General features: G+C 40.1%; 202 protein-coding genes, 1 tRNA gene and 1 other RNA gene (2 of these 204 only partly in view). 104 read left to right on the forward strand and 100 right to left on the reverse strand.

Annotated elements, in window-relative coordinates; genetic code table 11:
- From ACQY4U_RS10845 to ACQY4U_RS10900, 12 genes are all read right to left on the reverse strand, one after another.
- On the reverse strand, positions 1 to 728 hold the start of the coding sequence (locus tag ACQY4U_RS10845; RefSeq protein WP_428329426.1) for an urea transporter. Its footprint begins 1,438 nt before the window's first position; the window shows 728 of its 2,166 coding nt (coding positions 1-728); the start codon lies at positions 726 to 728; its stop codon lies off the left edge, out of view.
- A complete protein-coding gene (locus ACQY4U_RS10850; protein WP_428329427.1) occupies positions 725 to 2,089 on the reverse strand; it encodes a hypothetical protein in 1,365 nt (454 codons plus the stop codon). The genes ACQY4U_RS10845 and ACQY4U_RS10850 overlap by 4 nt, the downstream gene beginning before the upstream one ends.
- Before the next feature lies 1 nt (position 2,090).
- Entirely contained in the window at positions 2,091 to 3,152 is a 1,062-nt protein-coding gene (locus tag ACQY4U_RS10855) for an ATP-grasp domain-containing protein (RefSeq protein WP_428329428.1), read from the reverse strand.
- Positions 3,153 to 3,177: 25 nt separating this feature from the next.
- The gene (locus ACQY4U_RS10860) at positions 3,178 to 3,420 is read right to left on the reverse strand and encodes a PqqD family peptide modification chaperone (RefSeq protein WP_428329429.1); all 243 of its coding nucleotides are present in this window, start codon (positions 3,418 to 3,420) and stop codon (positions 3,178 to 3,180) included.
- An 86-nt stretch (positions 3,421 to 3,506) separates the two neighbouring features.
- The gene (locus tag ACQY4U_RS10865) at positions 3,507 to 3,884 is read right to left on the reverse strand and encodes a response regulator (protein ID WP_428329430.1); all 378 of its coding nucleotides are present in this window, start codon (positions 3,882 to 3,884) and stop codon (positions 3,507 to 3,509) included.
- A 109-nt stretch (positions 3,885 to 3,993) separates the two neighbouring features.
- Positions 3,994 to 4,695, reverse strand: a complete 702-nt coding sequence (locus tag ACQY4U_RS10870; RefSeq protein WP_428329431.1) for a LytR/AlgR family response regulator transcription factor — start codon at positions 4,693 to 4,695, stop codon at positions 3,994 to 3,996.
- A gap of 2 nt (positions 4,696 to 4,697) precedes the next feature.
- The gene (locus ACQY4U_RS10875; RefSeq protein ID WP_428329432.1) at positions 4,698 to 5,870 is read right to left on the reverse strand and encodes a sensor histidine kinase; all 1,173 of its coding nucleotides are present in this window, start codon (positions 5,868 to 5,870) and stop codon (positions 4,698 to 4,700) included.
- 299 nt (positions 5,871 to 6,169) lie between these two features.
- Positions 6,170 to 7,870, reverse strand: coding sequence for a sodium:solute symporter family transporter (locus ACQY4U_RS10880; RefSeq protein WP_428329433.1), 1,701 nt, complete (start codon positions 7,868 to 7,870; stop codon positions 6,170 to 6,172).
- A gap of 86 nt (positions 7,871 to 7,956) precedes the next feature.
- Complete coding sequence (gene araA / locus ACQY4U_RS10885) at positions 7,957 to 9,453, reverse strand: L-arabinose isomerase (protein WP_428329434.1); 1,497 nt, start codon at positions 9,451 to 9,453, stop codon at positions 7,957 to 7,959.
- Positions 9,454 to 9,571: 118 nt separating this feature from the next.
- Positions 9,572 to 10,273 (reverse strand): L-ribulose-5-phosphate 4-epimerase, encoded by a 702-nt coding sequence (locus ACQY4U_RS10890; RefSeq protein ID WP_428329435.1) that lies wholly within the window; start codon positions 10,271 to 10,273, stop codon positions 9,572 to 9,574.
- The gene (locus ACQY4U_RS10895; protein WP_428329436.1) at positions 10,270 to 11,985 is read right to left on the reverse strand and encodes a ribulokinase; all 1,716 of its coding nucleotides are present in this window, start codon (positions 11,983 to 11,985) and stop codon (positions 10,270 to 10,272) included. Before ACQY4U_RS10895 ends, ACQY4U_RS10890 begins: the two co-directional genes overlap by 4 nt.
- A gap of 106 nt (positions 11,986 to 12,091) precedes the next feature.
- A complete protein-coding gene (locus ACQY4U_RS10900) occupies positions 12,092 to 12,799 on the reverse strand; it encodes an NUDIX hydrolase (RefSeq protein WP_428329437.1) in 708 nt (235 codons plus the stop codon).
- A 540-nt stretch (positions 12,800 to 13,339) separates the two neighbouring features.
- On the opposite strand from ACQY4U_RS10900, the gene ACQY4U_RS10905 reads away from it, so the two are divergent.
- From ACQY4U_RS10905 to ACQY4U_RS10930, 6 genes are all read left to right on the forward strand, one after another.
- Positions 13,340 to 16,381: a SusC/RagA family TonB-linked outer membrane protein gene (locus ACQY4U_RS10905; protein ID WP_428329438.1), complete on the forward strand. Its 3,042-nt coding sequence runs from the start codon at positions 13,340 to 13,342 to the stop codon at positions 16,379 to 16,381.
- 20 nt (positions 16,382 to 16,401) lie between these two features.
- Positions 16,402 to 17,967, forward strand: coding sequence for a RagB/SusD family nutrient uptake outer membrane protein (locus ACQY4U_RS10910; protein WP_428329439.1), 1,566 nt, complete (start codon positions 16,402 to 16,404; stop codon positions 17,965 to 17,967).
- Positions 17,968 to 18,093: 126 nt separating this feature from the next.
- Positions 18,094 to 19,587: a family 43 glycosylhydrolase gene (locus ACQY4U_RS10915; protein WP_428329440.1), complete on the forward strand. Its 1,494-nt coding sequence runs from the start codon at positions 18,094 to 18,096 to the stop codon at positions 19,585 to 19,587.
- A gap of 45 nt (positions 19,588 to 19,632) precedes the next feature.
- Positions 19,633 to 21,597: an alpha-L-arabinofuranosidase C-terminal domain-containing protein gene (locus ACQY4U_RS10920; RefSeq protein ID WP_428329441.1), complete on the forward strand. Its 1,965-nt coding sequence runs from the start codon at positions 19,633 to 19,635 to the stop codon at positions 21,595 to 21,597.
- 9 nt (positions 21,598 to 21,606) lie between these two features.
- Positions 21,607 to 22,629, forward strand: a complete 1,023-nt coding sequence (locus ACQY4U_RS10925; protein WP_428329442.1) for a family 43 glycosylhydrolase — start codon at positions 21,607 to 21,609, stop codon at positions 22,627 to 22,629.
- Positions 22,630 to 22,635: 6 nt separating this feature from the next.
- Entirely contained in the window at positions 22,636 to 23,628 is a 993-nt protein-coding gene (locus tag ACQY4U_RS10930; protein WP_428329443.1) for a glycoside hydrolase family 43 protein, read from the forward strand.
- Between the two features lie 2 nt (positions 23,629 to 23,630).
- Here ACQY4U_RS10930 and ACQY4U_RS10935 read toward each other — a convergent pair whose 3' ends face one another.
- The 3 genes from ACQY4U_RS10935 to ACQY4U_RS10945 all read right to left on the reverse strand — a co-directional run bounded on the left by ACQY4U_RS10935 (position 23,631) and on the right by ACQY4U_RS10945 (position 28,457).
- Positions 23,631 to 25,373, reverse strand: a complete 1,743-nt coding sequence (locus tag ACQY4U_RS10935) for a thiamine pyrophosphate-dependent enzyme (RefSeq protein ID WP_428329444.1) — start codon at positions 25,371 to 25,373, stop codon at positions 23,631 to 23,633.
- Positions 25,374 to 25,581: 208 nt separating this feature from the next.
- Entirely contained in the window at positions 25,582 to 25,959 is a 378-nt protein-coding gene (locus ACQY4U_RS10940; RefSeq protein ID WP_428329445.1) for a response regulator, read from the reverse strand.
- Positions 25,960 to 26,087: 128 nt separating this feature from the next.
- A complete protein-coding gene (locus tag ACQY4U_RS10945; RefSeq protein WP_428329446.1) occupies positions 26,088 to 28,457 on the reverse strand; it encodes a beta-L-arabinofuranosidase domain-containing protein in 2,370 nt (789 codons plus the stop codon).
- Between the two features lie 389 nt (positions 28,458 to 28,846).
- Between ACQY4U_RS10945 and ACQY4U_RS10950 the strand changes: the two genes are divergently transcribed.
- The 4 genes from ACQY4U_RS10950 (at position 28,847) to ACQY4U_RS10965 (ending at position 36,374) form a co-directional block, all read left to right on the forward strand.
- Positions 28,847 to 31,870, forward strand: a complete 3,024-nt coding sequence (locus ACQY4U_RS10950) for a SusC/RagA family TonB-linked outer membrane protein (protein WP_428329447.1) — start codon at positions 28,847 to 28,849, stop codon at positions 31,868 to 31,870.
- 32 nt (positions 31,871 to 31,902) lie between these two features.
- A complete protein-coding gene (locus ACQY4U_RS10955; protein ID WP_428329448.1) occupies positions 31,903 to 33,291 on the forward strand; it encodes a SusD/RagB family nutrient-binding outer membrane lipoprotein in 1,389 nt (462 codons plus the stop codon).
- Between the two features lie 330 nt (positions 33,292 to 33,621).
- Positions 33,622 to 34,512 (forward strand): AraC family transcriptional regulator, encoded by an 891-nt coding sequence (locus ACQY4U_RS10960; protein WP_428329449.1) that lies wholly within the window; start codon positions 33,622 to 33,624, stop codon positions 34,510 to 34,512.
- A gap of 143 nt (positions 34,513 to 34,655) precedes the next feature.
- A complete protein-coding gene (locus ACQY4U_RS10965) occupies positions 34,656 to 36,374 on the forward strand; it encodes an ATP-binding response regulator (RefSeq protein WP_428329450.1) in 1,719 nt (572 codons plus the stop codon).
- Positions 36,375 to 36,407: 33 nt separating this feature from the next.
- Here the strand turns inward: ACQY4U_RS10965 and ACQY4U_RS10970 are convergent, their stop codons facing one another.
- On the reverse strand, positions 36,408 to 37,586 hold the full coding sequence (locus ACQY4U_RS10970) for a metallophosphoesterase (RefSeq protein ID WP_428329451.1): 1,179 nt from the start codon (positions 37,584 to 37,586) through the stop codon (positions 36,408 to 36,410).
- Positions 37,587 to 37,678: 92 nt separating this feature from the next.
- Complete coding sequence (xth, locus tag ACQY4U_RS10975) at positions 37,679 to 38,455, reverse strand: exodeoxyribonuclease III (RefSeq protein ID WP_428329452.1); 777 nt, start codon at positions 38,453 to 38,455, stop codon at positions 37,679 to 37,681.
- Positions 38,456 to 38,684: 229 nt separating this feature from the next.
- Between xth and ACQY4U_RS10980 the strand changes: the two genes are divergently transcribed.
- Both ACQY4U_RS10980 and ACQY4U_RS10985 read left to right on the forward strand, forming a co-directional pair.
- Positions 38,685 to 38,990, forward strand: a complete 306-nt coding sequence (locus ACQY4U_RS10980) for an ArsR/SmtB family transcription factor (protein WP_428329453.1) — start codon at positions 38,685 to 38,687, stop codon at positions 38,988 to 38,990.
- 12 nt (positions 38,991 to 39,002) lie between these two features.
- The gene (locus tag ACQY4U_RS10985; protein ID WP_428329454.1) at positions 39,003 to 39,494 is read left to right on the forward strand and encodes an SRPBCC family protein; all 492 of its coding nucleotides are present in this window, start codon (positions 39,003 to 39,005) and stop codon (positions 39,492 to 39,494) included.
- A 138-nt stretch (positions 39,495 to 39,632) separates the two neighbouring features.
- Here the strand turns inward: ACQY4U_RS10985 and ACQY4U_RS10990 are convergent, their stop codons facing one another.
- The 5 genes from ACQY4U_RS10990 to pyrE all read right to left on the reverse strand — a co-directional run bounded on the left by ACQY4U_RS10990 (position 39,633) and on the right by pyrE (position 44,243).
- The gene (locus tag ACQY4U_RS10990; protein WP_428329455.1) at positions 39,633 to 40,805 is read right to left on the reverse strand and encodes a peroxiredoxin family protein; all 1,173 of its coding nucleotides are present in this window, start codon (positions 40,803 to 40,805) and stop codon (positions 39,633 to 39,635) included.
- Between the two features lie 148 nt (positions 40,806 to 40,953).
- Positions 40,954 to 41,026 (reverse strand) — tRNA-Lys (locus ACQY4U_RS10995).
- A 114-nt stretch (positions 41,027 to 41,140) separates the two neighbouring features.
- Complete coding sequence (locus tag ACQY4U_RS11000; RefSeq protein WP_428329456.1) at positions 41,141 to 42,769, reverse strand: ABC-F family ATP-binding cassette domain-containing protein; 1,629 nt, start codon at positions 42,767 to 42,769, stop codon at positions 41,141 to 41,143.
- A 343-nt stretch (positions 42,770 to 43,112) separates the two neighbouring features.
- Positions 43,113 to 43,586, reverse strand: coding sequence for an SRPBCC family protein (locus tag ACQY4U_RS11005; RefSeq protein ID WP_428329457.1), 474 nt, complete (start codon positions 43,584 to 43,586; stop codon positions 43,113 to 43,115).
- Positions 43,587 to 43,598: 12 nt separating this feature from the next.
- Positions 43,599 to 44,243, reverse strand: a complete 645-nt coding sequence (gene pyrE, locus ACQY4U_RS11010; RefSeq protein ID WP_428329458.1) for an orotate phosphoribosyltransferase — start codon at positions 44,241 to 44,243, stop codon at positions 43,599 to 43,601.
- Here pyrE and ACQY4U_RS11015 point away from each other — a divergent pair.
- A complete protein-coding gene (locus tag ACQY4U_RS11015) occupies positions 44,242 to 44,874 on the forward strand; it encodes an NUDIX hydrolase (RefSeq protein ID WP_428329459.1) in 633 nt (210 codons plus the stop codon). The two genes, pyrE and ACQY4U_RS11015, sit on opposite strands and share 2 nt — an antisense overlap.
- Here ACQY4U_RS11015 and coaD read toward each other — a convergent pair.
- A complete protein-coding gene (gene coaD, locus ACQY4U_RS11020; RefSeq protein ID WP_428329460.1) occupies positions 44,849 to 45,310 on the reverse strand; it encodes a pantetheine-phosphate adenylyltransferase in 462 nt (153 codons plus the stop codon). The genes ACQY4U_RS11015 and coaD overlap by 26 nt on opposite strands.
- 163 nt (positions 45,311 to 45,473) lie before the next feature.
- Between coaD and ACQY4U_RS11025 the strand changes: the two genes are divergently transcribed.
- From ACQY4U_RS11025 to ACQY4U_RS11040, 4 genes are read left to right on the forward strand one after another with little or no spacing between them, the layout of a single operon-like run.
- Positions 45,474 to 46,367 carry a decaprenyl-phosphate phosphoribosyltransferase gene (locus ACQY4U_RS11025; protein ID WP_428329461.1) on the forward strand — a complete coding sequence of 298 codons (894 nt, stop codon included), beginning with the start codon at positions 45,474 to 45,476 and terminating at the stop codon, positions 46,365 to 46,367.
- The gene (locus ACQY4U_RS11030) at positions 46,367 to 47,704 is read left to right on the forward strand and encodes an FAD-binding protein (RefSeq protein WP_428329462.1); all 1,338 of its coding nucleotides are present in this window, start codon (positions 46,367 to 46,369) and stop codon (positions 47,702 to 47,704) included. Before ACQY4U_RS11025 ends, ACQY4U_RS11030 begins: the two co-directional genes overlap by 1 nt.
- Positions 47,704 to 48,435 carry an SDR family oxidoreductase gene (locus tag ACQY4U_RS11035; protein ID WP_428329463.1) on the forward strand — a complete coding sequence of 244 codons (732 nt, stop codon included), beginning with the start codon at positions 47,704 to 47,706 and terminating at the stop codon, positions 48,433 to 48,435. The genes ACQY4U_RS11030 and ACQY4U_RS11035 overlap by 1 nt, the downstream gene beginning before the upstream one ends.
- Complete coding sequence (locus ACQY4U_RS11040) at positions 48,432 to 49,031, forward strand: HAD-IB family hydrolase (protein WP_428329464.1); 600 nt, start codon at positions 48,432 to 48,434, stop codon at positions 49,029 to 49,031. Before ACQY4U_RS11035 ends, ACQY4U_RS11040 begins: the two co-directional genes overlap by 4 nt.
- 11 nt (positions 49,032 to 49,042) lie before the next feature.
- Here the strand turns inward: ACQY4U_RS11040 and ACQY4U_RS11045 are convergent, their stop codons facing one another.
- The 5 genes from ACQY4U_RS11045 to ACQY4U_RS11065 all read right to left on the reverse strand — a co-directional run bounded on the left by ACQY4U_RS11045 (position 49,043) and on the right by ACQY4U_RS11065 (position 53,072).
- Positions 49,043 to 50,677: a hypothetical protein gene (locus ACQY4U_RS11045; protein WP_428329465.1), complete on the reverse strand. Its 1,635-nt coding sequence runs from the start codon at positions 50,675 to 50,677 to the stop codon at positions 49,043 to 49,045.
- A gap of 160 nt (positions 50,678 to 50,837) precedes the next feature.
- Complete coding sequence (nudK, locus tag ACQY4U_RS11050) at positions 50,838 to 51,422, reverse strand: GDP-mannose pyrophosphatase NudK (protein ID WP_428329466.1); 585 nt, start codon at positions 51,420 to 51,422, stop codon at positions 50,838 to 50,840.
- Positions 51,423 to 51,446: 24 nt separating this feature from the next.
- Entirely contained in the window at positions 51,447 to 51,998 is a 552-nt protein-coding gene (rsmD, locus tag ACQY4U_RS11055; RefSeq protein WP_428329467.1) for a 16S rRNA (guanine(966)-N(2))-methyltransferase RsmD, read from the reverse strand.
- Positions 51,986 to 52,780 (reverse strand): DUF3822 family protein, encoded by a 795-nt coding sequence (locus tag ACQY4U_RS11060; protein ID WP_428329468.1) that lies wholly within the window; start codon positions 52,778 to 52,780, stop codon positions 51,986 to 51,988. The genes rsmD and ACQY4U_RS11060 overlap by 13 nt, the downstream gene beginning before the upstream one ends.
- 28 nt (positions 52,781 to 52,808) lie before the next feature.
- On the reverse strand, positions 52,809 to 53,072 hold the full coding sequence (locus tag ACQY4U_RS11065) for a DUF2007-related protein (RefSeq protein WP_428329469.1): 264 nt from the start codon (positions 53,070 to 53,072) through the stop codon (positions 52,809 to 52,811).
- Positions 53,073 to 53,225: 153 nt separating this feature from the next.
- Between ACQY4U_RS11065 and ACQY4U_RS11070 the strand changes: the two genes are divergently transcribed.
- Positions 53,226 to 53,723 carry a GtrA family protein gene (locus ACQY4U_RS11070; RefSeq protein ID WP_428329470.1) on the forward strand — a complete coding sequence of 166 codons (498 nt, stop codon included), beginning with the start codon at positions 53,226 to 53,228 and terminating at the stop codon, positions 53,721 to 53,723.
- A 112-nt stretch (positions 53,724 to 53,835) separates the two neighbouring features.
- Entirely contained in the window at positions 53,836 to 54,501 is a 666-nt protein-coding gene (locus tag ACQY4U_RS11075) for a flavodoxin family protein (protein ID WP_428329471.1), read from the forward strand.
- 66 nt (positions 54,502 to 54,567) lie between these two features.
- Here the strand turns inward: ACQY4U_RS11075 and ACQY4U_RS11080 are convergent, their stop codons facing one another.
- Positions 54,568 to 55,530, reverse strand: coding sequence for a G1 family glutamic endopeptidase (locus ACQY4U_RS11080; protein ID WP_428329472.1), 963 nt, complete (start codon positions 55,528 to 55,530; stop codon positions 54,568 to 54,570).
- 299 nt (positions 55,531 to 55,829) lie between these two features.
- Here ACQY4U_RS11080 and ACQY4U_RS11085 point away from each other — a divergent pair, with 299 nt between their 5' ends.
- The gene (locus tag ACQY4U_RS11085) at positions 55,830 to 56,030 is read left to right on the forward strand and encodes a hypothetical protein (RefSeq protein ID WP_428329473.1); all 201 of its coding nucleotides are present in this window, start codon (positions 55,830 to 55,832) and stop codon (positions 56,028 to 56,030) included.
- Between the two features lie 83 nt (positions 56,031 to 56,113).
- Here the strand turns inward: ACQY4U_RS11085 and ACQY4U_RS11090 are convergent, their stop codons facing one another.
- The 7 genes from ACQY4U_RS11090 to ACQY4U_RS11120 form a co-directional block, all read right to left on the reverse strand.
- Positions 56,114 to 57,010 carry a cation diffusion facilitator family transporter gene (locus tag ACQY4U_RS11090; RefSeq protein WP_428329474.1) on the reverse strand — a complete coding sequence of 299 codons (897 nt, stop codon included), beginning with the start codon at positions 57,008 to 57,010 and terminating at the stop codon, positions 56,114 to 56,116.
- Between the two features lie 90 nt (positions 57,011 to 57,100).
- Positions 57,101 to 58,525 (reverse strand): ATP-dependent DNA helicase, encoded by a 1,425-nt coding sequence (locus ACQY4U_RS11095; protein WP_428329475.1) that lies wholly within the window; start codon positions 58,523 to 58,525, stop codon positions 57,101 to 57,103.
- A 257-nt stretch (positions 58,526 to 58,782) separates the two neighbouring features.
- Positions 58,783 to 61,593 carry a prolyl oligopeptidase family serine peptidase gene (locus ACQY4U_RS11100; protein WP_428329476.1) on the reverse strand — a complete coding sequence of 937 codons (2,811 nt, stop codon included), beginning with the start codon at positions 61,591 to 61,593 and terminating at the stop codon, positions 58,783 to 58,785.
- A 182-nt stretch (positions 61,594 to 61,775) separates the two neighbouring features.
- A complete protein-coding gene (locus ACQY4U_RS11105; RefSeq protein ID WP_428329477.1) occupies positions 61,776 to 62,147 on the reverse strand; it encodes a glyoxalase in 372 nt (123 codons plus the stop codon).
- Between the two features lie 70 nt (positions 62,148 to 62,217).
- The gene (locus ACQY4U_RS11110; protein WP_428329478.1) at positions 62,218 to 62,937 is read right to left on the reverse strand and encodes a DUF4397 domain-containing protein; all 720 of its coding nucleotides are present in this window, start codon (positions 62,935 to 62,937) and stop codon (positions 62,218 to 62,220) included.
- Positions 62,938 to 63,059: 122 nt separating this feature from the next.
- On the reverse strand, positions 63,060 to 64,835 hold the full coding sequence (locus ACQY4U_RS11115; protein ID WP_428329479.1) for an ABC transporter ATP-binding protein: 1,776 nt from the start codon (positions 64,833 to 64,835) through the stop codon (positions 63,060 to 63,062).
- Between the two features lie 286 nt (positions 64,836 to 65,121).
- Positions 65,122 to 66,285, reverse strand: coding sequence for an MFS transporter (locus ACQY4U_RS11120; RefSeq protein WP_428329480.1), 1,164 nt, complete (start codon positions 66,283 to 66,285; stop codon positions 65,122 to 65,124).
- Positions 66,286 to 66,543: 258 nt separating this feature from the next.
- Here ACQY4U_RS11120 and ACQY4U_RS11125 point away from each other — a divergent pair, with 258 nt between their 5' ends.
- Positions 66,544 to 66,951 (forward strand): Dabb family protein, encoded by a 408-nt coding sequence (locus ACQY4U_RS11125; RefSeq protein WP_428329481.1) that lies wholly within the window; start codon positions 66,544 to 66,546, stop codon positions 66,949 to 66,951.
- 83 nt (positions 66,952 to 67,034) lie between these two features.
- On the opposite strand, the gene ACQY4U_RS11130 is transcribed toward ACQY4U_RS11125, so the two are convergent.
- The gene (locus ACQY4U_RS11130) at positions 67,035 to 68,819 is read right to left on the reverse strand and encodes a hypothetical protein (protein WP_428329482.1); all 1,785 of its coding nucleotides are present in this window, start codon (positions 68,817 to 68,819) and stop codon (positions 67,035 to 67,037) included.
- 132 nt (positions 68,820 to 68,951) lie between these two features.
- Between ACQY4U_RS11130 and ACQY4U_RS11135 the strand changes: the two genes are divergently transcribed.
- The 10 genes from ACQY4U_RS11135 to ACQY4U_RS11180 all read left to right on the forward strand — a co-directional run bounded on the left by ACQY4U_RS11135 (position 68,952) and on the right by ACQY4U_RS11180 (position 78,456).
- Positions 68,952 to 71,342: a heavy metal translocating P-type ATPase gene (locus ACQY4U_RS11135; protein WP_428329483.1), complete on the forward strand. Its 2,391-nt coding sequence runs from the start codon at positions 68,952 to 68,954 to the stop codon at positions 71,340 to 71,342.
- On the forward strand, positions 71,339 to 71,503 hold the full coding sequence (ccoS, locus tag ACQY4U_RS11140) for a cbb3-type cytochrome oxidase assembly protein CcoS (RefSeq protein ID WP_428329484.1): 165 nt from the start codon (positions 71,339 to 71,341) through the stop codon (positions 71,501 to 71,503). The genes ACQY4U_RS11135 and ccoS overlap by 4 nt, the downstream gene beginning before the upstream one ends.
- A gap of 83 nt (positions 71,504 to 71,586) precedes the next feature.
- A complete protein-coding gene (gene ccoN / locus ACQY4U_RS11145) occupies positions 71,587 to 73,710 on the forward strand; it encodes a cytochrome-c oxidase, cbb3-type subunit I (protein WP_428329485.1) in 2,124 nt (707 codons plus the stop codon).
- Positions 73,711 to 73,718: 8 nt separating this feature from the next.
- Positions 73,719 to 73,910 carry a hypothetical protein gene (locus ACQY4U_RS11150; RefSeq protein ID WP_428329486.1) on the forward strand — a complete coding sequence of 64 codons (192 nt, stop codon included), beginning with the start codon at positions 73,719 to 73,721 and terminating at the stop codon, positions 73,908 to 73,910.
- Positions 73,907 to 74,803: a cbb3-type cytochrome c oxidase N-terminal domain-containing protein gene (locus ACQY4U_RS11155; RefSeq protein WP_428329487.1), complete on the forward strand. Its 897-nt coding sequence runs from the start codon at positions 73,907 to 73,909 to the stop codon at positions 74,801 to 74,803. The genes ACQY4U_RS11150 and ACQY4U_RS11155 overlap by 4 nt, the downstream gene beginning before the upstream one ends.
- A gap of 5 nt (positions 74,804 to 74,808) precedes the next feature.
- Entirely contained in the window at positions 74,809 to 76,176 is a 1,368-nt protein-coding gene (gene ccoG / locus ACQY4U_RS11160) for a cytochrome c oxidase accessory protein CcoG (protein WP_428329488.1), read from the forward strand.
- 4 nt (positions 76,177 to 76,180) lie between these two features.
- On the forward strand, positions 76,181 to 76,594 hold the full coding sequence (locus ACQY4U_RS11165; RefSeq protein WP_428329489.1) for a FixH family protein: 414 nt from the start codon (positions 76,181 to 76,183) through the stop codon (positions 76,592 to 76,594).
- Positions 76,591 to 77,268: a sulfite exporter TauE/SafE family protein gene (locus ACQY4U_RS11170; protein WP_428329490.1), complete on the forward strand. Its 678-nt coding sequence runs from the start codon at positions 76,591 to 76,593 to the stop codon at positions 77,266 to 77,268. The genes ACQY4U_RS11165 and ACQY4U_RS11170 overlap by 4 nt, the downstream gene beginning before the upstream one ends.
- A 10-nt stretch (positions 77,269 to 77,278) precedes the next feature.
- Entirely contained in the window at positions 77,279 to 78,022 is a 744-nt protein-coding gene (locus ACQY4U_RS11175; protein WP_428329491.1) for a YoaK family protein, read from the forward strand.
- Positions 78,023 to 78,105: 83 nt separating this feature from the next.
- Positions 78,106 to 78,456 (forward strand): hypothetical protein, encoded by a 351-nt coding sequence (locus tag ACQY4U_RS11180; protein WP_428329492.1) that lies wholly within the window; start codon positions 78,106 to 78,108, stop codon positions 78,454 to 78,456.
- 62 nt (positions 78,457 to 78,518) lie between these two features.
- On the opposite strand, the gene hemN is transcribed toward ACQY4U_RS11180, so the two are convergent.
- On the reverse strand, positions 78,519 to 79,877 hold the full coding sequence (hemN, locus tag ACQY4U_RS11185) for an oxygen-independent coproporphyrinogen III oxidase (protein WP_428329493.1): 1,359 nt from the start codon (positions 79,875 to 79,877) through the stop codon (positions 78,519 to 78,521).
- Between the two features lie 200 nt (positions 79,878 to 80,077).
- On the opposite strand from hemN, the gene ACQY4U_RS11190 reads away from it, so the two are divergent.
- From ACQY4U_RS11190 to ACQY4U_RS11225, 8 genes are all read left to right on the forward strand, one after another.
- The gene (locus ACQY4U_RS11190) at positions 80,078 to 81,439 is read left to right on the forward strand and encodes a L,D-transpeptidase family protein (protein WP_428329494.1); all 1,362 of its coding nucleotides are present in this window, start codon (positions 80,078 to 80,080) and stop codon (positions 81,437 to 81,439) included.
- On the forward strand, positions 81,436 to 82,308 hold the full coding sequence (locus ACQY4U_RS11195; protein ID WP_428329495.1) for a universal stress protein: 873 nt from the start codon (positions 81,436 to 81,438) through the stop codon (positions 82,306 to 82,308). The genes ACQY4U_RS11190 and ACQY4U_RS11195 overlap by 4 nt, the downstream gene beginning before the upstream one ends.
- Before the next feature lie 154 nt (positions 82,309 to 82,462).
- A complete protein-coding gene (locus ACQY4U_RS11200) occupies positions 82,463 to 83,071 on the forward strand; it encodes a YceI family protein (protein ID WP_428329496.1) in 609 nt (202 codons plus the stop codon).
- Positions 83,072 to 83,096: 25 nt separating this feature from the next.
- Complete coding sequence (locus ACQY4U_RS11205; protein WP_428329497.1) at positions 83,097 to 84,467, forward strand: hypothetical protein; 1,371 nt, start codon at positions 83,097 to 83,099, stop codon at positions 84,465 to 84,467.
- 3 nt (positions 84,468 to 84,470) lie between these two features.
- On the forward strand, positions 84,471 to 85,055 hold the full coding sequence (locus tag ACQY4U_RS11210; protein ID WP_428329498.1) for a YceI family protein: 585 nt from the start codon (positions 84,471 to 84,473) through the stop codon (positions 85,053 to 85,055).
- Between the two features lie 22 nt (positions 85,056 to 85,077).
- Positions 85,078 to 86,112, forward strand: coding sequence for an alcohol dehydrogenase AdhP (adhP, locus tag ACQY4U_RS11215; RefSeq protein WP_428329499.1), 1,035 nt, complete (start codon positions 85,078 to 85,080; stop codon positions 86,110 to 86,112).
- Positions 86,113 to 86,203: 91 nt separating this feature from the next.
- Entirely contained in the window at positions 86,204 to 87,067 is an 864-nt protein-coding gene (locus ACQY4U_RS11220; protein ID WP_428329500.1) for a universal stress protein, read from the forward strand.
- 94 nt (positions 87,068 to 87,161) lie between these two features.
- The gene (locus ACQY4U_RS11225) at positions 87,162 to 87,464 is read left to right on the forward strand and encodes a BON domain-containing protein (RefSeq protein ID WP_428329501.1); all 303 of its coding nucleotides are present in this window, start codon (positions 87,162 to 87,164) and stop codon (positions 87,462 to 87,464) included.
- 39 nt (positions 87,465 to 87,503) lie between these two features.
- Here ACQY4U_RS11225 and ACQY4U_RS11230 read toward each other — a convergent pair whose 3' ends face one another.
- The 4 genes from ACQY4U_RS11230 to ACQY4U_RS11245 all read right to left on the reverse strand — a co-directional run bounded on the left by ACQY4U_RS11230 (position 87,504) and on the right by ACQY4U_RS11245 (position 92,447).
- A complete protein-coding gene (locus ACQY4U_RS11230; RefSeq protein WP_428329502.1) occupies positions 87,504 to 88,556 on the reverse strand; it encodes a response regulator in 1,053 nt (350 codons plus the stop codon).
- The gene (locus ACQY4U_RS11235; protein WP_428329503.1) at positions 88,553 to 89,740 is read right to left on the reverse strand and encodes a PAS domain-containing sensor histidine kinase; all 1,188 of its coding nucleotides are present in this window, start codon (positions 89,738 to 89,740) and stop codon (positions 88,553 to 88,555) included. The genes ACQY4U_RS11230 and ACQY4U_RS11235 overlap by 4 nt, the downstream gene beginning before the upstream one ends.
- A 117-nt stretch (positions 89,741 to 89,857) precedes the next feature.
- Positions 89,858 to 90,310: a pyridoxamine 5'-phosphate oxidase family protein gene (locus ACQY4U_RS11240; protein ID WP_428329504.1), complete on the reverse strand. Its 453-nt coding sequence runs from the start codon at positions 90,308 to 90,310 to the stop codon at positions 89,858 to 89,860.
- 130 nt (positions 90,311 to 90,440) lie between these two features.
- Positions 90,441 to 92,447 (reverse strand): HRDC domain-containing protein, encoded by a 2,007-nt coding sequence (locus tag ACQY4U_RS11245; protein ID WP_428329505.1) that lies wholly within the window; start codon positions 92,445 to 92,447, stop codon positions 90,441 to 90,443.
- A gap of 191 nt (positions 92,448 to 92,638) precedes the next feature.
- Here ACQY4U_RS11245 and ACQY4U_RS11250 point away from each other — a divergent pair, with 191 nt between their 5' ends.
- From ACQY4U_RS11250 to ACQY4U_RS11275, 6 genes are all read left to right on the forward strand, one after another.
- Positions 92,639 to 93,562 (forward strand): NADP-dependent oxidoreductase, encoded by a 924-nt coding sequence (locus ACQY4U_RS11250; RefSeq protein ID WP_428329506.1) that lies wholly within the window; start codon positions 92,639 to 92,641, stop codon positions 93,560 to 93,562.
- A gap of 82 nt (positions 93,563 to 93,644) precedes the next feature.
- Complete coding sequence (gene mnmH, locus ACQY4U_RS11255) at positions 93,645 to 94,694, forward strand: tRNA 2-selenouridine(34) synthase MnmH (protein WP_428329507.1); 1,050 nt, start codon at positions 93,645 to 93,647, stop codon at positions 94,692 to 94,694.
- The gene (gene selD, locus ACQY4U_RS11260; RefSeq protein ID WP_428329508.1) at positions 94,694 to 95,731 is read left to right on the forward strand and encodes a selenide, water dikinase SelD; all 1,038 of its coding nucleotides are present in this window, start codon (positions 94,694 to 94,696) and stop codon (positions 95,729 to 95,731) included. Before mnmH ends, selD begins: the two co-directional genes overlap by 1 nt.
- A 380-nt stretch (positions 95,732 to 96,111) precedes the next feature.
- Positions 96,112 to 98,682 carry a phosphatidylglycerol lysyltransferase domain-containing protein gene (locus ACQY4U_RS11265; RefSeq protein ID WP_428329509.1) on the forward strand — a complete coding sequence of 857 codons (2,571 nt, stop codon included), beginning with the start codon at positions 96,112 to 96,114 and terminating at the stop codon, positions 98,680 to 98,682.
- A 6-nt stretch (positions 98,683 to 98,688) separates the two neighbouring features.
- A complete protein-coding gene (locus ACQY4U_RS11270; protein WP_428329510.1) occupies positions 98,689 to 99,393 on the forward strand; it encodes an AcvB/VirJ family lysyl-phosphatidylglycerol hydrolase in 705 nt (234 codons plus the stop codon).
- Positions 99,394 to 99,489: 96 nt separating this feature from the next.
- A complete protein-coding gene (locus ACQY4U_RS11275) occupies positions 99,490 to 100,161 on the forward strand; it encodes an AcvB/VirJ family lysyl-phosphatidylglycerol hydrolase (protein ID WP_428329511.1) in 672 nt (223 codons plus the stop codon).
- Between the two features lie 4 nt (positions 100,162 to 100,165).
- On the opposite strand, the gene ACQY4U_RS11280 is transcribed toward ACQY4U_RS11275, so the two are convergent.
- Both ACQY4U_RS11280 and ACQY4U_RS11285 read right to left on the reverse strand, forming a co-directional pair.
- Complete coding sequence (locus ACQY4U_RS11280) at positions 100,166 to 100,795, reverse strand: hypothetical protein (protein ID WP_428329512.1); 630 nt, start codon at positions 100,793 to 100,795, stop codon at positions 100,166 to 100,168.
- Between the two features lie 54 nt (positions 100,796 to 100,849).
- A complete protein-coding gene (locus ACQY4U_RS11285) occupies positions 100,850 to 102,112 on the reverse strand; it encodes a BamA/TamA family outer membrane protein (RefSeq protein ID WP_428329513.1) in 1,263 nt (420 codons plus the stop codon).
- Between the two features lie 448 nt (positions 102,113 to 102,560).
- Here ACQY4U_RS11285 and ACQY4U_RS11290 point away from each other — a divergent pair, with 448 nt between their 5' ends.
- Together ACQY4U_RS11290 and ACQY4U_RS11295 are read left to right on the forward strand one after the other, a co-directional pair.
- Positions 102,561 to 104,051, forward strand: coding sequence for a cryptochrome/photolyase family protein (locus ACQY4U_RS11290; protein WP_428329514.1), 1,491 nt, complete (start codon positions 102,561 to 102,563; stop codon positions 104,049 to 104,051).
- A gap of 1 nt (position 104,052) precedes the next feature.
- Positions 104,053 to 104,190: a DUF2256 domain-containing protein gene (locus ACQY4U_RS11295; RefSeq protein ID WP_428329515.1), complete on the forward strand. Its 138-nt coding sequence runs from the start codon at positions 104,053 to 104,055 to the stop codon at positions 104,188 to 104,190.
- Between the two features lie 145 nt (positions 104,191 to 104,335).
- On the opposite strand, the gene ACQY4U_RS11300 is transcribed toward ACQY4U_RS11295, so the two are convergent.
- Both ACQY4U_RS11300 and ACQY4U_RS11305 read right to left on the reverse strand, forming a co-directional pair.
- On the reverse strand, positions 104,336 to 104,749 hold the full coding sequence (locus ACQY4U_RS11300; protein ID WP_428329516.1) for an SRPBCC family protein: 414 nt from the start codon (positions 104,747 to 104,749) through the stop codon (positions 104,336 to 104,338).
- A gap of 224 nt (positions 104,750 to 104,973) precedes the next feature.
- A complete protein-coding gene (locus ACQY4U_RS11305; protein WP_428329517.1) occupies positions 104,974 to 106,662 on the reverse strand; it encodes an RluA family pseudouridine synthase in 1,689 nt (562 codons plus the stop codon).
- Positions 106,663 to 106,893: 231 nt separating this feature from the next.
- Between ACQY4U_RS11305 and ACQY4U_RS11310 the strand changes: the two genes are divergently transcribed.
- Complete coding sequence (locus ACQY4U_RS11310) at positions 106,894 to 107,121, forward strand: hypothetical protein (protein WP_428329518.1); 228 nt, start codon at positions 106,894 to 106,896, stop codon at positions 107,119 to 107,121.
- A 729-nt stretch (positions 107,122 to 107,850) separates the two neighbouring features.
- Here the strand turns inward: ACQY4U_RS11310 and ACQY4U_RS11315 are convergent.
- From ACQY4U_RS11315 to ACQY4U_RS11400, 18 genes are all read right to left on the reverse strand, one after another.
- Positions 107,851 to 108,354, reverse strand: a complete 504-nt coding sequence (locus ACQY4U_RS11315) for a hypothetical protein (RefSeq protein ID WP_428329519.1) — start codon at positions 108,352 to 108,354, stop codon at positions 107,851 to 107,853.
- Between the two features lie 2 nt (positions 108,355 to 108,356).
- Complete coding sequence (locus ACQY4U_RS11320) at positions 108,357 to 109,250, reverse strand: hypothetical protein (RefSeq protein WP_428329520.1); 894 nt, start codon at positions 109,248 to 109,250, stop codon at positions 108,357 to 108,359.
- Between the two features lie 152 nt (positions 109,251 to 109,402).
- Positions 109,403 to 110,425, reverse strand: coding sequence for a virulence RhuM family protein (locus ACQY4U_RS11325; protein WP_428329521.1), 1,023 nt, complete (start codon positions 110,423 to 110,425; stop codon positions 109,403 to 109,405).
- A gap of 131 nt (positions 110,426 to 110,556) precedes the next feature.
- Entirely contained in the window at positions 110,557 to 113,784 is a 3,228-nt protein-coding gene (locus ACQY4U_RS11330; protein ID WP_428329522.1) for a type I restriction endonuclease subunit R, read from the reverse strand.
- A 1-nt stretch (position 113,785) separates the two neighbouring features.
- Positions 113,786 to 115,066, reverse strand: a complete 1,281-nt coding sequence (locus ACQY4U_RS11335; RefSeq protein ID WP_428329523.1) for an McrC family protein — start codon at positions 115,064 to 115,066, stop codon at positions 113,786 to 113,788.
- Between the two features lies 1 nt (position 115,067).
- Positions 115,068 to 117,785 carry an McrB family protein gene (locus tag ACQY4U_RS11340; protein WP_428329524.1) on the reverse strand — a complete coding sequence of 906 codons (2,718 nt, stop codon included), beginning with the start codon at positions 117,783 to 117,785 and terminating at the stop codon, positions 115,068 to 115,070.
- A gap of 12 nt (positions 117,786 to 117,797) precedes the next feature.
- Positions 117,798 to 119,045, reverse strand: coding sequence for a restriction endonuclease subunit S (locus ACQY4U_RS11345; protein WP_428329525.1), 1,248 nt, complete (start codon positions 119,043 to 119,045; stop codon positions 117,798 to 117,800).
- A complete protein-coding gene (locus ACQY4U_RS11350) occupies positions 119,042 to 119,260 on the reverse strand; it encodes a hypothetical protein (protein WP_428329526.1) in 219 nt (72 codons plus the stop codon). Before ACQY4U_RS11350 ends, ACQY4U_RS11345 begins: the two co-directional genes overlap by 4 nt.
- Positions 119,236 to 121,113 carry a type I restriction-modification system subunit M gene (locus ACQY4U_RS11355; protein WP_428329527.1) on the reverse strand — a complete coding sequence of 626 codons (1,878 nt, stop codon included), beginning with the start codon at positions 121,111 to 121,113 and terminating at the stop codon, positions 119,236 to 119,238. The genes ACQY4U_RS11350 and ACQY4U_RS11355 overlap by 25 nt, the downstream gene beginning before the upstream one ends.
- Before the next feature lie 225 nt (positions 121,114 to 121,338).
- The gene (locus ACQY4U_RS11360; RefSeq protein ID WP_428329528.1) at positions 121,339 to 122,583 is read right to left on the reverse strand and encodes a DNA-processing protein DprA; all 1,245 of its coding nucleotides are present in this window, start codon (positions 122,581 to 122,583) and stop codon (positions 121,339 to 121,341) included.
- A gap of 2 nt (positions 122,584 to 122,585) precedes the next feature.
- A complete protein-coding gene (locus ACQY4U_RS11365) occupies positions 122,586 to 124,679 on the reverse strand; it encodes a RecQ family ATP-dependent DNA helicase (protein ID WP_428329529.1) in 2,094 nt (697 codons plus the stop codon).
- Between the two features lie 159 nt (positions 124,680 to 124,838).
- A complete protein-coding gene (locus tag ACQY4U_RS11370; RefSeq protein WP_428329530.1) occupies positions 124,839 to 126,047 on the reverse strand; it encodes a relaxase/mobilization nuclease domain-containing protein in 1,209 nt (402 codons plus the stop codon).
- The gene (locus tag ACQY4U_RS11375) at positions 126,044 to 126,379 is read right to left on the reverse strand and encodes a plasmid mobilization protein (protein WP_428329531.1); all 336 of its coding nucleotides are present in this window, start codon (positions 126,377 to 126,379) and stop codon (positions 126,044 to 126,046) included. Before ACQY4U_RS11375 ends, ACQY4U_RS11370 begins: the two co-directional genes overlap by 4 nt.
- A gap of 103 nt (positions 126,380 to 126,482) precedes the next feature.
- Entirely contained in the window at positions 126,483 to 126,773 is a 291-nt protein-coding gene (locus ACQY4U_RS11380) for a helix-turn-helix domain-containing protein (RefSeq protein WP_428329532.1), read from the reverse strand.
- 393 nt (positions 126,774 to 127,166) lie between these two features.
- The gene (locus tag ACQY4U_RS11385; protein ID WP_428329533.1) at positions 127,167 to 128,423 is read right to left on the reverse strand and encodes a site-specific integrase; all 1,257 of its coding nucleotides are present in this window, start codon (positions 128,421 to 128,423) and stop codon (positions 127,167 to 127,169) included.
- Positions 128,424 to 128,670: 247 nt separating this feature from the next.
- Positions 128,671 to 129,039, reverse strand: a transfer-messenger RNA (tmRNA) gene (ssrA, locus tag ACQY4U_RS11390).
- A 124-nt stretch (positions 129,040 to 129,163) separates the two neighbouring features.
- Entirely contained in the window at positions 129,164 to 130,390 is a 1,227-nt protein-coding gene (locus ACQY4U_RS11395; RefSeq protein WP_428329534.1) for a pyridoxal phosphate-dependent aminotransferase, read from the reverse strand.
- Positions 130,391 to 130,576: 186 nt separating this feature from the next.
- Positions 130,577 to 130,978 carry a DUF1573 domain-containing protein gene (locus ACQY4U_RS11400; RefSeq protein WP_428329535.1) on the reverse strand — a complete coding sequence of 134 codons (402 nt, stop codon included), beginning with the start codon at positions 130,976 to 130,978 and terminating at the stop codon, positions 130,577 to 130,579.
- Positions 130,979 to 131,192: 214 nt separating this feature from the next.
- Here ACQY4U_RS11400 and ACQY4U_RS11405 point away from each other — a divergent pair, with 214 nt between their 5' ends.
- The 3 genes from ACQY4U_RS11405 (at position 131,193) to ACQY4U_RS11415 (ending at position 135,326) form a co-directional block, all read left to right on the forward strand.
- Positions 131,193 to 133,625, forward strand: a complete 2,433-nt coding sequence (locus ACQY4U_RS11405) for an alpha-ketoacid dehydrogenase subunit alpha/beta (protein WP_428329536.1) — start codon at positions 131,193 to 131,195, stop codon at positions 133,623 to 133,625.
- Between the two features lie 98 nt (positions 133,626 to 133,723).
- Positions 133,724 to 134,302 carry a nitroreductase family protein gene (locus ACQY4U_RS11410; RefSeq protein ID WP_428329537.1) on the forward strand — a complete coding sequence of 193 codons (579 nt, stop codon included), beginning with the start codon at positions 133,724 to 133,726 and terminating at the stop codon, positions 134,300 to 134,302.
- Between the two features lie 232 nt (positions 134,303 to 134,534).
- Positions 134,535 to 135,326, forward strand: a complete 792-nt coding sequence (locus ACQY4U_RS11415; RefSeq protein ID WP_428329538.1) for a murein L,D-transpeptidase catalytic domain family protein — start codon at positions 134,535 to 134,537, stop codon at positions 135,324 to 135,326.
- 77 nt (positions 135,327 to 135,403) lie between these two features.
- Here the strand turns inward: ACQY4U_RS11415 and ACQY4U_RS11420 are convergent, their stop codons facing one another.
- The gene (locus tag ACQY4U_RS11420; RefSeq protein WP_428329539.1) at positions 135,404 to 136,948 is read right to left on the reverse strand and encodes a L,D-transpeptidase family protein; all 1,545 of its coding nucleotides are present in this window, start codon (positions 136,946 to 136,948) and stop codon (positions 135,404 to 135,406) included.
- Between the two features lie 132 nt (positions 136,949 to 137,080).
- On the opposite strand from ACQY4U_RS11420, the gene ACQY4U_RS11425 reads away from it, so the two are divergent.
- Complete coding sequence (locus tag ACQY4U_RS11425; RefSeq protein WP_428329540.1) at positions 137,081 to 138,100, forward strand: glycosyl hydrolase; 1,020 nt, start codon at positions 137,081 to 137,083, stop codon at positions 138,098 to 138,100.
- Positions 138,101 to 138,105: 5 nt separating this feature from the next.
- Entirely contained in the window at positions 138,106 to 138,648 is a 543-nt protein-coding gene (locus ACQY4U_RS11430; RefSeq protein ID WP_428329541.1) for a DinB family protein, read from the forward strand.
- A 321-nt stretch (positions 138,649 to 138,969) separates the two neighbouring features.
- Here the strand turns inward: ACQY4U_RS11430 and ACQY4U_RS11435 are convergent, their stop codons facing one another.
- Positions 138,970 to 139,707, reverse strand: a complete 738-nt coding sequence (locus tag ACQY4U_RS11435; RefSeq protein WP_428329542.1) for a class I SAM-dependent methyltransferase — start codon at positions 139,705 to 139,707, stop codon at positions 138,970 to 138,972.
- Positions 139,708 to 139,849: 142 nt separating this feature from the next.
- Here ACQY4U_RS11435 and ACQY4U_RS11440 point away from each other — a divergent pair, with 142 nt between their 5' ends.
- The gene (locus ACQY4U_RS11440) at positions 139,850 to 140,308 is read left to right on the forward strand and encodes a hypothetical protein (protein WP_428329543.1); all 459 of its coding nucleotides are present in this window, start codon (positions 139,850 to 139,852) and stop codon (positions 140,306 to 140,308) included.
- Between the two features lie 59 nt (positions 140,309 to 140,367).
- On the opposite strand, the gene ACQY4U_RS11445 is transcribed toward ACQY4U_RS11440, so the two are convergent.
- A complete protein-coding gene (locus ACQY4U_RS11445; RefSeq protein ID WP_428329544.1) occupies positions 140,368 to 141,138 on the reverse strand; it encodes a C1 family peptidase in 771 nt (256 codons plus the stop codon).
- A gap of 242 nt (positions 141,139 to 141,380) precedes the next feature.
- On the opposite strand from ACQY4U_RS11445, the gene ACQY4U_RS11450 reads away from it, so the two are divergent.
- From ACQY4U_RS11450 to ACQY4U_RS11480, 7 genes are all read left to right on the forward strand, one after another.
- Positions 141,381 to 143,009, forward strand: coding sequence for an acyl-CoA carboxylase subunit beta (locus ACQY4U_RS11450; protein ID WP_428329545.1), 1,629 nt, complete (start codon positions 141,381 to 141,383; stop codon positions 143,007 to 143,009).
- Between the two features lie 316 nt (positions 143,010 to 143,325).
- Positions 143,326 to 144,501 (forward strand): dipeptidase, encoded by a 1,176-nt coding sequence (locus ACQY4U_RS11455; RefSeq protein WP_428329546.1) that lies wholly within the window; start codon positions 143,326 to 143,328, stop codon positions 144,499 to 144,501.
- Positions 144,502 to 144,532: 31 nt separating this feature from the next.
- Complete coding sequence (locus ACQY4U_RS11460; protein WP_428329547.1) at positions 144,533 to 145,489, forward strand: hypothetical protein; 957 nt, start codon at positions 144,533 to 144,535, stop codon at positions 145,487 to 145,489.
- Positions 145,490 to 145,567: 78 nt separating this feature from the next.
- The gene (gene trxB / locus ACQY4U_RS11465) at positions 145,568 to 146,524 is read left to right on the forward strand and encodes a thioredoxin-disulfide reductase (protein ID WP_428329548.1); all 957 of its coding nucleotides are present in this window, start codon (positions 145,568 to 145,570) and stop codon (positions 146,522 to 146,524) included.
- A gap of 155 nt (positions 146,525 to 146,679) precedes the next feature.
- Positions 146,680 to 146,805, forward strand: coding sequence for a 30S ribosomal protein THX (locus ACQY4U_RS11470; RefSeq protein WP_428329549.1), 126 nt, complete (start codon positions 146,680 to 146,682; stop codon positions 146,803 to 146,805).
- Between the two features lie 130 nt (positions 146,806 to 146,935).
- A complete protein-coding gene (locus ACQY4U_RS11475) occupies positions 146,936 to 149,263 on the forward strand; it encodes a family 20 glycosylhydrolase (RefSeq protein WP_428329550.1) in 2,328 nt (775 codons plus the stop codon).
- 8 nt (positions 149,264 to 149,271) lie between these two features.
- Positions 149,272 to 150,048 (forward strand): hypothetical protein, encoded by a 777-nt coding sequence (locus ACQY4U_RS11480; RefSeq protein ID WP_428329551.1) that lies wholly within the window; start codon positions 149,272 to 149,274, stop codon positions 150,046 to 150,048.
- A 13-nt stretch (positions 150,049 to 150,061) separates the two neighbouring features.
- Here the strand turns inward: ACQY4U_RS11480 and ACQY4U_RS11485 are convergent, their stop codons facing one another.
- Positions 150,062 to 150,781 (reverse strand): DUF72 domain-containing protein, encoded by a 720-nt coding sequence (locus ACQY4U_RS11485; protein WP_428329552.1) that lies wholly within the window; start codon positions 150,779 to 150,781, stop codon positions 150,062 to 150,064.
- Between the two features lie 107 nt (positions 150,782 to 150,888).
- On the opposite strand from ACQY4U_RS11485, the gene ACQY4U_RS11490 reads away from it, so the two are divergent.
- The 5 genes from ACQY4U_RS11490 to ACQY4U_RS11510 all read left to right on the forward strand — a co-directional run bounded on the left by ACQY4U_RS11490 (position 150,889) and on the right by ACQY4U_RS11510 (position 156,182).
- A complete protein-coding gene (locus ACQY4U_RS11490; protein WP_428329553.1) occupies positions 150,889 to 152,943 on the forward strand; it encodes a BatA domain-containing protein in 2,055 nt (684 codons plus the stop codon).
- Positions 152,944 to 152,976: 33 nt separating this feature from the next.
- Positions 152,977 to 154,227 carry a dihydroorotase gene (locus ACQY4U_RS11495; RefSeq protein ID WP_428329554.1) on the forward strand — a complete coding sequence of 417 codons (1,251 nt, stop codon included), beginning with the start codon at positions 152,977 to 152,979 and terminating at the stop codon, positions 154,225 to 154,227.
- Positions 154,228 to 154,234: 7 nt separating this feature from the next.
- Positions 154,235 to 154,903 carry a hypothetical protein gene (locus ACQY4U_RS11500; protein WP_428329555.1) on the forward strand — a complete coding sequence of 223 codons (669 nt, stop codon included), beginning with the start codon at positions 154,235 to 154,237 and terminating at the stop codon, positions 154,901 to 154,903.
- 4 nt (positions 154,904 to 154,907) lie between these two features.
- Positions 154,908 to 155,492 (forward strand): DUF4199 domain-containing protein, encoded by a 585-nt coding sequence (locus ACQY4U_RS11505; RefSeq protein WP_428329556.1) that lies wholly within the window; start codon positions 154,908 to 154,910, stop codon positions 155,490 to 155,492.
- Between the two features lie 141 nt (positions 155,493 to 155,633).
- Entirely contained in the window at positions 155,634 to 156,182 is a 549-nt protein-coding gene (locus ACQY4U_RS11510; RefSeq protein ID WP_428329557.1) for a DUF4199 domain-containing protein, read from the forward strand.
- A 70-nt stretch (positions 156,183 to 156,252) separates the two neighbouring features.
- Here the strand turns inward: ACQY4U_RS11510 and ACQY4U_RS11515 are convergent, their stop codons facing one another.
- The 7 genes from ACQY4U_RS11515 to ACQY4U_RS11545 all read right to left on the reverse strand — a co-directional run bounded on the left by ACQY4U_RS11515 (position 156,253) and on the right by ACQY4U_RS11545 (position 163,645).
- On the reverse strand, positions 156,253 to 156,678 hold the full coding sequence (locus ACQY4U_RS11515; RefSeq protein ID WP_428329558.1) for a VOC family protein: 426 nt from the start codon (positions 156,676 to 156,678) through the stop codon (positions 156,253 to 156,255).
- A gap of 93 nt (positions 156,679 to 156,771) precedes the next feature.
- Positions 156,772 to 158,124: an RIP metalloprotease RseP gene (gene rseP, locus ACQY4U_RS11520; RefSeq protein ID WP_428329559.1), complete on the reverse strand. Its 1,353-nt coding sequence runs from the start codon at positions 158,122 to 158,124 to the stop codon at positions 156,772 to 156,774.
- Positions 158,125 to 158,132: 8 nt separating this feature from the next.
- Positions 158,133 to 159,320: a 1-deoxy-D-xylulose-5-phosphate reductoisomerase gene (locus tag ACQY4U_RS11525; RefSeq protein WP_428329560.1), complete on the reverse strand. Its 1,188-nt coding sequence runs from the start codon at positions 159,318 to 159,320 to the stop codon at positions 158,133 to 158,135.
- A 100-nt stretch (positions 159,321 to 159,420) separates the two neighbouring features.
- Positions 159,421 to 160,929, reverse strand: a complete 1,509-nt coding sequence (locus ACQY4U_RS11530) for a GH3 auxin-responsive promoter family protein (protein ID WP_428329561.1) — start codon at positions 160,927 to 160,929, stop codon at positions 159,421 to 159,423.
- A 3-nt stretch (positions 160,930 to 160,932) separates the two neighbouring features.
- Positions 160,933 to 161,634 carry a hypothetical protein gene (locus ACQY4U_RS11535; protein WP_428329562.1) on the reverse strand — a complete coding sequence of 234 codons (702 nt, stop codon included), beginning with the start codon at positions 161,632 to 161,634 and terminating at the stop codon, positions 160,933 to 160,935.
- A 6-nt stretch (positions 161,635 to 161,640) separates the two neighbouring features.
- Positions 161,641 to 162,609, reverse strand: a complete 969-nt coding sequence (locus tag ACQY4U_RS11540) for a glycosyltransferase (protein ID WP_428329563.1) — start codon at positions 162,607 to 162,609, stop codon at positions 161,641 to 161,643.
- 85 nt (positions 162,610 to 162,694) lie between these two features.
- A complete protein-coding gene (locus ACQY4U_RS11545; RefSeq protein WP_428329564.1) occupies positions 162,695 to 163,645 on the reverse strand; it encodes a glycosyltransferase family 2 protein in 951 nt (316 codons plus the stop codon).
- Between the two features lie 346 nt (positions 163,646 to 163,991).
- On the opposite strand from ACQY4U_RS11545, the gene ACQY4U_RS11550 reads away from it, so the two are divergent.
- The gene (locus ACQY4U_RS11550) at positions 163,992 to 164,513 is read left to right on the forward strand and encodes a tetratricopeptide repeat protein (RefSeq protein WP_428329565.1); all 522 of its coding nucleotides are present in this window, start codon (positions 163,992 to 163,994) and stop codon (positions 164,511 to 164,513) included.
- A 53-nt stretch (positions 164,514 to 164,566) separates the two neighbouring features.
- On the opposite strand, the gene ACQY4U_RS11555 is transcribed toward ACQY4U_RS11550, so the two are convergent.
- Positions 164,567 to 165,004 carry a c-type cytochrome gene (locus ACQY4U_RS11555; protein WP_428329566.1) on the reverse strand — a complete coding sequence of 146 codons (438 nt, stop codon included), beginning with the start codon at positions 165,002 to 165,004 and terminating at the stop codon, positions 164,567 to 164,569.
- A gap of 2 nt (positions 165,005 to 165,006) precedes the next feature.
- Positions 165,007 to 166,266, reverse strand: a complete 1,260-nt coding sequence (locus tag ACQY4U_RS11560; RefSeq protein WP_428329567.1) for a PQQ-dependent sugar dehydrogenase — start codon at positions 166,264 to 166,266, stop codon at positions 165,007 to 165,009.
- A 410-nt stretch (positions 166,267 to 166,676) separates the two neighbouring features.
- Here ACQY4U_RS11560 and ACQY4U_RS11565 point away from each other — a divergent pair, with 410 nt between their 5' ends.
- On the forward strand, positions 166,677 to 167,498 hold the full coding sequence (locus tag ACQY4U_RS11565; protein ID WP_428329568.1) for a hypothetical protein: 822 nt from the start codon (positions 166,677 to 166,679) through the stop codon (positions 167,496 to 167,498).
- Positions 167,499 to 167,563: 65 nt separating this feature from the next.
- Here the strand turns inward: ACQY4U_RS11565 and ACQY4U_RS11570 are convergent, their stop codons facing one another.
- Both ACQY4U_RS11570 and ACQY4U_RS11575 read right to left on the reverse strand, forming a co-directional pair.
- Positions 167,564 to 168,514 (reverse strand): aldo/keto reductase, encoded by a 951-nt coding sequence (locus ACQY4U_RS11570; RefSeq protein WP_428329569.1) that lies wholly within the window; start codon positions 168,512 to 168,514, stop codon positions 167,564 to 167,566.
- A 10-nt stretch (positions 168,515 to 168,524) separates the two neighbouring features.
- On the reverse strand, positions 168,525 to 168,752 hold the full coding sequence (locus ACQY4U_RS11575) for a hypothetical protein (RefSeq protein ID WP_428329570.1): 228 nt from the start codon (positions 168,750 to 168,752) through the stop codon (positions 168,525 to 168,527).
- A 135-nt stretch (positions 168,753 to 168,887) separates the two neighbouring features.
- Between ACQY4U_RS11575 and ACQY4U_RS11580 the strand changes: the two genes are divergently transcribed.
- A complete protein-coding gene (locus tag ACQY4U_RS11580) occupies positions 168,888 to 169,115 on the forward strand; it encodes a DUF3820 family protein (protein WP_428329741.1) in 228 nt (75 codons plus the stop codon).
- A 145-nt stretch (positions 169,116 to 169,260) separates the two neighbouring features.
- Positions 169,261 to 169,911 (forward strand): peptide-methionine (S)-S-oxide reductase MsrA, encoded by a 651-nt coding sequence (gene msrA / locus ACQY4U_RS11585; protein ID WP_428329571.1) that lies wholly within the window; start codon positions 169,261 to 169,263, stop codon positions 169,909 to 169,911.
- A gap of 91 nt (positions 169,912 to 170,002) precedes the next feature.
- Here the strand turns inward: msrA and ACQY4U_RS11590 are convergent, their stop codons facing one another.
- Together ACQY4U_RS11590 and ACQY4U_RS11595 are read right to left on the reverse strand one after the other, a co-directional pair.
- On the reverse strand, positions 170,003 to 170,731 hold the full coding sequence (locus ACQY4U_RS11590; protein ID WP_428329572.1) for an esterase family protein: 729 nt from the start codon (positions 170,729 to 170,731) through the stop codon (positions 170,003 to 170,005).
- A 55-nt stretch (positions 170,732 to 170,786) separates the two neighbouring features.
- On the reverse strand, positions 170,787 to 171,383 hold the full coding sequence (locus ACQY4U_RS11595) for a GDSL-type esterase/lipase family protein (protein WP_428329573.1): 597 nt from the start codon (positions 171,381 to 171,383) through the stop codon (positions 170,787 to 170,789).
- A gap of 239 nt (positions 171,384 to 171,622) precedes the next feature.
- On the opposite strand from ACQY4U_RS11595, the gene ACQY4U_RS11600 reads away from it, so the two are divergent.
- Positions 171,623 to 172,870, forward strand: coding sequence for a vanadium-dependent haloperoxidase (locus tag ACQY4U_RS11600; protein WP_428329574.1), 1,248 nt, complete (start codon positions 171,623 to 171,625; stop codon positions 172,868 to 172,870).
- Between the two features lie 91 nt (positions 172,871 to 172,961).
- Here ACQY4U_RS11600 and ACQY4U_RS11605 read toward each other — a convergent pair whose 3' ends face one another.
- From ACQY4U_RS11605 to ACQY4U_RS11615, 3 genes are all read right to left on the reverse strand, one after another.
- Positions 172,962 to 175,994, reverse strand: coding sequence for a GH92 family glycosyl hydrolase (locus tag ACQY4U_RS11605; protein ID WP_428329575.1), 3,033 nt, complete (start codon positions 175,992 to 175,994; stop codon positions 172,962 to 172,964).
- A gap of 330 nt (positions 175,995 to 176,324) precedes the next feature.
- Positions 176,325 to 177,101, reverse strand: coding sequence for an amidohydrolase (locus tag ACQY4U_RS11610; protein WP_428329742.1), 777 nt, complete (start codon positions 177,099 to 177,101; stop codon positions 176,325 to 176,327).
- Positions 177,102 to 177,208: 107 nt separating this feature from the next.
- On the reverse strand, positions 177,209 to 178,354 hold the full coding sequence (locus ACQY4U_RS11615) for a methionine aminotransferase (RefSeq protein WP_428329576.1): 1,146 nt from the start codon (positions 178,352 to 178,354) through the stop codon (positions 177,209 to 177,211).
- A gap of 283 nt (positions 178,355 to 178,637) precedes the next feature.
- Here ACQY4U_RS11615 and ACQY4U_RS11620 point away from each other — a divergent pair, with 283 nt between their 5' ends.
- The 7 genes from ACQY4U_RS11620 to ACQY4U_RS11650 all read left to right on the forward strand — a co-directional run bounded on the left by ACQY4U_RS11620 (position 178,638) and on the right by ACQY4U_RS11650 (position 187,072).
- Positions 178,638 to 179,606 carry an ABC transporter substrate-binding protein gene (locus ACQY4U_RS11620; RefSeq protein WP_428329577.1) on the forward strand — a complete coding sequence of 323 codons (969 nt, stop codon included), beginning with the start codon at positions 178,638 to 178,640 and terminating at the stop codon, positions 179,604 to 179,606.
- The gene (locus ACQY4U_RS11625) at positions 179,607 to 180,476 is read left to right on the forward strand and encodes an ABC transporter permease (RefSeq protein ID WP_428329578.1); all 870 of its coding nucleotides are present in this window, start codon (positions 179,607 to 179,609) and stop codon (positions 180,474 to 180,476) included.
- A gap of 2 nt (positions 180,477 to 180,478) precedes the next feature.
- Positions 180,479 to 181,228 (forward strand): ABC transporter ATP-binding protein, encoded by a 750-nt coding sequence (locus tag ACQY4U_RS11630; RefSeq protein ID WP_428329579.1) that lies wholly within the window; start codon positions 180,479 to 180,481, stop codon positions 181,226 to 181,228.
- 147 nt (positions 181,229 to 181,375) lie between these two features.
- Entirely contained in the window at positions 181,376 to 183,982 is a 2,607-nt protein-coding gene (locus tag ACQY4U_RS11635) for a M1 family metallopeptidase (RefSeq protein WP_428329580.1), read from the forward strand.
- Positions 183,983 to 184,097: 115 nt separating this feature from the next.
- Positions 184,098 to 185,123, forward strand: coding sequence for a TonB family protein (locus ACQY4U_RS11640; protein WP_428329581.1), 1,026 nt, complete (start codon positions 184,098 to 184,100; stop codon positions 185,121 to 185,123).
- 19 nt (positions 185,124 to 185,142) lie between these two features.
- A complete protein-coding gene (locus ACQY4U_RS11645; RefSeq protein ID WP_428329582.1) occupies positions 185,143 to 186,084 on the forward strand; it encodes an energy transducer TonB in 942 nt (313 codons plus the stop codon).
- Between the two features lie 19 nt (positions 186,085 to 186,103).
- Positions 186,104 to 187,072, forward strand: a complete 969-nt coding sequence (locus ACQY4U_RS11650) for a TonB family protein (protein WP_428329583.1) — start codon at positions 186,104 to 186,106, stop codon at positions 187,070 to 187,072.
- 65 nt (positions 187,073 to 187,137) lie between these two features.
- On the opposite strand, the gene mdh is transcribed toward ACQY4U_RS11650, so the two are convergent.
- A complete protein-coding gene (mdh, locus tag ACQY4U_RS11655; RefSeq protein WP_428329584.1) occupies positions 187,138 to 188,076 on the reverse strand; it encodes a malate dehydrogenase in 939 nt (312 codons plus the stop codon).
- Positions 188,077 to 188,525: 449 nt separating this feature from the next.
- On the opposite strand from mdh, the gene ACQY4U_RS11660 reads away from it, so the two are divergent.
- Positions 188,526 to 189,536 (forward strand): glutamine synthetase beta-grasp domain-containing protein, encoded by a 1,011-nt coding sequence (locus ACQY4U_RS11660; RefSeq protein ID WP_428329585.1) that lies wholly within the window; start codon positions 188,526 to 188,528, stop codon positions 189,534 to 189,536.
- Positions 189,537 to 189,614: 78 nt separating this feature from the next.
- Here ACQY4U_RS11660 and ACQY4U_RS11665 read toward each other — a convergent pair whose 3' ends face one another.
- Positions 189,615 to 190,040 (reverse strand): gamma-glutamylcyclotransferase family protein, encoded by a 426-nt coding sequence (locus ACQY4U_RS11665; RefSeq protein ID WP_428329586.1) that lies wholly within the window; start codon positions 190,038 to 190,040, stop codon positions 189,615 to 189,617.
- 148 nt (positions 190,041 to 190,188) lie between these two features.
- Here ACQY4U_RS11665 and ACQY4U_RS11670 point away from each other — a divergent pair, with 148 nt between their 5' ends.
- Both ACQY4U_RS11670 and ACQY4U_RS11675 read left to right on the forward strand, forming a co-directional pair.
- Positions 190,189 to 191,550: a glutamine synthetase family protein gene (locus tag ACQY4U_RS11670; protein WP_428329587.1), complete on the forward strand. Its 1,362-nt coding sequence runs from the start codon at positions 190,189 to 190,191 to the stop codon at positions 191,548 to 191,550.
- A gap of 8 nt (positions 191,551 to 191,558) precedes the next feature.
- A complete protein-coding gene (locus ACQY4U_RS11675) occupies positions 191,559 to 192,662 on the forward strand; it encodes a hypothetical protein (protein WP_428329588.1) in 1,104 nt (367 codons plus the stop codon).
- A gap of 13 nt (positions 192,663 to 192,675) precedes the next feature.
- Here ACQY4U_RS11675 and ACQY4U_RS11680 read toward each other — a convergent pair whose 3' ends face one another.
- On the reverse strand, positions 192,676 to 193,815 hold the full coding sequence (locus tag ACQY4U_RS11680; protein WP_428329589.1) for a GAF domain-containing protein: 1,140 nt from the start codon (positions 193,813 to 193,815) through the stop codon (positions 192,676 to 192,678).
- 274 nt (positions 193,816 to 194,089) lie between these two features.
- Between ACQY4U_RS11680 and ACQY4U_RS11685 the strand changes: the two genes are divergently transcribed.
- From ACQY4U_RS11685 to ACQY4U_RS11695, 3 genes are all read left to right on the forward strand, one after another.
- On the forward strand, positions 194,090 to 194,959 hold the full coding sequence (locus ACQY4U_RS11685; protein ID WP_428329590.1) for an HAD-IIA family hydrolase: 870 nt from the start codon (positions 194,090 to 194,092) through the stop codon (positions 194,957 to 194,959).
- 101 nt (positions 194,960 to 195,060) lie between these two features.
- Positions 195,061 to 196,140, forward strand: coding sequence for a 1,4-beta-xylanase (locus tag ACQY4U_RS11690; protein ID WP_428329591.1), 1,080 nt, complete (start codon positions 195,061 to 195,063; stop codon positions 196,138 to 196,140).
- A gap of 37 nt (positions 196,141 to 196,177) precedes the next feature.
- The gene (locus tag ACQY4U_RS11695) at positions 196,178 to 197,359 is read left to right on the forward strand and encodes an aldose epimerase family protein (protein WP_428329592.1); all 1,182 of its coding nucleotides are present in this window, start codon (positions 196,178 to 196,180) and stop codon (positions 197,357 to 197,359) included.
- A 46-nt stretch (positions 197,360 to 197,405) separates the two neighbouring features.
- Here ACQY4U_RS11695 and ACQY4U_RS11700 read toward each other — a convergent pair whose 3' ends face one another.
- Together ACQY4U_RS11700 and ACQY4U_RS11705 are read right to left on the reverse strand one after the other, a co-directional pair.
- Entirely contained in the window at positions 197,406 to 197,990 is a 585-nt protein-coding gene (locus ACQY4U_RS11700) for a nucleotidyltransferase family protein (protein WP_428329593.1), read from the reverse strand.
- 4 nt (positions 197,991 to 197,994) lie between these two features.
- Positions 197,995 to 199,158: an XdhC family protein gene (locus tag ACQY4U_RS11705; protein ID WP_428329594.1), complete on the reverse strand. Its 1,164-nt coding sequence runs from the start codon at positions 199,156 to 199,158 to the stop codon at positions 197,995 to 197,997.
- Between the two features lie 214 nt (positions 199,159 to 199,372).
- Between ACQY4U_RS11705 and moaA the strand changes: the two genes are divergently transcribed.
- From moaA to ACQY4U_RS11730, 5 genes are read left to right on the forward strand one after another with little or no spacing between them, the layout of a single operon-like run.
- Entirely contained in the window at positions 199,373 to 200,362 is a 990-nt protein-coding gene (moaA, locus tag ACQY4U_RS11710) for a GTP 3',8-cyclase MoaA (RefSeq protein WP_428329595.1), read from the forward strand.
- Between the two features lie 28 nt (positions 200,363 to 200,390).
- Positions 200,391 to 201,584 (forward strand): molybdopterin molybdotransferase MoeA, encoded by a 1,194-nt coding sequence (locus ACQY4U_RS11715; RefSeq protein ID WP_428329596.1) that lies wholly within the window; start codon positions 200,391 to 200,393, stop codon positions 201,582 to 201,584.
- A gap of 43 nt (positions 201,585 to 201,627) precedes the next feature.
- Complete coding sequence (gene moaC / locus ACQY4U_RS11720) at positions 201,628 to 202,098, forward strand: cyclic pyranopterin monophosphate synthase MoaC (RefSeq protein WP_428329597.1); 471 nt, start codon at positions 201,628 to 201,630, stop codon at positions 202,096 to 202,098.
- The gene (locus ACQY4U_RS11725) at positions 202,082 to 203,242 is read left to right on the forward strand and encodes an NTP transferase domain-containing protein (protein WP_428329598.1); all 1,161 of its coding nucleotides are present in this window, start codon (positions 202,082 to 202,084) and stop codon (positions 203,240 to 203,242) included. Before moaC ends, ACQY4U_RS11725 begins: the two co-directional genes overlap by 17 nt.
- The gene (locus ACQY4U_RS11730) at positions 203,239 to 204,300 is read left to right on the forward strand and encodes a ThiF family adenylyltransferase (RefSeq protein WP_428329599.1); all 1,062 of its coding nucleotides are present in this window, start codon (positions 203,239 to 203,241) and stop codon (positions 204,298 to 204,300) included. The genes ACQY4U_RS11725 and ACQY4U_RS11730 overlap by 4 nt, the downstream gene beginning before the upstream one ends.
- An 8-nt stretch (positions 204,301 to 204,308) precedes the next feature.
- On the opposite strand, the gene ACQY4U_RS11735 is transcribed toward ACQY4U_RS11730, so the two are convergent.
- Positions 204,309 to 204,728 (reverse strand): molybdenum cofactor biosynthesis protein MoaE, encoded by a 420-nt coding sequence (locus ACQY4U_RS11735; RefSeq protein ID WP_428329600.1) that lies wholly within the window; start codon positions 204,726 to 204,728, stop codon positions 204,309 to 204,311.
- A 10-nt stretch (positions 204,729 to 204,738) separates the two neighbouring features.
- The gene (locus tag ACQY4U_RS11740) at positions 204,739 to 204,981 is read right to left on the reverse strand and encodes a MoaD/ThiS family protein (RefSeq protein WP_428329601.1); all 243 of its coding nucleotides are present in this window, start codon (positions 204,979 to 204,981) and stop codon (positions 204,739 to 204,741) included.
- A 111-nt stretch (positions 204,982 to 205,092) separates the two neighbouring features.
- Between ACQY4U_RS11740 and fdhD the strand changes: the two genes are divergently transcribed.
- From fdhD to ACQY4U_RS11785, 9 genes are all read left to right on the forward strand, one after another.
- Complete coding sequence (gene fdhD / locus ACQY4U_RS11745) at positions 205,093 to 205,962, forward strand: formate dehydrogenase accessory sulfurtransferase FdhD (protein ID WP_428329602.1); 870 nt, start codon at positions 205,093 to 205,095, stop codon at positions 205,960 to 205,962.
- Positions 205,946 to 206,302 carry a DUF7009 family protein gene (locus tag ACQY4U_RS11750; protein ID WP_428329603.1) on the forward strand — a complete coding sequence of 119 codons (357 nt, stop codon included), beginning with the start codon at positions 205,946 to 205,948 and terminating at the stop codon, positions 206,300 to 206,302. The genes fdhD and ACQY4U_RS11750 overlap by 17 nt, the downstream gene beginning before the upstream one ends.
- A complete protein-coding gene (locus ACQY4U_RS11755; protein WP_428329604.1) occupies positions 206,299 to 208,617 on the forward strand; it encodes an FdhF/YdeP family oxidoreductase in 2,319 nt (772 codons plus the stop codon). The genes ACQY4U_RS11750 and ACQY4U_RS11755 overlap by 4 nt, the downstream gene beginning before the upstream one ends.
- A 19-nt stretch (positions 208,618 to 208,636) precedes the next feature.
- Positions 208,637 to 209,194 (forward strand): histidine phosphatase family protein, encoded by a 558-nt coding sequence (locus ACQY4U_RS11760; RefSeq protein ID WP_428329605.1) that lies wholly within the window; start codon positions 208,637 to 208,639, stop codon positions 209,192 to 209,194.
- Between the two features lie 53 nt (positions 209,195 to 209,247).
- Positions 209,248 to 209,610 carry a DUF1304 domain-containing protein gene (locus ACQY4U_RS11765; RefSeq protein ID WP_428329606.1) on the forward strand — a complete coding sequence of 121 codons (363 nt, stop codon included), beginning with the start codon at positions 209,248 to 209,250 and terminating at the stop codon, positions 209,608 to 209,610.
- A gap of 127 nt (positions 209,611 to 209,737) precedes the next feature.
- Positions 209,738 to 211,015, forward strand: a complete 1,278-nt coding sequence (gene fucP / locus ACQY4U_RS11770; RefSeq protein ID WP_428329607.1) for an L-fucose:H+ symporter permease — start codon at positions 209,738 to 209,740, stop codon at positions 211,013 to 211,015.
- A 69-nt stretch (positions 211,016 to 211,084) separates the two neighbouring features.
- Positions 211,085 to 211,888 carry an SDR family oxidoreductase gene (locus ACQY4U_RS11775; RefSeq protein ID WP_428329608.1) on the forward strand — a complete coding sequence of 268 codons (804 nt, stop codon included), beginning with the start codon at positions 211,085 to 211,087 and terminating at the stop codon, positions 211,886 to 211,888.
- Positions 211,882 to 212,715 (forward strand): amidohydrolase family protein, encoded by an 834-nt coding sequence (locus ACQY4U_RS11780; RefSeq protein ID WP_428329609.1) that lies wholly within the window; start codon positions 211,882 to 211,884, stop codon positions 212,713 to 212,715. Before ACQY4U_RS11775 ends, ACQY4U_RS11780 begins: the two co-directional genes overlap by 7 nt.
- A gap of 6 nt (positions 212,716 to 212,721) precedes the next feature.
- Positions 212,722 to 213,885 (forward strand): glycoside hydrolase family 172 protein, encoded by a 1,164-nt coding sequence (locus ACQY4U_RS11785; protein ID WP_428329610.1) that lies wholly within the window; start codon positions 212,722 to 212,724, stop codon positions 213,883 to 213,885.
- A 37-nt stretch (positions 213,886 to 213,922) separates the two neighbouring features.
- Here ACQY4U_RS11785 and ACQY4U_RS11790 read toward each other — a convergent pair whose 3' ends face one another.
- Positions 213,923 to 216,061 carry a tetratricopeptide repeat protein gene (locus ACQY4U_RS11790; protein ID WP_428329611.1) on the reverse strand — a complete coding sequence of 713 codons (2,139 nt, stop codon included), beginning with the start codon at positions 216,059 to 216,061 and terminating at the stop codon, positions 213,923 to 213,925.
- Between the two features lie 520 nt (positions 216,062 to 216,581).
- Here ACQY4U_RS11790 and ACQY4U_RS11795 point away from each other — a divergent pair.
- Both ACQY4U_RS11795 and ACQY4U_RS11800 read left to right on the forward strand, forming a co-directional pair.
- Positions 216,582 to 217,118, forward strand: coding sequence for a YceI family protein (locus ACQY4U_RS11795; RefSeq protein ID WP_428329612.1), 537 nt, complete (start codon positions 216,582 to 216,584; stop codon positions 217,116 to 217,118).
- Positions 217,119 to 217,243: 125 nt separating this feature from the next.
- Positions 217,244 to 217,864, forward strand: coding sequence for an L-threonylcarbamoyladenylate synthase (locus ACQY4U_RS11800; RefSeq protein WP_428329613.1), 621 nt, complete (start codon positions 217,244 to 217,246; stop codon positions 217,862 to 217,864).
- A gap of 33 nt (positions 217,865 to 217,897) precedes the next feature.
- Here ACQY4U_RS11800 and trpA read toward each other — a convergent pair whose 3' ends face one another.
- From trpA to trpD, 4 genes are all read right to left on the reverse strand, one after another.
- Positions 217,898 to 218,668: a tryptophan synthase subunit alpha gene (gene trpA, locus ACQY4U_RS11805; RefSeq protein WP_428329614.1), complete on the reverse strand. Its 771-nt coding sequence runs from the start codon at positions 218,666 to 218,668 to the stop codon at positions 217,898 to 217,900.
- Between the two features lie 90 nt (positions 218,669 to 218,758).
- Entirely contained in the window at positions 218,759 to 219,940 is a 1,182-nt protein-coding gene (trpB, locus tag ACQY4U_RS11810; RefSeq protein WP_428329615.1) for a tryptophan synthase subunit beta, read from the reverse strand.
- A complete protein-coding gene (locus ACQY4U_RS11815) occupies positions 219,940 to 220,563 on the reverse strand; it encodes a phosphoribosylanthranilate isomerase (protein ID WP_428329616.1) in 624 nt (207 codons plus the stop codon). Before ACQY4U_RS11815 ends, trpB begins: the two co-directional genes overlap by 1 nt.
- Position 220,564: 1 nt before the next feature.
- On the reverse strand, positions 220,565 to 221,554 hold the full coding sequence (gene trpD, locus ACQY4U_RS11820; RefSeq protein ID WP_428329617.1) for an anthranilate phosphoribosyltransferase: 990 nt from the start codon (positions 221,552 to 221,554) through the stop codon (positions 220,565 to 220,567).
- 215 nt (positions 221,555 to 221,769) lie between these two features.
- Here trpD and ACQY4U_RS11825 point away from each other — a divergent pair, with 215 nt between their 5' ends.
- On the forward strand, positions 221,770 to 222,738 hold the full coding sequence (locus ACQY4U_RS11825; RefSeq protein WP_428329618.1) for an ion channel: 969 nt from the start codon (positions 221,770 to 221,772) through the stop codon (positions 222,736 to 222,738).
- Between the two features lie 2 nt (positions 222,739 to 222,740).
- Here the strand turns inward: ACQY4U_RS11825 and ACQY4U_RS11830 are convergent, their stop codons facing one another.
- Genes ACQY4U_RS11830 through recR form a run of 3 tightly spaced genes read right to left on the reverse strand, consistent with a single transcriptional unit; the run spans position 222,741 to position 224,996 of the window.
- Complete coding sequence (locus tag ACQY4U_RS11830) at positions 222,741 to 223,556, reverse strand: SDR family oxidoreductase (RefSeq protein WP_428329619.1); 816 nt, start codon at positions 223,554 to 223,556, stop codon at positions 222,741 to 222,743.
- The gene (locus ACQY4U_RS11835) at positions 223,543 to 224,376 is read right to left on the reverse strand and encodes a glycosyltransferase family 2 protein (protein WP_428329620.1); all 834 of its coding nucleotides are present in this window, start codon (positions 224,374 to 224,376) and stop codon (positions 223,543 to 223,545) included. Before ACQY4U_RS11835 ends, ACQY4U_RS11830 begins: the two co-directional genes overlap by 14 nt.
- A gap of 2 nt (positions 224,377 to 224,378) precedes the next feature.
- Complete coding sequence (gene recR / locus ACQY4U_RS11840) at positions 224,379 to 224,996, reverse strand: recombination mediator RecR (RefSeq protein WP_428329621.1); 618 nt, start codon at positions 224,994 to 224,996, stop codon at positions 224,379 to 224,381.
- A gap of 167 nt (positions 224,997 to 225,163) precedes the next feature.
- On the opposite strand from recR, the gene ACQY4U_RS11845 reads away from it, so the two are divergent.
- Together ACQY4U_RS11845 and ACQY4U_RS11850 are read left to right on the forward strand one after the other, a co-directional pair.
- On the forward strand, positions 225,164 to 226,648 hold the full coding sequence (locus tag ACQY4U_RS11845) for a sodium:solute symporter (protein ID WP_428329622.1): 1,485 nt from the start codon (positions 225,164 to 225,166) through the stop codon (positions 226,646 to 226,648).
- A gap of 24 nt (positions 226,649 to 226,672) precedes the next feature.
- A complete protein-coding gene (locus ACQY4U_RS11850) occupies positions 226,673 to 227,380 on the forward strand; it encodes a TIGR00730 family Rossman fold protein (RefSeq protein WP_428329623.1) in 708 nt (235 codons plus the stop codon).
- 71 nt (positions 227,381 to 227,451) lie between these two features.
- Here ACQY4U_RS11850 and ACQY4U_RS11855 read toward each other — a convergent pair whose 3' ends face one another.
- Entirely contained in the window at positions 227,452 to 229,416 is a 1,965-nt protein-coding gene (locus tag ACQY4U_RS11855) for a redoxin domain-containing protein (protein WP_428329624.1), read from the reverse strand.
- Positions 229,417 to 229,594: 178 nt separating this feature from the next.
- Here ACQY4U_RS11855 and ACQY4U_RS11860 point away from each other — a divergent pair, with 178 nt between their 5' ends.
- Positions 229,595 to 230,686, forward strand: partial view of a TCR/Tet family MFS transporter gene (locus ACQY4U_RS11860; RefSeq protein ID WP_428329625.1) — the 5' portion only. The gene runs 135 nt beyond the window's last position; 1,092 of the gene's 1,227 nt are visible here — the first part of the coding sequence; the start codon lies at positions 229,595 to 229,597; its stop codon lies off the right edge, out of view.

Genomic DNA, 230,686 nt, shown 5'->3' on the forward strand with positions numbered 1-230,686 from the left:
AAATGATAGTAACTGAAACCTTCGGGATAGGTGCCGGTTAGTTTGTTAAACAGGCACGCTACAGTAAAGGCAATAAAAAGCAGGCTAAAGTTAATGCGTGAGTGAATGAGTAAACCAATGCTGATGATGATGCCGGTTAGGATATTATTCTGGAACAGAACGGCGCTCAATGCCCTGAAAAATAAACCAGGTAAATAGGGGATATGGCTGAAATCAAACACACCGGTTAATTGAAACGCATTGTTTTTTGATGTGGTAGAGAGTTCATTTAATATGGCACTGTTTTTTTGCTCAAGCCCCATATGATAAATACTGTTAACGGTTGCAAGCACTATCCAAAATGTAATAACAAAGGGTACTGATAACAGGGGATAACCGTATTTGCCCAATAAGGTGGCAAGCGTTACGCTTAATATAGCGGTAATTAAACATCCTATCAGCAGCCAGCAAAAAAAGGAAATGTTGAACTGGTAAAAAGTACCAAAGCCTATCCCAAGCAACAGCGAATTAAAGCTGAAGAGGCCTATCCGTGTACTTTCGCGGCAATAACCCATCAGGCTTACAAAGCCAATAGTGAAAATTACGCTGAGCAAGCCTGCTATACCCGCAGTAGGGTTAAAAAACGAAACAGCAAGCAGCAGCAGGCCTAATATTTTGTTTTGCGAGAAGAACAAAATAGCGTAACTGTTAATTACAGCCTGTATGCTAAACGGAATGCTTTTTTTCACTTGCTGATGTGGTGCGAAATTAAATGCGCCGGAACTATTTCCGGTGTTTCCATATATTCTAATGTTTCAGGAACCCTGAGCTGGTGCACCTGCTGGTCTTCGCCAATTAATACTATGCCGGGCCTGCTGGTTATAAACTGCATCCATTGGGTCATGTTATAGGCGCCAACTTTGTGCACCACAACATTATCGCCGGTATTGAGCAGGGGCAGGTTTATGCTTTCCCTAATCACGTCAATATTCATACAAAGCGGGCCGTAAATCACCATATTTTCGGTATGCTGGGTGGTGTCCTGTGCGGGAGTAACCTGGTGATCGTACCAAAAGGAGGTAAATAGGGTGTTAACACCAAAATCCATAATGGTAGCTAAGCGGCCATCGTTTAAGCGTTTGTTTGCTATTACGGTACCCAAAAGGTAACCTGCATCATCAATCAGCACCCGGCCACATTCTAAAATTAAAAGGGGCAGCTCATCCTGCTTAAAGCCAAATTCAAGTATGGTGGTGGTAATTGCTTCGGCAAAATCATCTACTGATGGTACGGTATCAACCCCAGGTAAATAAGCGCCCTTAAGGGTATTGGTTGATGGGAAACCACCACCCATATCCAGGTATTGAATAGGGTTGTTTAACTGTTTACTGCATTTCATAGCAAGGCTGCACATTTTGTCAGCGGCCACCCTGTAGGCATTTACCGATAGCATAAAAGTACCGATATGGCAGTGTAAACCCACCAATTGCATTTTGCCCGACTCAACTATTTTGGTTATGGCATTCCAGGCTTCATCGTTTTCGTAATTAAAACCAAAGCGATCCCACGAAGGGTAAACCCCGGTATCCATATTTACGCGGATAGCCACCCGTGGTTTTTTATCCAGGTTTTTGCAAACCTCAATAATGGTGCACAATTCATCAAAATGATCAATATGGATCAGGGAATCATTTTCAACTGCTAAAATTATGTCCCGCTTATGCTTGCCCGGGCCGTTAAATATAATTTTGTTACCGGGTACTTTGTTGCCTATTGCCTTGCGGTATTCTAAACCCGATACTACCTCGGCCCAGCTGCCTTCCTGGTGAAATATATTGCAGACGGCATTTAAGTAATTGGTTTTATAGCTCCATGCAAATTGCACGGCAGGGTAGCGGGTTTTAAAAGCCCTCAATGCTGAATTATAATTACGGCGGATCTGCTTTTCAGATAATACAAACAGCGGAGAGCCATATTGCTCAATTAGACCCTCAACGGGTTGCCCGTCAATATATTTAACGGTTTGTACCTCGGTACGCGTGCCAAATTTATTCATTGGGCCGGTATTCAGCTTTTTGATATATGGCCGCTCGTATTTTAGTTTTTGCACGTTATTTAATCAAATTTAAACCAGCCACGGCTAATTCACCAAATGCCGAAAATTGCTGAAAGTCGGCAATATCAACCAAATGATCCCATGAGTAGCGTATAAACATTTTGCCAACCTTATACTCGGTAAAGGCAGGTACTTCTTCGCCCAGGGCCATTTTTACCAAAACCGCAGGCTGGTTTTGCCCGGCCCCGGCTGTAAGGTATATCCACGCCGGGAATCTTGGGTTTATTTCCATAATAAACAGGTTGCCGTTAGCATCGCGCATAATTTCAAGTTCAAAGCCGCCTTTCCATTTGGTTACGCTGGTAAATTGCTGCGCAAGGGCTATAAGGGCAGGGTCTTCAATGGTTATGCCTGCCCAGGCTTTTCCCTTATCGGTAATGTAAAGCTTACGCATAGGTATTATGCTGATGGCATTGCCTTTGCCATCGCCTAAGCCTGCAATATTTATCTCGGTACCCTTAATAAATTGCTGGGCTATAACAGGTAAGCCCCACTTGGCACTTAGCTGGTAAAATGATCTTTGCGCAACGTCGGCCGTATTGCTAACATAAGCCTCGTAGTACTTGCCCTTTATAACCAAAGGATAACCTAATTTATCCGATGCTGATTTTAGATCGTTCACCGAGTAAAGCAAATGATCTTCGGTAACATTAAAGTTGTTTTTAGCAGCAAATGCAGCCAGGTTTATTTTATCTCGTGCCTCCAGCTGTTCATGTGTAGGCAAAAAGGTTTTTATGCCTATGGTATTTAGCCAGGGGGCTATTTTTATAAAGTTGTAAAGTTCTGAATCAAAGTTTGGGATAATAAGATCAAGGTTTTCCTGTTGGTGAATACTGGTAAGCCTGTCCATAAGGGCGGCAGTGCCAGCCGATGGATAGGGGATTTGATAGGCGGCATCAACCATATCAGGCATATAGATGCCGGGTTCCATTGATTCATAGCTTAAGCCGATGATTCTTAAATTATCTCTGCCAAATTCTTCAATCAAGGCCCTGATAACTGCTACACCAGGACCCGGATTATCATTGGCGTTTAAGCCTGTTATACCTATATTCATAATCCTGATGTTATCAGTAGTTCAATTAAACTTCAAGCAAATTAGCTTCTTTTAGTTGTAAAATCCAGTCTTCCCAGTCGCGTTCCAATTGTTCGGGCCTAACTTCGTACTTTTCTAATATGTCCTGTTTTATTTGTGCATCAGTTTCACCGCTTTTAAGGGCGGCTAATATGGCTGTTGCCAATGCATTACCTGAAAATGAATCGCCTGTTGCCGGGTTGAAAATAAAACCGTTCTCACTTGTTGCTATATTTTTTTTTATTTTCATGATAGGTACCCGCTTCAATGGTGCTAATTTACTTTTTCAGGATATAAATGTAATATTTTACTTGTTTAGGCTGCTAATGATTTTACTCAGGATGCCATTAAATAGTCAATTCTTGAGGCCAGCACATCCAGATCAAGCGGTTTTAAAAACAACGCATCGCATTTATATGAATCGGCAATAGCTCTTTTGCTCCTGTAGGCCGTAACTACAAATACGGGCACATTAGCAAGGTCTTTGTCTTCCTTCAAATCCCTGCATACCAGTTCACAATCCTCATCGAGCAGTAAATAATCCAATATGATCAGATCGGGCTTCAATGATTTAGCCTTATCATACACCGCATTAGGATCATAGATAAGATGCAGATCAAAGTTACGGTAAAACATAATGTCGTCCATAACTGATAATATCCTGGAGCCTTTATCAAGTACTAATATCTTTTTGTTGGTTAATGTATGCTGCATGGCTGTAATATTATTATTGGTTTATTTAAAATTCAGGTTTATTTTAAATAAGCTAAATAATGTGTCGCTCAATACAGGTAATATACCGACGAATGCATTTATTGGCATGCTATTTTGACCACCCCTTAATAAATTCGGAGTAATTATTGCCTACGGGTAGCTCAATGTTATCGAGCTTAACTTTATGGTTATGAATGGATTTGACCTTCTTTATAGCCACTGCATAACTCCTGTGTATGCGGGCAAACTGGCTCGGCGGGAGTTTCTCCAGGATGCTTTTCAACGTAAGTAAAGTAAGGATCGGTTTTTCGGCAATGGTGGTATATATTTTAATATAATCCTGCATGCTTTCAATGTATTTAATATCCTTCAGGCTAATCTTTATCAGCCGGTATTCGGAGTGCACATAAATACTTTCATCCGCTTCGTCCTTAGCTGCGCTTTTGTATTTATCATAATCAACAGCCTTTTCAACCGCTGCCGAAAAGCGTTTAAGATTGATAGGTTTCAGTAAATAATCCAATGCCTGTAGTTCAAAGCCCTCAAAGGCAAAGTTTTTATAGGCGGTAGTAAATATAACCATCGGCCGTGTGGCCGACAGTGAGCGCACCAGTTCGATCCCGGTAATATCGGGCATATTAATATCAATAAAAAGTAGGTCTACCTTATTACTCTTCAAAAACTCAGCCCCCGAAATTGCATCTTCAAATGTACGGATCAACTGCAATGCCGGAAATTCAGCAACGTATTTGGTTATGATCTCCAATGCCAATGGCTCATCATCAATTGCTATGCATTTTAACTGGCTCATATTTAGTATTCAATTTCTAAATTCACGGTAAACAAATTGTTATCGGTATTAACGTTCAGTTTGTGTTTACCAGGGTATATATGCTCCAAACGCTGGGTGGTGTTAACAATGCCAATTCCTTTCCGTTTTATAGAAGATATGCTTTCAAAAATAGTATTCTGACAATAAAAGATTAACCGGGTTGCTTCCACGTTTAAGCTGATATTAATTACAGCCATTTCGCGCTTGCTGATGCCATATTTAAATACATTTTCAATAAAAGTCATCAGCAATAAGGGCGCTATTTTTTGGTTCAATATTTCGCCGGTAATGGTGAAGTTTAATTGCGTGGTTTTTCCTATACGGAGCTTTTGCAGATCAATATAATCATTAATGCAGTTGATCTCATCTTCTAACAAAACAAAATCTTCGGTAACCTCGTCAGTAACATATCGCATGATGTTCGAGAGTTTCATGATGCTTTCGGATGTGTTTTTATTATTCGTTACCGACAGTGCGTAAATATTATTAAGCGTATTAAAAAGAAAATGCGGGTTGATCTGTGCCTTTAAAAAAGAGAGTTCTGCATGGGCTTTTTCTGCTTCGGCCTTTACTACTAATTTTTCGGTCATCTGCCATTTTTGTACGGTGCTTACGGCTATACTTAAACCTATTACAATAATAAATATAAACAACCCTACCATATCAATATTGCCCGATTGATGAATAAATATAATACCGTTTGGCCGTTTAAAACGAGGATCCTGCATGCGCATATCTTCGTGCGGCAGGGGGCCAAAGGGCATGCTTTTCATGCCTGGGGCTGCACTATCGGTACTGGTTATGGGTATTGCGGTGGGTGCTTCTGTAGTGTTTGCTTTATTTTTTAACAGGTTATGGCCAAGCAGGTTATCAAAGGGTTGTAAAAAGTATACACAGCCCGAAAGCAGTATTACTATAATGCCATAATAAACATATCTTTTTTTGAATACAAACCGGGGTACCAGATACCAGGCATTTAAGTAAAACATAAAAATATACGTTAAACAAAAAAGCCAGTAATAGGGCGAAAGCACAACATAATAGGTACTGCTGCTGCTTTGCTGCGTACGGTTCATAAACAGCAGCGGGAAGCCTAAAAACACCAGCCAGCCGGCTGCATGAATAAAGAATGTGGTGGCCTTAGAGCGAAGCATTTTAATCTTTTTGTTCCCCGGAAAATAGATACTGCTTTAAAATAATGTAAAACATGTTTTCTAAATATATGGTGTTTTTTAATTGTTATTGCCTGTTTTGTTATAAAAGCTGCAAATGGTGATGGAGATAAAGGTGATGAATAAAGCAACAATCAAAAACCTTTTATCGCTAAATGAGGGATTTGTATAGATGAATAAAGGATAGCCATAAAATTAAAATGGCTGCAAGGCGGGCGCCTTAACAGCCATTAACCAATGTATAAAAAGGGAGGAATGTTTATTTTTATTATCTTAATTTACTACCAGAACTTTGCATAAAGCATAGTAAGCAGTATAAGTGTTACTACAATTAATGCCAGGGTTGATTTTTCTACCTTGAACATTGACCGCGGAATATCGAATGCTTTTGGGTTGATCTTTGGCCCTGCAAAACTGATGGCAACCATAACAATAATGGTGAACATAAACGACAGGCCCATACAGATCAGGAAGGGGATTTCATAACCGCCTTTACCATTAGGGAAGGCCGTGTATAAAAATGTTTCGTGCCCGAATAATGCTGGAGCATAGTTATTAAATAATACCGACATGGCAAACCCGGTTAAAATACCCGCAATGGCTGCTGCACCGGTAGTGCGTTTCCAAAAGAAGCCCAAAATGAAAATGGCAAATATCCCCGGACTAATAAACCCGGTATACTTCTGAATAAATGTAAAACCACCTTCGCCGCCAATACCTAAAAGATCTTTCCAGGTAAGGATGATGGAGAATATCAGCGCAGCCAAAATAGTTAGCTTGCCCACAATAACCATCCTTTTTTCGCTGGCGTCTTTGCTGATATGTTTTTTGTAAATATCCAGAGTAAAAATGGTGGAGATACTATTAGCCTTACCCGCAAGCGAAGCTACGATAGCGGCAGTAAGTGCAGCTACTGATAGTCCTTTTAATCCCGTAGGTAAAAAGCCGAGAATGGCAGAGTAAGCATTATCGGAATTGAAATGCCCGCCTGATGACATTTCGTGCTGCAAGCCGCCATTTTTATACAATACGTAAGCTGCTATACCCGGTAATACAACAATTATAGGCATTGCCAGTTTCATTAAACCTGCAAACAGGATCCCGGTACGCGCCGTTTTAAGATCGGCACCGAGAGCGCGCTGAGTAATGTATTGATTACAGCCCCAGTAGTTAAGGTTAACTATCCATTGGCCTGCAAAATACATGGCAATACCCGGCAAGGCAAGGTATTTATTAATATCGGCCTGCGATGCGCCTGGTTTAGGTTTGGCCATCATCATTTTAAAGTGATCGGGAGCATCTTTTACCATCGCATTTAACCCGGCCATCGCATCTTTGCCTAAGCCAAAATGCTCGCTTACTAATGTTAAGGCTATATAAGTTGTAGCTAAACCACCAACCACTAATACTAAAACCTGTATAACATCGGTAAAGCCTATAACTTTCATACCACCCAGGGTAATGAAGAGCGCGAATATAGCCAGCGCTATGATGATCTCATGCAGGTAGCCGCCGCCGGCAAGGTTGTTAATAGCTAATGCCCCAAGAAAAAGGATAGAGGTAAGGTTTACAAAAACATAAAGAAACAGCCAAAAAATAGCCATCACAAAGCTCACCGTTTCGTTGTACCGGGTATGCAGAAACTGCGGCATGGTGAAGATCTTATTTTTCAGAAACACCGGGATAAACCATACCGCCACAATAATAAGAGCGATAGCTGCAACCCATTCATAAGCCGCTACGGCAAGGCCCACTGCAAACCCTTGTCCGCTGGTGCCAATAAATTGCTCGGCCGATATGTTTGATGCTATCAGCGATGCCCCGATAGCCCACCAGGTAAGCGAACCTTCGGCAAGGAAAAAATCCTTACTGTCTGATACGCCTTTAACTTTTTTGCGGCTGTATACCCAGTAACCATAGCTGGATACCACAATAAAGTAGATTACGAAGATGACGTAATCGATGCTTGAGAATTTGTTCATAAAAGGGTTTTATTGGTAATAGTTTTAGGGTATTATACAGGCCGGCAACCGTCATTTCCCATCAGGATTGACCGGCCTGTAATTGTTTAGTTTATTTTATAGGCAGCATCGTTCCAGCGCAGCTCGTTACGGAACTGGTCAAGCCTGGTGTCTTTACCAATACGTAAAAACTCAATCCCGGCCATGTCAGCAAAATCCTGCAAGTGTTCGGCAGTTAAGTTTTGGCTGTAAGCGGTATGGTGTGCGCCACCTGCATAAATCCATGCGGCACAACCGGTTTTCATATCCGGGTAAGGTTTCCAAAGCACGCGCGCAACCGGCAGGTTAGGCAGGTCATGTATCGGTTCAATAGCTTCAACTTCGTTAATGATCAACCTGAAACGGTTACCCATATCAACAATTGAAGCATTTAAAGCAGGGCCGCCAGCTACATTAAATACCAAACGTGCCGGATCGGCTTTGCCGCCAATACCTAACGGATGCACTTCCAATGATGGTTTTCCATTTGCTAATGAAGCATCAACCTCCAGCATGTGCGAGCCTAAGACCAGGCTGTTATTTGGATCGAAGTGATAGGTATAATCTTCCATAAAGGCATTGCCGCCCTTAAGTCCGCTGCCCATTACCTTAAAGGCACGTACTAATGCCGCTGTTTTCCAGTCACCTTCGCCTGCAAAGCCATAGCCTTCGGCCATTAAGCGTTGTGCAGCAATACCCGGTAACTGGATCATACCATGCAGATCTTCGAAAGTATCTGAAAAGCCCTTAAAGCCGCCGTTCTCTAAAAAAGTACGCAACCCGATCTCAATTTTTGCCGCCTCATAAACCGAAGCGTGTTTTTCACCACCCTTAAGTAATGCGGCATCCATTGTATATGTATTTTCATAATCGGTTAAAAGTGCATCTATAGCCTCCTCGCTAACCTCATTAATTATCGCAACTAAATCGCCAATACCATAAGTATTAACCGCAAAACCAAATTTTAATTCGGCTTCAACTTTATCACCATCGGTAACGGCAACAAAACGCATGTTATCGCCAAAGCGGGCAAATTTTGCGCCTTGCCAGTCGTGCCAGCCTGCTGCTGCCCTTGTCCAGGCTTCTATCTGGCTTAATACTTCTTCATCCTGCCAGTAACCAACCACCACTTTCCTGTTTTTGCGCATACGCGATACCATGAAACCAAATTCGCGGTCGCCATGGGCGCTTTGGTTCAGGTTCATAAAATCCATATCAATAGAGCTCCACGGAATATCCTGGTTAAACTGCGTGTGTAAATGCAGCATTGGCTTTTGCAGGATACTTAAACCACGGATCCACATTTTAGCGGGAGAGAAGGTATGCATCCAGGTAATTATACCAATACAATTTTCGGTGCGGTTTGCTTCCAGCAGGGTGTTATAAATTTCTTCGGTTGTTTTTACTACCGGTTTGTATACCACGCGTACCGGGATCTGCCCCGAACCATCAAGCCCTTTGGCTATTTGTTGTGAATGCTCAGCAACCTTTTTAAGTGTTTCTTCACCATATAAATGCTGGCTTCCGGTTATAAACCAAACCTCAAATTTTTTTAGATCGATCATTAATTTAACGTATTAAGTTATAATTCAATTATTGCAGTAAGGTTTATAATACCTGCTGCAGGTGTTTATTATTGCTTTGTTATATATTGGTTTAAAATAGTCAGCAACTAAATATAAATCAATTTTGGCCATAGTATGACAATGGCCCGTGTTTGCGCTCAAAATGTTTTTTTATCAGTGATGATTTTAAACGCTGCACATCCGGATTAATCTGCTCGGTTAAATGCGACATTTGCGCAACCGACTCTAAAACAGCACTGTTGTAAACGGCTTTAGCAGCTGTTTTACCCCATGTAAATGGTGCATGGTTACCTACCAATATCATTTCAATATCGGTATAGCTTAAGCCACGTTCATTAAGGCAATTGATAATCTGGTACCCGGTTTGGTATTCATAATCACCTTGTATCATTTCATCATCCATTGGAGCGGCGCAAGGAACGTCGGCTGTTAAATGGTCGGCATGGGTGGTGCCATAAATAGGTATATCCCTTTGTGCTTGAGCCCAGGCCGTTGCATAGGTAGAGTGGGTGTGTACTATACCGTTTATATCGCTCCAGTTTTTATAAAGCACTGCGTGCGTCTTAGTATCCGATGATGGCCTCAGATCTCCCTCAACGGTGTTGCCGTCAAAATCAACAATCACCATTTTTTCGGGCGTAAGTTCCTGGTAAGGTACGCCGCTTGGTTTAATGGCAAAAACGCCCAGGCTTCTGTCGGCGGCGCTAACATTACCAAAGGTAAACAGCACCAATCCTAATTTTGGCAGCTGCATATTTGCTTCAAATGCTTCCTGTTTTATATGCTGGTATTTACTCATGATAAAATGGCGTCTGCTTGTTGTAAATTAAGGGTGTTTTTAACTGCAATTTGCCATTCAGCAAATTTGCCCAGGCTTTTATATTGCTCATAACGGTTGGTATAGATCTGCTGGTATTGCTTATCCGGATAATATTCAACATCAAAACCGCGGCCCATTGCGGCCATAGCTTCTTCAACGTTTGGATAAATATCGGCTACAACTGCTGCAAACATAGCCGCCCCTAAAGCACAGGTATGTTTAAACTGATGGATACGGATAGGCATATTAAGTATATCGGCCATCATTTGCATTACAAACGGCGATTTTTTTGCCACCCCGCCAATCCCGATGATACCTTTAACGGGGATACCTTCGGTAATAAAACGGTCAACAATGCTTTTGGCACCAAAGCAGGTAGCTTCGGCTAATGAGCGGAAAACTTTAGGCGCATCGCTACCTAAGCTTAAACCTGTAATGGCGCCCTTAAGTGTTTGGTCGGCATCTGGAGTGCGGCGGCCGTTAAACCAATCAATAGCTAATTCGTTATTTTCTTCAATGGGTAAAAGCATAGCCTGCCTGCTTAGTTCAGGTATAATGCGTTCGCTCATTTCATTGCGCAAGGCTTCGGCTGTTTTTGCATCAATAATTGCCGAATCTTTCAGCAAATTATTCAGTGGCCACGAGATCATATTTTTAAACCATGCATAGGTATCGCCAAAGGCAGACTGCCCGGCCTCAAGCCCAGTCATCCCGGGAATAACCGAACCATTTACCTGCCCGCAAATACCTTTTACTAATTTACCCTGCATTTCATGTGTTGGTGCAACCAAAATATCGCAGGTTGAGGTACCCATTACCTTGCTCAGGTGATAAGGCTCTATTTGTCCCCCAACTGCGCCCATATGTGCATCAAATGCACCGATACCAACGGCCACATCGGTTGACAGGCCAAGCCTTTCGGCCCATTCTTTACTTAAATAGCCTGCTTTTTGGTCTGCTGTATAGGTTTCTGTAAATAGGCGCGAGGTAAACCCTTTTAACAAAGGATCAAGCGAGGTGAAAAACTCATCAGGCGGAAGGCCGCCAAATTCTTCGGCCCATAGGGCTTTATGCCCTGCCGAGCAACGACCGCGCATGATATGGCCTGCCTCTTTGCCCCCGGTTAAAAGGAAAGGAATCCAGTCGCAATGTTCAACCCAGGAGTGGCAGGCATTGCGTACCTGCTCATCAGCCCTTAAAATATGCAGCAGTTTTGCCCAAAACCATTCGGACGAATAAATACCACCTACATACTTAAGGTAGTTTATATCAAAACGGGTAGCGTGCTTATTAATTTGAGCAGCTTCGTTAACCGAGGTATGATCTTTCCATAAGATGAACATGGCATTAGGGTTTTGCTCAAAACCCGGCGTTAAAGCCAATGGAACGCCGTTTTTATCAACCGCTACTGGTGTTGACCCGGTGGTATCGATTGAAAGGCCGCGAACTGATTTTGCTGCAGAACTGCCTCCTGCTTTTTGCAGGCAATCCTTAATGGTTGTTTCCAGTCCTTCTATATAATCGAGCGGGTGCTGCCTGAATTGATTTTCGGCAGCGTTGCAATATAAGCCATCCTGCCAGCGTGGGTAATTAAATACCGACGAGGCTATTTCTTCGCCATTAATGGCGTTGATTAACACCGAGCGAACAGAGTCAGACCCATAGTCCACTCCAATCACAAATTGATCCATATTGATGTGAGGTTTTATAATTAGTGTCGAAATAACAATTAATTTATCAGAAAAAAAAATATCTCCTTAAAAACATTTAATTATTTTTTTGACTATGTGTAAAAAATCAGAGCAGTAGGGTATCCGGGTTGGGGATGAAGTTTAAAAACGCCTGGAACTTGGCATAATAGTTCTGCATGTTGAGCTGGTAGTAATAAGCGCCGCGTTTTGAGCTCGCTTTATCCTTGTCGGTCAGTTTTATCAGTAAGCCGGTAGCTAAAACCCTTTTGCTGAAGTTTCTTTTATCAATGGAGGTATTAAAAACACTTTCATAAAGCGTTTGCAGCTGCGGAATGGTGAATTTTTTGGGTAAAAGCTCAAATAAGATAGGGTGGAGGGCTGCTTTATAACGGATCCGTCTTTTTGCGGCCTCAACCATTTCCTGGTGATCAAAGACAAGCTTAGGTACTCGTTTTAATGGGAACCACTCGGCATGATAATCGTTACTAAGCTGTGTTTCATACTTGTGAATATCGATTAATGCAAAGTATGATACTGATGCCGTACGTTCAATAGGGTCGCGGTTGGTGCTGCCAAATGTGTACAATTGCTCCAGGTACACCCCGTCAAGGCCGGTAAGCTGTTTTAAAATGCGATTTGCAGACTGGTCAATACTTTCAGTAGGCTGCACAAAGCCACCCATTAAGCTCCAGTTACCTTTCTCGGGGTTAAAAGCCCTTTTTATTAAAAGGATTTTTAAAGTTTCACCATCAAACCCAAAAATTATACAGTCAACTGCTAATAACAGGCGGATTTGTTTCGAATATTTGTGCATTTGATAAAGATAAAGTCAACTACGGCGAACAAATATAATTTTTTTTTTCGATGTGGAAATTTATTATCAGGTAGCATTTTTATTCAATAAAATACTTAATTAGCCCATTTTTACCATATTATTAGTGTATTAAATACACCTATTATTTGAATTTTTTTTAAGTGTTTATTTCACAATTAAAAAAAAATTATTCTACCTTAGATTTTAATTAGGCCGGACAATATACCGCCTGACTATAAACCAAATAACCAAATTATACTATTTTTTTACAGACAGCGCCAGGTTGCAACCATAAAGCCTAATGTAAAAATGTGATGTTTCAGAAATTATGAGAGCAAATTCTACGAATCGTTTTCTTGAACAAGTGTGCGCCATTTTTAAAAACAGCGGCTATTTAAAAAACCGGTATCATGCTGCTTTTGCCCATGGATTTCCTGAGAGTTGCTTTGGTTTTAATACCCTGCGGATATATATACCTATATCCGTTTATCAACCTGCCACCAATTAATTCAAAATAACCAATCATCAAAAAAACAAATTATGAAATCACCCCGACTTGAAATTTTAAGAAGACACGGCCTAAGCATAGTGTTCTTATTATTGATGTTAGCATCATCAATATGCACTATGGCACAAACACCGGTAAAAGGTGTTGTAAAGGACGATACCGGAGCGGCGCTTCCTGGGGCTACCGTTGCCGTTAAAGGCGGAAAGCTAAATGCCATAACTGATATTAATGGAAATTTTACCATTAGCGCTGCCAGCGGCAGTACGCTTGTAGTATCATTTATAGGTTACGAGCCACAGAACGTTATAGTAGGCGATTCGCCGATAAACGTTGTGTTAAAAGCTGCATCAAGCTCACTAAATGAGGTAGTTGTGGTTGGTTACGGCTCACAGAAAAAGGAAAATTTAACCGGTTCGGTATCCGTAGTAAATTTAAAAGATGCTGATAAAAGGGTAACTTTTGATGTAGCCAGGGAACTGCAAGGCCAGGTTGCGGGCGTTGAAGTGAACGGATCAGGTGTACCCGGAGAAGGGGTTACCATCCATATTCGCGGCGTAAGTTCATTAACCAATAACAATCCGCTATATGTAATTGATGGTGTACCTACCATGACGCCTTTTGATTTCCCAACGGGTGATATTGAAAGCATGCAGGTTATAAAAGATGCCTCTGCGGGTGCTATCTACGGATTCCGTGGTGCTGCGGGTGTAATCATCATCACCACTAAAAAAGGGAAGAATGGTCCGTTAAAAATCAATTACAGCGGTTATTACGGTGTACAGAAAAATCCTAAACAGTTATCAGTTACTGACAGGGCCGGATACCAAAAAATTGCTGACGCTGCCGAAACCAATGCCGGTATTTCATTAGCACCGGGTAATGATCCTTCGTCAAGCTCATATATCAGTAACGTAAATACCAACTGGCAAAAATCAGCCTTTAAAACCGGGATCACTGAAAATCACGACCTGAGTTTTTCTGGCGGTAATGAGTTTACCACCTATAAAATAGCAATGGGCTATTTTAACCAGACAGGTACTGTAGTTGCTGGCCCATACTTTAAGCGTTATAACGTTAGTGCCGAAATGCAGGGTAAAAAAGGCATTTTCTCCTACGGTGCTAAGCTTGCTTACACTGAAGCGTACTACAGGAATTTGGCCTATCCGCGTTTACATGGTACAGGTAATGAGATTGTTGACTTGGTTTCGGCTATCCCTACTATGCCGGTATATGATCCATCACGCGCAGGTGGTTTTGGCGGGGTTGATCAAAATACACAGCGTGCCATATCGCTAAATATCATCGGGGTAAATAACCTGATCACTAACGAGAGCCAGCACAACAGGTTCTTAGGATCGGCATGGGGCGAATTAGAGATCATCAAAAACCTGAAATATAAGATCAGTGTTAGTTATGACAGAACTGATTACCGTAACTTTTATTTTGAACCTACTTATGATTTGGGTTGGTTTTACCCAAGCATATCTGCTTATTACAGCGATGCAAGAGGCGAGCCTTTTACCTCATTGATTGAAAATACTTTAAGCTATAAGTTTTCTGTTAAAAAGCACAGTGTTGAGCTATTGGCCGGTACAGCTTACCAAAAAGACAGTAACAATACCATTTTTGGATCGGCTACTAATTTAACCCAGCCTTATCTGCTGTCGTTTGATAATGTGAGCGATCCAACCAATAAATTGTTATTTGGTAACAGTGGCACCCGCTATTTTTACTCGCCGATATTTGGCCGTGTTAACTACAACTATGATGACCGTTACTTAATAACAGGTAACTACCGTCGGGATGGTACCTCACAACTGCCCGCAGCAAATCGTTACGGTGATTTTGCAGGGGCATCGGTTGGGTGGAATATCAGCAAAGAACATTTTATTCACCTGCCGGATATTATTACTAACCTGAAACTGCGTGCAGGTTACGGTAAACAAGGTAATGTTGAAGCTTTGGGATACTATGATTACCAAACGGTTGTTAACTCAAACGCCAGTTACGTATTTGGAAATACCCTTGCCAGCGGAACCAGCCAAACTCAGGTATTTGCCCAAAACAACAAATGGGAGCAAAAACAAACCAAAAATATCGGGCTTGACCTGAGCATGCTGAATGACCATTTATCATTCACTGCTGAGTACTACGATAACAAAATTGACGGGATTCTTTTAGCCGTACCTATTCCTGCTTCGGTAGGTGCAACCAATACGCCGGTTGTAAATGCGGCATCGTTTACCAATAAGGGGCTTGAGTTTACAGTTACTTACCATAGCCAGTCGCAAGGTAATTTCCGTTATGACATCAGCGCTAATGCATCAACACTTAAAAATAAAGTATTATCGTTAGGTAACGGTAATAACCCTATCTATGGCGCGTACAGCAAAACAGCTGTAGGGCACGAGGTAGGTGAATTGTATGGTTATGTAACACAGGGTATTTTCCAAACTGCATCAGATTTAACCAACCATGCTACACAAATAGGTGCCAAAGTAGGTGATATTAAATTTAAGGATATAAACGGCGATGGTATAATTACCGATGCCGATCAAACTTACCTGGGTTCAGCCATCCCTAAATTATACTTTGGTTTAAACCTTAATGCTTATTACAAAGCTTTTGATGCATCGGTATTTATACAGGGCAACACAGGCAGCAAAATAGCCAACGGTATTTACCAAACTTTAATGCAGGGCCAGTATGTAAATGCATCAACTGATGAATTAAATTTCTGGACGCCTACCAACACTAATACCAATGTGCCGCGCCCGGTAATTGGCGACCCGAACGGTAATGGAAGAAACTCAGACAGGTTTATTCAGAATGGTTCATACGCACGTATCCAAACTGCGCAAATTGGTTATACCATACCATCATCAATATTAAACAAAACACATGCCTTTAAAAGCTTCAGGGTATATGTATCAGGCCAAAATCTGTACACCCTTACCAAATACAAAGGTTATGACCCTGATTTTATAAATGATGGAACTATTAACAGGGGCTTTGATTATGGATCGTTCCCTAATCCGCGTACCGTATTATTAGGCGTACAAGTAGGTTTATAACTATTTAATATTCAATAGAGATGAAAAAGATTTTTAATATAAATATATATTCGGCAGCATTAACCGTAGCATTGTTTTGCTCGGTGAGCTGCAAAAAAAGTGCATTGAATACCGTAAACCCCAATTCACAAACTACTGAAACCTTCTGGAAAACATCGAGTGATGCTGTTGAGGGGATCAATGCAGTTTACGGCAGTTTAATTATTGATGGCTCATACATGCGTTTTTCGCCGGTGATTGAAAACACCCGCGGCGATGATATGACCAGCAACAGCCCCTGGGATCAGATCTATAACTGTGGTAAATTTAACCTGGCATCAAGCGGGTTTACCTCATCAATTGCATGGACGGCCTATTACCAGGGTATATTAAGGGCCAACGAAGTTTTAAAATATGTACCTGCCATTACTATGGATGCTGCATTGAAAAACAGAATTTTAGGGCAGGCTTATTTTTTAAGGGCTCTTTACTATTTTCACTTAGCCGATTTTTATAAAAATGTGCCCATGCCTTTAACCCCTGCCGAATCAAGCAGTGATTATACGGTTAAACAACAGCCACAAGCCGTAGTTTGGCAACAGGTTATTTCTGATTTTCAAAAAGCGGCAGATCTTTTACCAACAAGCTATACCAATCTAAGCAGTGTTGATAATCAGGTAGGGCGCGCTACAAAGGGTGCGGCATTAGCGTTTTTAGGTAAAACTTACCTGTTCACCAAAAACTATACGGCAGCAGCTGCCGAATTTAAAGCGGTAATTGATATGGGTATCTATAGCTTGATGCCTAATTACTACGATAATTTTTTCCTGAATGCTGAAAACAATGCTGAATCAATATTTGAAGTTCAGTTTTCAAGAGATGCCGGGGGTACTGACTTAGGCTGGGGTGGCGAGCCATCATCAGGATGGGGACGTACATCAGCAAGGGCAGTAACATTTGGCGCGGCCAGCTTTGGCTTTGGCGACGTACAACCAAGTGCCGCACTTTATAATGAGTATTTACAGGAAGCAACAACTACCGGCGCTGTTGATCCGCGCCTAGATGTAACCATGTACTACAATAAACCTGGCGAAAAGCTTTACGGCGTTAACTTTGCCACAGCTTATGCAGGCAGCTCATCATTAAATGCATTATGGTGCCACAAATATGAAAATGGCGACATTGGCCAGGCTAATGAATACGACTGGCGCTCAGGTATTAACGAACGACTGATGCGTTATGCCGATGTATTGTTAATGTATGCCGAATGTTTGAATGAGCAGGGTAGTACTGCCGCAGCTTATCCATACATACAAATGGTAAGGAGCAGGGTTCAATTACCTGACCTGGCTACCACAAAGCCAAATATGACACAGGCGCAAATGCGTGATCAGCTTGGTCATGAGCGCTTCCTGGAGCTTTCGCTGGAAGGTCATCGTTTTGATGATATCCTGCGATGGGGATGGCTGGCCGATCCGGCAAAGCTTGCCTGGTTAAAAAGCCGCGATCCGGAGTTTAACACTTACGTTGCAGGCCGTGAATATTTGCCTATCCCGCTTAACGAAATTCAAACCAACCCGGGAGTGGTTCAAAATACAAGTTATTAATATCCAATCAGGAGCTGTACTGTTTAGTGGTGCAGCTCCTTTTTAATACAAGCAATGTTGAAGATTTATAATGATAACCGATCTGTGCTTTAACCGGACTAAAAATCAGCATTAAAATATACTGCCATGATAACCAATAAATACCTATACAATAGCCTGGTGATAATAGCTTTATTATCAGCATGTAAAAAAAGTGATCCTGCTAAAACCAGCACCAACACTACTGATACTACTAAAGTAGTGACTGCTGCATTTGATGTAAGCACCATTACTGATACCTATGCCGATATTTCGCCATTTATTTATTACCCTAAATGGACTGTTTATAACGTACATGATCCATCTATCAAAAAATTCGGCGATTATTATTATTGCTACAGTACCGATGTTGGTTATGGCATAACCGTAAGATCGGGCATCCAGATCAGGAGATCAAAAGACCTGGTGCAATGGGAATATGTGGGTTGGGTTTTCTCATCCTTACCAAGTCTTGGCTCGCAATACATCACCTCAAAAGGAGGTACCCCTTACGATGCCTTATGGGCACCTTACGTATTAAAATACGGCAGCGAATACCGCTTATATTATTCGCTATCATCGGCAGTGGCGCGCTTAAGCGTTATTGGCATGGCAACTGCATCATCGCCCGAAGGTCCGTGGACTGAAAAGGGCGTTGTAGAAACATCAGCAAATGATAATTCTATCCAAACAAATTCGATTGATCCTACCGTTGTTACCACAACAGCGGGCGAGCAGTATATGTATTACGGCTCTGCCTGGGACGGTATCTATATATTAAAGCTTAACCCGGCCACGGGGCTTGCCAATACATCGGGCGATAAAGGTGTGCGGATAGCCAACAGGGGCTTTACCAATGGTAAATACAATGGTAACATTGAAGGTGCCGAGATCATCTATAATCCAACGTTGAATAAATATTTCCTGTTCATATCCTACGATTGGCTGCAAACAAAATACAATGTAAGGGTTGGCCGTGCCGACAATCCGCAGGGGCCGTTTCTTGATTATAACGGTGTTGACTTAAATACCAATGTAGATCATGGCCCTATGATAGTTGCACCATACCAATTTACAGGGCATGGTGGCTGGCAGGGCACCGCACATTGTGGTGTGTTTGATGATGGTAACGGGCAATATTTTATGGCGCACAATGCAAGGCCGAGCATAAATTCCTACTTTATGGATCTGCATATCCGTAAAATATCATGGACGGCTGATGGATGGCCCGTGGTATCCCCGGAACGCTATGCCAATGTAACACAAACCGCTGTTGCCGCCGCTGATTTAGCCGGAACATGGGAACGGATTGAGTTAGATTACCAGGTAGTGCCCGGTTACTCGGCAGAGCAGGTATCTCCTGATTTGCAGGTAGCTGCAAATATTACCATTGCCGCGGGTGGCACAGTTACAGGAACAGGTACCACCACTACCGGAACGTGGACCTATACCAGCCCTATGCTGCAAATAAAATGGAGCAACGGTACTACTGAAAACCTGAAGGTTGAACGCGAAAGGGACTGGGAAAACAACGTAAAAAGTACGCTGATATTTACCGGCCTAAACAATACTGGTATTGCAGTTTGGGGTAAAAAGAGATAATTAATATAGCTTTATATAAAATAAAAGATAATCTGTAGTAAAGGAATGAAGAAATACTTTTTAATGCTTTTTGCTGCCGCTTGGTGCCTGCCCGGTATGTGCCAAATGGAAAAGGTTTATACGGTTCAGGCTGATAAAATAAAGGCACATATTGAGCCCACCATGTACGGGATATTTTTTGAAGATATTAATATGGGGGCCGATGGTGGTGTATATGCCGAATTGGTAAAGAACCGGTCGTTTGAGTTTAAGATGCCTTTAATGGGATGGAAAGAGTTAAAACAGGATGGGGCAGAGGGTAGTATTTTGGTGTTGAATGGAGGCAAAGCCAATGAGGATAATCCAAGGTTTATCCATGTAACATCAAAATCAGCAGGGGGTTATGGTTTGAGTAACGAGGGCTTTCATGGCATGGGTATAAAAAAGGGTGATCAGTACAATTTTTCTGTCTTGGCTAAACTTGCCACCCCGGGTGTAAGCCTGCAAATTGAACTGATCAACTCAAAAGGTGAGGTTATGGGCAGTACAAGTGTTATACCTGCATCAAAAGAGTGGAAAAAATATGAGGCCAACTTTAAAGCATCAGCAACTGATCCTAAAGCAAGCCTTAAGGTATTGCTAAAAGGAAAGGGGGCCATTGACCTGGATATGATCTCACTTTTTCCGCAGGATACCTGGAAACAGCGCCCAGGTGGTTTACGTGCAGACTTAGTACAGAAATTAGCCGATATGAAACCCGGATTTTTACGTTTCCCCGGCGGCTGTATTGTTGAAGGTCGCGAGCTGGATACCCGCTATCAATGGAAAAGAACCATTGGGGATGTGGCCAACCGCCGCATGATCATTAACCGCTGGAACACTGAGTTTGCACACCGACCAACGCCTGATTATTACCAGACATTTGGCCTGGGCTTTTTAGAATATTTTGAGATTGCCGAAGATATTGGCGCTGCGCCGCTGCCGATAATAAATTGCGGTATGGCCTGCCAGTTTAATACCTGCGAGCTTGTACCTATAGATCAGTTAGGCCCTTATGTGCAGGATGCGCTTGACCTGATTGAGTTTGCAAACGGATCGGTTGATACCAAATGGGGTAAAAAACGTGCTGCGCTTGGGCACCCTAAACCATTCAATTTAAAAATGATGGGCGTAGGTAATGAGCAATGGGGCGAGCAGTATATTGAAAGGTTCAAAATCTTTGAAAAGGCCATCCATACCAAATACCCTGATGTTAAATTGGTAAGCAGCCTTGGCCCCAATCCGGATGGTGAAGTTTTTGATTACCTGAACACTACCTTCCGCAAGCTGAAGGCTAATATTTTAGATGAACATTACTACCGTGCTCCCGAATGGTTTTTACAAAATGCCAACCGTTATGATAATTACGACCGTAACGGCCCTAAAATATTTGCAGGCGAATATGCTGCTCAAAGTGTAGCTATAGGTAGTCCAGAAAATAAAAATAACTGGGAATGTGCATTGGCCGAAGCGGCTTTTATGACAGGGCTTGAGCGCAATGCCGATGTAGTGCACATGGCATCGTACGCACCATTATTTGCGCATGTTGAAGGCTGGCAGTGGACGCCCGACCTGATCTGGTTTGATAACCTGAACTCGTACGGTACCCCTAACTACTATGTACAGCAATTATTCTCGCTAAATAAGGGTACGGATGTAGTACCACTTCTGTTAGATAATAAAGCGGTAGAAGGCAAGGATGGCTGTTATGCAACGGCAAGCATTGATAAAACCACCCACGAACTGATCATTAAGTTTGTTAACAGCACGGCTACTACTCAAAATATCAGTTTTAATATTGAAGGTGCTGCGGGTTATCAAAAACTTGCAAAGGTTACCACTTTACGCAGCGATAAAAAGGATGCTGAAAACTCTTTAACTAATCCAAAAGCAGTGATCCCTGTACAATCAGAGATGGAAGTGAATGGTAAATTGGTTAAAACTGCTGTTGAGCCTTATACATTTAAAATTATCAGGTTAAAAAATCTTTAAGATCAGAATTTGAAAAAGTTTTTTTTATTGTTAACTATTCTGTTCCTGGGCATTATCACCAATGCCCAGGAATTAAGAACTGATATATCGGTACATGATCCTGTAATGATTAAGCAGGACAGTACCTATTATATTTTTTGTACCGGCCGAGGCATAGCCGAATGGTCATCAACCGATATGTTGCATTGGAAAGCCGAAAAACCTGTTTTTGAAACCGCTCCCCAATGGGCTGTTGATTCAATTTCCGGTTTTAAAAACCATGTGTGGGCACCAGATATTTCTTATTATAATGGCTTGTATTATTTGTATTATGCGGTATCGGCCTTTGGTAAAAACACTTCGGCAATAGGTTTAGCCACCAGCCCTACATTACATACTGGTGCTGCTGATTATCATTGGACGGATCATGGAATGATCATTCAATCCATCCCCGGCAAAACAAACTGGAACGCCATTGACCCTAACCTGATAACCGATAAAGATGGTAAACCATATCTTGCCTTCGGTTCATTTTGGGAGGGTTTAAAAATTGTTAAGCTGACTAAAGACAGGATGCATATTGATGGCTCCATCAATAACTTACCTACCATAGCCAGTCGGCTAAAAAATAAAGCTGCAAATTTACCGGCGGTTGATGGTAACCCGCCCGATGCAGGCGGTAATGCAATTGAAGCACCCTTTATCTATAAAAAAGGTAAATATTTTTATCTTTTTGCATCGATAGATTATTGCTGCAAAGGGCCAAAAAGCACTTATAAAATGATCATTGGTCGCTCAAAAAAACTAACCGGGCCTTACCTGGACGAAAAAGGCACCCCAATGAATGAAGGCGGCGGCACCATACTTTTAGCCGGTGATAAAGATTGGTACGGAGTAGGGCATAACGCCGTATGTAATTTTAACGGGGTTGATTATATTATATTTCATGGTTATGATGCAAAAGATCATGGTATCTCCAAACTTCGGATAGAAAAATTAAATTGGGAAGATCAATGGCCGGTTGTAGTTCTTAACCATCCGGATAATAAATAAAATACAATGTTTAAACCAAAATATTTGCCTGTAGCGCTGTTATCTGCTGCTATTCTATTAAGTATGAGTGCTGTAAAGGCAGCAAATTTTGTTGCCGATACTATTATACATTCATCGGGAAATCCAATAATAAGACATGAGTTTACAGCTGATCCGGCTGCTATGGTTTATAAAGATCAGGTTTACTTATATACCGGGCACGATGAAGCACCCAAAGGGCGAAACGGCTATGTTATGCATAACTGGACATGCTTCTCATCACCGGATATGGTTACCTGGACGGAGCATCAATCGCCATTAAATGTTAAAGATTTTACCTGGGCTAAGGATGATGCCTGGGCATCGCAGGTAATTGAGCGCGATGGCAAGTTTTACTGGTATGTTGCTGTTGAACACGCTGCAATACCGGGTAAGGCAATAGGCGTTGCTGTTGCTGATAGCCCGACAGGGCCCTTTAAGGATGCCCGCGGATCGGCATTGGTAACTAATGATATGACCAAAGCAGCTACGCACCCCTGGGATGATATTGACCCAACCGTTATGATTGATGATGACGGGCAGGGTTGGTTATTTTGGGGTAACGGCATTTGCTATTACGCAAAACTGAAAAAGAATATGATTGAACTGGATGGCCCTATAAAAAATATCATACTGCCGCACTATACCGAAGCACCTTGGATTCATAAAAGGAACGGCTGGTATTATTTATCATATGCCTATGAGTTTCCGGAGAAGATTGCCTATGCCATGAGCCGCAATATAAACGGCCCCTGGGTTTATAAAGGAATTATTAACGAGCTGGCAGGTAATAGTAATACCAACCACCAGGCTATTATTGATTTTAAAGGCAAAAGCTATTTTATTTATCATAATGGCGCTTTAGCAGCCGATGCCGGGAGTTTTCACCGCTCAGTATGTATCGATTATCTTTATTATAATAAAGACGGAACCATAAAGCGCGTAGTTATGACCAGCGAAGGTGTTAAAGCGGTTAAATAATACTATAGGCCTGTCAAATCTGCCAGGTGTTTGTAGTTTGCTTTTACGGTATCCAATACCTCATCAAACTTACCGCCAAGCATTAGTTTTGTCATGGATAGGGCCATGCCCGCTGCCATCTTTAACTCAACTTTTGGAGGCATAGCCAACGCGTTAGGATCGGTCATTACATTTACCAGTATAGGGCCGTTATACGCAAATGCCTCGCTTAACTGGTTTTCTAAATTATCAGGATCATTTATGGTGATGCCTTTAATACCCATAGCCTGCGCTATTAAAGCAAAATCAGGGTTTACCATATCTGTTTCAGAATCAGGCAGACCGGCTACTTCCATTTCTAATTTAACCATTCCTAATGCCCTGTTGTTAAACACCACAATTTTTATAGGCAGGTTATATTGTTTAATGGTAGCTAAATCGCCAAGCATCATAGAGATGCCGCCATCGCCGCATAAAGCAATTATTTGTTTACCGGGGCTGGCAAAGGCTGCACCAATGGCATGCGGCATGGCATTAGCCATTGAGCCATGTGTAAAGGAACCAAGTAGCTTTCTCTTGCCGGTTGCATGTATATACCGCGATCCCCATACACAGCACATACCCGTATCGAGCGTAAATATGGCATCCTCTGTAGCTAATTTGTTTAACTCGGCGGCAACGGCTTCGGGATGTATATTATCTATTTTTCCTTTATCGGTTACGTAAATATTTAAGTGTTCTTTTACCTTTTCATAAATATGTAACTGGGCCTTTAAAAAGCTATCGTCTTCTTTTGGTTTTAATAAAGGTATCAGGTCTTTTAAAGTATGCTTAATATCGCCATGTAAACCCATATTGAGTTTAGCGCGGCGGCCAAGTCTTTCGGGCTGGGTATCAATCTGAATTATTTTTTTATCTGTCGGGATAAACGGTGTATACGGGAAATCAGTACCCAAAAGCAGGATCAGGTCGCTCTCGTGCATGCTATGGTAAGCTGATGGCAGTCCCAATAAACCAGTCATCCCAACCTCATAAGGATTATCGTACTGCATCCCCATTTTACCACGGAAAGAATAACCTATAGGGGCTTTTAATATGCCGGCAAGTTCAACAACCTCGTCATGTGCTTCGGCTGCGCCAACACCGCAAAAAATACAGATCTTATGGTTGCCGTTAATTAATTCGGCTAATTCGGCCAGGTCAGCTGCTGATGGTTTTACCACAGCTTTCGAAAAATAGTTTTTATCGGCAGTGATGTTCTCCACCGCAGTCATGGCCGATAGATCGCCGGGTAAACCAAGCACCGAAACACCTTTACGCTGAACCGCATATTGAATAGCAGCCTGTGTCATCCTGGGTAATTGCGCAGGGGTAGTGGCTATCTGGTTATAGTGGCTGCAATCATCAAATAGTTTTATGGTATTTGTTTCCTGGAAATAGCCGCTCCCAAACTCAACAGTAGCACAAGTTGATGCAATGGCCAAAACCGGAGCACCGGAGCGGTGCGCATCGTACAATCCATTTATAAGATGAATATGACCCGGGCCGCTGCTGCCTGCGCAACAGGCAATTCCATTTAGTTCAGCTTCGGCCGCTGCTGCATAAGCGCCGGCCTCTTCATGCCTTACATGTACCCAATGTATATCAGGGTTTCGCCTTACCGCATCATTTAACTCGTTAAGGCTATCGCCTGTAACTGCATAAACTCTTTTAATACCTGCGTTAACCAGCATTTCTACCAGTTGTTCTGCTACTTTTTTTGACATGGGGATAAATTAAAAACTAAGCTAATTTCCTGAATACTGAACATTCAATTAACCAGCAAGTTTTTAATTTGTTCGCTATGGATAGAGAAATAAATAGAGAAAAACACATGAGTGCTGAACCATAAATTATTATGGATAGCAATAAAATTTAAAAGGCCGTTCAATACTAAGTTTTACACTTTGTGTTGATCGGCCTTTGATAGAATTTTTAAACTAATTCAGCATTGTTTGATAAACATTGCTGAACCGTATGGATCACCACATCAATATCAAATGGCTTGGCAATAAAGCCATCAGAGCCGTAATTGCCTAAAGATTCCAATACCCTTGGGAAGCCCGAAAGCATTATTACCGGCAGTTTTGCAGTTGCTGCAGTGGTTTTAATCTCGTGGCATAACTCGCCGCCGTTAATGCCGGGTATTAAAAAATCAAGCATTACCAGGTCGGGTTTATGCTCATTTATACTGTTGGTTATTGAATGGGTATGGTCAAGTCCTGCAACTTCATAACCTTCCTGATTCAACACATCCGTTAAAAGGCTGAGAATATCGTGGTCATCTTCTACAATTAGGATTCTTTTAGACATAAAATTTATAATTGGTAGGGTAATAACAATCAAAATGGTTTAATTGTTTATCCTTAACGCTAACAAAATTAAAATTGTTGTTTGTTAAAAATGTTAAGCCAATATTATGCTTATGTCTGCCTTGTTTGCTATTCTTTTATAACCCGGCTTCCGTAAAGCGGCCCGGCACTGTTACCTGTTTTCGGAAGTAATTTGATGGATATTTTATGTTTTCCTTTAGTACGTTCAATCGGTATAATGTAAGTGATATCATAAAACTTACTTTCCTTATATTGGTTCAAATCTTCAGTAGTTAGTTTTATGCCGTCAACAAAAATATCAAAAATCCTTCCGCGGTTATCCATTCCCCAGTAGGTGTTTATCAAGGAGTTTTGCTTGTCGGGATCAACCTTCATATCGTAAGCAAAATAGCCGCCATTATCCGTAGCCCGCCATTTTTTCTGGTGATCTTCGCCGGTAATAATATTCTCGCCTGTAAAGTTATGGTCGCGCTCGGGCTGCATTTCCCCTACACGCAGTATATCTGTGGTGCGGGCTTCCAACTCCTGCTGCTTCCGTTTTTGCTGGTCATAAGCTTTTTGCTGCACAGCCCATGCCGATGGGTTAAATACATCCCAATAAACGGTGTAGTATTCATTTTGGGTACGGTTAAACGGGATCAGTTTTATATCGCCGGGCTGTGAGGCGTTTGTTGTGGTAAAGCTCAATTGCCTGGCATCAACCATTTTTAACCATTTAGCCGGATCTGTTTCGCTGGTAACAAATACCGGGACACCTTTAACCGGATCTGGCTCTGTGTTGCCTAATACACCAGCCAGCAATACCGGGCCATAAAAAACGGCGCGTCGGTTAACATTATCGGGCATGGCTTCGGTATATAAGTTTTCTTTTGCCGTTAACTCAACCACATCATTGTTTTTCCATTTGCGGTTCAATACCAAATAGCCTTCAGCATCTGGCAATATAGATTGTACCACCCCGTTTATTTTTATAGTGGCTGATGATGCCCATTTTGGCTTGCGGATGCGTAACGCAAATAGTGTTGGTTTGGTGACTGCTACATTCAGGCTTATCTGGTCATTTTCGGGCAGGTTGCTATGCTGGGTAATAGTGATCCCTTTTTCTTTCCATTTTAATATGGATGGAATAAACAGGTTAACATACACACTGCCGTCAGCTCCGCGGAAGTAAATGCTTTCGTTATACTTTACATGGTTTTCCATGCCCGAACCTACACAGCAGGTAAATGTAGTAAAAGGGGTACTGTATTCTTTTTTACCACCCATCCGCAATGGAACAAAATAGCACATCATCCCATCCTGATGGTTTTGCGATGCCAGGATATGGTTGTATAGTGCTTTTTCGTAGTAATCCATCAACGTGCCAGATGGCTGTACGGCAAATAAATGGCGGGTTAACTTTAACATGTTATAAGTATTACATGTTTCGGTAGTGTTTTCAGTTAGCTTATCATTCAGTTTATCAGGGTCGCTCAAATATTCATAATTGCTGTTGCCGCCTGTAGCGTAGGAGTGATCGTTAACTATGGTAGCCCAAAAGAAACGGGAAATATCTTGGTCTTTTTTATCCCCGGTTAACTCATACCGGCGTGCGCTGGCAATTATTTTAGGTATCTGGGTGTTTGAGTGTTTGCCCGGTAAAACATCCTGCTTGTTAGCAAGCGGGTCAAGGATCCGTTTGTCATAAAACTTGTAGGAGAGGGCCAGGTACTTTTTATCCCCGGTTAGGGCATAAATATTAGCAAGGGTTTCGGCCATGCCGCCATATTCGCAAAACAGCATTTGCTGTAGTTTGGCATCATCCAACCCATTAATGGTTTGGCCGGTCCAGTCGGCTAATTTTACAGCTATTTGCAATGCCTTTGTGTTATTGGCATATAAATAAGCATCCAGCAAACCAGCCATTACTTTATGAACCGTATACCAGGGCGACCATCCTCCGTTTAAATCAAACCCGCGCGAGCGGATATTTCCTTTTGCTACTTCGGCCCAGATAGAATCTTCTTTTGGTATCGCACCAATATAGCCCGTTTTGCGGGCCTGTTGGCACTGGGCCAGTTCATCAACTATATAATTTATTCGTTTTAAAAATTCAGGATCGTTAGTTGAGGCATAGTTCATGGATATGGCCGAAAGGTAATGTCCCAACGTATGGCCTGCCAGTCCTGATGATTCCCAGCCTTCGTACAATTCGCCTTTTGCTTTTAAGCCCGAGTGCGAACGGAAACCTGATAATAACCTGTCCGCATCAATTGATAGCAAGTATTTTTCATCGGCTATCATGGCATCCTTAAAAGGTCCGTTTAACAAGCTTACCTGGTTTAAATCAAAGCTGTATGCCTTAACGCCTACCTGTGGCTTAATCTTAATACGTGGGTCGTTCCACTCGGGTACGTATGATTGTGCGTAAATATTTTTAACGCTAACCAATCCTAAAATCAAAAACGATACAAATAATGCAGGCTTATTTAACAGCATAGTATATGATCAAAACAAAACTTAAATAATACAATAAAGGTACAGGAACGCAACCTGATATACAGGCTGAAATATGGCAGATATTACCTGTATTTTAACCTCATTAGCAAAATAATTAATAATGATTTATCAGGTGCAGATTAACAATAATTCAACAGGTTGTATAAAGTATTGGCTTTGTGTTAAATAAGGGTGTTTTTTATTGATAAATTTTAAAAATAAGTGTTAATAAAACACGATAAAACTGTTACACATTACTTTAATGTAACAATTGAGTTAAAATATTGTAATAGTTGGCAAAATTCGTTAAAGAAAACGGGGCTTCTGGTAGATAGTTTTACGGCATCTGATCATTCAGTGTAAACTATTTAAAACTAAAACTATTGTTTATGAAGCTCAAACGTGTACTTAAAAAGCTGTTCTTTTCTTGTTTATGCATAATGGCAGTTCACTCCATTGCTTATGCGCAAGGCACAACCCTAAAGGGCAAGGTATCAGATGAAAAGGGCCTGTCTGTACCCAGCGCCGTTGTCAGGATCAAGGGGACAACAAAAGCAACCACAACGGATATACTGGGTAATTTTACCATCAGTTATCAGGGTGCATCAACCCTTGTAATTACATCTTTAGGTTATAATACCAAAGAGATTAATTTAACAGGCCAAACCACTATTGAAATTACACTAACCGAAAACAACCAGCAGTTGGATGAAGTGGTTGTAACGGCTTTGGGCGTTAAACGATCAAAAAAGATACTTACCTACAGCAGCCAGGAAATTAAAGGCGACGAACTGGTAGCTGCCAAAGATCCCAACCTGGTTAATGATATTGACGGAAAAGTTTCGGGTGTGCAGGTAACCAGTTCATCAGGCTCGCCGGGTAGCTCGGCACGTATTGTTGTGCGTGGTGTTTCTTCATTTTATGGCGATAACAATGCTTTGATGGTTATTGACGGGATCCCGGTAGATAACAGCGAAACCGGAAACCTTAACTCTGGCCCGGGTACTAACAGGATTGCTGATATTGACCCATCAATAGTTGAAAGTATCAACGTTTTAAAGGGAGCTGCTGCAACCGCCCTATATGGTTCGGCTGGTGCCAATGGTGTTATCATCATTACCACAAAAACCGGGAAAACCGGGCAGAAGCCTACCATTAATTTCTCGTCTGATTTTTCCTTCGAAAAAGCACTGCTTCCGCAAATTCAGGATAAGTATTCGCAAGGTTCATTAGGTGTATATTATGATGGGGATACCCGTAAAACAAGCACATCCTGGGGCGCTTTGATGGATACCTTAAAAATAAACGGGCAACCGGCTAAAAAATATAACCAGGCAGATCTGTTCTTTAAAACCGGCCATACGTACACCAATACCTTTAGTATTAATGGCGGCGGCACCAACTCAAACTACTTTATATCCTACTCAAACTTTGATCAAAAAGGAACTGTGCCTACAACCGCTTTTGTACGCAACACGCTTTTTGCCAAGTATAGTGCACAGGTTTATAAAAACTTGACTACCACTTTTCAGTTAAACTACTCAAATTCACAAAACGACCGCTTACCTGAAGGTTATGCTTTAGAAAGCCCTGTTTGGACGATTTTTACTGCCCCTATCTCATATAACCTGCTGCCATATCAAAATGCAGATGGTACCCAGCGTTTATACCGTTATTCAAGAAACAACCCTTATTGGGTATTGAATAATATATCAAACACATCGGGTGTTAACCGTTTTTTACCAACATTTACAGCGGATTACAAACCATTAAAATGGCTGACAGTTACTGAGCGTTTTGGTGCCGATGTTTATACCGAACAGGATAATTATCATGAATCGGCCCAGTCTGTATCTAATCCAAACGGACGTATTGTGGTTAACAATGCTAATTTCAGACAGCTGAACAATGATTTGATTATTAGTGCAAGCCATAAATTCGGAGATTTTAATATCGACGGTTTAATTGGTAACAACATATTTTCATCTTATTCTGAAGACTCTTACGCCAATGGCTTAGGCCTTTCAGTAGCCAGTCTGGATAACATCAGCTCAGCATCAACCGTAAGTTATTCAGAAAGCCATTCTCTTCAGCGCAAAGTTGGTTTTTATGCACAAACTAATATCGACTATAAAAGATTCCTGATTCTGTCATTAACCGGCCGGGAAGACGGAAGCTCTGTATTATCAACAGCGCACAGCTTTTATCCGTATGGATCTGCTGCTACCAGCTTTATATTTTCAGAGTTCTTCTCTAAAGATTTGCAGGACATCATGAACCTGGGCAAACTAAGGGTATCGTACGCAACTGTAGGTAGCTCAAACGTTGGCCCATATTCGCTTACCACTCCTTACTACAGCCAAACCATCCGCAACATTACTTTCCCTTACCAGGGCGAATCGGGCTTTTTGCTAAGCTCAACTTTGGGTAACCCATTATTGAAAAACGAAAGGGTTAACGAGTTTGAATTAGGTTTGGAAACTGGATTTTTTAACAACAGGATTGGTTTAGAGGCATCTTACTTCGCTAAAAAAACAACTGATGGGATTATTCCGGGTGTAAGTATTGCACCATCAACCGGCTATAGCGGAACTACTGTTAACACAGGGATAATGCAAAACAGGGGAGTAGAAGTATTATTGACGGTAGTACCTGTAAAATCAAAAGACTTTACCTGGAACATGACCATCAACTATACCCGTGTACGTAATAAGGTGTTGAGCATTGATGGCGATCTGCAACAGATTGGTAACGGCTTCACCACAATTATAGTAGGCCAGCCTTATGGTACCATTTACGGAACGCAATATGCCCGTAATGCACAAGGTAAATTATTGATTGATGCCAGCGGATTGCCTTATGCAGCTGCATCGCAAGGGATTATTGGTAACACCAACCCTAACTGGACAGGCGGATGGAGTAATAATTTTAAATATAAAAGGTTAAGCTTCAGCTTCTTTTTTGATGTTAAAAGAGGTGGCGATATTCAAAACAATGTTGATGGGTACGGCTACTTTTACGGAACACCTAAAGTTACCGAAAACAGGGCACCAAGGGTTGTTGATGGTATAAGTGCTGCAACAGGTTTGCCAAATACTATATCGGTAACCGGCCAAAGCTATTACCAGCGTTTAAACGGAATAACCGAATCTGTAATACAGGATGGCTCATACATTAAATTACGAAATGCGAGCATTGGTTATACTTTAACACCGCTTTGGTTAAAAGGCACGCCATTTAAAGCGGTTAACGTAAGCGTTACAGGCCGTAACTTATGGATCTATGCACCTCACTTTACCGGTGGCGATCCTGAAGTAAGCTCATTTGGTTCATCAAATGGTTCACAGGGTATTTATTCATTCTCGGTACCTACATCAAGGTCTATTGATTTTAACATAAAACTTACCCTGTAACCAGCATTTATCATTATTAAAAATTAATAACCATGAAAAAAGTATATATTATTTTACTGTCATGTATCCTGGTAAGTGTTACGGGATGTAAGAAGTTTATTGACGTAAATAAAAACCCAAATCAACCCATAGACGTTGCCGAGGCACAGATTTTAGCCCCTGTTGAGTTAGCTATAGCATCAAATTTATATGCAGGCGGCGGCGTAGCAGTAAACGTGCAGGAATACATGCAGGTAGCTGCACTAAACCAGGTAGCGCCCAATGCAGGTACTTATTTAATGTACAATACAGATATGGACGGCGATTGGACAAACCTTTATGTTACCTGCTTAAATAACCTGGTAACATTAAACCAAAAAGCGGTAGCCGATGGTAAAACCAATTATTCGGGCGTAGCAAAAATTCTAACTGCTTATTGCCTGGGTACCGGAACTGATCTTTGGGGCGATATCCCGTATTCAAATGCATTTAAGGGCACTGCCGTACTAACACCAGCCTATGATTCCCAAAAAACCATTTACGCTGATATTCAGACCTTGTTAGATGGAGGTATTGCTGATATTGCTAAAAACAGTACGGTAACACCGGGTGGGGATGACCTGATATACGGGGGCAACATGAGTAAATGGACAAAGCTGGCATACACCCTAAAGGCCCGCTATTATATGCACCTAACAAAGGCACCGGGCTATACTGCTGCTGCACAGGCACAGTTAGCATTAACGGCTTTAAACAATGCAATGGCATCAAACGATGATGATTTTAAAATGGCCTACTCAGGTGCTGCTGGTGGCGAAAACCCGTGGCAGCAGGATTTTATATCTGCAAGTACTGTTGTATTGGGTGATACCTTTGTTAACGGTTTCACTACCCGCAGCGATCCGCGTTTAACGGTAATGGTTGCGCCTGCTACCGCCACAGGTTTATATACCGGGCTTGGCCAGGGGCTTACCACCATTGGATCGTTAGAGAACTATTCCCGTCCAGGTGATTTTTATGGAGCAACAGGTGCTTATAACTACATTGTAAACTACTCTGAAGTATTGTTCCTGAAAGCTGAAGCTACATTGATCACTTCAGGATATACAAGTGCGCAGCCCATTTACCAAAGTGCCATACAATCGCACATGGCTAAATTGGGCATAAGCACAACCAGTGCCAACAGCTATATTGCTTCAAGAGCATTAACCAGCAGCAATGCCGAGCAATTAATCATTGAGGAAAAAAACCTGGCTAACTTCCTGTCGCTTGAAAACTTTAACGACTACAGGCGTACAGGCTACCCTGTTTTACCTGCGGTACCAGGTGCGTTGTTAGCAGTTCCGCGCAGGGTTCTTTATCCGGAGGTGGAGATCATTTCAAATCCACAACCACAGCAGTCTGCTACGTTAAGCGACAGGCTTTGGTGGGATAGTAAATAAAAAAGGATAAATATTTAAATAAGCTGGCACTCCAAAATCAGGTGAGAAATGATTGGATTATTGGTTAATTTCAAGGGGTGTCAGCTTATTTAATTTCACAATATTGTTTTATAATAAATATTGAAAATATTAGCATGTCTAAACAGCAAAGCGCAGAACATTGTTCTGCGCTTTGCTGTTTTATAGCATTTAAATCTCCCTAAGCTTGCTGAATTGTTTGATTAATTGCGTGAAATTATCTTTTAATAACGGGATATTACCCTGTTTAATATTATTATTCAATTAATCAAGTTAATATATTAAATTCATATCGGATAAAAAATTACAGATATGAAGGTGTTACAATTTACTATCCCGGTTGGCGGCGAAAAAAGCGTTATCAGTGAGCAGTTTGATCTTCCGTTTTTTTACCCTTATCTGCACAGGCACCAGGAAGCGCAATTAACCTGGATACAGCAGGGCGAGGGTACCCTTATTACGGGTAACAGTATGCACAGCTTTAAATCGGGCGAGATCTATTTATTGGGGGCTAATTTGCCGCATCTTTTTAAAAGTGATCCTGAATATTTTGTAGCAGGCAATAATAAAAGCATTAAAGCGATCACTATTTTCTTTAACCCGAATGGGAAGCTTTCATCCTTGTTTGAGCTCGAGGAGATGAATACCCTTAAAAATTTTATACAACAAAGCCAGCAAGGGTTTAAACTGCCTGATAATCATGTAAAGCTTGTATCAAGAATGATGCTGAGGGTTGAAAGAACCACAGGATCAGAGAAATTGCTGATCTTTTTCCAGCTCCTTAATTACCTCAATAATGTAAAGGATCAAAAGAAAGCACTGTCGTCATTTGGTGATGTGAATGGCTTTGCCGAAAATGAAGGGCTGCGCTTAAACAATATCTATACTTATATCACACAGCATTATAACAAACCCATTACGCTTGATGATGTTGCCGAAGCCGCTTGTATGACCCCGCAGGCCTTTTGCCGCTACTTTAAAAAACATACGGGCCATACCTATATATCCTTTTTAAATGAAGTAAGGATAAATGAGGCCCGTAAAAGATTGATAACCAATAAATTTGAGAGTATCTCAACCGTGGCTTATAAGTGCGGGTTTAATACCATTACAAATTTTAACAGGGTATTTAAATGCATAACAGGTACATCGCCCAAAGGTTACCTTGATAGTTATTTTAATAATGTGGGCACTACGCTTTAAAGCCGGATTTTAAAAATAGCACGCATTTTCAATCAAATGTGCAATTAAGTTGTTGAGTTACTGCACCTGGTTTTTTTGAACTGAAATTTGCGGTATGCTATGCTTATATTGGCAGCAGGAAAAGTTTGGTGCGTGCTACCCACATGAATAAGATAACCGATAAATATCATCAGGCCATTCAGCCAGAAAGTAAGCACCTCAATCCGCTTTTTGATATTAAGGAGGTACCTAAAAGAACTTACCAGCTTGGGCTTGCAGCCATGTTTACCGGAATCGGGCTTTCAGTTTATGATGCGGGTATCGGCATGTATGTTTCATCGTTTCTGGTGGCTTGCTTTTGCTTTTCTATTTTAATGTTTATGCTATTAAAGTATAATGGCGACATTAAGGATCTGACCATCTCTATCATTTCCATGATCTGCGCGCTGCTGGTGTTTTCGGCCATGCTTGAAGGATTGCAATCAGACCAATACCTGTATTTTTTCCCGGTGCTTATTGCAGTTCCGCTCATTGTCGATCTTAAACAAACCAAGTACCGTAAGTCGCTCACCTTTGTTTCCATTATTATTTTTTCCTTTATCCTGTGCATTTGCATAGGCAGGTATGTAAAACCAATGGAAAGTTTTACGCTAAGCCAGATCAGTAAATTAGCACTGATCAACAGGATAGTGGCGATTTTAACAACCATAGTGCTCGCTGCATTGTATACCTTTTTCGAAAAAAAATACATTGATGAGCTGGTAGAACAAAGTTTAAAGGTAATTGATACCAAAACACAGTTTTTGGCCACTATGGGCCATGAATTGCGCACACCGCTCAATGGAATTATTGGAGTTGTTAACTTACTTAAGGAAGAAACAGATGCAGCGAAAAAGGAAGAATATATAAAGATACTGCAATACTGCTCAGACAATATGCTGCAGCAGGTTAATGATATACTCGACTTTAATAAAATTGAAGCGGGTAAATTAGAAGTAAACCAAACAGAAGTAAATCTTTATAAACTAATTAACAATGCAGCCTTGCCTTTTAATGCCTTAGCCGATGATAAAGGGATTGATATTATTATGGATATTGATTCGGCTTTAGACACCTGGGTATTGGCCGATAACCAGATCTTGATCCAGGTTTTTAGTAACTTGTTTACTAATGCGTTGAAATTTACCAGCAAGGGTTTTATCAGGCTTGAAGCTATCTGCAATAAACAAACTGACGATGCAATTACCGTTTCTTTCAGCATAAAAGATACCGGGGCAGGGATAGATGAGGCAGACCAGGCTAAAATATTTGAAAGCTTTTGGCAGGTATACGACGAAAATACGAAGGAGCTAACCGGTACCGGATTAGGACTAACCATTAGTATGCGCTTGCTTAAATTAATAGGAGGGAACCTTGTTTTAGATAGCGTAAAGGGCGCAGGCAGTACTTTTAGCTTTAGCCTGACTTTTGCTCGTACGGCACAACCCTTAATTGTAAAAGCCGACCCCCCGCGTGATTTATCGGGCATAAATGTATTGCTGGTTGAGGATAACCAGATCAATATGATGGTTGCCAAAAAGATCCTGTCGGGCTTTAAGGCAATTGTAAGCACCGTTACTGATGGTAAGCAGGCATTAGAAGTACTTGCAGGCGGCGCTCATTTTGATATAGTTTTAATGGACCTTGAAATGCCCGTAATGAACGGCTATGAAGCCATATATAAGGTGAAAGAGCCATACCCACAGCTTCCTGTGCTTGCTTTAACCGCATCGCTGGTTGATGAGCAGATGCTAAAAGATCTGATAGCAAGCGGCTTTAGCGATTGTATGCTAAAGCCTTTTGAACCACAGCAGCTGCTAACTATGATCAGGAAGTATCTGTAATGTAGTTTAGATACTTTAACCCTGAATAAAAGATCAGGCACAGTTCAGAGTTATCACTGTAATTTCTGGCCATATACCAAGTCTGCCTTTAAAGCCCAGAAACCCGAAGCCGCGGTTTACATAAAGGTATTTTTCGCCCTTTTTATAAAGCCCGGCCCATTGCGGGTAAACATACTTTACAGGGCTCCACTGGAAGCCAAAAAGCTCAATACCGAATTGCATACCATGTGTATGACCGGCTAATGCCAGATCAATATGCTTTTCATGATCAAGCGTTTTTGCTTCCCAATGTGATGGATCGTGCGACATAAGGATCTTAAACTGGCTATCAGGTACGCCTGCTGTGGCTAAAGCTAAATCACCATATTTATGGAACCCGCCTTTGCCCCAGTTCTCAACACCTATCAGGGCAATTGATTCACCATCTTTTTTAATACTCAGCGCTTCATTCAGCAACAGTTTAAAACCAATTTCTTTATGTACTTGCTTTAGGCGTATAAGGTTCGCCGCTTGTGCGGTTTCGCTTTCCCATTTCATGTAATCGCCATAATCATGGTTACCCAAAACCGAATATTTACCAAAGGGAGCTTTCAATTTAGCGAACGACGGAATCCATGCATCCATTTCGGTAGCCTGGTTGTTTACCAAATCGCCGGTAAAAAGGATAAGGTCGCTGTTCTGTTTATTTACCAGTGCAATGCCCTTTTCAACACCGCTTTTACTGGTAAAGCTGCCTGCATGTATATCTGATAACTGGGTTATCGTAAAACCGTCAAAAGCCTTTGGCAGATCTTTAAATTTAAGGCTTACGCGGTGCACCTTGTAGCGGTGACGCCCACCTGTCATCCCATAGATCAAACTAAAAAATGGAATAGCAGCAATTAACATGGCCAGTTCACTAACCCATATACTCCGGGGTGGAAAATGCGTAAATACCCGGTAAACATCTTCCAAAAGCAATAGCGGGAAAGCAAATATTTTAGGAATAATGGTTAACAATGCCAGCGCCATTAACCACGACATAAACTGTGCAGGTGGGTTTTTTGCCCGACGGAGCCAGAAAAGAGAAACAAAACCAACTGCTAAGAGTACATCTATCAGGCGGTAGCCTGTTAGTATCCAATCATTTGTAGTAAGCGTTTCAACCGCGTCGAAAAAATAAATATCGGCAAATATCCATGCCAGTAGTATAAGAGGAAGTCTGTATTTCATTTGCTGCTTTGTTTTTAATCTGCAAAGCCGTTAACTGGTAGACGATCATGCAGCAAAAACATTTTAAATAATAATAAAAGATTTACGATTTATTATTTATCGGCCAATTCTATCCATACCGGGCAATGATCGCTTGATTTTTCCCAGCCCCGTACATGGCGGTCAACCTGGGCGCTTATTAAACGGTCACTGAGTTGTGGGTTAAGCAAAAAATGGTCAATACGTAAACCGGCATCGCGGCCATAAGCATCGCGAAAGTAATCGTAAAAAGTATAGATCTTTTCGTTAGGGTGAAGTTTACGGATGGCATCTGTCCATCCCTGGTCAACCAAGGTTTTAAATGCCTGTCTTGTTTCTGGCCTGAAGAGGGCATCATCAACCCAGCGCTCGGGTTTGTAAACATCAATCTCTGTGGGCATCACATTGTAATCGCCTGTTAACACTACGGGAATATCGTGTTTGAGCAGACCTGCGGCGTGTTGGGTTAAACGTTCAAACCAGTTTAGTTTATAGTCAAATTTGGGGCCGGGGGCCGGGTTACCATTGGGCAGGTATAAGCAGCCAATAACAATGCCGCCAACTAAGGCCTCAATATAGCGGCTATGCGTATCATCCGGATCACCGGGCAAGCCGCGCCTTAATTCTTTCAAATCCGCATTGCGCGATAGGATAGCTACCCCGTTATAGCTTTTTTGCCCATGCCATATTGCATGGTAACCTGCATCAAGGATAGCCTGTTCCGGGAATTTTTCGTCGGGGGCTTTGAGTTCCTGCAGGCAAGCCACATCGGGTTTGGTTTCTTCGAGCCAGCGCAGTAAAACCGGTAGGCGGCCGTTTACGCCATTAACATTATAAGTAGCTATCTTCATGTTGCTTAATTAGGTTATTGATCAGTAACAATATTTGCAAAATTAAGTTTAAGAATTGACAGCCCGGCTAATAAATACTTCAACAAACTGTTCAAATATTTTTTCTTCGGAAAATGGTTTGCTTGGATCATGACTAATAGTAAACCTTAAAATGCAAAAAAAATATTCAGAATAATTTGCGCAGTTAATTGGTTGCGCATATATTTGCAGTCAATCAACTGCATATTAAATGAGACGAGATGTTTTTCATGCCATTGCTGATCCTACACGCCGCGCCATTTTAGTTTTACTGGCGATGGGAGCTATGACGCCCAATGCTGTTGCAGCACACTTTGATTCTACCAGGCAGACTATTTCAAAGCATATACAAATCCTGACCGAATGCGAAGTGCTGATACAAAAAAAAACCGGCAGAGAAATATATTACCACTTTAACCCCGAAAAGATGAAAGAGATTGACATTTGGCTCGAACGTTTCCGCAAGATGTGGGAAGATCGTTTTGATCAGTTAGATAATTTGTTAAATGACCTGTAAACTAAAATAATTATGACAAACAATTTTGTGTTCGAAAAAGACCTTGCTGCCAAAAAAATTCACGTAGTACGTGAGTTTAATGCGCCGATTGAGAAAGTATGGAAAGCCTGGACAGAGCCTGCCCTGCTACAAAAATGGTGGGGCCCTAAACCATGGGTTGCTATAACTAAATCAATGGATTTTACGGTAGGCGGCGTTTGGCTGTACTCAATGGAAGGGCCGGAGGGGCAGAAACATTGGAGCCATGTAAAATTTACCGCTATTGAAAATGGCAGCCGTTTCGCGGCTGATACTGTGTTTTCTGACGAGCATGGTTTCGTAGCACCCGGCGCATCGTTAAGTCATTGGGATAATAAATTTGTAGCCCTTGGCGATAAAACCAAAGTGGTAATTGATATTAACTTTGATGATGAAGCAACCATAAAAATGATGGTAGAGATGGGCTTTCAGGGTGGTTTCACTATGGGCCTAAATCAATTAGACGAATTGCTGGCTTCAGAATAGAGCTGATTTTACAAAAAAGCTTTAATTTAAATAAGCTAAATAAACCGCTTCTAAATGGATTAGAAGCGGTTTTTTTCCAAAGCAACTTGGCTGAATTATTTAGTTTTACAACAAAAGATAAAACAACGAGGAATCAGGTTATGATTTTTTTATTAGTTGGTCGATTATAGAAGATATTTTATTTTCAAAACCATCCGGATATCCATTTATTACACTCGCTATCTTGCCTTCCTGATCAACGACGTAAAAAGTAGGAGCCGAGGTTATATGGTATAATTTGGCAACATCACCGCCATTAGGCAGCATCTGATTTTTTATACGTTGACTTTTTTTAAATGCCATTACTAACTTTTTACTATCTCTGTCGCTGATGCTCAGGATTACAAAATTTTTATCTTTATATCTTTCCTGAAGTTTATCCAACGGTGCTAAGCTATTCATACAAGGTACACAGCCAACAAAGAAAAAATCCAGTAATACAATTTTGCCTTTCAATTGTGATAATGATATTTTTTTATCATCAGTATCATATAAGGTCCAATCAGGAGCTATCTTGCCTGGTGTTAATAAAGCAGTTTCCTCTTTAGATTTTTCTTTGGCCGGATGAAATCCTTCGGGAATAGCAAAATAAGTTGTGTTGATGCTATCCTGATTAATCTTGTAATTGAAATAGATTTGTTCTGTATAATAGTCTGTTATTTCTTTTCCTAAATCAGCAGTCCTTGCGCGGACTAATTTACCAGTAGGCAACCCCGTAATCTTATCAATAAACAGATGTATTCGTGTATACAGGTGATTTTTGTTTATAGTGGTATCTTTAGTATTTAGAATTAAGTGATAACTATTGATTGAATTAATAATGGTATCACCTACCTGTGTAATTTTAGTTGGGTTTTTATTTGAAAAGGTTTTTATCCAGCTTAATTCACCAGGTAATGATCCGCTAAAAGTTATTGCTTGTGAATTTCTGGTATTATAAGTACTATCGTCAGGATTTAATGAAATTAAGTTTTCTCCATGGTATAGATCTGTCGATGGAACTTTCATATCGCCGTATTTAAGCTCATATCTAAAAAAATAACCAATCTCTTTATTTTCTGGTGTCTTTAATAAGGTGTATTTATTGTTTGTTATTAAGGTATCACTAAACACCTCCTTCTGTTTATAAACATATTGATAGCTGAAATTTTTATAGCTCTCAATTTTATCAATAGTATTTTGAAGTATAGCAACCTGGGCGTTTGTATTTAAACCTGCTAAAATTAGTGGCAAGCAAATCAACTGCTTAATTACTATCTTATTGATCATCATATTATTTTAAGTGTTAAGATATCACTAAATTAAAGAGAGTTAATTACAAAATGCTAATTAAGGTTAATTATAAAAACACAATATTAAAAAGCACTAAAAAACAAAAAACCGCTCCTAAATAAATTAGAAGCGGTTTTTTGCATTTTAGTGACCCCGCTGAGGCTCGAACTCAGGACCCACAGATTAAGAGTCTGTTGCTCTACCAACTGAGCTACAAAGTCAGGTGTTTTTGATTGGGATGCAAATAAACGAATTTTTTTTGAAGTGAGAAAACCTTTTGTTTATCTTAAGTAAGAAATTAAGTTAATCAAAAAGGTTTCTTGTGTATTTTTCAGTTAAACTGCAGCGTACAATTCATCACGCTGTTTTTGAACCACATCGCTGTTAATGTATTCGTCGTAGCTCATTAGTTTGTCAATAGTACCACCCGGGGTGATCTCTATGATACGGTTAGCCACGGTTTGTACCAGCTCATGGTCACGTGTGGTGAACAGCATGGTGCCTCTAAAATCCTTCATGCCGTTGTTAAGAGCGGTAATTGATTCCAGGTCGAGGTGATTGGTAGGCTCGTCAAACATCAAAAGATTGGCTGATTGCAGCATCATCCGGCTAAACATGCAGCGCATTTTTTCACCTCCCGATAGTACATTGCTTTTCTTCAATACTTCTTCGCCCGAGAATAACATCCGGCCCAAAAATCCGCGGATAAACTGATCGTCCTTTTCTCCCGGCGAGTATTCGCGCAGCCAGTCAATAAGGTTATCGTTTTTACCTTTAAAATAATCGGAGTTGTCAATAGGTATATCGGCAGCATTAATGGTTACTCCCCACTTAAATTCGCCTTTATAATCTTTATCCCTGCCGGTTAATATATTGTAAAAAGCAGTGGTAGCTAAGCTGTTTTGCGATATAACCGCAATTTTATCGCCTTTATTCACCATCAGGCGAATATTGCTGAACAGCAGTTCGCCGTTTAATGATTTGCTCAGGTTTTCAATCTGTAATATCTGGTCGCCCGCCTCACGGCCCTGGTTATTAAATATAATACCGGGGTATTTACGGTTTGATGGCTGTATTTCGTCGATATTGATTTTATCCAACGCTTTTTTACGACTGGTAGCCTGTTTTGATTTAGATGCGTTGGCGCTAAAACGGCGGATAAATTCCTGGAGCTCTTTTACGCGCTCTTCCGTCTTTTTATTCTGATCAGATCTTTGTTTTAATGCCAGCTGACTTGATTCATACCAAAAGGTATAGTTACCGGTATAGATGGTCATTTTTGCAAAGTCAATATCTACCACGTGGGTACAAACGGTATCTAAAAAGTGCCTGTCGTGCGATACTACCAGTACAATGGCTTCGTATCCGGCTAAAAAGTCTTCCAGCCAGCCTACGGTATGTATATCCAAATCATTGGTAGGCTCATCTAATAACAGAATATCGGGCTTGCCAAAAAGTGCCTGTGCTAATAATACACGTACTTTTTGTGTATTATCTAAATCCTTTACCAACTGGTAATGAAACTCTTCTTTAATACCTAAGTTACTCAGTAGGGTAGCGGCATTGCTTTCCGCATTCCAACCATCCATTTCGGCAAAAAGGTTTTCCAATTCTCCGGCACGTTCGCCATCGGCATCAGTAAAATCCTCTTTAAGGTAAATGGCATCCTTTTCTTTCATTATGGCATACATTTCCTTATGCCCCATCATTACCGTTTCTAATACGGTAAAATCATCAAAAGCATAATGGTTTTGGCTCAGAACGGCCATACGCTCGCCCGGCGAAAAGCTATACGATCCGCTTGAAGGGTCAATTTCGCCTGATAATATCTTTAAAAATGTTGATTTCCCCGCACCATTGGCACCAATAATGCCATAGCAATTGCCTTGCGTAAATTTAAGGTTAACATCCTCAAATAATGTGCGTTTACCGTAACGTAAAGATAAATTAGATACCGTGATCATTCTGCTCCTATACTTTTAGCTGCAAAAGTACGTTAATTACTTATAAAAATAACCATTTATACCTTAATTAGCTGATTGTGGCACTGTTTTGGTTTTAATAAGTGCAAATTATTTAGCAGTAGCAAGCCCCGGTTTACTGTAAATATTTTAATAGGAAATAATTGCCAATTATAATTAATAGTTAAAACCGTGCAATAAAAATCTACGTAATTATTTTAAGTCCAATTTTTTCCAATTAATAAACCGTAATGGCACTATTAATTATTTCGTTAATTATAGTAAACGTATTTACTATTTTAAAACGGTCGCAAAGCAGCGAGTATTGATCCTGTTGGTTTTAGTATTAAATTACTAATAAGTATAAGCTTTGTGTTTGGTGATTAGCAAGTTTTTGCAGCGGGCCTGATGCCATCATTTTGAGCATCAAGTTAAGATCGGCTGCTATAGTGAACAGCACTTCGGTGCTATCATTCTTAGCTGATAAAGACCACTTTAACTCCATATCAAATGGTGGTTTTTCGGCAGGGATAATTACGATCTCAGTATTCTCAATCCTGCTTTCAATTTTAAGGCTCAGCTTAGCCATGTTTTGTATGTTAAACTTAGCCGTATCTGCTGTTGATACCCAGTCAACAATACTATCGGGCATTAATTTTTGATGATTATTAAAATCAGCCAAAAAGCTGTAAACTTTACTTATGGGCTGGTTGATAGTTACGTTGCTTTCAAAGGTGGTCATGCTGTTTGTTTGGCTGTAAGCAATAAGGATGGATGTTTGGTTGAGCCATGAGCCGGAAGCTAATGCACACCGGCTCAAGTTAATAATATCTTATTTTCCCCATTCGGAGGGATTCTCGCGCCAGTTTTTCAATACTTCAATATCATTGGTTGAGATATACTGATTTTCGCCCGCATATTTGATCAGGGCGTTATAGTTTGATAGGGTAACAAACGGGCAGTTGGCCTGTTTAAAGTTATCGGCAGCAACATCAAACCCATAACTAAATATAGCGGCCAGGCCGGCTACATCATAACCGGCTGCACGCAGGGCCTCTACCGCCTGTAAGCTGCTTTTGCCTGTTGAAATTAAATCTTCAATAACCACAACCCTTTTGCCGGTTAATGAAGCATCGCCTTCAATTAAACTGCCGGTGCCATGTTCTTTTGCTTTTGAGCGTACATAAATAAACGGCAAACCTAAATCCTGTGCAACTAAAGCACCTTGTGGTATACCTGCGGTTGCTACGCCTGCAATACAGCCTACTGAGCCAAATTTTTCTTGTATAGCTAAAGTTAACTGCTGCCTGATGTAGGTACGGATGGTAGGATGTGATAGGGTTATGCGGTTATCACAATAAATTGGAGATTTCCAGCCCGATGCCCATGTAAAAGGGTTGTTAGGTTGTAATTTTATTGCTTTAATTTGCAGCAAAAATTCAGCAACTTGCTGCTCTATCTCAGAATTATTAAACATGGCCCAAAAATACAGAATTTATATTAACGAAAAAGTTATTCTGCTAACAGAATCAATCCCTAAAAAGGCAGAGGATTATGAAAAGATTGATGTTGAGGCATTTGATCTTAAAATAATTTATACCTGGGTTTTAAACCATCAGCGTAAACACTTTTATGTTTTATGTACTGATGCTAAGGCCTTTTTAAAAACAGTTACCAAGAGCGTTACCCTTATAAAAGCCGCCGGCGGACTGGTTAAAAATGAATTTAACGAGTTTTTATTTATTTACCGGAACGATAAATGGGACCTGCCCAAAGGCAAAATTGAAAAACAGGAAGGTACCAAAGCTGCCGCAGTACGCGAGGTTGAAGAGGAGTGCGGTATAAAAGTGAACAAGCTTGAGGAGAAGATCTGCAAAACTTATCACGTTTATATTTATAAAGGCAACGTGGTTTTAAAGAAAACCTACTGGTTTAACATGCGGTGCAAAGGGCAAAATAATTTGAAGCCACAAAAGGAAGAGGGAATAACTGATGTACGCTGGTTTAAAAAAGGCCATGTTGACCTCATTGTTGAAAATACTTTTCCGTCTATAATGGATGTATTGCTGAAAGAAGAATTAGTTACAGATAAGCTAATGCCTCTTTAGGAATAAATTGGCTCACATCACCATTGTACCGCATAATTTCGCGTACAATGCTGGAGCTGATGGAGGAGTAGCCGGGTTTGCTCACTATAAAAATACTCTCAATTTCGGGTACTAAGGAGTGGTTCATCTGGGCTATTGCTTTTTCGTACTCAAAATCTGATACGGTACGGATACCTCTTATCATATATTCAGCGCCAATACTTTTACAAAAGTTAACGGTTAGCCCTTCGTAAGCAACAATATGTATCCTTGGATCGGCTTCAAAAACTGCGCGCAGCATCTGTTCTCTTTTTTCAATACTTAACAGGCCCGCCTTTGTGCTGTTAACACCAATGCCTATATAAACCTTATCAAACAAGCTTACAGATCGTTTTACAATATCTACGTGCGCTTTGGTAACCGGATCGAACGAGCCTGGGAAAAGAGCTATTTTCATATTTTTGATAGTCAGCTTATAAACACAAATCTATAAATCATTAGTCAATTTAGCTTAATTATTTAATTACATATATTAAGTAATAAAATTATATAGTACAGCAAATAGGGCTTTATCCGCAACCTTATCCATTCAGGTTCGTAATAGCCTTAGTTCATTGCTGATGAAATATTATATAAAGCTGTTGCGCCCAAAAGATTGGGCAAAGAATTTTTTTATTTTTGTGCCTTCATTTTTTGCGAGGCACATTTTTATTGCCGAAAAAATTGAACATCTTTTGGCCGGCTTTGTTGCGTTTTGCTGTATTGCCAGTAGTATTTATATTATTAATGATTACCGGGATATTGATGACGATCGCAAGCACCCCTTAAAATCAAAACGCCCGCTGGCATCGGGCAAGGTTAAGCCATCGTACGCTATTATTATCTGCATTGTACTTATTATTTTGGGCAGTGCGCTTGCAGTGCTGGCCAATCCAAATTGTCACTTCCTGTTTATTTTAGTGGTTTATTTTTTCCTGAACCTGGCATATTCTTTTGGCTTAAAAAACATAGCCATACTTGATATGCTGATACTTGCCACCGGCTTTGTATTAAGGGTAAAAGGTGGAGCTATTATTACGCATGTTGACAGTTCCGACTGGTTAATTATCATGACTTTTCTATTAGCCCTTTTTATGGCAATAGGAAAACGCCGGGACGATCTGCTTTTAAAAGCAAGCTCAGGTACCGAAATGCGAAAATCAGTTAGTGGTTATAACCTTGAATTTTTAAATACTATGTTAGGGCTTTTCGGGGCTATAATAATTGTAGCTTATATAAGCTATACCGTTTCGCCGCGTACAATTGTAAGGTTAGGCACTTACAGGTTATATTACTCAAGTCTTTTTGTAATTGCGGGTATAATGCGCTATATGCAAGTGGTTTTTGTTACACAAAGATCAGGCTCACCAACAGACATACTTTATAAAGACCGCTTTATACAGATAACCATTTTTTTATGGATACTGAGTGTTTTTATACTGCTATATTTACCTAACTCACCTATTTTTAATTAATGAAAAAGCGGCTTGCGGGTTGGGGTAATTACCCGGTTATTGATAGTAAGGAGGATAGCTTTGTTTTTAAGGATCAGCTGGATACGCTGCTACAAAATAAACAATCATTTATTCCCCGTGGCAATGGCCGCAGTTATGGCGATTCGTCGCTTGCCGATAATGCAATATGTACTTTAAAGTATGATAACATTCTTTCGTTTGATGTTACCAACGGTATTTTTGAGTGTCAGCCAGGTATTACGCTACAGCAAGTATTGCAGGTAATTGTTCCGCAAGGTTGGTTTTTACAGGTCACCCCAGGTACGCAGTTAATTACCATTGGGGGTGCCGTAGCCAGTAATGTACATGGCAAAAACCATAAGGCTGACGGCTCATTTTCAAAGCATATTATTGATATGGATGTTGTACTGGCATCCGGAAGTACGCTTACTTGTTCGGCTGTGCAAAATGCCGATCTGTTTGAAGCCACTTGTGGTGGAATGGGATTAACCGGCCTTATAAGTCGTGTAAAATTCAGCCTTAAAAAAATTGAAACCGCCTTTATGAGGCAAAAGCAGGTGAAGGCCGAAAATTTTGACGAGCTGTTTAACCTGTTTGAAAAATATAAAGACTTTACCTACGCCGTTGTTTGGGTTGATTGCCTTAAAAAGGGTAAAAATTTTGGCCGTAGTATTTTAACTGTTGGCGAACATGCTGTTTTAGCTGATCTGAACGAAAATCAACGTAAAGCACCTTTACAGTTATCAGCAAAAAAGAGTATCAATTTCCCTTTCAGCCTGCCATCGTGGGTGCTGAATACATTTACGGTAAAAGCATTTAATTTTTTGTTTTACACCAAGAATTTTAATAAGGAAATAGACGCAATAGTATCCTACGAACCATTTTTTTATCCCCTGGATGCCATCCTTAACTGGAACCGCATGTATGGAAAAAATGGGTTTGTACAATATCAGTTTGTAATGCCGCTGCAAGCCAAACAAGGTTTAGTTGAGATAATGAACCGCTTAAGCGAAAAGGGTTTAGGTTCATTCTTAACTGTATTAAAAGTATTGGGCAAGCAGGAAAGCATGATCTCATTTTGCCGCGAAGGGTATACGCTGGCACTTGATTTTCCGCTTAAAAACGGAATACTCGAATTTTTAGATGAACTGGACGAGATTGTGCTGAAATACGGCGGACGATTATACATAACCAAAGATGCCCGGATGAAACAAGGGATGCTTGCCGGTTATCCTGAATTAGAGAAATTTAAAACCATTATAAAAAAATACGATCCGGATAGTAGGCTTAGGTCGTTACAATCTGATCGTTTATTACTAACACCCCATACTAATTAATGAAAACCGTACTAATACTTGGTGCTACATCTGATATAGGAATTGCTATAGCAAAGAAATTTGCTGCTGAAAGATATGATATTCAATTAGCGGCACGCCAGCCCGAACTGCTTGAGGCCGTAAAATCAGATATTGAGATCCGGTCGCAGGTTTCTTGTTCCTTACATGCTTTTGATGCACTTCAATACGGTACACATAAAGCCTTTTTTGATAGCCTGGATCCCAAACCCGGTACCACCATTTCCATATTTGGAACGATGTACGAGGAGGACGAGGCCTTTAGCGATTGGGAACTGTCCCAAAGAATGATCAATACCAATTACACTGGCGTAGTTTCTATATTAAATATTGCTGCCAATTATTACATCGCGCGGCAAAAGGGATCTATTATCGGTATCAGTTCAGTTGCAGGTGACAGGGGGAGGGCAAGTAAATTAATTTATGGTAGCTCAAAGGCAGCATTAAGCGCTTACCTGGATGGGTTAAGAAACAAATGCTTTAAAGATAATGTTCACGTAATGACAGTTAAACCCGGTTTTGTTTATACCCGGATGACTGAAAACATGCAACTCCCTAAAGCATTAACTTCAACACCAACAGAGGTTGCGGATATTGTTTACAGTGCTTATGCTAAAAAGAAAAATACCATTTATGTGAAATGGTTTTGGAGATACATTATGCTGATCATCAAAAATATTCCGGAGTTTCAATTTAAAAAGATGAAGCTGTGAGTAAAATTGCCTTTTTTGATTTCGATGGGACTATTACCACCAAGGATACACTGCTTGAGGTTATTAAAGCTCAAAAAGGTAAAGCTGCATTTTATACGGGCTTTATAATAAATGCGCCGGTACTTATAGGGTTTAAATTAAAGCTGATCAGTAACCAGGTGGCTAAGGAGCGCATGCTCAAGTATTTTTTTGGTGGGGATAGTATTTCTTCATTTCAACAAGGTTGTGATGCTTTTATTGACAGGCAATTGCCTCTAATTATTCGTCCGCAGGCTTTGGCCGAGATTGAAATGTTAAAAGCTGCAGGATTTAAAATAGTAATAGTATCGGCTTCGCCTCAAAACTGGATAAAAAGATGGAGCGATAGCATGGGCTTAGGGCTGATTGCCACACAGCTTGAAGTCGCCGGTGATAGACTTACCGGTTTTATAAAAGGTAAAAACTGCAATGCCGAAGAAAAAGTTATCCGCATAAAAGCAGAATTTGATCTTTCAGCCTATAAAGAGATCTATTGCTACGGCGATTCAAACGGCGATAAGGCTATGCTTGCGCTGGCTACCAAAGCATTTTATAAACCATTCAGAACAGTTAGCTAAAATTTGATTGCTTAATGCTGCGCCAGATTTATTTTAAATAGGGTGAATTTAGCATTGGTAAATAGTACATCGTTTGTTGCAAAAGGCTGCAATTTATACTTTTGGTACTCGCTGTTGGGTAATACCACCATCCCTACATTATATTCGTGAAATAGTTTAACGGCACTTAATGGTTTGGCCGTAGTTAAATAGCTAAGCATATCATTCCTGTCACTTTCGCGCTTTTCATAACTCACATACGGGTTTGAAAAATAGGTTTCAACCGATACCATCTTAATCCCTGTTGGCATAACAGGGAATAACGACATATCGTGGTTGCAAAGCAAAACAGTATTGAGCGGTACGTTATCAACAATAAAGTTATATACCTCAATCCTTTCAGTTTCTTTTGACTTATCAAGCGCCTGTTGCCTTAACAACGAAAAATCAACCCGGTTAAAGTAAATGGGTGAGTAAACAATGGTGTATAATAATACTGCCCCTATCATTATGTTATTTGATAGTGCCGGGCTAAATTTCTTGTTGTTCCTGGTTTGTAACCAGGTGGTTAACTTGTTGATGATAAATACAAAGCCTAAGCCGAAAAGAATTGATTGTGCCGCCTTTAAATAGAAAAAATAGTGGAAGGCTGGTATCGTATCGGGCAGGTTAACGTTGTAGATCCTGTTCACAGTAGGTACTACAGATTCGTATAAGTACATCACTACGGTTATAAGCAACCAGCTGGTAATTATTTTACGTACCAATGAGTTTGCATAGTTCCGGTAGAACCAGATGAGCCCGATTATGGCGATCAATAAACTAAAGGTGATGTTAGCTTTGACCAGATCGACAGAGTTGCGCCTTTCAAATATGCCGGGGGCACATTCTAAAATGGCATGGTTTAAAAAATGGAAATGATATTTACCCCAAACGTAATAAAGGAAAGGGAAGGCAAATATGATAAACGGGATAAATGTAAAAAGGCCCTGTAGTAAATAGGTTGTAATAGCAGGGTAGGTTTTATTTTTTATGGCTTTAAAAACCTGTTGAACCTGTAAAAAGATTAGTATCAGGATGATTAGGATAGCGGGTGCCGAATGGCCTAAAAATGTAACCCCGATAGATGCACCAAGCACTGCAAACCAAAGCATTTTTTGTGTAGTGAATGCCTTATAACAAAAAATAACGTTGATATAAAACAGGAATTGCACAAAGGTGTCAGAAATTAACCAGGGCGAGTAGGTTGCGCCACCCCAGCAGGGTAAATCGCCGGATGCTAAAAACAGGAAGGAGAGCAGGGCGGCTAATGCTATGCGGCTATCAAAAAGCTTTAGCACCATTATGAAAAATAGCACAGGGTTAATCAGGTTTAAAAATGCACCTGCACGAGCTACAACAACATTAATGGGGAGGCCGGTAAGTTTTACTGCCAATGTTTCAAACAAAAAAAGCATGGGGTTATACCACATATATTGCCCGGCATAGTTAGGGTCTTGCCCGTAATGGCCGTTTAGTGTACTGCGGATATAAGCAATATCGCGGTCAAAATCCGGCTCGTAAGCCCAGTGAAGATCATGTATGGTTCTGTAGCATTGTATAAATGCTAAAAGTATCATTGCTGCACAGGCTAACACATACTTTTTATTGTCGTTTTTTACCTGCATAAAAAGGTAAAGAAAAGGTCTTTAATCATTAGGGGGTATGATCTGGGTTAGTTAAGTACTAAAGATATAAATTATTATGATTTAAAATAAAAAATCGTGAGCTAATTATTTACTTTTAATTAATATTGAAATTAACTTAACTGAAAGTTTTCAAATTATTTTATGAGAGGATATTATTAATTTGTGCGTATTGCAAAAGCATAATTGTTTTGGCATCCTTGATCTCGCCGGTATTTATTTTACCCAATGCTTCGGCAAATGGAAGTTCAAGTACCTCAATATTTTCATGCTCATCATGGGCGCCTCCGCCTTCGCTTACTTTCATTTCTTTGGTATATTCTGCAATAAAAAAGTATAATATCTCTGTAACCGAGCCCGGCGACATGTAGGCTTCAAATACCTTTTTAACATCACTTATGTGGTAGCCTGTTTCTTCTTCTGTTTCTCTTTTTATGCAGTCTTCAGGGTTGTCTTTATCCAGCAAGCCGGCACAGCACTCAATAAGGAACCCGGTTGTGTTGCCATTGAGATAGGTAGGCATACGGAACTGTCGGGTGAGGATTACCGTTTTGTTTATTTTATTATAAAGCAATATGGTAGCGCCGTTGCCACGGTCGTAAGCCTCGCGCGACAGATCTTCCCAAATCCCGTTTTTGTTTTGATATTGATACTTTATTTTTTTAAGGGTATACCAGTTATCTGATAGTATTTCGGTTTCAATATTGCGTACTTTAGGGTTCGGCATATTTTATGGGGATAAGCGGATAGTTTATGATAATGACTGCTCCGGATTTTTAAAGAATGAGAACGATGAGTGCCCGTATGTACGATGTTCAACAAAAGCCGGGTGATTGCTCAGGTTTTGTAAAGATTGGTGTTCAACAATCAGTAGGCCACCGGGAGCTACCAGGTTTTTCTCAAAAATGATCTTCGGAATCTCAGGGATCTTACTCAGATCGTAGGGAGGATCAGCAAATACCACGTCAAATGGTTCTGTTTCTAACTGCAGGTATTTAAAAACATCATCCTTAAAAGCCTTAATGTTCTCTAATTTATGCTGACGGGCAGTATCCTTTAAATAATGCACACATTGCACACTACGATCAACCGAGGTTACCAGTTTAGCACCCCGCGAAGCAAACTCCATTGATATATTACCCGTGCCGCTAAAAAGATCGAGCACAGTAATATCTTCAAATTCTATCTGGTTTTGCAGAATATTAAACAGGGCTTCTTTAGCCATGTCAGTAGTAGGGCGTACCGGTAAATTATTTGGCGGATTAAGCCTTAACCCCTTTAAAACACCCCCTATGATCCGCATAGCGATAATGCGGCAAGTGCCAGTATGGTATGTGAAGGTATTTGACCGGGTAGGTCAAGTACTTTAAACTGGTTTATTTCAATTTTTGGATAGAAATCAGCCAGGCGGCTTAAGTTACCGTCACCTGTATTAACATCGCCGCTTACTACAAGAGTAATATACTGCGGTTTTAAATTAAGTTCGGTAGTAACAAACGATGTAAAATAGGCCAGCTCATCTTCATCTTTAAACTCAAAAGTGTTATAAAAACGTAACCCGCCCGAAAAGTACAGGAACTGTACCGTATCGTTACCAATCTCAAGATATAGGTTATTGCTGGCAGGATTGTTTTTGGCAATAACTTTTATCCAGCCCTGCGCCGTGTAAACCACATTTTGCAAGCCAAAATTTTGAATAGCCGATACCAGTGCCTCATTTGTTTTATAAACGATTGCATTAACCTCGTCTAATTTTTGGGCAAAAACCTTCTCGTTATTTTTTACATCCAAAAAGCGGGCAAAACCTGCAACCTGTTCTTCTTTAAAAAGAATGTTTGGTATTAATGTTAAGCCATTTGCAGGCAGGCCAATAATCACTTTTTTATAAGTAGCCGTTAACAGATCGGCTAATTTATCAGGATGGGCAAGCTCACTTAACGCGCAGTTTTGAGCCGATACCAGCAATTGGTTTTGGTCAATAATGGCAAAACTGAATGAATTTGCAGCCACCTGTATCAACAGGGTGTAACTGTAAGCCTGGTACAGGTTAAAGTTATTATCGGTATAATGGTTAATATCGCTCATGCAGGTTAACAAAAGTAATTATTTTTTATTATTTGCTATCCTCATTATCAACTATAGGTTTACTGGCATTAAATTCTTTTACCAATTTTATGGCTGCATCAATATTTTCACTGCTTACAAAAACCTTTATAGCGTTTGAGCCACCTGCTTCAACCAGGTAAGGGGCAATAACGCCAAGCAATTCATCCCGTAAAAAAGCCGGGATATTATTATCGTCCAAAGCATTCTTCAGCATAGTAGCTTCCCAAAGTTGTCCTTCAAATACTTCTACTGGCTTAATTTCATCTTTCATGGTTGGTGTGTTTATTCAAATGTATAAAAATAAGATGCCGTTGGCCGTTTTTGTTTCTTAAATATGCTATTTATTAGCAGGCACACAATATCAGCCTCAAAATAAAGTTTTTTTATTCGTCAACAATAATACACCCCTGCCTGCGCATTAACAATGAAAAAAATACACGAAAGTACCAGGCGCGCCATTCTGCAACTGATAGATCTGTTTTATCCCTTATTCAGAAGATGGTTTTCCCTGCAAACATTTCGTTATGCCGCCTGCGGAGGTATTAACACCGTGTTGGATATTGGGCTTTTCTCGGTCAGTTATAACCTGATCCTCAAAAAACGCATGCTTAATTTGGGTGTTTTTACGCTTAGTCCGCATATTGCAGCCATGTTAATGGCATTGTGCGTGTCATTACCAACCGGGTTTTATTTAAACCGGTATGTTGTTTTCCAGCAATCGGGTTTAAAGGGGCATAGCCAGCTGATGCGGTACATTTTAGTTGTTGCCATTTGTATAGTGCTCAACTTTATATTTCTTAAACTATTTGTTGATTATTTGGGTTGGTACCCAACCCCTTCAAAAATTGCAACCACGGCGGTAGTGGTAATATTTAGCTATGTAAGCCAAACTTTTTATTTTTTTAAGGCGAAGAAGGTATAACTGTGCAGACCTAATCATTAAAATAAATACAGTATTCTATTTCAATAAAACCCCAACAATAGTTGCCTCGTTTTGTTAAACTGAGAGTTAATCAATTAAACAAAAACGAGAAATGAAAGCACTCATTATCAATTGCTCCCTTAAGCCATCGCCAGCATTTTCAAATACGGGTGCGCTCATTAATAAAGCAAAAATTCAATTAGAAGAAAAAGGTATAACCACCGAAGTTATACGCCTTGCTGATCATAATATTAAAAGCGGTAATGAAACCAACCTTGGCGACGATGATGAATGGCCGGTCATACTGGATAAAATAAAGGAGTGTGATATATTTATCCTTGGGGCACCCATCTGGATGGGGCACCTGGCTTCAACAGCTCAAAAGGTAATTGAACGATTAGACGCTGTTTTTCACGAAGATGGTTTTACGGATGAAAAAACAGGGCAGTATTTTACTTACAATAAAGTGGCCGGCTGCCTTATAACCGGCAATGAGGATGGAGCGCACTCCTGTGCCGCACAAATGCTATGGTCAATGCAGGAGTTAGGCTTTACCATACCGCCAAATGTAAATGCTTACTGGGTAGGCCTGGCCGGGGCAGGTAAAGATTATGTGGAAGCCGGTGGCGAAAAGTATTTTTATACTAATTACACGCTGCGCTGGATGATAGCCAACTTGGTTTGGTTTGCCCAATTATTAAAAGATAATCCGATAGCTACCAATATTAATGAAATTGAAAAATTAGCTAAAGCGGAGAGCGAAAAAGAAGAAGAATAATAACAAGCAAAAGGGCCATTATTGATCTAATTCAATAATGGCCCTTTAATATTATATCCGGTTATCTTACTGGTTTGATGTCAGCTTGATCAGCGTGGCATTTTCAACCAATGCAGTTGATACGGTGGTGCTGCCTTCAACCATGTTTAGCAATATACCGGTGCCTGCATCTTTTGACACACCTGCTTTGGTGCTTGCTACAGCGGTGTCAAAATACACCTCGCCAAATTTGGCAAGATTTGAAGTGCTGCCGCCAATGCCCGGGCGCTCAACAATCCACTCGGCAGTGTTGCCTATTAGTGTGGTGCCCGCAGGTGCATTAAAAGTAAAGCCTGCATGAGTGCCTGTAGTTTCATTAACCATGTTAAATCCAGCCTGTGTTGGAGAATTGATGCAAAGCAGTGCATACACGGTATCGCCAAAGTTTATCGGGAAGTTGGCTATGCCTACCCATGATAGCGGATACCACTCTGTCCACGCATAGCAGCTTTTGGTAAGGGTGCCATTGGCTGCAACAGATACCGCTTGTACTGTACCTATCTGACAAACATCATTATTGCCATAACCATCAATGCCTATCCACGATACCATCCAATAAGTGCCTGCAGTGCTGCTTGGCGGCATTACATCCGGCACGTTAAACAAACCTGCTATTGATTTAAAAGGATCAGTTGCCGGTGATAATACCACACTGCCCGACCATATAGAATTGTTGCTGTTGGCTGTATTGATAGGGCCATGAGTTTTGGTAATACCCGGGATCAGGCTTTCCATAGTTACAAACTGCGGGGTAATATAAGTTAGTTTTTTTGAGAATACTTTATCCCAGTGCTCGGCTAACTTAGGTGATTTTGCAGCATCAGGGCGTTTAGGGATCCCGTAGTTTTTAAGGGTGGCATCAGTTGCTGTACGCGGATCAAATTCAGCAGGTGGCAGCGGATGCGTTTTTAAGTTTGACAATGTTTGGGTACCGCTTTTTTCAAGTGGCTCAAGTGTTGCACTTTCGGGGTTGTTTTGTGAAGAGCTCATAGATTTGGTTTTTGTTGCTTACTCTTTGACCGGATTTTCGGCATACTCCGTAATATGGAAACGCAGGACTATTCCCGGTTTCACGAAGTAAAATTATCCCCCAAAAGGGGCGGAGCAATCAGTAAAACCACTTGATTTACAGGCGTACCAGTACGTGATTTTTTATAGTTAAATTACTGGTGGATATGCCGTTGGTCATTCGGTATTAATCGTTGGTTGAGTTGTTATTATTTACTGTGCATTTAACAAGCAGCATACTTAACTTATAATGATTAAATTTGCCGGGTAAAAATTATAACATGGACGAATTTAATAAAGAGATAGAGCTGATTGAAAAGAAAAACCCAAGTGAGGTTAACGGCCCTTTAAGCAGTTATTTTACGGTTACGCAAAGAGAGAACGGCAGCTACAGGTTAACCTGGGAAAAGAATGTATCAACTCACATCCGCCATAAGGTTGCTGCATTGGTTAAAAAACACTACGTAGCTACTACTTTGTAATAAAATGTCTTAAGTCCTGTGCATTAGTTAGAATTGTTTAAGCCTGGTTCAATGCTTTGGATTTAAGACGCTTAGTATCCCGCTTATTTCGCCACAGGTTCAATAAAAATTTGTTTCATGCGCGGAAACTCGGCCTTTATACTTGCCGAGATCCTTTCAATAGCATCTGTTATCTGCCGGGTGGTAAGGTCATCCTTAAATACAGTATTAAGCTGTAATAGTATATCATCGGGCGCCATGTAAGTGCTAAAATGCTTTTTTACTTTTATCACCGCTTCATCGGCCTGCGCCAGGGCAACTACTTTTCGCAAAGTTTTACGGCTGGTAGTCTCGCCAAGCAGCAGGCTCTTACTTTCGCGCACCAATATGCCCGATATGGCTATCATTATCAAACCTATCAGCATAGAAGCTATACTATCATAATAAGGGTTATTTAGCAAATGGCCTAAAAATACACCTGCAAAGGCTACAACTAAGCCAAGTATATCACCCACATCACCCAGCATTACAATAAGTGTTGAAGGGTCTTTAGTCAGCCTGATTGCCTTCCAGAATGAAATATTGCCGCGTTGTTTGTTAAAGGCTTTTAAGGCGGAGTATAAGGATATGGTGGTAAATACAAAGGCGATGGCTAAAACGCTGTAATCCCAGGCTGCATTACTATCGGCAATTGGGTGCTGCAAGCGCATAAGGCCCTGATAAAAGGATACGCACCCACCCAAAACAAATATCATTAAAGATACAATGAACGACCAGAAATATAATTCTTTACCATACCCGAACGGGCGTTTCAGGTCGGGTTTTTGTGCGCTGGTTTTTACGCCCCATATCAACAGTATCTGGCTTGCCGCATCAATCAGCGAGTGAATACCCTCTGATATCATAGACGAACTGCCCGTAAACGCCGCAGCCGTAAATTTTGATAATGCAATAAGCAGATCAACCGCTAAAGAAATATAAATGAATAACCTTGATTTCATGTTTTTAACTTGTTGTTTTCACAACTCCAGTCATTACAACACGTTTTACCCCAATAAGTTAGTAATTATTTTGTGACGAGGTTTTTTGCTTTATTCATCCTGGGCTCCGCCAACAAAAAACTGTTTATTAAAGTTTACCAAAAACAGTTCGCTGGTGGCGCGGGTGCAGGCGGTATAAAACCAGCGTAAAAAATCGGTGTTCACCATTTCGTCCGTAAGATAACCCTGGTCTACAAAAACAGCATCCCACTGGCCACCCTGCGCTTTGTGGCAGGTAATGGCGTAGGCAAACTTTATCTGCAAGGCATTATAATAGGGATTTAGCTTCAGCTCATTCCACTTAGCCCGTTTATTGGGAATATGGTCGTAATCCTTCATTACCTCCAGGTAAAACCGTTTCTGGTCATCAGTAGGCAGGGCAGGGGCCTCGGTATACAAAGTGTCCATCAGTATTTTACAATCAATAATGGGGTCTTCCGCATAATCAATAAATTCCAGCTGCACATCTGCAAAGCGGAAACCGTACATCTCCTCAAAACGGCGTACCTTTTTTATGCGGGCAATATCGCCATTGGCAATAAAGCCGGTGCTGCCTTCTTCCTGTTCCTGCATCCAGAAATAGTTGTTTTTAACCACCATTACCTGGTCGCCGCCGGTAAGTTCCTCTTCCCGGTAAAGTATGCGGCCCCTTATCTGCCGGTTATAGGCATTGGCATTTTTGTTCGAACGACAAATTATCAGCGTATTATCGTTACCATATTTACTGTACGCATAATTAAGCCCTTCTTCCAGCATATCGCCGCCCATACGGTACATGTCCTTATAGCCTTTGGTAACTATCTGGGGCATTTTTTCTTTTTTTCTGCGGATGATGTCCCTCACCTTGGTCACATTAAACAATATCCCCGAGTCCTTTTGCTGGCGAAGCACATCGGTAAGTTCAAAGCTATGCACATCAAGCCCAAATTTGTTTTTCATCAGGGCAATATCTAAGGCAGGGCTGTCTACACTACCTACAGGCGGCAGCTGGGCAGTATCGCCAACTAACATCAGCTTGCAGTTTTTGGTGTTATAAACGTAATTTATCAGGTCGTAAAGCAGGGAAGCACGGTGATTAATGCCGACCTCGTCCGAGATCATGGAGGCCTCATCTACAATAAACAGCGTGTTTTCGGCAAGGTTATCGCCAATTAAAAAGCCTTCATCAACATTAACCGCCGATTTTTTACGGTATATTTTTTTGTGGATAGTAAAAGCCTTACGGCCCGAATATGCCGTTATTACCTTGGCCGCCCGCCCGGTTGGTGCCAGCAGCACATATTTAAAATTATAGGCCCTTAAGGCTTTAACCAAAGCGCCAACAATGGTGGTTTTACCAGTACCGGCGTACCCTTTTAATATAAAACATTCATCACCGCCGCCACTTACCAAAAACTCATGCACGCGTGCAAACAGATCCAGCTGTTGTGGTGTAGGTTCGTGCGGGAATGCTTTTTGAAGATGATCTGCCGGCAATGTATTTTACTGTTTAACTGTAATTTTAACCATTTATATAAGTTAATACAAATTTAAACTAAATAATTTAGCAAAATATTGGGCATTGTGTACTTTGGCAATGTATCATTAGTCGGTTATTTTTTTGAGTAGAGGCACAATACTTTGTGCCTTCAAAGCCTGCAGAGATAATCATGATAAGAGACACAAGGTATTGTGTCTCTACTAAACAAAAATCATGACATAATGATCAATGACGCTAATCGAAATCCCTACTGTCATTTTTCCATTTCAAAGCCCCAGTCTTTACCTTTATCAACTGCGGGTACGCCTTTGGCCAGCCAAACCGGCATTGGTGCACCTTTTAAAAAGTGATCAAAAAATTGCTGCTCGCGGATAGATATATCTTTTCGGTTTTGGCGCAGCACCAGGTTATGCGCTTCGCCGTTGTATTGCAGCAGCCAAACGGGTTTACCCAGCCTGCGCAGGGCGGTAAACATTTCAATGCCCTGGTACCATGGCACTGCCCCGTCAGCATCGTTACTCATAATCATTACCGGGGTATTTACTTTAGGTAGCTGGAACAAAGGCGAATTTTCAATATATAGCTCCGGTTTTTCCCAAAGGGTGGCGCCGATGCGGCTTTGTGTTTTTTCGTACTGAAACTGCCTGTTAACGCCTGTTTCCCAGCGGATACCACCATAAGCAGATGCCATGTTGGCAACCGGCGCACCTGCCCATGCAGCAGCGTACATATTAGTTTGGGTAATAAGATAAGCCACCTGGTAACCGCCCCAGCTTTGGCCTTGTATACCAATATGGGCAGCATCCACCCAGGCATTTTTCTTTAATGCTTCAACCCCCGAGTTTACAAACTCAACTGCCGATGCACCGGGATGGCCGGTTTCATAGCTGATATCGGGCGCAAAAACCAGGTAGCCATTGCTTACAAAAAACGAAATAGGCAGCCGTGATGGTGTAGGGGCAGGCTCTATATAATTGTATAAGCCTTCTGATAGCTTCTCGTAAAAGTAGGCTATCATCGGGTATTTTTTGTTTGGGTCAAAGTCTTCGGGTTTGTACAAAATGCCTTTTGCATGGTAGCCTTTGGGTGTGGTCCACTCAACCAGCCCGGCAGTGCCCCAGTTATACTGGCTTTGCTGTGGATTGATGGCGCTGAGCTTTGTTTCCTTTTTAAGATCAGCAGAAACATACAGATCGGGCGAATGCTCATAGCTGAATTTGGTGTAGATAAACAGATCAGCATTTTTTGCTTTTTGTAAGGTACTGTAGCCATTAGGCGCCATAACAACCTTTTCGGGAGCTGTGGGGCTGCCTAATTCTTTTTTATAATAACCCCATTGTTTGTTGCCTTCGTTTTGGGCAATAAGCCAGAGTATTTTTTTTGTGGCGATAAATTTCTCCTCCGGGTCGCGTATCTCATACCGGAAGATGATCTTGTTTTTGCGGCCTAAACCATTGGTAAGATTAACAGCATTCCCGGTGGCCGGATCAATGCTCCAAATGTCGTAACGGTCATAGATCAATATATTGCGGTCGTTTTGTTCCCAACTGCAAATACCATAGGGGTTAGGGTCATCGGGCACATCATTATCCTCGGCACCCATTTTAACACCTGTGGCAGCTGTTAGGTTAACCTTTTTGCCTGTGGCAACTGAGTAACTGTGCCAGTTTTGATCTTTATTATCAAACCAAACCACATACCTGCCATCGGCCGAGATACTGTAACGGGCCTTTAATCGGCTATTAATGCGTACCCGCCCACCTGTGCGGGTATTAATAAGATAAGCTTCCTGGTTACTGCCGCCCTCCCATTGGCTCTGCACGCGGGCCCCGGTATCGGTAAGGCCTAAAACAAACATGGCATCGGTATTATCAGCCACTGAAATGTCCCTCATATCTAAATCAGCTAATTGCACCAGCTTTTTATCGCCCATATGGGGGCGGATAATGGCCAGATAACTGCGTTTGAGCTCACGCTGCAGGTTTTTTAATTGCTGTGGCTGCAGGTAATCATCTTTATAGTTCCATATATCAAGTTTGGCAACTTCAAAATCAACAATGGTGGTATCGGCCGGTTTGGGTATAGGTGCCGTACCAAAATACAGGCTGCCACCGCTTTTACTGAAATACACCCTGCCATCGCCGCTAACCGCCCATTTATCAGGCATGCCTGCCGAGTTAGGCGCTGCAATAATATCAGCCGTATCTTTTGTGGTGTTGTAATAGTAAAGTTTAAATGGTTTAACCTGGGCTTTCTCCGGGTTTTTTTCGGCGGTAAAGGCTAATTGTTTGCCCATATCATCAAACACCAGGTTACGGTAATTGCCACGCCCGGTGCTGATCATTTTTAAGCTGTCGCTGTCTATATCATAAACATACAATCCTGATTTGGCAGATTTTGATTTTTTTGGTGCGGTAACGGCAAACGCTAAAAGCTTCCCGTTTTTGGTAAGCTGATACTCGGTTACATATTCAAAATGGTGGGTTTTACCGCTGTTTAGCTGTTGCAGGGTAAGTTCGGCACCATCGCGGGTTGGCGGGGCTATGGTGTTGGCAATTGCTTTTTTTGAGGTATCGGATGCAGCAGGTTTTTTTACCGTATCGGCAGGCGAAAGGTAAGCCACAACCGAAGCTTTGTCGGCAATTTTGAATGATCGTATGGCGGGTATTTTTTCAACCTTATCTTTTCCCAACTTCACAATGCCCAATGTATCTTTCGGAAATTCGGACGGTTTCTTTTTCTTGATCTTGGCCTGCCTTATATCTTTAAAAAAAGGTTTGATAAGCATCACGGCAAACCTGGAATCGGCTGTTATGCGGGCAGTGTCTGCCCTCGGGATATGGAACTTACTACTGTTTTTACTATCGGTTATTATTAGGTCGGCATCACCTTCCTGCGGTTTTACTACATACAGTATCCATTTACCGTCGTTACTGATATGCTGGTTCTCGACCGACTGCCAGCCGTCATAAACTGATTGATCAATCGGTTTTTTACTGATCTTTTGAGCCGATGCCCCGGCAATAATAAATAAGGAAAATAAAGCGGGTAAAATTTTCTTCATAGCTGCTGATTAAGCACCTACAATATGGTGAAATTTATTGCCCCAAATTAAATTGACACTGAAAAGTTACATGGCAGAGATGGCCTTAACAAAAAACACCCATCCGTTTTATGGCAATGGGTGTTAAATGGTTTCTTTAAAAATATATCAACCTATTACCTGGCACAAGGTAAGTTTTGAACTTATTTTGAATTAAAAAATTCGCCAAAGTGCCAAAGTATGCCGGATGGATCGTGCAAAAAACATTCTTTACCCCAATCCTCTACTTTAATTGGCGAAAGTTTTACGCCTGTATATTTACCCTGTAGATTTAAGGCTACCAATTCGTTCCAATAAAGGTCAACATCCTCAACTTCTAAAAATAGCATAGTGTTATCTACCCAATCCTTCACATAGCCATTTTGCAAATAAAACCCCAAATGCTGAATTTTAAATAGCGACATGTTAGGGGTCAAAACAATTTCCTCAAAACCTAAATCGCGATAAAAGCTTTTAGAAAGCTCAAAGTTTTGTGCCCCGATGAATGGCCTTATTGATACCGCCCTGTTTTCCATAAGTTGGTTGAATTGGTTTTTACTTTAATCAAAACAAAAATAGGAAATGGCTTCAGTTTAGCAAACAGGATTAATTTACATAATAGGCATTGGTTATTAAGCCAGCGGTTAGCTTATCTAAATCGTTGGTTGGCGTAGCTAAGCCACGCAGCCATACGGTATAAATAAAGCCTGCGCTAAGCGTTACATTATTAAGGGTTGCCAATACGGTGGTGGTACCAGCCTGCCTGATCTCGAACGAATAGGTTTGACCAGGAATAGGTGCAAATAACGAATATCCTTTAAATGCTTTATTTGGTACCACAACAGCGCCGCCTTTTATAGCCAGGTCAACCGCAGGTGCATCAGGGCTAACATTTACAAAACGGATGCTGGCATTACCCGAAGTTGGTTTGCTGATGGAATCATTAAGGAAAAGTATTTGCGGGCTGCTTACCTTATTAACCAGGAACAGGGAATAGGCGCCGTTCTGTTTAAGGGTAACCGTATCAGATGCAACCTTGGTTGATGTGCTGGCCTGGGTAAACAAACCTACTCTTGTGCCTACGTAAGCTTTAAAATAATCAATATCGTCAGCATAGTTGATTGAGCCTACATTAACCTTGCTGGTGTTTAAGTAAAAATCCAGTGGTACCTGGTCTGGTGAGGCCTGAATAACGGTCATTAACGCCGTTGGCGGATAATAATTGGTTTCCGAATTTTTGGCACACGATGATAACATTACGGATAGTAAGCCAACAGCACTTATCCCCACTAACAATCTTTTTGAAATGTTTTTAAAGTTTTTCATAAAATGAGTATTTGTATAACTAATAATTAACATTACGGACGCAGTACATCAAGTGCTACATCCGTAATGAAAAAAATTATACGGGAATTATTTAGTAGGGTGCTAAGCTCAGGGATTATAAATTATCCTTCAATGTAGGATTTAAGTTCTTCCTGTAACTGGCGTTCGCCAACCTGCTGGCGCCACATGGCGTAATACAGGCCACGTTGCTGCAAAAGCTCCTCATGATTACCGCTTTCAACTATATATCCGTTTTCGAGTACATAAATTCGGTTTGAATGCATTATGGTTGATAACCGGTGAGCAATGATCAGGGTAATGTGGTCCTTAAGGTCAGACAGGTTACGCACCGTTTTGGTGATCTCCTCCTCGGTAAGTGAATCAAGCGATGAGGTAGCCTCATCAAACAATAATATGTTTGGATGGCGCAATAGGGCACGGGCTATAGAAAGGCGTTGTTTTTCGCCACCCGATACCTTTACACCGCCCTCGCCAAGTAAGGTATCAAGCCCGTCTTCGGCTCTTGAAAGCAGCGACTGGCAGGCGGCTTTGTTAAGGGCTTCATAACATTCTTCGTCGGTAGCATTTGGTTTTACAAAGCGCAGGTTATCGCGGATATTCCCGGTAAACAGTTGTGTATCCTGCGTTACAAAGCCAATTTTTCGCCTTAACTCGTCGAGGTGAATATCCTTTGTTGATGTTTGATTATAGTAGATCTCACCCTCGCTCGGAACGTATAAGCCAACCAGCAATTTGATCATGGTGGTTTTGCCTGATCCTGAAGGGCCTACAAAGGCAACTGTTTCTCCTTTTTCGGCATGGAAGGATACGCCATTAAGCGCCTTCCTGTTACTCTGTTTATACTTAAAGTGAACATTATCAAACGCAATATGTACCACGCGGTTAAGCTCGGTTGGGTCATCAGGGATCACTTCAATAGGTGTTTCCATTATCCGTTTAAAGTTACCTAATGAGATCTGTGCTTCGCGCCAGGTTAGGGCCATGTGGCCAAACTCCTGTAAAGGCCCGAATAAAAAGTAGGAGTACAGCAAAAAGCTAAAATACTGACCGGCAGATATTTCTTTATCAAATATCAGCATCAGTAATACCACCACCATTACACTGCGTACAATGTTTACGGTACTGCCTTGTATAAAGCTTAAAAAGCGCAGGATGCGGGTCTTTACAATTTCGAGCCCTAAAATTTTATGGGTGGCTTTGTTAAGGCGCTCAATTTCCTGATCGCCGAGGCCATGACTTTTTACCAGTTCAATATTTCTTAATGATTCGGTGGTACGCCCGGCCAAAACAGAAGTTTTTAAAATAATGGCCCTGTGAATTACTTTGACTTTTTTTGATAATACCCAGCTCAGGTAAGTTATGATCGGTACCGAAAACACAAAAACGACAGTTACTTTATAGCTGATTAAGAAGGAATAGGCCGAAACAAAGATGATCCCGAAGAATGCCATAAAAGTAACATTGATGGATGCTTTTATAAAATTTTCAGAGTCGCTGCGTACACGTTGTAAAATACCAAGCTTTTCTCCGCTACGCTGATCCTGAAATTCGTAAAAGGGCATTGCCAGTGATCGTTTCATGCCATCGGCATACATTTCGGCCCCGGTTCGTTGGGCAACGGTTATAGTAAAGTAATCCTGAAAGTTGTTTGCTATACGCGATAAAAAGGCTGCGCCAACGGCTAAGGCTATTAAAGTGAATATACCTGTAAAGTATTCGTGCCGGGTAAACATATCCCGTTTAACAATATAGTTGTCAACAATTTTACCGGTAATTAAGGGGTCAACCAGCGAAAATGTTTGATTTATAGCAGTCATCAGCAAGGCGAGCAGCACAATCCATTTGTATTTTTTGAGATAACTCAATAATATTTTCATAAGCTTCAGCTTTGTTACATTGTAATAGTTTTAATGACCTAACCCCAAAAGTGTGATTTTGATTGAAGAAATTGCGTTTTTACCATTTTCGTAAAAAGCAAACCCAAAATGGTTTTATTGTTGAAATTTTGATAAAAGTGCCTTTTTTAAGGTTTTTAAGAAAGAATTCGTTAAATACTTCTTTATTATCAGTTAGTTAATAAAGTAAAAAAAAGCATTATTAAACAGAAAAGCTCGGCATTTAATAAACCGGGCTTATTATTGAACTTTTATTGAGATTATTTATTTAATAAGCCATCACGGCGACACTTTTTTGCTTTTTGATCAACAACCAGGCAAACAATGTTCCTGTTAATGCCATTACAGCACCCACCATTGATGGCGAATTATAACCTAAGCCCGCAGCAATAGGTAAACCGCCAAAAAATGCACCTAATGCATTGCCGACGTTAAAGGCTGCTTGTGTAGCAGCTGCACCTAACATTTCGGCCTCGCGGGCCGTGCGGATCATTAATATCTGGATAGGGGTGGCCAATGCAATGCTTAAGGCTCCCGCTATAAACGTTAAGGTAAGCGATACCACCTGGATCCCCGAAAAGCTGTAGATAAGCACCAGTGTTGCGGCCATAGCAAAAAGCAGGATGATACAAGCTTTTGCAGGTTCCATTTTATCGGCTAACTTACCGCCAATAACATTGCCTACCACCATCCCCAAGCCTGCTAATATCATAATATACGATACCATATTGGCCGAAAAATGCGAAACATCTGTCATTAAAGGCGCTATATAGCTGATCCATGCAAATAAACCGCCAGTGCCAATGGCCGTAATAAGGATGATGAGCCAGGCTTCGGTACGTTTAAATAAGGCAAGTTCTGATTTGATATTACCTGCCCGGCTGATGGGTAGTTTAGGCAGCCATAACTGCAGACAAATAACCGTAATGATACCAATAAGGGTAACAATACCAAAAGTATACCGCCACGAGTAATGATGACCAACAAACGTACCTATGGGCACCACTAATAAGTTGGCAATGGTGAGCCCGGCAAACATTAAAGAAATAGCCTGTGCCTGCTTACCTTTTTCGGCAAGCCGGCTTGCAACAACAGATCCTACTCCAAAAAAGGCGCCATGTGGCAAGCCTGAGAGTAAACGGGCAATTAATAAAGCCGTATTGGTAGGCGCAAAAGCCGAAAAGCCATTAAAAATAGTAAACATGGCCATTAATGCGATCAGTACTTTTTTAGGCTCAAAATTACTACTGATAATTACCAATAGCGGTGCCCCAATTACCACACCTAAGGCATAAGATGAGATTAAATGCCCGGCTACCGGAATGCTGATATTAAAATCCTTAGCAATATCAGGCAAAAGGCCCATCATCACAAATTCAGTTGTGCCTATGCCAAGGCCGCCCAGGGCAAGTGGTATTAAATTTTTCTTCAAGCGTTGTTTTTGATGCAGAATTGTGTGCTGCTATTCACTGCAAAAATACAGCTTTAAGCCGGTAATCAGGTTGTATAAAACGTTGTTATTGCTAATGATTTGTCATTATAATTTAAATATTTATAACAAAATGGATAATTTGTTGATTGATTTTAATTAAAATAGCTTTTTATTTAATACGCCTATACTATTGGTAATGAGCTATTAGGTTGCAGGTAGTTAAATTATTTTATTAATTAACCCTTTATTTAACCTACCATGAAAACCTCAAACCGTAGAAAATTTATAGCAACCAGCGCCACATTAGCCGCGGGTGCAGCAGTATCAGCAAGCCCGTTTAAAAAAGTAGGTAACAAGTACCCGGTAGTACACCATGTGTTTTTCTGGCTCAAAAATCCGGCATCAATCCAAGATCGTGATCAATTGGTTGCAGGAGTAAAAACCTTATCAAAAATTGAAACCGTGCGTGAACTGCGTGTAGGTGTAGTTGCCGCAACCGAAAAGCGCGACGTGGTTGATAACAGTTGGGCCGTATCTGAATTGATGTTTTTTAGCGACCTGGCGGGGCAGGCCATTTACCAAACACACCCGGTACATTTGGAGTTTATAAAAAACTGCAGCCACCTTTGGGAAAAGGTTATTGTTTATGATGCTGTTGATGCTTAATTTTTTGGCTTGCCTTAATTAAATACTATACAAGCGGTTAATAGCCGCTTGTATAGTATTTAAGTTTATAGTTAAAAAAATTATTATTGAATGTTCATCCCCGCAAGCCTGATCTCGGAATTACCCAATTCTTCAAAAAACGATTTTAACATTTCAGAGGTTTGGCCCGGTAATTCATTAAATAGCTGTTTGTAGTAAGTGATACCTTCCTGCAGTTGAAATTTGAACTTATCCAGATGTTTTCTTTTTTTATCGTTCAAATTCTTCATGTTTTTTTCAAGGTCTGACTGTAAATAATCTATGTATAAGTTCAATTCCTTGATAAATAAGTTGGGCCGTTTAATGTTTTCCAGCAGGTTAAGCCTTCCGTAAATGTGACTAACCATTTCGTCTAACGAATATATCCTTGAAAAATAAGCCAGATTAGGGCCCGGGCAAATGGAAACTGCTGTGTTTTCTTTAGGCTTGCTGATATTATATTTTAGGTAAGTGGCAGTGCACAACCCTTCACAAAGGCAAATTTTATCCGTTACTAAATTAACCTGTTCCTGGTAATCTTCTTCGGGTAATGCCAGTGTTTTAAGCTGATTGATCTTTAAGTTCTGATACTCGCGCGAAGCCGTGCAAATCGGTTTTTCGGTAAACTCTGTATTGGTGCATAAGTACTTCTTAGTGCATGGACTGCCGGGCCGGCCCTTTTCCAAACGTTCAACCCTTAGTTTTTCCATACTGGCAGGTTTAAAGTTGTTGAACAGTATGCCAAGGGGAGAAGAATCGCTGATATAGAAATCAGCTTCGCCGGCACCTGATAATTGAGTAAGTGTATTATCATCAACATTAGTAACCTCGGGCACCAGTAAAAACGGGCTTCCCCAGCCGGTTGCATCAAGTTCATAATAGTTAAGTAAAAACTCGTTTTCCTCAGCAGTTCCAATCCCACCCTGTACGCTTAAACGCTGCAGTGGTATAGCATCGCACTCTATTTGTTTGTTGAGCAATGCGCTTAAATAAAGCGGATAGAGCTCATCAAGCATTTCCTGCCTTTTTTGTTTAAACTCCTCTAATATTGGCCCCAGCAAAAAACCATCTGTAGCAAAGGCATGGCCGCCACAGTTTAGTCCTGATTCAACCCTAAACTCAGATACCCAGATCCCTTTTTTTGCCAGGAATTTAGCTTGTATAAATGCCGACCTGAAATCGCTTACCTTTAAAATTACCTTTTTACGTAATTTGCCGTCATTATCCGGATAAAATTCAGAGAACGATTCCAGGTAACTATATAACCTGGGGTTCATCCCCGCAGATAATATAATCGATGATTCGAGGTTGCTCTCCACAAATCCACGTAAGGCAGCAAGTGCATCTGTATTTTCATTGCCTGTGTATTCACCGTCGGCACTAAAATTCATCTTATCTATTTTCGACATGATGTTAACATCAATTGTCCCCTTTGTCATGCGCTGGCGAAGGATGTTTTGAAAAATAGTTTTCCTTTCATTATCCGGGTATTCCATCATCAAATCATACCCTTGTCTTAGTAATGCCTTTTCGGGCAATAGTTCAAAGTAGCGGCACAGGTCGCTTCCTGCTTCAAAAATACCTGCTTTTAATTGTTCAAATTGCTCATTAACCATATCGCTTAACAGGTTAAGATAAGCGGTAACACGCCTGGCCCTGCTATCGGGAGCTGATTTGGCAATGGGTATATAGTCTTTATCGACCTCTTTTAAATGGTATTCCCGCATCCGCTCAATCAGTTCATCATCTACAATTGACAGAACAGAGGGGATACCATAACGTGCAACTTTTAGTGGGGTATCAATAGAATAACCCAATCCTAAAACGGGAATATGAAAGGTGTGGCTCATGGTTTTTAATTTATAGGTCAAAACTATTAACTGGATTGTGCTCAAAAACTGATGAACGTCACATATAAAATAGTTTGTGGTCATTTTTTTAGCGCAAGGATGTTGGCAGTTTTGGAATTTAAGATTTAGCAAATGACCCGGAGCAATATCCTTGAAAATACCACCTGCTACCATTGCGGAGATGATTGTAAAACAGAAGCCATTACTATTGATGAAAAACACTTTTGCTGCACTGGGTGTAAAAGCGTTTACCAGGTGCTGGCGCAAAACAAGCTCTGCAATTATTACAACTATAATGATCATCCGGGTACCACCCGCGATCATACTGACAAACGTTTTGCTTATTTGAGCCAACCCGCTATTATCAGCGAATTGATAGATTACACGGATCAGCAAAAAACCATCGTTACTTTTTATATCCCGCAGATCCATTGTAGCTCATGCCTTTGGCTGCTGGAGCAGCTTCATAAAATAAATCCGGCCGTTTACTATTGCAGGGTTGATTTTTTAAAAAAACAGCTGAACATTAAGTTTGATCATAACCAGATCAGCCTGCAGCAGTTAGTTGAATTATTGGATGATATTGGTTACGAACCATTGATTAGCCTGCAGGATATTATAAAAAAGCAAAACTCGGCTACTAAGGATAACCTGGTTACCAAAATTGCGGTTGCTGGTTTCTGTTTTGGCAACGTAATGCTGCTGAGTTTTCCTGAATACTTTGGGATGACTGTTGCCGAGCAATCATTTAAAAACTTTTTTGGCCTGCTCAACCTCCTGTTTATTTTACCGGTTGTGTTTTACAGCGGCAGCGGTTACTTTATTGCTGCCTGGCAAAACCTGCGCAATAAGGTTTTAAATATTGATTTTCCTTTGTCTTTAGGCATTGCGGTGTTGTTTATTCGTTCGGTTACCGAGATTGTAACCAGGAGCGGCGCCGGGTTTGCTGATACGCTATGCGGACTGGTATTTTTTTTATTGGTGGGCAAGTTTGTACAGAAAAAAACCTATCACCATATTTCATTTGAGCGGGATTACCGTTCATTTTTCCCTGTGGCGGTACAAGTTATTGTAGATAAGGAAGAAGTGCCTGTTTCGCTTGCCGACCTAACAACAGGGCACCGCATAGTGATCCGGAATAATGAGATCATTCCTGCTGATGCCATTTTACTAAAAGGAGAGGCATTGGTTGACTTTAGTTTTGTTACCGGCGAAGCCATCCCAATAAGTAAAACACTTGGAGAAATCATTTACGCAGGCGGCCGCCAAACCGGGCAGGCCATAGAGTTAGAAGTTATTAAACCTGTATCGCAAAGCTACCTCACCCAGCTATGGAACAATGAAGCTTTTACGCGCAAACAGGACAACCGGATGCAAACCTTTAATGAGCAGGTAAGCAAATATTTCACAGTCATTTTATTGATCATAGCGTTTGCTTCCTTTTTTTTCTGGCTACAAACAGATTTTAAACGTGGTTTAGCCGCTTTTACTGCGGTATTGATAGTAGCATGCCCTTGTGCATTGGCACTAAGTACACCGTTTACCATGTCGGCTGCTTTGGGCGTATTTGACCGTAATCGGTTTTATTTAAAAAACACAGCCGTTGTAGAGCAGCTTGCCGCTATTGATGCTATTGTATTGGATAAAACGGGCACAATCACTAATGGTAAAAGCAACCAAATAGAACTAAACGCCAGGCTTACAAAGGGGCAACGGCAAATGATCTATACCCTATGCATGAATTCGGGCCACCCTCTTAGCCGAATGATCTGTATTTATTTAGGCAATCAGCAGCGGCTAATGGTTAGTAACTATCAGGAGATAGCGGGCAAAGGTATTTCGGCAGAGATCAACGGTTTAAACATCAGGATAGGCGCTGAAGTATTTGTTAGAGGGATTGCATTGAACCCATTACCCTTAACACAGGTGCACCTGCTGATAGGTGGTCAATACCTTGGTTATTTTTCTTTTATGCAGCAGTATCGTAAAGGCTTAAGCAACATTGCTGATCTGCGGCGTAATTATCAGCTACATCTGCTTTCGGGCGATCAGGATCAGGAAACCGTGGCATTGCTTCCTTTTTTCGGTACTACGGCTAATATGCATTTTGATCACTCGCCGCAGCAAAAGCTTGATTTTATTAAAGCCCTGCAACAAAAAGGAAAACGCGTAATGATGATTGGCGATGGCCTGAATGATTCGGGCGCCCTTAAACAAAGCGACCTGGGGATTGCAGTAACTGATAATGTAAATAATTTTTCGCCGGGGAGCGATGCCATTCTTGATGGCACCTCATTTGATAAGCTTCCCGCCTTTTTCAGGTTTTCGAAAGATACGGTCAAGATCATTCATTTTTCCTTTTTTATATCGCTTACCTATAACCTGATTGGGCTCAGCTATGCTATAACGGGTAAATTATCGCCCCTTACAGCTGCCATTCTGATGCCCGTAAGCACGGTAACTATCATAGCATTTACCAGCCTTGCCACACACTTTGCTGCAAAACGGAGAAAGTTAATATGAACATTCTTTATTTCCTGATAGGCTGCAGCATGCTGCTGGCACTGGTTTTTTTAGGCGCTTTTTTCTGGGCGCAAAAAAGCGGGCAGAACGATGACCTGTACACGCCCGGCATGAGAATGCTGCTGGATGATGAGGATAAAGATGAGCTGTCCAAAAAATGACAAACATCATTTTTTAAGCTAACAGGCATCATTCCTCCAAAAAAACCGACGGACTAATTTTACAACCACAAACGAAACACTTTATGCAGCCCGAAAAATTTTACTATGATAACAAGATCGTCCGGAACTTTGGTATAGCAACCGTGATATGGGGCATTGCCGGTATGAGCATAGGCCTCCTTATTGCTATACAGCTTTACTATCCGGGTGCAAATATGCATAACCAATACACCACCTTTGGCCGGATAAGGCCATTACATACCAATGCTGTGATTTTTGCATTTGTGGGTAACGCCATTTTTATGGGGGTTTATTATTCACTGCAACGCCTGCTCAAGGCCAGAATGTTCAGCGATAAGCTAAGTGCTATCCATTTTTGGGGATGGCAGTTAATTATTGTAAGCGCCCTTATCACCTTGCCATTAGGTTTCACCACATCGCATGAATATGCCGAGCTTGAATGGCCCATTGATATTGCAATTACCATAATATGGGTGGTTTTTGGGTGGAACATGTTTGGTACCATATTTAAACGCCGCGAACGGCATTTGTATGTGGCTATCTGGTTTTACATAGCCACATTTGTAACCATAGCGGTGCTGCATATTGTTAACTCGGTTGAAATTCCGGTAACCTTTTGGAAAAGCTATATGGTTTATGCCGGAGTACAGGATGCTTTGGTTCAATGGTGGTACGGCCATAATGCGGTAGCGTTTTTCCTTACTACGCCTTATTTGGGTATGATGTATTATTTTCTGCCCAAAATGGCTAACCGGCCAATCTATTCTTATAAACTAAGTATCCTGCACTTCTGGGCGCTCATCTTCATTTATATTTGGGCAGGGCCACACCACTTGTTATATACTACTTTACCGGGTTGGGCGCAATCATTAGGCGTTGCCTTTTCAATTATGCTGATAGCACCAAGCTGGGGCGGCATGATCAACGGACTACTGACACTTCGCGGTGCCTGGGATAAGGTGCGTGATGATGTGGTATTGAAATTTATGGTGGTTGGCTTAACCGCTTACGGTATGGCTACTTTTGAGGGCCCCATGCTGGCGCTGAAACAGATCAACGCAATTGCACACTTTTCTGACTGGATCATAGCACACGTACACGTAGGCGCTTTAGGCTGGAACGGCTTTTTAACCTTTGCCATATTGTATTGGTTAATCCCGCGTATTTACAGAACTGAACTTTACTCAAAAAAACTGGCCTCGTTCCACTTTTGGATAGGCACCTTAGGCATCCTGTTTTATGTAATACCGCTTTACTGGGCCGGCTTTACACAAGGATTAATGCTAAAGGAGTTTACACCCGAAGGCATCCTTAAATACAATTTTTTAGAAACCGTATTGCGTATTGTACCTATGTGGGTTACCCGTTCATTAGGCGGGGGCATGTACCTTACCGGTGTAATTGTAATGGCTTACAATTTAACCCGTACCGCTTTACAGGGTAAGTTACTGGCCGATGAGCCTGCACAGGCTATGGCTCTTGAACCTTTAAACACAATGATAAGGGAAAAAACATGGCACCGCAGGTTAGAACGCAGGCCAATCCAATTTATGATTTTTGCGCTGGTAGTTATCCTGATAGGCTCATTTATTGAAATTATGCCTACGCTTACCATATCATCAAATATCCCGACCATAGCAAGTGTTAAACCTTATACGCCCTTGGAATTACAGGGACGTGATCTTTATATCCGCGAAGGTTGTTCTAACTGCCACTCCCAAACGGTAAGGCCGTTCAGGTCAGAAACTGAACGCTATGGTGAGTACAGCAAAGCCGGGGAATTTGTATACGATCACCCATTTTTATGGGGGTCGGAACGAAAAGGGCCTGACCTTGCAAGGATAGGTAGCAAGTACCCCAATGCATGGCACTATAATCACCTGATGGATCCGCGCTTAATGTCGCCGGGTAGTATAATGCCTGATTACGACTGGCTGATCTCGCAGGATCTTGATACAACTACAACCGTAGCCAAAATAAACGCCATGCGAAAAATAGGTGTGCCTTATCCTTTAGGTTATGAATTAAGAGCTAACAGCGATTTGGATAAACAGGCCAAAGGCATTGCCGCCAATCTGGCTACCGATCACATAAAGGTTTCGGACAGGAAAGAGATCATTGCCATTACTGCTTACCTGCAACGGTTAGGAATGGATATTAAAGCAAATAAAACAACCACCAAATAGTTATTACCATGTTTGATCAATTTGTAAAAGATGTTTCGGGGAAGGATATGTACCTGATCTTCTCACTATGGATATTCCTTGTATTTTTTGTTGTGGTCAGTATCCTGCTTTTTATCACCAAAAAACAGCATATAGATTACATGAGTGATCTTCCATTGGAAGACGGAACACCTAACTCCCCTCAATCTCTACCCTTATGAAATACTTTGATGCCATATTATTAACCGGCCTATGTATGGGTATACAACCTGCATTAGCACAGGACGATCATAGCCTGCTATCCGGTGATGTAGAAAACTATATTGGTTATGGCGCCATAATGGCTGTGCTGGTATTGTTTTTAATAGCAATGCTGGTATTGCTGCGCACCTTTAAGGTACTAACCCGTGTTATTTTAAAATCTGATGGGTATACCAGGGAGCAGATTGAAGCAGAAATGAATCCCGTGAAACTTAAAAAGGATAAGAGCGAAGTTTGGAATAAACTGCTTTCTTTAAGGCCATTATCCGAAGAAAAAGAGTTACTTATAGCCCACGATTATGATGGGATACAGGAGCTTGATAACCCCATACCCGCCTGGTTTATGTGGCTGTTTTACGGTACTATAATTTTTGCAGTGGGATACCTGCTTAATTATCATGTTTTTCATACCGGCCAGCTGCAGTACGACGAATATAAAACCGAGATGGCCCAGGCAGATATTGCTAAAAAAATATACTTAAGCAAGGCAGCCAACCAGGTTGATGAAAATACGGTGAAGTTAGTTCATGATCCGGCTGTTATAGCTGCCGGTCAGGCCATATTTAAGCAAAATTGTGTAGCCTGCCATGGCCCCAACGCCCAGGGGAATGTAGGCCCCAACCTAACTGATGATTATTGGCTGCACGGCGGCAAAATAAACGATTTGTTTAAAACGGTTAAGTATGGGGTTTTAACAAAAGGAATGCCTACCTGGGAAAAGGTATTATCGCCCAAACAGATCTCGGATGTGGTAAATTTTGTGAAATCGCTTAATGGATCTAATCCGCCAAATCCAAAGGCGCCGCAAGGTACAAAGGAATTGGAAACTGAATCTAAGCTTGCTTCAAATTAATAACAATGGACTCATTACTGGATGCGCGGGAGGATGGAGAGCGGAAATGGATGTATCCATTATTACGTAAAGGCAGGTATTACAAGTGGCGAAGCTGGTTAAGTTATGTTTACCTTATCCTATTTTTTACCGGGCCTTTTCTGCGCATTAACGGGCAGCCGTTTTTGATGCTCAATGTTATTGACAGGCAGTTTGTATTACTTGGTCAGGTTTTTTGGCCGCAGGATATTTTCCTGTTTATGCTGGCTTCGTTGGTATTTGTGGTTTGTGTGGTGCTGTTCACTATAGCTTTTGGCCGTATTTTTTGTGGCTGGATATGCCCGCAAACCATATTTATGGAGATGGTTTTCCGCAAAATAGAGATCTGGATTGAAGGGGATGCCGGTAAAAGAAAAAAATTGGATACAGCTCCCTGGACCAAGGATAAAATAGGAAAGAAAACATTGAAACACTTCCTGTTCCTGATCGTGTCCTTTTTAATTGCCAATACGTTTTTGGCCTATATTATTGGGAGCGAGGGCCTGATCAATATAATTACACAGCCTGTTAACCTGCATTGGGTGGGGTTTTTCAGTATATGGGTATTTACCATTGTTTTTTACCTGGTTTACAGCCAGGTGCGCGAATTGGTTTGTACGGTAATTTGTCCGTATGGCAGGTTGCAGGGTGTTTTAATGGATGAAAATACATTGGTGGTTGCTTATAACGAAGTTAGGGGAGAGCCCCGTGGCAAATTAGATAAAACCGCGGCCTCATTAAAAGGCGATTGTGTGGATTGTGGCTTGTGCGTAGCCGTTTGCCCAACCGGGATTGATATTCGTAATGGAACGCAGATGGAATGTATAAACTGCACCGCGTGTATTGATGTTTGCGATGAAGTGATGGATAAGATAAATAAGCCGCGCAACCTGGTTGGCTATTTCTCTGAAAGTATGATCCGCACGCAGCAAAAGCCAACCTTTAATGGCAGGATGAAAGGTTACAGCGTTGTTATAACTGCTTTAATGGTGGTATTGGGCTATTTTATTTTTAACCGTACTGATATGGATATAACGGTTATGCGGGGTGCGGGCATGCTTTACCAGGAACAGCCCGGTGGTTATATCAGCAATATTTATAATGCTGATATAACTAATAAATCCAACAATAGTCGGAACATTATTTTAAAGCCTGAAGACAAGTATGTAAAAATAAAATATATCCAGGCGCCGGGCATAGCCGGAAAGGGGAGCGAGGTAAAAACCGTGTTCTTTATACTTATCCCGGCGGCTAAAATAAACGCACTTAAAACAGATGTACGCTTACAGCTTATATCAGGCAATAAAATAATCCAAACCGTTACCACCACTTTTGTTGGTCCGTTAAATAATTAAAGTTATGAACTGGGGGAAAGCAACCGTATTAATTCTGATCGTATTTGTACTGTTTATAGGCAGTATGAGCTTCTATATGTTTATCTCACCTAAAGATGAATACGATCATCAGTATTATGAGGATGGTATAAATTTCGATCATGATTATAACCGTGAGGCGCAGGTAACCAAGGATCATGCACAGCCTGAAATAAAAATTACTGCAGATTCAATTCTGATCACATTTCCGCAGGCAGTGGCAGGGAACCTAAAGCTGATGAGGCCATCAAGCGATGCGCCGGATAAAAACTACCAGTTAGCAGGTAATGTCACTGCAATCCCAATAGCGCAAATGGTTAAAGGTAAATGGCAATTGATATTTGACTGGCAAAGCAACCATAAGGCATACCTTTATCACCAGGAAATTTATATAAAATGAGCAGTAATGAGATCGCTTTTTTTATTGGCTTATTTGGCAGCGTACATTGTGTAGGTATGTGCGGGCCACTTGCCCTTGTCGTGCCTTCTTTTCAAAATAAATGGTGGCTCATTATTGCAGATAAATTACTGTACAATTTTGGCCGCATTATTACCTACACCTTTTTAGGCTTCCTGATTGGCTTTGCTGGTAAACAGCTTTGGCTTTCGGGCTTGCAGCAATGGGTAAGCGTAGTAAGTGGGATATTGATATTGTTGGCAGCCCTATCACGATTATTTAAATTTCACCTAACTGGCAGTAAACTATTATTATCGGTAAACCGCCTGTTAAACTATGCCCTTCGGCACAAAGCAGGGCACCTGGTAGTAGGTATGTTAAATGGATTTTTACCCTGTGGCTTTGTATACCTTGCGCTTATTGGTGCTATAAATACAACATCGCCATTTGCGGCTTCGGCCTATATGTTTTGGTTTGGCATGGGTACTTTTCCGTTAATGCTATTGGCAATGGTAAGTGGCGGGTTTGTGGGGCCGGTAATTCGCAAACGAATTAATAAAACAATGCCATACCTGATGATTTGTTTAGGTATCTGGTTCATTTTAAGGGGGATGGATTTAAATATTCCATACCTTAGTCCGCAAAGGCAATCCTCGGGCATCGGTGTATGCCATTAATTAAATCAGCATGTTAAGACATCTGGGTACCAAACGAACTTACAGGCATAACGTTAGGTTAGCTTCCTTATTGGGGATGACTGCCGGGTTTGTAAATGCAGCCGGATTTTTAGGCTTTGCGGTACTTACTACCAACGTAACAGGGCATGCCGCCTTATTTGCAGAACGCATTGCAATGGAAGACTGGAAAACAGCACGTGTTGTGGCCCTGTGGATGTTTCTGTTCCTTGCCGGTGCTTTTGTATCAGGCCTTATAGTTTCAAGGATAGGGCGAAACCAGCGCTTTTCGTACGTGATTCCCATATTAATAGAAATAGTTATCCTGTTGGCTGTTAGTTTTTTTGGTTATAGGTATGACCATAGCCTGGTTGCAAAAGAAGTTTTTGCCGGGAGTTTACTATTTGCAATGGGCCTGCAAAACTCGCTGGTTTCGCTGGTATCGGGCTCCGTTGTCAGAACTACGCATTTAACCGGAACATTCACTGATCTGGGTATTGAACTGGCCCAGGTATTACAAAAAAACCGGGAGGATAAAGCCGCCCTAAAATCAAGGATCAGGCTTCGTTCGGCCATTATTTTCTTTTTTATGGCGGGTGCTGTGGGCGGGGCATATCTTTACCGCCGCCTTGCTTTTCATGCGTTTCTTATCCCTGTGTTATTGTTGTTGCTTACGCTTATTTATGATGTTTTAAGGATCACCGTGCGCCGTTATTACCAGCATCTTCATATCAGGCCAAACAACATTGAAAAATGATTACTGTCATTTTTTAGGGAGATAGTGATCATGGTACAGCCTTTTTTAATGGGCCATATTTGTATCAACAAAAACATACTAACATGGCAACAATTAAATTAAACGCTGCTGAAAACTGGAGCGTACCAACAACAGCCCGGGAACAAAATATTTCAATAGGGACTAAATTAATGAGCTTGGCAGATAGCCAGGCCGATCATAAAACTTTGTGGTTTATGGTTTCACTAATTGTACAGGGGGTATTATTCCTGCCCATACCGGCCGCACTTATCTATTATTTTAATGCACCGGTATTGATAGTGGCTATAACGCTTACTCTATTTTTTGCTAACGTAATTGCCGGCATGGGCGGCGCAGGCATCAGGACATTGCTTGCTTTCTTTTTTGGGAGCGTGCTTATCCACCTGTTGATGCTTGCAATATTTATCCTCTAATTAAATAAATTAAAAAGACATAAAAAAGGGGTTTAGCATTAAAGCTAAGCCCCTTTTTATTATTATAAGCTCATGCTAAATTGCTGGCTCTCTGGTTGTGCTTTCCATAAGCGTTCATCCAGCGCCATGCAAATGTTCCTTAAAAAATTCCTGCCTTGTTTAGTTACCTCAAGCCCTGATACATGCAGCTTGATCAGTCCATCGGCAGCAAGCGGCTCTAACCGTTCAATTGCAGTTAAAATAAAGGTTTCTACAGTCGTATCCCAGGTGGTAATGCCGCGACACATGATATTCAGAATATGCCTGCGAATGATCATATCCTCGCCGGTTAATAAATGTCCCTTTAATATCGGCAGCTTGTTTTCATCAATCAAACGCAGGTAATCATCAACAACTTTAACATTTTGTGAAAACGCAGTTCCGGCATCGCTAATGGACGATACACCCAACCCGATAAGTAATTGCGTATGATGATGGGTATAGCCCATAAAGTTGCGGTGTAGCTTTCCTGATCTTTCAGCATTAAAAAGTGTATCATCAGGTAAAGCAAAATGATCCATCCCAACCTCCAGGTACCCATGGTTTTTTAATAGCTCCCGTCCTGTTTCGTATAGCAATGATTTGGCCGCTGCATCGGGCAGGTCGTGCTCGGTAAAACGGCGCTTGCCCGGTTTTAGCCAAGGCACGTGCGCATAACTGTAAAATGCTATACGTTCGGGCTTAAGCTCAGCAACTAATTTAAGGGTTTGGGTTAATCCCGCAAACGTTTGCAGGGGTAGCCCGTATATCAGATCGTAATTGATAGATGTATAACCAATGCGCCGGGCTTGCTGCGTTATTACCTGTACCTTTTCAAAGCTTTGCTGCCTATTAATGATGAATTGCACTTTGGGGTCAAAATCCTGTATACCCAGGCTTAATCTTTTAAACCCGAGATCATAAAGCGTTTCTAAATGGTCAATGGTTGTATTATCCGGATGGGCTTCAAAACTAAATTCAGCCTGCGGATGAATGGCTGCACCATTTAATATACCCTGTATCAGTAATTGCAAATTATCGGCACTAAAAAAAGTGGGTGTGCCGCCCCCTAAATGCATCTCACGTATAACAGGAGTTTCATCCATTAGCTCCTTATACATTTTCCATTCTTTAAGTATCGCATTAATATAAGGCACTTCAACGCGGTGGTTTTTGGTGATGCGCGTATTGCAGCCGCAATAAGTACACAAATTTTCGCAAAAGGGAAGGTGAATATACAAACTGATGCCACCTGCACGGTTGGTTAACTCAAAAGTTTGCGTAACAGCCTGTTCCCAATCAAATATGTTAAAGTTAGCAGTATCCCAATAGGGCATGGTAGGATAGCTGGTGTAACGCGGCGCGGCCACATTATATTTCTCGGTAAGATTTGCAGGATTCATAACACAAACCTATCCCAAACCCCCTGCTTTTAAAATGAGCAGGATCAGGCGTAAAAGTGATTGCTGTCATTAAAAATTTGTTATATATGGCTGACCTTTAGCCTATTAAATATTAAACTATGGAAAGCTGTTTTATACTTAACTGCATAACAAAAAAGGTAGCTGTTTTATGCTGCCTGTTGCTTTTATCACTTAGTAGTATGGCAGCACAAGTTGCCGATACCTCTGTTGCCGCAGCAATAAAAGCGCAGCTATCAGCCAGTAAATTTAAACTTTATTACCCCAATGCTGTAGTAAATTTCTATAAGCAAACGGGTTATAATTTAGCATGGGTTGCACCCGATACAGTTAAAACCAATGCCTGGGAAGCTATGCTTTTATTGGATTGTGTGATCCAGTATGGTTTAAACCACGTAGATTACCACCCGAAGCAACTTGGGTATGATGAACTTCATGCAATAAGCAATCACTTTAATGGCGTTGGCAATGCCGAAAAGGCCTGTTATGATATACTGCTAACCGATGCCCTGATCGCTTTGATGAATAACCTACATTATGGCAAACTGAACCCCGATTATCCGGCAAACAAAATTGATGCAGAAAATAGTTTGGGTTTTCAGGCAGGAGCAGTACTCATCAGATCTATAAGCAGCAGGGATTTTATGAGCACCGTGATCAGCGTTCAACCTCAAATAAAACAATACAAAACGCTGCAATACCACATGCACCTTGCTACCGGATTATATACCGGCGACTGCTACGAAACCCCCGAAGAAGATATAAGGCGAATGGCCATTAATCTGGAACGATTGCGCTGGATGAATAGTACCGATAGTGTTTATATCCAGATCAATATCCCGTCATATACCTTGTATTTCCACCAGCCGGACACCACCTACCAGTTTAAAGTGATAGTAGGGAAACCTGCAACACCATCGCCAACATTGCAAAGCGCCATTACTTATTTTACAACAGCACCCGAATGGAAGGTGCCAGCTTCTTTATTTAAAAAGGAGCTGTTGCCAAAAGCATTGAAGGACACCGCATATCTCGAAAATAATCACTTTGCGATATATGACTATAAAGGAAATTATATAACGGCCAGCATCCAGAAATTAACTGAGATACGGCAACACCCGGCAAATTATTATGTAAGGCAATCATCAGGATGTGATAATTCTTTGGGGCTCATTGTTTTCAGGTTCCCTAATGTTTTTGATGTTTACCTGCACGATACACCAGAACAACAGCTTTTTGGCAAACCTGAACGGGCCTACAGCCACGGCTGTATCCGGGTGGAGCATGCCGGGAAACTTGCCGCACTTTTGTTGAAAAACGATGGCTCTGCCGGGCAGATAGCAGCAATGAACAAGGATATGAATACCTACCGTACCAAAAATTTCTCCTTAAAAAAGGCAGTCCCCATCAAAGTAACTTACCTAACCTGCGAGGTAAAGGATGGCCTATTGATCAGTTATAAAGACATTTATAAACTTGATAAAAGCCTTGAAATGGCTTTATATAATAAAGAACAATCATTCGCAATTCATTTAAAACCATGAAAACTATACTTGTACTAACTGATTTTTCAATCAATGCAACCTATACGGCTCAATATGCACTGGAGCTTGCACAAAAAACAAAGGCTAACCTGTTGTTCTGCAATGTTTATACTATACCTGCTAATGAACGCCCTGATGAACCCAAAGCCTGGCCGATAGCTGAAGCAGAAGAAAGCAGTATCCAGGATTTAAGTGCGATGGTTTACCAGCTAAAAGATGAGTTGGATAAAGAAGAAGATACCCAGTGCTTCAGGCCCGATATTGAGCAATATAATGGTGAGGGCAGCATTGCCGACCGCATAAAAGATATTAGTAACAAATACCAGGTTATCCTGGTGATAATAAGTAAACATAGCACCATACATACAAGCGCTTTGTTTGCTAATAACCATGCCCGGGCTATTATTGAAAGCGCAGGTTTCCCGGTATTGGTAATTCCATACCAGGTGCGTTTTAAGCCTTATAAAACCATTGCTTTTGCAACAGCCATGAACTACAGCGATATTGATGTATTGCAATCCCTATGCGGATTAGCTGAACATAGCAAATCTAAAATCCTGATCACACATATTGTTTCCCGAAATACTGAAAATGAATCTACGGTAAAAAAATTCTTTTCGCAGATACCAATGAAAATTAACTATCCGGGTATAATTTACAGGGTAATAAAAAGCAATAGTGTGATAGATAGCCTTAAACAGCTGATGTTGAATACTGAAATTGATCTGCTGGTGATGGTACATTGTAAAACTACCTTTTTAAGGCGTTTATTTAACAGCAGCATAGCACAGCGGCTTGCACTTTATTCGGGTAAACCCTTACTTATTTTCCCTTGTGCACAAGTGCGGCAGGTATTACCTGTTTTTTAAGCAAAGGATAACAGTAATGCCCATCGCCACTTAAGTGACGATGGGCATTTTCTTTTCTAAATATAACGCTTAAGGGTCACTTTACTTACCAACCACCATCATTTTTATAGGCTGTTGCTGGCCATACATTTGTCAGTAAATCAACCATATAGATATGAAAAAATTAAACAAGTATAAAGTGATCGTCCCGGCGATGGTGGCTTTAATTACCATCTTAACAGTGCCAACATCATTAAAGGCACAAGGCAATTATAAACTGGCAGAAGGTACGGCTGCATCGGTTAAAGTATTGGGTTCATCAAACGTTCACGACTGGACAATGACCGCAACCGCGATGGAAAGCCAGGGCGACTTTAAGTTGGAAGGAAATGAACTTAAAGGGCTTTCAGCACTAAGTTTCAGCGTGGCTTTTAAAAGCCTTAAAAGTGAGCATGAATCAATGGATAGCAGGACTTACAAATCTGTAAATGCTTCAAAATATCCCAATGTTGCTTATAAGCTTAATTCTGCAATGGTAACCGCTACTGAGAAAAATAAGTACCTGATCAAAACAAAAGGCGAATTAACCATATCCGGCATTACCCAATCCATTACTATGGATGTAACGGCGGTAATTAACGCGGATAATACCATTACCTGCACCGGGGCTGAAAAAATAAAGCTAACCGATTATGGAATTAAACCACCAAGCTTTATGCTGGGTGCCATGAAGGTAGCTAATGACCTTACCATACAATTTACACTCATTTACAAAAAATATTAAACACAATTTCATTAATCAAATTACCATGAAAACAACATATACAAGTTTATTGCGCACACTATTTATTGCTGCGCTAAGCATTTCCCCTTTTTGCTTAAGGGCGCAACAATCCAGCCTGCAGTTTTTCAGGCCTAACGATCAGCGGGGCATCAATATATTTGAAACCGGCAAGCAGGATACCGTAGCTTTTACGGGCTTAAAAGTAAAAATAGGCGGAAACTTTGAATTGAGTTTTCAAACACTTAGGGATCAAAACACAGCAATCTACGCAACAAAAACAGGTTTTAGCGGCAATGTAAACAGCCTGATAAAACTTACAGATGGTTTTAACCTGCCAATGGCCAACCTTAATGTTGATGTACAGTTAGCAGATGGAATAAGGCTTAACCTTACCTCGTACCTGGCCACAAGGCACCATGAGGATACTTGGGTTAAGGGTGGTTATATACAGTTTGATAAGCTGACCTTCTTACATAGCGATTTGATTGACCAGATCATGAAGAGTTTTACGGTTAAGATAGGGCAAAATGATGTTGATTATGGTGATCAGCATTTCAGAAGATCAGACGGTGGCAATACCATTTATAACCCCTTTGTAGAAAACTATATAATGGATGAGTTTGCTACCGAAACAGGTGCCGAAGTTTATTATCACCATCCATCTGGCTTATTCCTGATGGGCGGCGTAACCAATGGCGAACTAAATGAAACAGTTGTTGCCCCTGTAAAAATTGATTCAGCTACAAAAAAGGTTAATCAATATGCGCCTGCTTTTCACGGAAAGATTGGGTTTGATAAACAGCTTAATGCCGATACAAGGATCAGGCTTTCAGGCTCATTTTACAGCGTAAGCAGCGCTAACAGCAGTACCTTATTTGGCGGCGACAGAACTGGCTCACATTATTATTATGTAATGGAAAACCAAAATGTTGCCAACGGAACTACGCTCTCAAATGCGGTTGACTACAGTCCATTTTCTGGAAGGTTTAACCCGGGTTTCAGCGAAGAGGTACATACTTATATGGGTAACCTGTTTTTGAAATACAAGGGGCTTGAATTTTTTGGCACCTATGAAAATGCCAAGGGAAGGTCAATTACAGAATCAACCAATCGCCGGGCAACCCAATATGCGGCAGATGTGATTTACAGGTTTCCTGAAAACAAAGAGAACTTTTGGTTAGGCGTAAGGTACAATACTGTTACCGCTGCATTGCAGGGCATTACTCCCGATGTAACTATCAACCGTACAGTTGGCTCAGCAGGCTGGTTCATGACCAAAAATATTATGATGAAGGTTGAGTATGTGAACCAGGTTTACAAAAATTATCCAGATACCAATATTCTTAACGGCGGTAAGTTTGACGGCGTAATGCTTGAAGCTGCAATTGCATTTTAAAGCATGAAATACCAAGTAGTACTGATGATCCTATTCTCCTTAATTGACAGTATGTCCCAGGCTCAAACTAATAAATGGGTGGTTATGGAAAACAGCACACTTAGTGTTAACGGTAGTACCAACGTTAATAAGTTTGCCTGTGATGTTTTGAAATGCGATAAGGCAGATACGCTGACCATTTATAAAAGCAAAAAAGAAATAACACTAAGCGGTTGTGTAAGCCTTAAGGTATTAAGTTTTGATTGCCATAAGGATATGATGACCCACGATCTGCGTAAAACACTTAAAGCAAACCAGTTTCCATATTTACAGATCAGGTTTTTATCTATCATAACGCAGCCTCAACTTACTGAAAAGCCCTCGACAGTAACAGGCATGGTAGAAATAGAAATTGCAGGGGTGAGGAAGCGTTTTGATGTTAATTATCAAATAGCAATTGATGCCGAGGGGGTTATCTGCCTGATGGGTTCAAATCCTGTTAAGTTTTCAGATTTTGACCTGGTACCTCCCAAAAAGCTGGGTGGCCTGGTTAAAGCAAAAGATCAGCTTTCCGTTGCTTTTGAACTACGGATGAAAGCTATTATGTAAACAAATTTAAATCGACCATAAAATGATACCAAAAAAAATGAAAGCCGCTGTGATCCATGAATTTGGCGGCCAGTTACATATTGAAGAAATGCCGGTTAAAGAACCAGATGAAAATCAAATATTAGTAAAGGTAATAGCCTGCGGCGTATGCCATACAGACCTGCACGCCTGCCAGGGCGATTGGCCAGCCAAACCTAAAATGCCATTAATTCCGGGTCACGAGGCATTGGGTTATGTAGTGGCTTTGGGGCATGGGGTAAAAAATGTAAAAGAAGGCGATGTAGTGGGTGTGCCTTGGTTATATAGCGCCTGCGGGTGCTGTGATTACTGTTATACAGGCTGGGAAACACTTTGCGAAACTCAGCAAAATGGCGGCTACAGTGTTGATGGTGGCTTTGCCGAATATGTAGTAGCTGATTCGCGCTATGTAGCACATTTTCCACCAAATATTGATTTTACGGCAATGGCACCAATTATTTGCGCAGGGGTAACCGTGTATAAAGGGTTAAAAGAAACAGAAGCTAAACCCGGAGAATGGGTTGCAATCTCGGGCATTGGTGGCCTGGGGCATCTCGCGGTTCAGTATGCCAAAGCAATGGGGCTGCATGTAGCTGCTATTGATATTGCCGACGATAAATTAAAATTGGCAACCAAATTAGGTGCCGACCTGGTTGTAAATGCCACAGAGCAGGACCCGGGTGCATTTTTGAAAAAAGAAACAGGCGGTATGCACGGTGTGTTGGTTACTGCTCCATCGCCTATAGCATTTAAACAAGGGATCTCTGCCTTGCGCAGAAAAGGAACCATTGCGTTAAATGGCTTACCGGCAGGCAGCTTTGACCTGCCAATTTTTGAAACCGTAATTAACCGCTATACAGTTCGGGGTTCAATAGTAGGTACCAGGAAAGATATGGAAGAGGCCATATCCTTTGCACTTGAGGGCAAGGTAAAAGCAACGGTGAGGCCAACCAAACTCGAGAACATTAACGAGGTTTTTGACGAAATGAAAAAAGGGGAGATTGAAGGCCGTATCGTGCTTGAAATAGCAAAGCCCTGAGCACGGTTTCAACATCATATAATTTGATGACGATTGTCATTATTCAGGTGGCTCGCAATTGCCACCTTTACAGCAGGTTATAATAAACGCAATGAAAAAATTTCTCTTTCCAACCGATTTTTCAGCCAACGCCATGCATGCGGCGGTATATGGATACAGCCTGGCACGCCAGGTAAAGGCCAACATTATTTTGTGTAATGCGGTTATAGTGCCGGCAGAAATACCACAGGCTGGTATGGTTGCCTGGCCTATGGAAGAATCAGACCTGCTGCTTAAAGATAGTAGCAGCGAACTTAAAAGCCTAAAATCACATTTAGAGCCAGTTTCTGGCGGCGAAGGTTTTAAACCGGGCATCAGCTATCTTAATGGATCAGGGACGGTGGTTAATGTGATTAATCACATTGTTGAGAGCCAGGAAATTGACCTGGTAATTATGGGCACGCATGGTAGCAGTGGTTTAACAACATTGCTACTGGGCAACCATAGCCGCGAAATGATTGATAATATTGCTGCGCCGTTATTACTGGTGCCACCTAACGCCACAATATCAGCCATAAAAAAAATAGCTTTCGCTACTGATTTTACGCGACCGCAGGATGACCTTGAGTGCATTTACAAATTAATTACTCTGGCCCGGCCACTTAATGCTGAAATATTGCTTACACATATTTATGATGAAAAAAGCCAATCGCCTGAATTTAAGAAATGGGTGGCAGACTTTATTACTGAACTATCCAATAAAGCCAATTACCCTAATATTTATTACAGGTTTGTTAAAAGCCGGGATACTAAACCCGGGTTAGACTGGCTTTGTGAGCATGGCGATATTAATATGCTGGCTATGGTACATCGGTCGCATAGTTTTATGGATAGCCTATTCAGGGGAAGTCAAACTCAAAAAATGGCTGCTCACATACCTGTTCCATTATTGGTATTCCCGGTAAAGGCGGTGTAAATTATTGATGTAAAACTATCCGGATATGATCTGCATCATTATTTAATCCATTAAGAAAGTGCAACTTCGGGTCTTGATAAATGCTAAATATTGAATGAAAAATAATAGTGAATTAAATAATGAATTTAATGGTGTGCGCAGTTTAGATTTTGCAATTATAGGTTTAGATGCCTGCCAGGCAAGTAAAACAAACGATGAGGAAATTGCTGCTAAAATAATTGAGTTGCTGAATAAAAATTGGATCCCTGCCTTAAAATTAAATATTATGGTTAAGGATGGGTGGGTTAATATAGATGGCGAATTAAGATGGAACTTTCAAAATGATGCTGTGAAAAAAATAATATGCAGCATAGCAGCCGTAAAAGGTGTAACCAATAATATCACTGTTACAGTATAAAGGTTTGAGTTTAACAGGATTCCAATACCCCGGTATTAATTAGTTTTTCATTTTACCAAGGCTTACTAAGTTAAGCAGGGTAATAATACTGGCCTTTTTATCAATCAGGCCTTCTTCTTTAAAATCTGATAAGGTACGGCTAACTGTTTCAGTAGCCATGCCTGCCATAGCAGCCAGATCTTCCCTGCTGATGCGGATATTTGGATTATTATCTGCTTGATGACTGTAAAGCCGGAGCAAGGCAACTGCCATTTTTTTCCGGACAGACTGATAGGCCAGCTGCAATAACTGCTCTTCTTTTTCCCTTACATTATTGGCTAAAAGTTTAATAAACTCCCGGGCAACATTAGGGTATAAGTTTATCAGCTGTTCAATCTGATCTTTGGGTATCAGGCATAGCAAGCTATCTTCCAATGCGGTTGCAGTATCAGTGTAGGCTTCGTTAGATAGGATAACATTTACCCCCAGGTAATCTTCGGCCTTGTACATACCTGTCATTAACTCGCGGCCATCTTCTGATAGTTTGATGGTTTTTATTTTACCATTTATAACCAGATACAGGCCATTCCCTGTGTCACCTTCACTATAAATAATCTGGTTCTTTTTAAATTGCTTGGTTCTGCGCTCCTGAATTATCTTTTTCAGTACGGCTAAACCATCATTTTTTGAAACTATTGTATTTAAGTTATCAAGCGACTTGCTGTAAAAACTCAGCTGTGTTTCTTTTTTCTTTAACCTGCTTTCAATGGCATTCAATAGCTCCATATCATCAAAAGGCTTGGTCAGGTAATCGTCTGCACCCATTTCCATGCCTTTACGCATATCAATGCGTTCGGCCTTTGCAGTTAAAAATATAAAAGGTATAGCATTTGTTTCCGGGTTTTTATTCAGCATGTATAACACACCATAACCATCAAGTTCGGGCATCATAATGTCGCACAGTATAATGTCAGGTATATGTTTAGTGGCCATTTCAACACCTGCTTTTCCATTTTTAGCGCTCTGTACTATGTAGCCTGCTAACTCTAATATTTCAACAATGTTATCTCTAATATCATCATTGTCTTCAATAATCAGTACTTTTTTGCTCATGATTTTGGAAATGTAATGGTGAATAAAGTTCCCTGATTAATGCTGCTCTTAAAATTAATTGTTCCGTTCATCAGTTCGGTATAACGGGCAACAATATTTAGCCCCAGGCCAGTCCCCGGGATGGTACCGGTATTATGTGCGCGGAAAAATGCTTCGAACAAATGTTTCTGATCAGTTTCAGGGATACCAATTCCGTTGTCTTTTACGGTAATATGGAAATGGTCCTTATTGATCTCTGTATTAAAGGCGATCAGCGTGTTTTCGCCCGAATATTTGATGGCATTGGTGATCAGGTTATTGATACAGTTTTTGAGCAGATTTTGATCTGAGTTGATAATTTTCTCTGCCCCGGTATGGTGGTAAACAATATTCTGGTCCTGCTTGGCCAGCAGCTGCATTTCCTGCGTGATCTCTTCTGAAAATTTAACTAAATCGAAATTGCTGTAGTTAGCTTCCTCTTTACCTGATTCAATTTTTTCGAGCGACAGGAAGTCATTCAAAATTGAGGTGAGGTTCAATACTGCGACCTTTATTTTATTAACATGCTTTGAAATATTTGATGAGTTAAATGATTCTGCATATTTTTCAATTAGCGACGCCGATAACACAACAGAAGTTAAAGGCGTACGAAACTCGTGCGATGCAATGGATACAAACCGACTTTTAAGCAGGCCAAGTTCTTTTTCTTTTTCTAAAGTAACGCTGATCTCTTCCTTTGCATTGCGCAGTGCCCTTACGGTTTCTTTTAACGATAGGGTGCGCTCTTCCACCAATTCTTCCAGGTGCAGGGCATAATCTTTCAGCCGTTCTTCAGCTTCTTTTTCTTTGCTCAAATCATGTATAAAGCCGGTATAGATCTTTCTGCCAGAGTATTGCACTTCGCTCAATCCTAACCTGAATGGAAATATAACGCCATCTTTCCGTAAGCCCTTTACCTCACGGCCTATGCCGATAATGTGCGCTTGCCCGGTGCGTTTGTACCTTTCCAAATATTCGTCATGCACTTCCTTATCAGGCGGGGGCATCAGGATAGATATGTTTTTGCCGATCACCTCTTCGGGCGTATAACCAAATAACTTACATGCTGATGGATTGATCAGCTCTATTTTTCCGCGGTCATCAATAGTGATGATCCCGTCTATAGCATTTTGGATGATAGCAATTAGCAGATTAGCATTTTCCATAAAGGGGAGGCTATTATAAAAAATAGATAAATGCAATATTAACAAAGCAAACGGGATAATGAATGATTAAGTTAAGGTTAAAATTAATAACGCTTTAAACGCGGGCAGATAAACTATTTACCGGTTTTCAAATCTCCCGGTTTTACGGCTGATGATTATCTTGTATAAGATCAACTCTAATGAGGTGCCCACTTCACTTTCTCGTGATACAAAGCCATGCGATGGTGGTGTAAACTCATCGCCGATAAGGGGCATTATCTTATTACTTATCTTTTGCATTACATCCTGTTTTTCACCCATTTCAGTAATTTCTTCAAATCTTCCCCAGGCTATAACACTCTGCCAGCTGGTCATGCTTAAAATCTCATCTGCTTCAAAACATACTTCCGGGTTTTTACGCATCATATCAATTTTCATCCCTTTGGCAGAGTGGGCGTAAATGCATTCTCCATCATAAATATAATTAACCGGAACCACATAAGTTAACCCATCAAAGTGGCAGCCTATACGGCCAATCACTTGTTCTTTTAACAGGGTTTCCATTTCAGAGTTGTTTAGTTCGCCTAACATTTTGCAGTGATTTTAAATAAATCATTTATTGTATAGGCAAAGTTCAGGTATCATTAATCCAATCCTAATGATGTTAAACAGCGAAAAATATGATATTGGTCACTTATTAGAGAAAATGATAATGAAAACGTTAAAAAAACAAGTTTCCCTGTTCAGTTTCCGGGCCTTGCAGTTCCTGCTGATAAGTGCGGATCAGTAAAATAAGCTCCGAACCATATTGCGTAGTTTTCTGTGGACCTACACCTTTAATTGCACTTAAAGCTTTTAGGGTGGCAGGTAGCTTTTCGGCAATTGTGGCGGCTGTTTTTTCTGATAATACCATGTTGGGCATTAGTTTTTCATTTTGGGCTGTTTGCTGCCGCCACTCAAGGATCTGCTCATAAAGTTTCTCGTTGGGTTTGGCATTTAATGCCTTAACATAAGATCTGGATTGATCTGCATTGGCTTTGGCCAGCGCGTTTTTTTTGGCATTAAGATAAACATCAACCCCGAATGGATCATTAGCAAAATGCTCCATTAAGCCGATCCTTACAATCAGCCAATATAAAAGCTGATCGGCTTTTGCGGCCCCTTCTTTGGATTGGCCGATCAGGGAAGGGATTTGCGCATACAGGCTTGCTACCGCTTCACTTAAAACGGTTAAAAAATATGCTGACGCTTTTTGAATGCGGGCAGGATCATTGATTTTGAGCTGCCGGGTAGATTTTTCTGCTACGCTGAGTACCTTAGTTTGAAGATCAGGCAGCAGGTTTTCAAACTCGCTGATCCGGCTTTTTAATCCAGTAAAATTAAATAGTTCGGTTAACAGGAACTGCGCGTATAATTGCCTGTCAGCTTCCAGTCTTTCTCTATCAGCTTTCAAGTGCTGTGCCTGTTCATTAAAGCGGATAACGGCTGGGTCGCCAATGATGTTTTGTGGTGCTATCGGATTGCGAAGCACCATGCCCGATAGTGTACGGCAGCGGCTCAATGCTACATAGGCCTGCCCGTGGGCAAAAGCCTCGCTTACATCAATAATGGCATTATCAAAACTTAGGCCCTGGCTTTTATGAATAGTAATGGCCCATGCCAGCTTTAAAGGGAGTTGAGCAAAACTACCCGCATTAGTTTCGCTGATCTGCTCATCTTCCAGTTTGTATTTGATATTGCTCCACTCCAGTGCTTCAACAGCTAATTCTTTACTATCAGGGCCGCATTGTACAAATACCGTATCGCCGGCTATACGGGTAATGCTTCCTATCTTCCCGTTGTAAAACAACTTTTCGGCCGAGCTGTCATTTTTAACAAACATCACCTGTGCACCGTTTTTAAGCTTTAAATCGGTTTCAGTAGGGTAGGCATCTTTAGGGAAATCTCCGCGTATCTTAGCCTTAAATTCAAATTCCTGCCCTGCAAGCGCTTCTAAAAATTCGCCGTTTATCTGCTGGGCAATACTGTTATGCGTGGTTAGCGTAATATAAGGTTCTGCTGTATCTGGCTTAAAATTTGGTTGGTAACGGGCATTTAATATTTCTAAATTTTCGGGGCTTACTGCCTGGTTACGTACCTCGTTCAAAATATCAACAAAGGCCTGCTCTTTTTGGCGGAAAACATGATCCAGCTCAATGCGTATATAAGGCGTTTTTTGCAGCACAAGGCTGCTGAAAAAATATGGGCTGGCATAATAACGGTTCAGCATAGCCCATTCCTCCTCGCGGATAATAGGGCTTAACTGCGACAGATCCCCTATCAGCAGAAGCTGCACTCCGCCAAATGGTTCAACTGATTCCTTTATATTTCTTAATACCAAGTCGATATGATCCAGTACATCGGGCCTAACCATACTCACCTCGTCAATAATCAGCAGTTCTAAATTATATAGCAGTTCTTTTTTATCGGGGCTGTAATGCGCTTCGGGGCGGGTATTCCCACCAGGGATAATGGGCCCAAAAGGAATTTGGAAAAAAGAATGTATAGTCATCCCACCTGCGTTGATTGCTGCAACACCTGTGGGTGCAATTACTGCTAATTTTTTCCTGGCTTCCTGCTTTATTTGCTGCAAAAATGTGGTTTTGCCGGTGCCTGCTTTTCCCGTTAAAAAAACTGAAGTATTAGTGAACTCTACATAATCAAAGGCCAATTGCATCAACGGGTTCATGCTGCAATTTTAATCATTTAAAAATCTTTGATATTAAAATATCTTATTTTTTACTTCTTTTATATCGGGTTATGTACAGCTGAAAAAATATAAATAAACAATCAAATAAATCCATTCAATTGCTTAGTTAAAGGGTAATAATGAAAACATTAAGGTTAAATACTTTGTTAAATGTTTAAACTCATAAAAATATGAAAGCGATAGAATTTACCGCCTTTGGCGATTCAAGTGTTATCAAGTTGAACGACGTTGAGCAACCTATTCCCAAAGCCAATGAAATATTAATAAAAGTAGCCGCCACTACGGTTAACCCAATAGATATGAAAGTACGCTCAGGAGCTATGCAGCAGCAGATGCCGGTAAAATTACCCTATATTCCCGGATCTGATGTTGCAGGAACAATAGCCGCCGTTGGACCGGGTGTAGAACGCTTAAAAGTTGGCGACCGCGTTTTTGCCAGCACTTTTGGTGGTACTTATGCAGTTTATGTTGTATTAAAAGAAGAGCAGGCTGCTATAATTCCTGATGGTATAAGTTTTAATGAAGCCGCTGCCTTGGCCGTTCCGCTGGTTACCTCTTATTCTTTTTTGGTAGAAGGCGGCGAATTAAAGGTTGGCCAGCATGTTTTAATACATGGGGCTGCTGGTGGCGTTGGTGGTGTTATGGTTCAAATGGCTAAAGCGTTGGGTGCCTATGTAATAGGTACAGCATCGGGCCAGGGGCTTGAATTGGCCAGTTCTTTTGGTGCCGATGAAGTGATTGATTATAAAAAGCAAGACTTTACCCAACTTGTAAAAGATGCTGACCTGGTAATTGACCTTGCCGGTGGCGAAACGCTGGCTAAATCATTTGCTGTAATTAAAAAGGGTGGTAAGTTACTAAGTGCTGTTATGCCACCATCAGAGGATTTGGCTAAACAATATAACGTTACGGCAGCGTTCATATCCTCAGCCCCTTCCCACAAAAAATTAGAATATGGCGCTAAAATGGTTGAAGAAGGAAAGATTAAAATACAGATTGCCAAAGTATTTAAGCTGGAAGATGCCGCAAAAGCACAGGATCTGCTTTCGGCAGGGGGCTTAAATGGCAAGGTAGTGCTCGAAGTTAATGAGTAATGCAAAAAGTGTTTAAATACACCGCTGTTTTAACCAGGATATTTATACGGTAGTTTAATTACTACCGTATATTTACCACACAATGGTGAAGCCAATTTTAATTAAAGCCTTTTTGCAATTGAAAGCCGATATTGCATTGCTTGATGTGCGCACACCTGCCGAATTTGAGCATGGCCATATTCCCGGCGCACATAACCTCCCTTTATTTAGTAATGACGAACGGGTTAAGGTAGGCACAACCTATAAACAGGTGGGCCGCGAAGAAGCAATACTTTTAGGGTTTGATCTTACGGGTTCAAAGTGGTCGGGTTTTATTAAAGATGCTTTACTTATAGCCCCCAATAAAAAGATAGCCGTACATTGCTGGCGCGGCGGTATGCGCAGCGGTGCAATGGCCTGGGCGCTTGATTTATATGGATTTGAGGTTTATGTTATTCAGGGTGGATATAAAAAGTACAGGGCTTGGGTACATCAGCAATTTGAAGCAAAATATAAGCTGAAGGTTTTAGGTGGGATGACCGGATCAGGCAAAACAAAAATACTGCATCAGCTTAAAGCTATTGGCGAACAAATGATTGACCTGGAAGACCTTGCCCAGCACCAGGGTTCATCTTATGGCACCATGAATAAAATGACGCAGCCGAGCCAGGAACAGTTTGAAAATAATTTAGCCAATGAGTTAATGGCATTGGATGCTGCACAGTCAATATGGGTAGAAGATGAAAGCCTGACCATCGGTAAGCGTTCTATCCCTAATTCGTTCTGGTACCAGATGCGCGAAGCTGCGTTGATTGATTTGAAAGTTGATCTGGAGCATCGTGTAATATCATTGGCTGCTGAATACGGTAGCCTGGATAAAGATTTTCTTGCCGATTGTACCGAACGAATCCGCAAACGCCTCGGCCCGGAGCAAACTAAAAATGCGATCATAGCCATTAGGGAAAACCGGATGGAAGATTTTATCCGCATAGTTTTGGTGTACTATGATAAAACTTATCGTACCGGTTTAAGCAAACGCAATGCAGACCGTGTGTTTTCATTGGCTATTAAAGGTACCGATCATGCAAGTCATGCAAATCAAATTTTGTCTTTTACATCAACTATTCCCTCGCCTCAACAGGCTTTATCATAATGGAAACAGCAATAAAACTTACTCAATATTCACACGGTGCGGGTTGCGGATGCAAAATTAGTCCGGCTATTTTAGACAAGATCTTACACAGCCCTATAGCTGCAATACCCGACCCACGCCTGCTTGTAGGGAACGATAAACGTGATGACGCGGCGGTTTTAGATTTGGGCAACGGTACAGCACTCATCTCCACAACAGATTTTTTTATGCCTATTGTGGATGATGCTTATGATTTCGGCCGGATTGCATCGGCTAATGCCATCAGTGATGTATATGCAATGGGGGGTAAGCCAGTATTGGCAATTGCCATATTAGGCTGGCCCATTGATAAGCTTCCACCCGAGGTAGCGCAAAAAGTATTGGAAGGTTCAAGGGCAGTTTGTGCAGAAGCAGGCATTACTTTAGCCGGCGGGCATAGCATTGACTGCCCCGAACCGGTATTTGGTTTGGCAGTTAACGGAATAGTAAATATTGCACAGCTTAAGCAAAATTCAACAGCAAAGGCAGGTTGCCGGCTTTATCTTACCAAAGCATTGGGGGTTGGCATCTTATCTACTGCTCAAAAGCGCGGTGTATTACTGCCTGAAGATGCAGCTATAGCTTTAAAAAGCATGACCACCCTTAATAAGTTAGGCGAAGCATTCGGACAGATGGATTATGTAAAAGCCATGACAGATGTTACCGGGTTTGGTTTATTAGGTCACCTATCTGAAATGTGCGAAGGGAGCGGCCTGTCGGCAGTAATTGAGTTTGATAAAGTACCAGTTATACCTTCCCTTAAATACTATCTTGATAAAAAGTGCTTGCCGGGCGGTACACAGCGCAACTGGAACAGCTATGGAGATAAGATAGGTGCGATTTCCGAAGAGCAAAAGTATATTTTGGCCGATCCGCAAACCAGTGGTGGGTTATTAGTAGCTGTAGAAGAAGCAAGTGCCCATGAGTTTGAATCATCAATGATAAAAATGGGCCATCAGTTAAAACCGATAGGCTGGTTAAAATCAAAATACGAACCGCAGTTGATCACTGTGATATAAGGAGTTTTTAAGTAATCGAATTTGCTTAAGGATTAAAGATGCAAAGCGTGTTTTACACTACTGTTGCTATTTTAAATGGTATCCTTTTTTTATTATAGCCCATTCATTATGTGCCTGCTGTAGCACAGTAATTTATCTGTTTGTATTCTTTTATATGGATTTTAATGTGCTTTGCAGGTGGATTAAATTTATTAACCGTTAAACGGATTTACTATAATATAAAAGGAGTGGATCAGCCATTATTAAACTTATTATTTTAATGTAAAACTATATTGAAAGTAAAAATATACTTTATTAAAATATATTCCTTTTGTAGTTTTTACCTTTGAAACATTACTGATCCCTTCAATTGACGGGAGTTTGATTATGTTTTCGAATACATGTTTAAAAAGTTACTTATAAAACCCAGGTTATACCTGAGCGAAATTACTGGTGTACTGTTACTAATCCTTGCAATTTATTTTATCCGCAGCCAGGGAGAGGAACTTAAAAATGTAGGTAATTACCTGCGTTCGGGTAATCCCTTGTGGATTATTGCAGGCGTTATATTTACAGTAGTATACATTGGTTTACAAGCCCTTATGTACCAGGCAAGTTTCAGGGCACTTCAGTTAAAATTAAGCCTCTGGAAATCAAGTGTACTTTTCTTAAAAAGAAACCTTATCAGCATCTTTTTGCCGGGTGGTAGCATAACCTCATTAGCTTTTTTTACAAAAGATATTCAAAAAGAAACCAGCGAAGAAAATCGCAACCGGATTCATTTTGCAAGTTCTATTTATGGTTTTACGGGCATTGTATCCATAATTATTATTTCAATACCGGTTTTAACCTATTTAACCTTAAGTGGCGATAGCTGGAAAAATGCCAACCAGGCGGTAGCTATTGTTATTTTCTTACTGATATTAATGCTGTACGCTTTAACTTCTTTTTTCAGGAAGGGCTGGGTGTATCGCTTGCTAAACAGGTTCATACCTAAAATAAACACTGAGTTTAAAGATCACCCTGATTTTAAGTTATGGTTTTCGCTGGTAAACGTTTACGCAGTATTGATAGATCTTGCAGGAGTGGCACACCTGTACATTGCAATGCTGGTTATGGGAGCCGATGCCAGCTGGAAAATAGCTTTGATAGGGTATGTGATAGCTACTTTAATATTGGTAGTATCTCCATTTTTAAGGGGGATAGGTGCCATTGAGTTTTCGCTTACGGTAATATTAAAGCATTATGGATATTCAACTTCTGAGGCGGTAGCCATAACACTTATATACCGCTTGTTTGAGTTTTGGCTCCCGGTATTTGCAGGCATTGTAAGTTTTGTGCTCAGGAAAGGTAACATGGTGCTCCGGGTTATACCTGCCCTTATGCTTTTAGGATTAGGGCTCATCAATATTATTTCGGTATTAACACCATCGTTAGGCTATAGGGTTAGGTTATTAAAAACCTTTTTACCTGATGGTACCATCTCCGTATCCAATTACCTGGTATTAATAATTGGCTTACTTCTTATTATTACATCCACCTTTCTTTTTAAAGGCTTAAAAAATGCATGGCGGTTTGCCATGTTATTATGTGTTTTGTCCTTAATAGGAAATATAACCAAGGCAATTGATTATGAGGAAGGCCTACTGGCGCTTATTGTACTTTTAGTACTTTGGTTTACCAAAAAACAATATTACATAAAGCATAACATACGCCTGCAAACCATTGGTATTGAAACTTCCCTGTTAATTTTCAGCGGGATTATTATTTATGGTGTTACAGGCTTTTATTTTTTGGATAAAAGGCACTTTGGTATTGATTTTCACTTTCTTGATTCTGTTAAGCATACCTTTTATAATTTTATTTTGCTGGATGTTAAGGACCTAACTCCACGAACAAAATTTGCCTCTGTTTTTTTAAACACCATTCGCATCAGCGGTACATTATCAGTCGGCCTTGTTTTTTTTACTTTGCTGAAACCTTACTTTATCAGCATTAATCATGATAAAGAAGATTTTATTAAAGCCGGTGATCTGATTAAAAAATTAGGTTCCTCGCCGGTTGATTATTTCAAAACCTACGAGGATAAATTACTCTATTTTGGTAAGCGGCGCGAAGGCCTAATCTCTTACCGCATGGCAGGTAGTTTCGCTGTGGTGTTGGAGCAACCGGTTTGTGCAAACCGGCAGGACGAAATGGCGTTACTTGAAGAGTTTGAGGAGTTTTGCATGGAATCGGGTTTACGATCAGCCTATTATCGTGTAGAAGAGGAAAGTCTTCATCTTTTTCAATTGCTCGGTAAAAAATCGCTCATTATAGGGCAGGAAGCTATAATTGATCTGGAAAAATTCAGCCTGGAAGGAAAGAATAAAAAATCTATGCGAAATGGATTAAACAGCCTTCAAAAAAATGGATTCAAAACAAATATTTACCATGCGCCCATAAAGGATGGCTTACTGCAAAAGCTTGAATATGTATCAAACGATTGGCTTAAAAGCACCAACCGCGAAGAGATTGTATTTACACAAGGTATGTTTGACTGGGAAAAGCTAAAAAATCAAACCATTATTACGGTTGAAAATGAGGATGAACAGGTTTTTGGCTTTTTAAATATCATCCCTGATTTTGCACCGGACGAAGCAACTTACGACCTGATAAGAAAAAGCAGCGAAGCACCGGGTGGCGTTAACGATGCGCTTATTGTAGCCTTAATAAACTACTGTAAGTTAAATAATTATAAATACCTAAATTTAGGTTTAGCGCCTTTATCAGGAATTGACCAGGCAAAAGATCTGCCCGAAAAAACTTTAAAGTTTGCGTACGAAAAGCTTCAGCAGTTTAGGCATTACAGGGGACTCAGGGATTTTAAAGAAAAGTTTTTACCTGCGTGGCAAAATAAGTATCTGATCTACGAGAACCATTACGATCTTATCAGTTTACCAAATGTGCTTAATAAAGTAATGAAACCCTGATCTTCCATGAAAAGTTTTAAACTTATCATACTGCTATTATGCATAACATTAATTGCAGCCAGTGTTAATGCAAATATCCCTCACTCCAAAAGGGCAATTTTTAATGCCGACCTGCCGGTTATTATTACTAAAGCTAAAATTGATAAGGAGGATAAACTTATTCTTTTTATATCGGGAGATGGCGGGTGGAACAGCTTTAGTCAAAAACTTGTGGATTGTTATGCAGCAAATGGCTTTAACGTTGTAGGGTTTAATAGTTTAAAATATTTCTGGAAAAAGAAAACACCACAGGAAACAGCCAATGATATTGCTGCACTTTTGAATAAATACAGCACCGAGTGGCATAAAAAGAAGATCATCATCTGTGGTTTTTCATTTGGTGCCGATGTAGCGCCATTTATTTACAGGCGATTGCCGGATGATTTAAAAAGCAGGGTAAGTTTAGTTCAATTGATCTCGCCATCTTCCTTTACCGATTTTGAGATCCATGTGATGGATTTGCTTGGCTCAGGCAATGCCGTACGATCAATGAATATTGCTGCGGAGGTTAAATTAATGGATGTTCCTGTTATTTGTTACTATGGTGAGCAGGAGAAAGAAAAATCGCTAAGTGAAATTAAAACCACGGGTTTTAAAATTATTATTCTAAATGGCGACCATCATTATGCAAAAAGCTATCCCGAAATAGCAAAAATAAACCTATTATTATAGATGCTTTTGCTTGGTATGGATAACCCATTTAAAAATAGGCTGACGGGACTTTTTATTTGCTTGTATATCCTGTTTTTTTTTAGCAGCTGCGGCCTATTGCTAAAGAAAAGAACAGTTGCAAACAGGGGGATTGAAACCGAAGAGCTGGGACTACCCTTAATTGTCTATCATCCTTCAAACCCAACTACTTCAAAAATGATCGTTTTGCTTTCGGGCGATGGGGGATGGCTTGGTTTTAATGATACCCTGGCTGTGCAATTTGCTAAAAGAGGTTATCATGTTTTAGGGTTCAACTCACGGACCTATTTCTGGCATCAAAAAACGCCGGAGCAAACGGCAAATGATTTTATCAGGATGATCAGAAAATACAGCGGGGAGTGGAAGTCAACTCGGATTGTTTTGAGCGGTTATTCTTTTGGTGCAGATGTTGTTCCGTTTATATACAACCGCCTCCCTGATGATTTAAAGGCCAGGGTCAGCAAGCTGGAGTTATTGTCACCCTATCTATCATCCGACTTTAAAGTGCGCTTAACAGACCTGATCAGCACCGGGGATGATGACAGGACTTATAAAGTAAAGGACGAAGTAGAGAAAATAAGTATCCCTGTATATTGTTTTTATGGAGAGGCCGAAACCCCCAAACCGCTTGCTGACCTGGTGATGAAAAACTTTTTTGTTAAATTATTACCCGGCGATCATCATTACCTGCATAGCTACACCCAAATTGTATCATCAATGCGTGCAGATAGAAGGCTGGTAATTAAATAAACACTTATTGCAGATTTACCTTTAAACCAAGCCGGTAAGCTAAGCCCCGCGGGTTTACGTCATTGTTATTAAAAGACATGTGTACCCCGGTAAAGCCCATGTTGGTAAAAAATGATGCCCTGTTATTCAGCTTTGCTAACACCCCAAACCCGCCAAATGTATACAAGCCCTTATCAGTAACATTTTTTGTGGGCTCAATATGCGCAGGATCCTCCTGCTGATATTTTATAAAGGTTGAGTATCCAACATCTGCAATTGCAAAGGGCGATACCGCCCATTGAGGAAAAGGTAAATACCTGAAATCTGCAAGTACCGGTAATATCTTCATGTGCCTCAGGTTATAACCATTGTCAATATGTAGTTTGCTGTAATCATAAGCTACACCAAGCCCCATTGAAAAGTGTGCTGTTGCATTATAAGTTACAAATACATAACCGCCATTAAAAACGCTATGATGCACTGTTTTAAAATACTGGTATTCGGTAATAATAGCAAGCTTTTTGTACCAGGCCGAATCTGTTTTGGTGCTGTCGGTAAACCGCTCCTTAACAGGAGAGGCCAAACAATTAAATGAGCTTAAAAAAAATATTAATAAAAGTGTTGCTTTAAAGCAAAGTTGTAAATGCTTAATCATGTTGTTGTTTTTTATTCTTGTCATTATTTAGGGGATTTATATTGTTTTAAAAGATCAGAATACTTCGTTTAGCCCTATAAAAAGGCCCTTTGCGCCATAATTGCCTACCCCATAATCCATACAAATATTGGAGCGTGTATATTTATTAAATAGCAGGCGAAGGCCTGCACCTTCTCCGCTGTTCCATCGTTCAAATAAATGTATATTTTGCCCGTTGCTGCCGGTTTGTATATTTATAAATGCTATACCGCTGAGTAACTTGTTTTCAGTAATAGGGTAACGGTATTCCATTTCATTAAAATAAAAGGATGTCCCTTTAAATCGTCCAATGGTGTAAGGGCGTCCGCTTCTTTCTTCGGCATCAGTACCTGTACCCGGTAGTTCCAGATAGGGCAGGGAACCTTTTAATAAATAATTGCCCCATAACCAAAAAGCTAAAACATGCTCCGGATTGGTGCTTGATAACGACCAGTATTTTTTTAACTCCGTTTTTAATTGAGTAGCGCCGTGTTCGCTTCCTAATTCCTCAGCATTTACGCGCAGAACAACATCAGCATATATACCCTTATAGGGCCTGTTAGGATGATCGCGGGAATTGTATTGTAAATTAAATAATACGCCATTTGCCCAGTATCCGTTTGATGGATAATCGTTCCTGGCACTGTACCAGGTATTGTAGCTGCGTCGTCTTAAAGTTCCTTTCCGCTGGTTGTCAATGTTTTGATAACCGTCAACTATAAGCCCCATGCCTGCATAAAAATTATCAAACAGTTTGCGATATACCTTTTCATACAATTTCAGATAGTTAAACTTAATCTGCATCACATTTGGGTTATTGGCGAGCGGTACCCCGTTTAGTACAAAAACATCAGTTTGATGCGAATGCCCGGTCCCTAATCCATAATCTAAAGCAATGGTTCTGCCCACCTGATAACCACCCTGAAAGTTCCACCGGTTGTGGCTGCTAAAAGCGTTGTGTTTCAATTCGGCCGAAGAAAGTCCGTTTGATGATATAAAAACATTGGTATTAAATATAGAAAAGGTTGTATTGGCCGGGTCGCCAAAGTTTTTACCTCCCGATAGTATGATCCCAAATTCTAATCCATAACTGGGGCTGTACCCAATGGATGGTAAAAGCGACAAGTTAGAATGTGATTTGCTGGTATCGCTATAGCTGTCTGTTTTCAGAATGGCCCTGATAACGTCCTGTATATCTTTTGTTTTATATAATGAATCAACCGGGTGCGATTTGGCTCCGGCAGCAAATGCCTGGATCAATAAATAAAAAAGCAGCAGGGGTTTTCTGCAAAAATACATACAAGGATCAGATATAATGGGCGCGAAGATAAAGACACTATTAATAGCTTCTTTAAAAATATTAAGCGCCGCTGTTACTTCAGTTATAGCTGTTTTTGTTTTTTTTTACAGTTTTTAAAATTTAAAAAGCTGTAAATCTTATTGTTAACTCGTATCAAAAATAAAAAAAATGAATTATAGCTATAGGTTGTGTGGGCTTAGCCGCTTAAAAAATTACTGGGGAATGATACAGTAGCCGGGTTAAATTAAAGTTTTGGGATTTTTTTAAAGATTGAGGTTTCGTTTAATAAGTTTGTTTGCTACATAGGTTTAAATTGAGGACTAAAGTGAGCGAAGCTGAGAAAAGTTGACACTAAGTTTTTTTATCGATATGTTTTTTACGTACTTACTTCACCTAATATATAATGATGGTCTTTAAACATATAATATTGCTTAGCATTAACATGGCATGGTAAATTCAGTTACAATTATTTTCCCTCACCAATTATTTCAAAACCACCCGGCTTTACAAAAAGATCGCGCGGTTTACCTTGTAGAAGAAGGGCTGTTTTACCGTCAGTACAACTTTCACCGGCAAAAATTAATATTGCACAGGGCAAGCATGAAATTTTATGAAAGCCATCTGCAACAAAATAATTATACCGTTAACTATATTGAAACCGGCGCTATAGAGAATGATTGCAGGCAATTGGTAGCCAGCCTGGCTGCTCAACAAATAGCTTATATTCATATTGCAGCTGTGGCTGATGATTGGTTGCTGAAAAGAATGCAACAAGCCTGTAAAAAGCATAACATAGCACTACACATTTACGATAGCCCCAATTTTTTAAATACAACTGAAAATACAGATCAATATTTCAGTAAAAAGAAAGGCTATTTTCAAACTGATTTTTATACCTGGCAGCGGCAGCAAAGGAATACTTTGTTGGAAGATAATGGCAAACCGCTTGGAGGTAAATGGACATTTGATGCGGATAACAGGCAAAAGTTCCCCAAAAAGGAAAAAGTACCTGTGCTTGAATTACCAAAAGAGAATCAATATATTATTGAAGCTAAACAATATATCCAGCAGCATTTTCCTGAAAATTATGGCGATTTAAACAGCCCCTGTTTGTTTGTGGTAACATTTGAAGATGCTGAAAATTGGTTGAACGATTTTTTGAAAAACAGGTTCGAAAAATTTGGCATTTATGAGGATGCCATTGTAGCCAATGAAGCTGTGCTCCACCATTCTGTATTAACCCCGATACTGAATACCGGGCTGCTGCAACCCCAGCAAATTATTGACAACGCAATTGCTGTGGCTGAAGAATATCAAATCCCATTAAACTCATTAGAAGGTTTTATAAGGCAGGTATTAGGTTGGCGGGAGTTTATTCACCTGATATATGAACGCGAAGGCAGTAAACAACGTACCACTAACTATTGGAAATTTAAAAGGAAAATTCCGCAGAGTTTTTGGACGGGCGAAACAGGCATTGCGCCCATTGATGTAACCATTAAAAAGATTTTAAAAACAGGGTATTGCCACCATATTGAAAGATTAATGGTATTGGGGAATTTTATGCAGTTGTGCGAATTTGATCCGGACGAGGTATACCGTTGGTTTATGGAAATGTTTATAGATGCCTATGATTGGGTAATGGTACCTAATGTTTATGGTATGGCGCTATTTGCCGATGGCGGCCTGATGGCTACAAAGCCGTACATAAGCGGCAGTAACTATTTAATGAAAATGAGTGATTACGAAAAAGGGGAGTGGCAGCCCTTATGGGATGGACTGTTTTGGCGGTTTATGCACGTACACCGCAGTTTCTTTTTGAAAAACCCACGTTTAGGGATGCTGGTAAATACCTTTGATAAAATGGCAACAGAAAAGCAGCAAACTCATTTAACCAATGCCGAAAAGTTTTTAAAACAGTTAGACAGCCACTATTAACATGAAGGATGTAAAAAAACAAAACCTGCCCGCCAAAATTTGTATTGTTTGCAACAGGCCATTCAGCTGGCGTAAAAAGTGGGAAAAGGTTTGGGACGAGGTAAAATATTGCAGCGATAAATGCAGGAAAAATAAATGATTACCCCGCTTTAAATAGAAAAATCACATGCTCGGTAAGGCGTATCTAACTGGTAATAAATACTTTAAAAGCCACAGCAGTTAAAGTAAATCTTCAGTTTAGATAAAGGGATTTATATTGAGTTTGCCAACCTATTAATCAGTTTTTAGTGTGATTCTGTATGTTTTTTGAAGTTATTAAGTATTGCCTGCCAGCCATTTTTTTGCATTTCAGGGGAGTTTTGCTCTTCTGCGTCAAAGGTGACAATAACATCAGTTTGATTTCCATTTTCATTAAATAAAACAGTTACCTGCCTGCCGTTTGGCATACCGTATGTGAATTTTTTTCCTTCAACAATCTCATCATAAATAGCTTCAAAATCAAAACCAAAACTGCCATCTTTGGCTTCCATTCTTGCTGAATATTTTCCACCTACCCGCATATCATTTGATGCAGCAGGACATTGCCATGAGGGATCGGCAAAGTTCCATTTGGTAATGTGTTCAGGGTTTGTATAATAGTTCCAAACTTTCTGTGCATTTGCATTAATGGTTGCTGATACTGTGATTTTATTACTCATGGTGTTATTTATTTATAATTTTTAATCTTCTATAACCCTGTGTTTAAGTTATTTATTTAAAGCAGCGCGTTCATGCTTAATAAAAAGTGCTCAATAGCTAATGTAAGGTTTTTTGTGAGGCTGAAAAAATAGAAGTTAAAATCCAACAACCACCGTGATAAACTATCTTTTGATTTACTTAAATAATTGTAAAGATTGCGCCAATAAATATCTATCTGAACTACTTAAAAATCTTCTGCTACTTCAAAGCTGAGTTTTTGTTTAGTAAGGGGATGTATAAACTCAAGATAGGCAGCGTGGAGGTATAGTCTATCAGCCAGTGTTCCATACAGGTCATCCCCAACAATAGGTGCATTAAGTCCCTGCTCATGGGCCGAATGCACGCGCAATTGATGCGTTCGCCCGCTAAGCGGCCAAAAATGTACTTTGGTGCTTGTCCCGTTAGTTGAAATAACTTTCCACCTTGTGATACTTTTTTTTCCAAACTCAAAGCAGACTAATTGCCTGGGTCTGTTGTATAAGTCGCCGCGCAAGGGGAGTACGATCTCACCTTCCGAAGAAGGTATTACTTTTGAAAGTAGGGCCGTGTACCTTTTGTTTACCGTTCGTTTAAGAAACTGCCGCTGAATAAATTGATGTGCCTCTTTAGTTTTTGCAACAACCAACAGTCCGGAAGTTGCCATATCCAGACGGTGGATCATTAAAGGTTCAATATTTACAAATACTGATTTAAGCCGTGTATAAACTGAGTCTTTGATGTTGATTCCCGGAACGGAAAGTAAATCTGCTGGTTTATTAACGATTACAAAGGCCTCATCCTGGTAAACAATTGAAAGTTCGCGGTTTTCGCCCGGATTTTTTATAAGCGGATCTTCTTCTAAGGTTATTCCTTCCAGCATATGCTTAAGGATGGGTTTACACTTCCCCGTGCAGGCCGGGTAAAACTGTTGATGTTTCCTGATTTCGGACTTTGGCGAAGCCCCCCACCAAAACTCAGCCATTGCAATTGGCGTGTATCCGTTTAAGAAAGCAAACTGTAATAGTTTGGGTGTGGCACATTCCCCGGCAGCTGATGGTGGTTTTCCAAAAACGGTATCGCTAAAAATAGCTTGCAGGCTTTTCTTATCACCATATTTATTCAAAAATTCATATTGCTCAAATAGCTGCCTTTGTAAAGCAGCAGATCTTTCCCTGCGTTCGTTTTTCAACAACTCGATCTTAGCTTCGGGTATTTCTATGCCCGATTTTATCTCATTTAAAAGCAGGTTCCAATTATTCAATAATACATTAAGCAAGTGCTTATCGCGTAAACTTTGTTTAATTAAATCTGCTTCAAAATCAATGTAAACATCTTCGCTTAAAATGTTTTTTTGCTCTTCCCTGAGTTTCTTGCGGGCGGCTTTATTGATCTTTATTTGTTTTTTAAAGTCAGCTATTTCCTGAATTAATAATGTATTTGAACGTTCAAATGCCAGCTTTGAGTTTTTGTAATCATCACCCGACTCTATTTCCTTAATCTGCATATTTATAGAGTGAATGATCTCTTGCTCTTTTAAAAAAAAGCTGTTTTCGATCAGCATATCAAAAACAGGCGGTACAAATCTGCTATGATCATTTGAGCCGGCCAGTTTCCCCGAAAATGCTGATAAATAACCTAACCTTCCTTCTTTGTCCTTAACCACTAAAACGCCAAACATTTTTCCAATAACCGGCCCCTGCTTGTCATCGGTAATACCAAAATTATGATCCAGGTCTACATTGGTTTCCAGATAATATTGAAGTTCGGTAGCTGCTATTTTTGCAAGCGGATGCGCTTCATAATAAAAAGGAAAAGTGAAGCGTTCAGGTAACTCAATGCCCTTGATAGCATCAGCAGAAAAGTAGATAATATGATTGGGAGAGCTGTTTTCCAAGTGCTTTTAGTTCGTTTTTATTTGCAGTTTTATTGCCCAAAACTACGGTAATAGTAAAACAAAGTATAAATTATCCCTGAAATTAATAAAATGATTGAGTGGACAGCGCAACGCTAAATAAACCTTGCATTGACGTTGTATTGTCAAATAAATTTGGTATTCATTGAAACCGCCCGGAATGTTCAAAGAGATCGTATATTAGTGCAGTTGGAAAATTAAAAAAGTGGCATAATGTACAGTAAAGCAGTGTTCGATGCAAAAGTCAAAACCTGGCTTAACGAGCAGATCCGGAAAAGTGTAGTAAAAGAAGTTACAGAATGCTATGACTTAGTTGACAAAGACAATGCAAATCGCTGGAATATTTTTAGGATCTGTAAAAAGCAATTAAATGATGTACGTTCAAAAATTGTTTTGAGTTATGTTAAGGTCCTTGAATTAGTGATGCTTATTTATAAATAATATTTATACCAGTTTAAGCATACTTCATTTAATGACGAATAATTAAAAAGCCCTCAGATAAATCTAAGGGCTTTTTTGTGGAGCCGGAGGGAGTTTTTTTAAACTTGCAACGACTTGATATATAGTGTATTACACTAACGATATTTTACAGGTCTCTGAATAGGTCTCTCAATAAAAAGAAGCCAAAAACGCTATGCTTTATAGTACAAATATAAGCAATTGAGAGATATAATAACTTTTAAGTAAAAAGTATTATTTCAAACATATCTGGCACCTTTAATTGGTAGTTAACTCATAGCTGATTGAGGCAGCCAATCTTTAATTCCATAGTGATGCTAATTGAGTTTGTCACAGAATTAGGGTAAATTTTCCAATTTTTTGGCACAGAATTATGGTGAATTTCATAAATTTTTGGCACAGAATTAGGGTAGAATTCTCATTGCTTGATAATTTCGATATGAGTAGATTATTTTCCTATCAATTCGTGACTCAATGCGTCACGAATTGATAGGCTTAATTTCAGCTTCCATTTGAGACGAGCTTAATGAACAACCCAACCCATATTTAACGCTTGAGCAACCATCTTTGCGAGCCTGGTAAATAGTCAAGGCCGGGCCACCGATAAAAACAAAACATATTGGCCCGCTCCGCATGGCCTTTACTTTTTACCCGGCGGTGGGCTATCTTCGCGGGTGTGGTGAATATGGTGAAGAATTCAACGTGATGTTTTTACCTCTTTTTTGTAATTACGAAATAAAAATTTACAATAGTACCTACGTTGATAAAAACGACATGAATCAAAATAGAAGCATTTATACAAAAAATAATTTTTCCAAATGTGGTGGTCAGAGGAAAAAAGAAAGGGAAGAATAAGTTAGAAATTAACAATACGCTCTCAGTTATAATTATATAAATTAAACTCAGCATTAATTCTTCAAAAAGATATACCGGCTTATTATATAGGAGTTTTCCGGTTTTCTCTTGTTTTATGGCTTCTACATTTGGATTAGAAGTAGTATTTAACAATGTGAATACGGATATCGAAAAGCCGACTAATAAACTTAATACACTTGCAGAACTACTTAGTACGCTTTGAGCGAGTGTTACAAATGAGTCCTTACAAGAGAAAAAATATATAGCAATACCCAATACTACGGAAATAATAATATTCCACAGAAAAGAAGATTTTCTAGAAGTGACAAAAAATTCGAAAACAACTAAAAAATATTCCATTGCTATTTATAATCTATTAACAATCCTTTTAATCCACTAAGTATCTCTGTAGTAACTATTTCACCAGTTTCTGGGTTAATTGAAATATCCAGATGATCAACTTTTTCTATCATTGCCGTGTCTAGCATAACATTGGTGTTATTTTCGTCAACCCCATATATTCTTACTTTTGATATACCTGAACTAGCATTATTAGAAAAGGAGTTGTAAAAATCGATGGCTGTTTCTGTGATAGATTCCCTCGGCTCTGCTGTCGCTGTTACGATTACGTCTCTTTTAAGAGATATTGTTCTGTTCGAAAAATTTAATGCGGCGCTACCTAATAAAGATTTATTCATAAATACTTCAGCAACTTTTGTCCTTTTTAATTTTTTTAATGTATCTAAAAAGTCTTCTTTGCACAGCTTCGTATAAATTATTGAGAAATTTTTCTTTTTCTGTTTAGAAATTAAATATTCTCTTAAACTATTTGAGAAATAGCCGATTATTTGGTTAATAGACAAACCATTTCCATTTAGTTCCAGTGCATAGAATACTTCATCAGCTCCAATCTTAATAACAAAATGTGTTTTTTCAATATCTCCTTCTGACAGTTTTTTAGGACTCTTCCTTTCTTCACCAGTTTTTTTATCAATTAAATTTGGCCTAAAATCATTTCGAGCACTTTTAAAATAACCTGATATTATCTTTATTCCTACGTCATCCGTTTCTATTGCTGCGTTGTCGATGAAACAAAACTTTGAATCTTTTAAGTCAAATTGCCGGTCTAATTTTTTTAATTTCAGATTGTGTTTGATGACTTCCACAATGAGCGAGAAAGGTGTTTCTTCGTGAGTTTTATATGCTCTTGAAATTAATGTACCAAATGAAATTTTTCGTTCTTTTTCGGTTGCCATATTTATATGATAAGTTTTAGAGTAAATAAAAGTACAATTATTTTACGGCGTACGTTGTAGAGATTATGTCAAGGTATATCAGCAATTAATTGAAAACAATCTGCAGGGTCATCCAAGCATTCTTCATGGAATCATGCTTCGTTTATCTTACCTCATTCTTTATTTTTATTAGGATTTATTTTTTTAATTTCTTTGTCAAAGTCACTTTCAAAATTTTGATCCTGAATCACCCTGAATTTATCATATTCCTTTTCGGCTAACCTTATTGCTACTTCGTGGCTCACTTTTCCTGCATCCTTTAATATTTGATATTCGTTGAATTGTAGGAAAGCATCTAAACGACTTATCCAGTCACCCATCTTCATAGGTATCTGCCTGGATGCCTGTAATTCTGCAAAGTCGAGATACATGGTAACAACCCGTTCAAGTTCTTTGATCTCCTTTTCAATCAGGTAGTTTTTAGCTACACCTATATCACCCTTTAATACTTTGCCGCTAGGTGCATTTTTGAAGGTTTGTAAACCCATATTTGGCTTATCAGCACTTGCTCGTTCTGCAATAATTTGTGCGGCGGTTTTACCAGAAATTGCAAAGTGGAGTTTATTTTGAACCGTTTTAAAGAACTTTTGGGTTATATCAGCATCCTTATTGTAATCAACGCTACACTGTTCATATATATCCGTAATTTTAAGATAGAAACGTCTCTCGCTGGCGCGGATCTCTCTAATTCGCTCTAAAAGCTCGTCAAAATAATCTTTGCCAAAGCGTTTACCCTGTTTTAATCGTGCATCATCTAACACAAAGCCTTTAATTATATACTCTCTTAGAGTTTTAGTTGCCCAGACTCGAAACTGTGTAGCTTGGTAACTATTTACCCGATAACCTACGGCTATGATGGCATCAAGATTGTAAAACTCTAATTTTCGCTTAACACTTTTACCGCCTTCTTGTTGAACTGTTTCCAAAATGGAAACAGTTGCTTCTTTTTCCAATTCGCCAGTATCAAAGATATTGGCTAAATGTTTACTAATCGCTGGAACCTCAACCCCAAAAAGTTCTGCTAAACGCTTTTGGGTTAGCCAAAAGGTTTCATCATTAAATATCACTTCAATTTTCACATCACCTGTGGGGGTGTTGTAAAATATAATATCGTTGGATTGCGGTTGCTCACTCATTTTGAATAATGCTAATTGGGTATTTTATAGCTGTTTGTGTGTTATTTCTCCCATTTTTGCAGTGTGAGGATAAACTTATTACAAATATCACGTTCTAAAAAGGTCTTTTTATCCGAGATATTTAATTTCTTCTAAAATACACCATAAACACTTGATCCTCCACCAAAATATTTGTAACGAAGATGTTCATAAATCATGTTTGTTTTGACATCAATATCATTTGTTTGATATGTTGGATAAGGTAGTGCTTCAAACAGGGTGTTACTTACCATATTAAAAACCGCAGCCGCAGTTTCAGATTTGTCCGACCATAGATCGATCTTCAACTTCTCCTTTTTGAGTTCGTTTAATAGTTCTACAGCTATTTCTTTGACTTTATTTTTTTCTACTATTGAAAGATTAGGTTTTCGGAGAATGTCAAAAACCGCCTTTTGCTCTTCGGTTAACCCCTCTCGTTTAGTGTCGGCTTCTTCTTCAGTTAGTGTATTTATGAATTCTATAAGCTTTTTAAACGTCTCTTCAATTATTACCGAATCTTTACCGCGATTGTATTCGTCAATGATCTCCTGATAACGAAGATAAAAATCAACACGCAGAGGATTTTTGTCAACCATTTGTTTCATTTGCCTCTCAACTTTATCTTTAAGTGATTGAACTATAGTGTTTTTATTTTTTGCGTTTAAAAAATACTTTTCCAATATCTCAAAATTCAATCCGCTCAGATCAATGATTTTATCATTATCGAAGTTTGGTTCGGCAACGACGGTTAAGATCGATTCGTCTACAATGTTTTGTATTTTCTTCATGAGCTCAGCCACATCGGCACTCTCAATATTGTTTTCAATAGCGCTGTAAATAACATCTATAGCATTTTTTCTTGCAGCGTATTCATTCAATACTTTGTCTGGCTGTAGTGCCTTATATTTCTTAAAAACCTCTCTCGCTAAAATTTGAAATTTACGCTTGGTTTCATCGTTGGTATAAACAGCATTAACGCCCCTTTCCATCGCTGCTAATTTTTCTAAACCGAAAGCCATTACTAATTCGTGCAAATTGAAGTCAACTTCATCAGCTAAAAACGCCTCTGTACTTAAAAGTGCCTCTGTTAATTGCCGAATTAGTTCTTCTTTAGGTTTAACCGGAGGCTCCACTTTTTCCCCACCTTCGCCATTCCCATTTTTGCCACTTGAACCATATATTGCCAATGCATCAAGTAGTGCTGTATAAGTTTCTATGTAATCAACTATCAATCCGTTGTTTTTACCCTCACTTATACGGTTGGCCCTGGCAATAGCTTGCATTAACGTATGAGATTTTAAAGGCTTATCCAAATACATAGTTGAAAGGGTTGGGACATCAAAGCCAGTAATCCACATAGCACAAACAATTACAAAACGGAAAGAATCATTTTCATCTTTAAATCTTGTCTCAATGTCTTGTGTGTTCATTTTTTCACGGTGAGGTTCTATATCTAAATCCCACTTTTGAAATTTTTGAATTTCATTTTGTTCGGAACTTACAACTACGCAAATTTCCGTTTCCTTTATCCATCGTAATTCTCGGCTTTTTTCCAAAACCTCTTGATCGCCATATTTGCCCTTTATAATCTCTTTTTCTATCTGTTTAATATATTGCTGCCAATGGTTAGTAATTAAGTTGTACATTTTTACGGCTGTAAGCTTATCTAATGCGACAAACATTGCCTTACCTTTATACCCGCGGTTGCAAAAATGCCAAACCACATCTTTAGCTATTGCATCTAACCTTTTGTGAGAGGTAAGTATTGGATATTCTCTTGCAATTAGGCGTTCTATCTTGCTTATTTGGTCACTGTCTGAGTCCTCGCTTTCAGCATCTATTGCAGCTCTTATATGTTCGTTGATAATAGGGTTTTGTAAACCGAGATATTCTCCTCTATTTTCATAGTACAGCGGAACTGTAGCTCCATCGTCAACGCTTCTCTTAAAATCATATTTAGAGACATAATCGCCAAAAATTCTTCGTGTTAGCTCATCATCTTTAAAAAGAGGTGTTCCGGTAAAGCCGATAAAAGAAGCATTTGGCAGCGCATTTCTTAAATTCATCGCCAGCTGTCCCCCTTGTGTTCGATGTGCTTCGTCGGAGATTACAATGATATTATCTCGTTTTGTGATTTCTTCTTCAAAATTAAATTTATGAATCAAGCTGAATAAATATCTGTGATCTGAGCTTAAAAGGTCCTTTAGATGTTTACCTGAATTTGCTTTTAGAGAATCCTTCGCGCCCGCCTTAATTTGGGGGACGGCACCAACGCTGCCAAAGGTTCCATAAATCTGTGTGTCTAATTCATTGCGATCTGTAACGATGAGGAAGGTATAACTACCTTGAAATTTTTGATGTATTTTCTGGCAAAAAAACACCATGGAATATGATTTTCCACTTCCCTGGGTATGCCAGAACACCCCAAGTTTTTGCTTTTCCTCTAAACTAATTTGCCCCGCCTTGTAAAGTTGATCTTTATATTTAATGTTCTCTATTGCTTTGTTAACTCCTATAAATTGGTGATTTCGAGCCACCAGTTTAACCACATTTCCTAAAGAGTTATCAAAAAGGATGAAGTTTTCAAAAAGATCCATCAATCGCTCCTTTTGACAAACGCCAACAATTATCCTATCTAAAGCAACAATTCCGTCTTCCTCCTCAGTAATTCGTTTCCACTCGTGAAAATGTTGGTATTTGCCTGTAATACTTCCTATTCTACTTTCTATCCCATTGCTTAAGATAACGAATGCATTGTAATAAAAAAGCTTTGGAATTACGTCTTTATAGTCAATAAAATTATGGTTGTAGGCGTTTTCTAACTTACGATGGGCTGCTTTCAACTCGATAAAAAGCAGGGGAATACCGTTAACAAAACCAATAATATCGGGTCTGCGTTCGCGATTGCTCTTCCCCTGTACCCATAACTGTCTAACAGCCAAAAAATCATTGTTCTTAGGTTCCACAAAATCAAAAACCTTAAGTTTCTTATTTTTAACGTGTTCCCCTTTTTCATTAATAAAATCAACAGGGATACCATCTCTTACTAAATGGTGTTTTTCTAAATTAATCTCAGCTAAAGATTTAGTGATACTTTCTTCTGTTAACTTTTGATAGGCTTCTTCATAGGCCTTTGCTGGCAGTTTGGGATTAAACTCTTTTAGTTTTTCAATGAAATTTCTCTTTAATATAACCTCCTTCTTGTTCAATCTCCCTAAAGTACTGCCCTCGCCAAAGCTTTCCTTATTATAAGCTAATTGTGTATCCCAGCCCAATTGATTAAAAAATAAATCAATTGCCGTTTGTTCTATAAGATTATCTTCGGAGTACTCGTAGCTCATACTATTTCTTTTTAATAGGTAGGTTAAACCAACTTTCAAATTCGTCGTAGATATCTTTTTGCCATTTTTTTATTATTGGTTCGACCGACAAAGAAATAACACTGCATTCCTTGTCAATCTCGACACCTGTTTTGGGGTCTAAATAGGTTCCTTTTAAATTAGAAAATTCCGTTCCTGGGTATACCAAGGCTACGCGCCTGGCGTTATAATATTCGTGGTAAACATACATCTGCCGTAAATCATCAGGAGAAGGATTGTATCCATTTAAATTTTTCCATTTTGTATCTATCACAACACAATTCATCTTATCTTTATTTACAACTATATCTGGTTTAATTTTAGAGCGATATCCAAATTCTGGCCTCCAAAAATATTTTGATGTTTGGCCGGTAATGGTTGTGGCAGAATCTTTATGCTTTCTTAAACTTACATAAACAAATTGTTCCCAAAGTATATTCATATCGAACATAAGCGCCAATACATTAATTCTTCCTTTGCTCAGGTCGGGGTGGTACTGTAAAAGGAGTAGACGCGCAATTTCAATCGATTTCGTATAAGATTGCGTTTTACGATTATAAACGATTTTGTCAAAAGTATTTTCAGAAACTTTTATGTCCGGCATTTCTGGAAAATTAAGCAACAACGCGCCTATTCTACTTTGGAGAGCCGAATTAGTATTTATTTTTTTTAGTAAGCGCAGCGTTTTATAAATTATTAAATGGAGTTTGTGTTCTACATCATATGTTGTATATGTCACATAAAACCTTTCCTGATGCACAAGATTTTGTTGGATGTGCTTTCCAAACTGTAAACTTCCTTTTAAAGCTGTAACATTGCCCTCCTTTTTGCGATATTGTTTTACTAATCCGCTATGCAGCAAATATTCTATTTGGGTAACAAACAGCTTAAAATACAAATCCAGTATAGAGTTAGACTTTAATTTTAAATCGCTGCTGCTTTTAGCATGTATATCAAATACACCGACAGACAAAAGCATATCTATTAAAATATCTCGCCAGTGCTTCTTTTCATCTTTTCCGCTAAAGGCATTGTCTGCCTTCGGCAAAACTTCAATAACCATATCACCAACCTGAATTACCCCAACGTATTCGTTAAAGCGTACACCATTGTGTATTAAGGAATAATAGGGGACACCATTTACACCATAATAGCTTTGTAAGGCTTTAAGGCACGGTTCATCAAACTTAATTCCATCAATTTCATCATTGAGCTTAATAGCCCGATGCTCGAATGTTGTGATATGTTTTCCGGAGGCTGCCAAGTTATTTTTTCAACAATAAATTAATTGCCGTTTTAAATGTATCATCCTGCATTTTGGAAATATCACATAAGCAGTAGACTGGCTTTTCTGCAAAAACTGAAGGATCGTAGTCATCAAATTTTGCAAATATGTCGTCCTTTTGCTCTTCGATTGGCTGGAAAAAGCCCTTCCCAATTACCAATCCTATTTTGCCGTAATCACCGAAAAAATACTCTTGTAATAACGGTATGATTTTGTTGTGGAAAGCAATTTTCAGATCCGCAAAATTAGCAACTAACATGAAATAACTGTGGCCAATTAAATGGTCTTTATCTAACAGCTTTTCTATCCTCTTATTAATCGTATTAAGTAAAAGAGGTAAATCTAAATCTCCCAAAAAGCCTTCATTATCTTTAAGTTTGCCATCTGTAGCGACTAATTTGGAATTCGGTGGCATTTCTTCAAAGCTGAATCTTCTACGCAATGCGTTATCTAATGCTTCAACGCTGCGGTCAGCAGTGTTCATAGTGCCAATAATATATAAATTGGGCGGCACTCCAAATTTCTCTTTGCTGTAAGGCAGTGTTGTTTCCAGGGCTTCCTCATTACCCAAACGCTTATCGTCCTCAATCAATGTAATAAGTTCGCCAAATATTTGAGACACATTGCCTCGATTTATTTCATCGATTATTAGTACAAATGGTTTCGCCCCATGATTTTTATAGTCTGCTTTTTGGAAAGAAGCTACAACCTCTTTTTTTTCATCAATCGTATAAATCCTAATTTCATTTTTTACCGTTTTCGTTTGTTTTTGCTTACGTATGGCATTTAAAACAGACCAGTAAGCCGACGAATTCATCCCTTTAATTATCTCTCTAAATTGGTCATTTATATTATTAACATCGTCGAGATCTTTAATAACTGACTGCAATTTTGTTAACCTATTTTTAGAAACGGTGTAGCTCCTGGTGCCATCAATATGTTTGATTACTATATTCCCTTTTTGAGAAACACCCTCGACAAGAACCTTGCCGCCAGTTTTTGTTTCCAATTCAACTTTTTTTCCATTCAATAAATTTTCTTCGACATCTTCAGAAAACTTGTCATATAAAATCGAAAAGTCTAACACCTCCTCGGTTGTCTTATTCTCCCTGGTTTGTGCAATGGCGAATGAGGCCTCAATACAAAGGTTTCTAAAAACTCCATATTCAATCCTGTAAATAACCGGGTCGCCCTCTTTTTCAGGCTCAACGGGTTTTATACCTTCAATAAAGTCTTCGTAGCTCATACTTTGATGAAAAGTAGTAAAGACAATTTTTCCTTGTGATAAGTAAGTATCAAATCGGTCTTTTAACCCTTGCCGTGATTCTAAATTTATTTCTTCTTCATTTTTGTCCTCAATTATAGCTATTGCTTTATTGATTGTGTTGTATGTTTTGCCTGTTCCGGGTGGGCCAAACAGGATCTGATTTAGGGGTTTTTTCATGATAGAAGCTGAAGTGGTTTCAATCGGTAATTTTTTTTCGTATTCAAATGTTGTGTTAAAGAATGGCACAAAAAGTATTTTATTTGCATAGTCAATCTCGTGCTGAGGAACTGCGATACAGGTTGAATTGTCATTGGGAGCCCACCATTTTTTTTCATCCTGGTATGATTCATCGCTAATGGCTTCTGAAATAATTTCGTATGGCCTTTGAAGCCACCCTTCATCTTCAAAATCCTCATAAGTGCATTTACTGGCATCGCCCGTTATTCTCCCTATAACTTCAACGTGACTATTACTCCGGCACAAATAAAAGTAATCGCCTATTTTCATCTGTTTAGAAAAAGTATCCCCCTGCGTTTGGTATGAGGTTCCTTTTGCTTTGGTAGCGCCATGAACTACAACTAAATTATTTTCGTTAAAATATTTAAAATACTCTTCGCGTATCTCACCACTACCCATTGAAACTTTAAAAACCGTTTCTGCCTGTTTCAGTATTATTTTTAAAATAGAACTTGAAGCTGTAGTGCTTTCTCCGTAAACTCTTTTATTGTAAAGGGCATCATAATAAGAGAAAAATGTATTGAATTTATATAGCCCGGTTTTCCCAATTGTTGCCTTGATATTCTCAATCCGGGTGACATTGTTTGATTTTAAGCTTTTGCGCTTTATGCTTTTATTAATTTTAAGCATTTCGTCAAGCGTCACTCCATCGACACTGGTACTGATGTTTAACGCTTCGGGAAAGTCAATTAGCCCACTATTTGAATGAAGTTTTACATTTTGAAGCTTCTTGTCTGGTCCTACTAATATTATCCGGTCGTTAATCTTAAAGGTTTCTGCTAATTCATTATATTTTGGAACACCTGATAAAATGTAATAACTTACAAAACGTTTATTATTTGCATCATCAATAAGTTGTTTAATATTAATTTCCTGTGGATGAATGAATGGCGGAAAGTTGGCTTTTACCCTCGAAATAAGCTCTGGATAAATCTCATGGAGTTGTAGAAACTGATCATTTGAACATGAAACCTCAATAATGTTGTTGCATGCGATGCTCTTTCGGTCATTTATATTTTCTATTACCCCTACAAGTAATTTGTTCCCTGCTATAAAGATCGTATTATCGTTTATTTTTAGTTGTCCATAAACACCGAGCCAGCGAGGTTCTGTCGAGTCTTCCCACAAAATTGTTTTGCTTGAATTATCATATTGCTCAAGTCTGCTTATTCGAGTTATTAGCGTTTTTGTCATTATATGTAAATTTTAAACGGCAAGTTCCCCGTTCATTAGCTTGGGTAATATAATATCTCTGGCCTCCTTTAACTTTGCATTCTGCTGACCCAACACACTAATAAGATTAAATATAGGTGCTACTTGTTCCGTAAATGACCTTAATTCATTTTCTTTAGGTAATGTAATTTTTTGCTCTCGAATAAATTCCTCAAATCCGTAATTCACAATATTACTAGCGCTATGCTTTTCATATCGCGATATTATACCATTTTCTCGACTAGCTAATAAATATAAATAGAAGAATTCTGGTGAAGCATTTGTGTTGACCCGGAGCATTTTACAAAAACTAGCACAGATTACAGGGCTTCCGAAGTGATCTGTATTTTTTTCAGTGATTAAAGTACTTCTGCCTATAGGTTGTCCTTTGCTTCCACCAGATACTTCAAATACGATGTCGCCTGGTTGCATTTGTCGTGATGCTAGATTTGATTCCTTATGATAACGGAATGGAATATCGGTAATCTGTCCTTTTTTAATGAACGGAATGTCAGTACCCCTAATAACATATGCAGGTTTTGTGAAAGTATCACTATATTCCTCTTCACCCCAGCCACCACCAATATAAAAAGACAGGCAATCTTTCAAATATTCTTCTCTTTCGGTCTTATTGAAACTGATGTCTTGTACTAATTCTTTGTAGTGTAATTGCGCTTTCTCCTCCAATAATTTTATTCGTTTTTGATTGTTTTTAATCAAGTCGTCATAGGCTGACAATATTGATGCTACTTTGAATTGTTTTAAGAGCGACGGCAATTTCATCTCAACTCCTTCAACATCTCTTGGGCTAATATTAGCTTGATTTGCACCTCCTTGTGCTTTTAGCGCGATTCTTGTTAAGGTTTCCTTTTGTAATAAGAAATAATACAAATAGTCATCTATACAGCGACTCTTATCTATATTAATAAACTTCCCTGCCCTTTGGTTGAGATAAGAAATTGTTTCATGGCGGTATCTAGCTACTCTCCCAACAACCGATGATGGCAGTGTTATATGCGACCCTGTAAGTGAGATCAAAATATCGCCATCATTTAGATGAAACCTCGATTGAACCTCGATATTGGAATCCACACAGTCACCTTCATCGATATTTACATTTTCATCTTTAATATTTTTTATTTTTATAACAGGAACCCCACTTTGTTTAAAATCGTTAGACTTAAAGGCGAATCCCGAAATTACTTTAGCAATATCTCCTATCTCAACCTTATCCCATTTCATATCGCTAACTCATTAAAGTTTTCAGAAATGATTTTTGCAAAAGAGGCTGCCTCTTCATTTAAACTTTCTAATTCAATATGAATTTCTTTTAAACGGGCTTCGTAATCAAAATCATTTTCAGCAATAGTGCTTACCCCAACATATCGGCCCGGGCTTAGACTCCAATCTTTAGCTGCAATTTCTGATTGATTTACAACTTTACATAAACCTTCCACATTGTCATATCTACCATTAGGAAAGCGGCTTTGAAGCCAATGTGCTTGTTTCCAAAATATTCGGTTTCATGAAGGAGGCCAGGTTCGTCTTCGTTCAAGTTACCGTTGGCTTGTATTTGGAGATATTTTAACTGATCGAATTGATCTTTTAGATTAAGGCTTTTCCAGTCTTTGTTTTTGTTTAACTGGTATTCTTTTGTAGCCCAATTGGTAACTTCAACCAAGTCTTTTATTAATTTATCTTGTGGCTTGCGTATGGTTTTGCATAAATGGGCAATGTGTTGTAATGCCTCCAAATCTGCGGTAACCTTTGTTTCAGCCGCTATAAATTCACCCTGTTGTTTATAAACCGTATCAACTTCATCAAAAGCTAAGGCATCTAAAAAAGATTGGGCATCTTTATTTTCAATTAAATAGGCATGCGCAAAGCTTTTAATTGTGTTAATTAAATTTCGAAGCAGTTTGTTTAGGTCGCCAATGACTGAGCCTGATTGTTGAGCTAACTGTTTAGCGGTTTCAAGGTATCCGGTTACCGTCTCTTTAAGCTTATTGTTGTTACCCCGGTATAAATTAACTATGCAAATAATATTTTGAAGCTGCTCTGGAGTAAAGTCATTTACTTTTGAAGTTACTTTTCTATATATCTTGCGAGCGTCTAACATAAGCACTTTGTCCTTCTGCTCGATATTAGTTTCCTTGGCCCTATCAAAAAACCATAGCGTACAAGGCAGTGACCTGGTATAAAAAAAATTATTTCCAATAGCCACCATGACGTCTACGGCGCCCGTTGTCACTAATTTCTCGCGAATATCTTTTTCGCTGTGGCCTGCATCACTTGCAGAAGAAGCCATAACAAAACCGGCCCTACCTGTCGGCTTAAGATAATTATAGAAGTATTGAATCCATAAGTAATTAGCATTGTCATTTTTAGGCAGGTTTACCTTGCCTTCTAACAAAAGGCGGCGGTCTTTTTTAACTGCATCTTTACCCTTGTCTACGCCATCAACATTAAAAGGAGGGTTAGCCATCACAAAATCACATTCCCCCACAAGGTTGTGCCGATCTTCATAAAAAGTGTTACCTTCTTGAATATTACCCTCCAATCCATGGACAGCTAAATTCATCTTTGCGAGCTTAGTGTTTAGTTCGGCCTTTTCCTGCCCATAAAACGTAACTTTTTCAGCCGGGCGTAAACCTTCACTTTCAATAAAATATCCTGTTTGAACAAACATTCCCGCTGAACCACACGCCGGATCGAATACAATACCATGATCAGGTTCGATAATGTTTACAATGGTTTGAACCAAACTCATTGGCGTAAAAAATTCGCCACCTTCCTGAGCGCCGGTCATCGCGAATTTATTTAAGAAATATTCATAAATTTTCCCGAACAAATCCCCCTCTGCTTTTTGTAACACCTCCTTATTGAAAATCCGGAGCAGTTCCTTTAATAAGTCTTTACTGAAAATTGAATAGTTTTTCGGTAATACGCCTTTTAAATTATCGTATTCCTCCTCTATCAATTTCATTGCATTATCAATAGCTTCGCCAACATCTTCACTTTCAGGCAGATTTACCAAATAATCAAATTGGGCATAATCCGGCAGAAACATCGAGTTTTTTTCTTCGAAATCTTTTTTGGTTAATGGTCGCTTGCCTCGTTGAGGATGCGACGGAAGATCTTTCTCAACTTCAATTTTAACTTTTTGAAAACGGTTATAAGCATGCCGTAAAAATATAAGGCCAAGTACCGGCATTGAGTATTCGGATGCAGTCAACTTGCTATTGGCCCTTAATTGGTCGGCGGCCCGCCAAAGTTCATTTTCTAACTTCTTAAGTTGTATTCCTTGCATTATATATGGTAATCCTAATAAGGTTTAATTATCAAATTTAATATTCTTATTGGTTTACAAAGAACCAATAAATTATGGGGTTAAAGCAGGTATGCTATCGTAATAGCAATTTTCATAGCCCTCACCTGAAAATAATAGCTTTAGCTCACAGGCAAAGAGGAGATCTGGAAAAAAATCAAAAGCAGCTATATCGCTATCGAAAAGGGTATATAAATAAGTGTTAAATTAATCGGAAGATTCCGATAAAACATCTATTGACTTTTCCAATAGCCAAGAATATCCGATTTTGCTTCTTAGTTTATTTGCAAAGCCGTTTTCAACTGCTAGATCAAGCCAAATTTCTACCTGTTTTGAAGCCATTTCAAATCTTTCCGCAACCTCGTTCTTATTAACCGGAGCTTGGCCAAAGCAATTGTGCCACTTATATATGAAAAATTCAAAGTTACTCATTGCGCTTATTTTTAGCGACAGCTGATTGTTCTGATTAATTAAAGGCACATTAGGCGCGGTTGGTTCCTGAGATGCGGTAAATAAGTCATCTTTTACTTTAATAGCAGCAGGTGAAATCAATGACCTAAAACTGTCATTTAAGTTATCCGGTAACCACTTTCCACCCAATTTGACAATCTCCTGATTGCCCTTTTCATTCGACGGACAAACCCAGAGCGGAGTCCAGTGGTTTTTGACATTTTCCTTTGCACCTTCCCATGTTCCTCCTTTAGTGTCCGATATGACCACGATTGAAGTCTCCGCCAAAGCGTAGATCAGCTTATTGCGGCTCATAGCGTTTCCTGCGTTAAAGCCAGCTTCCGGGTTCACGTGGGTAAGCAACGCTAATTTATTTTTAATAATAAAATTACGAAATACCGGACTAGTTGACTTTTTGATCAATGAATCTGCTAAAAAACCCACACATGAACCGCCTGCTTCAAGCGCACCGATCATAGCGGCTTCATCAATTCCTTTTGCACCGCCAGAAACAATTCCAAGATTCTCTTTGGTAACTTTCTGGCCAATCGCTTTAGCTGCATTTAAATCTTTTTCTGAAGCATTTCTTGAACCAATCACTCCGACATAGGATTGATTAAGTAGCTGCTTATCTCCAATGCCAAACAGTATATTAGGTGCCGCACCCTTTAATTTCTCTTTTAGCATTTTGGGGTAAACCTGATCTGCCCGGCTTATAACCCAGACACCTGCCTTTGTCCATTTATCTAAAGCTATTGCTAACGCTGTTTTTCTTTCTAATAAGATGTATAACCGATTTCGGCTGATTAATTGATCATTCCATGAATTAAGCAACATTTCAGACTCTTCAGATAAAAATGCTTCCGGAAAAGCATCTTTTGACTGTAGCCATCTCACCAGCTTATTCCATTCAATTAGTGACAACGGTTTATGCTGTCTATCTGTATCTTTTGAAAGATAAGAGGTAAATAATAATATCGCTTTAGTTCTTTCTGTTATCATATTCAATTTACTGATGTGGATGTAAGTGCAACAGGATAAACTGGACCGCTGCCGGCTTGACGTAATAAAGCAGCAATGATAGTAAAAGTCCAACGTGAATCAACTGCATCATCTACTAATATTAAAGGTGCGGACGAAACATCACCATTTATACTAAACACACCATCGAGATTCCTGCATTGAAAAAAATTATTTTCCTGCTCTTTTTGAGCATTAGCTTCTTTAGTTTTTATCACAACTGGAATGTAAGGAATTCCTAATTTTTCTCCTAATCGTTTTGCAAAATCAGGCACCAATTTAGGGTGACGATTGGATGGAACGCATGTAATCCAGGCCGGGCTTGGCATTGGATCCCATCTTAATTTTATCATATCCGCAATTGCTTCCACAAGTTCATCTCGAAAATATCCGGCGTGTTTATCAAGTGCAACCATTCCACCCCAACCTGCATCTTCCCATTGCGATAATACTCTTCCGGTTTCTGCTCGCAGGTGAGTGGGCAAATTCCTTGTCCAACCGTATTCGGGCATTCCACCAGTAACAAATTGCGCACGCGGTTCTATTGGAAATTCTGAATTCTTTAAAAATATTCCTGCATCAAGAATATAGTCTCTTAATGGTTCGGCTCTAAACACTGGAGCACCTAAGCAGGCGCTACATTTACCACAGGGTTCCTGAGTAGGATCATCCAACGCCCCCTGCAAATAATTCATCAAACATCCTCCATGCTCGATATATTGCTGAACTTGCTGCCACTCTACTTCCTTTTGGTTCGTTAGTCGAGTGATTTTTTCCTTGTCCATTTCGTAAGAGACAGCTGTCCTATACCATTTAGAATCTATTTTTATCACAGGAGAGGGATCTTCTACACTTATATATTTTAACACCTGATCGATCTGTCCTTGGCGAAGATTAAGTTTACTCAATATATCGGGAACGGAAATACCGTTAGCATTTTCAAGTACGTTTAAAATAGCATCCACCCGAGCTTGTGCCGGGAAAGCAGTGGTTTTGAAGTAATGATGAATATCCTCGTCTTCTTTTCCCGAAAGCAATATTCCATATGCTTTGTCTATACCACGTCCCGCGCGACCAACTTGTTGGTAATATGCGATTATAGAACCAGGAGCCTGATAGTGTACAACAAAACCTAGATCGGGTTTATCATAGCCCATACCAAGTGCTGAAGTTGAAACCAATGCTTTAATCTTATTGTTATACAATGCTGTTTCCAAGTGTTGCCTATATTCATCGGAGTCTGCGAAGCCGTCTTGGGAAACACTGCCGTAGTAGGCGGCCACGTTAATTCCATGGCCATTAAGGTAATCTGCAACATGTCTCGCATCCCGGATAGTTAAGGTGTAAATTATTCCGCTACCGGGAAGTTTTGGTATATTCTCTCTAAGCCAGGCTAATCTGGCTGCTTGGTCTTTTAGTTTGATATTTTGTAACGTAAGGCTATCTCTTACCAACGAACCACGAATAATTTCGATATCTCCAAGCTGCCCTACAATATCGTTAATAACGCGATCATTGGCTGTCGCAGTAGTACCTAATATCGGCATCCCGTCGGGCATGAATTTCAAAATACTGGTTATTCTCCGATAATCAGTCCTAAAGTCATGGCCCCAATCGGAAATACAATGTGCTTCATCAACCACAAACAATCCGATTTTATGCGCTATTGGCCTGAGAACAGATTCCATAAAATTGTCATTGGCTAATCTTTCCGGTGAGATAAGGAGTGCATCAACTTCATTAGCCAATACCTGTCTTTTCACCTCTGACCAATCATCTTGATTGGTTGAATTCATAGTAACCGCCTTTATCCCTAACCGTTCTGCTGCCTCAATCTGGTTTCTCATTAATGCCAATAAGGGAGAGATTATGATCGTCGGACCCTTGCCTTGGTTTCTGAGTATCCTGGTACTGATAAAATAAACGGAGCTTTTTCCCCAACCCGTTCGTTCGACCACTAGCAATTTTTTACTGTGGTTCACCAATTGATCTATGGCTTCCCATTGATTATCTCTAAAATCAGTTTCAGGGTTGTTAAGTGCGGTTCGTAATATATTTAGGGCGGAAGCTCTGTCCATTGTTGTGATATTAGGTTTGCTAATATAACCATAGCCAATTAAAACACTTGTACTTCCATGCGATCTGTCTTTTAAATTAATTCATTTGGGATAGTAAGCGTTCGTAATACAATGAAATAAATGCCGTGAGATCTTCGCCTTGATTTTTTTGATCATTGGCTATATCCCATTATTTAACCGACGTTTCTTCTTCCTAATCTGCCTAAACTGATTCAGCGCAGTTTGATCCATATTATCAGCATTGTTATCAACGCCGAGCAAATCCCCGACAAGATCGCCACCAGGTATAGTCGAATTACCCATCTGCTGCCAACCCGATTGTTTGATTGATAGATCTGCTCCGCGCTCGCTACGATACTTTTTATTTGAAATGATAGGTTTGCCGCTGTGCTCTCCAACTGATTGAGCCGCCTTGCTGTTATTTCTATTTGCTTTTCCGATTTGATCCTGTAATTTTCCAGTGCCCTGCTGTACATCATTTCTATTTCCGGCAGTAACTTTTGTATCTGCGATAGCTCGGTCGGTTGCTCTGGTTGAGGCTGACTGTTCGCTTCTTTCAGGCTGGTCGGCTCTTGTCCTAACATTTGCCTGGTATATTGCTGTGCGATCTCTTTCTTGTTCATAATCGATAGAATTTTTAACAGCCTGCCATTTGTAAGCGTTCCCTAAATGAGCGCCTTTAAATTGCATCCCGTCGTAACCGTAAGAAATACCACTTACGAACCCTGTGCTGGCCTGGTTAAATAGAATATTAATACCCTGTGCTTCTAAGTGCTTAATAAATTGCTCTGCGGTTGGCTTTTGACTTAGTATGTTTTTTATAGTGACCTGCAACTTCATTTTTACAGATGGTTCGTCCGTTCGCTTCATCATTTCCAACTCATTCTTGGTCATCGCTCGTTCTTTTGCCTGGCGACTGGAGATTACTTCGGTTAGTCCGTATTGCTTTTCTAACTTCCTAAGTATTTGTTCGCTCCGCTGATAGTCTTTACTATCGGAAAGCACTGTGCCATCGTAACCAATACGGTTAACCAAAATGTGCATGTGGGGATGTTCTGCATCAAAGTGACGAAAGATTGCATATTGGTGTTGGTCAAATCCCATTGCCTCCAAATAATCTTTAGCAATGGTTACCATTTTCTCATCTTTCAAATTTTCATGTGGAGGGAAGTTAACCGACGTATGATAAAAGTATTTTGCCAAGTTGGGCCTTAATACTCGTATCATTTTTACTTCATCTATAATTGTCCGCTCGTTGTGTTGCGCAAATGAAGTATCAAGCCACTTTGCTACACCCTTATTTACTTTTTCAAGGTTATAATTAAGTGCTCCTCTAAAACCCTTCCCTTTAACCTGATCCGCTGTCATTTCAATAAACAGTTTAAAATATCCTTCTGCGTTTTTATTAACCCTAAAAGGATAGAGAGATAGGCCGGTGATAATTTGCCCGCATGTAGTTGCTTTACCGCTTGATTGAGATTTACGCCGACTTTGTGCAGTTCACGGTAAAGCGAGGCATTTACTGGCGATAACTTTATGGTTGGAAATCTGCCGGTAAATGCTTTCTGCCTAATCCAGTTCGCTGGTGTCATTCCCGATGCTTCGGCGTAATTTAAGACGGTATCATTTTCATCTTTTGTCAGCCGGATGTTCACTTGTATGATCCTTTTTTCCTCTTCTTGTAATGTTGGCCTTCCCATGATCTTAGATTTTAAACAAAGTGCAAAATCAACTTAACTCCGAAGGAGCAAGCCGTTTAAGCGTAGCGAAAACATGGCTTGCTCCTAACAGATGAACACACATTTATTTACTGAAGCTAATACGTTTGGATTTTACTTCCCCTTTCAAAACTTTCATAATATCCTCGTAATTGTAATAAAGGATGCCACCTATTTTGGTGAATGGTATAGTTCCATTCTGCCGTAAGTTTTGCAAGGTATTGTCTGAGATTTTCAGAAGGTTCTTAACCTGGTAACTCTTTAAAAACTTTTTCTGTTCCTCTGTTGATCCGCCGCCCAACAAAGCTTTCATTTGATTTAACAATCGTTCTCCGAACTCTTGCAAATCCTCTCTGGTGATAATTTCTGCTGCCATAATAAATATTCGTTTTTATTTGTTAAAACTTAAACCTATTGTGATATAAGGTATTGGACAAGTCCAACTTTCGGCTGTACCCTTGGCGCAAAGTTGGACTCTTTGTTTGAATAAAATTCACCACCTGTACCTAACTGATGTGTTTTTTTTTCAAAGTATTTTTGACCTTCAACATCATGCTATAGCACAAAAGTGAAAGTATAACTTCGAAAAACTTCACACCTCATGTAGGAGGTAGGTGTTTTTTAAACAAAAATGAGTGAAGTGAATGGGAAATTACTCCGAGATTATCCGAGTCGGACTTAACATTTTTAAAAAAGCAAGATTGAGCTTGCCCATTCTAAACAACTTGATGTTCCAATTTGGAACATCAAGTTGTTGATTTAATAACCATTACTGATTGGTGACTTTCTTAAGGACGGCAGATTTTTTGGCTTCCATCTTACCTCTAAGCATATCCATATCCCGGCTAACTGTACTATCTAAAATTTTTGCATAATGCTGGGTAGTACGAATATTCTTATGTCCCAACATTTTTGAAACGCTTTCTATAGATACCCCGTTGGCAAGCGTAACCGTAGTGGCGAACGTATGCCTGGCGATATGAAATGTCAATTCCTTTTCAATGCCGCACACATCAGCAATCTCTTTTAAATAAGCATTCATTTTTTGATTGCTTAAAACTGGTAGCAATTTCCCTTCATTAATACACGCCGGATAATCCTCATACTTTTTCAATAAGTCAAGGGCCACGGGCAGCAATGGGATGCGAGAAGCGGTGTCAGTTTTTTGCCTTGTGGTAAAGATCCACTTTTGGCTATCAATGCCGGTGCTTATCTCGGAACGTTTCAATTTATTTACGTCGGCGTAAGCCAGGCCGGTATAACAACTAAATAAAAATACATCACGAACTTGATTCAATCTTTCTGAAACAAAACGCTTTTCACTAATCGAATCCAGTTCCTCACTTGATAAGAAATCTCTAATTACTTCTTTAATCTTCGTCTTATAGTTAATGAAAGGACTACGTACAAGCCAATTATTAGCCACGCAGATATGGATAATCTTTTTTAGGTTCTTAATGTACTTAACGGCTGAGTTGTTATTGCAATGCCTTACTGTTCTAAGATAAAATTCAAGGGATGTTACAAACTCATGGTCTAAATCCTGAATATTGATATCGGAGACTTTATACTTCCACTTTAAAAAGTTTTTCACATGTTTAATCGTGGTCTGATAACGAATGGCAGTAGCAGGTGCATACTCTTTTCCAATCAGCGCCTCTACCTGCCTGTTATGATCTTCAAAGATTGGGATCAACATACGGCAAACAACTTCCTCTTCAATGCCATTCATACGGTCTTTAAAGGTTTGCGCGGTAATGGGGATTTTCCGTTCGATCATTTCCCGATAAACTTCATAGGCTTTTTGTTCAACCGTTTTTAAATGGTTGTTGACGGATTTGGCTTCGTCGGTGTTTCCCATTACTTTTTGGGCGATAGTATTCCATTTATCAGGAGGGGCATTTCGCTTAGTTGCGATCTCAACTCGCTCACTATCAATAGTTATCCGTAGATAAATAGGGGCGTTTCCATTGGGTAACGCCTTGGTTCGTTTCATCTGAAACAAAAGGGCAAAAGATTTAGTCATTTTTAGTGCTATTAAAGGTTAAAAAATTAGTCCTTTACACTGCTGATTTTAATGAGTTGGTCTTGAATAACGCATTGAAATACAGAAGCTTCCAGCATTTCCAGAGACCTAAGGTAAGAAACCTTTCGAGGTCTCCGAATAGGTCTCCAGAACGTTGAGCATTTTTGACTTCTTTTGAGGTATAATTCATAAAAAAAACGCTATAAAACCGGGTTTTATAGCGTTTTGGCCTGTTTTGAGGCTGTAAAAGTGGAGCCGGAGGGATTCGAACCCTCGTCCAAACATGGTATAAGGTAAGCTTTCTACATGCTTAGCTTCTGTTTAATTGTAGGGAAGTGGAAGGCCAGTTGCTTGCCTGTACCGTCTTCCTTAGGTGCTTTATCTCGCCCGCTATGCACACCTTAAGCAGGCCAGTTCCATCTTTCGATGCCCCTGATGCCGATCCGATGAAACGGAAAAACGGCGGGACAAAAGCTTGCTAAATTCTAAATTAAGCAGCTAAGGCGTAGTTATTTTCGCCATTTGTAAGTTTGAGCGTTCTGATTTAAGCGCTAATTCACCCAACGCGCTGCATGCTTACTTACTTATCTCCATCCTGTCAATTCCGGTCGACCCCATTTTTTTGTGGTACTTCTTAGTTGCGGTAGCAGATAAGGCTACAAATATACGTTATTGTGCTCAATGCTGAAAGGATAAAGCTAAACACAAACTACTTTTAGCTTTATCCTTGTGGTTTTATTTTACCTTTCGGCTTTGGCTTCTTCTAAACTAACCGTTCTTCCCGGGTATACTTTCAGTGCCTCATCTAAACATATCATGGCTTTTTTAAGGTCATCATTGTTTAAAACATAAGCCATGCGCACCTCGTTTGTACCGGCACCTGGCGTACTGTAAAAACCTGTTGCAGGGGCCATCATAACGGTTTCGTTATTATAGGTAAAGGTTTCCAACATCCATTGGCAAAACTTGTCTGCATTGTCAATTGGTAGTTTAGCAACTACATAAAATGCACCACCCGGATTAGGGCAATAAACACCCTCCATTTTGTTTAATGCACTCACTATGGTATTACGGCGGTTGGTATATTCTTTATTTACCGTTTCAAAGTATTCATCAGGGGTATCAACTGCTGCTTCGCCGGCAATTTGTTCAACTAAGCCGGGGCTTAACCTTGCCTGCGCAAACTTTAATGCAGCAGTTATAACAGTTTTGTTTTTAGTGATCAGGCAGCCTAAACGCGCACCGCAGGCGCTGTAACGTTTGCTCACGGTATCCATCACAATTACGTTTTCGTCTAAACCATCAAGGTGCATGGGCGAAATAAATTTCTTTCCCTCATAACAAAACTCGCGGTAAGCCTCGTCCGAAAACAAATACAGGTCATATTTCAACGCCAATGCCTTAAGGGCTTCTAACTCCTCCATCGAATATAAATACCCGGTTGGATTATTAGGGTTGCAAATTATAATAGCCTTTGTTTTAGGCGTTATCAGCTTTTCAAACTCATCGATAGGGGGCAGGGCAAAACCATTATCAATATAGGATAATATAGGTTTTACCACAATATCGCTCTGGCAGGCAAAGCCATTGTAGTTAGCGTAAAATGGTTCAGGAATAATAACCTCATCGCCCGGGTCAAGGCAGGTCATCATTGATATGGTTATCGCTTCTGAGCCGCCTACCGTTACAATTATATTTTCCGGCGTAATATTATAACCTAATTTGTTATAATATTCCGTCAACTTCTTACGGTATGATAATGTTCCTTCTGATGCCGTGTAAGCCCATACTTTAAACGGGATATTTTTAATGGCATTTAACATACCCTCCGGCGTTTCAATATCCGGCTGGCCAATGTTTAAATGATAAACCTTTTTACCATCAACCTTAGCTTTATCGGCAAACGGAGTTAATTTACGAATAGGTGATGCAGGCATTTGCTGCCCTTTGTGCGATATTTTTGGCATGCTGCAAAATTAGTAATTTTAATATAGACAGAAAGTGAGAAAAACCTAAAAGAAAAAAGTAAAGAAATTAATACTGAAGGTTTTTTGAGGATAGACGATCAAAATTAATCAAACAAAAAAAGACACGGTTAACCGTGTCTTTTAAAATATTGTATTGCTCTCCTTTTAAAAAGGATTATTGAAGGTTTATTTAGTGCTGGTAACCGGTTTAGCTATTACCTCGCCAACTATATTCAAGTTTTTTTGCGGGGTTTTTGCGTTTGATGTTACCACAATCACCTTATTAAAAGGTGCTGCAACGGCAGCGTTATAAGTGATCTTGATTGATCCTTTGTCACCTTTTTTTACCGGTGTTTTAGTAAAATCAGCAATGGTACAGCCGCATGTAGGCCTAACATCGGTTAAAATAAGGGGTTCGGTGCCAATATTGGTAAACTCAAATACGGTAGTAACAGGTGTACCCTGCGGAATTTTACCGAAATCGTGTTTTTCTTCGTTGAATTTAAATTCAGCTTTTTCGCTATCTTGTGCCGATGCAGTAAATGCAAAACCCAAAATTACTGCGCAAACTAATAAAATCTTTTTCATTTAAGTATTTGTTTTGATGATAATGAAGCTGTTATCTGGCTGTTTAATAATATTATTATAAGCTCAAAACCGTTTCATATTATGGATTTGATTAACACAAATATAAAAGGTTTAATGCAATTAAAAAACTATTCTTAAAACTGCATGTTTTATATGTTATAATACCAATTACAAAATAGAATTTTATAATTTTACCGTCTAAACAAAATTTTATATGCCCGAAACTGCAATTAACGCTACTGGCAAGTCTAATACCGCAGAGCTCAGTTTTGATGATTTCAAGAAGATCGTGATCAGCGATTATCGTGTGGGCTATGAGAGCCGGCAGGCAAGTTTGATCGGTCGGAGGGAAGTGCTCACAGGTAAGGCTAAGTTTGGAATATTTGGCGATGGTAAAGAAGTTGCCCAATTAGCTATGGCCAAGGCTTTTCGCAAAGGCGACTGGCGGGCGGGCTATTACCGAGACCAAACATTTATGTTTGCTACAGGTATGAGCAATTTGAGTGAGTTTTTTGCCCAGTTGTATGCTTATCCTGATACTGATAAAGATCCGGCCTCGGCAGGCAGGCAGATGAACTGCCATTACGCTACACGTTTTGTAAACGAAGATGGTACATGGGTTAACCAGGCCGAAACGATGAACTGCAGTTCAGATATATCAACCACTGGCGGTCACATGCCGCGCCTGCTGGGTTTGGCCTATGCTTCAAAGCTGTATCGTCAAAATAAGGAGCTTGAATATTTAAATAAATTTTCGGTAAATGGGAATGAGGTGGCTTTTGGTACCATCGGTAACGGATCAACATCCGAGGGTTTATTTTTCGAAACCCTTAACGCTGCCGGCGTTTTACAGGTGCCTATGGCTATTTCTGTTTGGGATGATGCCTATGCCATTTCTGTTCCGGCTAAACTGCAAACTACAAAAGAGGATATATCCGAAATATTAAAGGGCTTTCAGCGCGAAAAAGGGACAAACGGTTACGAGATATTTAAAGTTCGTGGTTGGGATTATGTAGCCCTTTGTGAAACTTATGAGCGTGCAATAAATGTTTGCCGTACCGAGCATGTGCCTGTTTTAATACACGTTACCGAAATGACACAGCCGCAGGGCCACTCCACTTCGGGATCGCATGAACGTTATAAATCAAAAGACCGTTTAACCTGGGAAGAAGAGCACGACTGCCTGCTGCAAATGCGCAAATGGATGATTGCATCGGCCATAGCTACTGAGGCCGAAATTGATGAGATTGAAGCAACTGCAAAAAAGTATGTACGTGAATGCCAGCGCAAGGTTTGGAATGAACTGAGCGAAGAGATCCGTTTAGAGCTTAATGAAGCAGCAAGATTAATTGAAAAACTGGCGCTTGAGGTTTTTGAGCGCGATGCATTAATGGAGGTTGCTGTTGAGCTTGGCGAAACCGTTGACCCCGGCCGTAAAGATATGGTAGCGGCTATCCGCAAAGCGTTACGTATTGTGGTTAAAAATAATACCGCTCCAAAACAACCCTTGATTGACTGGCTTGCTGCCGAGGATATTAAAAGTAAAGACCGTTATAACTCAAAGCTTTTTTCAGGTACGCAGTTTTCGCCCCTGAATGTTGAAAACGTACCGGTAAGGTATTTGGAAGACTCGAAATATATTGATGGCCGCGAGGTTTTAAATGCCTGCTTTGATGCCAACTTTGAGCGTGATAAAACCATTGTAGCCTTTGGCGAAGATGTAGGCGCCATTGGTGATGTAAATCAGGGCTTTGCAGGGTTGCAAAATAAATATGGCGATCTGCGCTTAACCGATACCGGTATCCGCGAGGCTACCATAATAGGGCAGGGCATGGGTTTGGCTATGCGTGGTTTAAAGCCAATTGCCGAAATTCAATATGTTGATTATCTGCTGTATTCCATCAATGTTTTAAGTGATGATTTGGCAAGTTTAAGCTATCGTACTAAAGGCGGCCAAAAAGCCCCTTTAATTGTACGTACGCGCGGCCACAGGTTAGAAGGAATCTGGCATTCAGGCTCGCCATTAGGTTTAATATTAAACTCAATGCGTGGCTTGCATATATGCGTACCACGCGATATGACACAGGCTGCAGGTATGTATAACGTGCTTTTGCGCGGCGATGAACCGGCACTGGTAATTGAGTGTTTAAATGGCTATCGCTTAAAAGAAAGACTCCCTGCTAATATAGGCGAGTTTACCGTACAATTAGGCAAAGCCGAGATATTGAAAGAGGGTAGCGACATTACCGTTATCTCGTACGGTTCAACCTTACGAATAGTACGCGAAGCCGCCATTGAACTGGATAAAATGGGTATTAGCATTGAAGTGATTGACCCGCAAACACTTTATCCGTTTGATATTGATAACGTTTGTGGTAACTCCCTGCGTAAAACCAGTAAGCTGCTCATTGTTGACGAGGATCTGCCGGGAGCAGCTTCGGCTTATATCCTGCAAAAAGTACTGGAGGCCCAAAAAGGTTATTATTCACTGGATGCACAGCCGCGTACGCTGAGTGCTAAGGAGCACAGGCCGCCTTATGGGTCTGATGGTGATTACTTCAGCAAGCCATCTGTAGATGATATTATCGAGACGGTTTACAGCATGATGAACGAAACTGATCCGCATAAATATCCTGCTATCTATTAGCCAGATAAAAGAACATCCCTCATTTTGACTTTAAGGTCATGATTTTTAAGTTATTTTTGCGTCCCGGTGTTTACCGGGACGTTTTATTTTTAATACCTATGGATACTACATTTTCAGCAATAGCAAATAATATAAAAAACCGCCGCAGTGTTAAGCCTGCTGCTATGAATGGTAACAAAATACCTAATGGCCATATAGCTGCCATTTTGGAACTTGCCAACTGGGCACCTACCCATGCCCTTACCGAGCCCTGGCACTTTATAGTTTATGAAAACCCTGCCGAGTTTTGTAAACAACACGCCGAACTTTACGAGGCAAACAGCCTGGGTGATAATTTTAACCCCACCGTTTTTACTAATTTAACCCACCAGGGCGATAAAGCTTCGCATGTAATTATTGCGGTTATGAAACGCGGTAACCTGCCTAAGATCCCTCAGTTTGAGGAAATAGCAGCGGCATCATGTGCTGTACAAAATCTTCTGTTGGGTGCAACATCGCTTAATATTGCCTCGTTCTGGAGTACTGGCGGGATGGCTTTAAGACCGGCATTTAAAGAATTTTTTAAGTTTGGCGAGGAAGATGCCATAATGGGCGTTTTGTATTTAGGCTATGCCGACCAATATCCCGAGGGTAAAAGAAACACCCCGGTTGAAGAAAAAATTACCTGGATAAAATAATAATCAGTGGTTTTATCAGTTTATTGATATAGTTTGTTTAATTAAATTTAATTAAAACGTAAGTAAATATTAATTAAACAGATAGTAATTATATTTGATAGTAATATTTTAATTATTAAATATATTTACTTTTGCGATAAATTTATAATTTTGGTGAAAAAACTAAACCCTAATTTAGTTTTTTACGTAGAAAAGGCCACTAATTAATTGTTGATATAACCCCAGGTGAAGAATGAAAAAACGTTTAGGCGGAGTAGTATGCACTTTATTGATCCTTTCGATAACTACAATAAGCTGGAAACCAGCAAATATAAACAAACACAGCAGCAGCTTTAAAAAACCTTTCTCGGCAAGGGCATTGCTCGAAAAATATATCAGTAATATTTATGAATCTGCGCACTTACAGGAATCAGGTTTAGATCTCGATGTATTTGAAAAAGCCATGACGGGTTTTATCGATCTTAAAGTAGCCAATAAATTACCGCAGAGCACCGCAGTACTAACGGTTGTTGATCTGACCAAATCAAGTCACGAAAAACGCATGTGGATTGTAGATGTGATTAACAAAGAATTGGTGCTAAATACCTGGGTAGCCCATGGCCACGGTAGTGGTGATGATATGGCCACCCGTTTTTCTGATAAAGAAGATTCGCACCAGAGCAGTTTAGGCTTTTATATTACCGATGATGTTTATTTCGGTAAAAATGGCCGTTCGCTTAGGTTAGATGGGATGGATGCAGGTTTTAATGCGCATGCCCGCGAACGTGCAATAGTGGTGCATGGTGCTGATTATGTTGGCCCCAATGCTATTGATGAATTAGGACGCCTTGGTCGCAGTTATGGCTGCCCTGCGGTAGCCCGCGAAGTATCTGACCAGGTAATTGATGCTATAAAAGACAAAACAGTTTTGTTTATTAACGGACATGCCGGCCGTCATCAATACCAATCAAAATACCTGAATGAAGATATGGCCGCTAATTACCTCGCGACTGATAGTGGTAACAGCTATTTAGCAAATCTGTAGCTCGCAAGGATGCATTACTACGTAGAGACACTATACTTTGTCTCTTTTCTATTTATAGGATTTATTTTGAATAAATTTTAATTCAAAGGATGTACAAGCCTCATTAAATGATCATACAGCACAATATCTAAGCCGTAAACATCATTTCTGAACTGCAGGTTACCATCCTCATCATTCCAGCAGGTAACGTAATTAATGTAAACAGGTACTCTTTTAGGCAGATAAATAGAGGTAGGGTTAGGGTTATCCTCATTCATGTCTTTTGAAATCTCATCATATTTATCGCCTGGTCCAAAAAGGTTTAATGCAAGGCCCTGTGGGTCGCCTAAGCGTACGCAGCCGTGGCTTACGGCGCGCATCTTCTTATAAAAAGCATACTTGGCAGGTGTATCATGTAAATAAACACTGCTTTTGTTATTGAACATGAATTTTATCTTACCTAATGAATTATCAGCACCGGGTTTCTGCTTGAAATCATATTCAGAATTTTGTTTGGTAACCTTTGTCCAGTCAATATCTTCCGGATCTTCAACCAACTTATCGTCTTTATAAACATCAATGTTTTTGTTGGACAGATAAAAACGGTCTTTTGCCGCCTCAACCAATATCTCCTTATTGGCAATACTGCGTGGAATGTTCCATATCGGGTTTACATCAACGCTGTGTATCAGGCTGTTTAATATCGGTGTTTCGTGCTCATACGGCTTATCATCCTTTGCGGTATCGTTATAAGCTACAATGGTATTGGCATTGTCCATATTACGGCCCTGGCCCACACAAACCTTCATTTTTAATACTGACCGGCCGCTATCCACCACATTCAGCATAAAATCAGGAATGTTTACAATCACATACTTGTTCTCAAAGGGTTTGTTCCTCCACCTGAAACGCTCCAGGTTAACCAATAAAATACGTTTGGTTTCTTCAAGAGATCTTCCTGGGGCAACATAGCCGCTAAGCAATGCCTTTTGCATAGCAAGGTATTGCGGAGATTTTGGTTGTATACTATCTAAAAAAGCCTGTACATTAGTTAAATGAAAAACATGCAGCATACTTAAGCTATCGGGCCTTTTGGTAGCCATAAAGTAGCGTTCAAAAATGCTTTTTGGATTAATAACCCCAAATTGCAGCGCATTTGAGTAATTGATGAGCGAGTTGGCTGATGTTATTTCTAACTCAGCAATTTCATGGTAAATTTCATCAAGTGATTTTACCTTGCCTTTTTGATTAAACTCATAGATCAGGGTGCGCAGTTTATCAGCATCAAACATGCCGGCATCAAGGCCATGTTCATTGGCTTTAAAGTAATAGTTGGTTATGGTAAGTAAATCATTATTAAATAAATGATCCATCACCAGTTCGGGCTTGTAATGATTTTTACTGTAATGATCTAAAATAAAATCGGAGTGGTGCAGGCTTGAGCGCTTGTTGTTCAATACCTTTTTAAATACCCGGGCAAAATCATCAGTATTATAATCCTGGTAAACTTTATTGTGGGTTTTTTTGAAAAAAAAGTCGGCCGTTTCAGAACGTTTTTTTTTACAGCCTTGAAAGGTTAGGATAAAAACTGGAAGAATAAGTAAAAAAACAACAGGTCTTTTTACAAAAGCAAAATTAATCATAGTATCAAACGCCTCAAATATAAGCCTTTATTAGCAAAGGCCGCGCCATAACTTGATAATAGATTTTTGTTATTTTTGAAACAACTGTTGATAATTAACTTTAACAGCCTCATTTTTAATTACAAGCAAAGTATGCGTATTACAAAATCACTGTTCTGTTTTATAATGATTGCTTTCGGTTTTACAACTAAAGCGCAAATATTTCAGCCTGTAAATCCAAAAGCTACTGCTGGTGTAAAACATACACTTGGTTTACTGTATGCTATTAAGGGCAAATACATTATGTCGGGGCAGCAAAATTACAACAACGACCGCAACATATTTTCGGATAGTGCTAAGGCCATCACCGGGAAATACCCGGCAATATGGGGCAGTGATTTTATAAATTGGGGCGATAAGGACCTGGGCCCGCAGATAGTTGAAGAGTCGATAAAAAAATCGCGCGAGGGTTACCTCATTACTTTAATGTGGCACGAAGGTAAGCCAACGGATAATCCGCCTTATGAGTTTTCAAAAAATGTAATTGCCAAAATGAGCGATGCTGATTGGAATGAACTAGTTACGCCGGGCAGCGCGCTCAATAAAAAGTGGCTGGCGCAGATAGATGTTATTGCCGGTTACTTAAAACAACTACAGGATGCAGGCGTTACCGTTTTATGGCGTCCCTATCACGAAATGAACGGCGTTTGGTTTTGGTGGGGAAACAGAAAGGGTGAAAACGGCATCACCAAATTATGGAAAATGATGTACGACAGGTATACCAATTACCATCACCTTAATAACCTGTTATGGGTTTGGGGGGCCAATGGTTTAAGGGACATTCCATTTGATGAGGCTTACGATTACAAAGATTACTATCCCGGCGCTAATTATGTAGATATTTTAGGAGCCGATATTTACCATTTTGATTACGAGCAAAAGGATTATGAAGCTTTACTAAAGGTAGCCAACGGTAAACCCATTGCATTAACTGAAACCGGCGAATTACCTAAACCCGAAATATTAAAGGTACAACCCCAATGGGTATGGTTTATGGTGTGGACAAGCTGGCTTTGGACAGATAATACACACAGCAGGGTTAAGGACGTTTATGGTTTGCCTCAAACCTTAAACCATGAGGAGGTTAAAGCAAAATTAGATTCATTAAAATAAATACCATGAGCAATATACCTGAAGTTTGGCTCCGCGGGCCCTTGAATGATATGCCGGTTTTAGTACAACCCGTAGCACATGCTTTGCTACAGGCACGCGAAGAGATCAATACCCTGATGCAGGGTTTTCCGGAAGGTTTATTGTGGGAAAAGGTAGCAGGGATGGCTTCGCCGGGGTTTCATTTACAACATTTGGCAGGTGTAATAAACAGGCTTTTTACGTATGCAAAAGGCGAACAGCTTAGCAGGCAGCAATTGCTGCTATTAGCTGCCGAAGGCAAACCACCTGTTGATGAATACAATATAGATACCGTATTACAGGTATTTAATGAGCAGGTTGATGATGCATTACTACAGTTGCGCAGTGTTGATGAAACCGGTCTTAAAACAACAAGAGGGGTAGGGCGTGATAAATTACCATCAACCGTTATTGGTTTGTATGTGCATGCTGCCGAGCATACCATGCGCCATACAGGCCAGTTATTGGTTACTGTAAAAGTTTTGAGCGATAAATTTAGCGACGATACCGATTCCCGGCTGATAACTTAGCCATCATTAGTCATTTTTATCAATTGCAAAACAAGTTCAATGGCATTTTTCTCAATGCATCAATTACAATAATTTTAATTGATAAAAATAATCAGCCGGATTACAATTAGCTGTTAACTATATTAACAATCGTTACAGAACTGCTTTTTACAGGTTGTAATGCAAGCTCATATTGTGGTCTTTTAAACCATAAGTTAAATTTACCCGGCTTTAATTTATGGTGAAATCTTTTATACAAATAGGCTGATAATAGTATTAGCATAATATTTAATTTAGTTGTTTACCAATAAAATGTAGCAGTAATTATTGCCAGCCAATACATTAGGTATTGCTTTTAAATAGCTTACTTTTTACAACAGAGCGCATAATATCAAACATGGCCGCTACTGTTGATGCTACTTCCTTTCCGTAGCTTTGCTTATAAATAAATTTATCGCAGATGCTTTCGTCCCAGGGTTTAATAAAATGGTTTAAGTAATAAGGGTCAGTTGGGTTTACCAATATCTCTATATTGTCCTGCCACTCGTAATTTACGGTTAAAATACTGGCATGTGTACGTTCCAGGATTTTAAAACCGATGGATGTTTTTGGCAGATAATACAAAAATACTTCGCCGAAATCCTGCCAGGTATGAAAGTTTATTTCTTTCTTATCATACATAACAATTTTGTCGTCAATATCCTGAATGATCCACCTGTGCGATTGTTTGGGCGCCATATATTCGCCTAAAAGCGATGGGGTTTCCATGTAGCCCATTTTAGCAACACGTGCCTGTTCTTTTACAAATTTTATAGGGTCGTCAACATGCTCTAATACGTGGCGGCAAATAACATAGTCAAACTCCTGGTCTTTAAACGGAAGGTCTTCACCGTCTGCTTGCAAAAATATTTGATTTTTTAGTACTTTCAGGTTTCCGCTTCGGTGTGTGTTATCTTCAACATACTTATCTACCACGGTGTGCGCCCGTTTGTCCGGGTGGTTACCTCCACCAACTTCCAAAACATTATACTTCCTTTTTATCAGGAGGTCATCCATCGTTTTTGGGCTTCGTATCTTCATAGATTTAAATTTCTAATTTTTAAGGGGGTTATTGATTAGAATTAACTTTAATGTATAACATTACTTAACCCCTAATTTATACGCTAACTTTATAAATAAGATGCGTAAATTATAGCTTATTTCAACTTTGTTACACAAATAGATGCCAAAAGAAGCCACCGCCGATTTAATAAAGTTTATAATTCCTTACCCGGATAGCGTTAAAATTGCCGCATTGTGGCTGCGCAGTTTTATATGGGATTTGTATCCACAGGCTAATGAACTTATATATGATAATTATAATGCGGTTGCTGTAGGCTGGTCGCCAACAGATAAGGCTGGCGATGTATTTTGCAGTATAGCCATATTTAATACGCACGTAAATTTCGGCTTTAACCGCGGGGTTGAAATTCCCGATCCGCAAAAAATATTATTAGGCAACGGCAGCCTGTACAGGCACATCAGGGTTAAAGACAGGGAAGATTTTCCTGAAGAGTATATGAAACAATTGATGCTGGCGGCTTATGAGAATTCCCTTTCACGATTAAAACCCGTAAAAAAAGAAATTATGGGTCAAACCATAGTAAAATCAATATCCCCTGTTAAAAAGAGGCCGGTTTAGAGGAAAGTCTGAAAGTAAACTAATGGCTTTCAAACTTTCCGTCTTTGCTGATTATGAGATTATTCTACACTGGTAATAGTCCAAAAGTCATCGGCTAAATTGGCATTGGTAATATAGGCGTAAGGCATATAAAAATAACCCTGCAGTCCCCAGCCATTTCCCCAGCTGTTGCGTACAATAAAGGCGCTTTTAGCATCATCATACCCTACAGCCATTACGGCGTGGCCACCTAAAACACTTTCGTTTGGTGCAGGCATAGGCATTATGCCGGTTTTTGCTACAACATCACTTTCAAAACTTTGGTAAACCGTAAACCCAAACACAAAGGGGCTACCGGCTGCAAGGCATGATTTTAGCTCGTTTATAACTGTATTATTTAAACGGGTATATTGTAACGCCAAATTCTTTAAGGCAGCTGTGTATAATGCTTTTGCAGGTTTTACTGCAAATTTGGTAATAATATATGGCCAGGCAGTTTCGTTACAAACACCCTGGGTGGCTACTGATTTAATGCCATCACGTATCTGGGCGCCGCTATCTGTTTTTGGGTGGCCTTCCATTACACGTTCGTTATAATAAATAAACAACCTTGATGGGTTAAACGAAGGCAGGCTTTGTTTAATGAGTTCGAACTGAAAAGCACCGGCAATTGCATTTGCGGTACATGATCCTAACTGCCCCTGGTCATAAACTGGCGGGCACTTGGCACGCAGATCAACTGATGGTGGTAACGGAGTTGCTAATGCATCAGGACGTACAACTGCATATTGCATATCCCTGTTGTCTGGCAGGTCTGGATTCCAGCCATAGTGTTTGGTTTGCTGTATCATAATAAGGATTTTTAATAAATGTATAATAAAGGTAAGTGCTTAAGGATAAGCTGTAAACAGTAATTTTACGTAAAGTGGTAGGGTGTTATTACTGTATTTTGAAATTTACTTTTGCTTTTATTCAGGGAGATAATGATTGCTTATTAGTAAACAGGGTACCATTCGCTCCAAAACAAAATCGGCTTCAAATAACTTTTACTGCTCAATTTTGCCTAAAATTACATTTCCTATAAAAACCAATTATGGATATCCAGTTTAACAAGAATGAAGATATAAATAAACAGCTTGTTTATGAGCTGAACACCAGGCTTAAAAAGGTATACCTGGGCGGTGGCGAAAAGGCTGCCGCTAAACAAAAAGAAAAAGGTAAAATGCTTGCCCGCGAGCGTGTAGCCTACCTGATTGATAAGGATAAACCCTGGCTTGAAATTGGTGCCTTTGTTGGCGAAGGTATGTATGCCGAGCATGGCGGCTGCCCATCGGGCGGGGTGGTGTGCGGTATAGGTTATGTATCGGGCAGGCAATGTGTGGTTGTTGCTAATGATGCTACTGTTAAGGCGGGTGCATGGTTCCCTATCACCGCCAAAAAGAATTTACGTGCGCAGGAAATTGCGATGGAAAACCGCCTGCCCATTATTTACCTGGTTGATTCGGCAGGGGTGTATTTGCCTTTGCAGGATGAGATTTTTCCTGATAAGGAACATTTTGGCCGCATTTTTCGCAATAATGCCATAATGAGCAGCATGGGTATCATCCAGATCTCGGCTATTATGGGCTCATGTGTTGCAGGCGGGGCTTATCTGCCTATCATGAGTGATGAAGCCATGATAGTTGAAGGTACCGGGTCTGTTTTTTTAGCGGGATCATACCTGGTAAAATCGGCTATTGGCGAAGATGTGGATAATGAAACTTTAGGTGGCGCCACTACGCAATGCGAAATATCGGGCGTTACTGATTATAAGCACCCTAATGATCAGGCTTGTCTGGATTCTATCCGTAATATTATGAGCATGGTCGGCGATTTTACCAAAGCCGGTTTCGACAGGATAAAAGCTTTAGCGCCAAAACTCGATCCAAAGGATATTTATGGCATATTGCCCGAAACCAGGGACGCAGCTTATGATATGAACGACATCATTAAACGGTTGCTGGATGATTCGGCCTTTGAGGAATATAAGGAGGGTTACGGGCAGTCTATCATTTGTGGTTTAGGCCGTATTGATGGCTGGGCAGTTGGGATAGTGGCCAACCAGCGCAAAGTGATCAAATCAAAAAAAGGCGAAATGCAGTTTGGCGGGGTGATCTATTCAGATTCGGCCGATAAAGCCACACGTTTTATCATGAACTGTAATCAAAAAAAGATTCCGCTGGTATTTTTGCAGGATGTTACCGGCTTTATGGTGGGCAGCCGTGCCGAGCATGGCGGTATAATTAAGGATGGTGCCAAAATGGTTAATGCAGTTGCTAATTCGGTAGTTCCCAAATTTACCATTGTAATAGGTAACTCTTATGGTGCAGGTAATTATGCCATGTGCGGTAAGGCTTATGATCCGCGGCTGATATATGCCTGGCCAACCGCTAAAATTGCGGTTATGGGTGGCGCATCGGCAGCAAAAACATTAGTACAAATGCAGGCAGCAGGTTTAAAGGCCAAAGGCGAAGAAATTGATGCGCAAAAAGAAGCCGACCTTTTAAAGCAAACTACAGATAGGTATAATGCGCAAACCACCCCTTATTATGCATCAGCAAGGCTTTGGGTTGATGGGATTATTGACCCTTTAGAAACCCGTAAAGTAATTTCGATGGGTATTGAGGCAGCCAACCATGCACCTATAGAAAAAGCTTTTAATGTGGGGATAATACAGACCTAATTCAAGGAAGATGATAAGTGGGACTATTCTCAATTCGTCCTTACGATGAAGGAACGATCCCGAAGTACAAGGCTGCTGAGCATGTTCGATCTGCATAGTTTTGCGATTGCTTCTCCGTGCTTCATCGCAATGACGGTAATGGATTTCAAGCCGCGCGTCCTTGCGAGCGATAGCGAAGCAATACCCGACTGTACAGAGCCGCTGAGCATATTCGATTTGCATAGTTTGCGATTACTTGTTTCTTCGACATCGCAATTACATGATGTATTAAGTAGAACAAAGTATACTGTATCTGCAATTTTTCTTATCTTCCAGCATGAAAAAACTGCTGCTGCCCTTCCTGCTATTACTGCTTAACCAGGCTTATTGTCAAACCGCTATGCAGATCCATCAAAAAGCGATTTTGGTTGATACGCATAACGACATCCTATCCAATATTTTAATAACCAAACAGGATGTTGGCCAACTGCAAAGCACAGGTAATTTTGATTTGGTGCGTGCAAAACAAGGGGGGCTTGACGGACAAATGTTTTCCATTTGGTGCGGCGAGGAATATTGCAAGGGTGCAGCCTTTGCATTTGCCAATCGTGAAATCGACTCCTTGTATGCGCTTATTGCCCGCTATCCGGATAAAATAACACTGGTGCGCAATAGTAAGGAGCTTGAAAAAGCAGTTAAACAGCAAAAAATGGCAGCCATGATTGGTGTTGAAGGCGGCCACATGATTGAAGACAGGATGGATTATATGGATAGCCTTGCCAAACGCGGCATGCGCTATTTAACCTTGACATGGAACAACAGTACCTCGTGGGCTACCTCTGCACGGGATGAGGTCACTAAAAAAGATTCATTGAAACATTTAGGCTTAACCGATTATGGTAAGCAAATAGTAAAACACCTCAACGGTCTGGGTGTAATGGTTGATGTATCGCACGTTGGCGAACGTACCTTTTATGATGTGCTGGCAACCACTACAAAGCCAGTTATAGCATCGCACAGTTGTGCTTACAGCATTGACCCTAACCGCCGTAATTTAAAGGATGATCAGTTGCGTGCGCTTGCTAAAAACGGGGGAGTTGTTTGCGTTAATTTTTACAGTGGCTTTGTTGATAGTACCTACTCGGCAAAAGTGGCCGTATTTCTGCATCAGCACAAGGCCGAATTGGATTCGCTGACTCAAATTTATCATGATGGCGATTTGGCAAATATCAGGCTTAATGCTATTTATAAAACCGAATCGGATAAAATAAGGCCACCATTAAGCCTGCTGATTAAACATATCGACTACATAGCCAAACTGATAGGCGTTGAACACGTAGGCATAGGCTCAGACTTTGATGGCGCTGAATCATACCCGCTTGGTATGGATAGCGTTGCCGATTACCCTAAAATAACTGCTGAACTGCTAAAGCTTGGTTACACAGAAAAAGATGTTGATAAAATCCTCGGCGGTAACTTTTTACGTGTTTTTAAAGCGAACACAGGTAAATAGGATATATTTGCTTACCGATAACTTATCATTAATGAAATTCTGTTTTATATTAACTGCAACTCTGTTTTTTACTTTAGGTGTCTTTGCGCAGGTAAGTAAAATTTATGTTAACGCTGATGGGAAATTTACCACAAACTCTAAGCATGCTGTTTCTTATGATCTGATTGAAAAACTTTCAGATACTGCCTACCATGTTTTAACCTATGATATGAAAGATACTATCCTTACAGAGGGTACTTATAAAGATGAACTTCTTTCTATTCCAAATGGAAAATTCAAATATTATATGAATAGAATTAACCCTGCAGGGTTAGATAGTGCTCTGCTTACTGAAACAGGTAACTATGTTTATAGAGTTGGCTATTTTTTAAATGGAGTTAAAACAGGGATGTGGGTTGACTATTGGAAAAAAGGGGTTAAAAAGTATTCATTCGTTTTTAAAGAATCTAAACTAAATGGTAGGTATAGGTGCTATGATTATCATTATAATAATTACGTAACGGAAGAGGGTAATTATATTGATAATAAAAAAGATGGTGAATGGAATACATTTGGCTTCGATACACTTAATGTTCCTTTTACCACAAATACTTATTTGAATAATAAACTGGTTAAAAAGGTTGTTCATTTTCAACCGCTCTTTTTTTCTATTATGGATTTAAAAGATGATTTATTTCAAAAAATACTTCCTTATAAGCAACAATTAAATGGATATGTGAGTGTGAGATTCATAGTAGGTGCTAAAGGAAATATAATAAATCCTACTATTATTAAATCATATTCTCCGGAAATAGATAGCATTATATTAGAGGTTTTAAAGGACATGAAAAAAGTTAAACCGCAAAGCTATGATGGAGTTCCATGTATTATAGATTACGTTATGAAAATTTCTATTGATAAAAATACTATAAATAATGGATGGCTCAGCTTAAGTTTTTATCATGAAAGACAACTAAATTTTAAAAACACATTAGACGTAGGGCCTTAATTCATATTAAGTTTACTACCTTCTGACCAATAAAATCTTCTTTTTTCTTACTTTTGTACATCAATTTTAAAAATTCCAATGTCTCAAAATATCGAACATGTTAAATGCCTTATCATAGGCTCTGGTCCGGCGGGTTATACTGCTGCAATTTATGCTTCACGTGCTGATCTTAAACCGGTTATGTATACTGGTTTGCTTGCAGGTGGCCAGCTTACACAAACAACTGATGTTGAGAACTATCCGGGTTACCCTAATGGTATAATGGGCCCCGAAATGATGGAAGATTTCCGCAAACAGGCTGAGCGTTTAGGCGCAGAGATTCGTTTCGGTTATGTAAGCTCGGTTGATTTTTCGAGCCTGCCGCATAAAGTGGTGGTTGATGATGTAAAAACCATAACTGCCGATACTGTTATTATTTCAACAGGTGCATCAGCAAAATGGCTGGGCCTGGAGTCTGAACAAAAATATAGTGGCTTTGGTGTTTCGGCATGTGCTGTATGCGATGGTTTCTTTTTTAAGGGACAGGATGTTGCCATAGTAGGAGCAGGTGATACGGCTGCCGAAGAAGCAACCTATTTGGCCAAGCTTTGCCGCAAGGTATACATGATAGTTAGGCGCGATGAGTTCAGGGCTTCAAAAGCTATGGCAAGCCGCGTATTGAACACGCCAAATATTGAGTTGCTATACAATACCGAAACCAAAGAGATTATTGGCGACGGACAAGCCGTAACTGGTGTAACCGTAATTAACAACATTACAAACGAAGAAAAAACTTTAGATGTAACCGGATTTTTTGTGGCAATAGGTCATCATCCTAATACAGATATTTTTAAAGGCTGGATCCACATGGACGAAACCGGGTATATCAAAACCACACCGGGATCAACCACCACTAACGTTGAAGGTGTGTTTTGCTGCGGCGATGCACAGGATCATATTTACCGCCAGGCTGTAACTGCTGCGGGCAGTGGTTGTATGGCGGCTATTGATGCCGAACGCTACCTTGCTGCTAAACAGCATGTTGTTACTGCATAAGTTTAATGAAGTGCTTGAATTAGCTTGACAGGAGTTTGAAACTCATTGATTCTGAAATTCTGATTCACATTTAATTAACATATTGTAAACAATCAGCCCGGCAGGCGGTTATATTTATTGTAATATTGATAAACACATCAAAACCAATAAATAACATGGGAAAAGGCGATAAAAAAACGCGCAAGGGCAAAATTGCAATGGGCTCATACGGTAAAACCCGTCCACACAATCCAAGTAAAACAGTAACCACTCCGGTTGCCGCAACCGAAGAAAAGAAATAATACAAAGTCATCCCGTAAAACCGGGGTGACTTTTTTATTTAGATACAGATTTTTTACATCTGTACAGGGATGTTTTTTTCCAAAATCTGCTATCTTCACCATCTCATAATTATCTGAACTAAATTTCTTTATGCTAAAAAAAGCCTTTCTATCGCTGTGTATCTGCACGGCTTTTGCTACCGGTTTGGTAAACGCACAAGATACTGATCCCAATATGGGTATCATCCCGGCCCCGGTTTCTGTTAAAAAAGCAAGTGGTGAGTTTATCCTCAGCCAGGAAACTACCATACGTGCCGACAGTTTAAATAATAAAGCCGTGCTTTTTTTGACGGATTATCTGCAAAATAAAGCTATGCTGCATGTTCAGCTTAAAGCAAATACAGGCGCAAGCACACCAAATACTATAGTGTTAACTTCCGCTGGTACCGATGGCTTGCCAGCCGAAGGTTATCGTTTAACCATTACCCCGCAGCAGGTAATTATTGCAGGTAAAGGCGCAGGTTTGTTTTATGGCATTCAAACCCTCATTCAACTGATCCCTGCCGAACGTACGGCTGTAGCTAAGCTGCCTGCCTTGCAAATAGAGGATTATCCGCGTTTTGGTTACAGGGGTATGATGCTTGATGTTAGCCGTCATTTTTTCTCGGTTGAGTTTGTTAAAAAATATATCGACCTGATGGCAGCCTATAAGCTCAATAACTTTCACTGGCATTTAACCGACGACCAGGGCTGGCGCATCGAAATAAAAAAATACCCAAAACTAACCCAGGTAAGCAGCCAGCGCGCGCAAACGGTTATTGGTAACTACCATGACCGTACCCCGCAGCAGTTTGATAATACGCCTTATGGCGGTTATTACACACAGGATCAGATTAGGGAGGTGGTAAAATATGCGGCAGAAAGGTATATCAACATTGTGCCCGAAATTGAAATGCCGGGCCACTCAGAAGCTGTGTTAGCAGCCTATCCCGAATTAGGTTGTGATCCATCACTGCCTTACAAGGTTGCCGAAACCTGGGGCGTTTTCCATAATATCTATAGCCCGTCTGATCAAACCTTTAATTTCCTTCAGGATGTTTTAACCGAGGTGATGGCCTTGTTCCCGGGTAAGTACATACATGTGGGTGGTGATGAAGTGCCAAAAGATGCCTGGAAAAAATCGCCATTTTGCCAGCAACTGATCAAAAAATTAAAGTTGGATAAAGGGGGTGATAAAGAAAGTCCTGAAGATAAGCTGCAAAGCTATTTTATACAGCGTATTGAAAAGTTTGTGAACTCAAAAGGCCGAAGCATTATAGGCTGGGACGAGATTTTGGAAGGTGGCTTGTCGCCCAATGCAACCGTAATGAGCTGGCGGGGCGAGGCTGGCGGTATTGCGGCAGCACAGCAAAGCCATAACGTGGTGATGACGCCCGGCAGCGGTGGTTTATATATAGATCAGCAGCAGGGTAAATCAAACCTGGAGCCTTTAAGCATAGGCGGCTTTGATCCCCTAAGCAGGATCTACAGCTACAATCCAACACCTGCAGTTTTAACCGCAGATCAGCAAAAGTTTATTTTGGGTGTACAGGCCAATTTATGGACGGAATATATCCCAACCGAAAACAAAGCCGATTACATGATACTGCCAAGGCTTTTTGCGCTTGCTGAAGTAGCATGGACGCCTTTAGCTAATAAAAACTACACCAACTTTGCAAATGAGCGTGTACCCGCGCAATTAGCCCTTTTAGACAAAAAGCCATTCAACTACCGTGTGCCTGAAACAATTGGCGTAAAGGATACTATCATATTCGGTAACCAGTTAGTAGTTAACCTAAAGCCATCGGTAAAGGGAGCTAAGGTTTATTATACCATTGATGGTTACAAACCAGATGCAACCGGTATTGAATACACCATGCCCATGACCTACAATGTACCTGCCGACCAGTACCGCGAACTAAAAACCGTAGTAATAACTCAAACAGGTAAAGTGGGCCAGGCAACACGCCAGGTTGTTTATAACAAAACAGCATTGCCTGCTACCAATTATACAGGTACTGCTAAGGGCCTCAAATACCAGTTATTTACAGGTGAGTTTACCACTTTAGCCCAGTTAAAAAGTGCTGCCGTTATTGACACAGGCATTGCCCCAAGCTTTAGTACATCAGTGTTTAAGAAAAATATGAAAGGCTTTGGTGTAATATATTCGGGCTTTATCCGTATTGATAGTGATGGTTTATATGGCTTCTCGGTAGCATCAGCAAATGGTTCATCGTTAGCTATTGATGATATTCCGGTGATTGATAATGATGGTAAACACAGCGTTTACGATCAGGGTGGCGCAGTACCTTTATTAAAAGGTTATCATAAAATAACTATCAAATATTTTGATGCCGGCAGCGCAGGTACTTTAAAGGTATTTATGACCAATCCTGATAAACCTAAGGCTGAGCTGTCTGCTGATATATTGTTTAATTAAAGCACTTTATGAATTTTAAATATAGTTTTTATTTATTTACAATGATGGGTTGTATCCTTATTGCAGGTTGCAGTAATGATACTAAAACAACTACACCAACTGTTACCACGGTGAAAAAACCGGTGGTGATGGAGCCCTTTCGTTACCATAAATTAATAGAAGTTTCGCCGGGGCAGGATTATGATGTATTGAGCTGGGGCCGTGGTTCAACCAAAACAGGGGCCTTTGAAATCTTACATTCCGATTCGGCAGGTGCTAAGTTTACTACCACTACGGGAGATTTAGTTGGCAATATTGTTGACGTTTACAATTCGGATATGGACCTTGACGGCAACCCTGAAATACTGATACAGGCTACAGGCAAGGATACTATTAACTATACCAATATTTATGCTTTTGAGTTTGGCAACAGTAAGGTTAACAAGCTTGATTTTCCGAAACTGAATAAATCACAAAGAGCCGGATACCGGGGCGATGATAACTTTTATATAAAAGATGGTGCGTTGATCCGTGAGTTCCCTATTTACGACGGAACAGGAAAAACAGCCAAACCAACAGGGCAGAAACGCCAGCTTCAATATGGTTTAAGGGATAATGAGTTTACCGTAAAGCAGCTGAGTAAAGATTCAACCAGCACTAAGAAACCCATTGCTGATAAAGTAGTTAAGGCTTCAACTACAACTAAGTCGGAGTCAACTCCCAAAAAAACCAAAAAACACCACGAAGAAAAGCATAAAAAGAAACATCGTAAACACCGTCGCCATAGTGATGAGGACGAGGGATAACAATCGGTGCTAATTAAATCATTCCCATCATGTCTTTTGCGTTTGCAATTGCCACGGCATCATAGTCGTTATTGAAATAACACCAGGCTTCTTTTGTGTGGATATTATCTTTTATAGCATTTACAATCTGCTGCAAAAAATCATGTGAATAGGGCGACCGGTAAAGAGTAGGCACACCATGAAAACGGTAGTAAACAGTGTCTGTGTTCTGAATAACTGCATCTGGCAGTGTAGGGTGGCTCATGCCACAAAAAGTGATGTTATGCTTCGCTAGTTTTTCATAAACCTCATTGCACCACCAACTTGCATGCCTTAATTCTACCACATTTTTAAAGGATGGATTCAGGCTGTTGATGATTTTTTCAAGTTTTTCCTCATCATAATGAAAGCTGGGCGGCAACTGGAAAAGTACCGGGCCTAATTTTTCCTGCAGGCCATTGTTAATGATATCATAAAAACTGGTTATCAGATCAGCAGTATCATTGAACTTTTTATAATGGGTAATGGCTCTTGGCGCTTTAACAGAAAAGCGAAAATCGGGCGGACTTTTCTGATACCAGTTTTGAAGAAACGACAATTGCGGAAAACGATAAAAAGTTACATTAAGCTCAAGCGTTTTAAAATGTTCGCAGTAGTAATCAAACCATTTGCGCTGCGGCAATCCTTCGGGGTAAAACCTGCCTTTCCAATCTCCATAATGAAATCCCGAACAGCCTATATGCCAGTTTACCATGTGTGTTTTGTTTCCATAACAAATAAACAAGCTTAAAAAAAGTTTTTGAAAGCTGCATTTGGGGCTATTTTTCCTAAGTTTGTATAGTGCCCATCCAGCACCAAACTATGCATTTTTTATATCCTGCCTTTCTTTTTGCATTGCTTACACTGGCTATACCCATACTTGTACACTTGTTCAATTTTCGCAGGTATCAAAAGGTATTTTTCAGCAATGTGCAATTTTTAAGGGAGGTTCAGGAGCAACAATCATCCCGCAAAAACTTAAAAGAAAGATTGATTTTAGCTTCGCGATTGCTTGCATTGGCATTTTTGGTTTTTGCCTTTGCCAAGCCCTATATCCCCGGTCAAAATGCAGCAAATTCGGGTAAGCAGCAGTCGGTTAGTATTTTTGTTGATAATTCATACTCCATGCAAACCCTTAACCGCGAGGGTACATTGCTTGACGAAGCTAAGCGCCGCGCCAAAGAAATTGCAGCAGCCTATACCATTAACGGCAGGTTTCAACTGCTTACACAGGATTTTGAAGGCAAACATCAGCGTTTATTAAGCCGCGATGAGTTTAACGATGCTGTTGATGCCGTACAAATAAGTGCGCAAAGCCGCACCCTACAACAAATTATATCCCGACAGCAAAGCCTGCTAAATATGCAAAAGGGGAGCAGCAATTCGGCTTACATCATCTCTGATTTTCAAAAAAATATGGATAGCCCGCAGCCGGTTAAGGCTGATACAGGGATCAGCATAAATCTTATTCAGCTTAAAGCAAATACGCTGCCTAACGTGGCTGTTGATTCTGTTTCCCTGCTGAGTGCCATACACCGCCCCGGCGAAAGCGAAAAGTTAGTGATAAGAATTCATAACTACGCCGACCAAAAAGCCGATAAAATTCCCTTAAAGCTGCTGATTAACTGGCAACAAAAGGCATTAGGCAGTTATACGGTTAATGCAAGGGCGGTACAATATGATACGCTTACTTTTTCGGGTTTGCAGGCAGGCTGGCAGCGCGCGGAGATAACCTTGCAGGATAATCCGGTTACGTTTGATAACCAGTTTTATTTTACCTTTAATGTAAAGCAGCAAATGCCTGTTTTACTGTTAGATGGTGGTATACCCAACCCATACCTCAAAGCTGTTTTTGCGGCTGATCCTTTTTTTGCAGCTAAGCGCGTGCCTGATGGCAATGTGGATTATGCGGCCTTAAGCAGTTACCCTATTATTATTTTGAGCGATATTAATGCCATTTCAACGGGCTTATCGCAACAGCTAAAAACTTATGTTAACAAGGGGGGGATGTTAGTTGTTTTCCCGGCTGCCGATGCTGATCTGAATACTTACCAAGCCTTGTTAAAACCCCTTAATGCTCCCTGGCCCGAAAAGCTGTTAACCGGGGATATAAAAGTAACAGGCATCAACCTGCAAAGCAGCGTTTTTAAAAATATCTTTGAAAATTTTCCGCAAAATCCTGATCTGCCATTGGTGAAAAAGTATTACCAGTTCAGCACATCCGCAAATAACCATACCGAAAACCTGATGACCTTGCCCGGTAATAAGCCATTTTGGGCAGGTTACACCAGTGGTAAAGGCAAGGTGTATGTAGCGGCAGTTGCATTGAACGAAGATTTTAGCAACCTGCCCCGCCACGCGCTGTTTGTACCCATCATGTTCAGGATAGCATTGCTAAGCGGACATGATGCACCTTTGTTTTACACTTTAGGTAAGGACGAAACCATTGAAACATCATCCATTCAAACTAACGAAAAGCAATTGCTTAAACTCGTGAAGGGTAGCCAAAGCATCATTCCGGATACCCGACAGCAGGAGGGTAGTACGCTGCTTTATATATCAGACCAATTGCAGCAAACAGGGATCTATGAGCTTAAAAAACAGGATAGTACGGTTGCTGCGATTGCCTTTAATGATAATCGAAGCGAGTCTGATCTTACTTACTTAACCAGTGCGCAGCTTACTAAAACTATACCGCAGGCAAAAGCAGTATTGGAAGGCGGCAAGGCCTCATTACAGGCCGCCATAACAGAAACAAATTTCGGCGTACAATTATGGAAACTTTGTATAATTTTGGCATTGATTTTTCTGGGGGCCGAAATACTGCTGGTAAGGTTTTATAAAACCCAAAAGCAAGCCATAAAGCAACCGGTTTAAACTGACACAAACCCACCTTTTAAAGCAGCGTAAATGAATTTGCTTATTAAATCCGCAACAATTATTGATCCTAACTCGCCCTTTAATAAAAAAACTGCCGATGTTTTAATAGAAAAGGGAATTATAACTAAAATAGCCACCGATATTGATGCTAATGCCGAAGTTATTGATGCCGAAGGCCAGTACTTATCTCCCGGTTTTTTTGACCTGAACTGTAATATCGGCGAGTTAGGACTTGAAACCAAGGAAGATCTGCAATCAGGTACGGCTGCTGCCGCTGCAGGGGGCTTTACTGGTATCGCGCTAATGCCAAACACCATCCCGCCAGTACATTCAAAAGCCGAAATTGAATATTTAACCAACCGTGCTAAAAAGAATTTGGTGGATGTATATCCGCTGGGAGCCATATCGCACAAGCGGGAGGGTAAGGACCTTGCCGAAATGTATGATATGTTTTTAAGCGGTGCCAAGGCATTTACCGATGGTAACAGGCCGGTACAGGACGCAGGGTTGATGGAGCGCGCCCTGCTGTATGCACAGGGTTTTGATGCACTGATATTCTCGTACCCGGAAGATACCGCCATTGCCGGGAAAGCCAAGGTTAATGAGGGCGAGATAAGCACGCTGTTAGGCATGAAGGGTATCCCATCATTAGCCGAGGAACTGATGATAGCACGCGACCTTTACCTTGCCGAATACACCATTTCAAAAATACATTTCAGTACCATATCAACCACGCGATCTGTCGAGCTGATTCGTGAGGCCAAACGTAAAGGGATTGAAGTTACCTGTGATGTTGCCGCCCATCACCTGGTGTTAACAGATGAGGCCCTTACGGGCTTTGACAGCCAGTATAAAGTTAAGCCACCCTTGCGTACCCGGGACGATGTGAACGCGCTTATAGCAGGCTTAAAAGATGGCACAATTGATGCCATTGTATCACAGCATACCCCGCACGAGATTGAATTTAAAGATGTGGAGTTTGAAGTTGCTGAATATGGTATGACGGGTTTGCAAACAGCCTTTTCACTGGCTGTAAAAGCAGGTTTGGATATGGATACTATTGTACAAAAGCTTTCAATAAATCCACGCAGCATATTAAATGTTGATGCCGCTGTAATTGCCGAAGGGCAGGAAGCCAACCTGGTACTGCTTGATGCTGATGCCGAATGGGAGTATAGCCGTAAAGTAAATAAATCAAAATCATACAATTCCCCATTTATGGGGCATAACCTTAAAGGAAAAGTAGTGTTAACCACTAATAATAATTACCTGTTTAAATAACAAAACTATGATCGACAAAAAAGTAGATTCAGCCATTAAAGCAGCTTTAAAGGCTTTTTCGCAATATAGCAGCTTTGATGCAACGCCGTTTATTGGTGTGTTTGAAGAGGTATTTGCATCCGAAGAGGATTTTTTATCAAAAGTTGATTTGCTTGACGAAGCATTTGACGATTATCCGCAGATGGAATCACTGCGCGAGATCTTTTTTGACCTTTTGATGGTGAATTTTTTCAGTGCCGACGTTAAAAAGCTGGAAGAAGATTACCTGGATACCCCGGAGTGGGAAGCCATTGAAGAGGAAACACTTGACCGTGGTACCGAACTGTTAAACCTGCTGCTGTATTTGAACGAATGCGAGGACGAAGATATTGAGCCGGAATTAGAAGATTACCTGAAAGAGTTTTTATTGGTAGACGAAGATGAGTTTCAGGACGAGTACCGCATTTACGAACCCGTTATAGCGCACCAGATACTGATGGAAAGCCCGCCGGTTGAGATCAACAAGGTAGCTGCCAAACTGCCTGAGGATTCTGAATTAAAAGAGTTGTTTTACCCGATGATGTGCTTTTTTCAAAATACAACCCCAACAGCCGATGTAAAAGCTGCAATTGCAACATCAGCAGTTGATAAAGCATTTGATATGGCTGTGTTGGATATACTGATCAGTTTTAACTAACGCAATGACCTTAGATCAAAAAATACGGAAGAACGGTATTATAGGCGGCCTGCTCTTAGGAGCGGGGCTGTTAACTTTAAGTATCTTCTCGTTTTATTTAATAACCTCCATTACAGAGTCGGTAACGGTGTTTATTATCAGCCCTACGCTTTTCTCCTTTATTTTGCCCATTATTATGGTGGTGGTATTTTGCTATGTATCGCGCAAAAAAATAGGAGGGTACTGGTCTTTCAGGCAGGCAACTACGGGCATATTTATTATGTTTATTATAGCCTATGTTTTCCAGGTAATTGGGCGCGATTTAATTTTTGCTAAGCTGATTGAACCCAAAATGGTCGAAAAAACAGAAGCTGCATTTATCCGCGAATCTGATATAATGAAAACCACACCAGGCGCTAATAAAAAGCAGATTGATGATAACATTAACGGTATTAAACAAAACCTTGCACAGCAAAAAAATATAACTGTTGGGCAGGTAATATCAGGTACGGGTATTAATATCGTATTGATATTTGTGGTTGCCCTTATTTTCGGAACCCTGTTTAAAAAGGACCCGCCTGTTTATTACTCGGCCGAAGAAAAAATTTAGTATTGAATAATTGAAATTTCAAAGCACCTGTATTAGTAAAGCAGGTGCTTTTTTTGTAACAAAATATTAACAAAAATATCTTAGTTATATATATTGATTACATTTAAATTAATTATCAAAAAATCACTTTAAACCTTTTTCATGGAAACTTCAAAACCAGGCTCAGTTAATTTAGCTTTTAAATGGGCTGTTATTTACGCTGTTATAAGCATTGTATTAACCTATGTATATCAATTTTTAAATATTGATATGAACTCCGCAGTAAAATACATAGGTTATCTTCCTTTTATTGGCTTGCTGTTGCTAACCCAAAAGGAGTACAGGGACAAGCTTGGCGGATTTATGACTTTTGGCGAAGGCTTTTTACCCGGCTTTTTATATTCAGTTTTTGCAGGGGTAATATTGGCTGTTTTTATGTACCTGTACTTTTCGTTTTTGAGCCCACAGGTATGGGCGCAAACATTGGCAACCACCCGCGAAACAATGGTACAGCAAGGTACACTATCATCCGATCAGGTAGATAAAGCTATGGAAATGACCACTAAATACGGTGTGATATTTGTAGTATTTGGTGTTATAATCGGTACCCCAATTATGGGTGCTATTGTTGCCTTAATTGGTGCAGCCATCTTTAAAAAAGAACGCACTTTAAGAGATATTGAACAAGCTGATTCAACTACATTGGTATAGTTAAACTTCATATCATATAACTGCCTCATCATTGTGCTTTAAATCATAAAGCTTAATGATGGGGCTTTTTTTATTTAATGATCTGGTTAAACTCCAGGATCTCATTATCCGGCCCTGTTATATTAAAGTACTTGCAGCCATTTTTCCAGAAGGGTAAAAATACCGGGCTGTCCTCAATTATATTGAATCCTTCATTTTTAAGGGTTTCAAAAACAGCTTCCACATCATCTACATCAAAAGCAATATGATCAATGTGCCCGTTTTTGCGTGTCTTAATTTCTTCAAGCTGTTTGGCGGGCAATTGGTAAAGCTCAATTATAATTTCATTAAGCTGCATCATTACGCAGGTACCTGTTTGCCCCTCAACCGTAAAGGGAGATCGCATTGCTTCAGCAAATCCTAATTGCTGGTAAAATGCCTTTGAAGTTTCAACATTGGTAACCGGGATACCTACATGCTGTAATTTATTAATGGTGATGGCTAATTGATTTTCCATAATGCGGTAAATTTAAATTTATATCAAAACAAACAAGCCTTTTCAAATTTTGAAAAGGCTTGTTAATGTTTTTTTTTGCTGATTCAGGACAACTTATTTCTTTACAAATATTTTTACAATATCGTTTCCAAATACAAATACCATAAGGGTAACCAATATTACAAAACCTACTATTTGTGAGCGTTCTAAAAATTTATCACTCAGTGGTTTTCCTTTTATCATCTCAATTATCAGGAATAAAGAGTGACCGCCATCAAGCGCAGGGATAGGCAACAGGTTAGTTAAGGCTAATACCATTGACAGGAAGCCCACCAGGCTCCAGAAACGGATCCAGTCAATGTGGCTGCCAAACATGGTTGCAATGGCTACAGGGCCGCTTACTGCTTTATTAAACTTAACTTCGCCTTTAAATACCTTACCAAGGCCTTTGGCATTATCAGTAAACGTTCCGATAGCTTTGTTGGCACCAATAGGCAATGAACCAAAGAAACCATATTTTAATACTTTTTCTTTCGGCTGGGTAAATTTGGCTGCTATACCTGTGCGGCCATCTTTAAAACCAAGTGTACCTTCGCTGTTAACATTGGTGGTTAACTGGGTAACTGTGTTATGGCGTTTTACTTCTAAGACAGCCTCTTTGCCAGCGTATTTTTTTAATTCGGACTGCAGCTGATCAAAGAACTGGATCTTAACCCCATCCACAGCAGTAATGCTGTCGCCTTTAATTATACCTGCTGCATTTGCGTAGCTGTTCGGCACTACTGAGTCAATTACAAATTTAGAGCGCGGGATACGGCTGATAAACTGGTCGATGCCCATATCAGACAGATCATTTATTAAATTGCCCGGTACTTTAACATGTACAGTCTGGTCGCCACGTAAAACGGTCAGATCGGTATTACCCAATATTACCTCGGTACTGGTCAGTTCCTCAAAACGAACCACCTCTTTGCCGTTTATAGCGGTAATCTTATCGCCGGGTTCCAGTCCAATTTTCAGGCCGATCTTGCCGGGTACAATACCGTATTTAGCCTCTCCGTTTGGTATATAAGTTTCGCCATAGCGAATGGTTAATACCCAAAATATAAATATGCCTAATACAATGTTAACGATGATACCCCCAAGCATTACAATTAAGCGCTGCCATGCCGGTTTTGAACGGAACTCCCAGGGCTGTGGCGGGCCTGCCAACTGATCGGTATCCATTGATTCATCAATCATACCGGCAATTTTAACATAGCCGCCAAGCGGAAGCCAGCCTATACCGTATTCAACACCCTTATAATTAAACTTAAATAAGCTAAAGTTCCAGGCATCAAAAAAAAGATAGAATTTTTCAACCTTGATCCCGAATGCACGGGCTGCTAAAAAATGTCCAAGTTCATGCAGAATTACTAAAATTGAAAGGCCCAGTATAAGCTGGCCCACCATAATAACTATACTCATTCGTTATATTAAAGTTGCAATGCCTTTAACGGCATTTGGTGTATTAAATTTTGCGCAAAGATGCGCGTTTCTTTATCAGTATTCAAATAGTCGTCCAAATCAGGACTTGCCTTAAAGACAATATGTTGCATGCATTGTTCAATAACCGTACTCATGGCTAAAAAACCAATGCTTTTGCTTAAAAATCCGGCAACGGCTATCTCATTTGCTGCATTAATAATACAAGGCATGTTGCCACCTTGTTTTAAAGCCTCAAACGCTAATGCAAGATTACGAAAAGTTACAGTGTCCGGTTTTTCGAACGTCAGATTTGGGTAGTTCACAAAATCAAAACGTTTAAAATCGTTTTTTATCCTTGCGGGATAGGACAGGGCATACTGGATAGGCAGTTTCATATCCGGCAAACCCATTTGCGCCTTGATGGAGCCATCCTGAAACTGTACCATAGAGTGGATGATTGACTGCGGGTGCACAATAACATCAATCTGACCGGCATCCAAATCAAACAGCCATTTGGCTTCAATAACCTCAAGCCCCTTGTTCATTAACGATGCCGAGTCGATAGTTATTTTGGCGCCCATTACCCAGTTAGGATGCTTAAGGGCATCCTCGCGGGTAACACCTTCCAGGTAGGCTAATGACCTGTTCCTGAATGGGCCGCCTGATGCTGTAAGGATAATCTTTTCAATCTTGTTATCAGCTTCGCCGGTAAGGCATTGAAATATGGCCGAGTGCTCAGAATCAACTGGTAAAATATTAACATTATGCTTTTTGGCAAGTGAAGTGATCAGTTCGCCGGCTACAACAAGGGTTTCTTTATTAGCTAAAGCAATGTCTTTACCTGCTTTTATAGAGGCAATTGTAGGCTGTAAACCTGCAAAGCCCACCATTGCTGTAAGTACAATATTTATATCGGGGTGGGTAACGGCTTCAATTATAGCTTCAATCCCTGCCGATACCTGTACCGTTGTATTGGCAAGTGCATCCTTTACATATTGGTATTTACTTTCATCGCAAACAATAACATGTGCAGGATTAAACTGCATGGCCTGCGCTATCAGCAAATCGGCATTGCTATTGGCAGTTAATAGCCAGGGCCTGAAAAGCCCCGGGTTATTTCCAATAACCTCTAATGTTTGTGTGCCTATGCTCCCGGTTGAGCCAAGTATGGCAATATTTTTTATAGTGTCGGTCAATTTTATTTGTATACTAATTCACTTGCTTTTGAATACTTTGTAACCAATTCACCCGGCACCGCATTTTGCTTTGCAAGGGTAAGTTTGTTATTCATTAAACTTAAATTTTACTCAAAATATAATTGGTTAAGCCATCGGCAATTTTGCGGTCGTTAGCTAAACGTGGCACCTTGTTCTGGCCGCCAAGTTTCCCTTCAGATCGCATATAATTTATAAAGGTATCCTTTTTAAGTGATTGGATAACCAAAGGCTGCAAAATGTTACCCTCAATAAGGTCAAAATAGTAAATATTTTTTTGTTGTAATACCTTATCAACTGCTAACGAAAAGGTTTTCAGGTCTTTAGGTTCTTTTCCAAATTCAATAAACCACTCGTGGTAGGGCAGGCCGCCCGTTTGTGGGTTTACCTGCGGGGCAACCGTAAATTCAATTACATCAACCCCCTGCTCATTGGCAACGCTCATCAGTGCTTGTTCTACCTCTTCGCCTATTACATGTTCACCAAATGCCGATATATAATGCTTAATACGCCCGGTAACCACAATTTTATAAGGATCTTTTGATACAAACTTAATGGTATCGCCAAGACTGTAGCCCCATAAACCGGCGCTGGTATTTAGTATCAAAGCATAGTTTTTATCAAGTTCAATGTCTTTCAGGCTGATGCGGGTGGGGGCGTCGTTAAAAAACTCTTCGGCGGGTACAAACTCATAAAATATGCCCGAGTCTACCATCAGTAACAATCCCTTTTCCTTTTGGGAATCCTGGAAGGCAATAAAACCTTCGGAAGCCGGGTAAGTTTCTATCGAATCAATAGGGAAGCCAATACTTTCTTCCATACGGGCGCGGTAAGGTTCAAAATTAACGCCGCCGTGTACAAACAGCTTAAAGTTTGGGAAAATGTCTTTTATTTTTTTACCGCCCGAAACCGTGGATAGCCTGTCGAAATACATTTGGCACCAGGGTGGTATGCCTGATATAAGGCGCATATCCTCGTTTTTAGTTTCGGCAACAATGGCATCAACCTTTAGTTCCCAATCGTCCATACAGTTAACTTCGTAGCTCGGCAGGCGGTTTTTTTGCAGGTAGGCAGGCACATGGTGGGCAACAATGCCCGACAAACGCCCTACTGAAATACCGGCCTTTACATCAAGCACAGGGCTGCCTTGCAGAAATATCATTTTGCCATCAACAAAATCAGCATTGCCGGTTTCGTGCACATAACTTAATAAGGCATTACGCGCAGCCTTAGTATGCTGGGGCATGCTCTCTTTTGATATAGGGATATATTTTACACCCGATGTGGTTCCTGATGTTTTAGCCAGATAGGCGGGCTTACCTGGCCATAAAACGTTTTCTTCGCCATGGGTAACACGGTCAATATAGGGGCGAAGGTCTTCGTAATCATATACGGGTACGCTCTTTTTAAAATCATCATAAGTTTTGATCAGGTCAAAACGGTGGGTTTTGCCAAACGATGTATTTTTACCCTGGCTAACCAGGTATTCAAAAGTTTTTTGCTGAAGATCAACTGCGTTTTTGCGTAGCTTGTTTAACTGGCTGTTTACAATAGCGGCAAAAGGTTTGCTTAATGCTGCCTTTAGTCCCATAAATTATAGCGTTTCGGTAATGTCATCATCCACGTCAAGGTGGCTGTAAACCAATTTACGGTAAGCCACAACTAACAGGATGTTTACAAATGGCACTACAAATATCATCCCGATACGGGTAATTGAACCTACAAGCACCATGCCTTCAATAAGGAGAAATAGTAAGAAATATTTAACAAAATTACCCTTTATAAGGCTGAAGCTTTGCACAACAGACTCAAACGGGCCCGACTGATCATCAACAATAAAGCAGGCACAGATAGGAAAATAGAAAAGGAAAAAGAACTGGATAAACAAAAATATACAGATGCCTAAAATGCTTTGTACAATGCCATCGCCCAGCAGTTTAATGCCATTGGTCATGATCACGGCAAGCGTACTCACAATTACCAGCAAAATAAGGTAGCTCATCAGCATTTTTACTTTGGGAACAATATCATTAAAGCCAAAGTCGTAAAACTCTTTATCAATAAGCTGAAAAATTAATTTGATAAAGCCTAAAAATATAAAGCTTATGCCTACTAACAGCAATACAATGCCAATAGAGGTCAGGATCTCATCATTCAGCAGATCATAAATAACAAAGCCCGCACCTATAACAATAACAAAGGCAATAAGCGAATACACGGCAATGGTGGCAATATTCCTTTTTAAAATATGCCACGCAATACTTATTGTTTCTGTTATAGAAAAAGGGTGAAACATAGATAGTTACGATAGTTTAAATATAATTCGCTTGCAAAAATCCTGCATAAAACCAAGGCCATAAGCTACAAGTTGGATGAAGGATGCTATTAAGCTCAAAAATGCGATTTTTGCCGACTTGTTTTTACTCCACGAATGAAAAAATATCAACAAAATTATAAGTGCTAAAACAAAATTACATAATTGTGCAATTTGCCAGCCAAAAATATTTGAAATTGCTGTAAATAAGAGGGATAGCGTAAAAGCTGCCGGGAAAAAATGTACCAGTTTTAACTCGCCGGGAAAGAACTTATAAACATTAATACGGGCGCGGCCGAAAAAATGGATCTGTTTATAAAATTGTAAAAAGTTTGTGCGGCGTTTATGATAAACTTTTGCCTCGGGTATCAACCCTATTTTAAAACCCATTGAATGAATACGGATGCTGTATTCAATATCCTCGCCAGAGCGTGTAATAATAAAACCTCCTGCCTTTTCCCATACCTGCCGGGATATACCCATATTAAAGCTGCGCGGATGAAACTGGCCTATGCCTTTTTTATTTCCCCTGATGCCACCCGTTGTAAAAGGCGAAGTCATGGAGTAGCTTATGGCTTTTTGAACCGGGGTAAATGAAGGGTGAGAAGCATCGGGGCCGCCGTAGGCATCCAGGTAATTATTTGTTAAGGCATCATTTACTATCTGCAAATAGTTTTCGGGGATAAGGCAGTCAGAATCATAAATAATAAAATAATCGCCTTTTGCCCGTTCAAAACCGTAATTACGGGTAAAACCCTGACCTTCATTTGGTTTTACAAAGTATCGCAGATCAAGCTTATCAGTAAAGCTGTTCACCACATTTGCGGCATCATTAACCGAACCATCCTCAATAACCAAAACCTCAAACTGCTTATAAGTTTGCAGGGTAAGGGTTTCCAGCAGTTCTTTTATTTCCTGCGGGCGGTTGTATAAAGGTATAATGATGGAAAAAAACATGTATCAGTAAGTAGTTGATCGCAGATGATTAATTGGGCAATTTTTTTGTTGACTGCCCGGTATGATTTAATTAATAATCAACAAATTAAATAACTTCCTCTATCTGGTATTTATTGCGCTCGCTGGCACTGCGTGATACCAATTCGGCCACAAACCCTGTAAGGAAAAGCTGCGAACCTAATATTACGGCCACAAGCGCTATATAAAACAAGGTTTGTTCGGTAATATTGCGATAATGCTCACCTTTGGCTATAGAATGCAGTTTCTCGGCAATCATCCAGATGGTAATAATTGTACCAGCCAAAAAGCTCAATACACCCATAGTACCAAAAAAGTGCATCGGCCTTTTACCAAACTTACCCACAAAAAATATAGACATAAGGTCAAGCAGTCCGTTTACAAAACGGCTCATTCCGAATTTGGTTTTACCGTATTTGCGGGCGCGGTGTTCAACTACCTGTTCGCCAATTTTTACAAAGCCTGCCCATTTTGCAATAACAGGAATGTAGCGGTGCATTTCGCCGTAAACCTCAATGTTTTTAACTACTGCCTTGCGGTAAGCTTTAAGGCCGCAGTTAAAATCGTGCAGGTTATTAATGCCCGACATGCGGCGGGTTGCGGCATTAAATAATTTTGTTGGGATGGTTTTACTTAAAGGATCGTGCCTTTTAGCTTTCCAGCCCGATATAAGGTCGTATTTTTCTTCAACTATACGGCGGTAAAGTTCGGGGATCTCATCGGGACTGTCTTGCAGGTCGGCATCCATTGTTATAATAACATTTCCTTGCGCGGCCTCAAAACCAGTATTTAAGGCAGCCGATTTACCATAATTACGCCTGAACTTAATGCCTTTTATAAAAGGGTTATTGGTACTCAGCTTACGGATCATCTCCCAGGAGCCGTCGCTGCTGCCATCGTCAACCAAAATAACCTCGTAGGTAAATCGGTTATCGTCCATTACGCGGCTTATCCATGAGGTAAGCTCGGGTAATGATTCTATTTCGTCGTAAAGTGGTACTACTACTGATATATCCATTTATAAGGAATGCGAACGGGGTTAAGGTATACTAACGTCCGTTCATCTGCAAAAATATAAAAAAGAGTTTAATCTGCACCAAGTGTTTAAAGGGTAGGCAATAATCTGCCCTTTTTTGATTTTTATAATTATCTCCCTATCTTTGCAAAAAAATAAAATAATGCTGCGTATCAATTTCTTCTGCAAAAAAAGCTTTAAGCGGCCTATGGGTTCGTGGCAGAAGAGCTATGCAGCTAAATAGCACACACTCTTCTGCTGCCCTGGCTAAGGGGCATTAATCAAAACTATTTATTACTGAATTTAAGGCTTTACTTAAGGGTAGGCCAATATATATCATTGAAATTTTATGAACACTTATTATACTGTTGAAGAAAAGTATTTACAAGCTATTGATAAGTTGGGTTTCGGTAGAACGCCAAAAGCATTGCAATTACTTAACGAAATTGTTAGTAACGACCCACTGTATGCGCGTGCGCATTTCCAGTTGGGTAATATTTATTATTACGAGATAAATGATTACCAAACGGCGGGTTATCATTTTAAAACCTGTATGGAGTTAGAGCCGGGTTTCCCGGATAATTATTTCCATTATCTGAAACTGGTTGTTTTTTTAAATATGGAGAAGCAGGTACATGCCATTGCACAACAAGCTTTAAATACTGCCGGGGTTAATACGGCATCTATTTATGATCTGTTAGGTTTGTTTTACGAAAAGAACAAGAATTGGACAAAGGCATTAAAGGCCTACCAGGATGCTTTTATTGAAGCTACCAAAAAGGTACAGCGTGAAACCATTGAAGAGAGTATTGAGCGGGTGCAGGCAAAAATACAGCACAGTAATGCTTACCAATACCATATTACAGAATAACATGATAAACCCTTACCGGAGCCTTTAAGAACCGGTAAGGGTTATCCTTAGTTTTATTTAGCAATGTTAGTTGCTCTAACCTTTTTTACTTCGGCTGCAGTTACGCTGCTGGCTTTATTACCAAAGCTTTTACGCACGTAAGTTAATACATCGGCAATTTGCTGATCTTTCAGGTCGTTATGCGGGGTCATCGCGTTTGAATACGTTTGCCCGTTTATTTCAACATCTTCATTAAAGCCATTCAGCACAATTTTTATTAGCTTGGTTTTATCGCCCAAAACATAACTTGTATTAATAAGCGGTGGATTCATCATAGGTACACCGCCGCCGTTCGCCATGTGGCAGCTGAGGCAAATTTTGGTATAAACTACTTTGCCCCTGGCAAGGGATGATCCTGAACTGCTATGCCTGCTTACGTGCTTAACTTGCGCGTGTAAATGCGGAGCGATTAATAACAGGTATAATGCCAGGTATGCTGATATAAATTTCATTATTATTTTTTATAGGTGATTTTATAAAGCGTTCCTTTTTGATCGTCGGTTACATATAACGAACCATCAGGGCCCTGCGCCAGGCCGCATGGGCGGTGCATTGCTCCACCCGGTGATTTATCCGCGCCAGCAAAACCATCTGCAAATACTTCATACTTGCCGTCGGGTTTTCCATTCTTAAACGGTTGAAAAACCACGCAATAACCTTCCTGTGGTAGCGGAGCCCTGTTCCATGAACCATGAAAGGCTATAAATGCACCATTCTTGTATTTTTCAGGGAATTGATTGCCTGTGTAAAATAACAAACCATCGGGTGCGAAGTGACCGGGATAAGCAGCAACCGGATCAATGTACTTATTGTCTGCTTCTTTTTTACCATCGCCGCCGTACTCAGGGCCAACAATTTTTTTATGCTGAATCCAGTCGTAATACAAATATGGCCAGCCGGCATTGTCACCTTTTTTTAAGGCGAACATACACTCAGCAGGCAGGTCGGCTGATTGTTTTTCTGTGTAAAGGTTAGGGTACAGATCATGCAGAGCATCACGGCCATGCTGCATTACAAAAAGCTGGTTATCCTGCTGGTTCCAGTCTAAGCCAACAACATTGCGTAAGCCTGTGGCATAACGAACACCATCGCTGTAATGCTGATTTAATTTATCAGCCTTAAACTGCCAGATACCGGCAGCCGAATCTAAAACCGAACAACCTTTTTTATCTTTATCATAATCACTGCATATATTTGAATAGGCACCAATATTAACATAAAGGTTGCCATCATTATCAAGCATTATAGCTTTAGGCTGATGCATGCGGCGGCTAATCAAGCCGGTAACAATTGTTTCAGGTTTGGCCGGGTCAATTACCTCGTTATTATCATTCAGCTTATACCTATAAACGTCAGTGTTTGATGCAGCATACAGGTAACCATTTTTAATATAGATACCCGTACCGCCATAATTAGCAAAGCTGGTTTTAACGGTAGCCTTATCGCCACTTTGTTGTAGTACAACAATGCCATTTCCGTTACGGGCGTTTGCAAGGTGTATGTAAATTTCGTTTTGCGGGGTTACCACTAAATGCCTTGGGCTACTTAAATGTTCGGCAATGGCAGCGGCGTTAAATCCTTCGGGTAATGTTAAGCCAGCGTTTTCGGCAGGTGGCGTTTTGCTATCGCCGCCACTTTTACAGGCGTTAAATAGTATAAACCCTATTACTGCAAATACGGGAAGCAATGAGATAATTAATTTTTTGGTTTTCATAAGTTGCGGTTGTTTGGTTACCAAAGTTAATTAAACAACTGAAAATTAGGTATTCTGTTTTGTAGAATTAGTGTGACAGCGACAGTTTTTTAACAAAATATGCTATGCCGCTTAACTGATAAAAGTGCTTTTGTACATATTTATGAGCCGGTTAATAATAATTATAGGTGCTAATCAGAAGTTATCTTTAAATTATTCAATAAATAATTTATTCTGAAAAAATTAAATAATAAACAGGCATATAATATATTGTTTTATAATAAGAGTAATTGAGGTTTTGAAACATAATTTTAATTTAATGAATAATTACAAAATTAAATTCTGTTAATATACTGTAATGTAATATAATTGCTATGTATGATTAAACCTTGGGCTGATATTACTGTCCTAACTATATAAAATTTAACAATATGAAAAAGTTAGCAATATTATCAGCAATAGCATTAAGCGGTTTAATTTATAACACTGCCGATGCACAGATTAGGATACATTTAGGTTTTCATTTTGGTGCCCGCCCGGTTGTTTATCAACCCGCTCCGGTAGTTTACCAGGAACCGGTTTATCAGGAACAGCAACAACCTGTTTATGATGACAGTAATGATGATGATTACTACTATCTGCCAGATGTTGATGCTTATTACGATGTAAATCAACAGTGTTACTATTATAATAATGGCGGTAACTGGATCTCTGCTGCTTACCTGCCAGGTGCATACCGTGATTATGACTGGAGAAGCGGACGCAGGTTTGAGATACGTGAACACCGCCCGTTTATACATAATGATATGTACCGGTCAAGATATAATGGTCGTGAAGTAGCCGAATGGCAGCACTTTAACCATGATAACCGTTTCGGTGGTGGTTATGCCGGCAGATACGATCATAATGCTTACAGGGGAGGTGATCATTTTGATAACAAACAACAAGGTCAGCAATTTGACCGCAGGGGCGATGATCGTCATTTTGATAACAGAGGCCAGGGTTACGGTCAGCCCAACCAAAACTACAACCGGGGTAATGATAACCGTGGTGGAAGGGAAGGTGGCTTTAGCCAGCCCAACCAAAACTACAACCGTGGTAATGATAACCGTGGTGGCAGGGAAGGTGGCTTTAGCCAGCCATCAAACCAAAACCATAGCGGACAAGATCGCGGTGGTAACAGGGGAGGTGAGGAACACTTTGCTCAAAATAACCAACAAGGTGGTTTTGGCCACAGCAGACCAAGGTTTTAATATAAGCTCCACAACATATATAATTGGAAAGGCCACCTTGAGGTGGCCTTTTTTTGTTTTCCCGATCAGTAACTGCTGGCACTATTCAGCAAATCTATCGCATCACTTTTTAAGTTAAGCGATGTTGATTTTGTAATATCATTTAATTGCTCAATAGTGGTTGCACTGGCAATAGGTGCTGTTATACCAGGGCGTGCTATTACCCATGCCAGGGCAACTTCGGCTGGTGTTGCATCATATTCCGCAGCTACCTTGTCCAATGCTGCCAAAATTTTATAACCACGGGGTTCCAGGTATTTTTTTATGCCACCACCACGGCTGCTTTTATTCAAATCATTTTCAGAGCGGTATTTACCCGTTAAAAAACCGCTCGCTAACGAAAAGTAAGAGATTACACCAATATTCCTTTCACGGCATACCGTTTCAAGTTCCTTTTCATAATATTCGCGGGTATAAAGGTTATATTCGGGCTGCAGGCATTCATAAGCAGCCAGGTTATTATCCTTGCTTACCTGTAAAGCCTCTTTAAGCCTGATGCCATCGTAATTTGATGCGCCAATGGCTCTTACCTTGCCTTGTTTTATCAGGTCGGTATAAGTTTCAAGTGTTTCTAACAGTGGGGTATCTTTATCATCATCGTGCGATTGATAAAGATCTATATAATCTGTTTGCAGCCTTTTTAATGAATCTTCAACAGCTTGTGTAATGTATTTGCGCGAGAGTCCTTTTTTACCATCGCCCATGGGCTTGCCAACCTTTGTGGCTATAACCAGGCTGTTTCGTTTGCCTGATTTTTTGAGCCAGTTACCAATAATGGTTTCTGATTCGCCGCCCGTATGGCCCGGTACCCAGGTAGAATACATATCGGCAGTATCAATAAAATCAAGCCCTGCATCAACAAAACCGTCTAATATTTTAAATGATTGTTTTTCATCTATAGTCCATCCAAAAACATTGCCACCAAAGGCAAAAGGATAAACCTTGATTCCTGAATTACCTATTTCCCTTTTTTCCATAAGTTGTAATTTAAACTATCTGCTGAACTAATTCATCAACCCAACCTGATAAATAAGGTTCGGTACTTGCCAGGCGCACCCATTTACCATCTTCGTTTTTAGCTATTATCAGGTGCAGGTTATTATCAATCGATTCAAATTCATAGGCATTTTCATAGCCTTCAAAAGTTATTTTACTAACTACACCATCAACAGTTGCATCTGATCCGGTTAGCATTGCTTCAAATTGTTGTTTCATGTTTAGTTTATAAGTGTAAAGTTATAACGCTGATTATTGCTTAGTGTTTGCGTTTTATATCTTACTTATGTAACGTTTTAGTTTAATGCACCTGTAAACAGTTACTGATCTTTATATCTTTACCATGTGGAAAACATGCAGCCCGACCCTAAGATACTGATAGATGTTGTAAAAACGCGGATGCCTTTTGGCAAATACAAGGGTACGCTTATAAGTGATATACCTGTGTCATACCTTGAGTGGATGCACAACAAGGGTTTCCCGCCGGGTAAATTAGGTATGATGCTTGCAAGTGTTTATGAAATAAAAATCAACGGACTAACATCTATACTTACTATGGTTAAACGGTCGCTCGGCCAATAATTCTTCATGTTAAAATAAATTTGTAAGGATTTAAAGATACTCACGACTAAGCCCATGAAACCTTTAATGCAGGAATTAGTTACTTAGTAATGACCATCCAACAAAAGGTTATCAACGTATATTTACTTACAAACTTTAAAATTGTATGAAACAAGTTATGTTATATGTTGCCGGAATATTATTGCTGGCAAGCTGTGTTAACGCCCAACCCGGTGGTAATGATTTTGCTGCCTTACCTAAGCCTAAGGCAGGGCAGGAAGTTGCCACTTTTGGCGGCGGCTGTTTTTGGAGTATGAGCGAAGCCATGTCTGAGCTGAAGGGTGTTGATAAAGTTATATCCGGTTATGCTGGCGGTACTACTAAAAATCCGTCGTACGAGGATGTAAGCACGCGTACTACCGGCCATGCCGAATGTGTACAGGTTTATTATGATCCTAAAGTTATAAGCTATGCTACTTTAGCAAATGCTTTCTTTTTTGCACATGACCCTACAGAGCTTGACCGCCAGGGCCCTGATGAAGGTAACGATTACCGTTCAATAGCTTTTTATCGTACACCCGAAGAAAAAGCAACCTTGATGGAAACCATAAAAAAAATAAATGCAAGCAAGCATTATCCCGAAGCTATAGTTACGCAGGTAGTGCCTTATAAAGTGTTTTACCCTGCCGAAAAATATCACCAGGGATATTACAGGCTTAATGGTGATAACCCTTACATTCAGGGTGTATCAGTACCTAAAGTAATGAAGTTTAGAAAGGCAGAAAAAGCGGAGTTAAAACCTGAGTTTCAGAAATAAGATTTTACTTGTTATACTGATCTTTATATAAGGGCAGCGGTTTATTAGCGCTGCTTTTTTTATGCTTTAAATTTTATCCGGAATGTTGTGCTTACAAATAAAGTTGCACCATTTGTTTCCAGTAGCGCGGATTGTGTGCATAGTTATTCCATATATATAATTGGTTAGCTACGCCTTTGCTCCACAGCAGTTCGCTAAATTCCTGGTTGTTGGATAAAAAAGGATCTGTTTGACCTATGGCAAGAATAATATTTATATGGCGGATAGCATTCAAAATGTGATCATCGTAAAGGTTGGCAACAAACTGCCGGGGCATATTAAAATAAACATCCTCATTATGGAAGCCATCAAAAAGATCTTTATAATCATTTACCTGCCTGGTTAAATCATATCTGCCGCTCATGCACACAACCTTTTTAAACAAAAGTGGATGTTTCATGGCCAAATTTATGGCGTGGTAAGCACCCATACTGCAACCGGCCACTTCAAAATCATCGCCGCTGTTTTTGGTGCGCATAAATGGCATTACCTCGCTTAAAATATACTGCTCATATTGTAAATGCCGGCTGATGCGTGTTGCCGGGTGAACCATATGGTTGTAAAAACTTTCGCCATCAATACTATCAACACAAAAAAGTTGCAGTTCGCCGTTTTCAATACGATGTTGCAGGGCGGCAACTATACCCCAATTTTCATAATCATAAAAACGGGCCATACGGGTAGGGAAAAATAACACAGCCCTGCCACCATACCCGAAAACCAGCAACTCCATATCACGCTGCAATGTTTCACTATACCACTTATGATATCCCCTGTTCATTACGGCATAGCTTTACGGCTGGAAATATCCGCACCTGTTATTACCTTAAAATAAATTAATGATTAACGTTAATATGATCCCAAACTATCTCTTTCCACAAGCTGTATCCACTTTCGCTCAGGTGCAGGCCGTCACTCAAAAAGTATTCCTTTTTTAAGTTACCTGCTGCATCAATCATTTCCTTAAAAATATCAATAAAATGCCAGTTATTGTCATGTTTAACAATTTCGCTTTCAATTAAATTATTGGTGTATTTAAATTTATCAATTATGGGCCAGCGGACAACACTTGGTTTCAGCGAGATGAAATAGCAAGGTATATCGCCAAAACGTTTAGTAGCCAATACTACTAATTGCTGAAAAAAAATAAATACCTCCTCAGGATTCCGGCCATCGCCAAGGTCGTTGTCACCTGCATAAAAAAGTAGCCTTTTAGGTTGATAGGGTGTCATAACCCTATCAAAAAACCAAACGCAGGCAGCTAATGTTGATCCTCCGAAGCCAAGGTTAACAGGTTTTAAATCCTTAAAATCGTTGTAAAGACTTCCCCACATACGAATGGATGAACTGCCATAAAAAATGGTTTCGGGAGCATATCCTAATTTCAGACTGTCTTTCTCAACCCGTTTAACTTCATCTTCGTACCAATACATCCGGTTATGTTAAATGCAAAACTTTTTAAGTGCCTGTCGGCAACGCTGCCAAACGTAAATAATCTTGAGCTAATCTTTATAAACTTCGGTCTATTTTTTGAATTTAAACAAATGGTGCAAATAAATTTGGGATAATATTTAGGCAATATTAAATTCACGTTAGCATACAATTAAATAATAAATACTAATCCTATAGATATTATAGGATTTATTATATTTGCTGAACATTCAACTTAACCATGCGTAATAATTTATTAAGCACCGCCATTATCGGCATTAGTATTTTAGCAAATAATGCCAATGCTTCATCAAAAAAACCTGAACCAGGTAATGTAATTGTTCAATGGAACCTTATAACTGTTAAGGCAACCAAGGTTGCCAAGCAAAACAGCAATACAGGCAGCCGTACAGAAGCAATTGAAGCCATTGCTGTTTATGATGCTGTAAACTCTATTAAACATATTGGTAAGCCTTATCATTATTACCAGGCGCCTGATGGCCCGGCTTCGGCAAAGGCAGCCGCCGCACAGGCGGCACATGATGTACTTGTTAACTACTTCCCGGCTCAAAAAACATCGCTTGATTCGGCATTGACAAGCAGTTTAGCCGCTGTAAATGATGGACCGGTTGATAAAGGCCAAAAAGTTGGCGCAGCCGCAGCTGCAGATATTATTGCTTTAAGGGCCAATGATGGCTCAAGTCCGCTTACTACTTATGCCGGGCCTGATAAACCTGCTGTTGGCGCATACCGCCCAACCCCAGGTAAATTTGCACCCGGAGTTGATGTAGAGTGGGGGAATGTAAAACCTTTTTTATTAACAAGCAGCAAACAATTTTTGCCTGATGCGCCACCCGCAATTGGCAGCGATGAATATAAAAAAGCGTTGAACGAAGTTGCCGAAATAGGCGCTGATAAAAGTACAAAACGCACTGAAGACCAAACCCACATAGCCCAGTTTTACAAACAGGATGCTGAACTAACCGTAAATGAGGCAGCACGGGAACTGGCCGAAAGCCATAATACATCACTTGAAAAAACTGCCCTTATTTTTGTTTTGGTTGATATTGCCGAAGCTGATGCACGAATTGTGATATGGGGAACCAAATACAAATATTTAGCATGGCGACCGGTAACGGCTTTAAACGCAGAAGCTGATGGATCGGTAAAGGATTATACCAAATGGACACCTTTAATCAATACCCCCCCGCATCCAAGCTACCCAAGCGGCCACAGTGCGACCATTACCGCCGGTTACGAAGTGCTGAAAAGTTTTTACGGAGATAAAAACCACCTTGAACTGCATACTACCACCGCAGGCGAGCCGGCACGTGTACTTGAATCATTAAGCACAGTTGAATGGGAAAATGGCTACAGCCGTATTTACGGAGGTATTCACTATGCGTTTGAAAATACATCGGCCCAAAACATCGGCAAAAAAGTTGCTGCATTTGTATTGGCAAATGGCCCGCAGGCAAGTAAAAAATAAGTTTTAAATATAAAAGGGCATCTTTTTCAGATGCCCTTTTATATTTAAAACTTTGACACATGTTGTGTCTTAATCATCAGTTTTAATAGTATTATTCAACTATTATCTCATCTGCAAAAATGTATGATAGGCCTCCTTTTGCTACATGCCATTCGGGTAATGGGCCGTATTGCTTAGCTACTACTTTAATATAACGGGTATTGGTATTTAGCAGGCCTGTATAGTCCTGCGTTTTTACATTCATATCTTTTATATCAATTTTTGAACTAACAGATGTTGTTAGTTTATAATTTACGCCATCATCAGATGTCCAGTACTCAACCTCTTTCGGGAAAACTATCCATGATTGTGTATCCTGCAAAGCACCTATGGTTACCTGTTTAACCGGCTTTACCGCGCCCATATCAACAATAGCAATCAGGTCATTACCCTGGTAACCCTGCCAGTTGCCAATGCGCCAGTTTGCCTTACCGCGGATGCCGTTTATCAGCGTATTATCGCCCTGATCGGCATAGTTTGGCAGGTATTTATTTACCAGGGTTAATTTAATATCGTTCCTTATTTTGGTAAAGGTGGCTTCGGCAACAAAGCTGGTTTTACCGGCTGCATCTACAGCAATGGCTTTAATTGTTTTGGTTGATGAAACATCAAGCGCAGCAGTATACAAAGCTGAGCTTGCAGTAGGGGTTGAGCCATCAGTAGTGAAGTATATTTTTGTGCCGGCACCATAAGCATTTATAGTAACAGTAATATGATCCTTAAATGTTTTTTGCCCGGTTATATACGGATCGGCAGTAATCAGATTCTCGGTGATCTTTGACGTTGGTTTTTCTAAGCCCTGTACAAATATTTTGTTGGGTAGTTTACCGGTAAATACTTCAAAATTTCCCCCATTGGCAATGTCTGCATAGTCAATAAATATTTTGTTGTAAGCCTTTTTATTAAGATTCATGCCTTGCAGGTAAATATTGGCAGTACCTACACTTGCACCCGGGTTAATGATAATGAATTTTTTGCCGTTTTCAAGATTGATCACTGCCTTATCAAACTGTGGGATCCCGATCTGGAATTGTTGCTGCCCTGGTGCAATATCATAAATACCTAAAGAGCTGATCACGTACCAGGCCGACATCTGCCCGCAATCTTCATTGCCTGATAAGCCATCAGGGTTATTGCTGTACTCTTCGTGAAGGATCTTGTTGATATAATACTGCGTTTTATCAGGCGAATCTGTAAAGTTATACAGATAGGCCATATGGTGGCTTGGCTCATTTCCATGTGCGTACTGGCCAATTAAGCCTGCAACATCCGGCTGGTCTTTTCCGCTAAGTTTTGAATCGGTAGTAAACAATTCATCTAACTTGGTTTCAAAAGCTGCCTTACCACCCATGCGTGCCATTAGCCCCTCAACATCCTGTGGTACTAAAAATGAGTATTGCCACGAGTTACCTTCGGTGTAGTTATTATTGATCTCGGTAGGCTCAAAAGGGCTGTACCAGCCGCCATTGGCACGGGCCTGCATAAAGCTGTTTTGATCGTTATAGCTGTTTTTCCAATATTGGGCGCGCTGTATAAATGTTTTATAATCATCGGGTTTGTTCAGCATTTTTGCCATTTGGGCTATACACCAGTCGTCAAAAGCATATTCCAATGTTTTTGAAACCGACTCAGCCTCATCATCTGATAGTACAACCCCATTTTTTCGGTATGAATCCAGGCCGAACTGGTTGCGGTTAACAGCTGCTTTCATGGCGGTAAAGGCTTCCTCGGCATTAAAATCGCGGATACCTTTTGCATAAGCATCCACAATTACCGGGATGGAGTGGTTACCCACCATACAAAAGGTTTCATTTGATGCCAGGGGCCATATAGGTAATAAGCCGCCCTGCTCATACATCGCCATAAATGATTTGACGAAGTCGAGCGTGCGTTTTCGATCTATCAGGTTAAGCAATGGGTCTTCTGCACGGTAGGTATCCCATAGTGAAAACACGGTGTAGTAGTTAAATCCTTCGGCCTTGTGGATTTTTTGATCCATCCCACGGTACTGCCCATCAACATCATTATAAATATTAGGGGCCAGCATAGCGTGGTAAAGCGCGGTATAAAAAATGGTCTGCTTGGTTTTTGCATAGTCAACAGCCGGCGTTTTCTTTTTTGATGATGACTTGTTTGTACCAGCCTGCAGATTATTGCCCTGTGTTTCCCGTTGTGCAGATGCACTTGGTCCACCGCCCTCAACTTCTATTTTTGATAGCTCATTGATCCATAATGTTTTGGCAGCTCTTTGAACTTTTTTAAAGTCGAAGTCGGGTACCTCTGTATCCAGATTTTTTAAAGCACCTTCAGCGCTAACGGATGAGATGCCTACTTTTGATATCACCTCACCCGGGTTATCAAAACGGATATACATTTTTATGTTGGTGCCTTGTACTTTGTTTTTACCTTGTTGCAATTGGTCGTTAGCAGCAATGCCGTAGGTTTTAAATGGTTTTGAAAACTTGGCGTAGAAATATACAGATTGATCTGCAGCCCATGAGCTTGAGCGGCGGTAACCGCGTATCTCGTGGTCGTTTACCACTTCAATCCATGAATCAAGCACCTTATCTCGGTGTTGCAGATCGATAATAATATTGGCCTCATCCGTTTTAGGGAAAGTGTATTTATGTACCCCAACACGGGTGCTGGCAGTTAGCTCAACATCTATATCATATTTATCAAGGTGGGTTCTATAATAGCCGGGTGTTGCCATCTCATTCTTCTTTTTAAAGCCCGAGAGGTATTCCGTGTTTTTAAATTTAGCTTCGCCTGTAGTAGGCATAAATAAAACATCGCAATAATCTTCAATGCCCGTACCACTTAAATGCGTATGTGAAAAGCCATAAACGGTGGTATCGGTATAATAATAGCCCGAGCAGCCATCCCAGCCTGTTAGGCGGGTATCAGGACTAAGCTGTACCATCCCAAAGGGTACTACTGCACCCGGGTAAGTATGCCCGTGGCCTCCGGTACCAATAAATGGGTTAACCAAAGGCGTGTAATCCTTTTTCTTTTGGGCCGATGATGATAAAGCAAAAAATAAAATAAAACAGGATGGCAGGATGCTGCGGGATAGAAGCCTCATTGAATTAAGTTGATGTTTTGTATGGGGTAAAAATAATCAGAAATTGCACATTTTTAGAATTTTGTTTAATCGTTTTAGCTTCTCTGTCTGAATCAGAATTTCCCGGATTTTAGAATTTACTGGATTAATGCTTTTCAAATCTATAAAATTGTATTCATGCCCGGCTCTTACCGGGTGACGATTTTCTAATCGGCGTCTCGCCGACCATCAGTAAAGTAATTTAAGTGTACATCAGCCGGAGGCCTGAATATAGTCGTCACCCGGCAGGAGCCAAGCGACTGTGGTGCGAGAGCATTATTCTGAAAATTCTGAAATTCAGTAAATCCTGATTCAGACAATTTCAAAATTATCCATATCCTTTAAAAAAGGCAGGGCGCGGCGGGTCTTTTTTACTTCGTCTGCCATTATAGGGAAAGTGTACAGGTCTTCCTCATCGCGTTTGTAATAAACCACGTTACCCACAGGGTCAATACAGGTAGAATCACCGGAATGATAAACTTCATTACCATCGTGCCCAACACGGTTAACACCAATAACATAAGCCTGGTTTTCAATAGCACGTGCCGGGATCAATGAACGCCAGTGCAGGGCGCGGCGCTCGGGCCAGTTGGCAACAATGATCATTAAATCATATTCGGCATCAACATTACGCATCCAAACCGGGAAACGGAGGTCGTAACAGATCATCGGGCAAATTTTCCAGCCGTTAAGTTCAACTATGAGTTTTTTATCACCGGCAGTATATGTTTGGTGCTCTTTCCCCAAAGCAAAAAGATGGCGCTTATCATAGCATTCATAAGTGCCATCAGGGCGCATCCAAATCAGGCGGTTATAGTATTTGTCGTTTTCTTTTATAATAATGCTCCCTGTTATAACACACTCATATTTATGAGCCGTTTGCTTCATCCAGGTCATGGTTTTGCCGTTCATGGGTTCGGCAAGTGTTTCGGCATTCATGGAAAAACCTGTATTAAACATTTCCGGCAAAATGATCAGGTTCGTTTTTTCACGGATGCCCGATAAACGCAGCGAAATGTTCTGCAGGTTTTTATCAATATTCTCCCAGAAAAGGTATCCCTGGAACACGGTAATTTTAAGATTATCCATAATTTCTTGATTCATGGTTAATATTTTAGTCCTTGTAAAATGATCAGCTGGCCATCGTTAACAAAAGAAATCTTACCGTAGTTAAAGGACTACCAACTACAGGCAAATTATATTTTAATCAATCTATCAACGGCTTTATCTAAAGTTTCTTGCCTTTTAGCAAAACAAAAACGTAAAACATGGTGGTCTGTACCCTTTGTGTAGAACACGGAATTAGGTATGGATGCTACCCCGATTTCCTTTGTTAAACGCAGTGCAAAGTCGCTGTCTTTCTCGTCTGTAATGTTGTTATAGGTTACGGATTGAAAATAAGTACCAAAGCAAGGCAATAGTTCAAACTTGCTTTCCATCAGTCCATTACGGAAGTGATCGCGCTTTTGCTGGAAAAATTCGGGCAGGCTTAAATAATGATTTTCGTTTTTCAGGTATTCGGTAATTGCATATTGTATCGGTGTGTTAACACTGAAAACTAAAAACTGGTGTACTTTTCTAAACTCCTGCATTAAAAAAGCAGGGGCCATGCAATATCCAACCTTCCAGCCGGTAGCATGAAACGGCTTACCGAATGATGCTACAATAAAGCTGCGCTGCTGTAATTCGGCATAACGGGCCATGCTATGATGGGTTTCACCATCGTATATTAAATGCTCATAAACCTCATCGCTTAAGATCAGTATATCCTGATTTTTTACAATGGCACATAACTCGTCAATATCCTCCTGGTGCAAAATGGTAGCGGTAGGGTTATGCGGCGAATTAAGGATGATCATCCTTGTTTTATTATTGATAAGCCTTTTTACCATGTCCCAGGCTATGCGATAGTTGGGTGGTTCCAGCTCTAATGATTTTACAATACCGCCCATCAGTTTTATGGCAGGGGCATAGCAGTCAAAAGCTGGCTCAAAAATAATTACCTCATCGTTAGGGTTAATAACAGCGGTTATTGCTGTAAATATGGCTTGTGTACCCCCGGCAGTAATGGTGATCTCTGTTTCGGGGTTATAAACCGCGCCGTAAAGCCTTTCCGTTTTTTGTGCAATTTGTTCGCGCAGGGCCATAACGCCAGGCATAGGGGCATATTGATTATGACCATTTTTCATGGCCTTATCAACAAGTTCAATCAGTTCGGGCGAAGTTTCGTAGTCAGGAAAGCCCTGCGATAAATTTATCGCACCAACTTCATTTGCCAAAGCAGACATTACCGTAAATATGGTAGTGCCGGTTTGAGGTAGTTTAGATATAACAGGTGTCATGCAGTGGCTAAAATACGTAAAATTGTGCTACTTGGTACAAGGTGGGTAGCAAAGCTCCCTAATTAGTATATTTAAAAGATTTTATTTTGATGTAATTTACTGAAAAACAGATTTTTATATTTTAATAATTGTACATTTTGACCTCGACTCATTATTAGCTGCAATTAGTGCTCTTTGGGCCAAAATTGGTTATACCATTTATCTCCGGATTGTTAAATGGTCACAATCTTGTAAAACCGTAAAAAATGGCTTTCTACACCTTCAAATTATTTAACTTAGGGGCATGAAGTATATGAAGCTTTCTTTTCTGGCTTTACTTATAGTTGCCATTGTTTCCTGTCACTCAAAAAATAAAGATTCAAAGCCGGTTGTTGGTTTTGTAGATGCCTTTCAGGATGCATCTATAGCCCCCGCAAAAACGGGCTTTATTGATGCCTTGAAGAAAAACGGTTTCGAGGATGGTAAAAATGTTGAGATCCAATACCGCAATGCGCAAGGTAGCATCCCAACGCTTACGCAAATTGTAAACTACTTTGTTTCAAAAAAGGTTGATCTGTTGGCTACCTGTACTACACTTTCGTCAATCACTGCTGCACAAAAAACTAAAACTATCCCTATTTTCATGATGGTATCTCCAATTGTTAAGCTCATGAAATTAGAAGATGCCAACGGCAAAGCACCTGCAAACCTGTTTGGCGCGGTAGAGGATTTAAATTATATCGATACTTCTTTTTCAAATATCCCCAAATTTTTAAAGCCTAAAGGCAGTAAGTTAGTTGTTGGTATGATCTATAACCAAAGCGAACCGCAATCTGTTGATGCCAAAAAGCGAATTGAAACATTAGCCGAAAAATTAAACATTACGCTGGTAGCCCTTCCGTTAAATTCATCTGCCGATGCGCAGTTGGTTACGCAATCCTTGCTCGGTAAAAATATTGATGCCTTTTTTGCCAATCCGGATAATAGTGTATTTGCAGCATTTGAAACTATACTTAAAGGCTGCGACCAAAAAAATGTACCCATATTTACCAGCGAAGCCGGTTTGGTACAACGCGGGGCTGTAGCAGCCTTTGGCGCCGATATTTATCAATGGGGATACCAGGCAGGCGAACAGGCTGCTCAATATTTAAAAACACATAGCACCGCCGGTTTACAACCCGAAATGGTGAAGATCAGGCGCAGGGTATATAACCCGGCGGCTGCCAAAAAGTATCATATTACCGTACCTGCAAACTTCGAAGCTGTTAAATAGATGGATTTTTACCTTACCGCTATATTACAAGGCCTATGTTTTTCAGGTATTGCTTTCGGGATCTATATCTCGATGAAGATCTTTAATATTCCGGATATTACTACCGATGGCAGTTATACGCTCGGTGGTGTGGTAACGGCCATTTTGCTTACCAATCACTTACCTTCGTACCTGATTTTACCTGCTGTTATTATTGCCGGGGCGCTTGCCGGGGCATTAACAGGTTTGATACATACCAAGCTGAAAATAAATGCGCTGCTGGCAGGTATATTGGTAATGACGGCCCTTTATTCGGTGAACTTATCTATTATGCGGACCTCAAACTTACCGCTTAATAGCATCCCTACCTTATTTAATATCCTGAGCATCTGTTCCGATCCAAATCAAAATACATTTTGCATCTTATTCGTTTTTGTGATCATCATAACGGTTATTATCGGTTTCTTGCTTAAAACCGATTTTGGGATTGCAATGCGGGCTACCGGTAACAGCGAATCAATGATCCGGTCGTTAGGTGTAAATACCGACCGGATGAAAATAACAGGGCTTGCACTGGCCAATGCCTTAACCGCGCTTAGTGGGTACCTTATCAGCCAGTATCAGGGCTTTACGGATATTAACATGGGGATAGGAGCAGTTATTATAGGTTTGGGTTCAGTAATTATAGCCGAAACGCTGATCAACTGGTTCAGGATTACATCTGTGTGGATCAGTTTAATATTGGTGCTTTTAGGGGCTATTATATTTCAATTGGTATTAGCCGTAACACTTGATATTGGGGTTGATGCCAACCTGCTTAAGTTAGTTACTGCCGTATTTGTATTATTAATAGTGAGTTTACCGAGGTTGAATTTTAGAAACGCAAAGTAATTATGATTGAAATTAATAACGTTCATAAAATTTTTAACTCCGGTAAAGCTAACCAGGTAGATGCTGTACGTGGCATCAACCTAAAAATAAATACACAGGAATTTTTGGTGATAGTGGGCGCTAACGGCTCGGGTAAAACTACACTGCTTGATATGGTTGCCGGCAGTGTTTTTCCAACATTAGGCAATATTATTATTGATGACCAGGATGTTACCAAACTGCCTGATTATAAACGAAGCAAGTGGATTGCCCGTGTTTTTCAGAACCCATCGAGCGGCACAGCGTCTGATCTCAGTATTTTAGATAATTTCAGGCTGGCGGCTATCCGCACCAAATCAAAAGGCCTTTCTGTCGGCATTAATGAAACCTTTAAGAACCAGGTGCGCGAAAAAATAAGTACCCTTGGCATGGGGCTCGAAAATAAGATAGAGCAGCAAATGGGCACCCTCTCCGGCGGCCAAAGGCAGGCATTAACCTTGTTGATGAGTGTAATGGACAGCTGTAAAGTTTTATTGTTAGATGAACCAACAGCCGCACTCGATCCACGCTCTGCAGATATTGTTATGCGCACTGCCGATGAGCTGATAAAAGATTACCGGCTAACCTCAATCCTGATCACCCATAACCTGAAGGATGCCTATAAATATGGCAACCGTATTATTTTAATGGGCGAGGGGCAGGTTGTAAAAGATTTGGATGAAAATAATAAGGCTGCCCTAAAGCAAAACGATCTGTTTGACTGGTTTGGATAATGGAGGAGCAGCCATTTAAGCTGGTAACTAAATCCTTACTTTTGGTAGAAACTATGTTTTCCAGTTAAACGGCTTTTATTGCTAACTTATTTTTTAGCCGGTATAAATATTTTTATATATTGCCTTAAAATCATAAATTTTCTAAATATGAAATATCCTAAACTTAGCATGCTTTTATTGCTTTGTGGTTGTGCCTTATCAAGCCATGCCCAAAAAGCAGCCGAAGCACCATCTAATTACGATCAGCACAAGGTATTTAACCCGCTGTTTTACTTTGGTAAAGGCGACGAATACAGAACAGCAGCCGGTACCCCCGGTGCCAAATACTGGCAAAACCGGGCAGATTATAAATTGAATGTTACCCTTGATACTGCCAAACACAGTGTAAGTGGTACTACCGTAATTACCTACACCAACAACAGCCCCGACCCGCTGGCATTTTTATGGCTGCAGGTTGATCAGAATATTTACAAAAAAGATTCGCGCGGGCAGGCTACAAGCCCGGTTACCGGTGGTAGGTTTTCAACACAGACATTTACCAACGGCGATGAGATAAAAGGCGTTTATGTTATAAAAAATGGCAAAGCCGAAAAGGTTGACTACCTGGTAACCGATACCCGCATGCAAATAAAACTGAACGATACCTTAAGATCAGGCGGTAGTAAATTGCAGATAAAGATTGATTACCAGTTTGCAGTACCTGAATATGGTACCGACAGGATGGGCCGTGTGCTTACCAAAAATGGCTGGATCTATGAAATAGCCCAATGGTACCCCCGCATGGAAGTGTATGATGATGTTACCGGTTGGAACGTAATCCCGTACATGGGTGCATCAGAGTTTTACCTGGAGTATGGTAATTTTGATTTTACCATCACTGCACCAAGTAATTTAGTGGTAGTAGGCTCGGGCGAGTTATTGAACCCTGCCGAAGTTTACACTCCTAAAATAATGAGCCGTTTAGCTGTTGCCAAAGGCAGCGATAAAACGGTAATGATCAAGGATTCGATTGATATTAAAGATAAAAGTTCTTATCCTGCTAAACCAACGCTTACCTGGCACTTTTTCTGCAAAAACTCGCGCGATGTATCGTGGGCTGCTTCAAAGGCCTTTTTGTGGGATGCCGCAAGGATCAATTTGCCAAGTGGCAAAAAAGCATTGGCCCAATCAGTTTACCCTATTGAAAGCAAGGGCATGAAAGCCTGGAGCCGATCAACCGAGTATGTTAAAAACTGTATTGAGCTATACTCAACCGAGTGGTACGAATATACTTACCCGGTTGCTACCAATGTTGGTGGTATAGTAGGTGGTATGGAATACCCGGGTATTGTATTTTGTAGTTCACAAAGCCAGGGTGGTGGTTTATGGGAAGTAACCAACCACGAGTTTGGCCATAACTGGTTCCCGATGATCGTTGGCTCAAACGAGCGTAAATACGCCTGGATGGACGAAGGTTTTAACACCTTTATCAATAAGGTTGATACTAAGGTGTTTAACAATGGCGAGTATTTTGAATCAGAAGATATAGAAAAAGGTGCTAAAGGTATGTTTAGTCCTGAAGCTGATCCTATTATGAGCACGCCTGATGTTATTCAGCCTGATTATTTAGGCTATGCAGCTTATGAAAAACCTGCATTGGGTTTAACTATTTTGCGCGAGCAGATATTGGGCGAAAAGCGTTTCGATTACGCTTTCAGAACGTATATTAAACGCTGGGCATTTAAACACCCAACGCCATTTGATTTTTTCCACTCAATGGATAATGCAGCAGGCGAGGACCTGAGCTGGTTTTGGAACGAGTGGTTCACTACCACCTGGAAATTGGATCAGTCGTTAAAATCAATTGATTATATTGATAATGATCCTTCAAAAGGTTCATTGATCACGATTGAAAATAAGGAAGCTATGGCCCTGCCGGTAACCATTGCTATAAAGGAAGAGAATGGTAAAACAGATACTGTTAAACTTCCTGCCGAAATATGGCAACGCGGCGGTACCTGGACTTTCGCCTACAAATCAACCTCAAAAATTACCTACGCAACTATTGACCCTGATCATATCCTGCCAGATATTAACCCCGAAAATAATTCTTTGAGCGGTATCGGCATGGCTAAGGGTACAAGCCCGGCAAGTGTTGTTAAAGCTTACTTAGATGCTATTGGCGGCGAAATAAGGGTTAAGGATATAAAAGACCTAAGTACCGTAGCCGAAGGGCACGTGCAGGGTTATACCTTTGTAAGGGTTAACAAATTTAAAACACCTGATAAATTTTTCCAGGATATTACCGTACCGGCTTATAATAACTTTAACCTGTCGCATATTGTGATTGATGGTGATAGTATAAAACTTGCAATGAACGGAAGGCCATCTACCTTTAGCGGCCCTACTGAAAAGCATTCAGTTAAAGCAAGGTACAAACTGTTCCCGGAGCTTGATTTTATGAAGGATGGCTACACCGCAAAATTAGATGCTGATCTTAAAGTAGTAAACGGGCAGTTGGCCTACCTGTTAGTGGTAACATCGCCCGATAATATCAGTGTGAAATATTTTTACGATATAAAGACAGGCTTAAAGGTGAAACAATACACCGATGTGCCAAACTCAACCGTAATGGAATTTACCGATTACCGCGATATAAATACCGGTGTTAAAATACCATTTAGTGATTTAAACAGCGTTAACGGGCAGCCAATAACCTTTAAATTACAAAGCGCAACAGCAAATACAGGTTTAACTAACGAAACTTTTAAATAGGGAAGTATTAGTTTATTGAGTCTTTTACAAAAAGTCCCGGATTGTAAGCTGCACAGCTTTTAATCCGGGACTTTTTTAATTAAGCCTCAGCTAAATACTCTTCAAAAGAAAGCACTTGAAGAGCAAAGTTCAAAACACCCAGAGTATTATCCTTCCCGAAGGCAATAAAATATTATATTCGTACTTACTTTATAATATGCCTAAACTAATACCTGTTTTATTAATAAGTCTGTTTTTATATACCGCAGTTCATGCCCAAACGGGTGGCATTATTTATTATCTCAAAAATTCCGGAAAATTGGTTTCAAAGGATAGTGCTGATTATTCTATGGCTGTTTTACCGCCAGATACCAGTATTGATGCAAAATTATATAGAGTGAGCGAATATTATCCAAATGGGAAACCCAGATTAATAACAAGCTCAAAAACAAATGATATTAATCTTTTGTATCAGGGCCGCTATATAGCCTATTTCCCAAACGGCAAAAAAAGAAAAATAGGTAACTATGAAAATGGCGAACCGTTAGGGCATGAGGTTGATTATTATCCAAATGGTCGTTTTTATAGTTCAAAAGATTATATCGATGCTAAAAAAGTTTTGCTTAAGGATTGCAGGGATTCAACAGGTAATATACTTGCCGAAAATGGTAATGGAAAATGGATTCAATATAACGAAGATTTTGATGGCATAGATTCACAAGGAAATATAAGGGAAGGATTAAAAGATAGTATATGGCATGAAAATGTGTTTGGTAACGATCTCATTATTGACAATTTAAATGGTGTATTAATATCATCAAAAGAGGCTGATACTATAAAGAAATTAAAAGATATAAAGGTAGATAAGATTCCACTGTTTCTTGGAGGTGCTGAATCATTTGGTCGATACCTTGCGCTTACTATGCACTATCCAAGATCAGCATTAATAAACCATGTTCAGGGCCGGATAAATATTGGATTTATTGTGGAAAGGAATGGAACTTTAACAAATATTAGTGTTTTTAAAGGAGTGGATGCGGATTTGGGTAAAGAGGCCTTAAGAGTTATAACTATTTCACCACCTTGGACGCCTGCAATGCAAAATGGGCATGCTGTACGCGTATTTTATACTGTCCCTATTCAATTTACCTTGAGTGAATAATTTACAAACAAGCTTAAACATGTATAAAAAAATATTTATCACTTTATTAGGTCTATCCCTTTTTACCGCAGCTAATGCCCAAAGCGGCGGGCTCATCTATTACCTTAAAAATTCCGGTAAATTAGTTTCAAAAGATAGTGCTGATTATACAATGGTTGTTTTTCCGCCCGATACCAGTGGTGATACAAAATTATTCAGAGTGAGTGAATATTACCCAAATGGTAAGCCTCGATTGATAACCGGTTCAAAAACAAATGATATTAGACTACGCTACCAAGGGCACTATATAGCCTATTTCCCAAACGGTAAAAAAAGAAAGATCGGTAACTATGAAGACGGCGAACCGGTAGGGCATGAGGTTGATTATTACCCCAATGGTCATTTTTATAGTTCAAAAGATTATATCGATGCTAAAAAAGTTTTGCTTAAGGATTGCAGGGATTCAACAGGTAATGTGCTTGCCGAAAATGGTAATGGTAAATGGATTCAATTTGAGCAGGATTTTAAAAATATTGATTCATGGGGAGTGATCAAGGAAGGTTTAAAAGTAGGACGATGGCATGGTACTGTATATGAGTATGAAACAATTAGTGAATATATAAATGGCGAACTAAATTCATTAGATATTATCAGTAAGTTAAATGGTGAGTTAATTGATATAAATAAAGAGCCAGAATATCCTGGAGGAAAAGAAGCTTTAGTTAAATTTATATGGCTTAATACAAATTATCCGTTATTGGCAAGAGAACAGGGAATTAAGGGGATTGTTACTATAAGTTTTATGGTCGAAATAGATGGTACGTTAACGGATTTTATTGTTACGAAAGGGGTTGCTGATATTTTGAATTATGAGTGTTTGAGAGTTATCAAACTATCCCCACCGTGGATACCTGGATTTAAGAATGGACATGCTATTCGTTTAATTCATAGCCTTCCTATTGCATTTAGCTTAAGTGAATAATTTACAAACAAGCTTAAACATGTATAAAAAAATACTTTTCACTTTATTAGGTCTATCCCTTTTTACCGCAGCTTCAGCTCAAAGCGGCGGGCTCATCTATTACCTGAACAATTCTGGCAAATTGGTTTCAAAGGATAGTGCTGATTATTCTGTGGCTGTTTTTCCGCCTGATAGCAGCGTTGATAAAAATTTGTTTGTTGTTTATGAATATTACCAAAATGGTAAGCCAAAATTGATAACCGGTTCAAAAACAAATGGAGCTAACCTGCGCTATCAGGGGCACTATATTGCATATTTCCCAAACGGGCATAAAAAAGCTATGGGAAGCTTTGATAATGGAAAGCAGGTTGGGCACGAAACAAGGTATTTTCCTAATAATAAATTCAATCTCTCAAAAGACTATCTGCCTGACGGGAAAATACGATATGGCGATTGCAGGGATTCTACAGGTAAGGTGTTAGTTGAAAATGGTTCAGGTAACTGGCTTGAGCTTGATGATGATTTAACTAATATACAAGCGGAAGGTAAATTAACCGCAGGTAAACAAGAAGGTTTATGGCATATAAAAAAGAATGACACCACTAACATTGAAAATGAATATAAAAATGGTGAGCTAAAAATATCAGAATATAAATATAAGTCTGGGAATAGTTTTTTTGCCTTAGTAGATGTTTTACCTGAATTTCCTGGAGGGCTTAAGGGATTTTCTGCGTTCCTCGCAAGAAGTATTCGTTATCCGGCAGTGGCAAGAGAATATGGTACGCAAGGCAGAGTAATTATCAGTTTTTATTGTGAAAGCAATGGCACCATAACACATGTTTCGGTTGCGCGCGGAATTGGAGATGGCTGCGATGAAGAGGCACAAAGGGTTGTAAAATTGTCGCCGGAATGGAAACCAGGTTATGTGCATGGGAAACCGGTTAGGGTAGCATTTAGTGTTCCTATTGCATTTTCATTAACAGATAATCACCCGCAAAAAGAAATTTAATAATAAAAGAGAAAGGCTTTCACCAAACGATGAAAGCCTTTCTCTTTTATTATATAAAGCAATTATTAAATAATACCGGTATCAACCAAAACCTGGTTCATGTTACGTACGGCATCAGCGCTTTTGTTAAATTCAGCTTGTTCAGCATCGCTTAATTTAAAATCAAGGATCTTCTCGAAACCGTTTTTACCTAAAATAACAGGCACTACTAATGATATATCTTTTTGCCCGTATTCGCCATCTAAAGCAACACCGCACGAGATCAGTTTTTTCTCATCGCGTACAATGCTTTCAACCATAGCAGCAGTACCTGCACCTGGTGCGTACCATGCAGATGTACCAATAAGTTTGGTTAATGTAGCACCACCAACCATTGTAGCAGCAACCACTTTATCCTGTTGCTCTTTGCTCAATAACTGGGTAACCGGGATACTGTTCCAGGTAGCATGGTTAATTAAAGGGATCATGGTGGTATCACCGTGGCCGCCAATAACAACTGCGTTTAAGTCAGCAGGAGAACAGCCTAATTCCTGGCTCAGGTAAAATTTAAACCTTGCCGAATCCAAAGCACCACCCATACCTAAAATACGGTTTTTTGGTAAGCCCGAAGTTTTAAGGGTTAAATAGTTCATGGTATCCATTGGGTTAGATACTACGATGATGATGGTATTAGGAGAATATTTTAAAATATTTTCAGTAACGCTTTTTACAATGTTAGCGTTGGTGCCAATCAGCTCTTCGCGGGTCATACCCGGTTTGCGCGGCAAACCTGATGTAATAACAACAACTTCCGAGTCGGCTGTAGCTGCATAATCATTGGTAACACCTTTAACTTTGGTATCAAACCCTAACAGGGCCGATGTTTGCATCATATCAATAGCCTTGCCTTCAGCAAAACCTTCTCTGATGTCTAACAAAATAAGTTCTTCAGCCAACTCTTTTCTGGCGATATTATCCGCGCAGGTAGCACCTACGGCTCCGGCACCAACAACAGTTATTTTCATATTATTATTTGATTTGCAGATGGAAAATTAAATTGGCCGAAGATAGAGATTTATATTTTTCTATATGTAAAAAATATGCAATAAGTAGCGTGGTATTACTGGCAGGCAGCATGATAATTAAAATAAGCGCTTGCACTAAACAGTAGCGTAACCTGTATTATAAAGGATGCCGTATTATATTAAGCATCATTATTTTAACTGTTTAATAATATACCGGCAAAAGCCTTTTGCTTTTTAACACTAATAATTAAGCATTAGTTACGATGTTGATACGTGTTTATAGTTTTTTTACCCAATTTGATACTGTAAACCTGTGTTTTTAAAAATAATTCTAATTTTTTTAACATTTTATGATAAAATTTATAAAAATAAATTAAATTCGCCTCAATAATCGTACATAACGTTACAAATAATACGATTTCAACCCTATATTATAAAATCATTAAACAATGGCAACTAAACTCGAGTACATTTGGCTTGATGGCTACAAACCAACACAAAGCCTGCGCAGTAAAACAAAAATTGAAAAAGATTTCAGTGGTAAGTTAGAAGATTGTCCGAATTGGAGCTTTGACGGTTCATCAACCGAGCAGGCACCAGGTGGTTCTTCTGATTGTGTTTTGAAGCCAGTTTTTATTTGTAAAGATCCGGGAAGGCTTGATGCTTACCTTGTAATGTGCGAAGTACTTGATTCAACAGGTGCCCCTCACGAATCAAATGGCCGTGCCTTGATCCAGGATGATGATAATGATTTCTGGTTCGGTTTTGAGCAGGAATATTTTTTATGGGATCCTGAAACTAACAAACCGCTTGGTTTCCCGGCTGGTGGTTACCCGGGTCCGCAAGGTCCTTATTACTGTTCAGTAGGTGCTAACAATGCTTACGGCAGAGATATTGTTGAAGAGCATTTAGACATTTGCCTTGAAGCAGGCTTAAACGTTGAAGGTATCAACGCTGAGGTTGCTGCAGGTCAGTGGGAATTCCAAATCTTTGCTAAAGGTGCTAAAGAAGCTGGTGACCAGATTTGGGTTGCCCGTTACTTATTAGAAAGAATTGGTGAATCACATGGTGTATCTATCAACTGGCATTGCAAACCATTAGGTGCTTTAGACTGGAATGGTTCAGGTATGCATGCTAACTTCTCAAACACAACTTTAAGAACTTGTGGCAGCAAAGATGTTTACGACAAAATTTGCGAAGCGTTCCGTCCGGCTGTTGCTGAGTGTATTGCTGTTTATGGCGCTGATAACGAATTACGTTTAACCGGTAAACACGAAACTGCTTCTATCCACGATTATAGCTATGGTGTATCTGACCGTGGTGCATCTATCCGTATTCCATTGTACACAGTTCAAAAAGGCTGGAATGGTTACCTGGAAGATCGTCGCCCTAATTCAGCTGCAGATCCATATAAAGTAGCTGCTGTTATTATTAAAACAGTAAAATCTGCTAAAATTTAATTTCCTAACTAACTAACAAATATGTTCTCATCTCCTGGTAGTAAAATACCAGGAGATTTTTTTTTGATCAGATTTTAGTTAATACTGGCTGTTTCGGCCGGTGCTGATATATTGCGCGTAACTACCCGTTGTAATTTGTACAAAATCATTAACCGGCCAATTGTATAAATAAACCCAGCATTCAAGTGGGCCGGAGTTGGTTTCAATTTGCATTAAATTGCGGATAAAAAGGTTGGGCTGTATTTCCCCTGGTCCGTAGCCTTCGTACTCATCTAATTGTTTAAATACCTCATCTGTATTGTGTACTGAAAATATTTTGCCATAAACTTTACTGTTACTGCCGGGCATAGCAACAGCCCCCGGATATTCGCCCGTATCATATAGCTCGCCGCTAAAATTTCCATCAGCATAAAAAATACAATTTGCACTTAAATACGCTCCAAATTGGTTTCGCTGATCAAGCAGGGTGCCGTAAACAAATAAATAGCTGATGTTATCTATCACTAAATTAAATCATTACTAAAACAAAGGTACTTGCTATGCCGTATATGCAGTTATAAATACTACAGTATTATTATAAGCTGTTAATATTATTGTTTTATGCTTTACATTTATGTTGCTTAACTTGCCGCCGAAAATTATTCTGAACCTTATGAATGAAGATCAAATTATAACCTACCTCAAAGAAAACGACATCAAAAAAATAAAATTCGCCTTCGCCGATATTGATGGCGTTTTGCGCGGAAAGGTGATCCACCAAAAAAAGTTTGTGGACGGCCTGCAGGATGGTTTTGGCTTTTGCGATGTAGTATTTGGGTGGGATAGCAGCGATGCCTGTTACGATGATAATATAAAGTTAACAGGCTGGCAAACAGGTTATCCGGATAAGTTATGCCGTATTGATCTATCAACTTTCAGAACCATCCCCTGGCAGGATAATATTCCTTTCTTTTTGGGTGATTTTAGTAAAGCCGATGGTAATGACCTGTCTGCATGCAGCCGCAGCTTGTTAAAAAGGATAGCGAAGCAATGCGAGGATATGGGTTATCACCCGGAGTTTGCCCAGGAGTTTGAATGGTTCAATTTTAAAGAAACACCGCAAAGCCTGCAGGATAAGAGCTTTACCAATTTGGAAAGCCTTACGCCTGGTATGTTTGGTTATTCTATTTTACGCACATCGTTAAATGATGATTTTAACAAAGACCTGTTCGATCTGTTATTGCAGTTCAATGTGCCTTTAGAGGGGCTACATACAGAAACCGGCCCGGGGGTGTATGAGGCTGCCATCCTGCATGATCATGTATTGGAAGCAGCTGATAAAGCTGCCCTGTTTAAAACTGCTGTAAAAGAAATTGCTTACAAGCACGGCATAATGGCCACCTTTATGGCCAAGTGGAATGAGGACCTGCCGGGTTGCAGCGGACATATTCACCAAAGCCTGTGGGAAATGGATAAATCAAAAAACCTTTTTTACAGTGCCGATGATGAGTTTAACATGAGCGATCTGCATAAGCATTACCTGGCTGGCCAGCTACATTGTTTGCCTTATATATTACCTATGTATGCCCCAACTATAAACAGCTATAAGCGCCTGGTTGAAGGTGCTTGGGCACCCACCACCGTTACCTGGGGAATTGATAACCGCACCACCGCTTTGCGGGTGATACATACATCAGAAAATTATACGCGTTTGGAAACCCGTATCCCGGGCTCTGATACCAATCCTTATTTAGCTATGGCTGCTTCATTAGCATCGGGCTTATATGGCATAAAACATAAACTGCCTTTAAATATACCGGTTACTACGGGTAATGGTTACCAGGATAAAAGGAATGGCAGCCTGTCATCAAACTTATTTGATGCCGCTAACCTGATGAAAGATTCATCCATCGCTAAAGAACTATTCGGCGATGCATTTGTTGATCACTTTACACAAACCCGCCTATGGGAATGCCGTCAGTTTGGTAAAAGCGTAACGGACTGGGAGTTGAAGCGGTATTTTGAAATTATTTAACCTCATTTATGAGCAGTATACATATTGCAGAGTTAGAGCAAACTGCAAAGTCGGCAGCAAAGGCACTTACAAAAATTGATTATACCTTTATATTAAAAAAGGCGTGGGAAGGATACGACGCCTCAAAATCTATCAGGGAGATTGAGGATATCAGTGCAATGGTATCAACAAACCATGTTTTCCGCATCACTTTTCATGATGATGATATAATTATAGCCAAGCTATCATACTTTGGTAAATACGAGCATTTTAAGGAGGATCACCGCATTATCCATAGCCTATCAAATAACCTGCTTTACCCGTTTGAAAATTTGCTGGCAAAATCACTACTTAAAAATAACAGGGTTTATATTTACAGACATAAGCAAGGCAAAACGGATGCATGGGTAGTGTTCTATAACCCAACCCGCATTCTTGACCGCTTACCACGCCGGCTGGACGATCACCATATCCGCAAGCTGGGGCAACAGGTGGGTAAGTTTCATAAAGCCTGTTCGAGGGTTAAAAATGTGCTGCCAAAATCATCTAAAACGTTACGGACCGATATTTTTTCGTTACAGCAACAACTTGAAAAGGATGAGAAAAAGTTTGGCTCGGCTATGCAGGCCGATTTTTTGAAATATCATTGCGATATGTTCCTCAAAAACAGGTCTAAATACAACATGAGCTCGTTCGAGATCATCCCGGTATTTATTGACTGGAACATCGGTAACTTCTCAGTAACCCCTGACTTAGACCTATACTCCCGCTGGGATTATGACTGGTTCAGGATGAGTTACCGGATCCTTGATTTTTATTTCTTTAGCCGGGTAGTATCAGACAGGGGCGACCGTACCGTATTCAGTTACGTGATCACCACCATGATGGAAGACAGGTTTATCCTTTTCCTGAAAGAATACCACAAAATAAACCCAATAACTGCCGACGAGATCAGGTTTTTAAAAGAGGCCTACCGGTTTTTTATACTCAACTATGTGATAAAAGATGGTAAGCACTTTTTTAATGAGCAATATGCCAGCAAGCTACAGGCTGAAGCATTTGAAATCTATCTTCCTTCCGTTGATCGTGATTTTGACGCTGAAAAAATAATCAGGGCATTAAATTTAAAATAGGAGACACTGTGTATTAAAGCGGGAGCATAGCATAATCAGAGAATTTATACTCTATTGAGTTTACTATATTTTTGATGGTGTCATCAAGCTCATTAACCGTTTTTTCCATTAGTATTAAACACTTTTTGCTTGATTTGTAATTGTTATCTTTTATAATGTTCATTAAGCCAAGTATGGTAGCCACAGGTTTACGGTACTCGTGCGATTGAATGTAGGCAATTCTTAAAAGCAGTCTGTTTTGATCTTTTATCTCCATCAGTTGTTGCTTTTGATCGTTAATATCTGTTGCACTGTTAGCTACGCTTATAATATTTCCCTTTTCATCTTTAATGGGTTCAAAAGATATATTCCACCAATCAGATTTTTTTCCAAAGTCCAGTAATATTTCTTTATGGGTGCTTCTGCCTGCAAAGGCACTTTTAATATACTTTATAAAATCGCTTTTATAGGAGGTATTTACATATTGCAATATGTTCTTTCCTGCTTCTATTTTTTTATGATAAAGCTTTTTGATGTGCACGGCTGTGGCGTTATTAAAATCAAGAATATTCATTCCTTTATCTATCAGCGTATGGCAGGTGGCCGAACTGTTAAAAAATGCCCTTAATTTATGTTCTGAATTAACCGTTTTTTCTTTCTCGGTATTCATTTCTGAATTGTGCTGCTCAATTATCTGTATGCTGAGCTGTAATTCCATAATGGAAGATACCTGCCTGGCCAAAATAGCAAGCAGCTTTTTTTGCTTGTACGAAAACAACCTTGGCTTTTTATCAATAACACAAATAGAGCCTATATGATACCCGGAAGCATTAATTAAAGGGGCACCGGCATAAAAACGTACAGCCATTTCGCCCGTAACAGCAGGATTGTTTACAAAACGTTCATCGTTTAATGTATCGGGCACCACCATAACTTTGGTTGTATTTATTAAATACTTACAAAAAGAGTTTTCACGGCTGTTTTCTTCAATGTCAATGCCCGATCGCCACTTTATCCATTGTGTATCGGCACCCATTAATGATATAAATGCAATTGGCGCATCACTTATTTCAATTGCAAGCGTAACAAGATCATTTAATTCTTTATTGCTATTTAAATTAAGTGTTTCATAATGATTTACTATTTCGAGTCTTTTAGTTTCTGAATTTTTCATACTATAAAGATTAATATACATCAGCTAAGAGTTTAGTAAACTTAAAGGGCCGCAATTACCAGTCCACTTACTCAAATAGACCCTGAAGTGCTTGAAACCTATTTTTGGCTTTTTTCAGGATAAATAGATATGAATAGTTTTAAGGTCAAAAATTACTGTAAATCAGTAATTTAAGATATTTCTTGGACAATTTCCGGCCAACAGATGCATTCAAAATAAACCATAAAGCCAAAAAACCTTATATTCGGACTCGCCCTTTTATCAACAGCTAATAATGAAACGCATTGAAAACTTTAAGTCGATCATTGATAAATACGAAGTGGTGTTTTTTGATGCGTTTGGAGTAATTAAAACATACCAGGGCTTGGTACCGGGTATAGAGGATACTTTTGCCTACCTTGAAGCTACTAAAAAGGAATACTATATAGTTACCAATGATGCCTCGCGCAGCCCTGTACAGTTGGCCGAGAGCTATCACCGTGCAGGATTAACAGCCATAACGCCCGACCGGGTCATTTCATCGGGCATGCTTACCAAAGAGTATCTTGATTTGAAAGTAGATGATGGGATAGTTGCTTACTTAGGTACCGAAGATTCTGCCCATTATATTGATTCATCGGGTTTGCATACGCTGCCGGTAAGCCAGATCAATATTACTAACCTTGATAAAGTAAATGCCCTTATATTTTTAGATGATGAAGGTTTTGACTGGTGCGATGATTTGAATAAAACGGTAAACATCCTGCGTAAAAGAACTATCCCCGTTATTGTAGCCAATACCGACCATGCTTACCCGCGTTCGGTTAGTGATGTAGCTATTGCCATAGGCGGTATAGCCTCAATGGTTGAAAATATTGTTGGCAAACAGTTTATCCGTTTCGGTAAGCCCGACTCGCAGATGTTTATGTTTGCTTATGACATGATCCGTAATTACAGGCCCATCAGCAAAAAGGAAATTGTAATGGTAGGGGATACCCTGCAAACAGATATTTTAGGTGGCAATAAATTTGGGTTAGATACAGTTTTAGTATTATCAGGCAATACTTTGCCTAATGATGCCGAAGCCCGTATAACAGCCACTGGTATTGTGCCAACCTATATTTGTGATAATGCAGTAGTTAAAACAGGTGGTTTTGATTTTTGAAAATAACCTGATAAATTTTTATTTTTAAGTGTTGTTTTTACAATTATTTTTTTCACTTTTGAGATAGCCAAATTAAACCTCTTTATTGTTCACCAATTATTATGAGCGTTAAAAATTCATTTTTATTAACTTTTTTTCTTGTCCTGCTGACATTTGCAGCTTTGGCACAAAGTAAAAAGAGCAGTAACTCATCGCCTAAAATATGGTCGGCAGCCAGGGCCAATAGCTGGTATGCAAGGCATAAATGGATAAACGGTTCAAATTTTATACCGAGTACGGCCATAAATCAATTAGAGATGTGGCAGGCAGATACCTTCGACCCAGAAACTATTGACCGCGAGCTTGCCTATGCCGAAGGAATTGGATTTAACGCCATGCGTGTGTTTTTACATAGCGTTGTTTGGAAAGAAGACCCTAAAGGCTTTAAAAACCGCATCAATAAATACCTAACCATAGCCAATAAGCATCATATACAAACCATTTTTGTGTTTTTTGATGATTGTTGGAACCCCAATGCAAAACCGGGCAAACAACCTGATCCTAAACCCGGTATCCACAATTCTGGCTGGATGCAGGATCCGGGGAAGCCATTAACAAGCCCGGCAGACTTTGCAGCATTAAAAGCTTATGTGGACGATATACTGACTACCTTTAAGCACGATGACCGTATTTTGCTTTGGGATTTATATAATGAGCCGGGTAATGGCAACAAGAATTTTAAATCGGCAGTTTTACTTAATAAAGTATTTGCGTGGGCGCATGCTGTTGCTCCCGACCAGCCGGTTAGCGCGGGTATGTGGGATTGGAGCTTGGTGGAGCTGAATAAGATACAGCTTCAAAACTCCGATGTTATAACTTACCATTGCTATGAAGTACCTGAAATGCATCAAAGGATTGTACAGCTGTTAAAAATAAATAACCGCCCGGTAATATGTACCGAGTATATGGCACGTACACGCAACAGCACTTTTGAAAATACCATGCCCATGCTGAAACAGGAAAATGTAGGCGCGATTAACTGGGGCTTTGTAAGCGGAAAAACAAACACCATTTATGCCTGGGATAAGCCAATGCCCGATGGCAGCGAACCAAAAGTATGGTTTCATGATGTTTTCAGGAAAGATGGGACACCGTTTAGCCAGCAGGAAACAGACCTGATAAAAAAACTAAACGGTAAATAACCCATTATAAAACCAATCAATACTAAACTAAATACCAATGAGATCAAATTTTAAAAACCTTTTACCAGTAATTTTACCAGCCTGCATCATGTATTTTGCAGCCTGTAATCAACCAGCAAAAACCACGACCACCACAACAACTATGACTGACAGCACTTCGCAGGCAACTTTACCGCCAGCCAAAGGATTTGAAAAAACATTAGATGGCAAACAAGGCCATTTATACCTGCTTAAAAATAAAAATGGGGTACAGGCAGCTATCGCTAATTACGGGGCTCACCTGGTTGGCCTTTTAATACCAGATAAAGCCGGAAAACTAACCGATGTTGCCATCGGCTTTGATGATATTGACAGTTATAAAAAAGCACTTTCAAACTATTATGGTGCAACTATTGGCCGCTATGGCAACCGTATTGCCAAAGGCCATTTCACTTTAGAAGGTAAAGCATATACGCTTTTCATAAATAATAAACCAAACTCATTACATGGGGGCAAGGTTGGTTTTAATGATGTAATGTGGGATGCCAAACAAATTGATGACCATACCATTACGCTTACCTATCTATCAAAAGATATGGAAGAAGGTTATCCAGGTAACCTGCAATGTAAAGTAACGTATGAGCTTACTGACGATAATGCGGTTAAGATTAGCTACGAAGCTACTACAGATAAAACTACTGTTGTAAACTTAACTAACCACTCATACTTTAACCTTAACGGTGCTGGTAGCGGGACTATATTAAACCATACTGTCCAGTTTAAGGCAGCTAACTTTACCCCGGTAGATTCTACACTTATCCCTACAGGGAAAATTGTACCTGTTGCAGGCACACCGTTTGATTTTAGTACCGCAACCACCATTGGTGCCCGTATCGAAACAAAAGATGAGCAGCTAAAAAATGGTAAAGGTTATGATCATAACTATGTGTTAGACAAACACGATATTACAACCCCGGTTGCAACCGTTATTGGCGACCTGAGTGGTATTAAAATGGAGATTTTTACCGAGGAGCCAGGACTGCAATTTTACAGCGGTAATTTTATGGATGGTTCAAATACCATCTGGGGCGGAAAAAAGGATGAACACCGCACTGGTTTTGCAATGGAAACCCAGCATTTCCCTGATTCACCTAATCAGCCGCAATTCCCTACCACTACTTTAAAACCGGGTCAAACTTATAAAACAGTAACTATCTATAAGTTCTCAGTTAACAAATAAAATAATTTTTATTTCACATATAGAAAATGCCCTTTGAACTTTTAGTTTAGAGGGCTTTTTTGTTGAGTTCATCAACATCTTTCAAGGTATCAATATCTATGCTTCCCAGGGGGAATGGAATTGTATTTACTGTATCAGCATATTTAAGTAAAAGCTTTTTAGCTCCTTCGCTGCCTTTTAGTTTAAGTAATTCATCAAAATAGTATTTATCAAAAATAGCCGGTGGCCTTGTTGTATCATTATAAGCTGATGCAGTGATTCCATTTTCCTGATGATTGGTAATAAGCAGATTAATAAGTTCGATATCTGCAAAGGGTTGATCGCACAGCATTAAAAGTACAGCTGATTTATCAGGGCTTGTATTTCGTAATTCATTAAGTCCTGAGCGGATAGATGATGCCATCCCTTGCTGCCAATCCTCATTGTAAACTATGGTTATAGGCAGATGCTCAATTGTTGGTTTAATTACATGGCTGTTTGCGCCTAATACTACTATCACCGGATTGCCTGCTACTGCAAGTGCGGTTTCTATTGTTTTTTGGAGCAGGGTTTTATCCTGGTAAACTATATTTTGCTTGGGTTTACCCAACCTGCTTGATGAGCCTGCTGCAAGGATAATTATACCTGTCATATTTTCAATTATCGCTCACCGGTAATTCTTGCTGAATCAGGTTCTCAATATTACGGTCGTGCACAAGTATTTTGTAACGTAAGGAATTACCCGTTCTTTTATTTAACACAGCCTGCATTTCTGAAATGATAGATAAAGCGATCTCATCCGAATTTTCCGATCCTATATCTAATCCCGCAGGGCCATAAATGCTATTCAGTTGTGCTGAAGTTACACTTATGCCTTCATCATTTAATTCGTCCAGCATCCGGCTTAAACGTTTTTTTGGCCCCAGGGCAGCCACATAAGTTAGTTGTAGCGGTAACAATTGGCGCAGCATAGCTATATCATAGTTATAATTATGGGTCATCAACACAACTACGGTGCGGTCGTCCAGTACAATTTGTGGTAGAACCTGCTCCGGTTTAGCAATAACTATTTTTTTTACCTGCGGGAATCTTTCACGTACAGCATAGTTTGCCCGACCATCAACCAAGGTAATATGCCAGCCTAAAACTGCAGCAAACTGCACCAGCGGGATGGCATCATTACCCGCACCAAATATCACCAGCGAAACCGCGGGCCTCATCAACTCAATAAAACAGGTAAAGCCATTGCCATAAACATAAGTTTTAGTTACCGAGTTGCCATTTTTAAGTACGTTTTTGGCATCCGCAAGCAAGGCGTCCCTTATATCATCGTCGGGAATGTTACCAATGGTATGCTCATCGGCAGTTAATAATAAACAGGTACCGGGCTGGGCAGCCTGCCTGTTATTTAATGAAAATAGTGTTATTAGTACTACAGGCTCCCGTTTACTTAAAAAATGCTTAAAAAGGTTAATGGGGTTATCTGTACGTTCCGGAAAAAGTGGCTCAATCAATATATGGATTATTCCGTTACAGCCCAGGCCAACACCAAATTTGGCATCATCATCGTCGGTAGTATCATAAGTAACCAGCATAGGCTTGTTTTTGGCCATTGCCAAACGAGCCTTGCGCAGGGCATCGCCCTCTAAACAGCCGCCGCTTATGGCTCCTGTTAACTGCCCGTCGTCGGTAACCAGCATCCGCGCGCCCGCCCTGCGGTAGGAGGAACCTTCCACCAGCACCACGGTTGCCAAAGCGGTTTGTTTGCCATTTTTGGCAGCCTGTTCAAATGCGTTTACTATGTCTTGCAGTTCCTTCATACAGGCGGGTGGTTAAAATAACAAATATAGTTCAATAGGTAATAAAATTCAGCACTATAATCATACCCTGTTGCAGCAGCATGATTGTAATATTTATGACATAAAAGTACATTCAAAAAACATTGAACTAATTTGTAATATTTACTTTTACGTAGCTAAGGCAATTAACAGTTAATAGCCATGGTTTTGTTTTAATTTTTTAGGGGGCAGATAATTGTTATTAGATAATCACGGACGGAAAATAAATTACCTGCGGCTTGCAGTTACAGACAGATGTAACCTGCGGTGCTTTTATTGCATGCCCGAGGAGGGTTTGGATTGGTTATCCCGCAAGGAACTGATGACCTATGAAGAAATGCTGCAAAGCTGTACACTACTGGTAAAAATGGGTATCGAAAAGATCCGGATTACAGGAGGAGAGCCTTTTGTACGTAAGGATATTATGCAGTTTCTAACTGCCCTTTCAGAGCTTGAGGGACTAAAGGAACTTACCATTACCACCAATGGCGTTTTAACAGCCCCGCATGTGGCCGAATTAAAAAGAATAGGCGTAACCTCGGTTAATTTAAGCCTGGATACTTTGGATGCAGGCCGTTTTTTTGCAATCACCAAGCGCGATGAATTTGCCGATGTGATGGATACCCTGCACCAATTATTAAAGCATGATATTGAAGTAAAGATAAATGCCGTAGTAATGGATGGCAAAAACATACAGGATATTATTCCGCTGGTGCAATTGACCAGGGATCTGCCTGTAAGTGTGCGCTTTATTGAGGAAATGCCTTTTAACGGCGATGGACATATTTACGATGGTTTAAAATGGGATCATATCCGGATTTTGGAAGAAATAAAGAGCAAATATCCTGATCTTCAAAAAATCACTGATCCGCTATATTCAACAGCATATAATTACCAGGTGCCTGGGCATAAGGGGAGTGTAGGTATTATTGCTGCTTATTCGCGTACATTTTGCGGCTCCTGCAACCGCATCCGTATCACACCTGAAGGTACTTTGAAAACCTGTTTATATGACGATGGCGCATTAAATATTAAAAACCTGATGCGCGATGGTGTTAACGAGCAGGATATGAAAGCTATATTATTAAATGCCTTTAATAACAAAGCAAAAGATGGCTGGGAGGCCGAACAACTGCGTGTTGTACGCACAGGTGTACATGAATCAATGGCTACCATTGGTGGATAAAATTTATAAATTATAAAATACCGGTTATATGATTACTGTTGAGGAAGCCGAAAAAATAATATTACAACAGGCTACAGAATACGGTGCAGAAATTGTTCCTTTTGATACCGCAGTAGGCCGCGTACTGGCCGAGAATATTAAAGCCGACAGAGATTTTCCACCCTTTAACAGGGTTACAATGGATGGTGTGGCTGTTAATTATAATGCTATTGAAAATGGTATCAGCACGTTTCGCATCAAAGCAACACAGGCTGCCGGTGATGTGCCAACAGGTATAGATGAGCATACCGAATGTATTGAAATAATGACAGGAGCCATGCTGCCGCCATCGGTTGATACAGTGATCAGGTATGAGAATCTTGAGTTAAGGGCCGGTTTAGCAACACTGGTAACTGATGATATAAAAAGAGGCCAGAATATTCATTACCAGGGTAAGGATAAAAGGAAGGATGATCTGGTTGCTCATATTGGCCAGGTAATAACCCCGGCCATCATTAGTTTGGTAGCATCGGTAGGTGAGTCTGAGTTAAGGGTGAAGAAATTACCCCGAGTAGTTATCCTATCCTCGGGCGATGAACTGGTTGATGTGGCAGAAACGCCTACGCAATACCAGATCCGCCGCTCAAACAATTATACGGTTAAAGCTGTATTACAACAACATGGTTTGGAAGCGGGCATGCTACACTTACCTGATGATCCCGAAATAATAAAAAAGCAGTTAAAAACCTGCCTTGAAAATTATGATGTATTGCTTTTAAGCGGCGGCATATCAATGGGTAAGTTTGATTATATACCACAAGCCCTGGCTGATTTACAGGTTGAGCAACTTTTTCATAAAGTTCAGCAACGGCCGGGTAAACCATTTTGGTTTGGTAAGCATGGTAATGGTCAGTTAGTATTTGCATTTCCGGGTAACCCGGTTGCAACGTTTATGTGCCTGCACAGGTACTTTTTACCGTGGTTACAGGCATCGTTGGGTGTTGAGCCAAAACCACCTGTTTATGCAGTATTGAATAGCCGTTTAAGCTTTCCGCATCAGTTAACTTATTTTTTGCAGGTAAAGCTTCACCAAAATGAAAATTGCCAGCTAATGGCTGACCCTGTTGAAGGTAACGGATCAGGTGATTTTGCGAACCTGGCTGATACAGATGCCTTTATGGAGTTACCATTAGATAAGAATGAATTTGAAAAGGGCGAAATTTATAAGATATTACCTTTTTGAGCATAAAAATCAGTGAAATCAAATAATAAATCAGTAAAAATCTGTGATCACCCACTTAGATAAACAAGGCAACCCTGCAATGGTTGATGTAAGCGAAAAGCAGGTAACAAAGCGTACTGCTGTTGCGCAAAGTATAGTTGTGCTGCCTGAGGAAGTGTTGCAACACTTAACTGATGGCGACCTGCAAACAAAAAAGGGCTCTGTATTTCAGATCGCTATTATTGCTGGTATTATGGCGGCCAAAAAAACTGGGGAGCTGATCCCGCTTTGTCACCCGCTGGGTTTAGATAATTGTAAGGTTACCATAGCCCTTAACCACAAACATGAAGTTGTTATTGAATGTACTGCCACCATAACCGCTAAAACAGGTGTTGAAATGGAGGCTTTGGTGGGTGCATCAATAGCAGCATTAACCGTTTATGATATGTGTAAAGCTATGAGCCATGATATAGTTATCAGTGAAACAAGGCTGTTGGAGAAAACTGGGGGAAAACGCGATGTCAAAAGAGCATAAAAAACATACAGCATTAACAAGGCCTGCATTTTGTGCTTTTAACCGGAATGAGTGGGCAATTGTTGGTGGCACCTGTACGGCTATCAAACTCCTTGCAGATCAAATCATCAGCGCGCTATCTGCCGATCATAAATGTGCTTATGTTGATACTACGCATAACGATGATATAGAATTATTACCCGGCCGCTTATCAAATGGTGCTGCTTTGGAATATATCGACAAAGTAAATTACCGGCAGCTTAACTATCAAGCTGCATTTAATTCTTTTAAATTTAAGGATACTTTTTCACAGGCTGATCTGGTGATAGCCAATGGCAACCACCACCAGGCAAAGGCACAGGTAGTTATCATTTACAACAATAAAAGGGCTTCCCTTCAAAAACGTGTAGAACAGCTAACCAATGTGCAAATGATTTTGCTGGCTGATACGGATGAGATATTTGATTTTATAAAAGATGCCGTGCCCAACTGGCAGCAATTACCTGTTTATCGTTTGGACGAGACAGACAGGATCATTGCTTTTTTTAAATCAAAAATGGAGCAGGCAAAGCCTGTTTTAAACGGATTGGTATTAGCTGGTGGTAAAAGCCAGCGCATGGGATTTGACAAAGGTGCGGTTAACTGGCACGGTAAAGAACAGCGCTACCATATTGCCGATATACTGAAGCCTTTTTGTAAAGATGTTTTTATATCATGCAGGGCCGATCAGCAAAAGGAGATAGACCCAGTCTATCCGAATATTCCGGATACCTTTACCGGCTTAGGTCCGTTTGGGGCAATTCTTTCGGCATTCAGGGAGCAGCCGGATAGTGCCTGGCTGATTGTTGCCTGCGACTTGCCGCTGATTAATGCAGAAACGCTGCGATACCTAACAGATAACCGGAATACAGCTTCCATAGCCACGGCTTATCAAAGTACTTTTAATGATTTCCCGGAGCCGTTAATTACCATTTGGGAACCTAAAAGCTACACGGTTCTGTTATCGTTTTTAGCACAGGGCTATTCGTGCCCGCGCAAAGTTTTAATAAACAGCGATGTGCATATATTAAATGCAAAAGCCCCGGCAGATTTAACCAATGTGAATACCCCAGAAGAACTGGACAGAATAAAACGCGAACTACATCAAAAAACAGCTACCCAATGAATCCCGAATTTTTAAGATATAGTTGCCAGATTGCTTTACCCGGTTTTAGCGAGTACACCCAGCAGTTACTGCAAAATGCAAGGGTGCTGATAGTGGGTGCAGGTGGCTTGGGCTGCCCCGCAGCTCAATATTTAACTGCGGCCGGGATTGGTACTTTGGCAATAGCCGATAATGATATTGTTTCAGTAAGTAATCTGCATAGGCAGGTATTATATACGCCTGCTGATGCCGGGAAAAACAAAGCAATTATTGCCTGTGAACGGCTGCAAAAGCAAAACCCGGGTATAAAATTAGTGCCGCTTGATGTGCGCATCACATCACATAATGTGATGGAGATGATAAGCGGTTATGACATCATTTTAGATGGTACCGACAATTTTGATACCCGCTATTTATTAAATGATGCCGCAGCCATTAAAGGTAAACCTGTTGTTTATGGTGCTATTTACCAGTACGAAGGCCAGGTGGCCGTATGGAATGTAGAGAACGAAGCAGGTAAAAGGACCCCCAACTACCGTGATCTTTTCACAAAGGTTGATGCCTCGCAAATCCCTAATTGTGCCGAAGGTGGTGTAATACCAACGCTTGCAGGGATAATTGGCTGCATGCAGGCTAATGAGGTTATTAAATACATCACCAAAACAGGCGACTTGCTTGCAGGTAAAATGCTGGTATTTGATGCTCAAACCATGCAAAGCCGGGTAATAAAAATTGGCGATAAAACACATTCCCGCATTACCAAACTCGTTGAAACGATAGATATTCCCACCATATCAGTTGCCGATCTTAAAAATTCGCTTCTTCAAAATACTGTTGAACTGGTTGATGTACGCACCGCTGAAGAAAGAGCCGCATTTGATATTGGCGGTATGCATATCCCGCTAAGCGATCTGGAAGTAAATGATTTTGAAATGGATGCTGCTGATCGTATTGTATTTTATTGTGCATCAGGTAAGCGAAGCGCCGAAGCAGTTAAGATCGTTAAAAAGAAATATCCTGATGCCCATATTTTCTCATTAGAAGGCGGCTTGAAAGCCTGGAACGAATCAGCAGGGTAATTATATGGTCAGGGGTGTGCAGCTACCCAAATCTCCCCGTCTTCAAATATTTCCTTTTTCCAGATGGGTACAGTTTGCTTTAGGGTATCAATAATATACCGACAGGCATCAAAAGCTGCGGCGCGGTGTGCGGCCGATACCGCAATAATTACCGGGATTTCACCCACCTCCAACACACCGGTACGGTGATGGATCAGTATTTTTTGAACGGGCCATTGCTCAAATGCCTGTTTGGCAATCTTTTCCATTTCGGCAATAGCCATAGGTTCATAAGCCTCAAATTCAAGGCGTAAAACGGCCTTTCCTTTTGTAGCATTACGTACGGTGCCAATAAACACATCTATACCACCAGAATCGGGCGACATGATCTGATCTATTGCTGATTGTGTATTTAATTCGGTTGCCGAAATTAATATATCTGTATTCAATTTTCTCTCCTTATCCGCCGCTAACCGGTGGAATTATCGCTATCTCGTCCCGCTCGTGCAGGTTATCTTCCAACAAAGCGTATTCGTTATTTACGGCAATCATGTACGATGCCAGTTGTTTAAGCGGCGGGTATTGATGCTCTAACAGGTATTTTAAATTTGATACCGTTGCATCATTCGTCAGTTCCAGATCAACTGACGACCTCCCGAAAATATCCTTTGCAATGCCAAATGCCAGTACCTTAATTCTCATTATTCAAAAATATGGCAAAATCCTTATATCAGGTCAACATAAAAGTAAAATTTCCGAATAAACAATATTTAAATACCAGAACAAACCCTTGTCAGATTTGTATATTTGATTATGGGTGCCAGTTCAATCAAAAAAGTAAGCATTGTAAGGGTTAAGGATGATGGAGGAACAACTACTTCTGATTCGCTCGCTATTGAGGAGCCATTGGAGATCCGGCTGCAATATAATCCTGGTGGCGAACAAAAAATGCACAATGTATCAGTCACCATGCGTACGCCAGGCAATGATGCCGAGTTGGCTACCGGTTTTTTATTTACCGAAGGTATTATAAAAGGTAAAGCTGATTTAGACGAGATAAACCATCATTTTATTGCCTGCGCCGAAAATAAGGAAAACGTAATTGTAGTTAAACTAAAAGACGGTACTACACCACACCTGCAAAACACTGAGCGTAATTTTTATACAACATCAAGTTGTGGCATTTGTGGTAAAGGTTCAATCAGTGCTATCCGTACAGTAAGTGCCTTTTTGCAGCAAGATGATGATAGCGTAACTGTGAACAGCGAATTGCTTTATGAGCTACCCGGTATTTTACAAAAGCACCAGGAAGTTTTTGCAGATACGGGTGGGCTCCATGCTTCGGCATTGTTTAATGCTGATGGCAAATTGCTATTGGTACGTGAGGATGTTGGCCGCCATAATGCATTGGATAAGCTGATAGGGGCTGCCTTAAATAAAAATTGGTTACCGCTTAACAAATCCATCTTATTATTAAGTGGCAGGGCAAGTTTTGAATTGGTTCAAAAAGCGACTATGGCCGGTATCAATATTATAGCATCAGTAGGAGCACCGTCAAGCCTGGCTGTTGAGCTGGCAGCAGAATTTAACATCACATTAGCTGGTTTTTTACGAAACCAGCGTTTTAATATTTACACAGCGGCACACCGCATATTACTACCCGTACATGAAGATCAGAATTAAAAGTAACGCCATAAGATACAGGCTTACCCGTACAGATGTTGCACAACTTGCCGGTAAGGGCTACCTGGAAGAAAAGGTGGATTTTACCGGGCAGCCACTTGTTTATGCTATACAACTTACGGACGACTCCGCTTTATCATCAGCATTTAAAAATAATGCCATCACGCTTTTTGTGCCCCGGTTTATGGTCAGTGAGTTAACTGATACTGACAAAGTTGGGTTTGAAAATAGTGCCGGGCAATTGCACCTGTTAGTTGAAAAAGATTTTACCTGTTTAGATAATGTTGCTGAAGACCAAAGTGATAATTATCCTAATCCATTACTTCAAAAAACAATATGAGCAGCCATATAAAACAACCTGAAGCCGAGAATCCTGAAAAATTGATGGATTTAAAACTGACCGAGCCAAAAAAATGGGCGGCAGGGATTCCGGCAGTTTACATAGCGGGGAAAGATGTTATTGAAGAAGCGGGCTTTATCCGCGGGATGGATGGGCTTTTCCATATGAATAAAAAGGGTGGTTTTGATTGTTCAGGCTGTGCCTGGCCAGATCCGGATGATGACCGATCGCCGGTTGCCGAGTATTGTGAAAATGGTGCGAAGGCCTTTGCAGAAGAAGCTACGACCAAAAAACTTACTGCCGAATTTTTTGCTCAAAACGCTGTGGCTGATCTGTCATTACTAAACGATTTTGAGATCGGTAAAAAAGGACGTATAGCCCAACCTGTTTACTTACCAAAGGGAGCTACCCATTATCAGCCAATTAGCTGGGATGATGCTTTTAAAAAGATAGCGCAAAAGCTTAACGGTCTTAAATCGCCGGATGAGGCAGCATTTTATACTTCGGGCAGAACCAGCAACGAGGCTTCATTTATGTACCAGTTATTTGTACGCGAATATGGAACCAATAACATGCCCGATTGCTCAAACATGTGTCACGAATCAACCAGTGTGGCATTGGCCGAAGCCATTGGGATAGGTAAGGGTACAGTTACGCTTGATGATTTTTACCATACCGATATAATTATAATAATGGGGCAAAACCCCGGCACAAACCATCCGCGGATGCTTTCGGCACTTGAAAAAGCTAAAAAGAACGGGGCGAAAATAATTGCAGTAAATCCATTGCATGAGGCCGGCCTTATGGCATTTAAAGATCCTCAAAAAGTAAAAGGGGTATTAGGTTTTAGTGTGCAGCTGGCCGATCTGTATCTGCAGGTTAAAATAAATGGTGATATGGCCTTGTTAAAGGGGATTGAAAAACTGCTTTATGATGCTGAACAGCTAACGCCGGGAAAAGTATTTGATAAGGATTTTATCAAAGATAAAACAGTAGGGTATAAGGAACTCATCAGTCATATTAAAAATTACGATGTAGATGTACTGTCCAAAGCCTGTGGTATTTCAACCAGCCAGATGCAGGAAGCGGCAGACATTTTAAAGCATAAAAGCAAGATCATTATTTGCTGGGCAATGGGTGTTACACAACAGGTTAACGGTGTTGACACCATAAAAGAAATTTTGAACCTTGCCCTACTAAAAGGGAGCATTGGTAAACCCGCCGCGGGCTTATGCCCTGTGCGTGGGCATAGCAACGTGCAGGGTAACCGCACCATGATGATTTGGGAAAACCCGAAGCCGGAGCAGTTGGATAAATTAAAAGAGGTTTTTGGATTTGAACCACCGCGCGAAAAGGGGCTTGATGTGGTGAAATCAATAAAAGCCATGCAGGCAGGAAAGTTGAAAGTGTTTTTTGCAATGGGAGGGAACTTTCTTTCGGCTACGCCGGATACCGTTTACACTGCCGAAGCCATGCGTAAACTAAAACTTAGTGTGCATGTATCCACAAAGCTAAACCGCAGCCATTTGGTACATGGGGAGGAGGCTCTTATTCTGCCAACTTTATCACGCAGTGATAAGGATGTGCTAAACGGCGAAACGCAGTTCATCAGCTGTGAAAATTCTATGGGAGTGGTACAGCTGTCAAAAGGAATCCTGGAACCAATTTCTAAGGATCTTTTAAGCGAAAATCAGATAGTTTGTAAGTTAGCTAAGGCTACTTTGGGCGATAAATCGGTAATTGACTGGGATAAATATGCCAATAGTTATGATGAGGTGAGGGATATTATTGCCAAAGTAATACCCGGCTGTGATGATTATAATCAAAAAGTACGCAAGCCGGGTGGTTTTTACCTGCCCAATGCCGCTCGCGATGGTAAATTTGAGGGGCCTGAATTTAATGGTAAAGCACCTTTTACCGTTACAGAACTACCTGTACATAAAATAGCTGATGATGAGTATATGCTGACTACCATCCGCAGCCATGATCAGTTCAATACTACAATTTATGGTTTAAACGACCGTTACCGGGGAGTACATAATGAACGCCGCGTGATTTTTATGAACGAAAAAGACATATTGCTGGCTGGCTTTAAACCCGGTGATAAGGTTGACCTGTTTAACTATTATGGCGATAAGGAACGTGTAGCCCGGTTATTTGTAATTGTAGCTTACAACATCCCGGAAAGAAATACGGCAGCTTATTACCCCGAAACCAATGTTTTGGTACCGATAGACAGCGTGGCCCTTAAAAGTAATACACCAACATCAAAGTTAGTGATCATCAAAATAAAGAAACACGTACCACAATCCTGAATTTAATATGCCCATACTTATGAAAAAATATAGCCACTTTATCCTGTTGTTGTTTATTGTTATCGGGGTTAGTAATTCTGTAAGCTGCCAGCCGGCCAGTCCGTTAAAAATTATAATTATCCGTCATGGCGAAAAATCAGCAAAAGGTGATAACTTAAGCTGCCAGGGGCTTAACCGTGCTATGCAGCTTTCGAAGGTAATTTATTCCAAGTTTGGTATTCCGGCAGATGTATACGTTCCGGAACTTAACCCGGGGAAATCAACTACACATGTGCGTATGTTTCAAACCATATCGCCCTTTGTTATTAAGTATGATCTTTCGGTAAACAGTAATTATGATGTGGATGATACAGATTCTTTAGCGAAAAATCTACAAAAAAGAACCGGCACCGTATTGGTGGTTTGGGAGCACAAGGCTTTAAATAACATAGCCTGGGCTTTGGGGGTAAAAGACAAAAATCTGAAATGGCCCGCTGATGATTATGACAGCATCTGGATAGTGACCTATAAAAATGGAAATGCCGTATTAACAAAAGATAAAGAGGGCATAGCGCCAACCTCTAACTGTTCTTTTTAAGTGATGCCTTGAGTTGTGTATTAAAATTCTGATTACATTTATTGATGGAATTAATGATCAGGATTTTAGTAGCATTTATAGCACTGATACACAGCTATATTTTATGGCTCGAAATGTTTCAATGGACTATAAGAGGGCCTAAAGTATTTACTAAATTTCCTGTCGCCTTGTTTGCAGCAACCAAATCAATGGCTGCCAACCAGGGTTTATACAATGGTTTTTTAGCAGCCGGGTTAATATGGTCGTTTTTTATTGATGACATTTATTGGCAAAATAATGTTTCCTTATTCTTTTTAAGTTGTGTGGCTGTTGCCGGCATTTATGGTGCTATAACCGTAACAAAAAGAATTTTTTATATCCAGGCATTACCAGCTCTTATTGCCATAACCTTATTGCTGTTTACTAAATATATGTAATTAGCTGGTTGATAGTAGCTAATCAATACATTTAAAATTGCATCAATTAAAATATATACTGTACAGGATACATTTTAATAATTATCTTAAGGGCGCCAAATTATTAACCAATTAAACGCGCTCTTAAATGCCAAAGAACAAAAATCTTTATGCAATAGGCCTCATCACTTCCTTGTTTTTTTTATGGGGATTTGCTTTAAATCTTAATCCAATACTAATACCCCACCTAAAAAAGGCCTGCCAGCTAACCGATCTGCAATCATCCTATGTTGATTCAGCCTCTTATATTGCTTATTTTTTATTGCCCATCCCTGCCGCACAGTTTATGAAACGGTATGGTTATAAGGGCGGTATACTATTAGGGCTCATTCTTTTTGCAATAGGGGCATTCCTTTTTTATCCTGCGGCGGCTGTACGCAGCTACGTGTTTTTCTTAGCTGCTTTATTTATAATTTTTAGTGGGGCCGCATTTTTAGAAACCGCAGCTAACCCATACATAACTGTTTTGGGCGATCCGGAAGGGGCAACGCAGCGTATCAACTTTTCGCAATCATTTAATGGCCTGGCAGCTTCCTTAGCTCCTTTTTTGGGAGGACGATTCATCTTATCAGGCATAAACCATACCGCTGCCCAGGAAGCCGGGATGACACCTGCCCAAATCAATACCTATCTGAGTAAGGAAGCATCAGCCGTTCAAATTCCTTATTTAATAATTGGGGCAGTGGTTTTAACCGTAGCCATCCTGATATTTAAAACCAAGCTGCCCGAGATTATTGAAAAAGACGATGATTTAAACGGTGATGAAGACCAATCCCTTTTAAAAAAGCTTGGCGGCCTTATCAGGCAAAAACAATTAATGTTAGGCGTTTTAGCCGAATTTTTTTATGTAGGTGCACAGGCAGGTGTATTAAGTTTTTTTATCCGCTTTGCCGAAAGAGTAGCCGGAATGGGCGAAAAATCTGCTGCCGTTTTTTTAACCATTTCTTTAGTCGGTTTTATGTGCGGCAGGTTTATAGGTACCTTCTTGATGCGCTTTATCAACCCTGTAAAACTGCTTGCCTTATATTGTTTAATAAATGTTGGCTTACTAATATTAGCGGTTACGCTTCATGCTAAATTCTCTGTTTATGCTTTAATGGGGGTTGCGTTTTTTATGTCGATCATGTTCCCAACGGTGTTTTCGCTAAGCATCAGGGGATTAGGGTCAAAAACTAAGTTGGGGTCGTCATTAGTTATTATGGGGATTGTCGGCGGGGCTGTAATTCCGCCGATTATGGGCAAGGTATCTGATATGAGTAATATACAAATGGCTTATTTAGTTCCAATTGTGTGTTTTCTTTATATATTTTATTTCGCCTACCGGAATTTGAAGGTGAAGAATATAGAAATGGTTGCAGCGCATTAAACGTGCTGTCAATCTAAAATAAAAGGATAGCTGCAGAACTTGTTGAATAATTTATTAAAAAATTAAAAGATGGATCTGGGATTAACAAACAAGGTAATAATAGTTACCGGTGGTGCAAAGGGAATTGGCGAGGGCATTGTAAAAGCACTGGCAAAAGAAGGTGCTATACCGGTAATTGTAGGCAGGAGCGAGGGTGATAACCTTAAGGTGGTAACAGCAATTGAATCAACAGGCGGCAAAGCCTGTCAGTTTGTTGCCGAACTTACTAATCCTGCCGAGTGTGAAAAAGTAGTAAATAGTGTTTTGCAACAATTAGGCCGGATAGATGGCCTGGTTAATAATGCCGGTGTTAATGATGGTGTAGGTTTAGAAAGCGGTAACTATGAGCAATTTATGGCATCGCTGCATAAAAATGTGGTTCATTATTATTTAATGGCTCATTATGCTTTACCGGCATTAAAGGAATCGAAAGGAGCTATCTTAAACATCACCTCAAAAACGGCAGATACAGGGCAGGGCAATACTTCGGGATATGCGGCTTCAAATGGTGGGCGCAATGCTTTAACCCGCGAATGGGCCGTTGAGCTTTTAAAATATGGCATAAGGGTTAATGCCATAGTAATAGCCGAATGTTTTACACCATTGTATGAAAGCTGGATAAATACACTGCCCAATCCGCAGGAGAAATTGAAAGAGATTGAGGCTAAAATCCCCTTAGGGAACCGGATGACCACTGCCGAGGAAATTGCTGATACAACGTTATTCTTACTATCCGGAAGATCAAGCCATACCACGGGACAGCTTATTTATGTTGACGGTGGATATGTGCACCTTGACAGGGCTTTAGCAAATGCACAAAACCTATTATGTTAAAAATTGACGCACATCAGCACTTTTGGAAATATGATGCGGTTAGGGATAGCTGGATAGATGAATCCATGTATACTATTCGCCGGGATTTTATGCCACGTGATGTAAGCCCACTTTTAACCAAGTACCAGGTAGCCGGATGCGTAGCCATCCAAGCAGATCAATCCGAAACAGAAACAGATTTTTTGCTTTCGCTTGCAGCGGACAATGACTTTATAAAAGGGGTTGTAGGCTGGGTAGATCTGCGGTCACCCAATATCACGGAGCGTTTAGAACACTATAGCACATTTGAAAAGATAAAAGGTTTCCGCCATATTTTGCAGGGCGAGCCAGACAGGGCCCTGATGCTTAACCCGGCTTTTATGAAAGGGATAACTGCATTGAAGAACTATGATTTTACCTATGATATCCTGATAATTCCAGATCAGTTGGGTTTCACCAATCAATTTATAAAGACATTTCCATCACAGCGATTTGTAATTGATCATATAGCAAAGCCTGATATTAAACATAAAAATATGGACAAGTGGGGCAATGCCATTAAGGCTGTTGCAAAACACGAAAACGTATCCTGTAAAATTTCAGGCATGATCACTGAAGCTGACTGGAAAGATTGGACGATGGCCGATATTGAACCGTATTTAGATATTGTGTTTGAGGCATTTGGCTCAAAAAGGGTAATGTTTGGTTCCGACTGGCCGGTTTGCAATCTCGCAGGTGGTTATGACCAGATGATGTTGGTAGTAAAAAATTACGCCTCGAAACTTTCGGCCAACGAGCAGGCTCGCTTTTGGGGACTTAATGCAACAGAATTTTATAAACTTAATTAGAATAGTATGAAAAAGTTAGTACTCATTGTTTTAATGATAGTTTGCGTAACGGGATTTGCTAACGCACAGGAAAAATTTAATGGTATTGATGTTAACCTTGGTAATTTATACCGGATGTCGGATGCTAAAACGAGGTCTATAAGTCCTGAAAACTTTAATGGCGAAAAAGGAAAAGGAGGTATGGCAACAACAGGTACCGGTGCAGGGGCTTCAAAAGAATTAGGGCAAACCTGGAAAGTAAGCCCCAGTGTGGTGATCAAAAAACATACAACATATACCATTGCCGAAATAGATGGCTCGGGTGCTATTCAGCATATCTGGATGACACCCACAGGGAACTGGCGCTTCTCCATAATCCGCTTTTACTGGGATGATGAAACCACACCATCGGTAGAAGCACCCGTTGGCGACTTTTTTTGTATGGGATGGGGAAAATATTCGCCGCTGCAATCATTAGCAGTTGTGGTAAATCCAGGCAGCGCTTTTAATTGCTATTGGCCAATGCCGTTCCGAAAAAAATGCCGCATCACAATGGAGAATATTGACGATGCAGACATGGTGCTCTACTACCAGGTTGATTATTCCCTAACCGACGTATCCAGGGATGCAGGGTATTTCCATGCGCAGTTTCGCAGGGTAAATCCACTGCCGCTAAAAAAGGATTATGTTTTGGTTGATGGTATTGTAGGCAAAGGCCAGTACGTGGGCACTTACCTTGCTTATGGGTCCTTAAAAAATGGGTGGTGGGGCGAGGGCGAGATTAAGTTTTTTATGGATGGCGATACCAAATTCCCAACCATTAACGGAACAGGGACAGAAGATTATTTTTGCGGATCATACGATTTTGATACGCATCATAAAAATAAAGCAGGGGTTGAAAGCAGTGAATATACCGAATTTTGCAGCCCTTATACCGGCTTGCCTCAGGTAATAAGGGGAGATGGGCATTATGAAGTAGCCCAGCGTTTTGGCCTTTACCGCTGGCACATTACTGATCCTATCCGTTTTGACAAGGATCTTAAAGTAACTATACAAGACCTTGGCTGGCATGCTGACGGGCGTTATATGCCTTTGCAGGATGATATTGCATCAGTAGTTTATTGGTACCAAAGTGATCCGCACGGCGCTTTCCCTGTATTCCCGTCAAAAGATCAGTTAGAGGTAAACTGATCTTTATTTAGCTGTTTAAGACGTCAGCGGAATTATGTTATTTATTACAATAGCGTTTTAAAGCATCAACCGCATCTTTTGATCCCAATGCAAGCGCATTGTTTAAATCGGCGCAACCACCGGCTTTATCGCCCTGGCTTTCTTTGTAAAGGCCGCGGCTTAACCAGCTGTCGTAATTCTTTTTATTCAATTCGATGGCTGTATTAAAATCCCTTGATGCGCCGGCGTAGTCTTTTAAATTGACTTTGGCTTTTGCACGTAAAATATAATTATTCTCGTTTTTAGGGCTTAGTTTAATGCCATGATTAAAATCGCTTTGCATACCTGAGGTATCCGGCAAATAGCTTTCAGCCAGGCCACGGTAGGCATAGGTTTTTATATTATCAGGATTGATGAGTAAAACACTGATGTAATCATAAACAGCGCCCTCATAATTTTTTTGGATCATTTTGATATTAGCACGAAAGAAATAGGCTTCATCATTATTCTGATCCCGCTCTATGGCCTTATCAATATCTGCCTCGGCACCCACATAATCCTTAAGGCCTAATTTTGTGTTAGCACGGCCGCTGTAAGCAACAGAAATGGCGTTGGTATCAAGCGCCATCGCTTTATTATATTCTGCAATGGCCCCTTTGGTATCGCCCAATCCGTTCATTGCTTCACCGCGGGCAACTAAAAGTTTTCCGTCTTTATTATTAGGGGTGATCGCTTTGTTTAACAAGGTTAGGGCTTCTGTATAATTTTTATCATCTATCAGTACCTTGCTTAAGCGTAAATAAGCCTGTTGGTTTTTTGGATCAATTTCTATTTGTTTTCTGTAATCGGCAATAGCACCATCTTTATCGCCTATCCTGCTTTTGGATACTCCACGATACTGGTAAGCATCAGCATTCCCCGGGAATACTTCTATAGCCTTAGTAAAGTCGGCTATGGCGCCGTTATAATCAACCAATGCTATTTTTACCATCCCCCTGCCAAAAAAGGCATCGGTGTTTTTAGGATTATTTTTAATGGCCGAGTTAAAATCAGCCATCGCACCTGTGGTATCCTGCAAAGCTGTTTTGGCCTTAGCACGGGTAACATACGCGTAGCCATCGGCATTATTACCAAAGCTTACCGCGTTGTTGGCATCGGCTAATGCACCCTGGTAATCTTTAGTGGAGATTTTCAGGTCGGCACGGTTTTGAAAAGCTTCGGAAAACTGTGGTTTAAGCTCAATAGCTTTATTATAATCGTCCATAGCTGCCTGCTTGTCATCAAGCTTGCTTTTAGCTATACCACGGTATAAATAAAGTTCGGCGTTTGTAGGGTCAAGTGCTATGGCTTTATCAAAATAAACAATAGCTTCTTTAACATCGTTTGTATTGCTTATTGCTTTGGCCAGGTAATAATAAAGGTTTGGCAACTTAGGGTTCATGTTGATGGCTTTTTTATAGTCTTCAATGGCTCCCTTATAGTCCTTTAAATTGGTTTTCATATTGCCCCGGTAAAATACAGCTTCTGCATTACGCGGGTTCATCCTGATGGTTGTATTGTAATCAGCTATAGCACCATCATAATCAGCAATGGTTCCTTTTGAATTTGCACGGTAATAATAAACATCAGCGTTGGCCGGGTTTAATTTTATAGCCATATCATAATCAAGTATGGCACCCTTATTATCGTTCAGATTAGTTTTGGCAACGCCCCTGTATTCATACAATTCGGCATTGCCGGGAGTTATTCCAATTGCAAGGTTAAAATCTTCAATTGCGCCTGTATAATCAGCTGAGTTTACTTTGGCATTAGCGCGGTAATGATAAATATCGGCATTTCGCAAGCCTAAACTAATTGCCTTGGTATAGTCATCAATAGCATTTTTGTAAGCTTTTATATTACTGTTGGCATTGGCTCGATAGTAAAACGCATTGGCATTACCCGGATCAAAGCTTACAACCTTGGTAAAATCAGCAACTGCAGCAGTATAATCATTAATGTTACTGTTAGCGTTACCCCTGTATAGGTAAGCTTTAACATTATTACTGTTTAACTGGATAGATTTAGTAAAATCAACTACTGCACCCTTATAGTTTTTTTGTGCCGATTTCTCGTTACCCATTTTAAGGTATTCATCAGCAGTTTGAGCAAAGGCCAGGTATGGTAAAAAAGAAATTATAATTAATAGTCTTTTCATAATTTTAATAATATCAATTATTGGCAATAAATAAGCCAAATATTTTGAATAATTTAAACACTTGCTTCAATAAATTTTACACAATACCAATTTACACTACCAAGATAGATAAAACCAGTGTAATTTAAATTTATGGCCTAAAATCTATTAAAAAGCACTTTATGTTTCTGTAAAAACAATGGTTTGCCTAATACGCAAATTATAGGCTTATGGTTATTAATTAAAAAACAGGGGATAATAATCCCCAATATGTTTATTTAAATCAGTTGTGTTTGTAATGATCAACTACTATTAACTACCTAAGTTAAGATAGGGTTACGTAGGGTTTATTAAATGATTAATACCTGTGAAGGAGTGAAAATACTTTGTTAAACCTTCAAGTTTTAAATAACAATTAGGGAGATAATGAGTTATCTTAAATACATTGTTGAACGAGTGTAAATTTAATAATCAATTTACATGTTTAAACATCTATTTATTTACCTTTGTATCAATAAAACAATCAAAAATTAAAAAAATCATGGCAATAGCAACAAAATGGTCAATTGACCCAATGCACTCAGAAGTTCAGTTTAAGGTAAAACACCTTGTTATATCAACCGTAAGCGGCTTTTTCAAAAGCTTTGAAGGTTCGTTAGAAACTGAAAGCGAAGACTTTGATGGCGCAAGTATTTCATTTTCATTAAATATTGATAGCATAGATACCAATCAATCACAAAGGGACGAACATTTAAAATCGGCTGAGTTTTTTGACGCAGCTCAATACCCTACAATTGATTTCAAATCAACATCGTTCACAAAAACAGGTGATGATGAATTTGAATTAGTTGGTGATCTTACTGTTAAAGGCATAACTAAATCTGTTAAGTTAGCTGCTGAATATGGTGGCCAAACAAACGATTTTTACGGAAATACCAAAGCTGGCTTTGAAGTTACCGGTAAAATTAACCGTAAAGAGTTTGGTTTAACCTGGGATGGTGTAACCGAAGCAGGCTCGATAGTAGTAGGTGAGGATATTAAATTGCTTATCAACGTACAGTTTGCAAAACAAGCTTAATTTGCCGGCCGGGGCATTATTCCGGTCATTTAACGCCATATAACAATATAAATAGGTAAAACCATTCTTTAAACAGGATGGTTTTATTTTTTAATGGCACTTGCCTCGTATATTTGTATTACATCATGCTTATTAAAATCTACTCTGAAAATCCAAATCCAAAAGCCATAGAACAAGTAGTACAGGTACTGCGCAAAGGAGGGCTCATTATTTATCCTACTGATACTGTATATGGTTTAGGTTGTGACATTACCAATCATAAAGCTATCGAAGCCATCTGCAAGATCAGAAACATCAAACCCGAAAAGGCTAACTTTTCCTTTATCTGTTATGATCTGAGCCATATATCAGATTATATAAAACCTATAGATAATACTACTTTCAGGGTTTTGAAAAAGGCATTGCCTGGGCCGTTCACCTTTATTTTTAATGCCAATCATAATGTGCCCAAGCTGTTAAGCTCCAACAAAAAAACAGTTGGTATAAGGGTGCCCGATAATGATATAGCACGAGAAATTGTTAAAATGCTGGGTAACCCTATCCTTTCGACATCTATAAAGGACGACGACGAAATAATAGAATATTCTACCGACCCGGAACTGATCCACGAAAAGTATGAGAACTTAGTTGACCTGGTGATAGATGGCGGTTATGGCGATAACGTAGCCTCGACGGTTGTCGACTGTACAAATGGCGACTTTGAGGTTATCCGTGAGGGTAAAGGGGAATTGGATCTGTATTTATAAATAGAAGAGCGTCGCCCTTTACCCGATTTTTTACTACGGCCTGATTGACTTTACAAAAGCAGGTATTTTCTCTAAATAATTTTTGGTTCCTAAAAGTTTTACAAATGCGCTGCCTACAATGGCCCCTTGTGCATATTCGCAGGCTTTGTTGAACGATTGATTGTCAGAGATTCCGAAGCCTATTATTGCCGGGTTTTTTAGCTGCATGGCTTTTATGCGCTTGTAATAATCTTCAATATTAAGCGATACCTGTAAATTGCCACCTGTAATTGAGGATGATGAAAGCAGGTAAATAAAACTGTTGCTTAACTCATCAATCTTACGGATCCTATCCTCAGATGTTTGCGGGGTAACCAGGAATATATTGCTCAGGTTATTATAAATAAAGTATTTGGCGTACAACGTTTCGTATTCGTACATAGGCAGGTCAGGTACTATAACACCATCCACACCAACCTCGGCAGCCTTTTTACAAAACCTTTCAACACCATATTGTACCATTGGGTTAACATAGCCCATTAATAATATGGGGATGGTTATACGCTTGCGCAGATCCTTTAACTGCTCAAATAATACATTAAGGTTCATCCCGTTTTCTAATGCCACTTCTGAGCTATGCTGAATGGTTGGCCCATCAGCAACAGGATCAGAGTAGGGGAAACCAACTTCTAAAAAGTCAACACCTGCTTTTTCTAATGCCTCGGCAATGTTAAGTGTATTATTAAGCTCAGGGTACCCTGCGGTGAAATAGATAGATAATAAATTATCCTTTTTTGTATTAAAAAGCTGGTTTAAACGGTTCATTTGTTGTTTGTTTGCCGTGATTGTTAAACCACGGTTTTAACTGTATAATTATATTAATTTAAATAGGGTGGTATTTAAACCTCCCGATAATTAAAAGCCGAAATACTTGATATAGGTATCTAAATCCTTATCGCCACGGCCCGAAATACAGATCACCACATTATCATTTGGCTTAAACTTCATATAGTCCAGGTAGGCCAGTGCATGGGCAGTTTCAATAGCTGGGATAATACCTTCTAACTGCGAACATAACAGGCCTGCCTGCAATGCTTCATCATCAGTAATACTTACATATTGAGCACGCTGAATTTTATATAAATGTGCATGCTGCGGCCCAATACCCGGATAATCCAACCCGGCCGAAATTGAATAGGGTTCAACTACCTGCCCGTCTGCTGTTTGCATTAAAATGGTACGGCTGCCGTGTAAAACACCTTCGCGGCCAAGTGCGGTTGTTGCTGCCGAATGTCCGGTATCAACTCCTTTGCCTGCTGCTTCAACAGCAATTAGTTTAACATCTTCATCATCTAAAAAATGATAGAACATACCCATCGCATTACTGCCGCCGCCAACACAGGCCATTACATATTCAGGTAGTTCTTTACCGGTTTGCTCCAATAATTGCTTTTTAGTTTCGAACGAGATAATAGATTGAAATTTAGCTACCATATCCGGGTAAGGATACGGGCCAACTACCGAACCGATGATGTAATGGGTATCAACCGGATTGCCAATCCAGTCGCGCATGGCTTCGTTGGTAGCATCCTTTAGCGTTTTACTGCCTGAAGTAGCCGGAACAACCTTTGCACCCAGCATTTTCATGCGCGATACGTTGGGTGCCTGGCGGGCCATATCAACTTCGCCCATGTAAACAATACATTCAATCCCCATAAGCGCGCAAACGGTGGCCGTGGCAACGCCATGCTGACCTGCTCCGGTTTCGGCTATAATGCGTTTTTTACCCAGGCGTTTTGCCAAAAGTATTTGGCCAATGGCATTGTTTATTTTGTGCGACCCGGTATGGTTCAGATCCTCGCGCTTAAAAAATATGTTAGCCCCGTATTTTTCCGAATATCTTTTAGCATGATATAGGGGCGAAGGCCGGCCCACATAATCCTTCAATAACTGGTTAAACTCAGCTATAAAATCAGGATCGCTTATAATAGATAAATATTGCAGGCGTAATTCTTCAACGTTAGGATAAAGCATTTCGGGAATATATGCCCCGCCAAAATCTCCGTAATATCCTTGTTCATTAACTCCGTAGTTCATTAGTTTTCTTGTTTAATGATGTCAAATGCTTTTTGTAGTGTATTAATATCCTTAATCCCTGCCGATACCTCAAACTTGCTGTTCAGGTCTACACCGTAAAATTTAGGATGATCAATTTTTTTTACTTCGTCTATATTATCAAGGCTAAGGCCGCCACTTAAAAGGAATGGCACATCCAAAGTGTATTTATCAAGTATGCGCCAGTCGAACGTTTTGCCCGAGCCGCCATGCACCTCTGTTTTGGTATCGAACAGGAATAGATCTACTTTTTTTTTGTAAGCATCTAGCTGATTAAAATCAAAATCAGCATTAAGGCCAAATGCTTTTATCACAATGGCCTTTTCTCTAAGGGCTTTGCAAAAGTTTGGCTGCTCATTACCATGTAGTTGTACAAAATCAAAGTTGTACTTATCAATCAGCTTGCTGATGTTCTCGGCCGTTTCATCCACAAAAATTGCTGTTTTATTGATGTGTGAAGGGATGGCCTCCAATGTTTCAGCCTGCAAATCATCAACAAACCTTGGCGATTTGCTGTAAAATATAAATCCCATATAATCTGGCTCTAAAGCAGCAACAGCTTTAATATTTTCCGGGTCGAATAAGCCGCAAACCTTTATTCTCATGTTAATTAGCTATTAAGGTTTCAAAGCTTTTTAATGCTTTTTTGCCTGATAGGGCAGTTTCAGCCTCGTAGAAACAATCAGCAAAGCTTTTTTCGGTATTTATTGTTTTAATGGCCAGGGCTGCATTGCATAAAACCACGTTGTTTTGTGCTTCGGTTGCTTCGCCTTTTAAAACACTTATAAAAATATCCGCAGATTCTTTGATGCTGTTACCACCCAATATCTGGTTTGGGTTAAGTTTTTCAAAGCCTAATGCTTCAATGCTGTTTATCTTTTCGCCTTCGGCAGAAAATGTTTTGAAATCGCAGGTTAATGAAACTTCATCATAACCTTCCAGCGCATTTACTATGGTGTATTTGGTGGTTGATTTTTGATATAGATAAGCATAAACACGGGCAAGCTCTAAATTAAACACCCCCACCAATTGATTTTTTGGTTTTGCCGGATTCACTAACGGCCCTAACATGTTAAAAAATGTTTTTACCCCAAGCTCCCTGCGGATAGGGGCAACTGTTTTCATGGCTGGATGAAAAAGCGGTGCGTGTAAAAAGCAGATATTAGCTTTTTCAATATTGTTTTTCAGGGTATCTGCATCATTTGTAAAAGTGCTGCCCAGGTATTCCATCACGTTTGATGACCCGCAGCCTGATGAAACACCGTAGTTACCGTGTTTAGCTACTTTATAGCCTGCACCGGCAACAACAAACGATGCTAAGGTTGATATATTGAAAGTATCCTTACCATCGCCGCCTGTACCACAAAGGTCAATAACATTGTCAGTTTCCAGATCGATAGGCAGGCAAAGCTCCAACATGGCATCACGGAAACCCTCCAGCTCACTAACTGTAATGCTGCGCATGCAATAGGCCGTCATAAAGGCTGCCATTTGCGAGTTATTGTATTTTCCCTGTGCAATAGCGGTCAAAATTTCTTTTGATTGCTCGCGGGTAAATGTTTTGTGTTCAAAAAGGTGATTTAAAATCTTTTTCATGTCGGGATATAAAAAAAGGGTTACCAAATATGGCAACCCTTCTGAATATTTTGAAAAAACAAAAATGGAATTGCCTTACGATCTCTCGTTAAGCCACCACCAATTGTTGTTTAATGTTCTCATTATTATTTTATGGTACAAATATGGAAATACTTTTTTCTAAAAGCAAGCAGAATGATATTTTTACAAAAGCATAACGCTTATATCATCTTATTATGAACATACATCAACGTAAAATAAACCCAGAAGATGATTTGGGCTTTGGCCCGCAGCCGGTTATCAAAAACCAGCCGTTGATGAATAAAGATGGATCGCCCAATGTAAAGCGGGTTGGTTTGCCATTTTTTAATACTGCCAATAACTATCATACCCTTATTACCATGAGCTGGGGCAAGTTTTGGTTGTTGGTAGTTAGCTGCTATATGACTATTAACGTGGTGTTTGCTTTTATTTATATGTCATTTGGGCCGAACAGTCTTGATGGTACTTCGGGCAATACGCACTTCAGTCATTTTATGGATGCCTTTTTCTTTTCGGCACAAACCATATCAACAGTGGGGTATGGGCACATCAGCCCGAAGGGTATGGGAACAAACAGTGTAGCGGCATTGGAATCCATGATGGGCTTACTGGCATTTGCGCTTGCAACAGGTTTATTATATGGTCGCTTTTCAAGGCCTTCGGCACAAATAATATTCAGTAAAAACATATTGGTAGCTCCTTATTTAGAAAACGGCCGGGGTGTAATGTTCAGGCTGGCAAATTTACGGAGGAACATGCTGATAGATTTGGAAATTGAGATTATTTTTTCCTATAATGAAACGGTGGATGGTAAAACTACCAGGCGTTTTTATCCGCTGGAGGTAGAACGCAGCAAAGTAAGTGTACTTACCTTAAACTGGACAATTGTACACCCGCTTGATGCTAACAGCCCGCTTTCGGGTATGAGCAAGGAGGATTTAATAGCATCAGAAGCTGGCTTTGCTATATTACTGCGTGCTTTTGACGATACGTTTTCGCAAACGGTCCATTCACGTACGCAGTACCAGGCACATGAAATTTTATGGGGGGCCAAATTTACTCCAGTTTTTGACCGTGATGAAACTGGCCGCATTGTATTGGATTTAAGTAAGATCAGTGATAATGTACCTTTTGAGTTATCAAAAATAGGGGATGGAGTTTAACCTTACTTTAATAATGAGTTACGCTCTTTAGCCATTACGTTATAAACCAGTTTATCCAATAACTTAGGGAAAAATTTACTGAGCAAAACGGTTAGTTTTCCTTGCCCGGTCATAATCAGGGTGCGTTTTCTTTTCTCAACACCGTTAACAATTATCTTTGCCACCTCGGTTGAGGTCATCATTTTTTCTTCGTGCAAAGTACTTTCACGTTGTTCATTTCCATCTTTATCTAAAGCAGTATTACGGATGTTTGATGCGGTAAAGCCCGGGCAGGCTGTTAATATATGAACGCCAGTTTTTAAATTTTCAACCCGTAACGAATCTAAAAAACCATTCATCGCAAATTTTGATGCTGAGTATCCTGAACGGCCAGGTAAGCCTTTATAACCGGCAATTGACGAAACGCCTACTATGCTGCCCTGTGTTTTCAATATTTCGGGCATTGCATATTTAGTACAATATACTGTACCCCAAAAGTTTACATCCATTACTGATTTTAAAACATTAACATCAGCATCATTAAACAATGCCCGCATAGAGATGCCCGCATTATTCACCAATATATCAACCCTGTCAAAAGTAACTAACGCTTGTTTAATTAAAAGCTCGCAATCTGCCTCAATGGTAACATCACACTGAACTGCTACTGCTTTAATACCGTATTGCTGTTCAAGCTGCTGGGTTATAGTACACAGGTTAACAAAATGCCTTGCACCTAAAACAAGGTTTGCACCGCGTTTAGCAAATTCTTCGGCTAATGATTTGCCGATACCTGAAGATGCACCTGTTATAACTACGATTTTATCATTTAACTTCATACGTTGAAGGGAATAGCTGTGGTAGGCCCTCAACCTTAATTTCAGGCACCCTTAGTAAATATTTTGCGGCGAATATAAACATAGCGCCATAAAAATACTTAATATAAGTCCAGCTAAATTTGGAAGCCCTAAGTATCCCGTAGTTAATGATATATGTTTTTGGAAAGTAGTAATTTTTAAAACCAGCAAGCCTTATTCTGTATGACAGGTCAATATCATAACCATATTTAAAGAACCGATCATCAAACATTCCTGATTCATTCAAAACCGATCTGCGCAGCAGCATACATGCGCCATTTAATATGTCGACCTCGGCTATCTGAAATTCCTCTACCCAATCTTTCCTGTTCCTGTCCTGTAAGCGGGTTTTTGAAAGATGTTTTGCAAAGCCGATAAACTTAAAAAATGATGACCATTGTGTGGTTAAACCATGAATAGACTCGGTAAGGAAACGCCCTTGCGGGCTTAGCATCCTGATGCCCAAACCTCCAGCTTCCGTATGCTGATCCATAAAGGCAGTCATCTTTTGTATCGAATCTTTGACGCTTATTGTATCCGCACTGACCAGTAAAATATACTCGCCAATTGATTGTGCTATTGCCTGGTTATTTGCCTTCGCAATGCCCACATCCGTAAGGTTGGCAATCAGCTTTGCCTGGGGGAAATCACTGCCTATCATTGCAATAGAATTATCAGTAGATGCATTATCTACTATAAATAACTCATATTCAATGCCTTTACAAGCATTAATTAAAGAGTTTAGTGCTTGTTTTAGTAATATACAAGCGTTGTTGTTGACAATAATAACGGATAGCTTCATACCTACTTTGACAGTGAATTTATATACGGAACACGTGTAGCGATAGACCGTCCTAAGGTTATTTCGTCCACATACTCCAATTCACCACCAAAAGCTATGCCACGGGCTATAGTTGAGATAGTTATATCAAAAGATTTTAAGCGTTTATGTAAGTAAAACAGGGTAGTATCGCCTTCCATTGTGGCGCTGAGGGCAAAAATTATTTCTTTAACGTCATCGTCTTTTAAGCGATCAATTAATGAGTCAACTTCAAGGTCTGACGGGCCGACGCCATCCATTGGCGATATTAGGCCACCTAACACATGGTACACGCCGTTATACTGATCTGTATTTTCAATCGCCATTACATCGCGTGTATCTTCAACCACACAAATGGTGCTGTGATCCCGTTTGGGAGCAGCGCAGATCTGGCATACCGGGTGATCGGAAATATTGAGGCAGATACGGCAAAACTGGATCTCGTTACGCAGCTTGCTGATGGTAACGCTGAATTTTTCTACATCACTTTTATCCTGGTTAAGTAAATGCAATACCAGGCGTAAAGCAGTTTTTTGACCTACACCCGGCAATTTTGAAAATTCGGCAACGGCATCCTCCAGTAACTTTGATGAAAAGTTCATTGTGCGAAGATAATGAATAGTAGCAAAAATCAGGGATATTGAAAGTCCTAAAATTAAGTCCCGGTAATATTAAGAGTTAACAATACTTGTAATTTGCAACAATTATAATCAACTTTAAAAATCATCGGACCTTCGGACTTAACCGACTTCCGGACTAAAAGAAAAACATGTCTCCCGGAGTATTACTAACATTTATAATAGGCTATTTTTTGGTGCTGATGATCATATCATGGTTAACCTCCAGAAAATCCGCCGATAATGATACTTTCTTTGTAGCTAACCGCAATTCAAAATGGTACCTGGTAGCTTTTGGAATGATTGGTACAGCGCTTAGCGGGGTAACCTTTATCTCGGTACCGGGCAAAGTTGGCGCAGTAACCGGCGATCAGTTTGAGTACTTTCAGTTTGTGTTGGGTAATGCCGCCGGGTTTATAATTATAGCAACAGTTTTACTGCCGCTTTATTACCGCTTGAAACTCACCTCGATATATAGTTATATTGAAGGTGCACTGGGGGCATGGAGTTATAAAACAGCAGCCGGTATATTTTTAATCAGCCGGGTTATCGGTTCATCTTTCAGGCTTTACCTGGTAGTAATTGTGCTGCAAAAATTTATTTTTGATAGCTATCATGTACCCTTTGCTATAACGGGTTTAATCTGTTTAGTGCTGATATGGTCATACACCTTTAAAGGCGGTTTAAAAACAATTATAATTACCGATAGCTTGCAGACTCTTTTTTTAGTATCATCTGTATTCCTGTCTATTTATTTTATTTGCCACAGCCTTAATTATAATATTTTTGAAGCTGCCGAAGCCATAAAGAACAGCAGCTACTCCAAGGTTTTCTTCTTTAATGATTTTATGAGTAGCAAGTTTCATTTCAGCAAGGCATTTATAGGTGGCTTATTCCTTACCGTAGCCATGACCGGGCTTGATCAGGACCTGATGCAGAAAAACCTGAGCCTGAAAAATATCCGCGAAGCAAAAAAGAACATGTTCAGCTTTACGGCTGTTTTTGTGGTGATCAATATCTTTTTTTTAAGTGTAGGTGCGTTACTTTACCTGTATGCCGCCAAATACGGCATCAAAGTAGAAAAGACCGACTACCTTTATCCAACCATAGCGCTTAAATATTTGGGATTAGTGCCAGCTATGGTGTTTATGCTTGGGTTAACGGCTGCAACCTTTGCAACAACAGATTCTGCTTTAACAGCCTTAACCACTTCTTTTTGTGTTGACTTTTTAGGGTTCAACAAAAAGAAGGATGCTAACTCAAAAAAAATGGTGAGCACCCGGCATTATGTACATATTGCATTTTCGGGCCTAATGTTTTTAACCATTATCATTTTTAATTCAATTAATGATGGGGCAGTGGTTAGCGCTATATTCAAGGTGGCATCTTATACCTACGGGCCATTATTAGGCTTATATTCTTTCGGATTATTTGCAGGTAACAGGCAGGTGATGGATAAGCTGGTACCCTTTATCTGCCTCATATCCCCGGCCATATGCTATTATTTAAGTGCCCACTCGGCGGCATTAATGGGCGGGTATGTTTTTGATAACGAATTAATACTGGTGAATGGGCTGATTACCTTTTTTGGTTTGCTGGTTACTTCGAAATCTAAAACAAAATTGGCAACATTGTAATTATATACTACTTTATACGAGATCATGACAGGTGAAGAAAAAATAAGACAGGCATTTGAGAACAAGAACTGGCAGGAAATTAAGGTAACAGACTCATGGCAGATATTTAAAATAATGGCCGAATTTGTTGACGGCTTTGAGAAGTTAGCCAAGATAGGCCCATGTGTTTCCATCTTTGGTTCGGCACGTACCAAAAACGATAATAAGTATTATAAACTTGCCGAGGACGCTGCTCGATTGCTTACAGAACGTGGATATGGCGTTATATCAGGCGGTGGGCCCGGTATTATGGAAGCAGCCAATAAAGGAGCCTATGAGGCCGGTGGTAAATCAGTAGGTTTAAACATTGAGCTGCCTTTTGAGCAGTTTCATAACCGCTACATTGACAGGGATAAAATCCTTGAGTTCGATTACTTTTTTATCCGCAAGGTAATGTTCATGAAATACTCGCAGGGGTTTATTATCCTGCCGGGTGGTTTTGGTACAATGGACGAATCGTTTGAAGCTATTACGCTGATACAAACCGGGAAAATAGCCCGTTTCCCAATTGTTTTTGTTGGCGTTGATTACTGGAAAGGTTTATTTAACTGGGTTGAAGAAAAAATGCTGGAACAGGAGCATAACATTCACCCTGACGACCTGATGCTTTACCGCGTTGTTGATACTGCCGAAGAAGCCGCAGAGCATATATTCCGTTTTTATGATAAGTATGTGCTTAAGCCAAACTTTTAAGCAATTCATTTATATAAAAAGAGCGGCCAGTTTTAAACTGACCGCTCTTTTTTTGTTAGATGGCTTTTTATTTATTTACTCCCGGCTTTTGAACTACCCGCTTTTTGCGCAGCAGCATAACCATCCGGATTATTCGCCATATCAACCATGTTGGTTACTTCGTCAAGCAGTTTTTCGGGGGTGCCCGCGTAGCCGATGTATTTAAAGCGGATATTTCCGGTTTTGTCAATAATAAATTTGGTTGGTATACCGGTTACTTCGTAAGCACTTACCACTTTAGCCTGCCTGCCTTCGCCATTTTTTTCGTCCATTAAAACATGGAAAGTGTATTTATTATCGGCAATGAATTTCTTAACCCCATCAAGGTAACTATCACCATTTTCCCAGGTATCAACAAATAAAAACTTAACGTTAGGATCATCCTTGTATTTATTAACCGCTAACTGCATACCAGGAAAGGATGCTTTGCAGGGGCCGCACCAGGTAGCCCAAAAATCAACAATAACAACTTTTCCTTTTAAATCTTTTAATGATACTATGTTACCATCTAAATCTTTCAAAGCAAACTCGGGAGCAGCCTTGTTGATCATAGTTTTAGCCAGTTCTTCTCTTGCTTTAAGCTTGGCGTTGTTCTCCAAAGCTGCGTAATAAGTATCATAGCCGTTTTCGCTGCCTTTGGTTTTAACGTAAGCCTTTTTCAGGTCTTCTTTTATTGTTGCGGTACCTTGCCCGGCCTTAATGGCAATCTCGCTATATTCTTTTACTTTATCATAATGGCCTAAACCAGCTAATATCATTATATAATGCTCATAAATTTCACCATCTATGGTTTTGGAATGGTCAAGAACAGGTTGTTCGTATTTTAATGCTTCAGCAAATTTATTTTCCTTAATCAGGATATAGGCATAGGTATCAGCATACATATCGTAGCTCATCTCGTTGTTCTTTTTAACCTGCGATGCTGAACTGTAGGGTGCTCCAACCGGGTTGCTTATCTTTTCACTTAAAATATCTAATGATTGTTTGGATAGTTTTTCGGCATCATCCAAATGTTCATCCTTTTCTGCCCAATGATAAGCTGTATTATTTAAGCTCATGGCCAGGTTTGATTTATCTTTTACCTGACTGGCATACTTGTTATAATTAGCAATATCGCCTTTGGTTAAATAGGCAGCTGCCAACTGCAATCTGAAATTTTCCTGTATAGGGTTTTTATCCGTTTTATTTTCAGGGTATTTTGTGATATAAACATTGTAGATAGAATCTTTTTTAGCCAGATCTTTTTCGCGGGAAAAGGACGTGCCTAATTCATTTTTAACGGCAATTCCATCGGGGAATTTGCTTTTGATAATGGTATTTAATGAATCGGCTCCCTTTACATTTTTGCTCATCCATAACAAGCTGGATGCTAATATCAGGTCCTTTTCATCGTTGCTTTTTTCGAGCGTGCCGATTTTTTCATTTACGGTGGCTTTATACTCAGGGGTACGGCTCAACATCATGTAGTAAGCCGACTGGTATTCTTTTTCGCTTTGCGGATATAGCTCAAATTCCTTTTTATAAAGCGCTATGCTTTCGGGTACATCGGTTTTTGTTTTCGCAAAATAGGCACCCATTCCGCTGGATAGCAGGTAGGCTTTAGCAGCATAAGCACCCTCAACAGGCTTTTTGTCTTTATAAACTAAATATATGTAACCTTCTTTGTTGTTATTATCAACTTGCTCATCGGCACTTATTTTAATAAAAAATGCTTTAGCTGTAGCTGGTACGGCTATTTCGCCGTTTAATAATTTACCGCTTGTTTTAAGGCTTATGTCAGCAACCGGAAAATCTTTGTTATCTAAATAATAAACTGCTGCTGCAATATCTTTTTTCCCTTCAACTGCAGTTCCCGCAGGATCATAAGTAAATGTGATTTTTTCGCCGGGTGCCGGGTAAGGGGCTGATAATTTAAGATGAGACTCCGTCTGCGCCTTTGCAATAGTATGGATTGCCAGCAATGCCGGCAGCACCATTAGCATTTTTAAATTTTTCATTGTGCGGTTGTTTTTAAAGGTTAAAGAACTGTATTTATAAATTGATAAACACAATAAGGTTAGGTAGTTGCAGGTCAGTATCTATTGCAACTAATAGTTTAGTTAAAGTTACTAATTGTTTATTTATCTCCAAATTATTATGTGAAAATGTTACATTATATTTTTTATTTTGCAGGCTATGCACAAACCCAAAAAGCAGGCAGCGCTGGGCTTTATTTTTGCCACTTTATTAATTGATGTAATAGGGCTCGGGATAATTATCCCGGTTATCCCTAAGCTGATAGAACACCTTATAAAAGGTGATATTAGCGATGCATCCAGCTATGCGGGCTGGCTTACGGCTGCTTATGCAGGTATGCAGTTTCTTTTTGCTCCTTTAATCGGTAACCTGAGCGATAAATTTGGCCGCAGGCCTGTATTGCTTTTTTCCCTGCTGGGTTTTAGTGTTGATTATTTGTTTTCGGCATTTGCACCCACCATTTGGTGGTTGTTTGTTGGGCGCATCATAGCGGGTATAACCGGGGCCAGCTTTACTACGGCCTCAGCCTATATTGCTGACATTAGCGAACCTGAAAAACGGGCGCAAAATTTCGGGATGATCGGGGTAGCCTTTGGTGTAGGTTTTATAATAGGCCCGGTATTGGGTGGTATACTGGGTAAGTATGATGTTCATTATCCTTTTATAGCAGCAGCCGGCCTGGCATTTATTAACGCAGCTTACGGTTACTTTATTCTGCCGGAATCATTGCCGGTTGAAAACCGCAGACCGCTTGACCTTAAAAGAGCAAATCCGTTTGGATCCGTAATCCAGTTAAAAAAATATAAATCAGTTATTGGTTTGGCTGCCTCCTTATTCCTGGTATATTTTGCGGCACAGGCCGTGCAAAGTGTGTGGACTTTTTACACGATGGATAAATTTCACTGGAACGAAGACTGGGTTGGCTATTCGTTAGGTTTTGTAGGATTGATGGTAGCTATTGTACAGGGCGGATTGATCAGGGTGATACTGCCTAAATTAGGACCCGAACGAAGTATTTGGGTAGGCCTGCTTTTATATGCCGGCGGATTACTGCTTTTCGCTTTTGCCTCAAAGGGATGGATGATGTTTGCCTTCCTGGTTCCGTATTGTTTGGGTGGCATAGCTGGCCCTGCTATACAGGGTTATATGAGCAACAGCGTACCTGCTAATGAACAGGGCGAACTGCAAGGCAGCTTAACCAGTTTAATGAGCATCAGTTCCATATTTGGGCCGCTGGTAATGACGGAGTCT

It is taken from the genome of Mucilaginibacter sp. (assembly GCF_965277465.1).
Classification (GTDB): Bacteria; Bacteroidota; Bacteroidia; order Sphingobacteriales; family Sphingobacteriaceae; genus Mucilaginibacter.

What these genes read in the sequence shown, in the direction of transcription:
- fdhD (WP_428329602.1), top strand. Translation starts at nt 205,093, where the DNA reads ATGGGTGCCAGTTCAATCAAAAAAGTAAGCATTGTAAGGGTTAAGGAT.
- ACQY4U_RS10990 (WP_428329455.1), bottom strand. Translation starts at nt 40,805, where the DNA reads ATGATGATCAATAAGATAGTAATTAAGCAGTTGATTTGCTTGCCACTA.
- ACQY4U_RS11795 (WP_428329612.1), top strand. Translation starts at nt 216,582, where the DNA reads ATGGCAATAGCAACAAAATGGTCAATTGACCCAATGCACTCAGAAGTT.
- ACQY4U_RS11340 (WP_428329524.1), bottom strand. Translation starts at nt 117,785, where the DNA reads ATGACAAAAACGCTAATAACTCGAATAAGCAGACTTGAGCAATATGAT.
- trpB (WP_428329615.1), bottom strand. Translation starts at nt 219,940, where the DNA reads ATGAACTACGGAGTTAATGAACAAGGATATTACGGAGATTTTGGCGGG.
- ACQY4U_RS11265 (WP_428329509.1), top strand. Translation starts at nt 96,112, where the DNA reads ATGTTTAAAAAGTTACTTATAAAACCCAGGTTATACCTGAGCGAAATT.
- ACQY4U_RS10955 (WP_428329448.1), top strand. Translation starts at nt 31,903, where the DNA reads ATGAAAAAAGTATATATTATTTTACTGTCATGTATCCTGGTAAGTGTT.
- ACQY4U_RS11485 (WP_428329552.1), bottom strand. Translation starts at nt 150,781, where the DNA reads ATGGTAAACTGGCATATAGGCTGTTCGGGATTTCATTATGGAGATTGG.
- ACQY4U_RS11375 (WP_428329531.1), bottom strand. Translation starts at nt 126,379, where the DNA reads ATGGGAAGGCCAACATTACAAGAAGAGGAAAAAAGGATCATACAAGTG.
- ccoS (WP_428329484.1), top strand. Translation starts at nt 71,339, where the DNA reads ATGAACATTCTTTATTTCCTGATAGGCTGCAGCATGCTGCTGGCACTG.
- ACQY4U_RS11470 (WP_428329549.1), top strand. Translation starts at nt 146,680, where the DNA reads ATGGGAAAAGGCGATAAAAAAACGCGCAAGGGCAAAATTGCAATGGGC.
- ACQY4U_RS11785 (WP_428329610.1), top strand. Translation starts at nt 212,722, where the DNA reads ATGAAAAAGTTAGTACTCATTGTTTTAATGATAGTTTGCGTAACGGGA.
- ACQY4U_RS11725 (WP_428329598.1), top strand. Translation starts at nt 202,082, where the DNA reads ATGTCAAAAGAGCATAAAAAACATACAGCATTAACAAGGCCTGCATTT.
- ACQY4U_RS11850 (WP_428329623.1), top strand. Translation starts at nt 226,673, where the DNA reads ATGACAGGTGAAGAAAAAATAAGACAGGCATTTGAGAACAAGAACTGG.
- ACQY4U_RS11070 (WP_428329470.1), top strand. Translation starts at nt 53,226, where the DNA reads ATGAAAAAAATACACGAAAGTACCAGGCGCGCCATTCTGCAACTGATA.
- ACQY4U_RS10980 (WP_428329453.1), top strand. Translation starts at nt 38,685, where the DNA reads ATGAGACGAGATGTTTTTCATGCCATTGCTGATCCTACACGCCGCGCC.
- ACQY4U_RS11705 (WP_428329594.1), bottom strand. Translation starts at nt 199,158, where the DNA reads ATGAAGGAACTGCAAGACATAGTAAACGCATTTGAACAGGCTGCCAAA.
- ACQY4U_RS11435 (WP_428329542.1), bottom strand. Translation starts at nt 139,707, where the DNA reads ATGAAGATACGAAGCCCAAAAACGATGGATGACCTCCTGATAAAAAGG.
- ACQY4U_RS11180 (WP_428329492.1), top strand. Translation starts at nt 78,106, where the DNA reads ATGGCAACAATTAAATTAAACGCTGCTGAAAACTGGAGCGTACCAACA.
- ACQY4U_RS11615 (WP_428329576.1), bottom strand. Translation starts at nt 178,354, where the DNA reads ATGACACCTGTTATATCTAAACTACCTCAAACCGGCACTACCATATTT.
- ACQY4U_RS11490 (WP_428329553.1), top strand. Translation starts at nt 150,889, where the DNA reads ATGCATTTTTTATATCCTGCCTTTCTTTTTGCATTGCTTACACTGGCT.
- rsmD (WP_428329467.1), bottom strand. Translation starts at nt 51,998, where the DNA reads ATGCGGATCATAGGGGGTGTTTTAAAGGGGTTAAGGCTTAATCCGCCA.
- rseP (WP_428329559.1), bottom strand. Translation starts at nt 158,124, where the DNA reads ATGAGTATAGTTATTATGGTGGGCCAGCTTATACTGGGCCTTTCAATT.
- ACQY4U_RS11680 (WP_428329589.1), bottom strand. Translation starts at nt 193,815, where the DNA reads ATGAAAAATTCAGAAACTAAAAGACTCGAAATAGTAAATCATTATGAA.
- ACQY4U_RS10890 (WP_428329435.1), bottom strand. Translation starts at nt 10,273, where the DNA reads ATGAGTAAATACCAGCATATAAAACAGGAAGCATTTGAAGCAAATATG.
- ACQY4U_RS11285 (WP_428329513.1), bottom strand. Translation starts at nt 102,112, where the DNA reads ATGTATTTTTGCAGAAAACCCCTGCTGCTTTTTTATTTATTGATCCAG.
- coaD (WP_428329460.1), bottom strand. Translation starts at nt 45,310, where the DNA reads ATGAAAATAGCTCTTTTCCCAGGCTCGTTCGATCCGGTTACCAAAGCG.
- ACQY4U_RS11800 (WP_428329613.1), top strand. Translation starts at nt 217,244, where the DNA reads ATGCTTATTAAAATCTACTCTGAAAATCCAAATCCAAAAGCCATAGAA.
- ACQY4U_RS11130 (WP_428329482.1), bottom strand. Translation starts at nt 68,819, where the DNA reads ATGAGCCACACCTTTCATATTCCCGTTTTAGGATTGGGTTATTCTATT.
- ACQY4U_RS11345 (WP_428329525.1), bottom strand. Translation starts at nt 119,045, where the DNA reads ATGAAATGGGATAAGGTTGAGATAGGAGATATTGCTAAAGTAATTTCG.
- ACQY4U_RS11660 (WP_428329585.1), top strand. Translation starts at nt 188,526, where the DNA reads ATGGCAACTAAACTCGAGTACATTTGGCTTGATGGCTACAAACCAACA.
- araA (WP_428329434.1), bottom strand. Translation starts at nt 9,453, where the DNA reads ATGATCGATCTAAAAAAATTTGAGGTTTGGTTTATAACCGGAAGCCAG.
- ACQY4U_RS11650 (WP_428329583.1), top strand. Translation starts at nt 186,104, where the DNA reads ATGTATAAAAAAATACTTTTCACTTTATTAGGTCTATCCCTTTTTACC.
- ACQY4U_RS11100 (WP_428329476.1), bottom strand. Translation starts at nt 61,593, where the DNA reads ATGAAGAAAATTTTACCCGCTTTATTTTCCTTATTTATTATTGCCGGG.
- ACQY4U_RS11780 (WP_428329609.1), top strand. Translation starts at nt 211,882, where the DNA reads ATGTTAAAAATTGACGCACATCAGCACTTTTGGAAATATGATGCGGTT.
- ACQY4U_RS11035 (WP_428329463.1), top strand. Translation starts at nt 47,704, where the DNA reads ATGAAAACCGTACTAATACTTGGTGCTACATCTGATATAGGAATTGCT.
- ACQY4U_RS11300 (WP_428329516.1), bottom strand. Translation starts at nt 104,749, where the DNA reads ATGAGTAATAAAATCACAGTATCAGCAACCATTAATGCAAATGCACAG.
- ACQY4U_RS11760 (WP_428329605.1), top strand. Translation starts at nt 208,637, where the DNA reads ATGAAAAAATATAGCCACTTTATCCTGTTGTTGTTTATTGTTATCGGG.
- ACQY4U_RS11845 (WP_428329622.1), top strand. Translation starts at nt 225,164, where the DNA reads ATGTCTCCCGGAGTATTACTAACATTTATAATAGGCTATTTTTTGGTG.
- ACQY4U_RS10860 (WP_428329429.1), bottom strand. Translation starts at nt 3,420, where the DNA reads ATGAAAATAAAAAAAAATATAGCAACAAGTGAGAACGGTTTTATTTTC.
- ACQY4U_RS11605 (WP_428329575.1), bottom strand. Translation starts at nt 175,994, where the DNA reads ATGAGGCTTCTATCCCGCAGCATCCTGCCATCCTGTTTTATTTTATTT.
- ACQY4U_RS11075 (WP_428329471.1), top strand. Translation starts at nt 53,836, where the DNA reads ATGAAAGCACTCATTATCAATTGCTCCCTTAAGCCATCGCCAGCATTT.
- ACQY4U_RS11630 (WP_428329579.1), top strand. Translation starts at nt 180,479, where the DNA reads ATGATTGAAATTAATAACGTTCATAAAATTTTTAACTCCGGTAAAGCT.
- ACQY4U_RS11250 (WP_428329506.1), top strand. Translation starts at nt 92,639, where the DNA reads ATGAAAGCGATAGAATTTACCGCCTTTGGCGATTCAAGTGTTATCAAG.
- ACQY4U_RS11395 (WP_428329534.1), bottom strand. Translation starts at nt 130,390, where the DNA reads ATGCCAAAAATATCGCACAAAGGGCAGCAAATGCCTGCATCACCTATT.
- ACQY4U_RS10855 (WP_428329428.1), bottom strand. Translation starts at nt 3,152, where the DNA reads ATGAATATAGGTATAACAGGCTTAAACGCCAATGATAATCCGGGTCCT.
- nudK (WP_428329466.1), bottom strand. Translation starts at nt 51,422, where the DNA reads ATGCCGAACCCTAAAGTACGCAATATTGAAACCGAAATACTATCAGAT.
- selD (WP_428329508.1), top strand. Translation starts at nt 94,694, where the DNA reads ATGGAAACAGCAATAAAACTTACTCAATATTCACACGGTGCGGGTTGC.
- ACQY4U_RS11495 (WP_428329554.1), top strand. Translation starts at nt 152,977, where the DNA reads ATGAATTTGCTTATTAAATCCGCAACAATTATTGATCCTAACTCGCCC.
- ACQY4U_RS11835 (WP_428329620.1), bottom strand. Translation starts at nt 224,376, where the DNA reads ATGAAGCTATCCGTTATTATTGTCAACAACAACGCTTGTATATTACTA.
- ACQY4U_RS10880 (WP_428329433.1), bottom strand. Translation starts at nt 7,870, where the DNA reads ATGAACAAATTCTCAAGCATCGATTACGTCATCTTCGTAATCTACTTT.
- ACQY4U_RS11690 (WP_428329591.1), top strand. Translation starts at nt 195,061, where the DNA reads ATGAGCGTTAAAAATTCATTTTTATTAACTTTTTTTCTTGTCCTGCTG.
- ACQY4U_RS11515 (WP_428329558.1), bottom strand. Translation starts at nt 156,678, where the DNA reads ATGGAAAATCAATTAGCCATCACCATTAATAAATTACAGCATGTAGGT.
- ACQY4U_RS11325 (WP_428329521.1), bottom strand. Translation starts at nt 110,425, where the DNA reads ATGAGTGAGCAACCGCAATCCAACGATATTATATTTTACAACACCCCC.
- ACQY4U_RS11240 (WP_428329504.1), bottom strand. Translation starts at nt 90,310, where the DNA reads ATGTTAGGCGAACTAAACAACTCTGAAATGGAAACCCTGTTAAAAGAA.
- ACQY4U_RS11150 (WP_428329486.1), top strand. Translation starts at nt 73,719, where the DNA reads ATGTTTGATCAATTTGTAAAAGATGTTTCGGGGAAGGATATGTACCTG.
- trpD (WP_428329617.1), bottom strand. Translation starts at nt 221,554, where the DNA reads ATGAAAAAGATTTTAAATCACCTTTTTGAACACAAAACATTTACCCGC.
- fucP (WP_428329607.1), top strand. Translation starts at nt 209,738, where the DNA reads ATGCCAAAGAACAAAAATCTTTATGCAATAGGCCTCATCACTTCCTTG.
- ACQY4U_RS11410 (WP_428329537.1), top strand. Translation starts at nt 133,724, where the DNA reads ATGGATACTACATTTTCAGCAATAGCAAATAATATAAAAAACCGCCGC.
- hemN (WP_428329493.1), bottom strand. Translation starts at nt 79,877, where the DNA reads ATGAATCCTGCAAATCTTACCGAGAAATATAATGTGGCCGCGCCGCGT.
- ACQY4U_RS11370 (WP_428329530.1), bottom strand. Translation starts at nt 126,047, where the DNA reads ATGACAGCGGATCAGGTTAAAGGGAAGGGTTTTAGAGGAGCACTTAAT.
- ACQY4U_RS11550 (WP_428329565.1), top strand. Translation starts at nt 163,992, where the DNA reads ATGAACACTTATTATACTGTTGAAGAAAAGTATTTACAAGCTATTGAT.
- ACQY4U_RS11210 (WP_428329498.1), top strand. Translation starts at nt 84,471, where the DNA reads ATGAAATACCAAGTAGTACTGATGATCCTATTCTCCTTAATTGACAGT.
- ACQY4U_RS11440 (WP_428329543.1), top strand. Translation starts at nt 139,850, where the DNA reads ATGCCAAAAGAAGCCACCGCCGATTTAATAAAGTTTATAATTCCTTAC.
- ACQY4U_RS11080 (WP_428329472.1), bottom strand. Translation starts at nt 55,530, where the DNA reads ATGAGCTCTTCACAAAACAACCCCGAAAGTGCAACACTTGAGCCACTT.
- ACQY4U_RS11205 (WP_428329497.1), top strand. Translation starts at nt 83,097, where the DNA reads ATGAAAACAACATATACAAGTTTATTGCGCACACTATTTATTGCTGCG.
- ACQY4U_RS11815 (WP_428329616.1), bottom strand. Translation starts at nt 220,563, where the DNA reads ATGAGAATAAAGGTTTGCGGCTTATTCGACCCGGAAAATATTAAAGCT.
- ACQY4U_RS11625 (WP_428329578.1), top strand. Translation starts at nt 179,607, where the DNA reads ATGGATTTTTACCTTACCGCTATATTACAAGGCCTATGTTTTTCAGGT.
- ACQY4U_RS11510 (WP_428329557.1), top strand. Translation starts at nt 155,634, where the DNA reads ATGGAAACTTCAAAACCAGGCTCAGTTAATTTAGCTTTTAAATGGGCT.
- ccoN (WP_428329485.1), top strand. Translation starts at nt 71,587, where the DNA reads ATGCAGCCCGAAAAATTTTACTATGATAACAAGATCGTCCGGAACTTT.
- ACQY4U_RS11480 (WP_428329551.1), top strand. Translation starts at nt 149,272, where the DNA reads ATGAATTTTAAATATAGTTTTTATTTATTTACAATGATGGGTTGTATC.
- ACQY4U_RS10940 (WP_428329445.1), bottom strand. Translation starts at nt 25,959, where the DNA reads ATGTCTAAAAGAATCCTAATTGTAGAAGATGACCACGATATTCTCAGC.
- ACQY4U_RS11600 (WP_428329574.1), top strand. Translation starts at nt 171,623, where the DNA reads ATGCGTAATAATTTATTAAGCACCGCCATTATCGGCATTAGTATTTTA.
- ACQY4U_RS11115 (WP_428329479.1), bottom strand. Translation starts at nt 64,835, where the DNA reads ATGAAAATATTATTGAGTTATCTCAAAAAATACAAATGGATTGTGCTG.
- mnmH (WP_428329507.1), top strand. Translation starts at nt 93,645, where the DNA reads ATGGTGAAGCCAATTTTAATTAAAGCCTTTTTGCAATTGAAAGCCGAT.
- ACQY4U_RS11230 (WP_428329502.1), bottom strand. Translation starts at nt 88,556, where the DNA reads ATGAGCAAAAAAGTACTGATTATTGAAGACAATGATGATATTAGAGAT.
- ACQY4U_RS11545 (WP_428329564.1), bottom strand. Translation starts at nt 163,645, where the DNA reads ATGGATATATCAGTAGTAGTACCACTTTACGACGAAATAGAATCATTA.
- ACQY4U_RS11610 (WP_428329742.1), bottom strand. Translation starts at nt 177,101, where the DNA reads ATGGATAATCTTAAAATTACCGTGTTCCAGGGATACCTTTTCTGGGAG.
- ACQY4U_RS11245 (WP_428329505.1), bottom strand. Translation starts at nt 92,447, where the DNA reads ATGAACCCGTTGATGCAATTGGCCTTTGATTATGTAGAGTTCACTAAT.
- ACQY4U_RS10965 (WP_428329450.1), top strand. Translation starts at nt 34,656, where the DNA reads ATGAATAAGATAACCGATAAATATCATCAGGCCATTCAGCCAGAAAGT.
- ACQY4U_RS10960 (WP_428329449.1), top strand. Translation starts at nt 33,622, where the DNA reads ATGAAGGTGTTACAATTTACTATCCCGGTTGGCGGCGAAAAAAGCGTT.
- ACQY4U_RS10935 (WP_428329444.1), bottom strand. Translation starts at nt 25,373, where the DNA reads ATGTCAAAAAAAGTAGCAGAACAACTGGTAGAAATGCTGGTTAACGCA.
- ACQY4U_RS11360 (WP_428329528.1), bottom strand. Translation starts at nt 122,583, where the DNA reads ATGATAACAGAAAGAACTAAAGCGATATTATTATTTACCTCTTATCTT.
- msrA (WP_428329571.1), top strand. Translation starts at nt 169,261, where the DNA reads ATGAAACAAGTTATGTTATATGTTGCCGGAATATTATTGCTGGCAAGC.
- ACQY4U_RS11200 (WP_428329496.1), top strand. Translation starts at nt 82,463, where the DNA reads ATGAAAAAATTAAACAAGTATAAAGTGATCGTCCCGGCGATGGTGGCT.
- ACQY4U_RS11695 (WP_428329592.1), top strand. Translation starts at nt 196,178, where the DNA reads ATGAGATCAAATTTTAAAAACCTTTTACCAGTAATTTTACCAGCCTGC.
- trxB (WP_428329548.1), top strand. Translation starts at nt 145,568, where the DNA reads ATGTCTCAAAATATCGAACATGTTAAATGCCTTATCATAGGCTCTGGT.
- ACQY4U_RS11595 (WP_428329573.1), bottom strand. Translation starts at nt 171,383, where the DNA reads ATGTATTGGTACGAAGATGAAGTTAAACGGGTTGAGAAAGACAGTCTG.
- ACQY4U_RS11000 (WP_428329456.1), bottom strand. Translation starts at nt 42,769, where the DNA reads ATGATCACGGTATCTAATTTATCTTTACGTTACGGTAAACGCACATTA.
- ACQY4U_RS11685 (WP_428329590.1), top strand. Translation starts at nt 194,090, where the DNA reads ATGAAACGCATTGAAAACTTTAAGTCGATCATTGATAAATACGAAGTG.
- ACQY4U_RS11455 (WP_428329546.1), top strand. Translation starts at nt 143,326, where the DNA reads ATGAAAAAACTGCTGCTGCCCTTCCTGCTATTACTGCTTAACCAGGCT.
- ACQY4U_RS10970 (WP_428329451.1), bottom strand. Translation starts at nt 37,586, where the DNA reads ATGAAATACAGACTTCCTCTTATACTACTGGCATGGATATTTGCCGAT.
- xth (WP_428329452.1), bottom strand. Translation starts at nt 38,455, where the DNA reads ATGAAGATAGCTACTTATAATGTTAATGGCGTAAACGGCCGCCTACCG.
- ACQY4U_RS11380 (WP_428329532.1), bottom strand. Translation starts at nt 126,773, where the DNA reads ATGGCAGCAGAAATTATCACCAGAGAGGATTTGCAAGAGTTCGGAGAA.
- ACQY4U_RS11475 (WP_428329550.1), top strand. Translation starts at nt 146,936, where the DNA reads ATGCTAAAAAAAGCCTTTCTATCGCTGTGTATCTGCACGGCTTTTGCT.
- ACQY4U_RS11415 (WP_428329538.1), top strand. Translation starts at nt 134,535, where the DNA reads ATGAAAAAACGTTTAGGCGGAGTAGTATGCACTTTATTGATCCTTTCG.
- ACQY4U_RS11025 (WP_428329461.1), top strand. Translation starts at nt 45,474, where the DNA reads ATGAAATATTATATAAAGCTGTTGCGCCCAAAAGATTGGGCAAAGAAT.
- ACQY4U_RS10910 (WP_428329439.1), top strand. Translation starts at nt 16,402, where the DNA reads ATGAAAAAGATTTTTAATATAAATATATATTCGGCAGCATTAACCGTA.
- ACQY4U_RS11635 (WP_428329580.1), top strand. Translation starts at nt 181,376, where the DNA reads ATGAAATATCCTAAACTTAGCATGCTTTTATTGCTTTGTGGTTGTGCC.
- mdh (WP_428329584.1), bottom strand. Translation starts at nt 188,076, where the DNA reads ATGAAAATAACTGTTGTTGGTGCCGGAGCCGTAGGTGCTACCTGCGCG.
- ACQY4U_RS11400 (WP_428329535.1), bottom strand. Translation starts at nt 130,978, where the DNA reads ATGAAAAAGATTTTATTAGTTTGCGCAGTAATTTTGGGTTTTGCATTT.
- ACQY4U_RS11670 (WP_428329587.1), top strand. Translation starts at nt 190,189, where the DNA reads ATGAATGAAGATCAAATTATAACCTACCTCAAAGAAAACGACATCAAA.
- ACQY4U_RS11295 (WP_428329515.1), top strand. Translation starts at nt 104,053, where the DNA reads ATGAAGGATGTAAAAAAACAAAACCTGCCCGCCAAAATTTGTATTGTT.
- ACQY4U_RS11315 (WP_428329519.1), bottom strand. Translation starts at nt 108,354, where the DNA reads ATGGAATATTTTTTAGTTGTTTTCGAATTTTTTGTCACTTCTAGAAAA.
- ACQY4U_RS11320 (WP_428329520.1), bottom strand. Translation starts at nt 109,250, where the DNA reads ATGGCAACCGAAAAAGAACGAAAAATTTCATTTGGTACATTAATTTCA.
- ACQY4U_RS11540 (WP_428329563.1), bottom strand. Translation starts at nt 162,609, where the DNA reads ATGTTTTTTTCCATCATTATACCTTTATACAACCGCCCGCAGGAAATA.
- ACQY4U_RS11175 (WP_428329491.1), top strand. Translation starts at nt 77,279, where the DNA reads ATGTTAAGACATCTGGGTACCAAACGAACTTACAGGCATAACGTTAGG.
- ACQY4U_RS11125 (WP_428329481.1), top strand. Translation starts at nt 66,544, where the DNA reads ATGAAAACCTCAAACCGTAGAAAATTTATAGCAACCAGCGCCACATTA.
- ACQY4U_RS11190 (WP_428329494.1), top strand. Translation starts at nt 80,078, where the DNA reads ATGGCAGCACAAGTTGCCGATACCTCTGTTGCCGCAGCAATAAAAGCG.
- ACQY4U_RS11385 (WP_428329533.1), bottom strand. Translation starts at nt 128,423, where the DNA reads ATGACTAAATCTTTTGCCCTTTTGTTTCAGATGAAACGAACCAAGGCG.
- ACQY4U_RS11620 (WP_428329577.1), top strand. Translation starts at nt 178,638, where the DNA reads ATGAAGTATATGAAGCTTTCTTTTCTGGCTTTACTTATAGTTGCCATT.
- ACQY4U_RS11570 (WP_428329569.1), bottom strand. Translation starts at nt 168,514, where the DNA reads ATGGAAAAAAGGGAAATAGGTAATTCAGGAATCAAGGTTTATCCTTTT.
- ACQY4U_RS11750 (WP_428329603.1), top strand. Translation starts at nt 205,946, where the DNA reads ATGAAGATCAGAATTAAAAGTAACGCCATAAGATACAGGCTTACCCGT.
- ACQY4U_RS10930 (WP_428329443.1), top strand. Translation starts at nt 22,636, where the DNA reads ATGTTTAAACCAAAATATTTGCCTGTAGCGCTGTTATCTGCTGCTATT.
- ACQY4U_RS11530 (WP_428329561.1), bottom strand. Translation starts at nt 160,929, where the DNA reads ATGGGACTAAAGGCAGCATTAAGCAAACCTTTTGCCGCTATTGTAAAC.
- ACQY4U_RS11420 (WP_428329539.1), bottom strand. Translation starts at nt 136,948, where the DNA reads ATGATTAATTTTGCTTTTGTAAAAAGACCTGTTGTTTTTTTACTTATT.
- ACQY4U_RS11065 (WP_428329469.1), bottom strand. Translation starts at nt 53,072, where the DNA reads ATGAAAGATGAAATTAAGCCAGTAGAAGTATTTGAAGGACAACTTTGG.
- ACQY4U_RS11030 (WP_428329462.1), top strand. Translation starts at nt 46,367, where the DNA reads ATGAAAAAGCGGCTTGCGGGTTGGGGTAATTACCCGGTTATTGATAGT.
- ACQY4U_RS10870 (WP_428329431.1), bottom strand. Translation starts at nt 4,695, where the DNA reads ATGAGCCAGTTAAAATGCATAGCAATTGATGATGAGCCATTGGCATTG.
- ACQY4U_RS11085 (WP_428329473.1), top strand. Translation starts at nt 55,830, where the DNA reads ATGGACGAATTTAATAAAGAGATAGAGCTGATTGAAAAGAAAAACCCA.
- ACQY4U_RS11330 (WP_428329522.1), bottom strand. Translation starts at nt 113,784, where the DNA reads ATGAGCTACGAGTACTCCGAAGATAATCTTATAGAACAAACGGCAATT.
- ACQY4U_RS10865 (WP_428329430.1), bottom strand. Translation starts at nt 3,884, where the DNA reads ATGCAGCATACATTAACCAACAAAAAGATATTAGTACTTGATAAAGGC.
- ACQY4U_RS11645 (WP_428329582.1), top strand. Translation starts at nt 185,143, where the DNA reads ATGTATAAAAAAATATTTATCACTTTATTAGGTCTATCCCTTTTTACC.
- ACQY4U_RS11135 (WP_428329483.1), top strand. Translation starts at nt 68,952, where the DNA reads ATGACCCGGAGCAATATCCTTGAAAATACCACCTGCTACCATTGCGGA.
- ACQY4U_RS11500 (WP_428329555.1), top strand. Translation starts at nt 154,235, where the DNA reads ATGATCGACAAAAAAGTAGATTCAGCCATTAAAGCAGCTTTAAAGGCT.
- ACQY4U_RS11575 (WP_428329570.1), bottom strand. Translation starts at nt 168,752, where the DNA reads ATGAAACAACAATTTGAAGCAATGCTAACCGGATCAGATGCAACTGTT.
- ACQY4U_RS11590 (WP_428329572.1), bottom strand. Translation starts at nt 170,731, where the DNA reads ATGAACAGGGGATATCATAAGTGGTATAGTGAAACATTGCAGCGTGAT.
- ACQY4U_RS10900 (WP_428329437.1), bottom strand. Translation starts at nt 12,799, where the DNA reads ATGCACAAATATTCGAAACAAATCCGCCTGTTATTAGCAGTTGACTGT.
- ACQY4U_RS10915 (WP_428329440.1), top strand. Translation starts at nt 18,094, where the DNA reads ATGATAACCAATAAATACCTATACAATAGCCTGGTGATAATAGCTTTA.
- ACQY4U_RS11790 (WP_428329611.1), bottom strand. Translation starts at nt 216,061, where the DNA reads ATGAAAAGACTATTAATTATAATTTCTTTTTTACCATACCTGGCCTTT.
- ACQY4U_RS11580 (WP_428329741.1), top strand. Translation starts at nt 168,888, where the DNA reads ATGCAGCCCGACCCTAAGATACTGATAGATGTTGTAAAAACGCGGATG.
- trpA (WP_428329614.1), bottom strand. Translation starts at nt 218,668, where the DNA reads ATGAACCGTTTAAACCAGCTTTTTAATACAAAAAAGGATAATTTATTA.
- ACQY4U_RS11290 (WP_428329514.1), top strand. Translation starts at nt 102,561, where the DNA reads ATGGTAAATTCAGTTACAATTATTTTCCCTCACCAATTATTTCAAAAC.
- ACQY4U_RS11280 (WP_428329512.1), bottom strand. Translation starts at nt 100,795, where the DNA reads ATGATTAAGCATTTACAACTTTGCTTTAAAGCAACACTTTTATTAATA.
- ACQY4U_RS11090 (WP_428329474.1), bottom strand. Translation starts at nt 57,010, where the DNA reads ATGAAATCAAGGTTATTCATTTATATTTCTTTAGCGGTTGATCTGCTT.
- ACQY4U_RS11405 (WP_428329536.1), top strand. Translation starts at nt 131,193, where the DNA reads ATGCCCGAAACTGCAATTAACGCTACTGGCAAGTCTAATACCGCAGAG.
- ACQY4U_RS11460 (WP_428329547.1), top strand. Translation starts at nt 144,533, where the DNA reads ATGAAATTCTGTTTTATATTAACTGCAACTCTGTTTTTTACTTTAGGT.
- ACQY4U_RS10920 (WP_428329441.1), top strand. Translation starts at nt 19,633, where the DNA reads ATGAAGAAATACTTTTTAATGCTTTTTGCTGCCGCTTGGTGCCTGCCC.
- ACQY4U_RS11225 (WP_428329501.1), top strand. Translation starts at nt 87,162, where the DNA reads ATGAAAAATAATAGTGAATTAAATAATGAATTTAATGGTGTGCGCAGT.
- ACQY4U_RS11775 (WP_428329608.1), top strand. Translation starts at nt 211,085, where the DNA reads ATGGATCTGGGATTAACAAACAAGGTAATAATAGTTACCGGTGGTGCA.
- ACQY4U_RS11560 (WP_428329567.1), bottom strand. Translation starts at nt 166,266, where the DNA reads ATGAAAACCAAAAAATTAATTATCTCATTGCTTCCCGTATTTGCAGTA.
- ACQY4U_RS11825 (WP_428329618.1), top strand. Translation starts at nt 221,770, where the DNA reads ATGAACATACATCAACGTAAAATAAACCCAGAAGATGATTTGGGCTTT.
- ACQY4U_RS10875 (WP_428329432.1), bottom strand. Translation starts at nt 5,870, where the DNA reads ATGCTTCGCTCTAAGGCCACCACATTCTTTATTCATGCAGCCGGCTGG.
- ACQY4U_RS11505 (WP_428329556.1), top strand. Translation starts at nt 154,908, where the DNA reads ATGACCTTAGATCAAAAAATACGGAAGAACGGTATTATAGGCGGCCTG.
- ACQY4U_RS11855 (WP_428329624.1), bottom strand. Translation starts at nt 229,416, where the DNA reads ATGAAAAATTTAAAAATGCTAATGGTGCTGCCGGCATTGCTGGCAATC.
- ACQY4U_RS10950 (WP_428329447.1), top strand. Translation starts at nt 28,847, where the DNA reads ATGAAGCTCAAACGTGTACTTAAAAAGCTGTTCTTTTCTTGTTTATGC.
- ACQY4U_RS11715 (WP_428329596.1), top strand. Translation starts at nt 200,391, where the DNA reads ATGATTACTGTTGAGGAAGCCGAAAAAATAATATTACAACAGGCTACA.
- ACQY4U_RS11060 (WP_428329468.1), bottom strand. Translation starts at nt 52,780, where the DNA reads ATGAGCGATATTAACCATTATACCGATAATAACTTTAACCTGTACCAG.
- ACQY4U_RS11155 (WP_428329487.1), top strand. Translation starts at nt 73,907, where the DNA reads ATGAAATACTTTGATGCCATATTATTAACCGGCCTATGTATGGGTATA.
- ACQY4U_RS10985 (WP_428329454.1), top strand. Translation starts at nt 39,003, where the DNA reads ATGACAAACAATTTTGTGTTCGAAAAAGACCTTGCTGCCAAAAAAATT.
- ACQY4U_RS11220 (WP_428329500.1), top strand. Translation starts at nt 86,204, where the DNA reads ATGAAAAAATTTCTCTTTCCAACCGATTTTTCAGCCAACGCCATGCAT.
- ACQY4U_RS11430 (WP_428329541.1), top strand. Translation starts at nt 138,106, where the DNA reads ATGAGCAATATACCTGAAGTTTGGCTCCGCGGGCCCTTGAATGATATG.
- pyrE (WP_428329458.1), bottom strand. Translation starts at nt 44,243, where the DNA reads ATGTTTAATAATTCTGAGATAGAGCAGCAAGTTGCTGAATTTTTGCTG.
- ACQY4U_RS11015 (WP_428329459.1), top strand. Translation starts at nt 44,242, where the DNA reads ATGGCCCAAAAATACAGAATTTATATTAACGAAAAAGTTATTCTGCTA.
- ACQY4U_RS11270 (WP_428329510.1), top strand. Translation starts at nt 98,689, where the DNA reads ATGAAAAGTTTTAAACTTATCATACTGCTATTATGCATAACATTAATT.
- ACQY4U_RS11675 (WP_428329588.1), top strand. Translation starts at nt 191,559, where the DNA reads ATGAGCAGTATACATATTGCAGAGTTAGAGCAAACTGCAAAGTCGGCA.
- ACQY4U_RS11740 (WP_428329601.1), bottom strand. Translation starts at nt 204,981, where the DNA reads ATGAGAATTAAGGTACTGGCATTTGGCATTGCAAAGGATATTTTCGGG.
- ACQY4U_RS11535 (WP_428329562.1), bottom strand. Translation starts at nt 161,634, where the DNA reads ATGTTTCACCCTTTTTCTATAACAGAAACAATAAGTATTGCGTGGCAT.
- ACQY4U_RS11700 (WP_428329593.1), bottom strand. Translation starts at nt 197,990, where the DNA reads ATGACAGGTATAATTATCCTTGCAGCAGGCTCATCAAGCAGGTTGGGT.
- ACQY4U_RS11450 (WP_428329545.1), top strand. Translation starts at nt 141,381, where the DNA reads ATGGATATCCAGTTTAACAAGAATGAAGATATAAATAAACAGCTTGTT.
- ACQY4U_RS11105 (WP_428329477.1), bottom strand. Translation starts at nt 62,147, where the DNA reads ATGGAAAACAGGGCGGTATCAATAAGGCCATTCATCGGGGCACAAAAC.
- ACQY4U_RS11565 (WP_428329568.1), top strand. Translation starts at nt 166,677, where the DNA reads ATGAAAAAGTTAGCAATATTATCAGCAATAGCATTAAGCGGTTTAATT.
- ACQY4U_RS11765 (WP_428329606.1), top strand. Translation starts at nt 209,248, where the DNA reads ATGATCAGGATTTTAGTAGCATTTATAGCACTGATACACAGCTATATT.
- ACQY4U_RS11235 (WP_428329503.1), bottom strand. Translation starts at nt 89,740, where the DNA reads ATGGAAAATGCTAATCTGCTAATTGCTATCATCCAAAATGCTATAGAC.
- ACQY4U_RS11195 (WP_428329495.1), top strand. Translation starts at nt 81,436, where the DNA reads ATGAAAACTATACTTGTACTAACTGATTTTTCAATCAATGCAACCTAT.
- ACQY4U_RS11755 (WP_428329604.1), top strand. Translation starts at nt 206,299, where the DNA reads ATGAGCAGCCATATAAAACAACCTGAAGCCGAGAATCCTGAAAAATTG.
- recR (WP_428329621.1), bottom strand. Translation starts at nt 224,996, where the DNA reads ATGAACTTTTCATCAAAGTTACTGGAGGATGCCGTTGCCGAATTTTCA.
- ACQY4U_RS11425 (WP_428329540.1), top strand. Translation starts at nt 137,081, where the DNA reads ATGCGTATTACAAAATCACTGTTCTGTTTTATAATGATTGCTTTCGGT.
- ACQY4U_RS11365 (WP_428329529.1), bottom strand. Translation starts at nt 124,679, where the DNA reads ATGGACAGAGCTTCCGCCCTAAATATATTACGAACCGCACTTAACAAC.
- ACQY4U_RS11445 (WP_428329544.1), bottom strand. Translation starts at nt 141,138, where the DNA reads ATGATACAGCAAACCAAACACTATGGCTGGAATCCAGACCTGCCAGAC.
- ACQY4U_RS10945 (WP_428329446.1), bottom strand. Translation starts at nt 28,457, where the DNA reads ATGCTGTTAAATAAGCCTGCATTATTTGTATCGTTTTTGATTTTAGGA.
- ACQY4U_RS11110 (WP_428329478.1), bottom strand. Translation starts at nt 62,937, where the DNA reads ATGAAAAACTTTAAAAACATTTCAAAAAGATTGTTAGTGGGGATAAGT.
- ACQY4U_RS10905 (WP_428329438.1), top strand. Translation starts at nt 13,340, where the DNA reads ATGAAATCACCCCGACTTGAAATTTTAAGAAGACACGGCCTAAGCATA.
- ACQY4U_RS11830 (WP_428329619.1), bottom strand. Translation starts at nt 223,556, where the DNA reads ATGAAGTTAAATGATAAAATCGTAGTTATAACAGGTGCATCTTCAGGT.
- ACQY4U_RS11555 (WP_428329566.1), bottom strand. Translation starts at nt 165,004, where the DNA reads ATGAAATTTATATCAGCATACCTGGCATTATACCTGTTATTAATCGCT.
- adhP (WP_428329499.1), top strand. Translation starts at nt 85,078, where the DNA reads ATGATACCAAAAAAAATGAAAGCCGCTGTGATCCATGAATTTGGCGGC.
- ACQY4U_RS11170 (WP_428329490.1), top strand. Translation starts at nt 76,591, where the DNA reads ATGAGCAGTAATGAGATCGCTTTTTTTATTGGCTTATTTGGCAGCGTA.
- ACQY4U_RS11045 (WP_428329465.1), bottom strand. Translation starts at nt 50,677, where the DNA reads ATGCAGGTAAAAAACGACAATAAAAAGTATGTGTTAGCCTGTGCAGCA.
- ACQY4U_RS11165 (WP_428329489.1), top strand. Translation starts at nt 76,181, where the DNA reads ATGAACTGGGGGAAAGCAACCGTATTAATTCTGATCGTATTTGTACTG.
- ccoG (WP_428329488.1), top strand. Translation starts at nt 74,809, where the DNA reads ATGGACTCATTACTGGATGCGCGGGAGGATGGAGAGCGGAAATGGATG.
- ACQY4U_RS10895 (WP_428329436.1), bottom strand. Translation starts at nt 11,985, where the DNA reads ATGGATCAATTTGTGATTGGAGTGGACTATGGGTCTGACTCTGTTCGC.
- ACQY4U_RS11730 (WP_428329599.1), top strand. Translation starts at nt 203,239, where the DNA reads ATGAATCCCGAATTTTTAAGATATAGTTGCCAGATTGCTTTACCCGGT.
- ACQY4U_RS11355 (WP_428329527.1), bottom strand. Translation starts at nt 121,113, where the DNA reads ATGCAAGGAATACAACTTAAGAAGTTAGAAAATGAACTTTGGCGGGCC.
- ACQY4U_RS11310 (WP_428329518.1), top strand. Translation starts at nt 106,894, where the DNA reads ATGTACAGTAAAGCAGTGTTCGATGCAAAAGTCAAAACCTGGCTTAAC.